This is a genomic window from Hahella sp. NS-SX17 (assembly GCF_057367735.1).
The window spans coordinates 2,886,535-3,117,220 of sequence record NZ_CM170632.1 but is presented as its reverse complement, the minus strand read 5'-3'; the positions used below and the strand labels follow the sequence as shown (position 1 = coordinate 3,117,220).

Sequence of the window (230,686 nt, the reverse complement as noted above, 5' to 3'; positions counted from 1 at the left end):
AATGTTCAAACATACTTAAAACGCCTCCTTAACTTTGTGCGCGGACAACTTGTACTCCGGCGCTTCCACCTGGTCTTTCTTCCAGGAACGCAGCCCCCAGATAATCAGACCAATGATAAAGAAAGCGCTTGGCGGCAACAGCAACAGACCGTTAGGCTGATACCAGCCGCCGTTAGCCACAGTCGGCAGGATTTCCGCGCCAAACAACTTACCTGCGCCGAACAGTTCTCGCACTGTAGCGACGATCAGCAAGATAGCGCCATACCCTGCGCCATTACCAATACCGTCAAAGAAGCTCAGTACCGGGCCGTTTTGCATGGCGAACGCTTCCGCGCGCCCCATTACGATGCAGTTGGTGATAATCAAGCCGACAAATACTGAAAGCTGCTTACTGATTTCGTATGCATAAGCCTTCAGCACCTGATCCACCACGATTACCAGCGAAGCGATAATAGTCATCTGGACGATGATCCGGATGTTGCTCGGAATTTGAGAGCGGATCATGGCAATAAAAAAGCTTGAAAATGCCGTTACCAGCGATACGGCGATCGCCATAACCAGCGACAACTGCAAACTGGTTGTTACCGCCAAAGCAGAGCAGATGCCCAGGATCTGCAAAGCAATCGGGTTGTTGGAGAAAACTGGCTCTAGAAGAACCTTCTTCGGCGTTGCGTCAGACATTTCCTGCCTCCCCGGATCTTACCCTTTCCAAATACGTTTTGAACCCGCTCTCGCTCAGCCAGTAGTGGAGCAGATTTTCTACGCCACGGCTGGTGAGGCTGGCGCCGGACAACGCGTCTACAGAATACTTCGCGTCAGACGCAGACGGATTCACGCCCCCTTTGACCAGTCGTACGGCGACATCAAAGTTGTCGTCATAAACTTCTTTGCCAGGCCATTGCGATTTCCAGCTGGGATTATCCACTTCACCACCCAGGCCAGGCGTTTCGCCATGCTCATAGAAGCCAAGTCCGACCACGCTGTCGCCGTCCGCTTTCAGAGCAAGGAAGCCGTACAGAGTGGACCACAGACCATAACCTTTGATGGGCAAAATCACCCGGGTCAGCTTATCGCCCTCTTTAACCAAATAGACTTTCGCATAGCGCTCACGACGCTTGATCCCCGCCAAGTCTTCACCTGACGGCAATGCTTTGGAAAGCTCTGGATTCTGGGCGGACTTTTTCTGATCAAACGCGTCCACGCTCTCAAAACCGATATCTTTAGGCTCTACATAATTACCCGTGTCAAGATCGACGATTTTGGGGGTGATTTGCGCGAATTTCTCCTCAACCTCTTTCTTGGTGGGAGTCGCGCTCAACATACCTGCCGCGCGCAGAATATTTTCCTTCAGGTTCAATGTTTTATTTTGAACCTGTATCGGCTTCAGCAGAACTACGGAAGCAGATACAAAGATCGAACAGACGATACATAACGCCAGCGCGACGATGACCGTCTTTTGAATGGAATCATTTGACTTAGACACGCGCCAGCCTCCGTTTGATATTGGCCTGAACCACCAGATGGTCGATAAACGGCGCAAACAGGTTTGCGAACAAGATCGCCAACATGATGCCTTCGGGGAACGCCGGGTTAATGACGCGAATCAGTACAGTCATCAAGCCCACCAGTATACCGAACGCCCATTTACCGGTATTGGTCATGGAAGCGGAGACAGGGTCAGTCGCCATGAACATCATGCCGAACGCAAAGCCGCCCAACACAAAATGCCAGTGCGCAGGCACCTGGAACATTGGGTTAGTGTCAGAGCCAATCATGTTCAGTAATGTCGCTGTCGCCGCCATACCCAGGAAAACACCCACGACAATACGCCAGGATGCAATCCCCATAGCCAATAGCACGCCGCCGCCTATTAAAATCGCCAGAGTGGAAGTTTCACCGACACTCCCCTGCTGGAAACCAAGGAAAGCGTCCATCCAAGTGATGCTGGTGTTAAGCGCGTCCATTCCGCCTGAAGCCGCAACGCTCAGTGGCGTAGCGCCACTGAAACCGTCAACCGCTGTCCAGACAGCGTCGCCGGAGATTTGCGCCGGATAGGCGAAGTACAAAAACGCCCGACCAGTTAATGCAGGGTTCAGGAAGTTCTTTCCAGTACCGCCAAAGACTTCTTTACCAATCACAACGCCGAAGCTGATGCCCAGAGCTACCTGCCACAAAGGAATGGTAGGCGGGCACACCAAAGCAAACAAAATAGAGGTAACAAAGAAACCTTCATTTACTTCGTGCTTTCTAATGGTCGCAAAAACGACTTCCCAGAAACCGCCAACAACAAATGTGACAGCGTAAATAGGCAGGAAGTAGACCGCGCCGTAGATGAAGTTATCCCAGATACTCGCGGCGTTATTACCCGCCAGCATGGCGATAATTGAACCATGCCAATCCATATCCATCGTCAGGCCATTCGCGGCCAGATAGGTGTTGGACTGATAACCTACGTTGTACATGCCGAAAAACATGGCGGGAAACACGCAGAACCACACGGTGATCATGATACGCTTCAAGTCAACGCCGTCGCGCACATGCGTGTTAGCGGTGGTTACCTTGGAAGGCGTGTAGAAAATGGTGTCGACAGCTTCAAAAAGCGCGTACCACTTTTCATATTTGCCGCCTTTTTCAAATTGCGGCTCAATCTTGTCAAGAAATTCTCTCATTCCCATGCATCAACCCTCTTTCTCAATGCGAGTGAGGCTATCGCGAAGAATAGGACCGTATTCATATTTACCCGGGCACACGAAGGTGCAGAGGGAAAGGTCTTCTTCATCCAGCTCCAGACAACCCAGCTTTTGCGCCATTTCTGTGTCGCCGACAACCAGAGAGCGCAGTAGTTGCGTTGGAAGAATGTCCAACGGCATCACCTTTTCATACGAACCAACGGGAACCATAGCCCGCTCACTTCCGTTAGTAGTGGTGGTGAAGTTGAACAACTTGCCAGGGTTAAGCTTGGAAAGGTAAATATTCAGCAGAGAGAACTTGTTGGAGCCTGGCGACAGCCAGCCCATGAACTCACGCTTATAACCTTCTTCAAGGCAAGAGACCTGATTGGCGAAACGGCCCAGAAAAGACACGCTGCCTTTCGCATTACGGCCGCCAAGCACAGAACCGGATATCAGACGCACGTCAGACGACTTCAACTCGCCTTCCGTCAATTGCGCCAGAGATGCGCCCGCCCGAGTGCGCAACAGGCGAGGCTTGTTGACCATGGGTCCCGCCAGCGCGATTACACGCTCAACAGACTTACGTCCGGATGTGAACAGGCGACCAATAGCGATTACGTCCTGATAGCCTACCGTCCAAACAAACTTGGACGCGTTTACAGGATCAAGGTAATGGATATGGGTGCCAGCCAGACCGGAGGGGTGTGGTCCATCAAACTGTTTCTGTACAGCGCTGGAGCCGCTTGGCAATTCATAGTTGACGCCTGCGCGCGCGCACACGAACACTTTACCGCGAGTCAGCTTGCTCAAAACGACCAGACCGTTTTTAAAGTCAGCCTTGGCTTCGTTGATTATGACTGCAGGATCTGCGCTTAAAGGGTGGGAGTCGATCGCCGTCACAAAGATGGAGTGAGGCTCGGCGTCAATGGCAGGCGCCTTGCTGTAGGGACGCGTTCTCAACGCAGTCCAATCTCCAGAAGCGAGCAGGTTTTCGACAACTTGTTCGCGAGACAGGTTGGGCAGCTCTTCGGGGCTGAACTGAGCGAACTGTTCGCTGTCGTCCCCCTCAATGTCGATAACAATCGACTGAAACACCCTACGCTCGCCACGGTTCACCGCCGACACCACGCCGCTTGCGGGCGAAGTGTAACGGACGCCTTCCGTTTTTTTATCAGTAAATAGAAGCTGGCCGCACTTGACACGATCGCCTACCTTCACTTCCATGGTAGGTTTCATGCCATTATAGTCAAATCCGATTAAAGCAACCTGGGTTACAGGCTTGCCGTCTTCAATGACTTGTGCAGGCGCTCCGGCTATCGGAAGATCCAAGCCTTTCTTGATCTTGATCATCAGCCCCGCCTAATCATCAGAATAAATTGATTTACAGCCACCACGAATGCGCTCTTGTGATTGGAGTTTAGGATTGCCCTTGTTGGAGGGATGCACAGGATGGCCGACCAAAAAACGCCATAATTATAGTGACGCAAATCCGGATTTTCTACTACGCAGGACGAGCTTCTCCGGCCAATCCTCTATTTTTTCAACGAATTCAGTCATTCAGCGGCCTCACTGAGTTTTATTACCATTGAATTACAATCTCTCAGGCCCGTTTCCCTGAAATACACGCAGGCCAACGGAGTTAGACTTTAGTCTTAACACTCCTCATATAACCGCTTAAAAAAGCCGCAAGCATAAAAAAAGCGGACGCAAAGGTCCGCTTTCTTAACCAGCTGGTCAACCCTTAAGAGCCAACCTTGTAGTCCGCCTCAATCCATGGACTTGGGATACACCGTGTAAGTGACGCCCGCCATTTGATTGACCACGCGAACCACCTGAGCGCTGTAACCCGCCTCGTTGTCGTACCAGACGTACAGTACAGCGCGATTGCCATTGACAATAGTCGCTTGCGCATCAACCACGCCTGCGCGGCGCGAGCCGACAAAGTCAGTGGAAACCACCTCAGGGGAGTTAACGAAATCAATCTGCTTCTGCAAGTCGGAATGCAGGGACACATCGCGCAAGTAGCCGTTAAGCTCTTCCACAGAAGTGTCGCGCCCCAGATTCAGGTTCAAAATCGCCAGGGAAACGTTCGGCGTCGGCACGCGAATCGCGTTGCCAGTCAACTTTCCAGCCAGCTCAGGCAACGCCTTGGCGACAGCCTTGGCGGCGCCGGTTTCTGTGATAACCATGTTCAGAGGCGCGCTGCGTCCGCGACGGCTGCCCTTGTGGTAGTTATCAATCAGATTCTGGTCATTGGTATAGGAGTGAACCGTCTCCACGTGACCGTCTTTGATGCCGTACTCGTCATTTAACGCTTTCAGCACTGGGGTGATGGCGTTAGTCGTACAGGAGGCCGCAGAAAGAATGCGGTCTTCCGCAGTGATCAGATGGTTATTGATGCCATAAACGATGTTTTTAATCGAGCCTTTGCCCGGCGCAGTCAGCAAAACGCCTTTGACGCCTTTGCACTCCAAATGGCGGGACAAGCCGGCCTCATCACGCCACACCCCGGTGTTATCAATAACAATCGCATTATCAATGCCGTGTTGAGTGTAATCCACTGCATCCGGGTTGTTCGCGTAGATAACCTGAATGTAGTTGCCGTTGGCGATAATGGCGGATTCTTTCTCATCTACAGTGATCGTGCCCTGGAAGGAGCCGTGCACAGAATCCCGGCGCAGCAGGCTGGCGCGTTTTTCCAGGTCATTCTCGGCGTTGCCTTTACGCACGACAATCGCACGTAAACGCAGATTCGCTCCGCCGCCGGCTTTCTCGATAAGAATTCTCGCCAGCAAACGACCGATACGTCCGAAACCGAACAGAACCACGTCTTTGCTTTCTCCGGAAGTCCCCATACTTCCTTCAGCGGCGTATTTTCCAATTACCTCATCCAGCTCGCTGCGCACAAAATTTTCCAGCGCAATAGTGTCTTTTACTTTTTCATATTTGATGGCGAGCTTACCGATATCTACGTGAGCGTGCCCAGGTTCCAGTTCGTCCAGCAACTTTAGAATAGGATAGGTATTGTGCACGGACAGTTCATGGTCGGCCACCTGACGCACAAAGCGGTGCGCTTTTAGCAGGCCGATCACTGAACGGTTGATGATTGGGCGACCATATATGGATGTGATGACGTTATATTTTCTGTACAGTCTTCCGATAAGGGGAATCATCGCTTCTGCGACGGTTTCGCGTTCCTTCCATTCCCCAAAACAAGCATCCAATTTTTCTTGACTCACTTTTATGCACCTCTCGTCTGCGCAAATCGGGCGCTCATTATCCCTTTTCAAAACACCCGAAGCAATTTAGGCTCCTTGATTTTTAACGCTTTCCACGGCTTTATAAGGCCTTTACACAAGTGGACTGGCTATCACGTTTTCGGGGTTTGGTTGTGATTTTACGAAACAATTGTAGAATGCCCCTTGACTTTAAGCTGGAGATATAAAGTTGACAGAGCGGCGCCAACTTCCTTCAAATTCAACGACTATCAAGTACTGGCCCCAGGCAGTCGGACAGTCCGACGCCTACATTCTGGCGCAGGCGCTCAAAGAGCAAAAACGCCTGTTGGTGGTAATAACACCAGATATGCCTTCGGCGGATCAGCTCGAATCGGCGGTAAAATTTTTTTTAGGGGATGCTAAAAAATCTGGGAACACGCCCCCGATTTTAACCTTGCCGGACTGGGAAACCCTTCCTTACGATACTTTTTCGCCTCACCAGGACATTATTTCTCAGCGAATTCAGACTCTGCATAAACTACCGACATGTGCGAGCGGCCTGCTAATTGTTCCGCTCAGCACTATCATGGTGCGTTTGGCTCCCAAAGAGTTTGTGCAGCGCTCCACACTTATCCTTCGTAAAGGCCAGCCGCTCAGGATAGACAGTTATAGATCCGAGCTTGAACAAGCCGGATACCGCTGCGTGGATACTGTCTATGAGCACGGTGAATTTGCGGTCAGAGGATCGATTCTCGACATTTTTCCCATGGGGTCCAAAGCGCCCTTTCGCATCGACTTATTTGACGAGGAAGTCGAGACTCTGCGCCAGTTTGATCCGGAAACACAGCGCTCCGCCACCCAGGTTGACGAAATCAGCCTGCTGCCCGCGCACGAATTCCCACTTAACGAAACGTCCATACATTTGTTCAAAGACAACTTCTATGAGAAGTTTCCCGGCGCATCGCGCAACAGCCCCCTATTGCAAGACATAAGCCGCGGCATCGCCACACCCGGACTGGAATATTACCTCACTCTATTTTTTTCCGAGACCGCCAGCCTGCTGGATTATGTCGCCAAGGACGCCTGCTTCGCTCTTTATGACGGGCTACATGAAAAGGCTTTGCACTTCTGGAAAGACCTGGAGCAGCGCTATGAGGATCTGCGCCATGATATTCAGCGCCCTATTTTACCGCCGGCGGATATCTATCTGCGGGTTGAAGAGCTGTTCGAGGGACTGAAGCAATTTCCACGCGCGCAATTCAGCGCCAAGTCCGAGGAGTCCGACAAACCATTCGCCGCCCTGCCCCACTTGGCGCTGGACGCCAAGAAAGAGAATCCATTACAAGCCATTGACTGCGCCCAGCAGGATAGCGGATACAAAATCGTCTTGTGCGCCGAATCCGCTGGACGCCAACAGGCGCTGATGGACACATTCAAAGAGCATGGCCGGCCGCTCACGCCATTGGACTCCTGGGAAGCGTGCCTGAGCTCCGGCGATCAGTGGAATATCACGGTAGCGGAGCTGGCGAAGGGATTCGCCGATACCGAAAACCAGATTCTGGTGGTTGCTGAAGCGGACTTGTATGAAGGCAGGGTTCTACAGAGAAGGCGGCGCAAGCGGGCGCAGGAAAGCCCGGAAAACATTATCCAGAACCTGACTGAACTGAAGCTCAATGCGCCAGTCGTACATATCGACCACGGTATCGGTCGTTATAAAGGGTTGCAGTCATTGGAAGTGGACGGCCAAAAGCAGGAGTTTCTGGTGCTGGAATACGCCAATGAAGCCAAGCTGTATGTGCCAGTCTCCTCTCTGCATCTGATTTCCCGCTACGCGGGTCTCGACGATAATCTTGCGCCGATCAATAAACTTGGTACGGATCGCTGGTCCGCCGCCAAGCGTCAAGCGGCGGAAAAAATCAAAGACAGCGCAGCGGAACTGCTTGATATTTACGCCAAGCGAGAGCTGCACAAAGGTTACGCCTGCCCGCCGCCGGACGAGCACTACCGGGCTTTCTCCGCCTCTTTCCCGTTTGAGGAAACGCCCGATCAGGCCACCACGATCAACGCCGTATTGCAGGATATGATGAAGCCACGCCCCATGGATCGACTTGTCTGTGGCGATGTGGGCTTCGGCAAAACAGAAGTCGCCATGCGGGCCGCCTTTCTTGCCGCGCACGCAGGACGACAGGTGGCGATACTCACCCCAACCACACTGCTTGCGCAGCAGCACTTTCAGTCTTTCCAGGACCGTTTCGCGGACACCGCAATCAATGTCGAACTGATCTCCCGCTTTCGCAGCGCCAGCGATATAGAAAAAGTCAAAGACAAACTATCGGAAGGCAAAGTCGACATTCTCGTCGGCACCCACAAGCTGCTGCAGAAAGACATCCAGTTTAAAAACCTCGGCTTATTGATCATCGACGAAGAGCATCGTTTCGGCGTGCAGCAAAAGGAGAAGGTTAAATCTCTGCGCGCCAACATCGACATACTCACGCTGACCGCCACGCCGATACCTCGAACCCTGAATCTTTCCTTTCAGGGCGTCCGCGATCTGTCCATTATCGCCACACCGCCGGAAAAACGACTGTCTGTAAAAACCTTCGTGCAGGAGCACAGCAACAGCATTATTAAAGAAGCCGTATTAAGGGAAATATTACGTGGCGGCCAAGTGTTCTTCCTGCACAATGAGGTCAACACTATTAATAAAACAGCCGCTGAACTGCAGGAAATGGTTCCGGACGCGCGCGTTGCCGTCGCTCATGGGCAGATGCGGGAGCGGGAGCTGGAAAAGGTCATGTCGGACTTCTACCACAAACGCTTCAATGTGTTAATGTGCACCACCATCATTGAAACCGGCATCGACATCCCCTCCGCCAATACTATTATTATCGAGCGCGCAGATAAATTTGGCCTGGCGCAGTTGCACCAGTTGCGAGGACGGGTTGGTCGCTCCCATCACCAGGCTTACGCCTACCTGTTAACCCCTCCTCCGCGCAATCTCACCGAGGACGCCAAGAAAAGACTGGACGCCATCAGTAGCGCGCAGGATTTGGGCGCAGGCTTCACCCTGGCCACTCACGACCTTGAAATCCGTGGCGCCGGGGAACTGCTTGGCGAAGAACAAAGCGGACATATCCAGAACATTGGCTTCACCCTTTATCTGCAGCTATTAGACGCCGCGGTTAAAGCCATGCGAGAGGGCAAGGAGCTGGATTTGACGCAGCCTATAGACCAGGGTTGCGAGGTCAATCTGCGTTTGCCGGCTTTAATTCCCGACGACTACCTGCCGGACGTCCATAACCGACTTATTTTGTATAAGCGCATCGCCAGCGCTAAAGACGAAGACTCGCTACAAGCGTTACAGGTTGAAATGATTGATCGCTTCGGTCTTTTGCCTGACGCCACCAAAAACCTGTTCCGACAAGCTCGTCTGAAGCTGTTCGCCGACAGGTTGGGGGTCGCCCGAATTGATATTGGCGCCCGAGGCGGCGTAATGGAATTTAACGCCAAGACCTCTATCGAGCCGATCAAGCTGGTGAATCTTATTCAGCGAGAGCCCAAGCATTACAAGTTGGACGGAGGCTCCAAGCTGCGCGTCACACGTACACTGGAGGACAAGGAAGACCGCATGCAGTTTGTAGAAAAGCTACTGAAATCCTTCTCTCCCGCCCGCGCTTAACCCAGCCAGGGCGACCCCGGCGCCGGGGATATGTAGTATACTTTGTGAGGGTTTGTTGATGGATGGCCATTTTTGTATTGGCGCATCATCAACACGCCCTGGCTTTTATTCTCTGGCGCACGCCTTCCAGTCACAAAACAAAAGAAGTTGTCCAAATAAATGCTATTTTGCCGAACTCCTCAGCTTTGCTCGAATGCAGCGCAAAGCGTTGTCGCTTATCTCTCCTTGATTCTTGGGCTCATGACGTTCAGCCTGAGCGCCAACGCAGGGCTCTATCAAATCGACCTTATCATGTTCAAAACCCCTGTGCCGGAAGGGGAAGAAAATTTCGAGTACTATCCTGTCGATTACGATCCTGAAGCGCCGCTACTCGTAGACTTCACACCCTTAAGCAGTTTGCAGAAGCAAGCTCTAGGCGAGAACCAGGTGTTGTTAAAGTGGATCGCTAACAACCTGGATCGCCGCGCCGGATATCAGGTTGTCTGGCATAAATCCTGGGTCTCAAATCTCGCCTACAATCAGGATACGCCTGTGCGTATTTTTGATACGGAGCGGCTGGGTGAGGGTTACAGCATTGAAGGCGTGGTTAGCCTCTCTCGCACGCGCTACCTGCATACCACTATTGACTTGTCGTTGGTCGAGTGGCGGCAAAAACAACCACAGGCTATGGAGAAGATCTTCACGCCATTCCCCGAACAAGCAGGGGCGTCCGATACGCTCTCGCCATTACAACAAGGCTCGCCAAATGGAAGAGTAACCGCCCCAGGCGATGATGAGTTATTCATGGAGGAAGCCTTCAAAGGGCTTGAACCCGTGGCGCGCTATCGTAATCGACAGTCACGCCGCATGCGCAGCCGCGAGGTTCACTACCTGGATCACCCTGTTGTTGGCGTACTGGTGAAAATTATTCCTGTCCGTAATGTGCGTATTCAAGCATCAGTAGACACTGCAGAAGGCGGACTGACGGAAGAAGACGACAAAGACGCGGAAGAGAACAGCGCCATAGAAGAGTAACGCCGACGTCGTGATTCGTACGCCTCGATTACCCAATAAAAAAGCGGGACTGGTCCCGCTTTCTCATTTCGCCAATTACAGCGCTTGAGTGCGATTAACTCTCAGCAACCAGCGCCGCCAGCATTTGCTTCACATACCCCATGCCCTGATCAATCGCTTCATGGATTTCATCCATGGTGATGATGTTATCACTAACTCCAGCAGCCGGATTCACAACCAGAGATATACACGCATAAGGAACGTCCAGCTCTCTCGCCAGCGCCGCTTCGGGCATTCCTGTCATACCGACAATGTCACAGCCGTCCTGTTTCATGCGACGGATTTCCGCAACGGTTTCCAGACGCGGCCCTTGCGTTGCGCCGTATACGCCAAAGTTACTGTGCTTGACGCCCAGCGCCGCCGCTTTCTCACAGATTAGCTTGCGCAGCGCTTCATCGTAGGGGTAGCTGAAATCAATATGAGTGACATGATCAATATCGCCCTGAAAATAAGTGTGCTCACGTCCGTAGGTGTAATCGATCACTTGATCGGGAATACACACATGGGTAGCGCCCATATCCGGGTGTATGCCGCCTACCGCGTTTACCGCCAGAACGCCCTTGGCGCCCGCTTCTTTCAACGCCCAAATATTAGCGCGGTAATTCACTTCATGCGGTGGAATTCTATGTGGATTGCCATGGCGCGCCAGAAACAGCACATCCTTTCCCCGCAACTGCGCGCGGACGATATCCGCCGAGGGCGCGCCCCAAGGCGTATCAATCTTGTCCTGCCCCTTGATTTCCAGGCCTTCCAGCTCAGTCAGCCCAGTGCCTCCAATAATTGCGTACATGTCAGTCTCTCCGATCTTGTAAACTTTCTGTCTCTTCCAGCACTTTCAGTTGGTCCGGCAAATGCACCGTTTGCGTAGGAAAGGCCACTTCGGCGCCATGCCGCTGAATTATATCCATCACCTTGATCAGCACGTCCTGCTTCACTTCATGGTACTTGATCCAGTTGGTGGTCTTGGTGAACGTATAAATAAAGAAGTCGAGAGACGACGCCGCAAACGCATTGAAGTTAACGATCATAGTCTGGGTTTCGTCTATTTCATCATGTTCCGCCAGCATGGCTTTCACCTGCTCAACAATCGCCGGCACTTGACTGAAGTCGTCATAACGAACGCCAATGGTTTCATAAATGCGGCGATGGGTCATACGGGAAGGATTCTCCACGGAGATGGTCGTGAATGTGGAGTTAGGCACGTACAGTGGTCGCTTGTCGAAAGTGCGGATACAGGTCAGGCGCCAGCCAATCTGTTCGACCGTCCCCTCGATATTTTTATCCGGCGAGCGAATCCAGTCCCCGACAGAAAAAGGGCGATCCAGATAAATCATCAGTCCACCGAAAAAGTTCGCCAACAAATCCTTGGCGGCGAAGCCCACCGCGATACCGCCAATGCCGCCAAATGCCAGCACGCCGGAAACGCTGTAACCGAGCGTCTGCATGATAACCAGCACGCCGGTAATAATAATGGATGCGCGCAGTAGTTTGCTGATCGCGGACATGGTGGTCTTGTCCATGGGCTGCTTCATCTTATCCGGCGACACCAGGATATCTTCCGCGCCTTTGACGAAGCGAATCAGGAACCAGATGATCAGCACAATGACGCCAATAGCGCGAATTATATCCACCGCTTCAAACACTACCGCGCCCGTCTCTCTCTGCGCCACTTCCGCCGCCCAGGAGAGCCCGATCAGCCAAATGAATACGCCCAGCGGCTTGGCGCCGGCATCCAGTAAAGTGTCATCCCACATGTTCCGGGTCTTCGCCAATTGTCTTGCGATTCGCCCCGTCACTTTATGGCACAGAAAATTGGCGACCAGGGTCACAAAAACAATCAGAAACACTCGTACGATCCAATGCATGGAATCGTCGGCGAACCCTAGCCAGGAACTCACTTCAGTCCAGGACACAACTTTTCTCCTATCGTCAGCATGTATTTCATCGCATTTATTGTCGCAGGCTACGCGCCAGTTCACGCGCCTGCGCCAGCCTCGCCTGATCCACCGCCCCGTGGGAGCGTCGCCGCATGCCATGGCGACGACACAACGAATCCTCAGGAAATAGCAGATCATCGGGAAGCGCCTGTAATTTGTCCGCGACTTTAAACAAGCGCTCAGGATTATTGCACGCCATCAACAAGTCGCATCCGGCTTGCAGCGCCCTGACAGTGCTGGCGCTTTCATCTTCCTCCGCACTGGGATCAGCGCCCTGCATGCCCATATCATCACTGATTATAGCGCCCCGAAATTGCAGTCGATCACGCAAAACCTGAGTGAGCCAGAATCCTGACTGGCTGGCGGGAGCCGGATCGCAAGCAGGATAAATGACATGAGCCGGCATCAACGCCTCAACCCCAGCCTCTATCATTTCGATAAAAGGCCGCATATCCGCAGCTAGAAGCTCCTCATAAGTACGCAGGTCGCGGGCGCTTTCCACATGTGTGTCTTCCGCCACAAAACCATGGCCAGGAAAGTGTTTACCTACTCCAGCGCAACCGGCTTCGCCCATACCGCGCCAGAATGCTTGCGCCAACTCCAGCGCCATAGCCGGCGTATCGCCAAAAGCGCGATCAGCGATAACTTTATTCTTGCCGTAATCCACGTCCAGTACCGGCGCAAAGCTGAAGTCCAAGTCCAGCTCCCCCAACTCCACAGCAGTCAGCCAGCCCAGTTCCCTCGCTATCCCTTTGGCTTCGGAGGGATCTTGGCGGTAGTTGTCTCGCAATTTTCCCGGCGCCGGCAACAAAGTTCGTCCTTCCCTAAAACGTTGCACCCGCCCGCCTTCCTGATCGACGCATAAGAGCAGCTCTGGTCGTATAACGCGAATCTGTTTGACCAAGCTCTTCAGCTGTTGCGGATCGCTGTAATTACGCGCAAAAAAGATTACGCCACCCACGACAGGACGGCTTAGCAATTCTCTTTCCTCGGCGCTAACTTCCAACCCTTTGAGATCGACTATCAAAGGGCCCAGTTTTGCTGTTTTGCTCATAAGAATCGTGTACTTGGCTGATTAGGTTCAGGCCGCGCAGTCTTTAGCCTTTGATAAGCACTGAGACGCCTAGGCTGACGCGGTCAAAAAGCCGGATAATATCTTGATTTCGCATCCGAATACAGCCGTGGGACATTGGCGCGCCCATAGGTTCGGAGTCTGGGGTTCCATGCAGATATATATAGCGGCGCATCGTATCCACATCGCCTCCGCGATTGAAGCCTTTTTGGGTTCCACTCAGCCATAGAATGCGAGTGAGAATCCAATCCCGCTCGGGATAGAGCTCGGCAAGCGCCTGGGAATATATCTCGCCTGTCCAACGGCGACCGCGAAAGACTGCGTTTATGGGAGCCTCCGCACCGATCTTAGCGCGAATAATGTGCTCTCCCCTCGGCGTCTGTCCGCTGCCATTACGTTCTCCGACGCCGGCTTTTGCAGTTGAAACGACGTAGGTCTCCACTACTTCGCCCTTATCCAATAGCGTCAGCGTTTGCGATGGTACAGAAAGGACAATGGAATGCGACATGAGTCTCCAGGAGGTGAGTGAGGCCAGCCCCCAAGGATATTACATCCTCGCCTCATTTACAGTCGCGACTTGATTAACCTGCGCTGGCGGCTTCCGTAGAAGTATGGCGCGAATCATCCGAAGACGCATTGATTCCCGCAGCCAGAAATGGCACCAGCTGATTGACGATGCCGACTACTGGGGTTTTTACGCCCAATTCCTTCTCCAGAATACTGCCCAAGGCCTCTGACGAAGACATGGTAAATGCAGTAGCCCCCAACATAAACTGAATGCGCCAGAAACGCTCCACTGCATTCAGTTCTGGCGTCGCATCTTTCAACAGGCGCATGAACAGGCGGAATTCCGTCGCGTATTGCTGTTCCAGATACTTACGCAAATGCCCTTGAGACTGAGTGTAGGCAAGCCCTAGCAGGCGCATGAAGATTGATAGGCTTTTGCTGTTTCTGGCAGGAATATCAATCACCGATGAGGTGACGATTTGCAATAATTCTTCCAGTTCGACTTTGCGACTTTCCGCAACGACACCCTGAAGTCTTTCTCGCAATATGCGAGTGAATGGATTAATAAAGCGGGCGAACACGGCTTGAATCAACGCGTTCTTGGAACCGAAATGGTAATTTACTGCAGCCAGATTGACTTTGGCTTTGCTGGTTATCTGCCGCAGTGACGTTTCCGAGAACCCTCGTTCCGCGAATAACTGCTCTGCAGCATCTAAAATCCGATCAACTGTATCTGACTGAGACATGTTTATTCTTCTGGCGTACCGCTCCAAACAAGTGTTTGAAACATACGTTTGATAGGCTGGAATGTCAAGTCTGACAACGTTTTATATTGTGCAATTATTGCACATGTCGTTTTAACGAACCAGATCAGCGGAAGGGTCGCCAAGCTTGCGCTGAATACAGATAAATTAACAGTCGGAAGTTCCCTTATGCGGCGACTGGCGCGACTTGTAGCGCCAGTCGCAACAGAGACAATCAATCCATGCTGTTAGCGCCAATCCTATGAATCGCCAGATCAGCGCCTTGATACTCCTCTTCTTCCGACAGGCGAATTCCAGACAGTTTTTTCACCAGACCATAGACGACAAATCCGCCCACCAGCGCCAAAGTAGCGCCGACCAGCGAGCCAATCAGCTGCGACAGGAAGGCGACGCCTCCGAGACCGCCAAACGTCTCCAACCCGAATATACCGGCCGCCACTCCGCCCCAAAGCCCGCAGACGCCATGCAAAGGCCACACGCCTAGTACGTCATCCAGCTTGCGTAAACGCTTTTGCATATATTCAAACAGAAACACGAATAACGCGCCTGCTACTGCGCCAGTAATAAGCGCCCCTATGGGATGCATAATGTCGGAACCCGCGCACACCGCCACCAGTCCCGCCAGCGGGCCGTTATGAATGAAGCCGGGATCTTTGCGTCCGACCATCATGGAGGTCACAATCCCTCCCACCATCGCCATCAGACTATTGAGCGCCACGAGCCCACTGACGCCGCCAAGCGTCTGCGCAGACATGACATTGAAGCCAAACCATCCCACCGTCAGTATCCAGGAGCCTAATGCAAGAAAGGGAATATTGGACGGTGCGAAAGCGACCAACTGGCCATTGCGGTAGCGGCCGTTTCTCACACCTAGCAAGTATACCGCGGCGAAGGCGATCCAGCCTCCCACTGCATGAACGACTACAGACCCCGCGAAGTCATGAAAAGTCGCGCCAAAGCGCTCTTGCAAGAAGCTCTGAAAACCGAAGGCTCCGTTCCAGGCCATGCCCTCAAATAAAGGGTACACCACGCCCACACAGAGTGATGCGGCGATCAGCATGGGATAAAACTTGGCGCGTTCCGCAACGCCTCCAGAAATAATGGCGGGAATCGCCGCCGCGAATGTAAGCAGAAAGAAAAACTTCACCAGTTCATAGCCGCTGTTTACGCTCAATTCAGTGGCGCTGGAAAAGAAGTTGACCCCGTAGGCGATCTGGTAGCCGACGAAGAAGTACGCCAGAGTGGAAGCGCCAAAGTCCGTCATGATCTTCACCAGGGCGTTCACCTGATTTTTATGGCGCACCGTCCCAACTTCGAGAAACGCGAAGCCGGCATGCATCGCCAGCACCATTATGGCTCCCAATAGAATAAACAGGGTATCGGCGCCTTGCAGCAAGGTCTCCACCGCGTTGTTATTATCGTTCATTGTATCTCCTGTCACGCTCTTGCATGGTGCGCCTACAAAAAAAGCGCACACAAATAGTGCTATTAGTATTGTTATTTCCTGCCCATCTTTATTTAAAGCAGGCCGTTGTTTTATTAATCAGGCAGACAATTACTTCCTTCTATTTGTCTGCAACGACAGAACCTACGCATGTCAGGCCCTGTCTCCCGCGGCCAGCCACCGCGCAGCCATTAACATGGCAACGGCCCTTCGCCCAGTTTCAGGCCACGGCCAGACGGACTAACGGGCAAAATTCAGACCAACAACGCACCAACCTAATGCCCATCCGGACAAGCAGCGCCCCTTTATGAATCACAATGAACCGACAGCGCATAAATGCACCGCGATGGCGCATACGCCAGGCCGCCGTATCAGCCGGGTTATGTCTCAGGTAAGGAAAAACTGGGCGAGGTCGCCTGAGGAAAGGCTAAGGTAGAAAGGAATAGAAGGAATAGAAGGAATAGAAGGAATGGCAAAGCGGTCGCCGCTCCTCTGCGGCCAGAGACTTCAGGCTTCGGAAAGCGCCAGATCGGCGAACTCAGTCTTAATCTTCGCGCTGGCTTCCATATACTTATTCTTGGCCACCTCAAAAGCCTGCTGCGCCTCAAGCAGGAATTGCAGATAAAGACGAATCGCCGCAACCGTTCGCATTGCCTTGATCAGCTGACCTTGCTGGCTCAACGTGACCAATCGCCGGTAGCGCCTGTCCAGCAGGCTCTTGCGATAGGGAGACATCATCAAACACTGGTACGCCAAACCATTGCCTCCCTCCAGCATACGAATATGCGTCATAGCGCGAAACTCCATTTCTTTTCTCTGCCGCACTAATTCACGGTATCCCGTACTTTTAATGAAAATGCGCCGAAGCGGCGGAATAGCCAGAGCGGATAAGGCTATAAAAAAACCGAATGCAATTCCCGCCACCCATGCGTTTAGACCTCCCTGCCAGCCAATCAGAAAAACGGCGAAACTGAGCAGGCATGACAGTAGCCAAAGGTCCCGCCGACGCCGGGCGCTGACTAATTCAATCGTTTGAGGGTAATGCTTGATCGCCAGCACTTCGTAGTTCATGACTTCTAGCGCCTCACACTCACGAAGAATCTGCGTAAGCTGATTACGCAACGCGACAGTCTCCCGGTAGCGAAGTTTGCGTTCTTCGCTACTCTCCGCCGCTTCCGCCTTTTTCTGTTCCGCTTTTTTAGTCGTCTGGGCGGATGACGTCGGCGCGCTTCTTTCAGCCTTGGTCAGATCTTTATTGCCGCGCGGATCAGGTTTTGGCGCAGAAGCCTTAGCGGGAGTTTTTGCTGCAGGTTGAGGCTCCTTTGCGGCAGGCAGCGTACTACTACGATGCTCGTCGACAGCGCGTCGCACTGGGTCCATATCGCCGCGCGCCAGTGAACGCAACGTCTTGGGGTCCAGATCAAAGTCATTCGGGTTATGTATCTTCATATCGAAAACTATAGAGTAATAACGGTGACGGGTCACCAGCACCCGCAGCGCCGAGAATTCGTCAATTTCCGTTTTGTCAGCAATAGGCGCGCCAGATGCCTGAATTTACTGGTATATCCCATGCATGACGGTCAAAGTGCGTAATCTCATTTACTTTACGCTTACTGGTTAGGGGACTTTCGTCAGGGAATTGGCGAAATCTAACGGCTATATCCGGCGCGGTTATGCCCAGCGTCCGCTTATTCCTTCAATCCACCAGGGATTTCAAGCATGGCTGGGCCTGAAAAGTTAGAAAATCCCATCACGGACGCTTATTATGGTCGCCCTGCCCTAACTGCAATTACCTCAGCTAAAGGATAAGTCCACCGTGTTTACAGGAATCGTTCAAGGCAAAGCTACCCTGCGTAAAGCCGTACGTCGCGAAGGTCTTTACACCTACGAATTTGAGTTCCCCACTGACCAGTCGTCCACCAGTATCGGCGCCAGCATCGCCATTAACGGAACTTGCCTGACGGTGGTGCGCATCAACGGCTCCCAGGTCACTTTCGACCTCATGACAGAAACATTGCGCCTGACCAACCTTGGCGATTTAAACGAGAGCGATGAGGTTAATTTCGAACACGCAGCCCGTATTGGCGATGAGATTGGCGGCCACTTAATGTCAGGGCATATCCATGATGTGGCGGTGCTATCCCATGTTGAACATACAGAAAATAACGTGGCGTTGGACTTCCAATTGCCGCCGGAGCTGCGTAAATACGTCTTTGACAAAGGCTTTATTGGCGTCAACGGGGCCAGTCTGACCGTCGGTTCCGTCAGCAAGGACGGATTCAAAGTGAACCTGATCCCGGAAACGCTGCGCGTCACTACGTTCAACGCCCTGCAACCAGGAGACAAGGTCAACATAGAGGTCGACCCGCAGACGCAAACGCTGGTGGACAGTTTAGAGCGACTGCTGCCACGCTGTCTGGACAACCTGAAGGCGGGCGCCTGAACGCCTTTGCGGGAAGCGCGCCGCAGTGGCGTGTTTCCCGCTTATCTCCGATAATTAATTCCTATGAACTTTCAATCCGTTCCTTGTGCTTTTCCTGTAGGTAGTTAGAGATCCAAGATGCTGATTATTCCCGCCGAACAGACTATTAACTGGCGCAAGCCTCCGGTCGCCACACTGCTTCTGATCTTCATTAATTTCGCTATATTCTTTTACCTCAGCGGCAAGGATAATCGGGTCTGGCGGGACGCGGCCCATTACTACGACCAAAACCAAATGGTCAAACTGGAGGCGCCCGAGTTCGCCGACTACCTGCAACGCCACATCGGCCTTGGCCAGGACAGCCGCTTTGAACTCTCCGCAGCGGCGCGCAAGGCCGTCAACGAGGGGCGCGGCGAGGAACTCATTCCCTACATGTTGACCGATAGAAAATTCGTCAACTACCTGATGCAGAACGGCCAGGAGTTCATTGAGCCGGAGGCCTTTGAGACCTGGAAATCTCAACGTATCTATCTGCAGGATCACTACCTGAGCCAACTCAGCCACCTGCAGATGGGACTCATTCCCGGTGAAATGGAGCTGGCGGACCTGTTTTCATATCAGTTTCTCCATGGCGGATTCGGTCATGTATTCGGCAACATGGCCATGCTGTTCTTACTCGGATTCGCCATTGAGCGCATTCTTGGCGCCGCGCTGTATATCATGGCTTACCTCTTTTGCGGCGTAGTGTCAGGGTTTATGTTCGGCATGGTGGAAGGCGCCAGCCTGACGCCTCTGGTCGGCGCTTCCGGCGCCGTGTCCGGCCTGATGGGCATGTACGTGGCGCACTACAGACTTAAGCAGATCCGCTTTTTTGCTTTCCTTTATGTGTATTTCAACTACTTCCGGGCGCCCGCGTTGATCATGCTGCCAGTATGGGTGGGCAAAGAGCTTTACGAGTATTTCACGTACGTCGACTCCAACGTCGCCTATGTTGCACACGCAGCGGGACTGGTAGCGGGCGCCGCCATCATATTCCCCCTAGACCGTCTGACGCCCAAAACGGTGCAGGAAGTTTCTCATTCTCCTGAAGAACAGGATCAATCCATGCGGGAGGAGCTGGCGCGCGCGCTGGACGCCGTCGGGCGGGTCGACTTTCCACGCGCGCGGGAGCGATTCATGGCGCTCTGGGAGAAGCACCCGAATCATATCGGCGTCCAGGAGCAGCTATTCCATTTATACAAAGTAAAACCGGAATCGCAGGAGAGTTTGCAGTTCACGGTGACAGTGCTCGAGCATGCCTTGAAGATGCAGGATTTCAATCACGCTTATTTTATCTGGAGCGAGCATCAAAAATACGCCAAGGAAAACTCTCGCCTGGAGGACAAATATCACTTCCGCATTCTAAATACCTGCCTTAACAACAACCTGATCAAGGAAGCTGAGCAGGTATTTGGCGTAGTCGTGAAGAGTATCAACAATCCGGAGCTGGTGCAGGAGTGTTACCGCACCCTGATTCAAGCTCTCAAGGCGCGACAAATGGATGTCAAAGCGCAAAAATATGAACGTGAGCTAAGACAGCTCGAAAGCTGAGAGGATCGGCCGTAAAAATGGGCGCGTAAACGCGCCCTTACTGAGAAAGCCCAAACTTGGCGACTGGCTCGGGCAATCTGCCATTCTTCGCCATCGCTTCAATCCACGCAGGAATGTCCGGGACTGACGAGTGGTCCGGGTAGTGCTTCTGCACATATAGCAAATATTCTTTGGCCTTATCCGCGCGGTGCAAACCATTCGCCAACGTCCGCGCCATTACGATAATGGCGTCAGCGGCGTGGGCGGACTCTGGAAACCGTGAACTAAACCCCTGCAACAGCTTCAAGGTCAGTCTGAAATCACCGGAGTGGTATAGACTCTGCGCCACGTTGTACAACAGTGTCTCATCATTGATCGTATAGTCGGGAAAATGCCCATAGAGCCCCCTCAGCATGAGCTTGAGCTCATGAATCCGACCTGCGTCCGCCAGCATCTGCAATACAGGCTTTGACGTTTTCAGGAGTTCGGACCAGGCGCCCGTCTCCACCAACAGCTTATAGAGACGATCCAGCACCACTAGGTCATGCGGCTTGCGCTTGTACAGGTTGCGCAGCAATCCCGCCGCCGCCTCGTATCTCCCTTCTTTGAGATTGATGTCGATTTCCGCCATCGCCAGCTTGTCATTCCGCTGCGCCAGCGCATCAGGACTCTGTGGAGGCGCATCAAGCGATTCGTCAGGGGTAAGCCCAAGTCGATGCTGGTACTGGAACAGCAGGTAGCCCAGCATATTAAAAATCACCAGCATGAAGTAACTGGAGATAAACCCCGCCAAAGGAAAACCCAGCGTCTGGGAGAAGTTGCTCAGCACAAAATCCTGGGCCGCGCCCAACCCCAGAAACAACAGGAGTAAGTATCCATACAGCACGAAATACGGCCAACCGATGCTGGAAATAAACCCAATCAGCCGCATCGGGTGCAGGGCGTCCACCACATTACCTTCTATCGCCAGCAACATAATGCTGGCGGGCAGAACCAAGGCGGAAAACGCGATAGCCAGCACCATCAGCAAAGAACCGCCCCACAGGCCAGAGAAAACAATCAAGAAGCCGAACGCAATAAAAATCAACGTTTGCTGGATGACCAGCAACAAACCGCCGCCGCTGAATGCGGACAGCAATTCGGGCGGCTTCAACACGCCTTTGGAGGTCGCTTCGATCACGCTATACATGTATTTGACCTGTGCGCAAAACAGAGCAATTGCGATGATCAGGGAGAGCAAATCCTTACCCAGCGCCAGCGGCACCAGAGTGCAAATGGCCACCAGAATCATCGGGTCCCTGGCCATTGGGTAGGCGAAAAAGTCATTCAGCCGTTGCCAGAACGGCGTGACCTCCGCAGCGGAGCCTTCTGCGGAATATCGCATCACCTGCTGACACAGCGGACAGGTCGCCGCGCCTTTGCCCGGCTTTACCGGGACACAACTGCCACAAAGCTGAACATGGCAGCCCAGGCATTGCCAGTTGGCCCCATGGGTGGGATGGTATCTGCAATAAACATCCACGCGCGTATTCTTCCTTTTTCTAACTTACTGCTTAACTCGTTTTCCATGCCCCGCCTAAGGGAGCATATAACGCCCCAGTCGCAGGGGCGCGTGCTCGCTGACGTTACCATTGACGAACCTGGCGGGCGGAGACACTACTTCTTGCGCTTGCGCACACGCTTGTTGGCCAGCAGCCAGCTTTCCAGCATCAGCTGCGGGTTCAGGTTGCGTTGTTCCACCAGAGAGCGTTTTATCTCTATAAGCTCGGCATAAAGAACAACCAGCTGTTGCGTGTCCAAACGCGCGCCAACGCTCGCCAAAGTTGCGTCAACGCTATCGCTGCCGCCTGTCTGCGAAGCCGTCAGTAACTGCTTCAGCCACAGGGCGAGCCAATCCGCCAGTCGCTCAATATCAAGCTTGCTCCAGATTTCCGCCAGAGTGAACGCGTCCACGCGCCCTTCCAGATAGTTTCGCCACTCGGACAATACTTCCGCCCGCAGCTCCAGTATATCCTGACTGTGCCAGGCCAAAGCCGTTAAAGGACGACCGCCAGCGCTTTCCGTCAAACTATAGGCGCGCTCTGCGGGCACTTCCAGGCGAGTCAGCCAGTCCACCACAGCCTCCCTCTCCGGCGCAGCCAGCGTATATATCTGGCAGCGACTGCGAATCGTAGGCAACAGCAGGCTTATTTGCTGGGAAACCAACAGAATGACTGCGCTTGCGGGCGGCTCTTCCAGGGTTTTCAGGATGGCGTTGGCGGAATAGGCGTTCATCGCTTCCGCCGGGGTCAGCACACATATCCGTCGACGGGATATCTGTGGTTTAGCGTAAATGAAGTCGCCCAACCCACGCACTTGGTCAACCTTTATGGCTTTGGCGCCGTCTTCCGGGGCGACCCATTGCAAATCTGGATGCGTCCCGGCCTCCACCAGCTTGCAGGAGCGGCAGTCGCAGCAGGGGCGTTCAAGACGCGGAGCCTGTTCGCACAGTAAAAATTTGGCGTATTCGGAAGTCAGGCGATTTTTTCCAACGCCACTCTGTCCCGCCACCAGGATGGCGGAGGGCACTTTATCGTTATGCGCAAGTCCCACCCAGTCGCGCCAGGTTTTGCTGAGCCAGGGTAGCTGTTCCAGTGTAATTTCCGTCAAGTCGGACATCTGTACTCTAATTCGTGAAAGTCTGTTTTTGTGATCAGCATTGCCGGCTTTCGACGCTGCCTCCGAAAATTCAGGGAGTCAACGCCAGTTGCTTGATATCCCGCCTCAGGCGACGCACTTTTTCCCGCTCGCCGCCCGTATCTTCCATGTAAAGATTGCGCTCGAACTCCCCAAAGATTCGTTGCAGTTGTTGACGCTGACGCGGCCACTTCTTCACCGCCAGCATCATTGCCTGCCCTGGGGTAAGCCCCGTGTCCAGCGCCAGCCCCTTTTTATGCATCCTGTCCAACAAGGATCGATATAGGCGCACCATGGGATCGCCCTTGTTGCGACGCCACTCGGCTTTAAGCGTCAATAGCGAGAGAACGAGAAATACCGCTACAGAGAGGCCTGCGAGCAGCATGAGCATCGTCTTCATGTCGCTGTCGCCAAACCAGCGTTTGAAAAAGCTGCTCTGTTTCTCCTGATCATAATTGACGACCCATTTCTGCCACATGTAATTCATGTATTCCAGATTGTTGGTCATCCAGGCGAAGATACCGATATGGTTATATCTGGCCAGGGACAGCGGCGTATTTTGCAGGAACGTGCCTTCTGCCGCGACGGCGTCCCTGATGCCCGACTCTACGCGTTGCGGCGCCACCGCCGCCGTTGGATCAACACGCACCCAGCCCCGCTCAGGCAGCCATGCTTCCACCCAAGCATGGGCATCATACTGATGCACCACCAGAAAGCCACCCTGCTCGTTCCACTCGCCGCCCTGATAACCGGCCAGCACCCGCGAAGGAATATTCGCCGCACGCAAAATGAACGCCATTGCACTGGCGTAATGCTCGCAAAAGCCACGGCGCGTGTCGAAGAAAAACTCATCTATCCTATTCTGCGAGGTCAGCAGCGGCGGCGACAGGGTATAGGCGTACGGCTCCTCATTGAAACGCGTCAGCACAGTTTTTATAAAGGTTGCGTCGTCTGGCGACGTTTCTCGCAATTGCCGGGCCCATTCCGCCGTGCGTGGGTTCGAGCCCTGCGGCAAGTTGCTGAAGCGAGTGAAACCTTGGTCGCTTTCTCTATATTCCTCCGCCTGATTAATGAGGCGATACCACTCGGGAGACTTCACATCCCTCATGAATCTCACCAGTTGATCTGGCGTTGAAAAGGGCGCGCCTCGCGCCACTCTGGCGTCATCCAGGGCAAACCCCCATTCCCGATTATGCGGCTCCAGCAATACTTCATAATCCCACCGCTCGATTTGCGTCCTCGCGCCAGGGCGGACTGCGCCTTGCCGATCGCGGTTGGTCTGACCGAGTGAACGCTTCCAGCTCGTTCCGTCGTAGCGGTCAAGTATCAACGCACGCCAGTATAAATCCCGATATTCTGGTCGCGCTCCATTGAACACAACCCGGAACGCCCTCTCTCCAGACTGAGCCAGATTCGCCACATCTCCAGGCGACATGGTCTCATCAAGCCCGGTAAAGGCTGTAGAGCTCTTCAAAGGCATCGCCCACAAGGGACCAAATCGTGGAAAGAACAGATACATCACTACCAAGAGAGGCAATGAGACGGCCATTGCCCCATAAACCCCCTTGAACGTGGAGCCAATGGAACGGGATTTCAGCGACTGATTAACCGCCATCAGCGCCGCAAAGCTCAACCCCATCGCTACGAGAATATAAAGACTGACGAACAGGGACTGACTGAACAGAAACCCAAGACAGAGTAAAAACAAGGTCATGAAGCTGAACAAAAATGCATCGCGGCGCTGATTCAGCTCTAGTAATTTAAGCGCATACGCCAACACAAAAAAGCCGACAGCGGTCTCCACCGTGAATTGCGCTTGCGTAGAAAACACATACGCCACAGAGGTCGCCAGCATCACACCTCCCTTCACCCAGGTCGAAGGTGCGGGCCATTTCCCCTGATACACTCGGGTGCGCCAGAATACGGACACACAGGCGAAACCAAGCAGCCATACAGGCACATGATTCCAATGGGCGCCCGCAGCCGCCGCCAGCGAGATCACCATCCACACCAGCGCTCGTGTATCCAGGGCGGGCGATTCATCGAAGCTTCGTTTAAACATGATCAGGGTACTTCGCCAACGCAGTCAGACATTTATTGCGATGTTCCAGACCCGAACTAGGCCCACACGCCCATCCCGGCATGCGCAATCCATAGGGCGTCCCCTTTTGCTCCAGTTCCAGTACCTGAGCGCATAATATGGACAGGCGCAACTCTGTCTCCACTCCCTGGTATGCGTCAAAATCGATCCAGTCCGGGTCCAGCTCTGGTTGACTGAATTCTTTGCTGAAAAACTCTCCTTGCTGCGCGTACTTTTTCCACGCAATACGCGTTAATGGCTCGCCAGGGACATAAGTACGCAGTCCCGCAAAATCCTCCTGTCCCGCGATGCGCGCATCGCCCTGCCCCTCACCTTCCGCCAAAGAAGAGCTCCATTTGAACTGTGGCTGCTGGGCGGGCCCGGGGTAGACCAACGCTCTGGCGTTCAAGTCCTGCCAGGACCAGGCGCGAATCAGCCCCATCGGGTAGGTGGAAGTAATTAGCATCCGTCCCGGGGACAGCCATCCCCGTTTATGGCAGCGATATTCGATCACTGCGCGGCGCTGTTCGTTCTTATCACAATCCAGCGTGACATAGCTGTCAGGCGTCCATCCCACTTGCATCGCGGCCACGCCATGCTCAGAGGCCGTCGCCAGAAATTCGAATCCAGCCAGCTCCCCGGCGAAACAAGGCGCTGCGCGGTGAAATCGGATGGTCTGGCCAGACAAGTTTCGGTAGGCGATTAAAATATTGACCACGAAGATGGAAATCAGGAAAAAACCCACCGCCAGGATCATGGAGTTTTGATAATTGATTCCGGTGAGCAGAATCAGCCCCGCCAACATTACAAAGCCGACGCCCCACCGCGTAGGCAATACAAAGATGGCCCGATGTGACAGAGTCACTTCCTCTACCGACGGCAGCCGCTTCTCCACCCACTTATCGATGCGACGTCCCAGCTTACCGCCGATGCGACCGCCTGATTTTTGTCTGATGCCGCTTGTCATAAAACTACTACTTCACTGCTGTCCTTGTCTTTTGTACGCCAAGTGATAAACAGGCTTACAAAAATTAATCAAAATTCGCGCGATACAGTGGCTTTTGCGAATCAATCGGTTGAAAATGTAAGTATACGCAGTAAAACTGGATTCCACCTAAACGCTTGTGGCCGAACGCAATTATTTTTTCTCCAAGCAGTTTCTTCGGCGCTAGGCGATCAGTTGTTGGAAAATTTACGTTTAACACGAAATTGTAAAACACGGCGCTGCTATGAACTACTCAAGGATTTTGCTCGGATTGGCCGCTACCGGCCTCGTTCTGACCGCTCGCGCGGAAGTCAAATCAATGACCAGCGGCGAGTTGACCGACACTTACATCAAAGATTCCACCATTATTGTCACTCCAGCCCCCAAGAAGCCTGAGAAAAAGCGAGTCGTCACCTACACCATCGGTCCCGGCGAGCCCGTGAAGACAGAAGCGGAGGAGCAGACGGAGTTGAATACTGCGCTGACAGTGGACCAACAACAGTTTAAAGACTCATCTGAAGCCGCCGCGCAAGTGATTCGGGAACTGGCGTTTATTCCCTATACGCAACCGGAGCTGGCTGCGCTGAGCGTACGTCCGCTACCTCACCCAGACCTCGTGATTCCGGATGGCGCTTTCACGTTTCAACAAATTCTGTCGCCTCTCAATCCGGATATGGCGCAGCTCCCCTATGGAGATCAGTTGAATCTGCAGTCTAATGGCCAACAATTGACAATCACAATTGGCAACAACTTGCCCGGGGTGGACAACATCATCATCCCAGAGCGGATTCAGGGCGGCATGATTGATTTGGTTCCTCGGGACAGTGGCGGGTTCGACCTGACGCTGACCATGCCGCAGCAATAAGCGCCTATAAGCTCACCCCCCAGTGAGCTTTTCTCGTTTGGGCCTTATAGCAAGAGAGGCAATGCCGGGCTACAGCTCACTTTCGGCCAAACGCAAACAGGCGTTTTCAGAACATCTTTATCGGCGTCAACTTATACGCATCTGCGCCGACATTAATAACATCCGTATTGATCGGGGCGTTGAGAATCACCAGCCCCTGCTTGGTAAGAAAAACCTGATCATCGATGTTCACAGAGGTATCGCTCTGCTGAATATCCAGCGGCATAAACCCCGTGCCAAGTCCTACATTGGGTTGAAAGCTGAATATCGCCGCACCACGATCCTCAACGCCATCTCCGTTGGTGTCGATCTGGCCGTAACGCAAAGGTAAAACGGCTGTAAACAGGTCGACAATCGTTCCTGTGCGCGGCGTTCCAAAAGTCATGCCCTGCAAAGAAACATTATCATCGTGAACCGCTCCGTCGCTTGACGTCTGGCCAGGATAAATCACCTCCCGCACCCCGTCGGGATTAGTGTAGGCGATCGCCTCGTAAGTGACCTGGCCGTTGATTTCGATAACAGGGGCCGCCTGCCCCACCACTTCACTCAGTTGCTGATCGTTGATCGGTTTTAGTTCGGCCATTACTGCCGTGGAGAACATTGCTGCGCAAACAAACACAGTCTTCTTCATACTCCCCTCCACACTCTTACTTCTCTAGAGCCTTTGTTACTGCGAATACGCCGAGCTTGCGCTCCGCACAGGACAGACGCGACGCTAAGCCCAAGGAGACCGTTGCGAGAGCCGTCTGTATTAGAAAGGATGATTTAATTACTGCAGAACAAATAGATACTTAAGAGAAACTCACAAGAAAAGGCATCTGGAACGATGCCTTTCCATCATCAATCGGCTGGCTCTCAGGCCCGCCCGATATTAGTTACCGTGAACAACCAGCTCAAGGCCGTCCAGGTTCATACCGATGATTTCAACAGCGCCCATGCTGTTAACTTGACCCAGACCAGTCTGGTTCAGGTAAACACCCATGTCGCCTACGCGCATGTTGATGTCGGAGTTAGCGAAGGTGATGCCGATACCGCCCAGGTTGGTGGTGCCCAGAGTGGCTGCGTCAGCCAGAGCATCGATAGTGACGTCGACACTACCGTTGATGGAGATGTCTTTTGCGATGAAGCCGCCCAGCGCGCCAGTGGAAGCGCCCAGAGTAGCGTTAGAAGCGGAATCCCATGCTTCTACGTCAACTTCCCATTTGAACGCGTCGATGTGGATGCCTGCGTCAGTATCCCAGTCGCTGTCAGCGATAACAGCGATATCTGAGTAAGTCAAAGAACCGAAGCCGGCTTCGATGACCAATCCGCTTTGACCAGAAACGTCCGCCAGTACAGCATCGTCAACTGCTTTCAGTTCAGCTTGAGCCGCCAGTGGAGCAGCAGCGATAGCAGATACTAAAACTAATTTTTTCAGGCCTTTCATTATAATTCTCCTAATGTTTATTTTTTTAATTTCAGGAAACTCTCGTGAGCTTCAGATTACCGGTCAACAATCCAACAAATTGTTCGACAACTGACCGAATAATTCTGAGCGATTGTTAATTTAGTTTACGCTTCATTGGTTTTCTGTGATTACTCTCACAGTTTCCATATTGTTAATACGCATCTAAAATTCCATTTAAAAACAAACTATTAGCGTCTAATTACAACCGCCTGAGCACTGTGAAACGTTTCGTTTTTGTTTGATTTGTGTTTCACAATCACGGGCTCAGTGTATGGCCGTGTAACCGTTGAATCTGTGAATGTATTCACACAAATCCCGGAGTTTGTTAAGAAGTGTTAACAGGTAGACACTATTTGGCCATCCGGCCTATATACGGCCCGGCAAAGCCCCCGCAAAAGCGCCTCCCAACAGGAAAACGATGTTGAATCCCCTCTTCACTTAAAACTCAGCTAAAAAACGGAATCCGGTTGTCTTAGAGAATAGAAGGCGCATCGTTTGGGACTTAAAAGCGTGAGCAACTTCAAATATGCGCTCGCTAACACTACAATTCCGCAGTCTTTTGAGACCACTCAAACCAATAGACGTATGACAATAAGAAATCCGACCGAGAAACGCCGCCGTGCGACTGCCTGAAAGTTGGTAGCCGGAGGAGTAGAATGTCGGATTAATGAGCCAGTGGCGCTTATCGGGCGCCAAAAGGGGCGCTTTTTAACCAGGCCAATATTTGTTGATGTCAGTTTTCACCATTCCCTACGCAGACTATAACGCCGTCATTCACCTGTTATCTTCACGCCCAGGATTCTGCTGGCTGGACGCTCAAACTCAAGAAGGACGCGCTTTCGAAATAATCGCCTGCGATCCGGAGTGGATGACGAACAGCAAAGGGGACTCCCTCTTTCTCAGTCGCCGCGACAAGCCGGAGACGCCGATTGCTTACACCGACTTACTGGCGCTCGCGCAACAATCTCGCCAACCTCTTCCCTCGCCTTGTTTTCAAGGCGGCCTGATTGGGTTCATCAGTTATGAGTTTGGACGTAATCAATTACTTGGAGACCGCCATTGGCGCCAACAATCCGGTTTTCCTTCCGTCTGCGTCGGCGCTTATGACCATTATTTGGTGGTGGAACACGATAAAAAGGCCATCACTGGCGTCGGCGGACCAGACTTTCAGGCGCTACTGCTGGAAGAACGCCCCACCGCAGCGCCCTTCAGCGTCACCCGCGCTATTTCTCCAGACTGGAACTACGAGCAGTACGCGAACGAATTCGCCAGAATCAAAGAATATATTCTCGCCGGAGACTGTTATCAGATAAACCTGACGCAACGCTTTTCCGGCGCTTACTCAGGCGACCCGTTGGACGCATACATTAAAGTCAGACAGGCGGCGAAGGCGCCCTATTCCGCCTTTTTCCGCAGTGGCCAAGGCGACCTGCTGTGCTTTTCCCCAGAGAAGTTTCTTACGATTGAGGGGCGCAATGTCGTCACCAAGCCCATCAAAGGCACCCGTCCACGAGGCCCGAATCCCGCTGAAGACTCTCGTCAAATTGAAGATCTGACTTCCAGCCCTAAGGACCGCGCCGAAAATGTGATGATTGTAGACTTATTGCGTAATGACCTGGGTAAGATATCAACGACCGGCAGCGTCAAAGTAGAAAAGCTCTGCGCTCTGGAAACCTATAGCAATGTCCATCACTTGGTCAGCACGGTAACCTCTGTCCTCCGTGATGACGTGTCCCCCTTCGCCGCCTTGATATCCTGCTCGCCGGGAGGATCGATTACAGGCGCCCCAAAAAAGCGGGCCATGGAGATCATTGATGAGCTGGAAGGGTATGCGCGCAGCGTTTACTGCGGCAGTGTATTTTATCTATCCAATGACGGGCGTATGGACAGCAATATCGCCATCCGCACCATGACCTGCCAACAAGGCGACATGCACGTATGGGGCGGCGGCGGCATCGTGGCGGATTCCAACTGTCTTGCTGAATACAATGAGTCTGTTGTGAAAATAAGACATATTGTAGAGGCGCTTGGCGGAGATCTGCCCGGAAAAGACGAAGTCTAGTCCGAAACCTGGCGGCTGGCTTTTATAAACTCCGTACGCAATTCGTCGTAGGTATGCACCGCCGGATACTGCGGAAATTCAGAAATAACCTGATCCGGGGCTTTAAACAGAATACCGGCGTCCGCTTCCGCCAGCATAGTGGTGTCGTTGTAGGAATCCCCCGCTGCAATGACACGATAATTCAAGCCATGAAACGCCCGCACCGCCATCCTTTTGGGATCTTGTTGACGCAGCAAATAGTTCGTCACTTTACCGCTCCCGTCAGTCTCCAGGCGATGGCATAACAATGTCGGCCAGCCCAGTTTCTCCATTAATGGCATGGCGAATTCATAAAAGGTATCGGACAAAATCACCACCTGGAATCGACGGCGCAGCCAGGCGACAAACTCATGCGCCCCAGGAAGCGGTTCCAGTGTGGCGATAACAGCCTGTATATCCGGTAGCCCATAGCCATGCTCATCCAGGATTTTCAAACGCTGCTTCATCAGCACATCGTAGTCCGGGATATCCCGGGTCGTCTCACGCAATGCTTTTATCCCGGTTTTTTCGGCGAAGGCGATCCATATCTCGGGTATCAACACTCCTTCCAAATCCAGACACGCTAATTCCACGACTCACTCCTTTCATCTTTATTCACTTAAAAGCTGCAGAGACAAACCTCTACGCCGCTCTTTTAAAGCGTGACGCCGCACCCCGCAGCAGCCCAGGCCAGTGCTGCGCTCCTTGAAAAAAACGCCTTAATCATAAGGGTTTAGCAAGGGGTTGCATATTTGATGAATAAAGCTAAAATCGACTAAAGATGTAAACAAGATTTCACAAAAGTTTACGAAAAAAATAACAAGATAAAACTATGAGAGGAGAGTCTGATGTACATCAGCACAAAGAAGCTTGCCGGCTTGGTTGCGTTTAATGCGTTAGGATTAACTCTAACGCTGGTGCTGGCGAATCAAATTATTTAGTTACCTCTAACCTCGTATCATTAGCTATGCCCCGGTTCATAGTCCGGGGCTGTTCCATGATGTCTCAGTAACGCATCCCCCCTTCGTTTAGCTGGCCAACTGCTTTCCGCTCCCCATCATTCGAATCAAACTGATCTGCGCAATTCTCACCGAACGAAACGCCAAATTAGTTGATAATGCGTTTGGCTGGTCACAGCAAATCGTCCCGGCTGCAGGCATATTGCTACCTTTATTTAAGCCCCGATTTTAACTCCATCGTTTCGGTTACAAGTCTTTACAGTCATACATAGAGACACACCTAATCCAATTGGTCTATACTGAATTTACGGTGGTGATAAACCCTTGCAGAAGCAGCCACCGACAGAATTAGGAGGCCCCGAACGCCTCCTTTTTTCTTTTTTGGCCTTCCATGAATGACTCGGCCCTCAACTTTCACTCCATCTGACCTACGTTTCATACTCGCCTTAGGGAGCAGCATTATAGCTCCAGCCAACAAATAGCTTCCTATTACTGACTGCGCATAACAGGCCCGGTTTCACGTCGGACGGACGCATCCACGAGAGGCCGGATTATTGGCGTGACGGGATAAAGTCGACTGTTTTCATGAGGCATTATTTTGTTCTTGGTCTACACTTTCTCTCGTAGTGACACATACCTGTTGTGTCAACAGCTTAGAATCAAATATTGGGAGGCCTTCCGGCCTCCTCTTTTTTGTCCGCCCACCTCCGCCACCCTGTTTTTAGTTCGCCAGAACACTGCGCGTTGGTCTTTGTTTTTGTTCTTTAGATATAAGTCTTTATTATTTTTAGCACTATCAACAATTTGTTAGCCTACAGGCGTTTAATTTCTCTGCTACAAGGCGCCAGGTGATGACACCCAAATCTGTTGTAAAGGAGCTCGCCAGGGAGATGGAAGAGTGGAGTCCCAAGGAAGTCATACGTAAAGCCCTGGAGCTTTACGACAATATCGCAATTTCATTCAGCGGCGCGGAAGATGTCGTCCTGATCGAAATCGCCAGCAAGCTGAAAAAGAACATCCAGGTATTTACGCTGGACACAGGTCGCCTGCACCCGGAAACCTATCGATTTATCGAGAAAGTACGGGATCACTATAACCTGCAAATTGAAGCGCTTTCGCCTGATGCGGAAGACGTACAACGCCTGGTAAAGGAAAAAGGGCTATTCAGCTTTTATAAAGACGGTCATTCCGAGTGTTGCGGCATCCGCAAGGTGGAGCCACTACGCCGTAAGCTTGCGACAGTCGACGCCTGGGTCACCGGACAAAGAAAAGACCAAAGCCCCAGCACGCGTAACAATGTGGCGCTGATTGAGGAAGACTCCGCATTTAGCGCCCCCGATCGTCCTTTGATTAAGTTCAACCCATTGGCGAACTGGACGTCGCAGGATGTATGGAACTACATCCGTATGTTCGATGTTCCCTACAATGAATTACACGCCAAAGGATTCATCAGCATCGGCTGCGAACCCTGCACGCGACCAGTGCTGCCTAATCAGCATGAGCGTGAAGGACGATGGTGGTGGGAAGAGTCCACTATCAAAGAGTGTGGACTGCATGCAGGCAACCTCAAGCGCTGAAGCCCGCCGCCTGCCCACCCTGACGTTTAATACGTGGGCAGGCTGATACTATCGAAAAGCTCTTCGATTTCTGCTTTAGAAGTCTTCTGTGACGCCTGATCCACCAAGTCTCTGGTCAGGTGAGGCGCAAAGCGCTGGATAAATTCGTACATGTAACCACGAATGAAAGTGCCGCGCCGAAACCCGATTTTCGTCGTGCTGGGACGAAACAGTTTACTAGCGTCCAAGGCCACCAAATCAGAGTCCGCTACCGGGTCATACGCCATGCGGGCGATAATGCCCACACCCAGCCCTAGTCTGACATAGGTCTTAATGACGTCTGCGTCCGCCGCCGTAAACACCACTTTCGGCGTCAGTCCCTTTTCACTGAACGCTTCATCCAGTTTGGAGCGCCCCGTAAACCCAAAAACATACGTCACAATGGGAAAAGCCGCCACATCTTCAATTTCGAGCTTCTTCTTCTCCGCCAGAGGATGATTTTTCGGAACCACTACGCATCGGTTCCACCGGTAGCAGGGGATCATGATCAGATCGGAGAAATGCTCCAACGCCTCTGTCGCGATGGCGAAATCCACAGTGCCATCCGCCGCCATTTCCGCAATCTGCATGGGCGTCCCCTGATGCATGTGTAAAGACACTTCAGGATACTCCTGAATAAAACTGCGAATAATGGACGGCAGTGCGTAACGCGCCTGCGTATGGGTGGTGGCGATACTCAGGTCGCCTTTGCGTTGATTGCTGAACTCCTGCGCGATCTGCTTGATGCCGTCGACCTTACGCAAAATCTCACCGGCGACTTTAATGATGGTCTCTCCCGCCGGCGTCACCCTGGTCAGATGTTTGCCGCTGCGGGAGAAGATCTCCACGCCCAACTCGTCCTCCAACAGACGGATTTGTTTGCTGATGCCGGGTTGTGAGGTGTAAAGACTCTGAGCGGTGGCGGACACGTTGAGGTCATGATGGGCGACTTCCCATATGTACCTCAGCTGTTGCAGTTTCATTGAATGGTCTCCTTGCAGCCCGGCGTTATTATAATTGGAGATAAAAATATAAATAAATATTCTTTTTAAGAATAGATAAATCTAGCTAGATTGGCCAAATAATTCTTGGCTTATTACGCATTTGTTAGTTTAGACCATCTTTATGGAAATTCTTTTATATATTGTCGCCGGGGCCGGCGTTGGCTTTTTGGTCGGTTTAACAGGCGTCGGCGGCGGTTCATTGATGACGCCTCTACTGATTCTATTCGGCTTTCCCGCGCACACGGCGATCGGCACCGATCTGCTCTACGCCGCTATCACCAAATCTGGCGGCGTGGTCACTCACGCCCGCAGCGGCACCGTAAATTGGAGGCTGGCGGCCACCTTGGGCGCCGGCAGTATTCCCGCCTCTATCGTAACGACGCAAATTCTCGCGCACTATTTCCCTCACCCGGAAGCGTATAAACACCTGTTGACCACCAGCCTGGGATTGATGCTGATCGTCACCGCCGCTGTGCTTCTGTTTAAGGACCGCTTGCTGCGCGCCAGCTCCGGGGCGACTGTCATGAGCGACGAGCGACGCGCCGGAGTCACCGTATTTATGGGCGTCATCCTGGGCGTGTTTGTGACATTGTCCTCCGTCGGCGCAGGCGCTATCGGCACAGCCCTGCTCATGCTGCTTTATCCCGCTTTGTCTTCGTCTCGCGTCGTCGGTACGGATCTCGCTCACGCCGTTCCCCTGACCTTCATTGCCGGCCTCGGACACATGCAGTTGGGGAACATAGACTACTATCTGCTGGGCAGTCTGTTGATCGGCTCTCTGCCTGCGATCCATTTCGGGACCGCCCTGGCTAAACGGATGCCTTCGGCGGTGCTGCGCCCCGCCCTGGCGAGCATGTTATTGATCATCGGCGTCAAATACGCGTTCTTCTGAAGCTTGACGCCAACAGTTAACGCCTCTGTACATCCCTTACCCCGCTAAAGAGTTGAATCTAACGGGGTTTGGCGCGCATATTTCATTGATTTAATTGAGTTCAGTTGACAAGTTTTCAGTTTCCATAAAGACTGAAACCCGCTCTAGACCATACTGATTGCACTCTGCGCATGATCGTTCTCGAAACCAAACTTTTCCCGCTTCGCCTCGACGACAGCCTGTTAACGCGCCAGCGCCTGCTTCGCAGTATCGGCGCGCCCGGCAGCGCCCGCTTTATTGGTCTCGTTGCGCCCGCCGGCTTTGGAAAATCCACCTTGGCGCGGCAATGGACGCAGACTCATCATGCGCTTAGCAGTTGGATCTCGCTCGATCCCACGGACAATTCCGCCTCTACGTTCTGGAGCTATGTCCTGGAAGGATTGCGTCGTAACGGCTTGGAGGATGCCAGGGAGCTGCGCGCGCAGTTACTGGAAACGGCGCACGCCAACGCCAGAGTGCTGGTGACCGCGTTAATCAACCAGCTCCACCAGAATCAGGATCGCCACTTTGTACTGGTTCTCGACGACTTGCATCACATCGCCAACAAGGACATTTTCGACGGCTTGATCTATTTGGTGGACTTCGCTCCCGCGAACTTCACCTTGGTCGTCACGTCCCGCAACGAACCGCCATTTCCTCTCGCTCGCTGGAAGGTGAAGCGCTACGCCAAACTGCTCTATTCCGCAGACCTGGTGTTCGACTCGCAAGAGGTCGCTGACTTATTCGCCCTCGCATTGGACGTCAAAGTCAGTCCTGAAGCTGCGGCTCGCGTCGTTGGCTCCACCGGCGGCTGGGCGGCGGCGTTGCAATTGTTGTCGCAAGCGGACTTAAAACGGGCGGACGGAGCCTTATCGAACGAAAAATTTGAGCAGGCGTTAGCCCAGGCGAAGAGAGAAATCGACGACTACGTCGCTCAGGAAGTACTGGACGATCTACCGTCTCATCTGCGTGAGTTCATACTGGAAATGGCGAGCGCGCCTCGCTTTGACGCACCGCTATGCAATCAGGTCAGAAGCGCTCAGGACAGCCATCAGATATTGCAAGAGCTGGAAGCGCGCAATCTATTTCTGATTCCTCTGGATGACGCTGGCCAATGGTTTCGTTTCCATGAGTTGTTCCGTGACGGCGCATTACACTACTTGAGACAGCGCCAGCCGCAAGTTCACCTACAGCACTGCCGCAAGGTCGTGCGAGCCTGCCTGGAGCGCCGACTCTATTTGGAGTCCGTGCAGTTGATCATGCATATTCAGGCCTGGGACCTGCTGCAATCCACACTGGAGAGTATCGGCAACCAACTGGTCCGGCAGGGATACCACCTCTACATCATTGAATGGCTTAATGACGCCCCGCAAGAGCTACTTGGCCAGTCACTGCGTCTGCAGCTGCTGAAAATATGGTGTCTGCTTTACGACAACCAGTTCGCCGCCATTCCCGATCTGGTGGAAGCGGTGAAGAAGCACCCTTTGCTGCCCGAGCAGGATGATACCGTGCGCCATGAGTTGCGCCTGCTGGAAGCCTACGCCGCGCGGAGCCGTAAGGACATCCAGACCGCCAGCGCGCTGACGCAGTCTGTCTTGCAGGATCTGGAGCAAATCAATGCGCCTATAAAATCTCTGGCCTATTTCGGTCTTGGCAACGATTACTATGGCCTGGGGCGCCTGGATGACGCCATGACGGCTTTAAAGGAAGCAGTGACGCTGGGCAAACTGGAACAACGCTTCTCCACCGTGCTTTCCAGCCTGGGGCTGCTGTTATGGATCATGCAGATCAAAGGGGAGTTCCTCCATGCGATCAACCTGTTCCGGCAAACCGAACTCTGGGTGCAGAGCTATCATAAGGACGGCCCTGAACCAAACATTGTCTCCTGTTGGCTCAACAGTTCGCTGGTGCTGATCCATTGCGCCTTGGGCAACCTTGAGCACGCCGAGCGTTTTCTCAAACCCATGCTCCCATTCGTCGAGAACGCCGAGCCGCAACAGAAGTTAATCACTTATTACACCTGGGCGGAGTTCAATAGACATTGCGGCGATCATTCACAAGCGCTGCGCCACTATGAGCAGGCCTTAGCGCAGCTGGCGGGAAATCATCGTGAGTTAGCAGCCTTCGCCCCACCCGTGCTCGCAGGAAAGCTGCATTGCCTGCTGGATAAGGGAGATATAACAAGCGCAGAGTCCAGCGCAACGCCAATCATCAGCAAGCCTGCCATACCGTCTTCGCCTTTTGAGGCGATGGAGAACCTCTCAGCGCTTGCCCGCCTCTATCTGCGCCAGCAGCAATGGCGCAGCTTGCAGGAAACCGCCGAACTTATACAGGCCCTCGCCGAGAGCCACTGCTCTTCCCGTTATCAGGCGCAGGCCAAATTACTGCACGCCGCCGCCCTGGCGGGACAAAATCAGTCAGCAGCCGCACATAAGTTAATAAGCGAGGCGTTGACCCTGGGTGAAAGCAACGATTTCGTCGCCATGTTTCTGGTGGACGACGCCTATCTGAGACCGCTGTACGCCAATCTAAATATCGACGAGACAAGCCAGGCTTACCTGGAAAAGCTGTCCGTCACCTCACCTCCCCAGAATGCTGCGCCAATGCGGGAAAAAGAGCCGCAGCAACCCCAGACGGAAGGTTTACCGGAAGAATTAAGCAAGCGGGAAATGGAGGTGTTGACGCTGATTTACGAGGGCCTTCCCAATAAAAAGATCGCGGATCGTCTGTTCCTGGCCCCAGCCACAGTTAAGGCGCACATACGCAATATCTACGGAAAAATTGGCGCGGCGAGCCGCACGGAAGCGCTGGCTAGGGCCCGTCATCTCGGCCTGTTGTGACTTGATACTCCCTTTTTACGCCCTATGGACGATGCGGCTACGCCCTCTCATTTTTTACGCTAGTCCCATGAATCGAATTCGCTAAAGCCTTTCATTTCGAATTCTCTTGCAGGGCTTGTCCCTGCTTTTTTTGTCTCCTTAAGAGCGCAGGAAGTTTATTTTCCTGTTTTGCGCTAGCGGCGATGTCTGACTAATGCAGCTTCGAAATCGCCGCCCCTTTTTCCGGCCGCTTCGGCACTTCAAACAAGCCCCATACCCCGGCGCCGCACAAAAGGATGTATGAGCTTCTTTTTAAGCTTAGGATTCGCTGGCGGTCGGCTGACGAATATCCGCCGAGACCACTTTGTATGGCGGCAATGCCTTGAGAATGACGCGTCCATAGGAGCGTGTCCATAAACGACGGTCCATAATCGAGATTTTACCGCTGTCCCTCTCACTGCGCAGCAAGCGTCCACATGCCTGCAACAAACGCGTGATCGCGTCGGGCAACACTACCTGATTGAATGGATTGCCGCCCTTGGATTTCAGCCACTCCGCATAAGTCGCCTCCACCGGATCATCAGGCACTGCAAAAGGAAGCTTCGCAATGATGACGTGCTTGAGATAATCTCCAGGCAGGTCCAGTCCCTCAGCGAAACTGGCCAGACCAAAGAGTACACTGCCCTTGTTTTCATCCACTCGCGAACGGTGATTATCTATCAGCTGGCCTTTGTTGCCGGAATCCTGGGTTATGATCAGTTTCCCCAGTTTAGTCTCCGCCAGGGCGCGGGCGGCGAACTGCATGTGTTTTCGCGCGCTGAATAGCACCAAGGTTGCCTGCTTTTCATCAATAATGCGTAATAGCGCCTGACTCAGCATTTCCAGATAGCTTTCTGAGTCTTGCGGGTCGCGACCAAGGTCGCACAGCTCCAGAGTACAGTTGTTGTTGAAGTCGAACGGACTGTGGTGGATCGCAAAAATACTCCCATCAGGCAGACCCACCTGCCCCGCCAGACGATCAAAACGCCCCGCCACACTAAGCGTGGCCGATGTCAGCACGCAGCCAAACGCCCGTGACCACAAGCGTTTCCGCAGCAGGTGAGCCGCATTGGTAGGGCTGACGTGAACAACCACATCGCTGTCTGAATCCTTAGCCCAGGTAGTCAGCCAACGCGCTGTCGGCGTATGCCCTTCCTGCACTTCCTCACCCATGATTCGCCAGACGTCTTCAAGGTTCTCCACTTGCGACTGGTATACAGACAACGCCATCACCGCCTGATCGTACGCCTGCCGTTGCGCGCCGCCCTGCTGCTCTTTCTCAGCAAGGTCACGCAGGCGTTTGAGCACCGCCTGCAGCTCCTTGTTCATCTCGACGACCTTATCCGCCATCGCGGCTGACAGCTTGCGCAGTTCTTCAGGAATCACACCCATGGGATAACGGTATTGAAAAGTGGCGCGCTCGTCGTTTTCCTCCCACTCAATGGTTTCATTCAGAAACCGGGCGACGGCGTCGAGGTGGTGATGCATTTCCTGCGACAGCGCCGCCATCGGGCTGACCCGGTTGGTGATCTGCTCGTCATAGGCGAACACGCTTTGTCCTTCCACCAAAGCGCGACTCAGTCCTCGTAGCATTTTCTGTGAGGATTTCAAACCGGCGCTGAAGGCGAAATGATTCAGCGCCTTATCCGCCATGTGGTGAGCTTCGTCGAAGATATAGATAGTTTCTTCCGGCGGCGGTAGAACAAAACCTCCGCCTAACGCCAAATCTGCGAATACCAGATCATGGTTCGCGACAATAATTTCCGCCTTTTCAGACTCCATCTTGGCCTTGTAGTAAGCGCACTGAGTAAAGAACGAGCAACGCTTATTCAGGCATTGCCGATGATCCGTGGTCACCGTTGACCACAGCGCGTCCTCGATAGGCTCCGGGGCGCTATCCCAGTCTCCGCTCCATCCTTTGTCCACCATCCAGTTCATAAAACGCTGATAGGCTTCAGCATCTACATCCTGCCCGCTGCTTTCCTGCGGACCGTCCAGCAGCAGAATGCCTTGCTCTTGGCCAGCCAGGTACGAATCAAGCTTATGCAGACAAATATAACGCCCGCGCCCCTTCGCCAGCGCTACTTTGAACTCAAGGTCCGTGTGCTCCGCCAGTAACGGCAACTCCCGCTGCACGACTTGTTGCTGCAGGGTCACTGTGGCGGTGGAAATGACGATTTTCTTGCGCAGCGCCGCCGCGAACGGAATGGAGGCCATCAAATAGGCCAGGGTTTTCCCCGTGCCAGTGCCGGCCTCCACCACACAGGTAGTTGCGTCGTTGCTACGGCGGAACTCGCCGTCCAGTTCGATGGAGGACAGATAACGCGCTATCTCAGCGATCATATGCCGCTGCCCGGAGCGGGGCTTGATGTTACGGGCGGCGATATACTTTCGATAGGCGGACTGAATCTGCTCCTTTATACCTTCACTAACCATGCTCGCCTAACTTTCGGGAGCCCAGTTACGGATGACGGGAATCCAGAATAACTGGCCGCCTTTATCCAGCACTACGCCGTTTTCGGTAATCTGATACACCTTCAGGCCGGAAAAGCGTTGTCCCTCCCGAAGATAGTTGTTGTTAATCATGATTCTACGATCATCCGCATTGGCGCTATAGATATGACTGTTAAATTCCATTGCTGGAATCTGTTGTTGAAAGGCCGCGCTCAATTCTGAAATATTGGGGTACTGCTCTTCCACATTCTGCGCCGCTTCGCCTGAGCCGGGCATAATCAGCGTCCTGCGCGACGAGCCGTTTGACGGCGCAATAAGCACTCCGCCGTCTGCGCCGACAGTCTCTTCTTCCCCGCCGCCAAGATCCACATAGATATCGGTATTCGAGGCGGTGTCCAGCGGCACTTTATCCACCATAAAGTCTGAGTTGCTGGCGCTAATCGGCTGCACTGGCGCCGTCTGAACGGACGCGTTTCCAGCTGCGGGCTGTGTCGGCTGAGGTTGAACAGGCGCTGTCGTAACGGGCGGTTGCGCCGTTTGAGCGGAATCAGCCTGGACGACGACAGGTTCCTTGAGGTCATCTTTTTTATCCAAGGAGCCATTCATAAAGAAGAAGGTCGCAAGCGCAATCGCGTTGAGGCTGAGCAGCAAAATGAGTATCAGGGCCCAGGGCGCCCGCTTCTCTTTACGAGGCATCATGAATGCGCCGCCTTGCACCACATCAGGCAGCTTTTCCTGATATCTTTCTGATTCGGAACGTCTCAGGGCTTCAAGTATATAGGACATGTCGTTTTCCTATGCGCGCTTGATCGGAATAAGCAGAGGCGCGGCGCTGTCAGTCCAGCTGTTTAGCATGATCAGGGTTATGGCGCCAGGGATGCCATCCGGCAATATCCCGACTTCCTGCTGAAACCAGCGCACCCGGTCTTTCAATGAGGTGTCAGGCAACGGCTCCAGCGCAGGCTTTTCGCCTTTGGACAGCCAAATCTCATTCACTCGTTTGATCTTGCCGTCGATCCACTCATTTTCGTCCTGCATTTCACCTGGCTGGATCACCATGGAGGCGTAGGGAGGCACTTTCCACAAAATGCTGTAATCGCCCTGCCAATGGCTATCCAGTTCAGCCAGGGGAATAGTATGACGCTCGCCGTCCAGTTCAATCACGGCGGATTGATCCGCCGAGACGGAGATTAGCGCAGCACTGAAGGTTTCACCGGTGTTATTCATCAATTTCAACACCGCCGGACGGTTCAATTGCAGCAGGCTGCGCCAATTACCCTGGCGATGCAGGCAACGCAGCCCCCGGGTCTCCACAAATTCACACACTAGACCGCGGGAGCCGGCGTCATCGGCCAGCCCCCAGATGTGCATGACGGACTGATACGCTTTACGGGTATTATCCCCTTTGGGTCGATATGCGCCCAGCACCTTGGAAGCGGAGGACGCCACCGGAGATACCCAGGCGGCGGGCGTCGCTGCGGCGGTAGCAGTCGCGTCGTTGGGGACCGTCTCTAACTTCGCCCCTTTCTCTTCAGACTGCAACGCGGCATCCGTCAGCGCCGCCTCTTCCCGCTGAATCTTGCCGTCGCTTTCGCCTGCGCCCGGCAAGGCGGATGCTTGCGCGACCGCGCCAATGCTCTTTTCCGGCTGACGACGATCCTGGTTCAGCGACAGTCCCAACACGAGCGTCAGGCCGCCAGCCAAAGCGCCGGCCGCAAAGCCTTTCACGATCCAGTTATCCAGCCACTTAACTGTAGCCCGTTTGTTGTTAAGGCCTATCTCTTTGCCCGCCATTTTCACCAATGCGGGAGTCACAACCTGACTGTTTTCCGAGTAAGCGCCCAACAGCGCCCGATCACAGATCAGGTTGATGATACGGGGAATGCCTCGGCTCAGCTTATAAACCTTATTGATGGCCGCGTTACTGAACAGCTCTTTGCGACAGCCTGCGACTGACAGGCGATAGCCAATATAGGCCCGTACATCTACCGGTGAGAGCGCGTCCAGGTGGTAACGAGCGGTGATGCGCTGCACCAGCTGACGCAATTCCGGCCGTTGCAGCAGCTCTTTCAGTTCCGGCTGCCCCAACAAAATTATCTGCAACAGTTTCTTTTTTTCCGTCTCCAGGTTGGTGAGCAAACGCAATTGCTCCAACACGTCCGAAGACAGGTTTTGCGCTTCATCAATCACCAGGGCAGTATGTTTGCCTGCGGCATGCGCTTTCAACAGGTGTTTATGGATGACATCTATCAGGATTTTAATGGAACATTGCGCAGGATAAGCGATATGCAGTTCGTCGCAGATCGTGGCCAGCAGCTCTCTGGCGGTAAGCTTGGGATACAGTATGAAAGCAATGTCCGTGTTTTTCGGCACCCGCTGCAGAAAACAGCGACAGGTGGTGGTCTTCCCGGTGCCGACTTCACCGGTCAGCAGCACGAAGCCCCCTTCCCGCTCAATGCCATACAACAAATGCGCCAAAGCTTCTCTGTGGCGTTCGCTCATGTAGAGATAACGAGGATCAGGCGCGATGGAAAATGGGCTTTCTTTTAAACCGAAAAACGCTTCGTACATGGAATCCAAAATTGCGCCTGTTGGCGCGGGCATAGTTACTGTCAACGCGCTAGTGTAACGCGCCGGACGGCGGAGTTAAATTATAGAAACTGCAAATTTCGGGGATTCGTCCATGAAACATACAAATTACCCGCCCGCTCTGCGGCTGCGTCCAAACATGTCTATTTAGTAACGTTCACCACCCGCAATTCCGCTTTACGCCCCTGCAGTCTGTTTTTCAGACGCTTGACGCTCTTTTCCAGAGTCAGGCTGATCTTCGAGTGCGTACGGATCATGGAAATTTTCGGCCAGGTGGCGCGCTCGCCTTCCAGCGCCAGGCGCTCGACCACTTCCGGGGAAGGGTTGGATAGCATTCGGCGGAAATGCCAGAAACTATAACGGGGCGCGACGGTGACGTCGCCATAGTAACGCTGCGCCAGAATTGTGTAGGCTTGACCACACAATTGCCGCAGCAGCTCAGGCTCCGCCTGCTTTCGCAAGTAGTCGAACGCGCCCATGCCATGAAACTGCATTTCCGCTTTGATCACTCGTAACGGTAACGAGGCCAGACTGATTTTCTGGTCCCGTTTCTTCATATTCATGAAGGGAACAATATGTGGATTGGTTTGACTGACAATAGAGAAGTTAATGTCATATAAATGCTTAAGTCGTTCGATTGGCAAGTCGCTCACTACTGAGCCATCCACCCAGCGCAGTTTCGGCATGTAAGGAACAATGCCGCCATTTTCGTCTTTACGCATCAACCGCACCGCCGGGAATACGCCAGGAACCGCCGACGACGCCAATGCTGCGCTCCATACCAGTAGATAGGGCGAGGTATAACCGCTGAGAAGACGCTCTTTCTGGTGGTGATGGACCGGCGACACTGAGACATTAATGCTGCGGCCAGTGCGTTGGTAGGCTTCCAGGAACGAATACTCACCGATGTTGGAGCGCAGGCATTTTTCGAGCTGCCGAATATCCATAAACCCGCGTCCGCGCAATCCATTGAATAGACCGGTCCAGCGCCAGGCTTTCAGGTTATGGCGGCTGGGCTCCAGCATTTCTGGAATCTCCGCATCAGTGTGAGTCCCCAACATGGCGGCTATCACAGCCCCCACGCTGGAGCCGGCGATGACTTGAGGCAACAGCCCCCGCTCCCAAAGCGCTTTAATGACGCCAAGGTGAAACAGGCCCAATGTGGCGCCGCCGCTCAGCAACAACGAAGGCCGTCCAAAGCTGATCGACGTATCCTTGAAGAACTCCAGCTTTTGCCTTGGAGGCAGTTCAGGGATGTCGTTGTCACAGACATAATTCAAGGCGTCACAAACCTGATTGACATACTCTTCAATCAAGTGCTTGGTGCCGATATAGCTGTGCTGATACAACAAGGCGTTCCCCATGTTGCCGAGATCATGATGGAGCCCCTCGCGCAGGCTGCGAATCAGCTTGGGGTGATCCCGCCCTTGCATGGCGTTGCGAAGCTCCATCAGGCGGTCATAGATCAGTTCATAATTATAAAGATCGCTGGCGAACGACTCCTTCCACTCCACACGGCCTTCCAGATAGTCCAGTTCCAGGGCCGCATCACGCCAAGTGGCGTAATCTCTGGCTTCCGCCATCGCCTTTCGGTACTTATGAAGCTTTGTATTTAAATATCTCGACATCATTCCCACCAGCTATTAAATCCTTAGCTTAAATATAGCTTATCGAACGGGGAGAGCCGCAAGTGGCTAAATGAGTGAGTCGCCAATGGGAGGAAGTTCAGCGGGAGACCGGCTCCCGCTTGTGGAATCAATAATCTTCGTCGAAGTCGTCAGAAGTAAAAGGATCTTCAACTTTGCCATCATTGATCAGGAATTCACGCTGCTGCAGATAGGCGTTCCTGACAAAGATATAGCGATCGCCCTGAATCAAATTCTCCGCCGGAATAATATCAGCGCGCTTGTCGACGATGCGCGTCGCGCTGGCGAAATACTTTTCCGGCTCCGGGAAGAGATATCCCACTGGGTCCGCGTAGCTGTCAGGGATACGGCCAATGGTATCGGTGATTGTGCCCGGCCCCAGAAACGGCAGCATCAGGTAGTTGCCTTGAGGCACGCCCCAATAACTGAGCGTTTGGCCAAAGTCTTCTTTATCAACGGAAATATCAAAAGCCGTGGCCACATCGAACAGACCGCCCACACCCCAGGTGCTGTTGAACATGATCCGGCTGGCGGTCGCAGCGGTTTCTCGAGGTTTCAATTGCAGGATATTGTTGGCCAGCGTCACCACATCGCCAAGGTTACCGAAAAAGTTCGTAATAGAACGATCGACGATTTCCGGGGTGACCGCCCGATAGCCTTTGGCCACTGGACGCAGGAAATAGTCATCCAGGAACTCATTAAAGGCGAAAACCTTTCTATTGTAAGATTCCCACGGGTCTTGCGGATGGGAAGCCATCGCCCCTGCCGGAGCGGCGATAGACAATAACAAAACGGCGGACAAACGCCTTGTGTGCTGCGGTTTACTCGTATCCATAAATCCCACTTAAGCGCCTTGGGGGCTCTCTATATTCATCAGTCTGGCTTAACTTCGGCGGTATTCAAGACTCTCAGAGCTTCCGTCTTCTTGCAGCGACCTCTTAGAGTCGTCGCTACGCGGAATGCTGAACTGGCCGCGGGCGCTTATTTTTATTGGACATGGCGGCGAATTGGCTCAAAGGCCTGTTTAATATGCGGGCTAACGCACATTTTTGCAACGGCCGGGCAGTCTACCTGACAAAATATCCGCTTCAAAGTAAGTATTCCTCTGTAGCCCCATACTTAGGCGCCAAAGGCTTCTACAAGTTCCCACATGATTTAGATCTCAGAGATGAGGCTAAATAAAATCACTTCCGTGAATACTTACAACTCAATTGATTATTAATATGGCAACGATATTGGTTTGTTATTAATCAGGCGTATGGATGCGCCTGCGGGTCCGCTGGCCGCGGGAGACAGAGCCTGACCTGTGCAGACCCTGTCGTTGCAGACAAATAGAAGGAGGCCATATGGCTGCCTGGTTGATTAAGGGGCGTCATCCGCACCTGGAGCAAAGAAGAAAACCGAAAGCGAAATCCAGATCGAGTAGGAGGGGGAGTTACCTCCCCCGTCCTCTCACACCACCGGGCATACGGTTCCGTACCACGGCGGTTCATGATTGGCGCTGAAGCCTGTTCATCGTATCCAGCAAGCTTACCAAAGACAGGCGGTCGAACATCCTCTTGGGAAGCGCCGCGTTCATATGGGACGCACCACTATTCCACCAAGGTCCCCGACCATTGCTTGCGCTACTCCAAGCCCTCTGCTCGGCCAGTCCTAGTCGCATTAGGTTACGGGCTCGGGTGTAAGTCCGTTTCCACTGTCGCCAGAGCAACAGGCGCAACCGCCGTCGCACCCAACCATCGAGTGCTTCCACTGGGCGCTTCGAGGTCGTCAGGCGATAGTAGTTCGCCCAGCCCCGGAGTACCGGATTCAGTCGCGCAATGGTGGTCTGCAGCGGTCGCCCTCGTGATTGTCTGAGCAAATGACGCAGTTTGGCCTGGTAGCGCTTCAGGCTCTTCGGCGCGATCCTCAGCCGTACCTGCTTGCGCCAGCTCACGCTGTAACCCAGATAGCTCCGGCGCCATGGTCGATCCACAGCACTTTTCTCCGCGTTCACTTTCAGGTGAAGGTGCATTTTCAGGTAATGGGTAATGCTCGTCATGACCCGGTGACCGGCCCGCTCGCTTCGGACGTAGATATTGCAATCGTCCGCGTAGCGGCAGAACCGGTGGCCCCGGCGCTCCAGCTCCCGGTCCAGTTCGGTCAGGAGCACATTGGAGAGCAGAGGGGACAGGGGGCCGCCTTGCGGCGCGCCTTCCCGCCTTGGGTTGACCAACCCACCGTCCAGCATACCCGCTTGCAGGTATCGGCGGATCAGGGTGAGCATCCGTCGGTCGGCGATGCGGCGGGCCAGCAGGCCCATCAGCACATCGTGGTTGACCCGGTCAAAGAACTGCTCCAGATCCACATCGACCACCCAGCGGTGACCGTCATTGATGTGCCGTTGCATCGCCCTAACCGCCTGATGGGCGCTTCGCCCGGGGCGGAACCCATAACTGTGGTCCGAGAAGATCGGCTCCAGCATCGGGCTCAGCACTTGGTGCAGGGCTTGTTGGATCAGGCGATCCTGTACCGTCGGAATGCTCAGCATCCGTTCCCCGCCTTGCGGTTTGGGGATACTGACCCGGCGTACCGGTTGAGGATGGTAGTCTCCGGCCAACAGCCGCTCTCGCAGCGTTGGCCAATGCTGTTGCAGGTGGCCTTTCAGGGCCGCCACCGGCATCTGATCGACACCAGCGGCGCCCTTGTTGGACATCACCCGCTGATACGCATGCATCAGGTTCGGCCGCTCAAGCACCTGTTCCATCAGCGTGTTCGGCTCCGCGTTCGTCCACGAGTGAGCCCCCGTGTCTGCCTCAACACGGGCTTCAGTCTCCGCCGGATACCGTCCGACGTCTCCCTGAATACCCTGACCCATCCGGATCGCTTCTGTCTTCATAAGCACATCACGAGAACTCACCGCCTACTGGCGGTCAACCATGTTCAGTCCTTCAGTACGCGGTAACGCACCTACTATGACCTCGGCTGAGTTCTGGCGCTCCATCCCCACCCCTCACGAGGTGAGTAGCACAACGGCAGAGAACCAGACTTCCCAGGGTAAGACGCGTGACCTTCACACTTATGCCCGCCGCATCTACGTCCACACCTTCCGTGCAAGTACGGGCTTTGACGGTATTTGCCGCCTTACCCAGTGTGGCCGCCTCGTATGCGATTCCTGTTCGTCAGGCCAGTGCTTTGCCTACGGCTTCCTTCAGATTCCACCTCACGATGGACACCCTTGCCGTTCGGCTAGTGGTTCCCCTTGCCGGGCCCACAGGGGACTTGCACCCCCAAGTCATCCGGCCAGCACCACCTGAACCGGAACAGCGCCCGTCAAGGCACTACGCGCCATGCCTGGCGCACAAATGAAAAAGCCGCGGCCTTATAGCCACGGCTTAACAAGGTGAAATCCGATCAGAGAAAAGATCAGACTTTACGGACGATGATGCTGCCAGCGGAGTATCCTGCGCCAAAGGAACAAATAACTCCCAGTGCGCCACTGTCCAAGTCCTGCTTGTGTAAATGAAACGCGATAATGGAGCCTGCTGAGCTGGTATTTGCGTATGTATCCAGAATCGTCGGCGCTTCCTCAGCCGTCGCTTCACGCCCCAGCACTCTCTTTGAAATCAGTTGATTCATGCTCAAGTTGGCCTGATGCAGCCACATGCGATTGAGCCTGGAAGCATCAATGTCATTGTTCGCCAGATGTTCCACAATCATCTCAGAGACCATGGGCACCACTTCTTTAAACACCTTGCGTCCATTCTGAACGAAGAGTTTATCTGGTTTGCCAATTCCAGATTCATCACACCGATTCAAGAAACCGAAGTTGTTGCGAATATTATTTGAGAAGAGCGTCTTAAGCCTGGCTCCAAGAACGACGAACTGATGCTGGCTGGTCGCGGTGTCCGCTTTTTCCAGGATAATCGCCGTGCAGGCGTCGCCAAAAATAAAGTGACTGTCGCGATCTCTGAAATTTAAATGGCTGGAGCAGATTTCCGGATTCAACACCAATACGGCGCGAGCGGAGCCGGATTCAATGGCGTTGACCGCCGCTTGAATTCCGAATGTGGCGGAGGAACAGGCGACGTTCATATCGTAAGCGAAACCATCTATGCCCAATGCGCTTTGCACTTCGACCGCCACCGCGGGATAGGCCCGCTGCAGGTTAGAACAAGCGACAATGACCGCATCTATGTCCGCTGGAGACTTACCGGCTTCCGCCATCGCCTTCTTCGCTGCATCGACGGCCATTTCGCACTGAACGCTCGGTTCTTCGTTAGTCCGCTCCGGGAGATAGGGATGCATACGGTCAACGTCCAGTACGCCCTCTTTGTCCAAGACATAACGGCTTTTGATGCCAGACGCCTTGACGATAAACTCAGCCGAGGATTCTTGTAGCGCGGCGACTTCCCCTGACTCGATTTTTTCTTTGTTCTCTTCGTTAAAACGTTGCACGTAGGCGTTAAACGAAGCCACCAGCTCTTCATTGGAAATGCTGTAAGCCGGGGTAAACAGGCCCGTGCCGCTAATGACTACAGAACTCACGATTCAGCCTCTACTTATTTAATTAGTTATTGCACTCGCGTAATGACGAGAAATCTTAGCACATAAAGGCGGTGGGGCTGGATGAATTTGCCCCAGCGCGCCCAGAAGAACATGACCATTATGTTAAAAAGCGGAATTAAATTCGGACTTTTTCCCACTGTTTATGAAGCTTTTTCTCCGATACGCTCATGAGGGTGCCGAGCTTCTGCGCGAAATAGGAAACCCGATACTCTTCCAGCATCCAACGGAAATTAGCGAGTTCTTCATCCACATAGCCTTCCCGCTGGTGCTTTTCCTTCCTCGCATTGTATTGCGACCACAAGGATTCAAACATGAGCTGGAATTGACGCTCCTGAGTGACCTGCCTGGGCATTTTGTCCAACCGTTCTTCGATCGCGGCGAGGTACCTTGGATATTGCCGCAACCATTCCAAGGGCGCTTCCGTGAGAAACCCGGGATAGACCAAGTGTTGCAGTTGCCGCTTTACGTCACCAAGGAACATTGTCAGCGCAAGAGCGGTATTCTTACCCAACGCTTTTGTTATCCGATGGTAGGCGTGCAAAATCTCGTGCAGCAGCAAGGCCAGCTCTTCCGCTTTGGGAATCAGGTCCGCCTTGCACTGCTGTACCCGTCGGGAGAATTCTTCCGCATTGTTGATGGGGGGCTGGTCCTTAAGAAAGACCTCAATACAGGCTGTCAGGGCCAGCTCATCCACCAGACCCTCAAGTTTACCGGTCGGCGCATAAAACAACCCGATTTCTTTTAGCCTGGGCAAATTCTTCTTCAGATACTTCACCGAATCCGCCTGCTTCAGCATGATCAGTCTCGCCATGCCCAAACGGTGCTGCGCTTGCGCGAATCCAGCGTCGAACGCAGACTTTAACGCCACGGACGTACCCTGATCCTGCAGATAAGGGTACAGAAACAGGCTGGCGCCAGCCTGGCTGACAGCGACTTTCTCCTGCAAAGCGCCAAAGCTCCACTCGGTCAACCCTGTCTGCTCTTTGAATAAGGAGCCAGAATCTTGCGCCAGCTTTTCCAACCGCCCTTCAAGACGTTTCACCAGCTCATGGTAATCACGCCCCTGGTCAATCACTGCGCCCTGATTGTCCACAACCTGAATATTCATGCGCAGATGCGTCGGTAACAGCGATTCATCCCATTGCTCAGGGGCGACCTGCATACCAGTCATTTTGCGCAGCTGCTCCCCCAGCGCCAGGGACATAGGATGATTATCCGGAACCATGGCGTCACTGGCCGCTTTGGCGAAGTCAGGAACTGGCACAAAATTCTTGCGGATCGCTTTCGGCAGTGAGCGAATCAACGCCTCGCACTTCTCTTTACGCATCCCCGGCGCCAGCCAGTCCAGCAAGCCAACTGGCGCTTGCGCCATGGCGGCGGCGGGCATACGCACAGTAACGCCATCATCTTTAGCGCCCGGTTCGAACTTGTAGCTCAGCTGGAACTGCTGCCCATTCCAAAGTAGCGCGTCAGGAAACTGCTCTTCCAGCTTCACTTCCGGCAACACTCGCAGTAACGCTTCCGGCGACAATAACAACGCCTTCTTATCGCCGTCCGACAAACGCTTATACCAATGCTCCAACGCCTTAACAGTAGTAATGTCCGCCGGCAGTTGCTCATCGTAGAACTGGAACAGCACCTCGTCGTCCACCAGCAGGTCGCGGCGACGGGCTTTGGCTTCTATCTGCTCCACTTCCTCCCGGCATTCCGCATTGTGCAGAATAAATGGCAGGCGGCTGTTGATCTCGCCTTCAATGAGCCCTTCCCTTATCAACGCCTCGCGACTGAACTGCGGATCAATGCGGCCGTAGCTTACCTGACGACGCGGCACGACAATCAGGCCATACAAAGAGACCTGCTGAAACGCCAGCGCTTCGCCACGCTTCTTCGACCAGTGCGGCTCCAGATAACTGCTTTTCAACAGTTGCGGCGCTACTTTTTCTATCCAGCCTGGCTCCATACGGGCGACAGTGCGAGCGAAAAGTCGACTGGTTTCCACCACTTCCGCCGACATAATCCAGTTCGGCGCCTTTTTCCGTACTTTCGATCCTGGAAAGATCACAAATTTGCGCTGACGGGGTCCGGCGTACTCGCCCTTTTCGTCCTTCTGTCCGATCTGGGTAATCAACCCCGCCAACAGCGACTGATGCAATTCGTCGTAGGCCGCAGGTTCTGTATTTTCCTTGTAGCCCTGCTCATGACATAGCAACAGCAGCTGGCGATGAGTATCGCGCCACTCGCGCATTCTCAGGAACGACAGAAAGTTTTTCTTGCAGTAGTTGCGCAGTTGATTCGCGCTCAGCTCCTGGCGCTGCGTCTCATAGCCGTTCCACAGGTTAAGCAGGCTGACGAAGTCGGATTGCTCATCCGCCCATTGCGCATGTTTTTCATCCGCCGCCTGCTGAAATTCCATGGGCCGCTCGCGCGGGTCCTGCACCGCCAATGCGGACACGATGATCAGCATTTCTTTCAGGCAATGTCCTTCCGCAGCCGCCACCAGCATCCGCGCCAACCGTGGGTCTATCGGGAAGCGGGCCAGCGTGCGCCCTATCGCCGTCATCTGCCTCTGCGCACTTACTGCGCCGAGTTCTTCCAGCAATTTATAGCCATCATTAATGTAGCGCTTGTCCGGCTTCTGCATGAAAGGGAACTTTTGGATATCGCCCAGACGCAACGAAAGCATCTGCAGAATGACCGACGCCAGGTTAGTGCGCAGAATTTCTGGATCAGTGAAGGGGTCGCGACCGACGAAGTCTTCTTCAGAATAAAGTCGGAAACAAACGCCCTCCGCGACCCGGCCGCAGCGACCTTTACGCTGCTCGGCGCTGGCCTGCGAGATAGCCTCTATCGGCAACCGTTGGACTTTAGAGCGGTAGGAGTAACGACTGATGCGCACCTGCCCCGGATCGATCACATATCGAATGCCCGGCACCGTCAGGGAGGTTTCCGCCACGTTGGTGGAGACCACAATGCGACGTCCGCCATGGGACTGGAAAATACGGTTTTGCTCCTGATTACTGAGGCGGGCGTACAGGGGAAGGATTTCCGTGTTCCGAAATTCTTCTTTGCGCAATCGTTGCGCCGTTTCACGAATTTCCCTCTCTCCGACCATAAAGATCAGGATGTCCCCAGGCGGCTTGCGCTGTTCGCGCTCCATCTGTTCGATTTCCCGAATCACATGCACAACGCCATCCTGCAGACCGATATCCACCTCATCGTCCATAGTGGTCAAAGGACGATAATGCAGTTCCACCGGATAGGTGCGACCAGAGACTTCCACCACAGGCGCGCCGTTGAAGTGTTCAGAGAAGCGGCCCAAATCAATCGTGGCGGAGGTGATGATGACTTTGAGGTCAGGCCGCTTGGGCAGGAGGTTTCTCAGATAACCGATGAGGAAGTCGATATTTAACGAGCGTTCATGGGCTTCATCGATAATGATCGTGTCATAACGATTGAGGAAACGGTCATTCTGGGTTTCCGCCAGCAGTATTCCGTCCGTCATCAACTTCACCAACGTGCTATCGTCGGTATGATCGGTAAAACGGACCTGGTACCCCACCTGTTTGCCAACTTCGCAGCCCAGCTCCTCAGCGATACGATTGGCGACAGAGCGCGCCGCCAGACGTCGAGGCTGGGTGTGGCCAATCAAACCATTCACGCCGCGTCCCAGATCCAAACAGATTTTCGGCAACTGAGTGGTTTTACCCGAACCGGTCTCACCAGCGATAATAACCACCTGGTTTTCAGAAATGGCTTTTTTGATCTCTTCCAGCTTATCGACGACTGGCAGATTATCCGGGTACCGCACCTGCGGCATTGCTTGCAGGCGCGCCGCACGAATTTCCATAGAACGCAATGTCGCGCGCCAGAACTTCTCAACGTCCTTTTCCGCAACAGAACCCTTTGCGATTTCCCGCCATTGCCTCTGCAATCTAAAACGATCTTTGATTAACACCAGGGACGGGTCAAAACGAGACTCACTCGACATGTAATATACTTTTCAACCAACACTTATTCAGGAAGCGGATGTTAGCGGGAAATGGGTTAATAGTTAAGCTGTAAATGGGATAGCGCAATCAAGCAGCGGCGCAAAAGGCATATACCTGGGAGCCCTTAAGTTTCTGTCGCCTTGTTGGGGGACAGCAATGCCGTCATCCAAGAGAAAAACGCGATGCCGGCCACATCCGCCATAACGTCAGAGATATCCAGTGTGCGGGAGGGGAAAAACGCCTGAGTTAACTCTTCGCCCAATGCGAATGTAAGGACACAGAGCGCGCCATAGTAAAGAGGAACCGGCCCCCATCGAAAGTGTTTGGCCTTAAAAGCGAAATTGGCGGCCAGGGTCAGAACGCCAAACAAGCAAAAGTGCCCCAGTTTATCGCCATAGGGAATGGATTGGACGAAATCGAAAAACAGGCTCGTCCCACCGGTATCCGCCAGATAAATAATCCATAGAATAAACCCCAGAAACCCAAGGGCGAACACACTGACTGCTTTCTGCATCATTAACGAACACGCTCTACAACTAAAAGAACCCGCCTTTAATAACACAAAAAGCGGGCTCTCGCCCGCTTTTCAGCTACCTTAGACTCAACGCGGCGTTAGCGTTACGCCGCTTTGTCTTTCTGCTTTTTGATTTCCTCATCGCGCAGTTCCCGGCGCAGAATCTTGCCGACATTGGTTTTCGGCAACTCATCGCGGAACTCAATGGTTTTTGGCACCTTGTAGGCAGTCAGGCGTTCACGACAGAACTCTTTCAGGGCGCTTTCAGTTAAGTTGGGATTGCTCTTCACTACAAACACTTTCACCACCTCACCGCTTTTCAGGTCGGGCACGCCAATGGCCGCACACTCCACCACGTCAGGGTGGCTGGTGACGACATCTTCAATTTCGTTGGGGTAGACGTTAAACCCCGACACCAGGATCATATCTTTCTTGCGATCGACAATGCGCAGGTAGCCGTCATTCTGCACCATCGCAATATCGCCGGTTTTCAGCCAGCCGTCTTCCGTCATGGTCTTGGCGGTTTCATCCGGGCGCTGCCAATAGCCTTTCATGACCTGGGGACCTTTCACGCACAGCTCGCCCACCTCTCCAACTGTCAGCCCTTTCCCCTCGTCGTCAATGATTTTCACCATAGTGTTGGGGATCGGCAAACCAATAGTGCCAATCTGAATGGCGTTCATAGGATTAATGGAAACTACCGGCGAGGTTTCGGTCATGCCATAGCCTTCCGTCACATCACAGCCAGTGACTTTCTTCCACATCTTCGCTGTGTCGCTGGTGAGGGCCATGCCTCCCGCCGCCGTCACTTTCAAGGAAGTAAAATCCAGCTCCTGGAACTTCTCATTATTGCAAAGCGCCACGAACAGCGTATTGATCCCCAGGAACGCCGTGAATTTCCATTTACCCAGCTCTTTGATAAAGCCCTCAAAATCCCGTGGATTCGGAATCAAAATGCTGTGGTTGCCAGTATCCAGCATGACGCCGCAATTCATGGTGAACGAATAGATGTGATACAGCGGCAGCGGCGCGATAACCGTTTCGCAGGCTTCGCCTAAACGAACCGTTAACAGCGGCTTCAATTGCGCCACATTCGAGACAAGGTTGCGATGAGTCAGCATAGCGCCCTTGGCGACGCCAGTGGTGCCGCCAGTGTACTGCAACACGGCGATATCGTCAGAGTTGACGTCAACCGGCTTAAACGTATAGCGCGCGCCCAGAGACATCACTTTAGTGAACGGCACGGCGTTAGGAATGTTATAGGGCGGCACCATCTTTTTGATGTACTTGATCGCCGCATTCATCACCATGCGCTTGATAGGCGGGTGCATGTCGGGAATTTGCGCCACGATAACGTGCTCTACGCCGGTATGTGGAATCACTTCCTGCGCCTGGGAGGCCATATTGGCCAGAACCACCAGCGCCTTGGCGCCGGAATCGTTGAACTGATGCTCCATTTCCCGCGGCGTGTACAGCGGGTTGGTGTTGACCACAATAAGGCCCGCCCGCATAGCGCCGAATACGGCGATTGGATACTGCAGCAGATTGGGCATTTGAATCGCAATGCGGTCGCCGGGCTTCAGGTTGGTTTCGTTCTGCAGATAGGCGGCGAATGCGCGAGTGTACTTCTCCATTTCGCCATAAGTCATGGTGGCGCCGACGGCGGTGAACGCAGGCTTGTCCGCGTAACGTTTGCACGCCTGTTCGAACATGTCGACTACCGATTTGTATTTCCCCAATTCAACTTCGGATGGAACTCCGGGGGGATATTTATCCTTGAAAAAATTATCCATACCGCTATCTCCTGGCCAACGCTGTTAATAGGCAATCTGATTTTTATTTGTAATTGTTCTGGAAACGGGACTGGCTGAGAAATGACCGCGTCGCCCCAGGCGACGGTTTCAAGGATGACGGAGCAATGCCGCTGCTAATCGACGCAGGATGCGCCCGGCGCTCGAAATTGCGCCGTAACCCTTAAATGAGCGAATTCCACTGCAATGAACAACGCCAAATCCGCAACAGGCGGCCCTGGCGTCACACTTATTTTAGAAACTCTTACTCGCGATCAAATATAAGCCAATCATCGAATCCCTGACGGCCACTACCCCATTCTTACTTCTGTCATCGGGCGGCGCTATTCTCAGGAGAGTCACCCGGTCGGGTGAATACCCCGTCAAACCGGAACGGTATAGTGGGCTCGTTTTTTATAGTGCGCGATAGAATAGCAGCTTTGTTTTACCTTATGTAGACAAAAGTATTACTTAATTATCAGGGATTTTTCAGCTTGCCTGGGTCCCCAAGGTGTAAAAATAAGGCGACTATAATCGTTGACGCTATAGTCGAGGGTAGCTAAATTGTTGCGAAATGGCGTATAAAACATCAATAAAATCTTATAAATAGCAAACATCATGCGCAACCTGGAAGATTTCCTGACTACCACGGACGGCCATATCATTGGGTACTACAGATGGATGCCTGAAACCCCTGTCATGCGGGGCGTTATTCAGATTTCCCACGGCATGGCGGAACACGCCGGACGCTACCGGAATCTGGCTGAGCACTTTTGCGCGCAGGGTTACGCCGTCATCGCTCACGATCATCGCGGCCATGGCCGCTCCATCGCCAACGGTCAGACTGGTCATTACGCTGATCGCGACGGCTGGGACAAGGTCGCCTCTGACTTACTGTATATGGTCAACCAGATAAAAAGCTGGTGTCCGGAGGTCCCACACTTTCTATTCGCCCATAGCATGGGCTCCTTCATCAGTTTGCAGTGCCTGATCGAACATCGTCCGCCTTTCCAGGGCGTTATTCTTTCCGGCAGCAATTATGGCTCGCCGTTGAAATATCTCGCAGCGGCGACCATCGCCAGGGCGGAAAAGTTACGCCTGGGCGCACGCAGCGCCAGTCGCCTGCTGGATCAGCTTTCCTTCGGTTCATTCAATCAGCGCTTCGCCCCCAATCGGACGGAGTTCGACTGGCTTTCCCGAGACCCGGCGGAAGTAGACAACTACATCAACGATCCCCGGTGCGGCTTCATCTGCACCACAGCCACCTGGATCGCACTGCTGGACGGCCTGCGCAGAGTGTTCACCGCCGCCAGCTTCTCTCGCATCAACCCTGATTTGCCCATTTATCTGATTGCCGGAGATAAAGATCCCGTCGGCGAGTTCGGCAAAGGAGTCAGAAAGCTCGAACGCCGCTTACGCGAAGCTGGCGTGCGCGATCTCAGCTGCACGCTCTACCCCGACGGACGCCATGAGATGCTGAACGAGACCAATCGCCAGCAAGTCCTAAACGACCTTTCCACATGGGTGGCTGCGCACACTCCGTAACAGACGCGTTAGTTAAATATGGATTACACTTACTAATCAGGCAGACAACTAGCTTCCTTCTATTTGTGTGCAACGACAGGGCCTGCACAGGTCAGTCCCGGTCTCCTGCGCCGCCACTCTTCGGCGAGCGTTGTCAGCAACCCAATCAAGTTATCAGTTCATTATGGACGCGCTAGAAAACATTACCTATGACGAACTTCAAGTGGGCGACTCCGCCACTTACACCCGCACACTGACCGAGCAGGAAATTGTCTTGTTCGCTGCGGTGTCCGGGGACATCAATCCGGTGCACCTGGACGCCGAGTATGCGCAGTCCACGGTATTCAAGGAGAGAATCGGCCACGGCATGTGGTCTGGCGCATTGATCTCAGCGGCGCTGGCCACCGTTATCCCCGGCCCTGGGTCCATCTATCTGGAGCAGCACTTAATCTTCAAGCGCCCTGTAAAGTTAAACGACGTCCTGACCGTGACTCTTACGGTGGCGGAAAAGCTACCCAAAAAGCGGGTGGTTCTGGATTGCGCCATTCATAATCAAAATGGCGTATTGGTGGTGGAAGGCCAAGCGAAAGTTATCGCTCCAGATGAAAAGATTTCCCTGGAAAAACCTGTGCTGCCAGCCATTTCCATCAGCCGCGAACACTGATTCGCTTATGGGTATGAGCCATACTCTACCAGAATCAGGCTCTCACGATTCTCCATAAAAAAAGCGCCCTTACACGGGCGCTTTTTTGTTTACCTGGGCTTACAGCAGATCGATAGGGTATCTGATCGCCTGCTTGCTGGCGTTGGATTTGGCGCCAAAGTTCAGCAACCTTAAACGGGCGCAGATCTTCTTCTCGAAGTCAGGATTATTCAGGTTACTTTCCACAATCTTGCACTGTGACACACTACCATTCGCTTCGACCATCAACTCAGGCACAAGAGTTCCTTTCAACGTGGGATCTTGACGTCGGGCGCGCTGGTGAATCGAAGCCAGCGCACCTTTGGCGCCGTCGAATACCTTTCGGATCTCTTCCAGTGTGCGCGTCGCGCTACGTTGATTACTGGAGCCTGAGGAAGACTTGCTGGTAGAGCCGCCGCCGGACGGTTGAGCTTTCTCCTGCACTTCCGTCACCTTACGCGAGGCCAGCGCCACTTGCTGGGTGGATTTATCCAGCTTGTTGCCGTCCACCCCTCCGCTACCGGAAGTAGAGACATTATTCACCAGCTTATCCGACGCTTTCTTGCTGATCGGCGTCGCTGTGTATAGCGGCTGGTCAGAAGCGTCCGCCGTCTCCGCCAGCGCGCGCATATCGGAAAGCTGATCACTCATCGCCAGGAGACCTGAGCTTTGCGCCTTTTCACGAGCCTGATCCACCGTCTGCTGTTTAGGCTGCTCCGCCTTCGGCGTCACCTTCTTCTCAGGTTTTGGCTCTGGCTTAGGTTGCGGCTTCGGCTCTGGCTTGGGGTCGGGTTTCGGTTCTGGCTTCGGCTCTTCTTTCTTTTCTTCCTTTTTCTCTGGCTTCGGCTCCGGCTTTTTGATTTCCGGTTTTGGCATTTCCCTCTTTTCTATCACCACCCGGGCCAGCTGAGGAGGTAGCTCTTCCAGCTCCTGACGCGTTTTCTCGGGCAATTGCACCAATGAGATGACCACCCCTACCACTAACAGCAGCAGCATGGAGAACGCCAGGATCAAATGAAAACGATCGCGCTCTTTGACGTCGACATCCCATGGCAAAGGAAAGCCTACTCTAGCTTTTACCATACTAGGCCTCCTTATCTGCTGCACGTCTTACCGCCAAAGAGATGCTGCTGTACCCCGCCTCAACACAGGTGGACATGATTTTTTTCAACAGCTTATAAGGCAACTCTTTATCCGCCATGATGGTGATAGGTCTACCCTCAGGCGGAGCTGGCGCGGCGACTCGGGAAACCTGGTAGTCCAGTTCCAGCTTGAGCCCATTGATCAGCAACGGCTCCTGGCTGGCCGCAACGGCGACCTTACTGACTACTCGACCGCTAACCAGAATGTCGTCATCAGTCACGGTGACCGTTAACTGCTCCGTCGGCGGCTGATCCGCGATGGATACTGGCAGCTGTACAGAGCCACTCTGCTTCAGGACCTGAACGTCGGATGAGTTCACCATCAGGAAGAACACCAGAATGGTGAAAATATCCATCAGCGACACCAGGTTCAGCGACGCGGTTTTGTGCATTCTGCGGTAGTGGCGTTGATAACGCTTGGCGCGACTCGACTGCTTCATTGCGCGCCTCCCGCCGGAATAATCTCAGGGGCATCGGCAATGGAGATGTCAGGAAACAACTCTGCGTTGACAACGCTGCCCGCCACGACTGTTTTATAAGAACGCACTTTATCCATCACACTGACCAGTGTCTGGTAAGAGGTGCTTTCCTGAGGCAACAACGTAATATCTTTCTTATCCGGAGGGACCCGAGCCTTTATATCCTGCATAGCCAATGCGAGCGTCTTATAGTCGTGCTCGCCGTCCGCCTGTTTCGGGATCTGCATGATGACCCCGCCCTTGTTGTCCGCAATCACCAACTGCTCTTCCAGGATCATGACCTGCAGTTGTATCTGGTCTTTATTGTCCTGGGCGGAGTTAGCGGCTGACTCAGGGAAGTTCAGGTTCAGAACGCTGATTTGAGAGAACACCAGATTGATCAGCAGCACCGGCACCAAGACGATCATGAGGTTCATGAACGCCGTGATGTCCAGGTCAGCGACAGCCTCCGGACGACGGTGTTTACGACGCATCGGGTCTGTCCTATGTTCTTTCTGGGGTGGCTTTCGCTACGGGGGCCTGGGCTGGTTTTTCCGAAATCAGGTTCATGATCTTGATGCCAGCCGTTTCAAAACTGTCCACAATTTCGTTGGTTTTGGTTTGCAGTATGGCGTGCACAAGCAGTAATGGAATCGCGGTCATCAGACCAAAAGCAGTCGTATTCATCGCCAGAGAAATACTCTGAGACAGCAGATTGGCCTTCTCAGCCGGGTCGGCGTTGGCGACGGCGGTGAACGCGTCGATCAGACCAATGATGGTGCCCAGCAACCCTAGCAGGGTGGCGATATTGGCGAGGGTGGCCAGATACTGAGTGCGTTTTTCCACTCTGGGAAGGACTTCCATCAATCCTTCTTCCATGGCGTACTCAATTTGATCGCGGGGCTGACGACTCAGCAAACGGGACAAGCCTGCTTCGACAATTGAGGCCATCGCGGTTTTTGATTGCTTGGCCTGCTTTAACGCATTGAGATAATCTTTGCGCCCGATCAACATGATCAACTTGTTAAAGTCCGCGCGGTTGCTCAATTTGGCGATGCTGAGATAAATATATCTCTCAATGGCGATAGCCGCTCCAACAACGAGCACTATGCCGATTGGCACCATAAATATACCGCCATCTTTAAAAAAGCGAACGATAGTCTCGAACATATCGCGCTGACTCCTTAATCACTTCTAGGTTATTGCTGGTCTAAATCGCCTATCTTAAGGTTTTTACGATAGTACAGACTTTGCCGAAACGCCTGTCTATCTAGCGGTCTGAGCGCGCCGTCCAATTCTTTTTCCGGCTCTGGAATTTTAATCGCCGGATTATCCGGCGTTCCCCAGGGAACCAGGTACAAGACCTTGGGTTGCTCCTGCTCGCCTCTCAACGCCGTTCCTTCAAGCTCGATCAACTCAGCCGCAAAACCTGCGTTACTGTAGAGACCGCAGAGGCATAAGGCAAGTATTTGAAATTTCATACCTTCTCCGCCTATTGGATCCGCCTCTCAAGATCGGCGATCCACATAGCCACCCGCTCGTCGGGACTGGATTGAAGTTCCTGGCTGCGCTGATAATGCTCCAGCGCCCGCACGTAATCACCCAGATACATGTCATAGAGTATAGCTATATTACGATGATAAACCGGTTCATTCGGTTCCGCCTTCAGCGCTCTTTCATAAAACGCCAAGGCTTTCTCAAAATCACCCTCTTCCCGCGCCAAAACTGCCAACTGATTCAAAGCTCTGGCGTCATTGGGGTTTACATCCAGCGCTTGCCCGTACCACGCCTTGGCGGAAGGCGGGTCTCCCTGTTTTTCAGCGATAACGCCCAAGTTGAAATAAGGCGCGCTGAGGCCAGGCTTATCGGCGATCACCTGCTTGAATAAGCTTTCCGCCAAAGCGACCTGATTATGACTCAACGCAGTCAGCGCCTGATCATATTTCATTTGCGCCTGTTCTTCGGAGGCCGTCGCGTCAACAGAGCCTTCCTTGCGCACCGGCGAGCCGGCGCACCCGACAAGCAGAAGCGTCGCAGCCAGCCCCATCGCCCTCCAGTCATTGCAAAGTTTGTGCGACATCCACTTTTACCTCCCGCTTGTCATATCTGGCGGGCAGAATCTCCCGCAACGCCAGATAGCTTTTTTTGACCCACTCGTCGTAAACCCCTTGGCGGGTCCGGCTTGCATTGAGCTCGAGAAACTCAATGGCTTTTTCTTCAAAGGGAAACGCCTGTTCCTCCAACAGCAGGCTGTATTGCTCCCGCTCCAAATCACTCAGATTACCGGGTCGATTGGATTCAATAATGTCTCTGCCCAGTTGGCGATATACCTCGCCCATCATGTAAGTCGCCGCAGTAGCGTATTCGCCAACGCCATAACCATTAATGCGATTGAGGCGCTGCATAATTCGTTTAAGCGCGGTTTGTTTAGCCGCCAGGGATTTGTTTAGCGGCAATGTAAGACGCACATTGTCAAAGGCGGCTTTCTCCTGTTGCGCCAGCGTCCAACTGGCTTCCGCCGCCAATGTGCGACTTGCGGGGGTACGACCAGCGCCGCCGCCCTCTTCAAACTGAATCAAGTTCTCTCGCCACTGGTCCGCCAGCTGCGGCTGCGCGGTTTTAACGTAGTAATCTATTAGCGCGCCCCTGACCTGGATAGCGGTCTCGAACGGCGCCGGATATTCTTTCGCATATTGCAGATACACCTTAGCTGCGTGTTGCTCACGCCCCGCATTCACCATTAGCTCCGCCGCCTGCAACAGGGCTTTGCGCTTACGCTCAGCGTCTTTTTCCCCTGCGGCGATGCGCAGTAGCTCGTCCGCAGCGGACTCTGGGCGTTGGTGTTGTTGATAGGCGTATACCAGCTTTTCACCAATTCCCGCCGTCAGTTTGTGGTCGGGATAACGCTCTCGAAAGTCATTCAGCAAATCAATCACCTCTTTCCAACGCCCAAGATCAATCGCGCGCATACCCGCATCGTATTGAGCGCTGACGCGCACCTGGGAATCCGGCGCTTCCTCGATGACCCTCTTGTATTCAATGAACGCCGCCGCGACGTCTCCACGCGCTTCCGCCAGCTCGCCCTGGCTATAAATACTGGCGGCGAAATTTTCCATGAGTACGTCATAATCCGGCGCTTTGCGGGAACGCAACGAGAGCGCCTGTCGGTATGCGTGCTCGGAATCCTGGTATTGGCTCAACGCAAACGCGGAATGGCCGGCGACAGTCCATGCTGCGTTACGGATCGTTTTATCCTCCGTATAGGAAGCGGTCTGGGTGGCGGCATCCAGCGCTTCACCATAATGCTCCATGGCGTAGAGTTCGTTCGCCGCAAACAACAGACTCTCTGTCGCACGGGTGTCCCGGGGGAACGTTTTGGCGAACCGCAGCAGTGCATCCACGCGCCGGGTTCGTAACGCCGGGTCTTCCTGATTGACGTCCACCGCTTTGCTCAAGGCGTTAACGCTCGCATAAGCAGCCTCGTGACGCTGAGGAAAGTCGGGATAGAAATACCCTGCTTTGTCATAAACTGACGCCGCAAACTCCCACTCCTCCAGCAGGAAATACGCTTCGCCTTGTAAATAAAGCGCTTCGGCGGTTTTCCCTTCAGAGGGAAAGATCTCCTCCATGCCGTCAAAATACGCCACCGCGTTCTGCAAATGAGTCCGACGCTCGACCCCGGCCGCTTTCAAGCCAAGGGCGTACTCTCTTCGTCCCAGATCATCCAGATATTGATAGAGAGAAGGACGTAAACGGGTTTTGGCGGTTTCTTGTTGCGATCGCCAATAGTTAGAAGCAAGCCCCAGTTCGCGGGTAAAACGGGCTTTTTCCTCCCATGCCAGCGAAGGCAGGCCGCCCTGCTCGTAGGCCGCGATAGTGCGGTCATGAAAGTCGCTGCGATCCGTGGCCGTCGGGTAGGCGGCGATATAAGCCTGCGCGCTGGCGGCGGCGTCCTGATAACGCTCGCGCTGCAGGTAGTAGTCGTACAAAGCTGCATACAATTTAGGGGCTAATGGACGATAGTCGCCCAAGGCGATGGCCGCCTTAAGGGTTTCCGGCCCTTTGCCATAGCTGGCCATGATGCTGATAATGCGTAAAGCGTCATCCCCCGCTTCGCGTACGCCGGGCTCTTCCTCTCCAGCTGGATTAGCGTTGGACTCCAAATGTGACAGAACCTGCAAAAAAGTCTGCAATGACGCGCTGAAGTTTTCCTGTTTAAACTGCGTCCACCCCAGCATATAACGCGCCTTGGACGACAGATCGCCGGCGCCCCGATCCGCCAGCACGCGGCTGTAGGCGGATTGCGCTTTGATATACTCGCCGGCGCTGTAGCGTAACTCGCCGATGCGAAACCACGCCTCTGTCGTATAACTTGAGCGCGGATACTGTCCTACCAATCGCTCCAGACTGGTCAACGCTTTATCGGTACGCCCCAACATGCCGCAGGCGCGCGCCAACTGATAAAGAATACGATCATTGTCTTTATCCCCCGGTTGACGCTGCAATAAGGCCTCGTAACTCTCCACCGCGAGGTTCCAGATGTCGTCGTCGATCAGTCCCTGGGGTTTGGCGTCGTAAAACAGCTCCTCCAGATTAATCAGCCGGTGCAGCGCCTTGATGCGAACTTCCGGGTCAGACGCCTCGCGGATCAGACGACTGTATCGCAACGCCACTTCGTTCAAAGGCGTTCGCGGCGCCACTCGATAGCTGAAATCGATGTAAGCGGGTTTTAGTTCGCCGATTGTTTTGTCCGCCTCGTCCTTCTCTACGATGACGATAGGCGCCAGTGTGTCCGCCATCGCTCGCAGAGGGATAAAGCCGAGGACGCTCAAACTGAGTAGCAAGGTCGCTATTCTCATAACGCCCCCTCCCCGGCTGTCGCCGCACCTGGCGAAACAAGCTGCTTCTTGCGTAGCTCCGCCACAGCCAGGTCGTCATACAAGTTCACTAACGCCAGCTGGCTGCGCACGTGGTAACCATCAATATCGCGCCAGTGCTGCTGCAATAACCTGATCGCCAATTGCGACAACTTTTTGTCGTAATCGTTGATTTTCCCCTCAAGTTCTTGCTGCATGGTGAAGAACTCTTTTTGCAGGGACTGCACTTTACCTAATTGCGCCTTGTAGAGGTCGCCGCCCTGACGCAGATCATTCTGGGTGTCGACAAAGTTCTCCTTCAGCCTGGTCAACGCCTCGTCCAGATCCCGTAGCGCCAATAATTGCACCGCCCGCTGATCCTCAGCCGCGTGAGCGGCGGATTTCGCCAATGCATTACGCTCAGACACCAGTTGATTGAGCTGCTGAGGGCGCAGCCGCTCCAGCGCTCCAGAAGCGTCGCGTTTCGCCTGCCGCGACCGTTGCTGCAATGCATCGGTGAATATATCCATACGCTGCGCGCCATTGCGCAGGGACTGCAAGAGCCCGTGCATCTGCAGCAGTTCCTTGGCGAAGGGAAAGAAATCCGGCTTATCCATCAAGTAATGAACAAAGGCGATCTTTGGCGTGTTAGTGAGCAAATCCGTGGCCAGGTACCATTCCACCTCGCCATTCTGCAAAGGCGCTTGCAACAGTATGTCCAATACGCCTTTATCCTTGATTTCAGCCACGAGCTCATCGACCTGACGTTTTTCCTTTTCATATACCGCAATCGCCTCCAGGTAGGCGTCGAGCGCGGTGGCGCGCAGTTTTTCCTGCTCATAGCCATAGGCGATCGCCTGGAAAGTCTCCGCCACGCCGGAAGAAGTGAGAGCGAATTTCTTGGCCCGATGCCAGGACTGAATGGCGGTGCGATAACGCCCCAATCCCGCAAACGCCATACCGTAGTCATAGATCGCCGCCGGCGCTCCCGGACCGGAAGCATGGACGTTTTTCAGGAATGACAGGGCCTTGTTGTAATCTTTATCTAACAACGCAATATGCCCCGCCGCCAGCAGGATACGATCGCTTAACTCCTTTCCTTCGTAGCTGTCGTCGGTCATGGCGGCGGCGACCCGCAACGCCACCAGGGCGCGGGAGGAATCCGGATCGTCCGCGGCGTAGTTCACGCCCAGGTTGTAATAGCCATGAGCAGCCCACAAACTTCCCTTGGACGCGTCGCCAAGCACCTTGGCGGCGTCCTGGGGACGGCGCAGCTGCAGGTAACTGTTCGCCACGTAATAGAGGGCTTCATCTTTTTTGTCACGAGCCATTCCCTTCATCGCCCCTTCAAACAGTTCCACCGCTGTTCCCCACTCTCCGTCGCGATAGGCGAGACGTCCTTTGATCATCTGCGCCTGCTGCTTGACTTCCGACTCCCTGGCGGTGAATTGCAAATGCTCCAGAAGCGTTTCCGCATTGCGACGCAGACCAAACTGCAGACTCGATTCAATGGCGAGAATATGGTTCAGGTTGTGATACTGATTGCCGACATGATTGGACCCGACATGCTCGTTTTCCAATAACACGAGAGATTGCAGAAAATCATTGGTGTAGTAGTGAAACAACACCTCCCGGTGCAGCAGCTCATCTGCGCCCTCTTCTGCCTGCGCGGCGCCGACGAGCGCACCCAGACAAGCCATAACCCATAACAGGGCGCACATTCGATGCATGGTTGGCGTTACACCTTTCATGACATTCCGCCGTAATCCGCAGCGCTTAGCGCAGCTCTCTGATCAGAAAACGGGGCGGTCTGGCGCCATCGCCCTGCACCCGTAGCTCCAGATATTTGGAGCCGTTTTCTTTGTTGAAAGACAGCGTCGCCGCCTTACGCAGGTATTTATCTCCCGTACTGCGTCCGTTGAAAACAGCCACAGCTTTGTGGGCGCCCGCAGGCAGGTTGCCCATAAACAAACGCTGCACGCCGCCGCGTTGTAATGCCTGCAACTCACGAGCGGAATAGAGATAGGTGGTGGCCATGTCGCCGTCCAGAGTCAGTTCGACGGAGTCCAGCTCAAAGCCGACGTTTTCATCTACGGCCAGAAAAAACACGACTTGCGTGTCGATGGGATACAGGACTTCTTCCTGCAGTTTATACAGCTCGCGATTGAGCTCGATGACGCGTTGCTTGAGCGCCTCCATATCCCTCGCGGACGCATTGTCGGCGGCGCTATGGGCTTGAGTGGAAATGACGAATGTCAGTATGTGCAACGCTGTGATGATTATTCTTGGAATTATTCGCAAAGCCTTCATCCTCTATACCCTTATGAGAGCCGAACCCTCGGGTGAACGCAGAAAGAGACGAGGGCCATGGTAGCATCGGGTCGCCAGCGATAGTGTGAACTCGATTCACCAAACTACACAAATGTTTACAAAACGAGACATAGTTAGCGTTCGCAACTGACGCCTGATTCGCCAGCGCTGCGCAACAAGGTAAGCAATAAAAGGGAAAGTAATGAAAGAAGCGCCGTCCCGCGACGGCGCGTAGAAAAGGTCGGGAGAGAGAGTTACTTACTCAGGTACTTCATGCCCTGCTCCAGTCCGTCGATGGTGAGCGGATACATGTGCTGGTTAACCAACTGACGAGTGATCTCCAGCGAGCCCCCCATGCCCCAGTAGTCCTTGGGATAAGGGTTCAACCAGATCACTTTGTCGAACTTGTCCGTCACCCGTTGCATCCAGACTGCGCCGGCTTCTTCGTTCCAATGCTCAATACTGCCGCCTGGATGGGTAATCTCATACGGCGCCATACTGGCGTCGCCTACGAAAATCACCCGGTAATCCGATGCGTATTTATGCAGAATGTCCCAGGTTGGAATGGTTTCACTGACGCGGCGGATATTGTTCTTCCACACGCCTTCGTAGATGAAGTTGTGGAAGTAATAGTACTCCATATGCTTGAACTCAGTACGCGCGGCGGAGAATAGCTCTTCACACACACGAATATGCGGGTCCATGGAGCCGCCGATGTCGAAAAACAGCAGTACTTTTACCGAGTTATGACGCTCCGGCACCATCTTGATATCCAGGTATCCGGCGTTATTGGCGGTGCTGCGAATGGTATCCGGCATGTCCAACTCTTCCGCCGCGCCTTGACGGGCGAATTTGCGCAGACGACGCAACGCCACCTTGATATTGCGGATGCCGAGGGTGATGGAGTCGTCCAGATCCTTATAAGTGCGCTGCTCCCACACCTTCACCGCGCGACGATTACGAGAGCCGTTCTGCCCGATGCGAATGCCTTCCGGGTTATAGCCATTCGCTCCGAATGGCGACGTGCCGCCGGTCCCGATCCACTTATTACCGCCCTGATGACGCTCTTTCTGCTCCTCAAGCCGCTTTTTGAACGCTTCGATCAGCTCTTCCAGACCTCCCAGGGATTCAATCTTGGCCTTCTCCTCATCGGTGAGCTGCTTTTCAAATTCCGCCCGCAGCCAATCTTCGGGGATCAGCGCCTCCAACACCGCATTCAGGTCTTCCAGTCCCTTGAAGTAAACGCCGAAAGCCTGATCGAACTTGTCGTAGTGCTTCTCATCTTTTACCAGACAGGCGCGGCTCAGGTAATAAAAGTCATCCATATCCGCAAACGCCAGTCCCTGCTGCAGCGCCTCCAGCAGGTCGAGCAGCTCCCGCAGGGAAGCCGGCACTTTGTTCTTGCGCAACGTCAGGAAGAAATCAATCAACATATAGGTGTCCTCCTCTGCTCGGGCCGCAATGATTGCGCCCGTTCATTGCGGCAATCAGCCTTTTCTGCGCGTCATGAACGCCAGTTTCTGCAAAAGATGAACGTCCTGTTCGTTCTTCACCAGCGCGCCGTACAAGGGAGGAATCGCCTGACTGGGATCATGGTTGCGCAATACGTCCTCGGGCAGATTGTCCGCCATTAGCAGCTTGAGCCAGTCAATCAGTTCAGAGGTGGAAGGCTTTTTCTTCAGACCCGGCACTTTGCGCACATCAAAGAAAACATCCAGGGCATCCTTCACCAGGGAACGCTGAATGCCCGGGTAATGGACGTCGATGATCGACTCCATGGTGTCTTTGTCGGGAAAGTTGATGTAGTGGAAAAAACAACGTCGCAGGAAAGCGTCTGGCAACTCTTTCTCGTTATTACTGGTGATGATGACGATAGGCCGGGTGGTCGCACGGATTCGCTCCTGTGTCTCGTAAACGTAGAACTCCATTTTATCCAGCTCCAGCAACAGGTCGTTGGGGAACTCGATATCCGCTTTATCGATCTCATCAATCAACAGCACGGACTGCTGCTCAGACTCAAACGCCTCCCACAGCTTGCCTTTCTTGATGTAATTGCGAATGTCGTGAACACGGTCATCTCCCAGCTGGGAGTCGCGCAAGCGGGAGACCGCGTCGTATTCATACAATCCTTGCTGGGCCTTGGTGGTGGACTTGATGTGCCACTGGATCAACGGCGCGCCCAGAGCTTCCGCCAGCTCTTCCGCCAGCATGGTTTTGCCGGTGCCCGGTTCGCCTTTGATGAGAAGCGGCCGCTGTAACCGAATGGCGGCGTTGACCGCCAATTGCAGGTCGTCAGTGGCGACGTAGTTCTTAGTGCCGGAAAACTTCATGTGTAAAACCTTATACGTTGTGTGAATGCGTCATTATTAGAAGAGTTATAAGCGGATATATTACCCGAAAACATTCAAATATTTCATGCCAGCCGCTAAGCTATCTCTCACACTCGTATCTTGTTATGGCCGGGGAAATCTACTTAATCTGCAAGGAGATAAATAATGAACGTTTACGAAGACAACTCCATGTCCATCGGCAACACGCCGCTGGTCAAGCTGAACCGCGTCACCAAAGGCAAAGTGTACGCAAAAATTGAGGGCCGCAATCCTGCTTACTCCGTGAAATGCCGCATTGGCGCAAACATGGTATGGGATGCGGAAAAATCCGGTCGCCTCAAGCCAGGCATGACTCTGGTGGAGCCTACCAGCGGCAATACCGGCATCGCCCTCGCTTTTGTCGCCGCCGCACGCGGTTACAAGCTGATTCTAACCATGCCCGCCACCATGAGCCTGGAACGTCGCAAGGCGATGAAAGCGCTAGGGGCGGAAATCGTGTTGACTGAAGGTCCCAAAGGCATGAAAGGCGCGATTGAGAAAGCCGCTGAAATCGTCTCTCAGGACCCGCAACAACACTTGATGCTGCAGCAGTTCGACAACCCCGCCAACCCGGAAATCCATGAGAAGACGACTGGACCGGAAATCTGGCGAGACACTGAAGGCGCAATTGATGTACTGGTCGCAGGCGTAGGCACCGGCGGCACCATTACCGGCGTATCCCGCTACATCAAGAACGCCATGGGCAAAAACATCACGTCCGTCGCCGTGGAGCCCACTGCATCGCCGATCATCACCCAAACCATCAAAGGTCAGGAATTACAGCCCGCCCCGCACAAGATTCAAGGCATCGGCGCAGGGTTCGTACCGAAAAACCTGGACCTGGATCTGGTGGATCTGGTTGAACAGGTCACCAATGAGGAAGCGATGGAAATGGCCCACCGCCTGATGCGCGAAGAAGGCATCCTCTGCGGCATCTCCTGTGGCGCAGCGGCGGCGGTGGCGGTTCGTCTGGCGGAGCGTGACGAGTTCAAGAATCAGACTATCGTCGTGATCCTGCCGGACAGCGCCGAACGCTACCTGTCCACTGCATTATTCGACAACTTCTTCACTGAAGCAGAAAACGTGCAGTAATTAGACAACGCCGGTCTTCGCGCCGGCGTTTTAGCTTTCGCCAGCGGGAGTCACTTTCAGTGAGGCAATGCGCTTAAGTATCAGCGGGCTTAACCGACCCTTCTTCATACCAGCGGGCGGCTACTTCTCCATTCCGAAAAGCGATCAGTTCACCAGGACGCATTTGTCGCCACTCTTCATCGACGGTCAGCGGCTCTGTGGCGATCATGGTGACTTTGTCGGTAGGGTTAGTGTGCTCTTCGAAGTTCACTCGTATCTCGCCATCTTCCAATGAAGCACAGCCGAAAGGAGCCTGCCGTGTAATCCAGTGCAATTTAGTGGAGCAGTAGGCGAACAGATATTCCGAGTTGGTGAAAAGCATATTGAACACGCCCCTCGACGTCAGTTCCAGGCAGTTCCGATAAAGCCGTCCTCCGAGACATTCCAGGCTGGTGAAGTCATTGCAGCCACTGGCGACATCCTCAAGCAGCCAGCAGAATGCGTGCTCACTGTCGGTTTCTCCCACGGGACGAAAACGTCCCAGAGCCAGATCCTGATAGGATTTCAGCTGGCCGTTATGCGCGAAACACCAGTAATAACCGCCCAGTTCGCGAATAAAAGGATGGGTGTTCTCCAGGCTGATGTCGCCCACATTCGCCTGCCGGATATGACTGATAACCGTGCGGCTTTTTATCGGGTACTGGCTGATAAAGCGGGCGATTTCCGAGGTTGCGCTGGGGTTAGGATCGCGAAACTCGCGCAGCCCCTTACCCTCGTAAAAGGCGATGCCCCATCCGTCTTTATGCGGCCCGGTCTGTCCGCCGCGAAACATCAGTCCGGTCCACGAAAAACAGATATCCGTCGGCGCATTAGCGCTCATTCCAAGAAGTTGGCACATGGTTAGAAACTACTACTTTTTGTCTTCATCTTCCGAACCGGCGGGCAGATCATCGGTGTCGGATATATCAAAATCTTCCAGGTTGAATTCGTCGTCCATGTCTTTGGCCTTCTCATTGGAAGCCAGAATCTCGTCAGCCAGCGCTTCTGCATCTGTGTCTTCAGAGTCTGGCGGGCTCATGGGCGGCTCGCTCTCTTCCTCTTTCTTGGGCTCTGGCTCAGCTTCCTCCATGCCGAACTCCATATCATCAGCCTCGTTCATCATAGAGGCTTCCTCGGCGACATCAATAGGCTGTTCCAACTGTTCGATCTCGTCTTCCAGATCATGTCCAGACTCTTCCAGAGAGGGGACCTCATCCGGGTCATCAAGCTTAGCGGGCTCCACCGGCTCCCGCACTTCCTTTTCAATCCGGCGCTTCCGATATATCCAATAACCGCCTCCCGTCGCCAGCAACAATATGGTAGCGCCACTGGCTGCGATGATAATCCACAGCATAGCGCTGGAGCCCCCTTCTTCCTTCACCGCCGCGTCCTGCTGCTCCGTAGCCGCCTGATCCTGCATTTCCGGCGTTATGGGCGGAGCGATCGTATCCTCCTCAGGCTGTTTGGGAGTCTCAGGCGTTTTTGCGGCCTCTTCCACCAGGGTCTCATTCATCTGCTCTACGCTGCTGTCATTCACCAGCGACCGATATTCATTCGGCGACGCCTCCTGGCGTGGAAACTCCGCCATGACGCTGTCGGGTTCAAACCGGAAAGCAGAGGCGGAACGGGTTTCCCCTTCCACTCTCAGCATGATTTCATAGACGCCGTCACCCCGGGTAGCCTCCACGTCCAGCTCCCAACGGCCCGTCTCCTGCGTAAAAGGAATGGATTTGATCAGATTGCCGCCATCCGGCCCTTTTATCTTGGCGATAATGGAGGTCTTCGCTTCATTGATATTTGGGCTAAGAGGACTGATCACGATCCGGTAACGGGTATCCTCGCCAGCGCCTGTGGCCTCTAGGTCCACCGCCATCGGAGCGTTCAGAGATATCAGCTGGCGCGACTGTCTCTTGAACGTACGCCCGTCAGCCTGCACCAACACCTCATATCTACCAACCTGCTTGAGCTTGGTGATACTTTCTCGAAAAACGCCGTCAGCGGGCGGCTCGCCCGGCTTGGATATGCGTTTGGTGCCGGACTTGTTGTCTTCAGTCCGGATGGTGACATCCACTGACACGAGATCCAGGAAAGTCCGGTTCTGCACCAACTGCCCATCCTCAAAGAAACCTATCTTAAGCTCCAAATGGTCTCCCGCGTAGAAGTTCGCCGGCAGTGGGTCCACCACCATTTTCAGGTTGCTCACCACCGTCACCCTGCTTCCTGGAGCCAGCTCCGCATCCAGCTTCCACTCCCCTTCCAGCGGCCTTTGCACAGTAATCAAATCGTAGCCAGCCTGCTTGAACCACTTTACATAGTCAGGACGATCTTTTTCGGTGAAACGTTTGCCAGTGGGCTCAATGATGGCGGTTTCCGTATTTTCGCTGGCGCGAAACACCAGGGCGGTAAATTCTTCGATACTGGAGTCCACATCAAACGCATTATCCTCCAGAGGCACCTCTTCAGCCGGCGCTGCGCGCTCAAAAGCCTGCAAAAAGACACGACTCAGTTGTTCAGAAGTTTCCGCTATCGCGTTAATGCCATTACTGCCGATGGAAAGCCGTTGCAGCAACATCTGATCCGCGTTCCTGGAGAGCGCGATGGTGTGAATCTTGGCGCCGAAGCCGGCAATTCTTTTCAGCACCTGGGTCAGGACGCGGTCACGCTCCGCGACGTTCTCTCCCGGTTTTTGTGAAATGTCCACCACGCCATCGGTGAGCAGAATGAAATGCGTGTTGCTGTAATCCTTGCCTGCCACAAAATCTGCAGAGGCTTTCTCCAGCGCTGCGCCAATATTGGTATATAGCGCCGTTGAGCTGATTTCCTTAGCCTTGTCTTTGGCCAGGCGGCGCCAGTTAGGATCTACGACCTGATGCGGCGCCAGTTCATTGACGTACTCCCCAAATGTCCACACTCCCGCCGAGTCGCCCGCCGGCAGTAACTCCGTCACCAGATTCAGGGCCGGGCGTCGCAGGTTTTTGGGGTCATTCTTCTTCATGCTGCCGGATATATCGATGAGCACGCGCACATCCGCAGGCGGAGGCAACTCCATCTGCGCAGAAGCGGTTCGCCACAACATCAGACTACAGCACAGGCAAACGAGAAACTGGCGGAAAAGCAATGTCATATTCGAGCGTATTCCAAGTTGGCGCAGGCGAATGAAGCCGCACAGCAGCCGTCTCCGCTGGAAAAATCGACCGCGGCGGGCGCAGCGCGGCCGTGCCCGCGGCCATCCTTACTTCAAGTTATAGCAGGTTTTGTTGCAACAACAATAAAATACGCAGGAATTGCTTAAAAAAGCGAAGGGACTTAATTGATTTTTAAGTAATTATGTACGCCGTCTAGGCTTAGCTGGCGCGGGCTTGGCGGTGATGAAGAGTTTGCCGAGCACCACTTGCAACGCGAACAGCAGTCCGATGACGCACCAGGCCGCCAGCATCAGCAGCGCAGCCTGCAAAGCAGCGTTGTCATCATGCTGAAGCCAGTTATACGCTGCGACAATATGCGCGGGCGCCCACAGGCCGTCTTTCGGGACTGACATCGCGGGCGTGAACAGCACCACCGCCAACAAGCTGCGCAGGAATAATTGCACGGGGCGGGGACCACAGCGGTTGAACAACGGCATCATTAATGCGTATAAGGCCAGCGCCGCAATCAGATAAGCAGCCCAACCGGCGATATAACCAAAATCAGTCAGCATAATTTTTTACTTTTTAATAACAATTGCTTCAGCCGCTCAAATCATATCGACAAGAATCAGCTCTTCCCAGTCGTCCGGGTCGATGTCGTCTTCACTTATCGTTCGGAATCGTACAGACTGCCCGGACTTTTCCACTGTGGACGAGTCCCCGCTAAGCAATGGATGCCAGTTTGGCAGCGCCTGATTTTCAAAGCGAAGACGGTAAGCGCAGGTCTTTGGCAGCCAGTCGCTGATTTCGGGCAGATTATCCGGGGAGATAATCAAACAGTCCGGGTTGTTCGACGCGCGCGCAGTATAGCAATTACACCGCACCCTTTCAGCATCCAGATAACGGCAGGCCACGGCGGTGAAATACAACTCGTCGCTTTCTTCATCCTGCAGTTTGTGCAGGCAGCACTTGCCGCAACCATCACACAATGCCTCCCATTGCGTGGGATTCAGCCCATCCAATGGCTGCTCCCACCAGTGCGCCTCAGTCATCTTGGTCCTTGCGCCCCACAGCGGGACTTTGTTCACGGGCGCGCACCACATCCATCATGTAATCGTCCTGGGCGGGCGGCATCTGCAGATAGAAACCTTTTTCATCAATGGCGCTCATGACTTCCGCCGCGTTCGCTCTGGCCAACGACTTTTCTTTCGTCAACAGCAGATCAAAAACATGTTGAGGCTTACCAAAGAGCTGCAACAGTGCTTCCGGCAATGCGCTAACGCCCTGCTTCTTATCCACATAGGCATACATTTCCTCTTTCTTCGAGCTTCTGAAGATGGAAATCAGTCTGCGATCCGGGGTCATAATCTGTCTGTACCTCAATACCAGTATTAATGCGAATAACCTGGAGCCTTACGAAAACTATCGGGGCGGCGCGGACTTGTCGTCCTGCAGCCAGCGTTCGAGCGGCGCGGCGCAGATGCGGCCGCGCCAGCCTTGCAACAACTGCGGACAGGCTCCATTGGCGCCCTGAATGTACCAATAGACGAATTCTTCCAATAGCGCCCGGCTGGCGAGCAGGCCTACATTGACGCGATGCTCCCGCGCCAGCTTTTGCGTCAGCTTCTTAACTTTTTTCACCAGGTCCTGATACTCCCGCGGAATCGGCGGACGTATCATGTCAAACCCGGCTTCAGGCTCGTCGCCATCGGACTTCATATGCTCACGCACCATTCCGACCAGCTCCGTTCCGTATCGACGCAGTCCCGCTCCCTGAATGGAGGTGACTTCCGTGAGTTGGCCCAGGGTTCTGGGCCGGCGCTGGGCTATGGCGATCAGTTCATCGTCCGCGCAAATCTTTTTACGCGGAATATCTCTTCCCCGCGCTTCCTGTTCACGCCAGGCCGCCAGCTTCGCCAGCAGCTGCTGAGCGCCTTTGCGCAAACGCCACCCGCCACGCAACTTCAGGTAATAGCGCCCCACATCTTGCACGCCGGCTGCGGCCAGACGCATGGCCTCGCCTTCCTCCAGCACAGTTTCGTACTTACCGGACTGACGCAGTCCCTCCGCTAACTTCTGATACAGCGGCCACAATACCACCACATCTTCCTGCGCGTATTGAATCTGCTTTTCTGTCAGCGGTCGTTGCGTCCAGTCAGAGCGCGTGGCGTGCTTTTCCAGCTCTATTCCCAGGTTCTGCCGCACCAGTGACTGCAGTCCTTCATTCAGTTCGCCATCAAGCAATGCATTGGCGACCTGGGTGTCGAACAAGCTGCAAGGCTGCGACAAACCGACACAGTTAAACAGCTCCAGGTCCTCACTGCAGGCATGCACCACCTTGAGAATAGCGCTGTCCTCGAAGAGCCGGCTGACGCCGCTCCAGTCGTTGATTTTCAGCATATCCACAAGATACACGCACTGACGATCGTAGAGCTGCAGTAACGCAGGCGCGGGATAAAAGGTGGTTCCGCGTATAAATTCTGTATCCACCGCCAGCCAGTCCGTTTTTTCCAGGCGTTGCAGCGCCTCCTGCAAAGCAGCAGGAGTATCTATCCAGAGGCTTTCGTAATCCGGCGGATACATGGCGGAGAGAGGAGTATCGTTAGGCAAAAGGTTTCCGACCTTGCAGTGCGTGACTTAAAGTACCGCTGTCAATCATGCCCAACTCCCCACCCAGAGGGATGCCGTGCGCAATTCGGGACACCGGAATGTTCAGGTCCTTGGCGATGTGAGCGATAAAATGCGCCGTCGCTTCGCCCTCTACGGTGGGATTAGTAGCCAGAATCAGCTCACTGACGGCGCTTTCCTGTAATAGCTGCCTGAGCTTATCAACGCCAATGTCTTCAGGGCCCACCCCATCTATAGGCGACAAGTGTCCCATCAGCACAAAGTATCGGCCTCGATAGTCTGATGTCTGCTCAATCGCCAGCACGTCCGTGGGCGACTCCACCACACAGAGAACACTATCGTCCCGCTTGGGATTTTCGCAAATCGGGCACAGCTCCGTTTCACAAAAATTCTGGCAACGCACACAGCGCTTCACCCGGGTTAGCGCTTCACTCAGGGCAATGGCCAGGTCCGCGGCTCTTCCCTGGTCTCTTTCCAACAGATTGAGCGCCATACGCGTGGCGGTTTTCGCCCCCACGCCAGGAAGATATCGCAAGCAACGAACCAACTGATCAATAGCGGGCGTCAGACTGGAAGACATAGATGGATACTACTCCGTCATTAAAACGGCATTTTGAAGTTAGGAGGAATGCCCAGACCTGCGGTCATGCTGGACATCTTATCCTGGTTGTTCTTTTCCACCTTACGTACAGCGTCATTCACCGCCGCCGCCAGAAGGTCTTCCAGAATCTCTTTCTCTTCCTGCATCAGGCTGGCGTCGATCTCCACTTTCTTCACGTCGTGACGCCCGTTCATGACAACTTTGATCAGACCGCCGCCGGACTCTCCACTCACTTCCGCATTAGCCAATTCTTCCTGAGCTTTCTGCATTTGCTCCTGAATTTTTTGGGCCTGTTTCATCAAATCGCCCATGTTACCTTTAATCATATGTCTACTCCTGAATAATAGGCTCAATACTGTTTTCGATAACCGCTGCGCCAAAGCGTCCCGCCATCATCTGAATATTGGGATCATTGCGAATAGCCGTTTCCGCCTGCTGTTGCAGTTCCGCCCTGCGTCGCTCCGCATACTGCAGAGGCGTCAGCCACTGCGATTCACCAGCCACGACCTCAATTTTAACCGCTTCGCCCAGGAATTCCGACACCGCTGCACGCAGACGCTCTCTTTGCGCCTCATTGAAGAAATCGAGATGCTCATGATCGATAGTAAAACTGACCAGCCCAGGCGCAACCGACTCCAGTGCGCACCGCTGCGCCAGTGTGGCGGTCATTCCACTGATGGCGAGGCGCCTGACGGCGTCCTTCCACACCATTCCCAACATGGTCGGCTCCCCTTCCAGCGGCGGCGTCAAAGGACCGGCAGGGGGCGTCTTAACATCAGCCTCCGTCACACTGGGAGGGGCTGAATTCATCGACTCAGCGGCCCCGGGGCTTTTCTGCGGGCCCGGGACAGACTCAGTTACTGGCTTTGGGGGCGGGGCTACTGCCTCCCTTGCTTGCTGTTCCTGGGCTGGCGCAGTTGCCTGACGACGCTCGCCATGCGGCTGAGACATCGTTGCTGGCGCGGCATGGTTTGTGGCGTCGGAATACCCAGCGTCCGCTGGATAATCAGAATATCCGTAATCCGTATCGGAAGGCCCGGGGTCATCGGCAAAGTAGGCGTCGTAATCATCAACTGGCGGCGGCTCTGCCTCAGAATGCGTGGAGGTCGAGCGCTCTACGGGCTGCGCAGGCGTTACAGGCGCAGCTTCAACGACGGGCTCAGCAGCCTGATCATGCGGTTCCGGCCGCGGTGACTCTTGCTGTGGAAGCCTCTGTTGGGGCGGCTCTTGCGGTGATGGCGCAGCGGGCTCTTCTGGAGCCTGCTGTTGCGGCTCCGGTTGCGGAGCCACAGATTCTTTCACTGACTCTGGCGCGGCCTCCACCGCTGGTTGCGGCGCTGAAGCCGTCTCTGTCTGGGATGGCCCGGGTTGAGCGCTTTCCTTATCGTCTTCAGCCGAGGCTGTCGACGAAGCGGCGGAAGGCGCCTGAATCTGCCTGGCTGATTTAATGTTGGGACGAAACGCGATCATCCGTAACAAGGCCATTTCGAAGCCGGTACGCGGATCGGGCGCCAAGGCCAGATCTTTACGTCCCATCAATGCAATCTGGTAATAAAGCTGCGTATCTTCCGCCGTCAGCGTTCGCGCCAGTTCGCCGACTTGTTGCTGATCGCCAAAGCTGTTATCAACGCCGCCAGGCACCGCCTGCTCTACAGCGACTCGGTGCAGCAATTCCGCCAACGCCTGCAAAACATAAGCGTAATCAGGCGCAAACTGAGCCATATGATTGACTTGCGCCAGCATCGCTGCGCAATCCTGGGCGGCGATTGTCCGCAACAGGTCGATGACCACATGCTTCTCAATGGTTCCCAGCATTTCGATGACGTCTTTCGCCACCAACTTGCCATCGCCAAAAGCAATGGCCTGGTCAGTAAGGCTCATCGCGTCACGCATACTACCTTCCGCCGCGCGCGCCAGCTCCCACAGCGCCGCCTCTTCCGCTGGCACATTCTCGGCCTGCAAAACATGGGTTAAATGACTAACGATACGTTGTGGCGACAGATTCTTGAGGTTGAACTGCAAACAGCGCGACAAAATAGTGACCGGCAGCTTCTGCGGATCAGTGGTGGCCAGCAGAAACTTGACGTGAGGCGGCGGCTCTTCCAGGGTTTTCAACAGTGCGTTGAAACTGGAGTTGGAGAGCATGTGCACTTCGTCGATAAGATAGATTTTATAACGACTGCGGGTGGGCGCGTACTGCACATTGTCGAGCAGCTCGCGCATGTCCTCAACCTTGGTGCGGGACGCTGCGTCAATCTCGATCAGGTCGACGAATCTGCCTTCAGCAACTTCGCGACATACTCCGCACTCACCACAGGGCGTGGCGCTGACGCCTTGTTCACAGTTGAGGCATTTGGCGAATATTCTCGCCACAGTGGTTTTACCAACCCCGCGGGTGCCGGTAAACAGATACGCATGGTGCAGACGGTCCTGATTCAGGGCGTTGGTCAGCGCTTTGAGTACATGCTCCTGCCCCGCCATTTCCGCGAAATTACCGGGACGCCATTTTCTGGCTAGAACCTGATATGCCATGCCACTCCTATCGATTCATAGCGATTACGAGATTGCTTCAAACTGCTCGCCCGGCCCACCTCTGCACGTATGGCGTCACTCTGTAAGCACGGAAAATTCAAACGCATACATTAGCACGCAAGGGGTTTTCTGTCACCGAAACGACATCGCCGCAGACACAGGAAGCGCAACGCAAAAAACCATGAAATTAACAGGGAAATAAGAATGAGGAGGGAGAGATTGGAGGTAGCCCCACCAGCCACACCCCGGCACACATATCCACCGCTGTGGCTGCTCCCTTCCGGGCCTGACCAGGTTCACGGTTTCTTGTTGCGAGGGGACCGGCAGAGCCACCATAGCAAGTCAAGAACGGCTGTTCTTCACAAGTGGCGCGCATCATAACAAAGTCAGATGGCGGGCTCAAGCATGAAAATGACAGAAATTCCGTCGCTTAGGAATTGTGTTTCTTTTCTGCTCTACGAATAAACTCTTCAAGGATAATACGGTACAACTCATCCCCCAGATACTTATCCTCTACGCCAGACTCAATGCTTGGATTATCGTTGACTTCGATAACCGCCGCCCTGTTGCCCTTCTGCTTCACGTCCACGCCATACAAACCGTCGCCGATCAAACCCGCAGCCTTGACTGCCGCATTCAGCACGACTTTGGGCGCCTCATAGGTTGGCAACGTCGCCCAGGCGCCAGCGGCCGTAGAGCCTTCGCCGTGCTTATAAATCTGCCAGTGGTTACGGGCCATGAAATATTTACAGGCGTAAAAAGCCTTGCCATTCAGCACACCGATGCGCCAGTCATAATCGGTGTACATGAACTCCTGAGCCAGCAACAGCGCCGACTGCTTAAACAGCGTTTGCGCCTTTTGCTCCAGCTCTTCCGGCGACTCAACCTTAACCACGCCGCGGGAAAATGAACCGTCCGGGATCTTCAACACCATTGGCAGCCCTAACTCCTGCGCCGCCGCCAGCAACTGCGCCTTGTCGCCTTTGCTGATAATCAGGGTCTTGGGCGTCGGCACTCGATTGGCCCGCAGCAAGTCCGCCAGATATACCTTATTGGTGCAACGCATAATGGATGTGGAGTCGTCCATCACAATCAATCCTTCCGCTTCCGCCTTCTTGGAAAACTTGAAGGTGTGATGGTCAATCGCGGTGGTTTCGCGAATGAACAACATATCGTATTCAGGGATGCGCTGATAATCCTTGGGCTCGATCAAGTCCACCGCCACACCAAGCTGCTTGCCGACCTTCGCCAGTTTTTTCAATGCGCCTTTGTCACTGGGCGGCATCTCTTCTTTCGGGTTGACCAATACCGCCATGTCATAGCGATATTTCTTACGTTCTTTAGGCTTACGCCATACTTTTCGGCTGAATGCATCCAAGGAGTTAGCGAACAGCGTCTGCTCCTGATCATCGAAGCCCTTGGGGCTGATCGGACGCATAGCGGACAACTTCCAGCCGCCCTTCTGCTCAATCTCCACTTCCACGACCGGGCAAGGAAGCTTTTCGAACACCAGAGCGCCCAATGGCTCCAGGTCCGGATCGCTGGTTTTGCCGAAGAAACAGCGGAACGACAATTCCTGATCTGATTTATTGGCCAGCTTCTTCAACGCCGACGACGCAGCGTCGTCATCCAGATCAAGAATCAGCGAATACAGCGAGCGCTTTTCAATTTCATTCAGCGTGCGCACGGAAGGAATGACATGATGCCCCCGGGCTTCGGCGAGCAATGAACAGTAGTAGCCTTTGCTGAGATACTTATAACTACGGCAAAGGTTGATCAGTCTGACGCGATCATTCTTATTGATGGGTAGAGCCAGATAGTCTTCAAATGATATTACGTCTTCACTTGGATAATAGGGGGTCCAATCCTTTAAAGACTCAACGACTATGTAAAGACGAGACATACGGCTTGGGGTTCCTCCGAGAGCATTGGGGATAGGGAGTTATAGCGCTATTAAATGACGAACGTTCATTTTAGACTTGCGCTTCTTTGCTAAGTCTTGCTTAACTTAATTAGCCTGTCCACTACATATTTGACCTTATCCCCAACTATTTCAAAAGCATGAATAAAAACCAGCCGCAAACTGTAATACGCTCAATGGCTCCCCATTACCGGGAAGCCCACATGGAAGATCTCGACGAGCTGGTGGTGCTTGAAGAGTCATGCTTTACCACAGACCGGCTCAGCCGCAGAAGCTTTCGCCACATGATCAAATCCGAGTCCGCTTCGGTCGTGCTGTGCGAAATGGACGAGAAGCTACGCGGCTATGCAATTACGTTATTTCATCGCGGCACCAGCCTCGCCCGCCTTTACTCTATCGCCATCGCTCCAGAATCACGCGGCAAGGGCGTCGCGCGGGCCTTGATGGAAATGGCGGAGCAGTCGGCGATTTCGCGCCGCTGCATTTTCATGCGCCTGGAAGTGCGCACGGATAACCAGGAAGCGATCGGCCTGTACAAGAAGCTTGGCTATCGTCAGTTTGGGGTTTATCACGATTATTACGAAGATCATCGGGACGCCTACCGTTTCCAGAAGCAGATTATCCGCTTCGCGCCGCTGAATCATACGCTGCAGATTCCCTATTACAGTCAGAGCACGGACTTTACCTGTGGACCCGCGTCGCTGATGATGGCCATGGCGACGCTGAATACGGAATACATTCCCCGCAACTGGGAAGAGATTCAGATCTGGCGCGAAGCCACAACCATCTTCATGACATCCGGCCATGGCGGATGCGGCCCCCATGGCTTAGCGCTGGCGGCTCATAAACGGGGCTTCAAGGCGGAAATTTACGTGAATTACGAAGGACCGTTATTTCTCGAAGGCGTCAGACGCACCGAGAAAAAAGAGGTGTTAAAGCTGGTGCACAAAGACTTCATGCATCAGCTCGAAGAAACCGATGTCGTCATTCACAACACCGTGCTGACCCAGGAAATTCTGGAGCAAGAGATCAAACAGGGCAAACTGGCCTTAGTATTGATCAGCACCTATCATTTCGACCAGAAAAAAGCGCCCCATTGGGTAATGATCAGCGCCGTCGACTCGGATTTCGTATATATTCACGACCCGGATGTGGATGAGGAGTCGCACCGGCTCGCCATCGACAACCAATATATCCCCATCGCCCGCGCCCAGTTTGACCGTATGTCCCAGTTCGGACAGAACCGTCTGCGCACGGGGGTGATCATTTCGCAACGCCCCAAACGTACAAGACGGAAAAATGCCTGACCTTTCAGAACGCTTCCCCACCTCCCGCGCGCAACCAGGTCGAATAGATAAACTGCTGGTGGATCAGGGCTATTGTCGCTCCCGCAATCAAGCCAGGGAGCTGATCAGTCTCGGGAAAATCATGCTGCAAGTTGGCGCTGGCTGGGAGGCCGTGTCCAAACCCAGTCAGACGGTGCTCAGCGACGCCAAAATAAAGGTTCTTGATAACGAATTGCAGGAATACGTTTCCCGAGGCGGCCTCAAGCTGGCCGGCGCCATCGCGCATACGGGAGCGGATTTTCTTGGCAAGAAAGTGCTGGACGTTGGCCAGTCTACAGGCGGCTTTACCGACTGCGCGCTCAAACAAGGCGCCGCCTTGGTGGTGGGAGTGGAAGTCGGGCATGGTCAGTTGACGCAATCTTTGAGAGACCATCCTCAGGTCCGGGTATTTGAAGGGATCAACGCCAAAGAGCTTCCCCTATCCCTGCTTGAATTGACGGACGATGAAGCAGGCTATGACTTTGCGGTCATGGACCTGAGCTTTATCTCGCAAACACTAGTATTGAAGTCTGTCGCTGCGCTGCTCGCCGACGGCGGGGCGTTGATCAGTCTGGTCAAACCACAGTTTGAAGTCGGACCGGCTGGCTTGGGCAAAGGCGGAATAGTGAGAGATGCGAGCCTATATAACGAAGTGGAAGAGAAGATCAAAATGGCTTGTGAGGACGCAGGACTCAGAGTGATGGATTACTTTCCTAGCTCCATCACAGGGGGAGACGGTAATCGGGAGTTCTTCGTCTTCGCCCGCAAAGCGGCGAATTCCTGACGAGGCTCCATACAACCGCGCGCCTGCACCCGACTAAGCCGGGACTGCGCGGAGAAGAGATCAATGCAGCGCGCGCTCCATGGGCGCAGAAGGAGCGCCTGCGTCCGCCGTGGCGATAAAGCCGCAGTCGAGACATTCACGAATGATATCCTGCTTGGCTTCCAGTGCGTTTCTCAGGAAAACGCCCAATTGCTCCTTGGTGATGCCTGCTGAGACCCACAGGGTATCGCACATGATGACGCGGGGAGCGCCATCGTCCGCCAGATCGGCGAAAGTTTTGATATTGGCGTATGCGCCATTCAAACGGGGCAATTCAGCAACCAGATTCAACAAAGCGGACGCTCTCAGCTCCACTTCGGTGGTAAAGATCAGACATTCCTGCTCCAGAAACACCCGGCTTTCCAACACCCCTTCCTGGCTTTGCAGGTCAGCGATGTGCACACCCTGGCACTGCCCGCAAAGGTAGTGATCAACTTCCAGGTCTTTTAGCCATTTAAGCAGGCTATCACTATTAATAAACTGAATATGGGGCATGTAAACACTACTCTTACGCTTAACGCGGTGGCCTTCAAAGCCGCGGATTATAAAGTAACCATCCCTATATGAGTAGACCTTAGCAACCTATATCGGCCCCAGCCAAGGACTGCGAGCCAAGGATCTGGTCGATGCGCGACCATTTTCTTTGACGGGGTTTCTCATCCTGCATCGCTTTCCTTGATACCACTGCATTAAAGACAGTGATACGGGGGATCAAACCATGAAACTTATTAAAATGCTGCAAAAACTGAGCGGAAAAACCGCTACTGAAACCGAGTCCGAATATAGCCCGAAAGCAGTTAAAGCCGTTGATCCACGGGACCTGACCGGACAATGGGGTATGAGCGCCACCGATGCGCTGCAAGTCAACTTCGTCACCCGTGAGTGCGGTAAGCGCTAGTCGCTCAGCTGGCTTTGCGCTGTTCTTATTCCTTTCTAAACAATATTTAACGGCCTGGCGCACGTCGCTCCGGGCCGCACCTATTGACTCCCCCTGCGCCTCTTGCGAAAGTTTTGCTTTCCCTGTTCCCGATGAAGGATGCGCTATGCCTGCAGTAACCCGGTTCTGCAAAAAATCCCGTCTATTAATACTTACTCTTGGACTTTCCTTGCCTTTCGCCGCCCACGCCGACTTCGCGGAGTGCGTGGCTGGACTGCAGGAAAAAGCAAAACAGGAAGGGATTTCCGAGAAGGTCGTCAAGGAGGCGCTAGGTCAGGTCAAGCTTAGTGAACGCGTCATAGAGCTGGACGGCAAGCAACCTGAATTCATAGACACCTTCACCAATTACCTTAACCGCCGCGTTACGGATGAGCGGGTGAACAAAGGCCGTGAAATGCTGGCCAAACACGGCCCCCTATTTGAACAAATCGCCAAGGAGACTGGAGTTCCCGCTCAGTATCTGGTTGCGTTCTGGGGACTGGAGACCAACTACGGCGGCTACACCGGTAAAATGCCCATTCTGGATTCTCTCGCCACCCTCGCCTGCGACCCGCGTCGCAGCGCCTATTTCACTGGCGAATTAATGTCAGCATTAAAAATCATCGAGAAAGGCGATGTAACTGTGGACAAAATGCTCGGCTCCTGGGCTGGCGCCATGGGCAATTTCCAGTTCATGCCTTCCGTTTATCTTCAGCACGCCACCGACAGAGATGGCGACGGCAAACGCGACTTATGGGGCAGTCTGCCTGACGCAGCGTCGTCCGCCGGTCTGTTTCTGCAGGGTCTGGGGTGGCAAAACGGGTTCCGCTGGGGCCGCGAGGTCAAGCTGCCGGAAAATTTCGCCTATAACGAGGCGGGATTAAAGCGCAGCAAAACGTTGTCAGAATGGAGCAAATTAGGCGTTCTGGATGCAGACGGGCGCAACATGCCGGATTTGGACCTGCAGGCTTCTCTGATTATCCCCGCCGGACATCTCGGTCCCAAATTTCTGGTTTACGATAACTTCAAAGTGATCATGCGCTGGAACCGTTCTGAGTCTTACGCCATCGCGGTGGGCCATCTTGCTGACCGTATCGCTGGCGCTGGTCGCCTGCGGCAGACGCCGCCTGACCTGCCGCGCCTGCCTTTAACGGCCGTCGCAGATATGCAGCAGAAGCTCACCGACAAAGGCTTCGACGCTGGCAAGCCTGACGGCATTATGGGCCCCGCCACCCGGGACGCTATCCGCGCGTTTCAGGAAAAACAGGGCATGATTGCTGACGGCTACCCCAACCCAGAGGTGCTGCAGGCCCTGGACATCAACATTCAGTCAGAATCCTGACTTTGCGCCGCCCGCGCCTGAAACCGCGGGCGGCGCCTCCATTTCAGCGAAACGGGTTTTGCCTGCTTCAGACGTCAAGCTGACTACAGCCAGCTACTTGGAAGATTCAGGGGACGCCGCGGCCTCTTCTCTGAACATTTCATAGTAATCCACCTGCCGTACAAACTCCTCACGGTCGATCGGCTTCAATACTTCGTCATTAATCAAAGAGGCGGCGGAGTCACCCAGACCGGCGAGTTTGCGAGGCTTACGCCAAGGCACGATATAGAGCACCTGCGGCTGCTCCTGATTTCCGCGCAGCGTAGCGCCATCCACCGTGATGACTTCCGTCTCCGCCTGCGCCGCCGGGCTTACCACCCAGACCACAGCGACCAGAGACAGACTGATAAGAATATTCTTAGGCCGGGACTGACGGCTCATACCCTGCCCTCCTGTTACTGTAGTCGACTCTGCAGATCAACAATCCAACGATTCACTTCATCGTCGGGTTGCGCCTGCAGGCTTTGATAAATCTGATACTGCTCCAACGCTTCCTGTAATTTGCCCATGTACAAGTCATAGGTAATTCCCAGGTTCAACCGGGCGGGGGCGTAGGAGCCGTCGATGGCGATCGCCTTCCTGTAATATTCTTCCGCTTCCGCGAACTTACCCTGGCGACGGGCCAGATACCCCAGCAGAGTATACCCTTCAGGATTCAGTCCGTTGACGCTGACCGCCTTCTCGAACATCGCTTGCGCCTGGTCCGGCGCATCGGTATTCATGTAAATGATGCCCATATTGATATAGGGGCCGGACAGCTGCGGATAGTCTTCGCTCACACCTTGAAACTTTTTCAGGGCGGAGCCAAAGTTGCGGGCTTTTTGATCACGCAAAGCGGCGGCGTATTGATTGCGCGCGCCCTCGGGAACCTGAGAGAGGTCTGCGCCGCCTGTCGCTCCACCGTTGCCCGACGGCTTCTGAGGCGAGCCGGAACAGGCCGCCAGCAACAGAGTCAACGCCAGACAACCAACGCGAATACTGCTTTTACAACTAAAGAATGTTTTCACTGAACTCTGGGATCTCTTCCGATTTTTTATAGCGCGCAGGGAACAGCTTCTTCAGCGCCTCAAAGCTGTTTTTCACCCACTCATCGTAGGTTCCGCTCCAACTCCGCTGTGCGTTCGCCTCATGCAACTGAATGGCGTTTTCTTCAAAAGGATACGCCTGTTCCTCCAGCAATAATTGATATTGCTCCAGCTCCAGTTCATTGAGATTGCGGGGGCGCTCCGAATCCAGCAGGTCGCGGCTGAGCTGAGAGTATATTTCCCCCATCCGGTATGACGACCGCGTGGTGAACTCCGCAATACGGTAATTCGCCGTTTTCTTATAGGCGGCCATCGCCCGCTTCATCGCTTCTTGTTTTGAACGCAAGGAGTTTGGCAGCGGAGCGGTCAGTTTAATGCTCTTAAACTGAATGAAGGCGTCATCCGCCAATACGCTTGACGATTTAGCCGCCAGATAACGCATGCGATCAGATCCTTGCGATCCAGAAGCTTCATACCCCTGCACCACTTTCTGCAGCCAGAAACGCTGTTTGATAGGATCATTCGCTTTGGCGTACAGCTCGCTCAACGTATATCCGGCCTCCGCCGCCATGTCCGCCGGCTCAGGATAACTGTTGGCGTAATCCCGATATGTCTCTATGGCCCTCTGCAGCTGACCGCTTTTTTCATAAAGCTCCGCTGACAGCAGCAACGATTCGCGGCGGGTTTCACCGTCCGGGTGACTCTGCGAAATGACCGCCAGTTCGCCGGCGGCGGCGTCCCACTGCTCCGTATTGCGATAGGCCATCGCCAGCTTAGCGGGAACATCTTTGGCCAGCTCATGCTGCGGGTAGCGCTGGCGGAAACCATTCAGAACGGAGATCGCGCGATCCCACTGTCCTTGCTGCAGCATATAGGTAGCCGCATCATAATCCGCATTCGCACGCACCGACGCAGCGGGCGCCGCCTGTCCGACGCGCAGAAACTGGTCAATAGCGCCGTTGACGTCATTCGCCGCGAGCATCAGTTCGCCTTGTTTATAGATACTGGCGGCGAGCAACTCGGAAATTTCCCCGCGCCGCTTGTCATTCTCGGGCATCACCGCCAGCACTCGGGAATAGGATTTCTCCGCTTCCCCATACTGCTTAAGTTCAAATTGACTGTGGCTGATGATCAGCCATGCGCCCAGCAAGGAGGAGTTGTCTGGCGGCGGCGTGCGTTGCGTCAGGCGTTGCGCCACATCGATCGCCCGCGCATAGTCTTTCATCGCGAACAGTTTCTCCGCCGCCGAGGCCATTACCGCGCCCGCTCTCGGATCCGAGGCGTAAGATTGAGCGAAGCGAATCTGGCTCTCAATCTTGCGCAGCTCAATCTGCTCACGCTCATTTTCCGCAGAACCTGACGCCAGTTCATCAAAAGCGGTAATCGCCGCATAACCGGCTTCTGCGCCTTTGGCGAAGCCTTTGTATTCGTACGCGGCTTTTTCGTAGGCGACTATCGCCTCCTCGTAACGCTGTACGGCGAACAGGGTTTCACCACGCAAAAATACCATTTGCGGCGCTTTCGGATCTTGCGGGAAAGTATCCACAAACTCCTGATAATAAGCAGCCGCGCTGGCGTACTCGTCGCGCATGGCGGTGCGCGCCTGCTGGGCGCTTATCTCCTTGCCGTCCAACCCTTTTGCTCGGCCATTGCGCGCCGAGGCGATATTCCGCTCCAGCGTCTGCGCGGCGGCGTGATGATGGGTGGCCAGTTCGTCGATATAGACACGCAGCTTGTCAACGGTGAAGGCTTTGACCTTCTCATCCTGCTGCCGCCAGTAGAAGTCACTGGTAACCCCATAGTTCTTGACGAACGCCGCCTTCTCCGGCAACACCGAACTGCCGAAGCCCGCCACGATGAGCGCCTGAATGACGCGCTCCTGATAATAAGGCGACCATTTACTGAGGGGGTGTAATTCGATAAAGCGGCGATAAACGGAAACTGCGTCCGTATAGCGCTCTTCTTTAACCAGCAGTTCGCCATATTGCTGATAAATCAGGTGTTCATAACTGCGTGCGCCCACTCTCTCAAACAGGCTCGTGACCGTGTCCACTCCATCCAGATAATTAAAGGCGAAGCCCATCACCCGCAATTGATCCTCCACCAGCGTGCGCGACTCCTTGGATAACGCGTCCAGGTCATCCGTTTCCGGCATTACCAGATCCAGCACTCTGACGAAACTGTCCAGTGAGGTTTCGTACTCCCCCTGCTTGAACAGGCACCAGCCATGCATGTACAAGGCCTGCTGTTCAAAGCCGGTTTTGGCTCCGCCGCGAATAACGGATTCAAAGGCGCGCTGAGCGGAACCATATTCGCCATTGGAGAACAGTATCTCTCCACGCCGGAACTGCGCTTCATAAAAATAGGGGGAACGTGGAAACTCTTTCACCAGACGGTTCAGTGTGGTGAAAGAGTCGTCGCGACGTCCTTCCAGGTCATAGGCTTTCGCCAATTGATACAATACCTGGTCGTTTTCCGCCCGATTGGGATATTTCTTTAACAGCCCTTCATAAGCCGAGATCGCCACGGCGAAGTACGCCGCCGATCCTTCCGAATAATCCACCACCTCTTGCGTCACGGATGACTCTTCATTGCGAATCATCTGCAAGTCCGCCAGCCGATATAGAATCTTGGTGCGCGTTTCGGGATCTTCGACCACGGTCAGCAGGTCGGTGTAGTTAGCGATGACCTCATCAATGTTAATGTTCACCGTCTCTTCGCCCTGATCCTCAATGATCGCTGGCTTCAACTCGGCGATCGTCGGCTGGTCGTCAGCACGGCGACTTTGCTCAGAACCGGAGAACAGCGAGCAGCCGCTCACTACGACAGCGATAGCGGTTAACGTCAGCGCCCTCATAAGCCGCCCCCCTCTCCGTCGAGAAGTTCGTCGGATAACCGGGTGCGCGCCAGTTTGGCGGACGTCATGTAGTAGTTAACCTGATCTTTCTGCCGCAATAATTCATCTCTGGCCATATCGCTCACGGTGGTTTTCGCCCGTGTAAGCGCACGGCGCACCTGATCGCTTAGCTCCTGCAAACGAGGCCTGGCGCTATCCACTCGCTGCTCAAGCGTTTCCAGTTGTTCTGATTTGGCGATAAGGTTGTTAATTCTCACGCTGCGCAACGCGTATTCCTTCAGCGCCGCATCCAGCTCCGCCAGCTCCTGCTTGGCCTCCCAAAGCCGCTCGGGGAACTCTTCGCTGAGAGTCCAGTTCAGGAAACCTTCCATACGACGCAGCTTCTCTTCATATTCCGGCACATCCTCGGCCCAGTCGGGGTCTTGGCGCATTAACTCGATTGTGCGCTTTGAGCGCTCAATGATCGCCTTGTATCCCAATTGGTCTTCCGTCAGAAAGTAAGGGCCGTCGCCAGCCGCTTCGCCTTCGGCGATAACCCGGGCCAGAGCGTTGCGTTCAGTGCGAATTCGGTCAGCGTCCAGGGAAGTCATTTTTTCTCGGGTTTCCCGAATACGCGCTTCTCTTGCGATCTTTCGGGTATCGATCATTACGTCAAAGCTGTCCACCTTGCGCAGCCATTCGTTCAAGGTATTCTGCAGCAACGTCAGCTCACGCAGCTCCTTGAGAACACGCTGAAACTCTTCCTGGGCCACCAGATGAGCAAGACCATAGGAAGCCGGGCGCACATCCAGCCGTCCGTATTCATCCACATGAATATTGTCGTCATCCAGGCGGGTGATGCGCAGTTCCGGGTCGCCGCCAAACTCCAGGCTGTCGAACAGGCGATCTTCATCCAGCTCTGCGATATTGGTTTCCAGAAGACGCAAACTTTCCTGGTACTGAGTGACGGCGCCAGCGTAGGCGTTGAGCGCCTTCACTTTTTGCCCAAGCTGCTCATAGACATAACCAATAGCGAAATGAGATTCCTGAATAATGGGGTTAGCGGCCTGCTTGCTGCTTAATGTCTGCAGAGACTGAATCGCCAGACCGAACTCGCCGGAATTGGAGGCCGCCAGGGCGTACCCGAAAAGCGCCTGATCCGACCAGGGACCATTTATGCGCACTTTGCGGAATTCCGTCATGGCGCCGGCATAGTCGTTTTGCTCCATTCTGAGCACACCGGTAGTGAGGCTGATTCTGTCACGCAACGCGTAAAACTCATTGGGGGCGTCCTCGTCCTGGGGCGTCGGCGCGCTAACGCTCTCCAATCGACGCAGCGCCGAATCCAGGTCGCCAGCCTTTCTTTGATTCAGAGCCAGGTTGTAATCCAGGTATGCGCGCCAGTAAGAGTCTTTCGGCAACGGCTGTAAAAATTCTTCCGCCGCCTTCAAATCCTCCAGCCCCAGGGCGGTTTGCCCCTGAAGGTAAAAGTACTCTTCCAGCAATTCCGAATCGGAATCTTCCAACAATTCACGATCAACACGCTGAAATGAAGACTTGGCGTTCTCCCATTTCCTCATCTGGTAATACACTTTGCCAAGGTAGAACCAGGCCTGGTTCCGGACTTCCGGGGTCACCTTGCCTTCCAGCAGATTCTCAAAAATACGCCTGGCTTCGTCGACCATGCCGTATGAAAGCAGCATTCCCCCCTTCAGCACTTGGGGATGGTCGCCATGATGGGTGATATTGTTACGCAATTCACCGATAGATAAATCCGTGAGCGCGCCGTAATAACGCTGCTGATAGAACTCGAACAGCACCTTACCGTACTGCAGATCCAGCGCCCGTTCGGGCTTCTTCTCATCCGCGGCGTAGGCGCTTTGCCCCAGGCACGCAAGAACGAGAAGAGACGGTATTGTTTTTCTAAATATTCTTTTCATTGCCTCAGTGACTACCGGCTACCAGACACAGTTAAAGTTATTCCCATTCAACGACGGTGAACTCAGGTTGGTACTTCTTGGTAGAGTCGGTAATGCGCAACTCCAGTGTTTTGATGTCGGACCCTTTTGCAAATTTCTGAGTCGCGCCACGCTTATAGTCGCGACCGCTGGGCCCTACACCTGTGAAAAAAGCGGTGATTTCATGCTCGCCAGTTTTCAGGTTGCCAATATGCAGACGCTGCATGCCGCCTTTGTAGAGAGCCTTGGCCTGGCGCTGCGTATAAAGGTGGCTGGCCACCGTTTCACCATCAATTTTGACCTCTACCGCATCCAGTTGGAAAAACTCGCCAACGTCGACGGAGAGGAACACCACAAACTGGGTGCTGGCGGGAAACAGCAGGTCTTCCTCCAGAATAAACAGGTCGCGGTTAAGCTCGATGGCTTTCTGTTTAAGCGACTGCACCTGATCCACGATAGGCGTGTCGGGATCCACGGAGGCCATGTCGGCGTCTTCCGCTATTTGCATCTCGTCAGCGGGAGCGGCGTCTTCAACGCCCTCCTCCGCTCGGGCCATGGCCGACAACAGCAGCAAAATCAGGAACAATGCATGGGCCAGGCTGTTTTTGTAATTCATACTTTCAATCCCAATTTAATTAATCGCATCCTGTAACGGATAACATCGCCGCTATCAGTAGGAAGCGGTGACGAAGAAGCGAATCACGGTGGCGTCAAATTCGTACAAAGGCTCTTCGCCCGGAGCGAACCCGGTTCGCGTCACATCGCGGAAGTCCTCATATTCAAATTTCATAAAGTCGACAAACAGGTTGATGCTGCCTTTTTCAATAAAGGAAAAACCTTTATTGAATTCATAAGTCAGACCAACGCCGACGCTGTCGCCGCTATAGGTGCTCAACTCTTTGTCGCGCCCCATAAAAGTACGGACGTCTTCGCCCTCGAACAGGTCGTCGTAGAACTCCGCTTTGGTTTGCTCATAGTGGCGGAACTTGAATTCGGTAATGAATTGATCGCCGAACGGGTGTACGTACGCCAATTCATAGTTGTAGCCTTTGATGTTCCATGAGTCGGAAAAATACCGGAATTCGCCTTTGATAGCCGCCCGATATGGCAGGTAGTACATGCCTCGCACCGCTACCGCGTTGCTCGTTCGCGTTGTGGGGTACTTTTCTATTCTGTACTCATAACCTTTCGGACTGCTGCTATCGAGGAAACGGTATACCCGGTAAGGGTTATTCAAATAGCCTTCATCCGTAATCGTCTCAACATCCAGGTTGAGCAGCGCGTTCTTGGTCAGCACCTGCGTGACGCCAAGTCGGTAATGCTGACGATCCACCTCCTCATCAAGAGACGGGTCCAGTTTGCTGCGTACGTTATCCCATCCTTTCGAGTAGCCCATTGACAGAGTAGTCAGATCACCGAAAAAGTCCTGACTGATATTGAAGTGAATGGATTCAGCGTCAAAATCGTTTTCCTGGCTGTTGGTATAGGCGAAGCTCATGATGGACTTGTTATACAAATAGTCCACGCCCAGGCCGCCTTCCGTCCGCTCTTCTACATAGGGAGTCGCCCTCGCCAGCACATCCACGGAGGCGGCGCTGACGGAGTCGACATAATAGTTAGCGCTCAAAGAGAAACTGGCGTCGAAGTTCTTTCTTACCAGAACGGATGGACCGTCGATCTCCATGCCCCCGCCTTCATAGCGGTGATACATGGCTTCCGCTTTTTCTTCTGGCAACACGGCGGCGCCGGCGGATAATGCGGTCGCCAACAAGCTGAAAATCGCTGCAGTGCGGTGTAAGTTTCTCATATCAATTACAACCGCAGCCTCCGCCAGAGCCGCCTTCAGCGCCACGGGCGCCCTCACGAGCCTGGTAAACGTGATGCATATAAGAACCAGCGATGCCGGTACGGCCGAAGCTCATGATTGGGTCGGCCAGATTATTGCGCTCATAGGGCATAACCCAGGGTTCAATGCTGCTGCAACCTCCAAGAAGCATGGGCGCCAACAGCAGTAATAGCCACTTTTTCATTGTTGTTTTACTCGCGAATCAGCGCTTTGACTTCTTTGATGTAATGATCTTCCGTACCAGGCTGGTAGCCCTTATGCAGATAACGCATGTTACCGTTTCGATCCACGATGACGGTCGTCGGCATCGCTTTCACGTCATACAGACGGCTGACCTTGTTCTGATTGTCGTAAAGAATCGGAAATGTAACGGGGGTGTCTTTCAGAAACTCGTTAGCCAACGAAGAATCTTCATCCACGTTCACCGCAAAAATCGTGAAGCCGAATTTTTCGTACTTCTTATAGATATCTTCCAATATGGGCATTTCCTGACGGCACGGCCCACACCAGGAAGCCCAGAAATTGATCAACACCACTTGGCCGCGATGTTCCTGCAAGCGCAGATTCTTGCCCAGTGAGCTTTTCAGCGTAAAGTCCGCCGCCGGTCCTTTTTTGATCTCCGCAGCGCCTGCGCCCAGAGACATAACGAAAGCGGAGAGCACAAAGCAGAGCGCCGCCACACTTTTAAAGAATTTCGTTTTCATTGCATTACCTCCTCAAACAAATCTTTCTACGACGCCATCCTTCCCAGTCTTTTTCTAGAAGAAAACAGACAGGCCTGTAGTCATTTCCAGGTTATGGGTCTTCTTGTCCTCACCCAGGATATCGGTGTCGAAAATGTGGTCTCTCATGCCCAGATGCAGGGACAACCAGTCAGTCCCCAACATCTGAAACCCCCAGCCGAAGTTGGCCGTCAAGCGATCATCGCCGGCGAACTGAGTGCTTCCCAACCCACCCACGACATAGAAATTGGTATTGAAAGCGTATTTACTGCCCAGGAATATTTCTCCAGGAAAAATGTTATACCCCAGAGAAAGGTTGTAATAAGTCAGGTCGCGCTCATCGTCTTTCAGCAGCTTGGCGGAGCCGCTCAGCTTTTCATAGCTGGTCTCGCTGGTGTCGGTAAAGCCATAGTTGCCCTCAACGAACAGGTCTTCATTAATATGGTAGGCCACGCGCGCGCCTATCACGAAGTTAACGCCGAAGTCCTCCACACTCATCAGGCCAGTGTATACGCCGACTTCAAAGTCTTCCGTGTCAATCAGGTCTTCCTGAACGCGGCGCGGCGTTACTTCCGGCTCAATCAGCGGTTTAACAACTGGCTCCGACTCCGCATCCGCTTCTTCTGCAAACACCTGACCGGCTCCCGCCGCCGCTATTGCGCACGCCAGCGCTGCGCCCGCCACCGGACGCCGCCCGTTGGTTAGAAAAATACGCTTAATCCAATTTTCCATTCTTCTGCTTCTTCGTTTTCGTCGCGGTCTGTGAAGACCACGTAGTCTTTGTATTCCATCCGGATAAAATAACGGTTGGTCATATACCATCTGACCCCGAGCCCGTAATGTACGGCTTCCTCAACCCTGTTGTCTTCATTCACCAGCGTCGCTTTCGGCTTGATGAACGCGGCGCCGGTTCCCAACGTGAAGAAAGGAGAAATACGCCAGTGAGGGAAAGGCTGGTGCACAATATTCAGGTCCGCGATCATGATCTGGGAAAAGTCGCCCAACACCTGAGAGGCCCAAAGCTCTGTTGATAGATTGGGAGTGAAGAGGTAACCCACATACATGGAGTTCACCGCTGCGCCGCCAAAATCGCCAGTAGCGACGCCGCCCTCCCAACTGCGAGAGGAAAAGTCGTCAAAGCGCGGCTCGGTGAAGGCGACTTGTTCGCCGCTTCCATCCAGAGTCATTTCCATTTGGGCACGGCTGGCCCAGCCTTCCTGTCCCTTGGCGTTGCGCACTTTGAACCACTCGGTTTTCCGTTTGAGGATTTCTATTTCTTCGCCTTGCTCAACAACGAAAAATATCGGGTAGCCCCTACCCGGTCCCGTACGGAACTCCAGGTAAGGTTCGGCGACTTCTACCGTCTGATACTCGTCTTCAGCAAAACTCTTCAGTGAAAAACAACAAAGGATAACCAATAAAACCGGGAATATTCTTACCGCTAACAAGTGTCTTTAATCCTGTGGAACGTCAAATGGGTTGTTATAGTACTGCGCTCCAATATCCAGCCACTCGGATATCAACTTCAACTCGACCGGGTCCAGCCATCCTTCATGGCTTCCCCCTGTCTGGAAAGGCGCGAAAAAGCGAGTGCTGGCCACAGCGCCCTGCGGCGTCATCGAGCGATTGACAGCAACCGTGGTCGTCACCGGAATTGGATTGCCATCGTCATCCAGAACCAGTTCGCCGTCTCCATTCGTCTCGAATACTGGGTTGCCCTCATTGTCCAGGACAGGAATCTGACGGTCCACAAGCACTCCTTCGATAAGCTCCTGCTCCGCATCGTTGAACAACAGTTCACGATAGGATTTAAAGTGATCCGCCTGATCCGTCGATGGTCCATCGCTCAAATCCAATTGTGCTTCTGGAACCTGAACTTCCGACATGGCGTCAGCCAGCCCATGGCAGGAGCTGCATGTGTTGTCTGACAGCACTGTAGTCCCATCATCGTCCAAAACCTGACGATTTTTACCCCACAGAGGATGAATATGCGTCTCGTAATTAATCACCACTCGACATTTCGCATCCTTAGGGGAAGCGCATGCGCTAGACACCGGGGCGCTCGTCGCCAAGTCGGCGTAGGCATAACTGAAACTCTCCGCTTTTGCAGTAATATTAGCGTCGGTCCAGTCATCGTCAAATACAATATCAGGATTCAGGTAACGCAACCCGTTGATTCGGGCGTAAGTTTCCGCCATGGTTTCACCCATATCGGCGAACAAAGCCGGTTCCGTATTAGGGAATGGCAATCCGGTCGTGGTCGCGCCGATATTGACAGACGGGGCCTGAGCGCCAGGCCGCCCATGAGGCAATTCGCTGTTGGCCGTATGGCAACCAACGCACTCCATCGTTTCTCCCGGTCGTACCTGCAACCAGTTTTGATGGCGGGGACTGGAGCGCTTACCGGACTTATCCACGATGCTGACCGCAAACGCCACATTCGCCGGCACAGCAAACTTCACTGAGCCATCCGGCTCAACGGGAACATAACCCAGTATCTCCCGCATCAACTGCCCCGCACTGGCGCCGAAGGCGGTCCCAGGTACGTCGGCGATATCCCTGTCAGGCATGGATACCGCTTTGACCACCCGCAAAAATCTGGCGGGACGATCGTCCGCCGACGTCTGCACGGGATCAGCCATGGCGCTAACGCCCGCGGGGGTCGTATCAACGCCGTCAATATCATAGACGCTCCGGATATGCACTACGCCATACCCGGCATCGCCCAGATCGGCGTCAAGACCATCGCCATCCGGAATAAAGTCCGGTCGGGAACGATTCTGCAGCACCACCGCGTCGGTGTATAAGGTATATTCAGTGGGAATGACCACAGGCAACTGCGTGCCGTCCACCGCATTATAAATCCACAGTCCATATAACGGCGGCGCCGCCTGATAGTCGGAATCCTCCAGACGGTCTTTGGTGCAAGGCACAATATCGTTATCGGAGTCCAGCAACCGACACTGACTCCAGCTCACCAACAATCGTCCGGTGCCATCCAGCATGGGATAGGCGGAATTGAAGGTTCCGGCGAGGGTCTGCACATCATCATCCGTGGAGACATCATTGGGCGTCAGTTTGGACTGGCCGTTCGTCAGCAGGCCCCGATTTTCATAGGTGGGCTGATCATGGTCCGTAAAATCCTCTACATCAATGGCGACCAGCGCTCCGCCATAACGACTGCTTTGATAAGGACGCAGACTCACCATGATCCGGCCGTCCTCCAGCTCAACAGGCTTAAGAAACTGCACTGCCTCATTACTGGAGCCCGTGTCATGGCTATGGCGTCCATACAGATATTCCAGGCCAGTTCCGTCAGGATTCACCTGATACAGGTTCATGGAGTTATTGCCGCCCATGTTGTCCCAGCGTGTAAAGACTATCTTGCCGTTCTGGGCGACAAACGGGTCCAGGTCACTACTTTGGTTGAAGGTGATCTGCTTGATCTCGTCTGTATCCGGACTAATCACATGGAGGGCCAGAGCCGGGTCGCGACGGTCTTCATTCAATGCCTCAAACTGCGGTTTGCCTTCATCCAGCAATATCGCCTGAGACTGTCGCTGCCGGGTGGAGGCAAAGACAATACGTCCATCAGGAAGGTAATGCGGACCTATATCATCTCCCGCCTCCGCTACGTTGTCCGAGGCGATCACCCGCTCCAGACTGCGGGAAGCGACGTCGTATTCCCAGATATTCCAGGTTGGCTGCTCGTCTTCATCCGCATCCTCGATCTCCGGCGCACGCATGGCGAAGACGATTTTAGAGCCATCGGAGGAAACATCGACATCTCTTACGTCGTAAAGAAGCCGCCCCTCATCGTTAAGATATTCCGCTCCCCGAAACGCCTGAGAACTAATGTCCCGCTCAGGGGCGCTGGGCGACGCCTGACTTCTCAGATAGAGCACTGCGCCCGGAAGGAAATCGAGCGGCGCACGGGCGTCCAGGCTCAGCAAGTTGTTATCTTCATCAGCCAGCAAAGGGCGTTTCACGTAGGCGATAGGGATATCCTGAATGACAGGATCAGGGTCCTGATTAGCGCCTCCGATACCGCCGCCACAGGCGGCAAGGGCTACAGACAACGCAGACAAAGGAAATATCCGACCAAATCGTTTATATCCAGATATGCATAATTTATTGGGCGGCGTCATTGTTTTATTCATAAGCATTCACAGTCAGTAATGCCAAATGGCCATCAGGCCAATTATTTTAAATTAATGTTACAAGCCGATGAGCTTAATTTATCCCCTGCCCGGCGCCAATTATTTCGACGCACTCCATTCAAACGCTTGTTTAGTTATAAATCCTTGAGTAAATACCAAGTGGAAAATACTTAATATCCCTCCCTTCTGAATTATGTCTTGGACAATTATAGAAGCCAGAGCGGATTTGTAAGTAAGTGTAATACCGTGCGGGCCAGCACAAAACCACGTTAGCCACTTCTACTACACTATTTTATAAAGAATTATGACCAGTTCTGTGTATAGGCCATTTTTCATAGAACATATGAACATTTAATATTTGTCGTTTTATCAATTAATATTAATTATCACCTAACCATTCGTTTAAGCGCACTGCACGAGAGCTGCAGGAGAATATAAAATATGAGTAGTCTAACACCCATAGATAATAAGCGCAGACAGGTTAAGCGTTGCGTTATATCTCTACTCTCATTGGCTTTGACCCTTAGTACTGCGGCAGAGGCAGGCCCCAGGGAGCAGGCCAAGAGAATCCATGATCGTATCGCCGGGGTGCCTCCCAGCGAGTCCGTTCTAAACGACATGGCCAGCGATATAACCTCTGGCGACCCCATCGCCGCCGCCTATACCGCTATGGAAAACAATAATTTTTATGACGTAACCCTGAAGAACATGGTTGCGCCCTGGACCAATGAGGCGCAGTCATTATTTGTGCCCCTGAACGACTATACCGCCACCGTCGTTGGTATGATTCGGGATGAAGATGTTCTGGGGATCGATTTTCGGGAAGTGCTTTACGGCAACCATCTTTATGTCGGAAAAAGCAGCCTGGGCGCCCCCGCCTACTCGCTGGCCAATAACGCTCATTACGAATTTCTGGAAATTCAGGGCGCCAGCCTGAAAGACGATTTAGTGCACACCACCCAGGCGTTGCCCGCAGAGGCGACCGCTGGCGTAATGACCACTCGGGCCGCCGCCAAAGCTTTCTTCAGCGGCGGCACCAATCGCGCCATGTTCCGCTTCACGCTGATGAATCATCTTTGCAACGATCTGGAGCAGGTAAAAGATATCACCCGCTCCCCTGACCGCATTCGCCAGGATGTATCGCGCAGCCCTGGTGGAGACAGCCGAATATTCCTTAACAACTGCGTAGGTTGCCACAGCGGCATGGACCCTATGGCGCAAGCCTACGCCTACTATGAATACGAATATGATATGAACGCCGACCCCGACGGCGAAAACGGAGTGCTGCTATATAACGCAGAAGGCATGACGGACCCGGATACGGGCACTCGCGTACAAGGCAAGTATCATATTAACTCCACCACCTTTGAGTACGGTTACGTCACCCCAAATGACCATTGGGACAACTACTGGCGCGCAGGCCAGAACAGCCTGCTGGGTTGGGACGACAGTCTGAGCGGATCAGGTCAGGGAGCGAAAACCATGGGTATGGAGCTCGCGCATTCAGAGGCTTTTGCGCAATGTCAGGTCAAGAACGTCTTCCGTACAGTTTGCCTGCGGTCGCCGATTAACAGCGCAGACAGAAATCAGATCAGCACGATGGTTTCTTCATTCAAAGCCAGCGGTTACAAGATGAAGCGAGTCTTCGCTGAATCAGCCGCATATTGCATGGGCGAGTGAAACAGGCTGCCTGTTTCGCTAAACAAGAATTCTTAATCGGATTACGACTGTGAATACCATGAGCTCAATACAACAGCAGATAATAAGAGCGGTCGCCATTGCGATCGCCGCGGTCAGCATTCTGCTCAGCGGTTGCGGCGGCAATAGCGGAGCTTCCAATGAGAACCTGCCAAATACAAATCGTCCCGGGCAAGGCGGCAACTATAGCGGCCCAGCTCCAGCGACGGACGACGTGCAACAGTTTAAGCTCGGTCTGTGGGACAAACTTTCTCCCACTAATCGGTGCGGCGGCTGTCATACTTCTGGCGGTCAGGCCCCGATGTTCGTGCACAAAGACGACATAAATATCGCTTACTCTGAAGCGAATAAAGTCGTCAACCTCAGCGATCCCTCGCAATCCCGCATGGTTTCGAAAGTGCTCGAAGGCCACAACTGCTGGGAAAGCAGCGTACAGATCTGCGGCGAGCTGATCACCAAATACATTAGCGACTGGGCTGGCGGCGCTTCCGGCGACACCAAAAAAATTGACCTGATCGCGCCTGCGGACAAAGATCCTGGCGAAACCAAAAACTTCCCCTCTGACTCCGCGCTGTTCAGTTCCACCCTTTACCCGCTGCTGACCGCTAATTGCGCAGGCTGCCACCGGGAAAGCGCAGCGATTCCCCAGTCCCCCTACTTCGCAGCCTCTGAAGTGGATTCCGCCTATGCTGCAGCGAAAAGCAAAATTGATCTGGGCACGCCAGCCAACTCACGCTTCGTAGTACGTTTGCGCGACGAGTTCCACAACTGCTGGTCCGGCTCCTGCGCCAATGACGCAGCGCAAATGCTGGAAGCCGTAAACGCGTTTTCCAGCACTATCGAACCCGACCAGATTGATCCGCAATTGGTCGCCAGTAAGGCGCTCAACCTGACGGATGGTTTGGCGGCGAACAGCGGCGGTCGTTACGAGCAAAATGTTATCGCCTTGTATGAATTCAAAACTGGTGAAGGCGTCACCGCTTATGACACCAGCGGTATTGAGCCTGCGCTGAACCTGACTTTGAGCAACGACGTGGAGTGGGTCGGCGGCTGGGGCATCAAGCTTAATGGCGGCAAGGCGCAAGGGGCTACCTCTAATAGCAAGAAGCTGCACGATCTGATCAAAGCTACCGGCGAGTACACGATAGAAGCCTGGGTCGCGCCCGGCAACGTTACACAGGAAGGTCCTGCGCGCATCATCAGTTATTCCGCTGGCGTCAACGCCCGTAACTTTACGTTGGGACAAGTTCTGTACAGCTACAGCTTCCTGAACCGCACCAGCGAGACAGATCAGAATGGCGAGCCCGCCCTGGTCACAGACAACAATGACGAAGACCTGCAGGCCACACTGCAACACGTGGTCGCCACTTACAGCCCGGCTAACGGACGCCGCATCTATGTGAACGGCGAGTTCACTGACGACGAGGACATGTCGACCTCCGGCAACCTGAACGATTGGGACGACACATTCGCCTTTGTATTAGGCAATGAAGCCTCCAATAATCGCCCCTGGCAAGGCACCATCCGTATGGTGGCGGTGCACAATCGCGCCTTAACGCAGGATCAGATTTCACAGAACTTTGACGCAGGCGTCGGCCAGAAGTTCTACCTGTTGTTTGGAACATCTCACCTTATCGATGTGCCGCAAAGCTATATCGTGTTTGAGGTCAGCCAGTTCGACAGCTACAGCTATCTGTTTAACGCGCCCTTCTTTATCAGCCTTGACCCTGACGCAGCGCCCACCAACATCCCAGTAAAAGGCATGCGTCTTGGCATGAATGGTCGTGAGGTTACGGTTGGCCAGGCGTACAATAACATGGACATTTCCCTGAGCGAGTCCAGCTACACCCCTGACAACGGACAAGTGATGTCTGACAGAGGCACTATCATTGGACTGGAAAAAGGGCCAGAGGAAGACGAATTCTTCCTGACCTTCGAATTGCTTGGCTCCAACAGCAATGTCTATATTGAAGCAACCCCCACGCCTCCCGGCCCGCCCGCCGATGGCGACCCTGTGCCGGAAATCGGGTTACGCAACTTCGATGAAATCAATGCGACAATGTCAGCGGTCACAGGGGTGAAAACGTCAGATCCCAATGTATCAGCCACGTTCGACACCGTTAAACAGCAGTTGCCAACCGTGGAGAACATCAATACTTTCCTGGCCTCCCATCAAATGGGCGTCACCCAGTTAGCGATCCAATACTGCGATGCGCTGGTGGAGAGCACGACATTGCGTAGCGCATTTTTCCCTGGCTTCGATTTCAACGCCAGCGCCTCCAGCGCCTTCTCCGGCGCAGGAAGAGACTTGGTTATTGACCCACTGCTGGATAAAGGCATGGGTGTAAATTTGGCGTCACAACCGGATGACGCTGATGTGAGAGCCGAATTGAATCAGTTGATCGACAAACTGGTTGCATGCGGCGGCGGATGCTCCGCAGACAGAACTGAAACGGTTGTCAAAGCGACCTGCGCCGCCGTACTGGGCAGTGCAGCGATGCTGGTGCAATAAGTTAAACGATCAACGGCAAAAAATTTCGATAGAGGTGGTTTTATCATGGCAAGAAGACGTGGACCTTACGGCCTCGACGAGCCGCTGTTTCATCCGGATCACAAACGCCCGGTCACCCGCAGGGACTTTATCGCCCAGGGCTTTATGGCTGGCGCCGGAACCATGTTTGGCACTTCCATACTGGGCCTCTTCGCCAATCCAAAAGCGGCGCACGCAGCACTGTCTTCGGATTTGGAGTCGCTGAAATCTTCCTGCGGCATCGCGGTACAAGGCGCAGGAAAAATTCCATTCATCTGCTTCGATCTTGCGGGAGGGGCCAACATTTCCGGCTCCAACGTCCTGGTCGGACAGCAGGGCGGTCAGTTGGACTTTCTCAGCACGGCGGGTTACAGCAAACTCGGCCTACCCGGCGACACAACCCCCGCCATCGGTAGCTCTCCCGGCGTTCCTGGCGGCTTCGTCAACCAGGAGCTGGGACTGGCGTTTCACTCCGACAGCGCATTTTTGCGCGGCATTCTGGAGAAAACCCAGGCCACTACTCGCGGCTTTGTCAACGGCGCGGTCATTCCTGCGCGTTCGGACAACGATACCGGCAACAACCCGCACAATCCCATGTATGGGATCTACAACGCCGGCGCGGATGGTTCGCTGGTCTCGCTGATTGGCTCCAGCAGCTCTGATTCCGGCGGCAACTCCATGGCCCCGGCGATGCTGATGAATCCCAAAGTGCGCCCAACCAAAGTGGATCGCCCCAGCGATGTAACGGGCCTGGTGGATGTGGGCGATCTTGTCGGTCTATTGGACCAGTCCGACGCGGTAGCGGTGATGGAAGCCATATACCGTATCAGCGATCAGAAAACCGGCGTAGTCACCACCGACGAGGTAGTAAAGAAACTGGTGGATTGCGGCTACTTGAAGAGCGCCGATCTGGCGGACCGCTTTGGCAACCCCGCTTCGCTGAATCCAGCGCTTGATACTGATATTGTCGGCCCGTCCGGCATATTCACCCAGGCTGAATTCGATAGCGACGGCGAGTTCAGAAAAACCGCTTCAGTAATGAAGATGGTGCTGAACGGTTATGCTGGCGCCGGCACCATCACCATGGGCGGCTTTGACTATCACACTGGCGATCGCGCCACAGGCGAACGACGCGACCTGCGGGCAGGCCGCTGCATGGGAGCCTGTCTGGAGTACGCTGCGCGTCTGGGTATCCCTCTGATGATGTATGTGTTCAGTGACGGATCAGTGGCCAGTAACGGCCGTATTGACGACTCTGCGGATGGACGCGGTAAAGGCGAATGGACCGGCGACAACTCTTCCACCGCTGCGTCGTTTTTCCTGGTTTACAACCCGAACGGCCGTCCCGCGCTGATGGGGTCCTCGATAGAGCAACAGGAGAGGCATCGCCAGATTGGCCACATGCGCACCGACGCCTCCGTGGAAACTGGCTCCAGCCCAGCCGCCAATAACGTGAACCTGCTGGTTAACACTGTGGTGCTGAACTATATGGCGTTGCATGGCGAGCAAAACCAGTTCTCTTCCACCCCAGGATTTCAGCAGCATGGGCTTGGCTCATCTTCCGACCTGGATCGTTTGACTGCGTTTCAACCTATTGTGAGCGGCACTATCGGCTAAGTTCATCATTACCGGACGGTATGCGCAAAAGGGCCCAATGGGCCCTTTTTTATGATGACCGGCCGTCAATCCGGCGGCGTATTTCCAGCGACTACTCGGCAGTCGGCGGCTGCAGTTCCGATGAGTAATGCATTTTGCGGTGGCGGTCGATAATAATCGCATCAATTCCTGGCAGCTTTTCAATCAACTCTAACCCCCTTTCCGCGCCAAGAATAAAAACCGTGGTCGAAAGCGCATCAGTGGTGGTGGCGTCAGGGCCGATGACGGTCACGCTTTGGGACTCCTCCGCAGATTTACCGGTTTTGGGAGAAATAATGTGATGAACCCGCTCACCGTCATGCATGAAGAAGCGCTCGTAATCTCCAGAAGTAGAGACTGCAGTGTTCGCTAAAGGGATCAGCACAGCATTCTTATCCTCCAGGCGCGGGTCTTTCACGCCGACGAGCCAGGGGCGGCCGTGTTTATCACCTAAAAGACGACTGTCCCCTCCAGCGCTCACCAGCGCATACTGAACTCCCAATCCCGCCAGTTTTTCGATCGCTTTATCCACCGCATAGCCTTTGGCGATGCCCCCCAGATCAATGCTGACTCTCGGATCTTTGAAGTGAATGCTGAGCGCCGCAGGGTCCATTTCTATCCAGCGGTAATTGATCGCGGGCAGGTTTTCTTCTATCTGCTTATCGTCGGGAGCCTGCTCTTCGCGATAGTTATAAAACTTACCGATGGAGGCGAACGTGATATCAAAAGCGCCATCGCTCAACTCAGACACCCGCTGCGCCTTTTCAATCAAATGAAACAGTTCCGGCGTGACAACCACCTCCTGCTTAGCGGCAAGTTGGTTCACCTTGGAGATTTCGCTGCTGTCGATGTAGACGCTCATCATCGCTTCAATTCGATCAAATTCCTGGTCCACTGCGGCAAACGCTTTCTCCGCCTCAACGGAACCGCCTTCATCAACCCAGACTTCAGCGCGAATCTTTGTACCCATGCCATTCCAGTCTTTACTGAACCATTCAGCGCTGGCGGATTGAGCAAATGAGGAGAGCAGCAGAACGCCGCCCATCAGAGCAAGAGGTTTCTTCATGGATTAACTACCGGAGCTGATTTGACGCAGAGGTATAACCCAGCCGGCGGGCGATTACAACCAACCGCAGTGCATGAAAGTCCTTTGCTGTCACGGGCATAGACTTTGAGAGCGACCAGGAAGCGCCCCCTCCGAGAAAAACAGGAAACCTAAATGCGGAATTTACGCACCAATTGCGTCAGCTGTTCACTCAAGTTGCTTAGACGTTCGCTGTTTTCGGCGCTACGGTGGGCTTCCTTGTCGGTTTCCAGGCTTATCTCGTCCACCAGCCGAATACGACCATTTACGCCCTGGGCAAGCTGCATTTGAGCCGTCGCCGCGGTGCTGATTTCGCTGTTCATATTGCGCACCCGTTCAATAGCCTGCGCCATTTCATCCAAGTGTGCGCCGGTAGCGCGGGCTTCCTCCACCGTGGCGCCGCCTTTCACTTGGCTCTTATTCATAAAGCTGATGGCTTTTTTCGAGCCTTCCTGCAGCTTCTCCGTCATCGCCTGAATATCCGCCGTGCTATCTTGAGTCCTTGAGGCGAGAGAGCGCACTTCGTCCGCCACAACAGCGAAACCTCTACCCTGTTCTCCCGCCCTTGCCGCTTCGATAGCGGCATTGAGCGCCAGCAAGTTGGTTTGCTCCGCGATAGCGCGAATTACGCTGACGACCGAGTCGATTTGCTCAATTTCGGAACCCAGCTCCTTGATAATTTCAGCACCCTGGCTGATATCCGTCGCCAGCCCTTCAATAGACTCTATGGAGTCCACCACCAGGTTTTTGGTTTTTTCGCCGATCTGGTTGGCCTGCTCCGCGAGTTGGATGGAGTCTTGCGAAAACTTCGAAACCGTATCCACCGATTGCGACAGAGATTCCATATCCTCCCGTAATAATACGGATTCATTACGCTGACGCTGACTGACGTCAGAGGTGTTGTGCGCGCATTTATCCAGTTCGCTGATGTTGTCCTTCATGCTCTCGCTGGCGGACTGAATGCTGACGATGACATCCTGTATCTTGCAGATAAACGCATTAAAATAAGACGCCAGCACCGCAATCTCTCCCTTGCTGCCAACCTCTACCCTTTGCGTCAGGTCGCCCTCTCCTTCGGCGATATCCATTACTCGCCGCGTAATCGCTTTGATAGGCTTGATCACCACGTTAAGAATAATGATCGACACCAGCACAAAAGATATCAGGGAACCGATAGCGCCGAAGCCAATGGCGCGATTCACCCTGTCCACGACCTGATTGGTCTCCTCGCTGGATTGAGCCACCAGATCGCCAGTGATCTGATTAATCCGGGTAATCGCCGAGTTCATGTCAGTGATGATCGCATCACTGTCGTTGGCGAGTTTGATGGCCTGATCCCGATTATTGAGACGCAGCAGGTACGCATTAAAGATATCATTTTCCTCCTGCAGCTTTTTGATCCAGGCGTTATATTCCCGATAGATTTCATCGATATCCGCCAGCGTCGCTTCGTCCTCCACCATACGTTTGAGGGTCTCTAACGTCGCGATGCCCTTTTTGACGCCATCGTCGAATTCCACTTGCAGCTTCTTCATCACACTGCGATCTTTTTCTGAGGTGTAACGCGTCACCGCGATCTGCAAACTCAAAATCGTTTGCTTCAAATTCTGCGCTTCGATCACCACTGGATAATCGCTTTCGAACATGTTGATAAGGGAAATCATATCCGCCAGCATTTTGGAAATCTTGTCCCCTTCCGCCCGGAACGCAGCGAGAGCAGCCACATTACGCTGCTCCAGCTCAATCGCGTCCGTCTGACTCTTGACGATACTGTCCACCAACCTGTCCAGCTCGTTACGATGAGCTATCAGCAAGTCCACTTGTTCCCGCGTGGAGGGCGACAACTCCGCCAGGAGCGACGCATTCTCCATAAAGCCGGGCGTAAGCGCTTTGATCGTCTCATGCTTGGCGCGCACTTCATTCACTTGGTTGACGGACAGAATGTTGTTCACGCCTTTGGTAGTAATGAGATAGTTAACCGCCAACTCATCAGCAAGATCACCAGAACGATTAACGGTATCTATCAGGTGCGAAAACCGGTCTCGCACCGACGACATGCCGCTCCAGGTAAAAGAAAAGGCGCCCGACACAATGACGGCGGTGACCAATAACAAAGCCGCAACCCGGAAACCTATGCTGTTAAAACGAAAGGAGAAGAAGCGGGAAAAAGCGCCAACCGCCATAAATAACACCTACTAACGCCTGTCAAACCCATTAAAAGCATAGATCACAGGTTAAATATCAACCATTTTTATGCTGTAACAGAATCTTAATAAGTGTTAGCGGCTTGATCCGCATCATGAAATTGACGCTCCGACGCACAAGCTCAGGAAGGTAGCTATTAGCAGGCTAAGGAAATAAGATGGGAATCTGCAGGCTCTAAATTTGGACAGACAACAAAAAAGCGCCTCGATTGAGACGCCTTGCATAAGGTATGACGAGGTTTGTTTGCCGAGGATCAATCCCCGCCCAGGCTGCGCAGAGAGCGCAGGAACAAACCTAAACCGCCTACCGCCAGAACCAGTATGACGATCAACTCAAACGCCGTCATGGAGCGCATACTGAAGTGGATGGAGGAAATAACGCCAAACACCAGCGCCGTCAGCGAGCCAATCGTTAAAATCCAGCCAAGAATGTTTTTCGCGCTGAAAAAAATCAGGCCTACGCCGAACATGAAAGGAATCATCACCATACCGGAAGTAATGCCCCAGTGGCCGCCAAATGCATTAAAGCCGTACAAACGCATGCCCATGCCGAAGCTTGATGAGACGACGATAGAGTTGAACAACATGTACAACCCGCCGCACAGCATGATTAATCCGATAAAAAACTGCCCTACTCCACCGGAGGTTCCGCCAGCGCCTTTCATTGTTCACTTACTCCTGCATCGTCGTTAAATATCGCGCCGCATGGCGCAAAAAATCTGCGCAACTATACCATAAGCGTAGCATTTAGGCGCCACAAACACGGTGAAATTCAGCGTATTCGCGGACTGTTCGGTAAAAAGCACTATTGCTCATCCCTGCACAAGAACATAGCGTTACCCGCGCAGCAAAGAGTTTGTGGCTGCGTCAATCTGTAAAGGCAGCTCATACATTGAGGAAATTACAATGATCAAAGGACAGATCTCTTTTTGGGAAGGCAATGGCGCAACGCAAGATCAAGTGGGTAACACTCTTAGCGGCGGGACTAGTTACGATATCAGTTGTAAGGACGGAGACCACGGCTTCCAGAACGATGAGGCGCGTTCAATGAAGCTGGAAGGCGTTCCCGGCCCGACAGTCATGTGGGTGTACGACAGCCCATTCGCTTCCAAAGACGATGACTGGGCGAAAATCGTGATAAAAGGCGATATTCAGGATTCTGTGGTGGTCGGCACGTTCAACAGCAGCGGCTCCTACGACAATGGCAATGTCACGGTTGAAAGCCATTATAACAACGGCTTGGATGGCAAAATTTGCCGGATTATGATCGAGTATCTGGGCTAACTTCCTTCAATAGGAATATGTCTGACGCATAAACAAACCGCGGCCTAACGCCGCGGTTTTTCATAGACAGGCTACATCCTCGTCATCAGGGGCGACTGAAGCCGCCCCTTCCGACTTGGACCATTAAGCGCTTTGCCAGGACGCGGCGATCGCCGCGTTCACCTGACTCTGCTGCTCTTCAGACAGCGTGATTTCTCCACCAACCGGCGCGTCGAATGCGGCCATCGCCGACACCAACTGCTCGATCCGCCCGGCATCAATCACTGCATCGTCAGTGCGCACCATTTCCAGTTGCTGTGAGTTATCTGCAAACCAGCTTTGAACCCGCACTTGGTCCTGCGATCCCAACAGATCCATCACCAAGTCGTCGCCATCGCGAGAGAACCAGAGGTTCTGCTCGTCGACGCCCGCAGCGAACTGCAGTTGATCCTCACCCGCTCCCGCGTAGTCGTTGATGGTGTCGCGACCATCGCCAGCGGCGAAGTGGTAGGTGTCATTACCAGCGCCTCCGATCAGGTAGTCATCGCCGCGACCACCGGTGAGATGATCATCTCCCGCGCCGCCGTCGATGAGGTCGCCATCAGAGGAGCCGACTATCACGTCCGCACCCGCTTCCGCGATCGTTACCGTGCCAAACCCGCGCTCGTCTGGTAGTCCGGAATAATTCGGAGAACCGTCCAAATCAGGATTGCTCATCCCGAACACGCCAAAGATCTGGTCACCGGTGATTTGGCCGCCGCTGGCGAACTCAATACGGTCGATCGCATGGTCGCCGCCCTTGAAGAAGTTCTTCAAGGTGACCGAATCCGATACGCCGCTCACATTTAGCGTCAAGTGATCGCCGTTACGCTGCAGCCCACTGGAAACCTGGCCAAAGCTGATTCCCTCAAAGCGCAGGGTATCGAAGCCGCCGCCAGTGTTGTCGATGACGTCCTTGCCGCCGCCAGCGTTGAACACATAGACATCGTCGCCGCGTCCGCCGATCAGCAGATCGTCGCCTTTGCCGCCATTAAGAGTATCGTCGCCATTGAAACCGCGAACCAGATCGCGACCGTCTCCCGCCGTCAAGGCGCTGTCGCCGTTCTGCGTGCCGTCGACCGTTTGGTCGTAGGGGCTGGCGGCAGGTATAGACAGGCCGAACACGCCAAAGATCTGCTGCGCCGAAATCTGACCGCCGGTTTCGAACTCGATGTTTTCCACCAAAGCATCTCCGCCCAGGAAGAAGTCCGTCAACGTGACTTGACCGCCGCCACTGACTTTCAGCACCAGATCATTGCCTGCCTTGGTCAGGCCAGAAGACACCTGTCCGAAACTGATGCCGCCGCTGAAGCGCAGCGTATCCACGCCTGAGGCGTCACGCAGCACATCCTGACCGCCAGTGTAGACATAAACATCGTCGCCGACGCCGCCCAGCAGAAGATCGTCGCCCGCGCCACCAGACAAAGTATCATCGCCGGAACCGCCAATCAGAGTGTCGTTAGCGTCAGAGCCGTTGATGACGTCGTCTTCGCCCAGTTGCGGCTGTGGTGTTTCTCCATCGCCGTTGCCGGTGTCTCCGCCATTGTTGTCAGTCCCACCATTATTGTCGGAACCGCCATTGTCGCCACCGGTATCGGTACCGCCGCCGTTATCGCCGCCAGAACCATCAGGCATTGGCGTCAACATCCCAACCAGACTGCTGGCTCTGATGGCGTTGCCGCCGTCTGTCGGCTGGACATAAGCGATAGCGTGTTCGCCGCCCAGGAAGTGATCCTTGACTCGCACTTGTTGCGCCAGATCGCCGTCGACCAGTATCACCAGGTCATTGCCGTCCTGGTGGTAGCTGAGACGAGAGCGGTTAAGTCCATCCAGGAAGAACACCCAGTCCGTGCCGCCGCCTCTGGCGTCAATCACGTCCACACCTTGACCGGCTTTGTAGTAGTAGTGATCGTCGCCGGCGCCGCCAAACAGCATGTCATCGCCGTCTTCACCTACCAGCACGTCATTACCGTCTCCGCCGATAATCACATCGTCGCCAGATCCGACGCCACTGCCATTACCACCGTAAAGATGGTCGTCGCCATCGCCGCCTTCAATGCGGTCATCGCCGCCGAAGGCAAAGATAGTATCGCCGCCGCCCAGGCCTCTGATCAGGTTCTTGCCGTTGGTTCCAGCAATCTGCTCGCCGTCGTCAGTGCCTTCCATGACGTTGTCGTACTCGCCATTGGAACCGCCGTCGTCAGGATCGCCCCCCGCCGCCAGTTTGTTAATGTTGGCGGTGTTGATCATGGAGGAGCCATCCGGCTGCACCCAGTCAATGGCGAAATCGCCGCCCTTGAAGTGGTCTTTGACCCTCACACTGTCATTGACGCCGTCATCAATGGCGATCAATAAATCATCGCCGTCGCGACTGAACGTCAGTCGGCTTTCGCTCAGTCCGCCCCCAAAGAGCACACCGTCAAAGCCGCCGTCGCCATTAAAGATCACGTCATGACCGTCGCCCGGGCCATAGACGTATTTGTCATCGCCCTTGCCTCCGGTCAATTCGTCATCGCCAGCGTTGCCGCTCAATTGATCGTGTCCGTCGCCGCCGAACACCTTGTCATCGCCAGCTCCGGCTTCGAAGTAATCCTTGTCAGCGCCGCCATCCAACAAGTCATCGCCGGCGCCGCCGAAAAGGCTGTCTTCGCCGTCCTGTCCATACAGCTCATCAGCGCCTTCGTTACCTTGCAGGCTGTCGTCGCCCAAGCCGCCTTCCAGGTAGTCATCGCCAATGCGACCCACCAGGTTGTCGTCGCCTTCGCCGCCAAACAAACGGTCGTCGCCCTCATCGCCATCCAGGTAATCCACTCCAGCGTCGCCGTAGATAGTGTCGTTTCCTTGCCGGCCCCAGACTTTATCGTCGCCACCGCCCGCATGGATTTCATCGTTCAGGTCGCGATATCCGGTCAGGGTTTCGCCCGCGTCAGTTCCCAGCGTTACGGTTCGCGCTTCCACGTCCGCGTCACTGAGAACGACGCCATCCGCGAATTGGAACTGATTAACCTTGAAGTGGTTGGTGGAGCCCAGATACCAGTTCTTGATAGTGACGCTATCCGCGCCATTGCTGTGCTCGATGATCAGGTCGTTACTACGACGCGTGAAAGACAAATCGGACGCCTTGACGCCATCACCGAACTTCAGCGTATCAGAGGACGGTTCAACGTTGTTGAACGCCTCGCCTTCTCTGCGCTCGATCAGAGTGTCGCGACCGTCACCCAGGTTGAACAGATAGGTGTCGCCGCCAAATGACCCGTACAGGGTGTCATTACCGGTTCCACCCGCCAGGGTATTCACAGTGTCCGCCCAGGTGTTGGTGTTGGCGATCAGCACGTCGTCGCCAGCGCCGCCCAACAGGGTATCGGAGCCCTGGCCACGCAGTTCGTCATTACCGTCGCCGCCGTCCAGCGTTCCCTGACCTTCCAGCAAGTCTTCTCCTTCGCCGCCAAACAGTTGGCCGGAACCGTACAGTTCGTCCTTACCGGCTCCGCCGTAAAGTTCGTCCTGACCGCCATCGCCATACAGTTTGTCATCGCCAGCGTCGCCGTTCAGAACATCATCGCCGGAGCCGCCATGCAGCGTATCGTTTCCTTCGCCGCCAGACAGAACGTCCGCGCCGCTATCGCCGAATAGTTCATCAGCGCCGAGACCGCCGGATAACTGGTCCTGACCATCGCCGCCGCGCAGCGTATCTGCGCCTTCTTCGCCGAAAAGCTCATCGTTTCCGGAAACGCCGAACAGCGTGTCGTCGCCGTCGCCACCGAATAAGCGATCTTCGCCCGCGCCGCCGTCGAGTCGGTCCACGCCCCCGCCGCCTTTAAGCAGGTCGGAGCCACCTTCTCCATACAGCTCGTCATCGCCAGCGCCGCCGTCGATCTCATCATCGCCGTCGCCGGCGCGAACCTTGTCGTTTCCATTCAGGGTATTGATGACTTCACCATTGCTGAAGCCCTGGATCACATCCGCATCCGCGCTACCGACAACCGCCTGCGCCATCAGCGCCGTGAAGTCCCAGGTCACGCCATCGCTAAACGATACGCTTTCCACGCTGGAAGCCGCAGGCGTCAATTGCTCGCCCAGATACTGGCCAGTGATCGTCATTTGATCATCGCTACCAGGAACGCTGATCACCAGACTGCCGCCCTCACGACGCACGCGTACGGCAGTCGAGACAATATCGGTGAACTCGATGCGATCCGTCCCGTTGGCGTCCGTGATGACGTCTTTGCCATCGCCCTGGGCAAAGCGATACAGATCGTCGCCTTCACCGCCGGCAAGTTTGTCGTCACCCGCGTCGCCAGACAGCACATCATTGCCGGCCCCGCCTTGCAGATCATCCGCGCCAGCGCCACCGGACAGGCTATCGGCACCGTCATTACCCAGTAATGTATCAGCGCCGCCAGCGCCGCTCAGGATATCGTCAGTGCTGTAACCGATCAGGGTTTCATCGCCGTCGCCGCCGATCAACGCCATATCCAGCAAGGTTTCTTTATCCCAGACGGTTCCGTCTGAAAAGCGCACTTCATCAATGGCGTAGCCGGTGGTCCCTTCGTTGCGGAAGAAGTCATGCACCAGCACTTGATCGCCTGAGCCGTAATCCAGCTGCAGGTTATTACTGGCGCGGGAAACTCGGACGTCCGCAGAAGCCACACTGGCGTCGAATACCACAGCGTCAACGCCGCCGCTGTCATTGTTGTTGATGACATCGCGCCCATCGCCGGAGGTAAACTGATAAACGTCCGCGCCTTCGCCGCCAGTCAGGGTATCGTCACCCACGCCGCCGTTCAGCGTATCGTCGCCATGGCCGCCAAGAAGCTGGTCATTGCCGGCGCCGCCAAGCAGTTCGTCATTACCGCGATCGCCATTGAGCAAATCGTTGCCCTGCAAGCCGTCAATACGGTTATCGTTCAGATCGCCGTAGATCACGTCCGCCTTCTCTGTGGCCTCCATGGATTTCGCATTGATGTCTTCAGCAGAAAACAGATGCGACAAACCAGAGCCCGGCAGGAAGAAGCCGATGCTGCGTCCAGCGATGCCGCCAAAGTCCGGGTAGTAATCGCGAATGGTGATCTTGTCGGTATCGGTCTGTTTGAACAATACGTCCAGATGACGACCATTACGCCGGAAGATCACGTCATCCAGTTCAATCTCAGAGACATAGATCGTGATTTTTCCATTGTTATCGTAAATGGAGTCCTTCCCATCGCCTTTGGTAAAGTAATAGTTATCGTCGCCGGCGCCGCCTTCCAGACGGTCGTCGCCTACGCCGCCAATGAGGTCATCATCGCCATCGCCGCCATAGAGGGTGTCATTGCCTTCCTGGCCGAATAAACGGTCATTATCGGCGCCGCCCCACAGTGAGTCTTCACCCAGGCCGCCCTGCAGTTCATCCTGACCGTTCTCGCCGAACAATCTGTCTTCACCTTCCTGACCAAGAATGATGTCGTCGCCGTCTTTGCCATAAAGCACATCATTGCCTTTCAGGCCGTTCAGCACGTCGTTAGTGGAGAAGCCATAGATGGTATCGCTATCGTCGGTGGGCTGAATGGCGCGCTGCTTGAGCTCGTCCAGATCCAGTTCCGAGCCGTCGTCAAAACGAATGTGACTTAACGCGTATTCGCCAAGACCATCGTTTTCGAAATATCGGCTGACAGTGACTCGATCCTGCATATTCTTGTGGAACAGCACCAGGGAGTCGCCGCTGCGGCGCACCCAGAAATCATCTTTGCTGATACCTGGTCCAAATTGCAGCGTGTTAACGTCGGAGCCGTTTTGATTACGGTCGATGATCGTGTCGGCCCCATCGCCCAAGTTGAAGTGGAAGGTGTCGCTGCCTGCGCCGCCATCAAGGCTGTCATCGCCTTTGCCGCCAGTCAGCACATCATCGCCTTCGTCCCCATAGAGCTTGTCCGCGCCATCGCCGGCGTCGATAACGTCATTGCCTTTCTGACCTCGGATAACGTCATTGCCCGCCAAGCCGGTCAGGTTGTCATCAGTGGCGTCATAGCCCCAGATTTCATCGGCTTCTTCTGTAGGAATCAGCACCTTCGCCTTAACTGTGTCGATATCCCAAAGAGTTCCATCAGCAAATTCGAGGAATTCCAGGGCATATCCTGTAGAGGCGTCTTTATTGAAGTAATTATTGATGCGAACAGTTTGCGCACCGTCATCAATGCTGACCAGAAGGTCCCAGCCACGACGCAGTAATACGGTATTTTCCGCCAGGATGCCTGCGCCAAAGACTACACGGTCCACCACCGTTTCAGAATATTCTTCCGTTATTGTGTCATGACCGTCGCCTTTAGCGATTTGATAAACATCCTTACCTGCGCCGCCGGACAAAGAGTCATCGCCACCATCGCCGACAAGCAGATCATCGCCTATATCGCCGCGCAGATTATCGGCGCCCTCACCGCCATAAAGCTTATCGTCGCCTTGGCCGCCATGAAGATAGTCGTTGCCAGCGTCACCGCTCAAAGTATCCGCGCCTGCCTGGCCATACAGAGAGTCATTACCACTTAAGCCTTTCAGGTTATCGTCAACGGCATCGTAGCCCCAAATCTCATCAGCGCCGCCAGTGGGAATCTGTACTTTCTGCTTGACTGTAGCGACATCCCAGACGGTTCCGTCCGCAAACTCAATCAAATCCACTGCGTAGCCCGTAGCGCCATCTTCATTGAAGTAGCTGCTGACGCGAATCAACTGACCTTCTTCGCCAATATGCACCAGCAAATCGCGACCATTACGCGCCAAGCGCACGTCGTTCTGGGCAATGCTGGCGTCAAGGTAAATCCGGTCCTCGCCCGCTGCGTTGGAATTGTTGATGACGTCTCTGCCGTCTCCTGCGCTGAATTCATAGCGGTCATCGCCTTCACCGCCTTGCAGGTTGTCGTCACCAACGCCGCCGACAATACGATCTGAGCCTTTGCCGCCCGTCAGCGTGTCACCGCCTTCACGTCCCTCCAGCACATCATCGCCGCCATTGCCGTTAAGACGGTCTGCGCCTGCGGAACCAATAATGTAGGAGCGGCCTTCCGAGCCGGAGTAATTGTTATTCCAAATACTGACGTCCTGCAGCGCGCCGGTCAGCAAATCATGAAACACAGAGGCGTTTTCATACCCCTGCAACTGGGCGGCGACCGCATTTTCATCAATATTCAGCTGCGTGCGGAATGCGCTGTACACCTGCGCAAGCAGCGTAGCGTCGTCTTTGGAACTCACATTTTTGGCGTATTCAGCCAGAGACGCCTGCAGTTTCGCCGCGTCAGTCACCATCATTTTGTTACTGCTGATGGAGTACAAAGCGCCAGAAAAGGCGTCCGCCAGGACAGACTGCGCCAAAAAGCGATTGGCGAAGTGCATGCTCAAAGCATGGAAACGCTCGTTCAGGTAACGGGTATTGATGCGGCTCACATAGGGCGACTTGCCTTCTGCGAACTGGTTTTCTATGGTTTCCTTGAACTGGGATAGGCCAGAGAAGCTTTCCAGAATCCACAATTTTTCCGGCGTAGACAGGGGCTTGCTGGTATCCAGACCCGCCTGCTCCCGCAGTGCGGTCAGTCCAGACCAGTCCGCGAGCACTTTTTCAAAGTTGTCGTAGACGGTTTTAGCGTCGGAATTAGCCAACGATTGCACCAAAGCCAATGTAGTTTCGTTCTGCGCATAAACCGTTTGTAAATCTTTGACGCTGCCGAAACCTCGCAGGAGCGGCGCCTGAATGCCTCGCTGCAACAGGTCCTGCAATACGCTCTGGTTCAGGGTGTGGGAACCGGGGTCTTTGGTGATGCGGTTATCCAGTTGCAGGTCGAATGCGGCGGCGTACGCCTCTTCACCGTTACGGATAATCGAACCTTCTGCAATGATGCGGTTGCCGTTGCTGTCTTTATCGACCGTTTCATGGTCGAGCTTGATCGCTTCAATCCCCAGGTCTTGTAAAGAGTGCAACTCGCCTTCCTGACTCAGGCCATCCTGGTTAGTGTCAGTCCATACCTGTAATTTGGAGTAAATGGCGTCCTTGGCGTCGATGACGCCGTCTTCGTTCTCATCGCCCGCCACTCGCAGAGCTTCAAAGCCATCCATATCCGCGCCGCCGAACAGCTCGTTGATATCATCAATGGAGCCATTCTCGTTCAGGTCATTGACCAGCAGGCCATCCCGCGCGTTAATCCAGCCGACCCTTTCAGCGATGCCATCGCTGTCGATATCGAAATAAGTAGTGGAAGCCGCCAATGCTGAGGTTTCAACCGTACCGCTGTTATCCAGGTCAAACGCCAGCGGATCGCGTCGCACAACAGAGTTATCAGGATCATGCTCGGGCGGCTCCTCCGGCTCTTCCTCGGTTTCCAAACGAATGCCGAGATCGCCGTTGGAGAAATCATTGATGGTCAGGCCGCCGTTGATGGTAAGCACCGATCCATTCAATTCATAAGTAAAGCGGCCGTCTTTACTCTTATAAATATTCTCCGGATCATCTTCTTTGCGAGTTCCACCCACAAGCGTAGTGTCTTCCAGTTTGACGGTTCCATTGCCGTCAGAATCTTTCAGCGTATCGGAACTATCCGAGACATAGGTGTCGAAACCTTCTCCGCCTTCGAGGGTGTCGGAGCCATCTCCACCTTCGAGGCGATCCTCTCCTTTGCCGCCCTTCAGAGTATCGTTACCACTCTCTCCAAAAATTCGGACGCCATTATCTCCAACCTCTATTTCATCATTGTGTGATGTGCCCTTGATCGTTTCAACACTTCTAACAACTATCGAGCCATCGCCTTTAGATTCCCTTACTGTTATTCCTTCGTTACCCTCTCTTGCTATAACTACGCCGCCAGACATATTGGATATATCTAACGTATCACCTTCGCTATCCTGCTCTTGCTCTCCCATGTCTATATATTCAAGGCCATCTAGTTTTTCAGTATCTACACCAGATATAACCAAAGAATCATTTTGAGCACCTAGCTCAAGTCTCTCGACATCGTATAAATAGTCTCGCCAGCTAGAAATCAACCCGTCGGACTCAATTTTAAAACGGTACTTAAATAAAGCATCCCCTGACAAATTATCATCAATGGAGACGCTAAGCGAATCATTTACAGTGGTGTATTTAACTGTATCAACCCCTTTACCTCCATCAATAAGATCATCATCATCAGATCCAATTACTACATCATCACCCAAGCCTGCATGAACAATATTGTCGCCTGAATTAGTTTGTAGTTCAGCATCATCACCATAGGTGCCGGAAATATACTCTTCACCAAAAACAGATCCGATACGGTCACCCATGTCGCCAAAAGGCAGGTCATTGCCCAGCTCAAACCCATCATCTTTCGTCAAGCCATATGAACGCCAAAAAAAATCATCTAATGACTTAACCAGATCAGACTGATCTGTATCAAGGACAGCAGGGCCGCCAAATAAATTTATTATGGCCTCCCATCTATTCGAGTTGCCAGCACTCCAAGCAGCCTCCTGGCTTGCCTGAACCATCGCAATTAAATCATAAGTTCCATCAAGATGCTTAACTGTGACACTTCTATATTCGCCATTTAAAGGAATATTGGCGACTACATCTTCAGAGCTTAGAAGAAAATCACTAAAGAAATTGTCTATGCCTAAATAGGGAAACAATTGCGTCCCCGCCCATGGAGCGTAATCCCCTTCCATATGAGGGGTCATACCGCTAAAAACAGTACTCGCAGCGGCTCCCGCGTCGATGGCCCCGAGGCCCATTACACCAGGAAGTTCGCCACCATAATTAATCACGTCATCCACTAAATTAAATGCAATCAAGTTAGAGGCTTGCTGATTCTTTCTTTCGGCCAGAGCTGGATCACCTCCACGAATTTTATACTGTATTTTAGTATAATCCCGGATGTAATCCGCATAGAATCCCTTACCTGTATTGACACCTTGCGCTCCTTCTATCCAACGCCATACAGCAGGGTCTACTCCTTGCTTAGCAACATACTCACCATCGACATGATCGCTAATCATCTCAAAAAGGGCTTTATATAATGGCTCACCCAGCCCAACTTCATCCGGCTTAGAGTTATATTTTAATAATTGATCATCCAACATAACCTTTAATGTCTCAACTTGCTCTTGAGTTAAGGTTATTCCACCATGCCCACGTTCATATACAACTTTTTTTGTCATTCCTTTACACCTAAATCAGTTATCCGGCCATTTATAATCAACTACCATAGCCTTATTTACTATATCGCGAAGCTCTCGGTCATACTTAACAACAACCCCAATAGGCAAGTACTCCTTGTAAAATTTATACATAACATCAACACGCCCCTTTACTACATATGAGACTGTACATTGATTTAGTGGAATAGGTCCCCCTCCCCAACAGTCGACAAAGAAAGGTCGCCCCAAAGGGGTTTTATAAATACTTTCAGGAGCTTTATACCCAACAGCAAGCAAATGCTTTGGGCGCTCATCAGCTGACTTCCAATAGCATGCTTCGAGTCCCTCCTCAGTATACTCGCAGTTGTTATAACTCCCTTTTGCCTGATAAAACCGGTTCTCAGTTCTATCTTGAAGCACTCCAGAACTATTTCCAGAATAGGTTAGAGAAATACTTTCCGGCATTAGCTTCAAATCAGCACTGATACCACCTGTATCTTTCAGTCTATAATTTAGCTTTATACCTTTTGTAGCGACGGGATTATCTGGACAACCTTCTGGCTCCGTAGGATCAGGCCTATGAGGTAGATCTTCACTATCTTTGACTGCTCGGAACTGTAGGCTAGTCTCGTGGGGAAACCTGAATACTGTTTTCCCCAAAGCCACATATACATTTCCTTCCGCATTCTTCTTACATAGGTCAGGGCTATATTCAATATTCCCCGCAAAGCTAGCATTCCTGTTAGTCTCCTCACTATCCGCATATCCATGCTGACTACCAGCTAAGAAAAACAGTGCAATGCTCCAATCGATACACTTTTTATATCTTCCCATTTGTCAAACCCTGCATGCTGTCTCGTATGTATACATCACCACTAAAAAGCCATTAAAACAAAAAAATAAATAAATCTTCCTCCTGATCTCCGCTTCAGTATTCCTCCTCATTAAACGAACCAAAACGACAATTAACGCCTAAAAATAGGCTCTGGGCCAGCAGGCGCCTTTCCAAAGGCTAACTTCTCGACTTATTCATAAGTCGGGTGAGAGTTTCTGGGAAGGAGTCGAACATATGATAGACAATGAACGCGTTGGATTTAGCCTTGAGGTAGTCCTGCGCCAGATCGTCAATAACGGGAGAGAGGTGTTGCTCAAGTTCCTGTGAAGTATGATCAAAATGGCCGCTTATAAAATAAACAGTCTTATCCATAGATAACGTTTCCTTGTGAGCAGTAGGTTCAAAGGCTTCCAAGCTATCTCAACAGGGCGACAAATTAACGCGCTCCATGCCGGCAGGAAGGGGTTCCTTGTTACGAGAGATTCTCCCAATTTCATCAACTCTTAAAAAGTGAACATCTGTTATTTTTATAAAAATCAGACAAATAGCTCATATTTTTAAACCATAAAAGATAACCGGCAAGCTACGCTCTACTCACCCTTAAAATTCATCGTTCGACCTAGCTCATAAAGGGCGTTTATTACCACCATCTCCACCTGCTCTCTGCACTCAATATCTTCTATATAAGTTAAGGGTTCCAAAGTTGAAGCATTTCGGTAAAGACTCTTTACCTCGTATAAATTACCGTTAAAGAAAAGTACAAAGATCGTCATTTCCGGCACCCCAGAATCCAATTGAACAAGCCAGGAATCACTTTCTCTACCTATAACCCAGTAGTCGCCTTCGTTTATCTCTCCGAGCGGAGTCGGATATATATAAGGGAGTCTTGGCAAAGAGCCTCTTGTCATCGCTTTCCCGACTTTGGAACTACCCGATGTGTTAAAATAGCATCTTGCACCTTCAGGAAATTTTGTGCTGTAAGATCTTCTATCACATAGTTCATTGCCAACACGTCACTTTCAAATAGTCAGTTAATACAATTACATTTTAGGCAGATGCATCACACTTAGACTTCAAGCAATTCTAAGAAACCAATACAATCATCACACCGCGTGAAAACCAGCTAGGGCTTATAACCTGCATTACCTACGCGCCAAATTCCTGGCCGTCCCGGACTTCTCCCTCCCTGGCCTGACCCAGGCGATGTCGCAGGTAGAGTCGACGGTCATCTGTTTATCTCGTTGGTTATCGGAGGTGAAGCCGCTTTGGGTAAGAAATCCGGGGTTGTTTCTGGGAGTGTCGAACATGTGATAGACAGTGACCGCGTTGGACTTTCCGAAAAGGTAGTCTTGCGCCAGTTTGTCCGCGCCGCGGGCGTCTCCGACAACAAAACCGGCTTGGTTTTCCAATGCCTGGTCAATGGCCGGAGCGTAGTGTTGCTCGAATTCCTGTGGGGTAAGATCAAGATGACCGCTTATAAAACAAACAGTCTTCTCCATGGATAACGTCTCCTTGTGAGCGGTAGATTTGAAAGGCTTCCGAGCTCTCTCAACAGGGCGACGATTTAGCGTGCTCCATGCCGGCGGGAAGATTCCTTGTTACGAGTGATTCTGCCAATTTCATCAAAAATTGAAAAGCGATTACCTGATATTTTTTATCAAAATCAGAGAGGTAGCTCACTTTTTCAAATAACTTCAGAATTCATAGGCAGGTTTGAGAGATGGCAGAGGAATAGAGGCCAAGCCCTACGGCGTATTTGGCCCCTGTCTGATGGCTGATCCGAGCATGGTTTGCTCAGAACAAGTACAGGAAGTTCAACGCGGCGCTCCATACTGTGCTGCGATCCACCAGCGGCGAGTCAGTGATTTCATCTCCCAGCCAGCGCACTTCCGCTGAATGAGAAATACGCCAGTGTTCCGACAACGCAGTGAACAGCTCATAGCCGACAAAAGGCGTCAACGTATCATCGCCTTCATAAGCGCCGCGGTCGGAGGTTGCTTCGCTGTCGCGCACGCCATAGTAGTAGTCCACGTAATCACTGCTGCGATAATACACGCCCGCCGAAGGGGTCAAGTACATGGTGTCGCTCAACTTTTGTGGTGATGAAAAGCTGGCGCTGCCTACCAGACCTTTGTAGGCCCCCGAGACATCATGCGCGATGGCGGCGCTCAGAGTTCCCTGCTCAAAGGCGTATTCCAGGCCTACGCCCAAATCAATGCTGGCGTCCCGATCCTCCATACCGGCGAAAACGACTGAGTCTGAGGCATCATATCCACCGTCTCCCATCCCAAGATTGATAGTGGCGTTAAAACCACTGTCGCCATCGCCCAGGACTCGATAATCAGCCCCCGTTCCACTGATGCTGAAACGCTCTCCCTGATAAGATACCACGGGGTAGACCGCCAGTTCGTCGGAGCCGCTTACGCCTTTGTATTCCGATTTCCAGGCTGCTGCGCCAATGCCGAGCATAAATTCCCCGGCGCACGCCGATCCGGCGCTTAAACATAATGACAGCGCAACAGCTTTCCTTTTGCTTACCACAAGTTACCTCACTTTCTCTTTGTAATTTAGCGACATAGCCTAACCACGAATGGGCTCGCGCAACAAGCTGATTATTTTGTATCAGAAATATGACATCCAAACATTACTCGTGACACTTAATCACACATACCTAATAACATGGCGATGATATTGGCATGTTGAAAATCAGGCGCATGAATGCGCCTGCGCGGCGGCTAGCCGCGGGAGACAGGGACAGCCCTGTCGTTGGCTTCATTCCTGTCCCAGCCTAGAATGAATAAAGACTTCACGTCGTCTTATACACCAAGAAGGACACAACATGCTTACCTCAGCCGAACTCAGCCGCTACAGCCGTCACCTCAGCCTGCCGGAGTTTGGACACTCAGGTCAGGAGAGACTGCGAGCTTCGCGTGTTTTGATCGTGGGCGCCGGCGGATTGGGATCTCCTCTGGGATTGTATTTAGCGGCGGCGGGTGTGGGTGTATTGGGGATTGTGGACGGCGACGTGGTGGAGGAAAGTAATCTGCAGCGGCAAGTGCTGTACACCGTGGATGATATCGGCCACCCTAAGGCGGAGCGCGCCGCCGCTCGACTGAACGCGCTGAACCCGCATGTGGACATCCGCCCCTATGCGACGACGTTGTCTTCGGAAAACGCCCTGGGGCTGGTCAGTGGCTATGACTTGGTGATCGATGGCTCGGACAACTTCCCCACTCGATACCTGACCAACGATGCCTGCGTGCTCACCGGCAAACCCAATGTGTATGGCAGCATCTTTCAGTTCGAAGGACAAGCCAGTGTGTTTCATCATGATGACGGCCCTTGCTATCGCTGCCTGTTTCCGGAACCGCCTCCGCCGGGCATGGTTCCTTCCTGCGCAGAGGGTGGCGTGCTGGGCGTTTTACCCGCCATGATCGCTGGCATACAGGCGACGGAAGCCATCAAGATTCTCACGGGCATGGGCGACACGTTAAGTGGCCGTCTGCTGCAATACAATGCACTGAGCATGACATTTGACGAATTTCGTTTGCGCCGTGACCCAGAGTGTCCCGTGTGCGGCGACCGGCCCAGCATTACGGCGTTGATTGATTACGACGCCTTTTGCGGCGTCCCCAAAAACTTGGCGCAGGAAGGCGATATCAGTCCAGAGGCGCTACATGCGCGACTGCAACAGGGTGAGAAGCTGACGCTGATTGACGTGCGGGAGCCTTACGAGCGGGAGATTTGCGCCATCGCCGGCAGCCTGCACATTCCTTTGCAAAACCTGCCAGCTCGAATGTACGAATTCAGCAAAGAGCAATCGCTGGTGTTCTATTGCAAATCGGGAGGGCGCTCCGCCGGCGCCCGCCAGCTATTTAGCGATGCCGACTTCCGTCGCGTCTACAACCTCAGCGGCGGCATCCTCGCCTGGGCCGCCAAGATCGATCCAGACATGCCCCGCTACTGATCCCGCCCCATTCCGCCTGCCGCCATGATCAGGAGTCGCCACGGCGGATTAGAACTGCTTATCGAAGCGTACGACATAAATTGGAGGCAGATGCGCGCTCAAGCACTGCCAGTGGTCGCCCTGATCCTCACTCACCCAAAGCCCGCCGGTGGTGGAGCCAAACGCCAGTACGTCGCCGCTGTCGTCCACATCTAATGAATGACGATAGGTCAGATCATAGGCAGGGCCTTGCGGCAGTCCATCGCAGAGCGCCGTGAAGCTCTTACCCCCGTCACGCGTGCGGTTGATGATCAGCTTGCCATCGACTGGCACACGGCGCTCATCCTTTATAGCCGGAGCAAACCAGGCCGTGTTTGGGTCCTGTGGATGCACCGCCACAGCAAAGCCGAACACAGAGGGTAAAACACCAGTAAGTTCCGTCCAGCTATGTCCGCCATCATCGGACCGAAAGACGCCATTATGGTGCTGAATCCACATATGGTCTGGCGATGCGGGACAACTGACCATGCGATGAGGGTCCTGAGACACCGGATTGTAGGCTTGGTCCGGCGGCAGAAAGGCGGCGCGCAGCCCCTGCCCGGTCTGGATCCAGGTGTCGCCAGCGTCCTGACTTTCCCATACGCCGCCGCAAGAGATCGCCAGCCGCACGCACCGCGTGTTATTGGGGTGCACGCAAATGGAGTGAATACCGGGTTTGTCATAACCGCCGCCGAACCAGTTCTCCCGCTCCGGCCGACTCCAGAGAGACTCAATCAGCGACCAGCTTTCCCCCCGGTCCGTGGATTTGAACAAGCCGCCGGGAATGGTTCCCGCCCACAGCGTATCCGGCTGATCCGCGCCGCCAGGAACCAATTCCCAGATCAGCTCCACCGCAGGGCCGTCCTCATCGCCGCTTTTAGGAAATTTGGGAGCCTCGATTTCCGTCCACTCACGCGAACCGGACTCCGCTCTGTGCAACTTCACGCCAAAGTGACCCAGATTAAGCGCCGTGTACTTATTGCCGTTACGCGGGTCCCGCAACACCATGGACACCGGGTCGCCCAGAAAATCCGGCTCCCCGCAGCGCCATTGCCCCTTTCCCGTGCGCTCGTATACAAACAAGCCTTTACGCGTTCCGATACGTAGTTTTTGCTTCATCGCCGCTGCTCCCATCAGATTGAAGGATTGGAGCCGCCATCATCCGCCGGAGAGCGCCTGCAGCACATGTACTTCGGAATCTGGCTGTAACGCGTCGGTCAGATGAAGTCGGTCCCGGATCATCTGTCCATCCACAAAAATCGCTATGTTTTTACGCAACCTATCCTGATCATCGAGGATATAACCCGCCAGCCGCGCGTTATCCGCGAATACCCTTTGCAAGGCCTCCGCCACCGTTCCCGCTTGAACGTCGCGGGGCGGACAGGACAGGTAACGCTTGAGGTTATTAGTGAAAGTGACTGTCGCCATATTTGTAATCGTTATTCCCTTCGTCAGGCCAACATCGTGTTTTGATATTAGCACAGACCACAATTATTAATCAGGCGAACAAAAGGGAGATATAGAGACAGCTAGCGGACCAGTGCGCGAATCATCTCATCAAAGGTTTCTACGCGTATGCTGCGCACCAGGTCGATATATAAGTCCCAGTTCCAGGCGGGGTTGGGACAAGTGCGATGACCGGAATGCGGCGCCTCTTCAATATGGCCGCGGATGCCGGCGGTGTGCGGTGCGGTTTCATGTCGCACGGGAATGCCATAGCGATGACATAGCCAGGCCACCAGCCGCGCGGACGCCATGTATTGCGCATCCGTGGGATAAGTGCGCGGGTTGGGGTCCCAGGGATTCACGTGCTCGATGCCAATACTTTCCCGATTGGTTTGGGAATGAATGTTATCGACGTGATTGGCGATGTGCGCCTCCCTCACCGTCTGCACCACTCGCCCTTCCCGGTTAACGATATAGTGGGCGCTGGCGGGGCCCGCCCGAAAGGTATTCAGGGCGTTGCGTTCAGTCAGCGCAGGCCCGCCAGTAATATGGATAATAATGTAGCGAATGTCCCGCCGCCCCGGCGGTATCCTGAAATTCGCCGCCGGCGACCATAGCGCGTTGGGATAATCCACGCGCCGCATATCCACCTGCAATAATCGATCTTCCCAGGGTTGTCCCATGATGACTCTCCACCGTTTCATTGTGAGCGGTTGTTATTGGCGCAACGGAAAACTCCGTCGTTATTTCCAAATTAACGCCGCCGAAGAAAAAGCACAGTGGAAAAAGTCACATTTCAAATGTGAGGAAATAAGACTGAACCGCTTCACAGCGGCTTTTATGCTTATGGATACACCCGTTGAATTTACTGGAGAAAGTGCGCCAGAATCTGCTCATACTGAAAAACCATATCCCGCCTGAAAACCGTATCAGCGCCTTCAGCGTCGGGGTGCATATCCCCCCGGGCCTGAACATGCAGGGACAGCAGCTCATACAAAGACAGCTGCCGAAAATTCAACGCCGCCATCAGCATTTGCTCTATGTTGCTGGTGTTACTTACCACATTGTTGCCACGATGCAGACTTTCAGAAGAGCCGACCAAATCCAGCCAGATTACCTCTCGTTGCTTGATATCAAAAAACGCCGCCAGACAGGTGCGCGTCGCCGCGCTGATAGCGATGCGTTGCTCTACAGTCGTGGCGTCAAACACCTTTCCACCCTCACCCACTCCCTCCCGCATCATCCAACCGGCGTTGGCGTTCTGTTGAAGGAGCGAAGGGCCGCTGAACACGCGCACGTCCATGCCGATGTACCGAATAGACGGATCACTGATGGAGCCCAGATCAATGTCGATAAATTCGCAGGCGCCGTCAGGCCCGGGCGCTTCTACGATATCCCCGCTGTGCGCAGCGCGATATCCGACCTCGGCTGCCTTGCCGCGTAACGCGTAATAGGCGATGGAAGAATGGTATTTCAGGTCTTCCGTCAGAAAGCTGGCGGACAAGTCCAAGTCATGCCCCACCCAATGCAGGAAGAAACGCAGCGTGTTTTTATCTCCCATTTCCAATCGGGCGCCACGGGGAACTATTTTCAGGCCTTCCGAGGCGTTGCGCATTTGCAGTGGAGTCGGACAGTTCCTAAGCGCGGGGTCAATCCAGACTTTGCCCAAGGGAGGCAACTTGGCGAAGCGCTTTGTAAGTTCGTCACGAATGGCGTTCTGAAGCCTCTGCAATAATGCCCCATCAATTTCAGGAACGGCGGCGTGCAATACCTTGGCTTTGGCGATTTGCCCTTTAGGTAAAAATATCCGCGCCCGCTCTGGTCCCATCTCTCCATGTTCGGAGCCGTCATCGCGCACTCGCAGGCGATAAGCAAAGTGACCCAATAGTTGGACTAAAACCCGGGTATCCACTGCATCGATCTTTTCCAGGAACGCCTCGAGAGTGCCCTTGGCGATATCAAGGGAAAAGCGCCTGAGCATATGATCCAGTCTACGCGCGAACTCCCCTGGTCTGCGACTCAGCAAGCGCACCAATATATTCGCTTCTCCCGCATCCAGCGCAGCTTCGACTTGTCGGTTATCACCCTGCAGTTGGTCTTCCCTTAAACGCGCCGCCAGAGCATTGGTTTTAGGCGCCGAGGCGAATGTTCCTATATGCAGGCAGTGAAAAAGCCGTTTCCATTTCCCCTTGTGTCGTCTAAGGTCCGCCTCGTTAACGACCGGCTCCAGCAGCCCGACCAGCCATTTCCGTTGCACTTTGCTCAGCTTGAACCGTGTGTTGGTCGCCAGGGAAATATCTCCCCCGGACAAGTGCGTGGCGATTCGCAGCACGTCCGTCGCGTTGCTGACGCCGATTGACGCCAAAGTCCTTTTATCCAGTGCATAGGCATCCGCCGCCAGCTGGCATAGTGTTTCTTTGAACGGGATTTTGTCAGGAACTTGCGATAACAATAGTGACTCGTCGAAGTATTCCAACAAGGTGCGGAGACAGGCTTTATCAATCGGCGCCAAGGAGCCATTGGCGGCCAATAAATCATGAAACAGCCTCAATAACGCATCGCCCGCAAGCAGTCCAATCGGTTTGAGCTTCACCTTTTCAAAGACCGGCATGCGCTCATTGACGACATACTCAGGCAGCCACTGACCATGTGTCCGATAATGCGCCAGCGCGTTAAACAGCAGCTCGCAATCTGATGCGTTGAACACTTGAGAAGGGAAGTTAGGATACATGGGCCGCCAGACTTTATCCGCCCCGACCAATTTTTGCAGAATGAGGAAGACTTCTTCACGCCGCTCTGGCCCGGCAGCCAAAGCCTGTAAGGCGTTATCGCTGAACACGAACCCCAGACACATGCCTTCCACCTGCAACTGCGCCGCCTGATCAGCTGGCGCAGTGGATGAACCGACGGCTTCAGAGCTGAAATACAGCGCCTGCTTTTTACGGATGGCGACTTCTTGAATAGATAGATGGGGAATCGTTGGCGCAGGCGTTTTGGGTGTCATAACGGGGGCTGTAAAGTGGATGAGAACAGCCCCACACTTTAGGTGCTGATAGAAGATAAATCCAGACCATCAACATGGCTGCAACCGAGTCTTACCACTTGGTGGACGCCATGGCCGGGCCAATGTTATCCTGCGCAACGAGGCTATGGCGGTCCTTCCTTCTAACCTATTCAAAGATTAGGGTCGCCACTTTCCTCACCTGCCTATTGTTCTCATTCACCTTTAGAACCGCTCTTTCCGACTCAACAATCTCTACTTATCCGCCCAATGCCAGGCCGGCGTGTCCAGTATGCCTTGTCCGATGATTTCCGTTTGGCCCAGGGGCTTTTCCAGTTGTACTGCATTGCATTCCGGGTGTTCATTGAGCGCGGCGACGAGACGGGAGGCGTGTGACACCACCCAGACCTGGGAATGCTCCGAGGCGCGCAAAATCAAGCGCGCCAAGGCCGGCAATAAGTCAGGATGCAAGCTGGTTTCCGGCTCGTTCAGCACCATCAGTGATGGCGCGCGCGGAGTCAGTAGCGCCGCCACCCATAGGATATAGCGTAAGGTGCCGTCGGATAGCTCCGCGCCGGTCAGAGGCCTGAGCAGTCCTTCCTGGTAAAACATCAACGAGAAGCGGCCGTCTTCGTGCAACCTTACATCCAGCCTTGCGCCGGGGAAGGCGTCGCTAATGGCGGCGTCGAGCGCTTCGCTGTCGCCGATTTCACGAATGGTCTGCACCGCCGCCGCCAAGTCGCGCCCATCATGGTGCAACACCGGCGTGCGTGTACCCAACTGAGGTTTGCGAGCGGGCGCATCGCGATCGGTACGGAAGTGATCATAGAAACGCCAGTTGCGAATAGTCTCACGCACCCGAAAAACCTCCGGCGCAGCGCCAGGGTCAGCCAACTGATCAAACATACTGGTGAAAAGGCTGAGATTCTGCGCCGCCACGTTCCAACTGCGCCCGTCGCGGACTCTCACCATCGGCCCGTCCCGGTCCACCAGCAGCCCGGCGGGACGATAAAACGGCCCTGCCCAAATGCACTCTCGTTTGATCTCCGGGTCCAAGGCGAATGCAGACGGCGAAGGCTTGGGCAGCCCGAGCGATATAGCGTAGCCGAAATCCTCACTGGAGAAGCCGAGCCGCAATCGCACCGCATCACGACGCGGGCCGCCCTGCACAGGTATCTCGCCAGTGCGCATCCGACGGCTGATTTTCTCCGGCCCGGCCCAGAACGTAGACCCCAGCCCGCCCTCTCCGGCCAAAGAGTTAACCACCCCGCCTTGCGCAGTCTCCGCCAACAAGCGCAGGGCCCGGTACAAATTGGACTTGCCGCTGCCGTTAGGTCCCGTGATCACATTCAGTGAACCCAGAGGCATGGTCAATTGCAGTATGGAGCGGTAGTTGTTGATGGAGAGCGTGGTGAGCATGTTAATGTTCCTGGTCGCGCCGATGAGTCAAGCCGGCAACCTAGCATTTAAAACGACATACGTTTATTAATCCGGCAGGCAAATAGAAGGAAGCTATTTGCCTGCCGGATTAATAAAACCGTCAACCCTGAGCGACGGAACAGACTTGCCCCGATATTGCGGCGTTCCGTCGTTGCGTCAGAACCGCCTGGGCGATACCAGAGCACATGATCAGGCCGCAGCCGGCTATTTGCAGGGGGCTGAGCGCCTGATCAAACAAGGCCCAGCCGAATGTCACCACAGCAATGGGCTCTAAATAGGCCAATGTGCCGAAGGTAGCGGAAGGCAGTTCACGCAATGCGATCACTGCAAACAGGATAGCGAGGAAACCGGGGATCAACCCCGCCGCCAACAGCCAGCCCCACTGCGCTGGCGCAATCACTTGCTGTTGCTGCAGCATCAACGGCGCCATACACAGCGCGCCAATCAGCATCTGATACCAGCTTCTGGCGTAAACGTGCACATGCGCAGGCGTGGCGCGATTGATAACAATAAAACCCGCGTAGCACAGCATGGCCAGCCCGGCGTAGGTCATGCCCAAAGCGTCCCGCGAGCCGCCAAACTCAAGACGAAACTCCATCATCATCGCAAAGCCGAACAACGCGGTCAGAATCAACCCCATCGCACTGGCGCTAAGCTTCTCCGACAAGAACAGGTGGGCGAAAACAGAAGCGACCACCGGAGCCAAATAGATGGTCATAATCGCATTGGCCATGCTGGTGTGCTCCATGGCCTGGATATAAAACACGATAAACCCCGCCAGAAAGCCGCCATTGATCAGCACCCGCCAGGAAGGCCAGCACCACAACAGACTCGCCTTACGAATCACCAGCAAATACCCCAGCATCATCGCCGCGCCAAAAAACAACCGATAAAAAGTCACGGTTTCCGCACTCAATTGCGCATATTTGGCGATAACGCCGATCGTCCCCATAAACACCGCCGACAACGCCGCCATCACCAAAAATGGCGTTGCGTTATCTGGAGACAGCTGTATTTGCTTCATCGGAATTCCTTGGCTGCAGAAAGAGCGTACGAATAAGTCTTTTTCTAGACGAGTGTGGACTAGGATTCTCTAGATGTCGTCCAGAGGCGAAAGCTCAGTCTTGACTGAGCTGCGCCCTCACCTCTTCCAGAATGCGCCCCAGCATGTTCTGCCCACTTCCATCGCCGCCATCGCCCCAGTAGCCATCGTTGTCCGTGTGTTCGACGATTTTGGCGGAGCCCGTGCTGAGCAGGCGTTCTTTCAGGGCTTCGTGTTGGGTAAATTTGGCGAGAATGGCTTCGCGCATGATGTTGAGCTTGATCGACTCCCAGTCATTGCGCAGTTTTCTTTTGCGGTCGCGGCCTTTACGCGCCGCTTCCAGGGGAGATTTGGCCTTGCGGATGTCGCTGCGGTCCTTTTCTTCCTCAAACTTCATGGCCTGAAAGTAATGCTCGCTGCTTGGCCACACCTTTCCTTTGAGCTTGATCGGGTATTGGGCGAAATTGGAAAACTCTCCAAATTCATCATTTACGCTATAAAACTTAATCACTTCCACGTTTGTACAGGCCCGTCGTCAATTATTTTTGCGGCGCTCACAACCATCTCCATAAACGCAGTCTGACGGATGACCGCAATAGCGGACAACTCATTTTCCGTTACAGATTTTTGACGAAGATGGCTCGCGAGACGAAGCAAATTAACGCAAGCGACGCTTCCGCGCAATGAGGGGTCAAGTAAAAACGCCGTCCACCAAAGCAAACGGCGTTGTATGGATTAATCAGCAGAGGTCAGTTTCCAGCGTGCGCTGAACCAGCCAGCTTGAATCCGCCCCGCCTCGGGCGTCCCGTTTTCAAGATGCAGATACTGGTCCGGTCGCCAGCGGTTGCGGATGCGCACCAAGTCATTCTGCCCTTCCACCGGCTCCAGCTTCCACTGCGCGCTATGCCAGCCGCTCTCAATGGCGCCCGCCTGCAAACCGCCATCTTCAATATTCAGACAGGCCTGCGCGCGCCAGCGGTTACAGATTCGCACATAGCCGTCCTCCACAACCGGTTTGAAATCCCACTGGGCGCTCCACCATCCTTGTTCAACGGTTCCGCTTTCCAGACCGCCATTTTCCATATGCAAAAACTGATCGGCGCGCCAATAGTTCTGTATTCGGTATCGGTCGCCGCCCTCGCCCGGGAACGGCACTTTATGGATGCGATTCGCGGACATCGCCGCCGAGCGCTCACGCCACAAACGCGCCATATCCTGGGAGTGCGTTGTCCCGAGCACATTGCCCTCGTCGTCCATCACCAGCGGCGATGAGTAGTAGCTCAGATCATTGCCGCATTGCGCGGTCCCTCTTCCTTGCCTGACGCTAAAGCCGTAGTTATAACCCGTATCGCCTTCGGATTTGCAGTGCATCCCGCCCACATTATGGCCGACTTCATGGCGGTATGCGCCGGGCCAGGGAGCCCCAATCACCACAATATCTCCGGGCACATAGCCCCAGCCTCCGGCGCTTCCAGGCGCATCCGTCGGCCGTTGCACCAGCCCGATAAGATCCGGCGCGTAACGCGCAATATCGTCCTTAAACCACTCTTTGCCGTCCTGTAAGACAGAAGTCACCACCCCCGGGTTATGGGGCGACACGCCCACTCCCACCAAACGCAGATATACCCCCTCTACCTGGCTGTTATTAAGCGCTTCGTTCACCGTCTCCACGTACATCTGCGCTTCGGTGTTGATATTGCCTACATCCTGCGCCGCCTGTTCGGAAAAACCGATAAACACGTCAATGACATAACGCCCGGAAGCGTCTTTCTCGCCCACCGCCTCCCGGTTGAAGCGCCCCATAAAACTCGTATTCGGGTTATTCAGAATATGGTCGTCCATTTTTGGTGGTTTAATTTTTCGCCAGAAAACGTTTTCACTTCCACCCGAAGACGACTGCAAGCGAAATTGACCTGAGCCCGTTTCCAGATAGCCGGACATTTCCTGGCTGTCGTGGTCCAAAGTGATGATAAAACTGCTGTAGTCCATGAATTCAGCCAGAGCAGGATCATCCACCTGTGCGCGAATAACCTCGACGCCATTAACCTTCGAACGCGACTTGACGGTGTAAAACAAGGTGCGCCCGTCATCGAGTTGGATTTCTCCCTCCTCGTTTTGGGCGAATTGCAGATATTCCTCATGGGCTGTCAGGGGTTGACCTTGTACAGCCGCGCAGAACAAACACAAGGCGGCGAATGACGACGTGAAAAACCTCTTTTTACGCATAGCGATATCCTTATTGTCATAATTGAGTTTCAAGGCCTCGCGCCAGTACGCCCTTCACTCCCTCAGGTTCGCCCGACGCAAAAGGTAAAATGGCCTTGGCGTCGTTTTATGCGGAACGCGGCAACTATGCCGTGACAGCTTCACACAATGAAAACGTTTTCAATATTACTTCAAAAAATAGCGCAACTGTATAACAATCGCGCCATATTTTGTGAGTGGCTGCAAAATTCGAAAAGTTGCGTGTTTACTCTTGAGGGGGCGAGCAAGTGTCAGTCTTTGCCGAACCACTCCACTTCTTCTTCGTATAGATGGGAAGACAGCTCCTCTTCGGAAAAGCCTTTGCGTTCTTTGAACAGCTCGACCTCTTTACGGCTCTGAGGACCGCCGCCAACGCGGATCAGACAATCAATGTAATCGATGAAAGCTTCGGATTCGTCTCCAAAGTCCAGACCGACGAGAATCTGTTTGTCGCAAGGAAAAATGCCGCTGCGCACCTTCAGCGCCCTTCTGGCGGATATGCCGACGGTCGTAATCCCCATACGCACCGCCAGTTCATAGGCCAGCTTCGGCACGCCGGCGTTGGTGAGACCGCTGACAATTTCTACGTGACCTTTATCCGCTTCTTTCACCCAGGATTTAATGGCGCGCTCAAGAATTTCACTGGCCGCCTGCTGATCAAACCAGCGCTTGCTGAATCCCACAACCCCGATTTTCATCTTATTGTTCTCCACTGCTTATTCTGTTCAATGTTCGTCAATAGCCCCTGCCAACTCGCTTTGCAAGGAGCTTCTGGAAAGGCCGCTCTTATAAGCTTCGAAACGGCATTTAATGTCGCGCGCCGCATTGTAGTGATCATCTGACCAGGTTACAAAGGCAAAGTTGTATGCGGCGACGCGGCGCAAAACCCGTAACCACAGTTACTACAATCATGGAATGTTAGAAAGTTAGGCCGTAGACGCTTACAATGTCCGCCCAAATCAATAGTCGGGGCTTTTCACGCTTGGCAGTGCGTCGATTTCATTTCGCACAGGGCGTATTCGGCTATTTTATTTCTTACAGATAAAGCATTAGTAAAAGCAGAGGCGAGCGAGCATGTTGTTATACATCTACGTCGATGGAACAGATTTGGAAGACATTGTCGGAGATGTCTCTACAGCCGTTAAAAGTTGGGTGCAAGAGTCCAACCTGGAAATAACCTTTGTCGATAATCGTCAGACCGAGCCGGAAAACGTCGATGATATGGTTCTGGATGATCCATCGGACTGGCGCATTGGCGTCAACCTGAACGTCCGCAATAAGAAACAGCTCAAAGATCCACTGGACGGCCTGTATAAAATCGCCAAACGCCTCAAATGTGAATTCGTCATCGGCATCATCAATGAGAAGACCGGCGAACAGGAAGATGTCTGTTACTTCGGTTTTGAAGAAGGGGCTCCAGATATGTATGAAGTAGCGAACTACCTGGGAATATGACGGTTTAAGCCTCGCTCCGGGATCAGGAAGTCGCACAACCGCTCAAGCCTGCGACTTCCTCTTTAACTCAAGAGTATCGCCCCACTTCCCTTCTGCTAGTACATTCATCCCTCGCCAAAAAGGTTAGTCACTCCCTCTTTACACAAGGATGCCGCCAATCGGCCCCCATGCCATGTCTGTCTCTACCAAAGGTCTTTATAATTCCTCAGGCCGCTTTCAGCGCGCGTCATAAATTCAATAAACACCCCAATCAAAGGAGGATACATGGGCAAGCTGGCGATTATACTTTCTTCAGTGATTGGACTCGTCGTCCTGTTATTCACAGTTATATTTTATTTTACCGGCGATATCGTCACTGTGGCTGACGAGTTTTTCCTGGCCTCGAAAAACAAGAATTTCGACAAAGCCTACAGTTACCTGTCCGAAGACTTTCAATCCGATACCAGCCCCACAGATCTGGAAAGCTATCTCACCCAGAATGGCTTCGATAAATACGTGGACGCCACTTGGAGTTCCCGCCGGATCAACGGCAAACGCGGGTTCCTGGAAGGAGAGGTTGAGAGAGAAGGCGGTCAGACCCTTTCCGTCAACCTAACCCTTATCAAGGCTGAAGATCAGTGGAAAATACTTTCTTTGTATATTCCCAGTGCAGGTTTTCAAAAGGGCTCCGCGCCTCGAATACCGAGTGAAGAAGACCAGATCAAACTGGTAAATACCGCCATACTTACTTTCGCCCAAGGGGTGGAAGACAAGTCGATGGAGGAGTTATACAACAGCTCGTCCAATCTATGGAGAAGCCAGTCAACCGTTGAGGAAACGAACAGTATCTTCGAGGAGTTTTTTAATCTGGATCTGAAGCTGACGGTTCTCTCTCGCTCTTCGCCCATTTTCAATGGCGAAGCTGAGATCGCAGAGAATGGGTTTATGGTCATCGAGGGTTATTATCCCACTCAACCAACGAGAGTGGCCTTTACGCTGCATTATGTGTATGAAGGACTGGGATGGAAACTCGCCGGAATTAGTATCCAGCTTAAAAGCGTCGAAACAAGCGGAGCTTCGTAACAACGACCAGCGCCGTATAGAGTCAGGCGTCTCGAAGCCCAGAACCTGAGCTACGATGACGCCGTATTAGAATTATTCGAACAAATCAGACCACATGCGACAACTTCCCAGAAATCGCCCGCGCTTCAGGATGTTCCGCCAGAGGCACGAATGCATGTCTGGAGCCGTCGTAAGCGTCAATGCCGCCCGACTCAATGTCATAAAACCACCCGTGCATGGTGAGACGGCCTTCTTGCAACGCCAGACGCACAGACGGATGCGTTTGCAAATTCGCCAGCTGGGCGATGACATTCTCCCGCACCATATCTTCAATCTTCGCCCGTTCATCGGCGTGCTTACGCGCCTGATTCACAACTTTGGCAGAGTCCGCATAGCGCAGCCAGTGAGCCACTGCAGGCATGTGATCGATGCACTGACAAGTGGCGACGGCGGTCATAGCGCCGCAGTTGGAGTGACCACACACAACGATGTCCGCCACACGCAACGCCGCCACGGCGTATTCCACCGAAGCCGACACCCCACCGGGTTCCGGCCCATACGGAGGCACAATATTGCCCGCATTACGGATGACAAAGAGGTCCCCTGGCTCTCTCTGAGTGACCAGTTCCGGCACCAGACGACTGTCAGAGCAGGAAATAAACAGAGTGCGTGGCTGCTGCTGAGTGGCGAGATCTTTGAACAACTCCTTACGCTCAGGAAATGCTTCGCGCTGGAACTTCAGAAAGCCTTCGATGATATCTTTCACTACGGGTCTCCTAATCAACTCTATGGCTTGTTTGATGTTGCTGCAGATTAGTAATGCAAAACAGTTTCTCACAAAACTCGCCATTGGTATTAGACAGCAGTACACCGATGGCTATTCCAGTTAATCAGGCAGGCAAACAGCTTCCTTCTATTTGTCTGCAACGACAGCCCAATATTATTGCCATGTTAATAGTGAATTTCAGCAGGGGGAAAGCATTAAGGAAGTGTTTTTTGCGAAGCGCTTCAGTGATTAGCCCCAACTATCCGGCACAAATAAATACCCCTGCCCTCTCACAGTAATGATCCGCGTTGATAGCGATGCATTGTCCCCCAGTTTTTTACGCAGGCTCGCGATCTTGCTGTCGATAGCGCGATCCAGCCCGTCGTACTCAATACCCTTCAGGTTCTTATAGATATAATCGCGGGAAAGCACTTCTTCGGCGCGACTGGCAAGTAGCCATAACAGATCAAACTCACTGGTGGTAAGAGGGACAGACTCACCGGCCAGAGTCACTGCGCGCCTTGGCTGATGCAGCGCCAACTCTCCAAAAGACAATGTGGAGCCATGACTGGTATACAGACGCTCGTTAGGCTCTGTAGTCACAGCACTGTCAGACCTTCTCAGCAGCATGCGAACACGGGCCAGCAGTACCCGAGCCTGAATAGGCTTGACCACATAATCGTCCGCGCCTAACTCCACACCCGCGACGTGATCCATGTCGTCTTCACTGGCGGTCAGAAATAAAATGCGTCCATGGTAATGCGCGCGAATTTCACGACAGATGGTCAGGCCGTCCTTCCCCGGCAACATCAAGTCGAGAATGACAATTTCAGGCTGGGAGACAAGGATAGCGTCCACCGCCAATCCGCCATCGCAAACCACTTCCGTTTCGAAACCGTTTTGCTGCAAATATTTACAGATAAGCGATGATAGTTTTTCATCATCCTCTACGAGGAGAACTCGGGGCATCTGGTTGGCTCTGAATTGAATATCGACGGATGCCTTAAGTGGCGTCAAAGAGTCGTATTCTAATCATAGCTTCTCTCGCCATCCAGGCGAACGCCTATTTATTCTCCTCCACTGTTATTCTCCTGTGTGCTCCCAATTATTAATCAGGCAGCCAGGGCCTGCACATGTCAGACCCTGTCTCCAGGGGCTCGTCGCCGCGCAGACCATGAGAATATCAGACGTGCGCCGCCAATCGGCGCGCGCTCGACTCGCACTTCCCCTTCGTGCCAGTGAGCGATTTTCTCGACGATAGCCAACCCCAAACCATGCCCGCCAGTGGCGCGGGTGCGGCTGTCGTCAAGTCGACGAAACGGCTCAAACACCCGCTCCCGATCCGCGTCAGGAATGCCGGGGCCGTCGTCGTCTACGATGATGGAGCAGTCGTCCCCACTTACTGCAACGTGCAGTTGAACCTGCGAAGTCGCATATTTCTGGGCGTTGGTAATCAGATTACCAACAGCTCTCTCCAGATGTTTGGGATCAAAAGGGAGAAGATCTTTGTCTGGCGACAATCGGCTCCAGTCAGGGTCGTAATGAAGCTGGACCTTTTTGTCGAAATAACAGTTTTTAATAGCGGCCATAAGGCTCTCGTGCAACGAGTGACGGGACATTTCCCTAGATGCGGACTCCCGATCAAAACGCGCGTAGCTGAGCAGCTCCTCCACCAACTCCCCCAATTGATTCACGTCATCGGAAATACCGTACACCAGCTCTTTGCGTTCCTCGGCGTCTTCCGCACCATTGAGCATATCAAGTTGAAACCGGATTCTGGCGATCGGCGTTCTCAGCTCATGCGCCACCGCGTTGGTCAAACTCTTGTGTCCTTCCACCAGTTTTTCGATTTTGCGGGCCATAAGATTAAACGTTTTATTTAATCGCCCCACGGCATGACGACCTTTTTCCGACACCCTGGCGGCGAATGTCCCTTCCCCCAGTTTCATTGCCGCCGACTCCAGGCGCTTCAGTTTGACTTGCAAGCCCACTGTCCACAGCAACACCAGTATCGCCAGCACCGCAAATAGCGCTTTTTCATATATGGCTACGGCCTGCATCAGAGGTTCGTAGGTATGCATGGGGCCAAAACGCGCAACCAGGTCGGCGCCGGAAAGTTTGAAATAGAGAACATCGTCAAAGGCGTCTTCTACATAGGCGCGGCCGCCGCGCAATCTGCTCACTTGATCCGCCGTCAACTCAAACGCGTTTATATCGCCTATCTCAACTGGGACATTGGATGTTTCGGGATAACTTGCAACGATTTGCTGAAACGTCTGCGCATCCACTCGCTGATGCAATGCATCCAGCAAATAAAACAGTCCCCGATAATCATTGGTTTTATCCAGGGCCACCCAGTCTTGCACATATTTCTGGGAGCCATATTCGCCGACGTACTGATACGCCAAAACGCCAACAATCAAAGTAATGTAGAAGCTAATAAATAATCTGGCCATGGATGAAAACACGCGGGCTGGTCATAATCCTCGCTATCCTAATGGGCTCCACAAACAGAACCAACACAACTTTGTGCGGAACTGTCCGGAAATGTCTTTTTCACACCACACAAGCGGACAATTCGGCGCAAACTCTATAAAGAATTTCTTCAGAGAGATCATGATAATTCCCTTCAAGTTCACATCACTTGAGGAGAATATTGTGAAAATTCAACTCCCTAAAATAAAACCCCAACGCCTGCCGATGCCCCGGCTCGCCGGCGTGACCTTGATGGCGGCGCTGGTTACAGCGTGCAATGATAACGGCTCATCCAATACGCCCGACAAAGAGTCCAAAATAATACCTGCCTCTGAATTGACCGGAGTGTGGGAGCAGCAGGGATATGGGCAGATTATCGAGTTTGGCGACAGTACCGTGACTGTATACCAGAGCAATCGCAACAATTGCCTCCTCACCGCCGAACTGCCTCTCGCCATGGCCGATCAGCTGTTGAAAGAGGTATCTCTCAGCGGTGACGGCCAACGCTTTAACACCCTGCCGCAACGTATCCCCACGGATACGCATCCCTATACGCGTCACAAGCTGCCCCAACTTCCCGAAAGTTGTCGTGATGGCTTACAGGCGCCCACCACCGACTACCAAGCCAACTATGAGGTGTTTTGGCACACCTTTAATGACTACTACGCATTTTTCGACCTACGAGGCGTGAACTGGGCGCAAACCAATGAAAACAGTCGCAGCAAGCTGTCTGAGGTGAATGACGATCAGGCGCTTTTTAATCTGTTCAAGGAAATGCTGTCTTCCCTGGACGATGGACATATCAACCTGATTAAGGAGGACGAGGAATTTTCTCCCGAAGAGTCACCGGCTTGGGTGCGCCGTCTTTACACTTATTTCAATGAGCACAATTCCGACGAAACGTTAAGGGAAAATTTCGAGGCTCAGAGTGAGTATGACGATTTCAGCGCTTTCTACGAGTCTCGCCTCTTGGCGTTCTATAACGAAATCAATGACAAAAACTCCCAGAATCTGATTGATTATCTGAATGAGGCGGACTGCATCGCCAACGACCAGATTTGCTATGGCTTGATTGATCTCGACGCCACAGGAAAGAGTGTTGGCTATTTACTCATTGAGTCTATGCTGGGTTATGGAGAAGATGAGAACGCGCCATTTGAAATGCATTTTCAGGCTCTTCAAGCGGCTTTGGATAACGCCATCAACGCCCTGTACAACACTGACGCATTGATCATCGATGTCCGTCGCAATAACGGTGGTTACGATAGTAGTGCGATGGAAATCGCCGGCCGCTTCGCTCAGCAACGTCAACTCGCTTTCAGTAAAAAAGCGCATTCTCCAAACGGTTACGCTAACTCCCACGAAGTCTTTCTCGCCCCTACCGGCGCCCTGCAATACACCAAGCCGATTTACCTGCTCGTCAGCGGGTCTACCTACAGCGGCGCGGAAATATTTTCTCTTACGATGCGCAGCCTGCCCCATGTCGTCCTGGTTGGAGAGCCCACTGGCGGCATCCTTTCAGACAGCCTGGATTTCCAACTCCCGAACGGCTGGGAATTTTCCCTTTCCAACGAAGTCTATTCATCCCCTCAAGGAGAAGTATTCGAATATAGCGGCGTCCCTCCCCAATATGAGGCGCTCTATATGCAACCGGAAGACGTGTACGCAGGAAAAGACAGCGGAATAGAGAAAGCATTGAGCTTGCTGGAGTGATGTAAAGGACTCAGCAGGGAAGCTGGCTTTCTCTTAATCTCGTCATACCTCAGAGCAAGCAATAACGTGTTGAGATTTCACGTATTTAAACCGCCCACACCCGATTTATACTGGAAAACAACCAGCGACGCAGGCAATGCTATGTAATCGGGACAGCCCCACCATGGAGAGACAAAGGGATTCACTGAATAATACATATGATGGAAGCGTTATAATCCTGGGTTATCGTGGTGCTAGAGCTGGGATGATTGCCTCGTCAGAGGTAGGAGCCAACTTCTCCAGCTCATTACTGATTTCACCATATATTTTTTATCACTACTTGCGCAAAAAATAATAAGCACGACCAGTTGTACGGATCTGAATTCCCCGCACATACTCACTATATAGTATCGTTGCTAATCCGAGGGTTACATAGCCCCCAAAGGCGCAGAAGATTATGAAAGCGACCTTCCATTCCTGGAACAAAAATGCAACTATCATTATCGCTACACAGGTATAATCTAATAAGTCATGAATCAAAGAGGGCCGCTGGAACTTGGCCTGCCTAACCATGAGCGCAAACCTCAACCACAGAAGAATCCCTAGTGATGAACCAACCGAAGATACCTCGAATAAATATACTGATATAGTGACATTCCATAGAACAAGGACTAAAAAATAGGCAAGAAACAAATACACAAAAAAACTTGGCCCAAATATCCATATAACATTAAAACCTCTTTTCTTCGCCTCATCCATCTCTATCTCGCAATCACTCACCGGAGGCTTATATAGATCATCATCCATAACTCATTCCCTTCAGCTTAAATATAAAGTAACAAAGACAGTGTTCTTAAAATCAGTAGTTTTCAATCTGATAAGACCAACACTTACGCCGCCCTTCATTTCGCTTCCTTATATACCGTGAATTAGCTATAAACACTAGCTCACACTAGTACTCTATGAGAGCATAAAGCGAGCCTTTAATTAAGTATGAATCAGGATTTAAAGCATGACAGCGCAAATACCAGATAAAATAGAAAACATGCACAATAGCATCGAACTGAGAGATCTTCACCTCTATAGGATTATCGCAAGATCTGAGCACACCGGCAGCCCTTTCTCTTCTTACAGCTTTCAGTCAAGTCCCTCCCGCGCCTCCCCAGGCATTAGCAGCGCACTGGCGCGCGGCTATATTTCCTGCTATACGCTTACAGAGTCTGGCGAGCTAATTCTTGATAGATATGAATATCCATATGAGAGGCTGAAGCCTCTAGAGCAGGTAGGAGAGAAACTGACGGGAAACTTCTTATTGGAGATGCGCAAAGGCTTCTGTCAAGATAGGCTGTACATCCCTTTTATTAACGGGAGAATCGTTACAGACAAAACAATGTGGGTAGTCGAAAAGAGAAAGACCAAGGACGAACTCTTTGAGGTGTCTACCAGGCAATACTTAGAAGCACATCCATGCAGAATAGCTATTGCTGTTGCCCGTCATCCAGATCTGATTATTGACAAGTTTTCAGTCTATATCGATGGTAATATTCCTTCAACAAGAGACGGCAAACAACCCATCGATGGTTACTCTGCGAGAGCAAGCGTCGGGCGCCACCGGATAATAATACGAGAAACAAACTACAGAAAACCTGACAGAATGGAGTCAAATACAGTTTACTTCGACGCCTCCATAGAGAAACCCAGTAGCTTTTTATTAAAACTAGAAAAAGGAAATCTCATCTTGCTAGAAGTCTGAGACGTCCTCCGACACCCCCTACTTCACACCACCATCTGAAGCCTCCGATGAACCTCATGAATTTCGTTATAGCTGGGAGTTCGCGCTGGTTTGGAAAGGGATGTGTAGGCGACTCTCATATGCGCCGCGCACTTTCTAGGCTCCACCCGCCCTATTCCCGTCCCTAGCCCCGGGCACAATATGGAATTTATCTTTCTTTCCGAACGGAGGTTATGGGATTTTATCGCCAGCAGGACAGCACGAAACGCAATATAGGGGTTGAGTGTATTTGAGACGTCTTCAGGAATTCTCATAGTTGGCGCAGCGATCAAATAGGGCCATCGCTCATTGTCGGTCTCTGCAATGACAGCAGAGCCAATAGGCAGTTCGCCGTGAAAGTCATCAAGAATGCGTCGCTGCACTCTCTCCTCCACTTCAAAGCCAAGCGTGTTCCGAATCGCCAAATCCAGTCCGCCGTCCATAATGCCAAAGCTGTTCGCCGGACTGATCATCGCGTCGGCTTCCTTTGAGAAAAAGTCGCCTTGGATGATTTCAAAGTTATCAAAACCACTAAAGGCTTCTTTCCATGCCTTTACCAGCTTTTCAGACTGATCGATAAGAAATACTTTCTGAAGCAAGAATACTCTCTCCTCTTTGATCTCCATCACGCTTCTGCTGTTTTGATTAGGGAAGTCGCTTTTCATTCTACTCATAAGCGCCAGGCCACATGGATAAAGCGAGTTTGCCGCCTTAGCCACAGCCCTCAACCCGGCTCACCTAACACACTTTAATTGCCAGCGTAGTTTACTAAATTGAATATGCGCGACGCCTGTAAAACTTCAATCCATCTTCATCAGGATGCGCTTCGGTAGATAATACTATGAAAGCTCTTTCGGTATTAGGGTTATGGCTCTGCGCCATAGCATCCGCCTGCGCCGCTTCAGCTACGCGGGAGGTGCTGAGAATTGGAGCGAACGATGAGATCGCGCAATTGTATGCGCCTTATCAAAGGTTCGTTGAAGCCGCTTTTCGGGATGCCCCTTGGAGAATCGAGTGGGTGAACCTTCCTTTGGCGCGCTCAATACGCGCCGCCAATGAGGGCAGTATTGACGGCGATTTCATAAGAATTTAAGAGGTGACGGAAATTTACAGTAATATGGTGGCCGTACCCTGGCCACTGAATCGCCAGCGCTTTTATCTGTTTATACCGACCACATTGGACTGCCCCGACACGCAGAACATAGACCAATTAGTGGTCGGAAAATTATTAGGCATCTCCGCATACGATCACTTCCCAGAAAACATCAAGAGGAATATGGTCTTTTCCCCCAATCTGGAGTCTTACGTGAACATGGCGATGGCGCACCATATAAACGGCATCGCCATTACCGATGATCACTATAAAAAGATCAAAAGAAAATTCGATGTTGATTTCAAGAAGTGCAACGACCACATGCTATATGAAGCTGTTACTTACATGATGTTGAATATCAAGCACCGAGATAAAATCCCTCGGATAGTAGAGGTGTTTTCGAAGCATGCCGATCTTCTTCCCACTGAAGATCGGGCGTACTGACATTGTCAATATAGGGCTCAGAGACATTTATCCCTGCGCCCAATACGATCTGTCACCCAATTACATGCATACCGACTGGGCCCAGTGTTGTTCGGTAATTATCACGACAGGAACGCCGCTATCCCGATATGTCATCGCTTTCTCAATTTTTCGCCCAAAGTTTTCATGAGCCCAACTGTCCGTTACATAGGTTCCTATCACCAGGTAATCCAGCGACTTCGTAACGTTCTTGGCGATCACTCCACCTCGCGCTTCAGTCGCTTCCTGACATTGCTCTCTCGTTCCAAGCGCGCAAACGCCGGTAAAAAGAAAAGAGCGCCCCTGAAAGGTAATGGGCGGCATGGGCTCAATAATGGGTAATCGGCTTGCCTTGGCGACTTCCCCTAAATAAGACTCGTCTCCAGAAATCCTTCTCAGAACACTTAATAACTCGGAGGACTCCTCATTATCCAAAACACCGTCTTCCAACATAACGCTAACTCTATCTAACAAATTAACGATTATAGGATTATCAGAAGCACATCTGCTCTGCACCAGCCAAGTTTGCAGAAACTCCGCTTCCGCCTGCTCAACCTTTCCATCGGCGACAATGCCTTTGCTCAGACCGATCAGTGTATCTATTTGCCTGTCCTTAATTTTATTTAGATTGAATTCGGTGAAAATATCCATAAATATTCCCTCTCTAAAATGATTGAAACTTAAGGCGCGAATATTTCTAAAACTGAAAAGCGGCCATACGCCAATGGATAATATTCAGATTATCCCCTGCACTCGCGATAATAGAATTCTAACTTTTGTAAAGACGGAATTTGTCGTTAAGGATGAAAAACGACACTGATGAGTCAGTCTTGGGTGGGCTTGATAATATAGGCAGTGATCGTAAAGATAAGCCAGATTAGGCCATCAAAAACTAACCTGACACAAACCGGAGAACGCTTTCTCAGTATAAAGAGATTTCAATACCTTACCCGACTCGATATCTACCGCAAGATAGTGGGGCGAGCCGTCTTTGTGCTCTTGAATAATTAATTCCCCGTCGCAAATCTTTGGCTGAGCGGCACGCCAGTTGACATCCACCCTCCATTGTTTGAACAGTGAATAACAACTGCCTGTTCCGTTGACGATTTTAGTCAAAGGCGCGGGGTTGCAAGCAACTATGTCCCGGCTGGTGGAAACGATGATTGAGTCAGGCTTGAATGACAGGCTGGCGCGCCGCCAGTCATTACTCTCGAATTGAAACGCCTTCCCCTCCACATCCAGCATATATAGTTTTTGCTGGTACTCGAAAAACTGGCCAGCCATCGTTTCCAGTGGCCAGCTATTCACCCTCTCCAAATTACGGGATATAAACACGACGAAGGGAAAGTTCTCCCTTGTCTGATCAATTTTAAAGCCCGCCAGATAGAGCCCTTCGTGTGTTTCAAACCCGGCGTAGGCGTTTTGCAGCTCTGTCTGGAGCGTTTGCCCATGGAGGACAACAGATCCGTTGTTCCGCCAAATAAGAGACTCATGACAGCTAATATTCAACGACAGAAAAAATGTAAATACGAATATCAGAGCTCTAGCTATTTTCAGGTGCACAGCATTATATTTCTATAGGCACACACTCCTTTTGAACCAACATTCCCTGATCAATAGCAATATAGCAGCTTGCGGACAACTCTTTTCCTTTTAGGACAATCATATCTGCACTATAACTTATCCTCTCTCCATCCACTTTAAATTCGGATAGCTCTATAAAACTAAAATCCGTTCTTGCATCAAGGGTTCGGTAACCGTTCATTTCTATCTTGCATGCTTCTACAGTCTGAATCACATCAACGCCGTTTTTGCCTAATAGCTCAAATTTAGGACAAGTGCCATCAACCTCCAAGTCTCCAGCTATTACTCTAACCTTATACCCATCTACCTGCAGCATAACTTCAGAAGCACTAGCCACAGATGGCTCAGCTCTTGTTCCAACATTCGTACACGCACCCAATAAGAATATAAGGAATGATCCTAAAAAATACCTTTTCATTCAGGCACTCCTATAGGTTGAGGGCAAGATAATTTCACTCCTTCGGTAGAAGTTTTCTCACACATACCTTTTCCGTCTTTTCTCTTCATTAGTGCAACAGAGTCTAAGAATTCTTTACGGCGCTGAAAACGATCATTAGGCCAATTCGGCCAATTTTCTTGCTTGGAAATTATTTTCCTAAACTCAGAAAAATCGTTATCTGAAACACTTTTCTGGATAAGCTTTCTAGAAGTTCCATGATAATCACCCCTATATGCCAAGTCGACCAATAGCTGTTTTATAGCAGGTTCGAGGCTATCCCAATCAGTCTCACCATACTCATTTTTTACCGCTTTTTTCCCGCAAATTCTTTTCACATCACTTTCATATTCCACATACACAAGCTCAAACAGTTTCAACTGTGTACCAACAGATATTTCATAGTCCAACAAATCTTGTTCAATAATAAATCGCTGGGCAGAAGAGCCGAACAAGCCCGCAGCCTTGCTAACTTTTTCTGCTAACAGATCTGCTACACCAACTTCTATCAAATCTTTTTTAATTGAAACACTACTACGGTTTTTCATGTCGTAGCCTCTTCCAATTGTCAACCCTGACAACATTGAGGGCACATGTAAAACGCGACTATGATAACGCCCACCCTCACCACCTTCGGCATTCCAAGTAAGCGCTCCTTTTGATGGGGAGGTTATAGTTTTTAGAGTGCGGACTGACTTCATTTTCTTCACCAATGAAGTAAAGGTACCAGACTTTGAACTAGTAACTTGAGCATCGCAATGAGAAATTTTTTGATAATTCTTCTGAAAAGCTTCTATCCCTAACTCCAAGGTCTTATCGGCAAGCCCATCCACTGCCAAAGCCTGATCGCCACTAGCTCTTCTGTATACGTTTAGCAGTGCTTGTATAAGCTTAACATCAGTAGGTTTATTCTTTCCATTTCTACCTACAGATCCAGAGATATATAGTTTCATTTTCAACTATTCTCCATCCAAGGAAACTCCACCTTATTATCAATTAATAAGAAGAATACATCCAAATATATTGATATATAGCATGACCCTGCATTTATTAATGAGAGACGTCGATTCTATGCACAGATCACATTCCAAACAATCAGCCGAATAACCTACTCAGCTTATTCCGATCAAACCATTGGATAAAACACTGTAGAGTTGAGCAATTATCAATTTTCTCGCAGTGTACTCTAACTCAAACTTCCCCACCCGCAGCAAACCCAGACGCCCAGGCCCATTGGAAGTTGTGGCCGCCCAGGTGGCCGGTGACGTCGACGACTTCGCCGATGAAGTAGAGGTTGGGCATGTCTTTGGCGGCCATGGTTTTGGAGGAGAGGCAGTCGGTGTCGACGCCGCCCAAGGTGACTTCGGCGGTGCGATAGCCTTCGGTGCCGTTGGGTTTGATCTTCCAGCTTTTCAGAACGTCTGCGACTTCCTGCAGGCGTTGGTTGGAGCATTGCTGGAAGGTTTCGTTCCAGTTTTTCCATTCGGTGAAGATCTGCGCCACGCGCTTGGGGAGCTTCGCGTTGATATAGGTCTCCAGACGTTTATTGGGCGACTCCTGCCGCCAGGTTTTCAGCTCCGCCAGCACATCGTCGTCCGGCAGCAAATCGATTGTGAGTTCCTGACCAGGTTTCCAGAAACTGGAGATTTGCAACATGCTGGGGCCGCTGAGGCCGCGATGGGTGAACAGCATGGGTTCTTTGAAGGTCACGCCGTTAACGCTGACGGAGACCGGGCAACTGACGCCGGACAGCGGCGCAAAGCGCTGCAAATCGTCCGGCTGCAGCGTGAAGGGCGCCAGTCCCGCCCGAGTCGGCAATACCTTGAGGCCAAACTGTTCCGCGATTTTATAGCCGAAAGGCGATGCGCCCAGCGTGGGAATCGACAGCCCGCCGCTGGCGATCACCAACGACTCGCATTGAATAACGCTGCTTGAAGTTTGCAGACGGAAGCCGTCGCCGTCCTGCTCCACCGCATCGATGCTGCACTGCAGACGAATCTCCGCGCCGGCCCAGTCGCATTCGGTCAGCAGCATATTGAGAATATCTTTACTGCTCTCATTGCAAAACAACTGCCCAGGCGTTTTTTCATGATACTCAATGCCATGGCGTTCCACCCACTCCACAAAATGCTGAGGGGTATAGCGTCTTAGCGCAGAGATGCAGTAATGGGGATTGTTGGATAAATAGTTGGCCGGAGTGGAGTTCAGGTGGGTGAAGTTGCAGCGCCCTCCCCCGGACATAAGAATTTTCTTACCCGCTTTATTGGCGTGATCCAGCACCAGGACTTTCCTGCCGCGGTATCCTGCGGTAATCGCGCACATCAGACCGGCGGCGCCGGCGCCAATAATGACCACATCTACTTTTTCAACCACGAAAGACTCCACACTCACTGTCTGCAAACCAGCGCATTGTAAGCCCCTCAGAGCCTGCCGACTAATTTATTTATGTAGCCTCAACAGGGTATGAACTGGCGCAGAGAAGACTGAACGCCTCTGTTATTGACACAGGTAACGAATATCCGCCAACAAGGTGCGCTCGCTATCCAGCACTGTACTGATGGTCTGACACAAATAGCCGGTGTTGGTGTCCCGATAAGGGCGCGAGCTGATTACCCGCCGCTGCAATAACCGCTCAATCGCCAGCATCTGATAAAAATAGGGTCTGGCGGCCCAGTTCACTCCTTGATTGCCCCTGTGCTGTAGCCAGTGCGAGCCATCCCAGTCGATGTTAGGCGTGATCTGAACGCCAGTGTGGTCGCAGATATAAAAGCGTAAGAATCCTTCCGGCGGCGTCGGCAGCGCGCCCACGAAATTCTCATTGCGCAGCACGCAGTCCTTGATATCGAGCACGCACTTTTCCATTTGATGGATGTAGTAAATATGGCGACGCTCTTCCTCTACTTTGCGATGGATAAAACTCTCCAACAACATGCCGACTTTTGACTGCGGCGCATCCGGCGACAGAAAGCGCTCCAACGCCGGGTTGAAGATGTAACCCTGGATATAACGGGCGCCGCATTCCATGGCGAAACGAAACTCGTCCTCCGTCTCCACTCCTTCGCAGATGATCTGGCTGCCCGCCCGCTCAGCCAGGTAACCGACGGACTGCACCACTTCACCGGAAATGCCGCCGCGCGCTGCGCGCTTGAACAGGCGCATATCCAGCTTAATGAGGTCCGGCTCCAGAGAAATAATACGGTTCAACTGCGAATAGCCCGCGCCAAAATCATCAATGGCGATACGTAAACCTGCGCGCCGGTACTCAGCCACCTGCTCCACCAACGCCGCCTCATCGCCGCCATTTTCCGTGAACTCCACCACCACGCGCTGGGGATCAATGCCAGCTTCATGAATCATGCGGATAGTGGGAACCTGTTCTTCGTCGCCGTTTTTGCGCATCCATTCGGGGGAAATGTTAAGAGTGAGGAAACAATCGGGGGGAAGGGTTTGAGCTGTGTCTAGCGCCTGCTTGCGCACCATGCGGTCGATATTCAAAAGCCGCCGTCGGTCAACGCCGGGGTCAGAGAACAAGGGCCCGGCTGACGCCACCGTTCCGTCATCACGCCGGATGCGCGCCAGAGCCTCGTAACCGGCAACCATTCCCCGGTTAATATCAACGATAGGCTGAAAAAAAGGGAGGTACTGATTGCGTTCGGGTTGGACGCCATCATAGGGATCGTCCGAAATGCCGTCAGGCATTCCATCAGGGGCTCCGTCAGGACCTTTCCGCAAACTCGAGATGCGCTTCGCAACCGAATCCATTTTTACTCCGAAAGTAAAGAAGGAGGCCAGTAGTACAGCCGATTAGGTTAGGCCATTTGATCATAACCTACTGTAAACGTTTGAATATTTAGGTGTACTTTAGTAACTGCCACGCTGTTTGGGCAATTTATACTGTGTAACATCCATATTGCAAGGCGGCGCTCTGGCATCAGGAAAAAATAAACTCTATTTAATTAATTTTCTCTCCAAAGTTGAGCTTCACTCGCATTCCATCTGGGCGACGGTCAATCTGCAGCGTCCAGGCCATGGCTTCCGCAATTTGCTGACAGAGCTTTAAACCAATGCGGTTGCTTTCTTCCCTCTCGGCCGCCTCTGATGGGCCATCCACCTCTTCATCAATGTTATGGACGACCAGGCTTGTCTCACTCAAAGTCACTGTAACGACGCCCGCCGCAGTATGTTGAAACGCATTGCGAATCAGATTGGCGGAGATGATGGTCCAAGGCGTGATCGCTATCAGCGTCACCAGAGTTTCCGGCGCATCCAAGGTAGCCGACACCTGCTTGCTATGCAGCAGATAACGGTGGAAGTCGATCTGCTCCCGAATAGCCGACGCCAGATCTTCATTACGGCGAGGCGCGTCTTCCCGTTGCTCCCGCCCCAACCACAAAAGCGTTTCCGTCATGCTTTGCATGCCATAAACGGCCCGTTCTATACGCGCCAGCGACGGCGCCAGTTCGTCTGGGGGATTGCGGCGCTGTAACAGCTCGACATTGTTACGCACTACGGCGATAGGCGTACGCAGTTCATGACTGGCGTGACGTAGAAAGTCCTTCTCCCGCTGCAGGGCGGTGCGCAGTCGCGCGAAGGCGCTGTGCAGCTTTTCAGCGATATCAGAGAATTCAGCGAAGCCCATCCGCGGCGGCTTTTCCGTCAAGGTATCGAGGCTCAGGTTATGCGCCCAATGCGCCAGTCGATCCACACGGCGCCCCACATAAACCAAAAACAAATGAGTGAGAATAATCACACCCAGAATCACCGCAAGCGCCAGAATGATCTGACTCACGCGAATACGCCAAATCTGGTGGCGCACGTCATGCTGTAGCGCCCCCGGCGTGGGGTGCCGGGTAATGTAAAGCCACTCGTCGTTGGAGAGATGAAAGGGAAACAGGAAGTAGATATCCCCTGGCGCTTTCGGCTCCGACGTTTCATTACGAAACAGGACTTCGAGATTAGCGGAGACCAGTTCGGACTGAACAAGTCGCGACTGATAAGGCTCAGGTAAAGCAGGCCAGTCCCTGTAGGACTGCACATACAAACCGGACGGCAGTTCCGCCTCTGGATTCTTGGCGAGACGCTGATCGTAGTCCTGGGCCAGAAAATACATCTCCACCGTCATCGCCTGCTCCAGGCCGCGCCCGAAGTATTCTTTCAGCAACAGCGTGTAGATGATCACGATCAGGGTCGCGATTCCCAGCAGGTAGTAGCGAAAAACCCGTCTGACCCCGAACTCTTTAGCGAATTTCAAATCGCCTCCTCTGCGTCACGCTCCGTCTCACCGCAACGAACGCCCTGCCCCGGCACGGTATGGATCAGCGCATTAGCGAAGGGTTTGTCCACCGCCATGCGCAATTTGTACAAATGCACTTTGAATGCATTGCTGTCCGGCGGCGAATCAGGCCACAGCACTTGCTCCAGGTCGCTTTTACTCACCACGCCCGGACTGTGTCGCATCAACTTTTCCAGTAATTGCCACCCCGTGGGTGTGAGCGTTAACGTCTTGCCCTCGCGTCGCACTTGCCTCTGGTCAAGGTCCATCTGCAACGGCCCCACCGTCAGCAGACGCGCCTGGCCGCTACGGCGGCGGGACAGCGCCTGCAAGCGCACGATCAGTTCCGCAAAGGCGAATGGTTTCACCAGATAATCATCCGTGCCGGCGCGAAAGCCTTCCACCTTGTCGTCCAGAGTGTCTCTTGCGGTAAGCATGAGCACTGGAGTGTCCACGCCTTCCTCCCGCAGTTTGCGACACATGGCCAGGCCGTTCATACGCGGCATATTGATGTCCAGCAACATCACGTCATACGCGTTGGCGCGCGCCAGATTAATGCCTGCCACGCCGTTAGCGGCGTGATCGCAACTCATATTCTCCAGCGCCAGATAATCCAACACAGTGGTGGCCAGATCGATATCGTCCTCCACCAGCAGCACTCGCAAATGGCCGCTCATAATCACTTTCCCGTTCTTAGATCGCTGCATCGGGAGCGTTCAGGGTCGGACTGTCCGCGCCCCTGTCGCTCACCTCTTCACGTCGCCCGCCAAACAGGCTGCGCATATCTTCGCTGATGGCCAGCAATACTGGAATCAACACCAAAGTGATGACTGTTGCGAAAAGTATACCGTATCCTAGCGCCACCGCCGCCGGGATGAGGAATTGCGCCTGCACGGAGGTTTCATATATCAGCGGCGCCAGCCCCACAAAAGTGGTGCTTGAGGTCAGCAGTATTGCGCGCAGACGACTGGCGCAGGCGTGCTTTACCGCCTCTTTGACCGCCATGCCGCTTTTGCGGCCTTCGTTGAATTCGGCCACGACCAGCAGACTGTCATTCACCACGACGCCGGATAACGCCAGCACGCCAAACAGGGAAAGCAGGCTCATGGAAATTCCCACCATCCAGTGTCCAAGGATAGCTCCCACCACGCCAAACGGAATCGCCATCATGATGATCAAAGGCTGCCCGTAGGAGCGTAACGGAATCGCCAGCAATGCATAGATCCCGAACAACGCCAGCGCAAACGCCTTGATGAAGGAGGAACTCGTCTCCGCCTGCTCCGTCGCCTCACCGCCAAAATTTACTGTCAGACCGGGATAATCCAGCTGTAGTTTATGCAGTTCGCCGTTTTGTAGAGCCGTTAGAATTTCTTGAGGCGACGTGATGTTTTTGTCTACATCCGCGGTCACGACGGCCACCTGCTTACGATCCACCCGGGTAATTTCGTTGGCGACATAAGACGACTCCAATTTCGCTACGCTCAGCAACGGCAGCACACGTCCGTCGTCAGTGCGCACGCGGGCGTTGACCAAGTCATCCACATGACTGCGATCACTGGAGGGATAACGGATCTTCACTTTCACTTCGTCCTTGCCCCGTTGAAAGCTCTGCGCTTCATACCCCTGAAAGTTCTGCTGCACCTGTGCGGACAACTGCGCCGTGGTCAATCCAAGCGCGCGGCCGGAGTCGGTCAGTGACAGCGTAATCTGCGGTTGACCGACTTTGAGGGTGCTCTCCATATTCTCCACCCCGGCATACTCCTGCAACGCGGCGAGAAGTCGGTCATTAGCCAGCGTCAGGGTTTCGTTATCGTTGGAGGCCAGCTCAACGCGTAAATCCTCCGGTCCATCAAACGCGGTAATAAACTTCACTGCCCGTGCGCCTTCCACTGCGCCGACTTTCTTTTGCCACAGGGCCGCCACGTCGTCGATAGATAGAGCTCGCAGATTCTGCTCCGCCAATTCGGCGGTAATGGACACGTCGGTTTCCGACGCCACTCGCACCTGCAGATTGGCGATGATCGGCGTTTCCATCCGCCTGGACTCGATCAACTCGGCGTTCAAATCCTGCGCCGCCTGCTCAATGCGCAACGCCTCACGCTGGGTCAGGCCGTATCCGACATCGTCCTGCATGGTCAATTGCACGTTAATGACGTCCCCGGGCACATTGGGGAAAAATACAAAGCGCACCGCGCCGGACGGAATCAATCCGGCCACGACGATGAACAACGCCAGCATCGCCGCCAGCGTGGCGTAACGGTATTCCAACAGTACGTGCAAAGCGCGGCGATAATAGCGATGGGTGAAGCGCTCCAGGCCCTGGCGCACTTTTTCCTGCACCAATTCCAGGCAACGCGCGGCGAAATGCTTGCGCCCCTGCAGTTTCTTTTCCCGCACATGCGCCAGATGAGCCGGCAGAATCAGTTTGGATTCGATCAGGGAGAACACCAGGCAGAAGATCACCACGATGCCGAACTGGGCGAACAGTTGCCCCATTTTGCCTTCCACCAATTGTAGCCCGGCGAACGCCACGATCGTGGTCAGCACGCCAAAGGTGGCGGGAACCAGTACGCGCTGCACGCCGCGAATGGTGCTGGCGACACTGGCGCCGCGCTGACTTTGTTCAGTGTGAATGCTTTCGCCGATGACGACCGCGTCATCCACCACAATGCCCAGCGCCATGATGAAGCCAAACGTGGTGAGCGAATTAATAGTCATGGCGGACAGCCCATCCCCCATCAGAAAAACCGCGCCGGCAATGGAAATCGGTATGCCTGCAGCGACCCACATGGCCACACGGAAGTTCAGAAACAACGCCAGCAGAACCAGCACCAGCAGAATTCCCTGCAGGCTGTTCTTGTACATCAGGTTCAAACGATCCGCGATGGCGCTGCTTTTATCGTACCAGGCAGCAGTGGAGACGCCTTCCGGCAATGTGTCGCGAAATGCTTTCGTGATCTGCTCCGCCCGCTCCGACACGTTCATTATGTCGGAATCGCCGACCATCTCCACTTTCAGCGCGATGGAGGGCTCGCCGTTGAAGCGGGACAGCACCGGCGTGTCGTCGTAGGCGTCATTGACCTCGGCGATGTCTCCCAAAGTGACGCGCGCGCCGTTGACCTGCTCTTTCACCACAATGCTTTCAAAGTCGCGACGACGGTACTTCTGATCATCCGCTTTGATAACCAGATAACCGTCCGCGCTACGCAGTTCGCCGCCGCTGCGAATTAACGACGAGGCGTTGATCGCATTGGACACGTCCGCCAGGGTCAAACCGTAAGATTGCAGGCGGCTTTCACTGATTTCCACTGTAATTTCAGGCGTACGGTCGCCATAGGTCGTCACACGTTTGATTTCAGAATCAGCGAGCAACTCATCCCTTAATTGGTCCGCCAGATCCTGCAGTACATCCTGATCCGCATCGCCATAGAGCTGCGCCCAGATCGCATGATCCACACGCTCCGCCTGGCTGATGACGGGCTTCTCCGCCGCCTCTGGCAGGTTCTTGATAGCGTCCACGCGGATTTTTACGTCCTGATTGAGCTTATCGAGGTCGTAGTCGCTCTCTTTCTCAATGGTCACTGTCACGGAGGAAGTGGAAGACTGGCTGGTAATCTGTTTGATGCCCTGCACGCTTTGCAGAGCCTCTTCGATCTTGATGGCGACGCCCTCTTCCGCCGCTTTGGCGGAGCCGCTGGAATAGCTGACGCTGACAGTGACTTCATCTGGCGGAAAGGAAGGAAAACCTTCCTTGCGCAATTCAAAGGCGGTTACCACGCCCGCCAACAGGATCACCGCCATCAACAAGTTGGCGGCGACGGGGTTACGTACAAACCAGGCGACCCAGCCGCCGCCGGCGTTGAACTGTTTGGAGCTCATTGCGCCGCCTCCCGCACCGGGTGGACTTGGGCGCCAGGCGCGTAACCCGCCAACGGATTGCGAACCACCGCCAAGGTCGCGGCGCTTTCCGCTTTCACGTAGATGGATTCGTCTCCGGCGAACAGGATTTCCGGCGTTTCCCGAACCAGCTTGTCACTCGGGTCCACATACCACAGGTAACCGCCTGCGGTGATCGCCGATGCTGGCACTTTCAACACATCGATCATATCGGCGCCACGAATGTCTGCTTCGACAAAAGCGCCAGGCAGCAAAGCGTTATCCTGCTGCAGGGGGCGCTGTACTTCCACCAGCAGTCCACGCAAACGAGTGGTCGTGTCGATGTAGTTATCCAGCCCCACTACCTGCGCGCTCCAGGTTGCGGCGTTATCGTCGATGGAGCGCAAGATGACCGTTTCCGGCAACTCCTGTTGCAGCAGCCCCCACTGTTGCTGGGTCAGGGACAGACGCACTTGAATCGCTTCTACGGAATACAACGTCCCGGCTTCAGCGCCCACATTGACGTAATCCCCCAAGGCGACGTTACGATTGACCACCACGCCATCGAATGGCGCAATCACCCGCGTGCGCTCCAGGTTTTTACTCGCCTGTTCCACCGCCGCCTGCGCCGCCGCGAACTTAGCCTTGGCGCTGGCCAATTGCGGCTTGCGCAAAGTCAGGTCGGACGCTGGCGTTTTTATACCGGAACGCTTCCAGTCTCTTTCCGCCTGCTCGGCTTCGCGCTGCTCCTGCTGCAAGCCGTAGTCGGCCTCGGCGAGAGCCTGCCTGGCGCTGGCGAGCGCCGAGCGATAATCGGTAGCGTCGATGACGAACAGCAATTCTCCCTTGGCGACTTGCGCTCCTGCGGTGAACGCTTTTCCCACTTCTGTCACTTTTCCGGCCACATCCGCTTTTACCTTCAGCTCATACTCCGGGGTCGCTTCTCCATTCAGGGTCAACTGATAGGGATAGGCGCCAGGAGCGCTGTCGACCACAGTCACTGCGGGCAGGCTTTGATGCTTTTCACTCGGCATCGGCGCTGGCTTGTTGTTAATGGCGTATGCAGTCGCCCACAACGCCAGAGGAATTGTGGTCAGCGCCAACAGAGACACCCAGATTTTTCTTCCTCGACGAGCTTTAACATCCGTATTTGAAGAACTGCTTACAGCGTTTTCAGCGGAAGGTTTTACAATCGCGTTCATAGTGTCAGTCCAAGGGCGAGGCCCAGTGTAATTCGGTTGCTCATACGGTCGCTGCGCGCCGCCAGAAGCTGGGTCTGGGCGTCGAACAGGCTGCGCTGCGCCTGCAGAAGGTCAGTGATGTCCGCCAGCCCCTGGGAGTACAGTTCCTGATAGTGGCTGAGGCTGGATTCGGCGTGTTCCCTGGCGCTTTGATAGTGGGTTTGCTGAGCGCTCAAGCGACGTTCGCTTTCCAATGCGCTTTCCACTTCATTGAGGGCGTTCAGCAGGGTGTCCCGATAGTTCCACCACGCCCGCTCCGCCACACTGGCCTGTGCGTCTGCATTAGCTTTGATTTTTCCGCCGTTAAACAAAGGCGCCGTCATTGAACCAAGCAGGCTCCAGGCCGGACTTTGCTGGAACAGGTCGCTTACGCGCTCTCCGCTGTCGGATAAAGAAGCAGACAGGGAAAAACCAGGCAGCAGGTTCTTGTAGGCTGCGCTGGCGCGAGCGTCTTCCGCCAGAATTCGACGATAGGCGGCCTGCAAATCCGGCCGCGCGCCGATTACCTGCATAGGCGTATCCGCCTGAGGCAATGTCACCTCCGGCAGGATTTCCGCGGTTTGATTCGGCGTTTGCGGCAACCGTCCTAAAAGCACATTCAGCGTACGCAGGCGGTCATGATAGGTCTGGCTCAGTTGCTCCAGCTGAGCTTTGGCGTTGGCGGTGGATAAACGCGCCGCATCCAGATCGGCGAGGTCGCCAAGTCCGCTCTGAAACCGCTCCAGGATGGTGGTTTCGGTGAGTTGCAGGCTGTCTATACGCGCTTGCTGAATAGCAAGCCGGCTCTGATCAGAGGACAAAGCAATCCAGGTTTGCATTACCTGCGCCGCCAGGGAGGCTTTGGCTGCATTCAAGTCTTCTTCCGCGGCGGCATAGTCTTCCCGCGCAGCGTTGCTTTGATCGCTGAGACGCCCCCAGATATCCAGCTCCCAGGACAGGTTCAGGCCGGCCGAGTATGTGCTGTGGGCGTCCACCTCGTCGCTTCCTGAGCGCTCGCCTTTGGCGCTGGCGGACACTTCGGGTATGCGGGAAGCGTTCTGCGCCGTCAGACTGAACCCGCTTTCACGCAAACGCAGCGCCGTCTGCCGCAGGTCAGGGTTGGCCTGCATGGCCTCTTGCAAAATGCCTTGTAACTGCGCGTCGGCAATCAGGTCTGTCAGACTCTCCAGCGAAACGCCCTCACCCAGCGCCTGATCCCAGGCGGCGGGGGGTTCTATATTTTCCAAGTTGCTTGCCTGCTTAACCGGCGTCAAACTGCAGGCGGTCAACGACAGTAGCAGCGCAGGAATAATGCATCGTTTGAATTGAAATACTACGGACAATTTCGTCGACCCCGATAAGATTGATACGACAGTTGCGACATCCTATCGGGAAACGGGTTAACGGCCGGTTAACACCGGCGTGTACGCTGGGACGCTCGCGGTGACGCAGGTTATGCTGATCAATTTCATCGTTGCGGCGGGCCGACCGGTTTTTTCATCGCTTACGCATAAGAATTACAGGGTCTTCACAAGAAAATGAAGCCTCATGGGCAGGATTACGGAACCTGAGTTCCGTTCCAGATAGGTCGACTGAACAAACTGGCGCCCTTTTAAAGTCAGGGCCCAGCGGGTTCATCTTAGATGCTCTATACCGTTGCAAAAGGCGCATGGGGCAGGCAAATCACACTATGCGGTGAATAATTGACCATATTTTTCTGCCGTGAGAAGTGAAAATGGCGCTCAATATCTCAAATTCGCGGCTTTACCCTCTATGCTTTGGCTTCCAGGGATTCACTGCTACAGAGTATTTCTCTAAGATCGTACTTTTAGCAATTTACTGCCATTTATATAAGATTTCAGGCAAGAAACGAAGTACGATTTCCCTGCTATTCAGCCCAAGAAAAAGCCCTGTATTCACAGGGCGCATATGACTGGACTCACAGATAAAACATCAAACCCTATACTTATTCTTTTCTTCTTGTGCACTTGGAGAGAATTTTATATATATGTTGTTAACAAACTCATTCATGGCTTTGGTGACGGCACTATCAATATCGTGTTTTGGGTCGAAGTAGCTCCTCAGGTTCCCACCCGCACGAAATGTAACACTCAAAATATGATCGTCTGATACAGGTGTACACCAAGTCTTTTCAGGAGTTTCAGCAACGGGTTGACCTACTTCGTAATACACCCAATTAAGTCCATTTATATTCATTATTTTTAAGTCATCTTTTGTTTTTGGATATCGCCACAAACTTCGTCTGGGGTCAAAGTTGCAATAACTATCACGATTTCGGAGCATTTCCTCATTTCTCCCCCCCAGACTATCTTCACAAGTATCGAAGACCCAATGGTTCTGGGCGTTAGAACAAAACAAAGAATCGTTCTCGCTGTTATTCGGCATCCTACGCTGCAAAATCATTTGCATCACAACATAGCCTAGCATTCCATCCCCACCAAAGAGGGAATCCCAAAATCCCCATCCAGTTCTCGCCAAAATAAGCGTCATTCCCTTGTTATTAGGCCAAATATCAAAGTTGTCTATCTTGTATATATCTAAGTGTTCAGGAGGATCTTCACAAGAAAATGGTACCTCATGGGCAGGATTACGGAACCTGAGTTCCGTTCCAGATAGGTCGACTGAACTAACTGGAGCCCTTTTAAAGTCAGGGCCCAGCGGGTTCATCTTAGATGCTCTATACCGTTGCAAAAGGCGCATGGGACTGTGCTCTAATTACTTTCACCAAGTTAAAAAACGACTTCACTGAGCCATGATGCTTCGAAACATGTATGTTAAAGCTAGCTGTATCTTTAAATGGATGCATATGGGGGTTAAGGTTATGATCAAGTACCCCTTGGCAACTAGCAACCATATTCCGAGTAGCTTGTGCTGAACGCCATAATACAGTTAAACCTGCCAAGGAGGCAGGAGAAATATCCGACAATACAGCCACGCGGCATAAAGCGCTAGCTTTAGAGAAAAGCTGTCATTCAATTTGGAAAAAGTTTTATTCAGACCAACCATCAGATCGTCTGTCATTGTGGTTCACTGACAGGCTGGAGAGTTGTTATCTGTTAATGGATATTTTGTAGTTGCTCAGTGGAACAATCGCCGTACGCCGGATTGCTCTTGTTCCCATGTTCTCGCTGATAAATAACGTTTCTTGCCAGCGAGCATTTTTTCTCGACCACCCTTCAGAGTGAAAATTTCAAACCATAATAAGATTCCCTAACAGCGCTGCTGGTAAGCGGCGCTCTGAATTATTGATGCATTCACAAAATGCAGTCCATCGGCGGACGCGCCTCGAACGATAACAAGCACCGCCTGGAGCAGGCATATGGAAACCATAGACTGCATCGCCTTTAGCTCTTCATCGCAACACCACTCTGAATTCAGTTGTATTATTCCTGAGCTGGGCTAGTGTCCTCAATTTGTGGCTGGTGACGCCTGGCTGAATCAACGCCCGCCTTGCTCCAGCGCTATAACCCTGTTTTTACTGGCAGCTCAAACCTGTCCCAAAGACGCTATTATCTCCGCCCTGACGCCGGACCAACGCGGCCGCAGTCTATGTGTTTCCAGCTCCGACGCGGGGGTTGGGACGCGAGCTTCATGCAGCGTTTCAACGAGTTCGTGCGCTGGCCCTGCCACAAACCGGAACTTGTCTACGTCTGAAGCGATTGCGTCATCGAGAAGACGCTGAAAACAGTCCCCAAGACTCCAACGGGGAAACGGCTTTGTGGGACCAGTTTGACGCGTTAAATATGATAGGACGCTCTGCTTCTTTTACCGCCGACGGTAAAGAGATGGCGGCGCGGGCGATCCACTATCTGAGCGAGCATCGCCAGTTCCCATTTATTCCCATCAATGGCAGCGGGAGTATCTGCTCAGCGACGGCGCGGAGCCGCAATTTTCACCGCCCTCGTCTTCGAACGCAGCAGCGCCAACGGTTGAAGTAAGTTTCGAAACCCAGAGCTTCAATGACGTTATTTGCGGCGGGCGTCGCGTTTCTTCTTACGCAAGTCTTTCCAGCCTACGCTCCAAGGCGTATTCAGCCACTCGACAAAACGCCCCATCACTCCTGAGGGACGCTTGGGCGACGCTTCCGGCGAAGGAGCCTCTTTGGCGGCCGGATTCTTGGCTTTTTCCGCTACAGATTCCTTGGTCTCGCGCTCTTTGGCTTTCAATTCCTTTTCCTGCGCCGTCTCTTTTTCTTCCGCATTCTTCGTCATTGCGCCTGGTCTGGGCGCGTCCAGCTCGATCTCTTCAATAGGCGTGGGTAAATCCGCCAGACTTTTACCCGCCTGAATATGTTCCAGGTTTTCCAACAGCGCGTTGTCCACCGCTTCCAGCACCTTTCTCTGCATTGCAGTGCATGTAGGATTGCGCAGCATGACGCCAATATCCTCATGCATACCGACCATCTGTTCTTCCGCCTGCTTACGACAGCTTTTTTCCTGCTCGCAAACCCGACTCAAACGCTGTTTGATATCCTCTACAGGCAGACTGATTTTCAATGGCGCGATTTTTATACCGCGCCTTTCCAGCAGCACCCGCATGGCGATAGAGGTCCGTGCGTAACGGCTGAAATCCCCTACCACCAGATTGATTTCCTCAAACTTTTCGTCAACCGCCTCCTCGGAATCCACCAATTGCAGCGCCATCTCCGTCACCCGCCCCAAATTGCGCTGTACATGATCGTCCAGATTGCCCAGGCGGACTTTTACTTCAGAGTCAGGCAGATTACGGACTTTTCGCCCTAGTGATTCAAAGGATTTCAACGCAGAGGTGGACAACGTCATCTTCTTGGCGCCCAACTGCAGCACCGCCTGGAAGCTTTGACGCAACTTCTCAAGGGAGGAAGTCGCTCTCACCAAGCGCAATAACGCGGACCGCTTTTTCTCCAACACAGAAATCTGTTTGGTGATGGAAGCGGAGCCGGAGGTCGTGGATTCAGTCACACAATGTCCCGGATATCTGTTTTTATGATTGGTCTTGCTTAGGCATAGTGATTTGCGCCCGACGCCAGGCCGACTTTGAAAGACGCAGCCTGGGAATGTGCAACACTTTCATTTCCAGACAATTATCAGTTTAGACCACTGCCAAAATGACGCGAGACTTATCGCGAAGCCCATACGCTCGGGCGCGGCTGCAGGCGACTCAGAGACCAGACGGAGCGTCTTTGCAGTTTTGTAATAAAAATGAACCGCTTGCACTTACGCCAAACAGCGACTATTTGTCTATAGTGGTACGATGAGAAGCGGCGTTCTCAACCAGCAGGGAAACTCTATTTTCTCAAGGCGGGAGTCATGACAGGAAACCAGTCCACCCGACTTATTCTGGTGGTCGAAGATAGCATGGATGATTATGCCGCCATGCAACGCGCCTTCACCAAAGCAGGATTAATCAACCCCATCGTCCATTGCCAGTTGGGAGAAGAGGCCCTGGACTATCTGTTCGCCCGCAATCGCTTTAAGGACAGAGGGGAGCTCCCGGCGTTGATTCTATTAGACCTGAATCTACCTGGCATCGATGGCTTTGAAGTCCTGAAACAGGTCAAAAGCGACGCAGAGTTATGTCGCATTCCCGTCATCGTCCTCACCACATCCAGCGATGAAAGGGACATCGCCCGCTGTTACCTTTCTGGAGCGAATACCTACGTCTGCAAGCCGGTCAACCTTTCCGGCTTGATTCGGGCTGTCAGCGAGCTCAAACAGTACTGGTTTGAAATAGCAGTTCTTCCACGCGGCAACGAGGCATGAATGGAATGCGCGGCGACACATCTCTGTTGATCATCGAAGATTCAGCCGACGATCGCTATCTTTACCGAAGATTACTGGCCAAGTATCAAGAACCCTTCTCCTGTATTGAAGAAGTGGAAAGCGCGGAAGCCGCGTTGGAAATCCTGCAACACCATCGTCCAATATGCTGCCTGCTCGATTATCAATTGCCGGGCATGGACGGCCTGACCTTCCTGCGCAAACTGAAGAAACTGTGGATTGACGACATGATTCCGGTGGTCGTGCTGACTGGACAGGGCGACGAATCCATCGCGGTCCAGCTCATGCGCAACGGCGCTCACGACTATCTGGTGAAAGGCGACCTGACTGCAGAGTCGCTGCATCGGGCTATTGGCAATGCCGTACGCACCTGCAGCCTGCAGCATCAACTGAACTACATGGCGCACTTTGACGCGTTGACCGGACTGCTTAACCGGGCCCTGTTTCTCGACCGCCTGCAATTGGCCATCAAAAAGGCGGAGCGCAATAACTATGAATGCAGCTTGTTCTATCTGGACCTGGATCATTTCAAGCCTGTTAACGATTCACTGGGCCACGACGCCGGCGACACCTTGCTACAAGCCGTGGCGAGTCGCATCAAGTCAGTAGTGCGGGAAACCGACAGCGTAGCCCGCATTGGCGGCGACGAGTTCGTCGTACTGCTGGAAAACGTCGATGTCAACATTACCCGCAGCGTCGCTGAAAAGCTCCTTGAGGAAGTTAACCGCCCCACTCATATCGCCGAACATGAGGTGGCTGTTAGTTCATCCATCGGCATCGCCCGTTACCCCGCTACCGCCAGAACGGCGCAGGAACTGCTCAAACACGCGGACCTCGCCCTCTACGCAGCGAAAGGACGCGGACGCTCCACCTATCATGAATTTTCTCAATCGCAGAAAGAGATCTGGCAGCGCAAGCAAGCGCTGGAGGCGGCGTTACCCAAGGCGATAGAAAAGGGAGAACTACAACCCTACTTCCAGCCTATCGTCGATATTCCCCAAGAAAACCTGCGTGGGTTTGAATTATTAAGCCGTTGGCCAACGCCAGATTATCCCAACATCCAGGCCATGGAGCTGATCCAAATGGTGGAAAGTCTGGGCCTGATGGAGCCGTTCAATGAATGGCTGATCGACGAGGTATGCCGCAAGGCGGTGCTGTGGACGAAGGAATTCCCGAAGATTTCACTGTCCATCAACATGCCGGCCAATCAGTTCCATAACAGTTACCTGGTGGACATGTTCCGCAATAAGCTGAATCGCTACCCGGTCGACCCTTCCGTAATCGAGCTGGAGATTACGGAAACGACCCTGATGCGTCAGCCTGACGCCAGCATACGCCTGCTCAACAATCTGCATGAGTTGGGAATGCGCATCGCTGTGGACGATTTCGGCACCGGCTATAGTTCTCTGGCGTACCTTACCCGCCTGCCCATCGACATCTTGAAAATCGATAAGTGCTTCTTTCTGGAAGCGCAACACGATGAACGCAACAAGAAAGTCATCGAAACCGTCGTCGCTCTCGGGCACCACCTGGGGTTGAAGGTCACTGCGGAAGGCATCGAAAGCGAGAAGCAGTGGAATGAGGCGAAGAAATCTCGGTGCGACCTGGCTCAAGGCTTTCTGTTCGGCAAACCGACGCCCTGTGACGGCCTGTCTTTAAAGGAATTCATGGACCACTTCCCGCGTATTCAGCAAAAAGGCTGAAACCCTCCTGAATACGTCGTTCAACGCGTTTATGGAGTAAACCCCAATGTCAATTATCGACCGGCTTCTTTCCGGCGACTACATGCCCCATGGCCATTGCCTGCTCTGGCAGAACGATCTGCTGATCATGCATGTGGGGTCAGATCTGATCATCGCCGTTTCCTACTTCAGCATTCCCTTGACCTTGCTGTATTACATTTATCGCAAACGGCAATTCGAGCTGAACTGGACCCTCGCCCTGTTCGCCTGCTTCATCCTGTTTTGCGGCATGACTCACGTCATTGAAATCGTCAATATCTGGAACGGCTATTACTATGCGGAAGGCGTCGTCAAAGTCGCCACCGCCCTGGTTTCCGCAATCACCGCTATCGTGATTTGGCCGCTGCTGCCGAAAATAACGCAACTCCCCTCTATAAACGAATGGCGCGAACTTACCGACAGTCTGCAAAACAAACTCGCTCTGAGCAGCCTGCGCAGCGATGAGCTGACCCAGGTGAAGGCTTATCTGGAAGAAGAAGTGGCGCAGCGTACGGCGGAATTACAGAACCTCAACCGCCGCCTGGAGAGGGAAAACATAGAACGCAGGCTGGCGGAAGAGCGCGCCAATACGATCAGCAACGCCGTCGGCTACGGCCTGGTGGTGGTGAACAATGACGGCCTGATTCAATCATTCAATTCCGTTCTCACAGAAATGCTGGGGTACTCAAAAGAAGAACTGCTGGACCAGCCAATTGAACTATTGCTGCCGGAAAGCATCCGACATCAACACCAGATCCAGCGCAATGCTTATCTGAAACGCCCGGAAACCCGGAAGATGGGGGTCGGAAGAGACCTGTGGGCGCGGCATAAAAACGGCGGACAGATTCCCGTAGAGGTGGGCCTGACCGCAGTGCATGAGCATGACAGCCACACCATTATCGCCACAGTCATAGACATCACCGAACGCAAACGCATGCAGGAGCAAATAGAGCAGGCGCACCAGAAATATATCCGCGAAACCAATGAAATCCAAAAAGCGCTGAAAGAAAGCGAGGCGAAGTTCCGCACTATCGCAGAGACTCTGCCCGGCGTCGTCTGGATGTCAGCCCCTGGGATTGATCGCATTTACTTCATCAACCGCCGTTATGAGGAAATCTGGGGGCGCAGTTGCCAGTCGCTCTATGAAAATCCCAGAACCTTTATCGACGCCATCGTCCCAGAAGACCGCGACCGTATCCTCAAGGGACTGGAACGCCATAAACAAGGCGAATGGTCGCACAGCTACCGCATCATCGACGCATGGGGATCTCTGCGTTATATCGAAGACAAAGGCCATGGCGTGCTTGATGACGATGGACGGCTTATCTGTCTGATCGGCATGGCGTCGGACGTCACGGAGCAGATCAAGCATAAAGAGGCGCTACTGCGCTCCAATCAAGAGCTGGATGATTTTGCGTACATTGCCTCCCATGACCTGAAGGAGCCGTTACGGGGCATCAGTAATTACGCATCTTTTCTGATCGAAGATTACCAAGACAAGTTGGACGACAGCGGACGCCAGATGCTCCAAAGTCTGGTGCGCCTGACCAGCCGCATGGAGCGCTTGATTACGGAGTTGCTGCACTACTCCCGACTGGGAAGAACCGATCTGTCCATAGAAAGTTGCAATCTCAATACCGTGGTCACCGAGGTGATTGAGACGCTGGAGCCGCGCCTGAATGAACTAGGCGTCAGTTGCCGCACAGCCAACAAGCTGCCTGAAATCAAATGCGACCGCGTAAGGGTCGCGGAAGTGTTCCGCAATCTCATCACTAACGCCATGAAATACAATGACAAAGAGGACAAGTGGATCACCGTGGGTAGTTTCGAGGAAAACTCTCAGGATGTTTTTTACGTGAAAGACAATGGCATTGGCATCAGTTCCAATCTGCATGAAAAAATCTTCAAGATATTCAAACGCCTGCATCCTCAGGATAAATACGGCGGCACTGGCGTGGGGCTGACTATCGTGAAAAAGATCGTAGAACGCCACGGCGGCAGAGTCTGGCTAGACTCCTCTACCGGCGAAGGCACTACGTTTTATTTCACTCTGGACAATCACAACTGACATTAACGCAGTTCACAAAAACGCGCGCCCTCACCCGTTCGGGTGAAATGAACGACGTTTAATTATGGAATACTTTGTCAGATCTTCCTCCGTTAAAGGAGTGCGTTAGCGTAGGAGGAGCAACTACAAAACAAAAATAACATGACAAGGATACTCCCCATGAACGTCACGTTGCGATCCGTTCTGTTATGGACTCTGCTTACGCTCGGTTGGCCCTGCCTCGCCAGCGCCAATATCTGCGTCAACTTCGACCTGCCCGATCACGCGAATTACCATTTCAACGATCATATCAAGGTCACCGCTAACGACGGCCTTACACTCGACGCCAACCTGTTCACGCCTCGCACGCCGCCCCCTGCGAATGGCTACCCCACAGTCATATTTATCAACAGCTGGGTGCTGGACGAGCACGAATATTTCCTGCAGGCGGCGAAATACGCAGAAAGAGGTTATCAGGCCTTGAGCTACAGCTCCCGAGGCTGGGGCTGCTCCGAAGGGATGGTGGACGTCGCCGGCCCCAACGACATGGCGGACCTGTCCGCCATGGTGGACTGGCTGCTGGCCAATACCCAGGCCGACCCCAACGCTATTGGCGTCACTGGCATTTCCTACGGCTCAGGCATTGGTCTGTTAGGTTTAGCCCATGAGCCGCGCATCAAAACCGCTGTCGCCATGAGCACCTGGGGAGATCTGGTGGAGTCGCTGTATGCGCAGCAAACACCGCGTTTATTCTGGGGCTTTTTTCTGGTCTCCAGTGGCTTAATCACCGCCAGTATGGACCCCGTCATCGCGCAGAACTATCGTAATCTGGTGGAGCACAGGAGTATCCCGGAGACTATGGCCTGGGGTTATGAGCGTTCGCCATCCCGCGTTATAGAGCAGATCAACGCTCGCCAGGCGCCGGTTTATCTGGCCAACAGCTTCGGCGACAACCTGTTCCAGCCTAACAATCTGCTGCGCTTCTTCGAACAGCTCAGCGGTCCCAAACGTCTGGATCTGAATCAGGGCACACACGCTTCCGCAGAAGGTCTCGGTTTGCTTGGCATTCCCAACTATACCTGGGACAACGCAAGAGACTGGTTTGACTATTGGCTGAAAGGCGAAAATACCGGCATCATGGCGCGCCCTCCACTGACCATGCTGACCGACCTCAAACACAAGCGGGAAGAATACGCCGCCTGGCCCATTCCTGGCGCGCAAACACGCACACTGTATATGCATCCTAGAGGACTGCTCAGCAACGGCGGCTTATCAGAAGCGCAATACGACTCCTGGTTGATCCGCACCAACACTATCTACTCAGGACTCGACTCTGGCGCCAGCACCGGCATTCCTCTCCTGTCCGCGCTGCTGGATGGACTGGGCCTGCCTGTTTACGCATCCATGCCGCTGATCAATCGCGTTCATGGCATCGTTTATCAAAGCAGCGCGCTATCGGAAACCCTGAAAATCCGAGGGATGGCGAAGGTACATCTAAATATCGAGCCCAGCCATGGCAAAGTGCAATTGAACGCTTATTTGTATGATGTCGATGGGTTCGGGATTGGCAAACTGATTACCCACGCGCCAGCCACACTGCATGACGCAGCTCCATGGCGAGAGCAGCGCCTCGCCATGGAGCTGACGGCGGCGGCTTACGATGTGCCCGCTGGACACCGCATCGCCATTGCCTTCGATACTTTCGACATCCTGTACGGTCCGCCCACGCTGGCGCCTTACGCCATCAGCTTTCGGCACAGCAACGCAGCCCAATCCTATCTGGAGCTGCCGGAGGCGCCCTGACGCCACTTACTCCTTTCGCGAACGAATCCGGTCCTTATGGGGCCGGATGCGCAAAAACATCCAGAAATTTCCTACACGATTTCATAGCCCTCGCCTACACTTTCTAATTAAAAACAAATCTGGCCCGCCAGCGGTAGCTGCTGAAGTCTTGGTCACGGCCGCGATCCGATCGCATTGACAGCTGTAACAACCTCAAGAAAAAGGCAAGGTACGCAACATGACGCTCAGACTCCGATCTCTTCTCTGCTCCACGCTTTTTTTGCTACTTAACTGCATAGCTTCACTCTCCCTCGCCGCCACAGCAGTAAAAGATAGGTATACCATCGACTCAAACAAGGGACAGGAAAAACTCATTGTTACCTACAATGACGTCATTGAAATCAGCACAAGAGAAGCTATCGAAGCCGCTAAAATTACTAGCGTTTCCGCGCTAAGTGACACTTCAGCTGGCGTAATAGCTATTGACGGAGATGACAACCTTTCTATTAATTTCAACCCCACTTCAGGGTATTCAGGCGATGTAACGTTTACTTACACCTTACAGGATATCCGTGGCACAAGTAGCGCCGTGGTCACGTTAAATATTAAAAGCGAGACCGGTAGCGTAGAAGCAGTGGATGATGAGTACCTAGCGGGGAAAGAGCCCATAACGATCTTCCCCTTGGAAAACGATGTCAAACCCAGCGGCAACCCCTCGGATTTCACCATAGATACGCCAGAACAAGGCTCGCTTACTCAACTGAGCGGCATCCGCGGGCTTTATAAGTACACCCCGCCCAGCGACTTGACCGAACCCACTGATATCGCACTCAGCTACACTGTCACCTATGAGGGCGTCGGCAGTAGCACCGCTACTGTCACCATATCCATCGACCCTGACTCGGAGCCTTTGTTGGCGGGCGCCAAAGATGAGGAACAGGAACAGCTTGCTGGAGTACTGCAAGCCGCCTGTGACACTAACTCCGCGGGCATTGTCAGAGAGACGGACGCCACCTTCGAAGCTACCTGTAACGCCCTGGCGGCATTGAGCGACTCGGAAAGATCGGATGCGCTGGAGCAAATTCTGCTGCGCCAGATCGGCGCTCAGGCCGGCGCGATGAAAGAAGCCGCCGCGTCACAGGTAAAAAGCCTGGGCGATCGCCTCAGCAATCTTCGTAACGGCGCGACCGGATTAAGCCTGGTGGGACTGCGCACGGAAGTTCAAGGGCAGAACTTCAGCGTCGGCAAATTATTGGGCGTGACAGGAACTGGCGGCGCCGCCGGGGACGATGAAGTCACGTTCGCTGATAATCGTCTGGGCGTGTTTTTAAGCGGCTCGCTGATTTTCGGCGACGCGGACGCCAACGGCGACCAGCGCGCTTATGAGTATGATGCGCAACAACTGCTCGCCGGCGTCGACTATCGCTTCACCAATAAACTGATTCTCGGTATTTCCGCCGGATACACCACGACGGACAGCGAAGAAAACAACTCCGTCACCAAATTGGAGACGGATACCTGGAACCTCGCCTTCTATGGTAACTATTACCCTCGGGACAACTGGTACTTTGACTGGATCGCCGGCTACGGCGGCGTCTCCATCGACTCCACTCGCGCCGTCAACTTTCCTGGCGTCACTTCGACCTCCAAGGGCGATACCGATGGCGATCAATGGAACGCCGCCATGGGAACGGGCGTCAATTATCAGGTTCAGCAATGGCAAATAGACGCCTTCCTCAATATCGAATACCGCACCGTCAATGTGGACGCCTATAGCGAAAGCAACGACGCAGGCTTGGGGCTGGATGTCATGGAATACTCTACAGACCTCATGACCGGAACCTTGGGGGCGCGAGTCAGTCAGGCGCTGAGCTACGACTTTGGCGTGCTGATTCCACAACTGGAGCTGGCGTTCGTGAATGAGTTGAAAAACGATCCCACCGAAATCGAAGCGCAGCTATCGATATTCCCTGAAGCCGGTTCATTCAAACTGCAAACTGAGGAAGCGGATAAAACTTATATGAACGCCGGTTTATCGCTCACAGGCGTTTTCAAAAGCGGCACATCGGCCTACGTCCGCTACGGGACTGACTTCGCCCGTGACAACCTCTCCACCGACGTTTGGCAAGCAGGCGTACGTATGGAGCTGGGCGGACCACAAGCAGAAAGCGGCGTCTTTCATACCCTTGAAGGCCAATCCATCGCTCCGGGCGTTATGGTCGGAACCTTGGGCGCAGGCATCAGCGTCACTATTCCATTGCATGACCTGAGTTGGAATATGCGCGGAATGATCAATGGCTTTTCACACTCCGTAGATCGTTCTCTGGACGACGTGGATTATGATGTCGATATTGATCTGGAGTCATACGGCCTCATCATGGACTGGCATCCATTTGAGGGCGGCTTCCGCGTCAGCGGCGGTTTGTTCTCCAACCGCAATGAGTTCACCGGCGTCGCAACACCGACAGAGGATGTCGAAATCGGGGACTTCACATTTACGCCTGAACAGGTTGGCACGCTGCACGCCAAGATCGACTATGACCGCGCCATTTCGCCTTACCTGGGCATAGGCTGGGGCAATGCCGTCGCGCCGACCAAAGGATGGGGCTTTAACGCAGATCTGGGAATATTGTTCACCGACACCGCCCAAGCGAATTTGTCGGCGGATAGCCCCGCGGCCGACGCCAATCCTGCTCTCAAGGCGCAATTGGAAAGCGAATTGGCGAAAGAAGAGGACAACATCAATAACGACGATCTGGACAACGCCAAGTACTGGCCGGTCATCGCCATTGGCGTCACCTATCAGTTCTAGTTGCGACTTGTCAGCTCCGGTTGTGATCGCACTCACGCCGACGGCGCGCCCGACAGAGGCCGTCGCGTCAATGGGCAGGAGGCGCAAGCCTCCTTGACAAGTTCAGCCTCGCCAACTGAACTTTCCATAAGCGTCTATGATCAATCGGCCGTCTCGGCGGCGGCCAGTAATGCATTAGAAAAGGATGGAGAGTATCACACATCAACCCGGCAACGCATTCTGGGCCTCCGTCGCCCCCTTGTTCAGACGCCGCCTGCTTGCAGCCTGGGGTGTATTAATCGCCAGCTTGGCCATGGTGATTCTGGCCGCTGGCGTCATCCGCAACCAGGAACAGCTCAGCGCAGAGCGCCAGTTCCAGCTCTATGTCGATGAAATTTCGTCCCTGATCACCCAGCGCATGCGCGACCATGAACAAATTCTGCTGGGCGGCGGCGCGCTGTTCAAAGCCAGTGATGAAGTAAAGCGCGAAGAGTGGCGCACCTATATTGAAAGCCTCAACCTCAACAAGAACTACCCTGGCATCCTTGGCGTCGGCTATTCCACCGTGATCCCCAGAGGCCAGCTCGCCCAGCATATCGCCACAGTAAGAGCCGAAGGCTTTCCCAACTATACCGTCAAGCCTCAGGGAGAGCGGGAGCTCTATACCGCTATTGTCTATCTGGAGCCCTTTCTTGGACGCAACCTGGCGGCGTTCGGCTACGACATGATGTCCGAGGAGACCCGGGCGCAAGCCATGCGCCAAGCCGCTGTTTCAGCGGAAACCGCTCTATCCGGGAAAGTCACCCTGGTGCAGGAAACCCACGGAAAAGTGCAGTCAGGATTTCTGATGTACGTGCCCATCTACGCCAAGGGTATGATTCCAGAGACAGAGCAGGCGCGCTGGCGCGCTTTGCAAGGCTTCGTTTACAGCCCTTATCGCATCGACGACTTGATGGCAGGCATACTTGGACCGCGCCGGCCGCAGATTTCATTTCGCATCTACGACGAAAGCGCCATCAGCGACGAAACGCTGATGTTCGAAACCGAAGAAAACGACTTTCAATCAGGCCTGCAGGAGCGCGAAGAGGTCGATCCCCCCAGATATAGCGCCACACGCACTCTGACATTCTACCAACATGACTGGACGGTGGTGTTCGAGAGCACTCCGACGTTTGAGGCGAACGCCATCACGCATTTGGACAAGCTGGTGGTGGGACTGGGCGGCGTGGTCAGCCTGCTGTTAACGCTTTTGGTCTGGTTTCTCTCATTTCGGCGCGAGCAGGCGCTGGAGTTGGCCAAGCGCATGACGCAGACCATTCGAGACAACGAAACCCGGTTGCGTCAAAGCGAGGAGCGCTTCCAATTGGCGGTGCGAGGCTCCAACGACGGGATCTGGGACTGGAACCTGGAAACCGGTCACATGTATTACGCACCTCGTTTTCAGGCCCTGCTCGGGCATGAGGAAGGCAGCTTCAGCAATACCTTCACTGAGTTTGAGCAGAAGATTCATCCTCAAGACAAAAACCCAGTGCTCCAGGCGATCAAAGCGCACCTCGAGAACGAGTCGCCTTACGACATTACTCATCGCCTGATGACCCGCTCCGGCGATTGGCGGTGGTTCCGGTCACGGGGCGCCGCCATTCGCAACAAGCAAAATGTCGCTATCAGAATGGCTGGCTCCATCTCTGACATCCATCAGCAAAAAATGGCGGAAGCAGAAGCGGAAGAGCACGCGCAACACACCCAGGCGATACTCAACAACATCAACGACGGCATCATCACCGTCGACGAGATTGGCTTTATCGCCTCTTTCAATCGGGCGGCGGAACGCATCTTCCACTATAACGCCGACTCGGTAATCGGTTACAACCTTAAACGATTATTCGCCAACTATTCCGATGACGAGGCCTCTGAAACCATGGCGGACTATTTATCCGCCTCCATTCGCAGCGACAGCAGCGGCGAAGAGCACGAAATCGAGGGCGTGCGCCAGAACGGCGAGCGATTTCCAGTTGGCATCTCAGTGTCCGAAGTGCACAGGAGGGCGGAGCGGCTATTTATTGTGGTAGTTCGGGACATTACCGAGCGCAAGCGTGTGGACCGCATGAAAAACGAGTTTATCTCCACCGTCAGCCATGAACTGCGCACCCCATTGACGTCGATCACCGGCGCGCTCAGCCTCTTGCTGAACGGCGCCGTCGGCGAACCAACGGAGGAGTTCTCCCGCTTTTTGCAAATCGCCTACAAGAACAGCCAGCGACTCGCACTACTGATCAATGACCTGTTGGATATGGAGAAAATCACCGCTGGAGGCGTAAAGTACAGTTTCTCAGTGGAGCCGATCATGCCTCTGGTGGAACAGTCCATCGACACCAACCTGGTGTATGGACAGCAACATGAAGTGGAATACCAGATCATTCATCGGGAAGACGCGAGCCTCGTGAATGTTGACCCTTTGAGGTTTCAGCAGATACTGGCCAACTTCCTGTCTAACGCCGCCAAATTCTCTCCTCAAGGCTCAACAGTGGATATATCGGTCAAACGCAGGGAAAATTACGTGCGCATCTCCGTCACAGATCGAGGTCCAGGCATTTCCCCCGAGTTTTACACCCGCATATTCAAGAAGTTTTCCCAGGCCGACTCTTCCGATCGCCGACAAAAAGGCGGCACAGGTCTGGGGCTGTTCATCTCCAGGGAGCTGGCCAAGGGCATGCATGGGCGCATTGATTTCGAGTCGGAAGTCGGGAAAGGCGCCACCTTTTATGTAGAGCTGCCCCTGGCGTCCGGTCAGGAGCAGCACGCCCCCGAACCGAAGCAGGCCTGAGTCACTTTTTCAACTGCGCCGCCAGCTTAGATAATTGCGCAGAGCTGGGGAATAGTTGACTGCCAGTTGTGGCTTCCGCCAACGCCATCTGCGACTCTCCCTGATCTCGCAACTCACCAATACGGGACACTAAGTCAAGCTCCAACGACTTGAGACCCTCTTGAGCAACCTGATTAGCAGGATCGATTTCGAGCACGATTTTGTAAGCGTCATAGGCGCTGGAGCCCGAAGGCGTCACCAAACGACCTTGCAGACGATGTACTTTGGCGACCTTAAGCAAACGCTCAATCTTTGCAGACACCTCAGGATTCAGGCTCTGTACTTCGGTACTGGCGGGAAGCACAGGATTAGTCGTACCTGTCGACGCGTTCGCGGATGATGAGTCACTTTGGCCATTGTCAGGGTTGGACGCGCCGCCGCTTTCAGTATTGTGTTTGTCTGCGCCGCCGACAGTCCCCTGAGAGCCGGACTGACTGGATGACGTTCCCGTCCCGTTGACGGTGCTCGGGGTCAACTTAACGGGCTCCACTGGAGTCGTCACACCGCTCTGCTCCACTGACGGCGTCAAAACATACAGCAATCCGGCCGCCGCCACCGCCAGCAAACCGCCAACGCCAGCGAACATCGGCCCCTTGATATTAGCGCCTCTCTTGCCTTCAGCCGCCTGCATCAATGCCTGAATGAACTCTTCCGCAGACTGGTAGCGTTTTTCCGGACTCTTCTCCAATGCTTTAACGACGACTGCATCATAATACTTAGACAAGGTCGGTATCAGCATCGAAGGCAATTCAGGCTTGGCGTGCAGAATTTTCTGCATGATCGCCGTGGGCGAGTTAGCGTTGAAACAATGCTCGTTCGTCAACAACTGATAAAAAATGATGCCGCCAGCGAACAGATCTGAACGCGCATCAACCGGCAACCCCTGACACTGCTCCGGGGACATATATCTGGGGGAGCCGATAATCGTGCCCACCCGCGTCAGCTCGGAGGACTCCAGCTTGGCGACGCCGAAGTCCGCAATTTTCGCCACGCCGTTTTTAGTGATAAAGATGTTCGCAGGTTTCAAGTCGCGGTGAATAATGCCATGTTCATGTATATGCCCCAAACCAGATAAAACGTCTGTCATAATCTTCAGGGTTTTATCAATGGGGAAGCGCTGGCCATCGTCGAGAGCGCTTTTTAACTCATAACCTTCCACATACTCCATGACAAAATAAGGCGCGCCGTCCTGATCGCCGGCGTCGAAAACATTGATGACATTAGGGTGAGATATCTTTCCCGCCGCCCGCATTTCATTACGGAAACGTTCGCGAAATTCACCGGTAACGTCTGCGCCCAACAACTCAGGCAATAACACTTTGACGGCGACAATGCGCTCAAAGTCCGGGTCAAAACACTGATACACCACCCCCATGGCGCCGCGCCCCAGTTCGCGTTGCACCTTATATTTGCCGAAATACTGGGAGTCCATTGAGGCGGGATCGAAAATTTGCGTATCAGACATCGTTCAATTACTGTCCAGCGCTATCAGTTAAATCAAAGGGTTAAGTCCGCTTATCCAAGCATGCCGCCTGCCCTCGCAACCGGCTATAAGGGAAGCGCTATTACTATAACTATAGCGTCAAAACTTGAAGGGCTTGGAGTAATGCCGAGAAATCGTCAATAGAAAAATAATAACGTCTTATAGTCAGTTTCATCCAGCAAATTAATGCTCTACGAAAAAGCCGCAGATATATTAGAGGGGAAAGGAGTCAGAAGAGAAGCAATGGAGGCGGAAGAAATCCGCCCCCATACCATTGTCGCTATCAGATGGGCTTCGCTTTTACGAAGAAGAATTCACCGGCTTCGTGGCCTGCATATTTAATGGCGCCATAGTCCGGAATCTGATCGATGCCGAATTGTTGAGAGCGCTTGCGCACATCACCAAGCACGGAGATAAACAAACGGTTGCCATCCATCAGGCCACTGTTGTTATTCAACGCTTCGATAAACGCCCGTGCGAACACGGAATGATCGCCGCCGCCACTATCCAGTACCGGGCGCACCCCGCCTGAGGTCAGCACCGTACGGGCTTTGATGTCCACCATCAGCTCCAGCCATTCTTTCTGCAGCTCATTCTCCGCCACTGCGCTCTGACGCGCGACAGAAGCAGTGGACAAGGTGCCGGCGTAACAGGAGTCCGCCACCACCATCACGTGCTTGGCCTTGAAAGTATTCAACTGATCTGAAATGGATACGTTGGACAACCAGTTCGCTGTATTGCCAGGCTCCGCATCTACGGGCAGCCAATAACCGCGATCATTCTGCGAATCCAACTCGCCATGCCCAGCATAGTAAATCAGCAGGTTGTCATGCTCGGTCAACTTATCGCGCATTTCGTTCAACGCTGACAACAGTTCATAACGCGTGGCGTTGAGCAACAATTTCGTATTGAAACCGTACTGCTTGCTCAGCATCTCAGCAATGGTGCGAGCATCCTTCTCTGGCGTTTCCAAATCCGTGTAGTAGGCATAATCGCGGTTGCCGATCACCAGTGCGTAATATCGGCCAAAGCTGACTCCGTCAAACTTGGGCGACTGCGAGCTGGCGTCAAATTCGATTTTCTGGGTGCGGGACTGATTGGCCGCCTGATCCAGAAACATGGAAAAGCCAAAACCGACGCGCTGGTCCACTTTGTCAGTTGCATTCATGGCGACATCTGTCTTACGTCCCTGCACCGGCACCTTGATAAAGAACAGGTTAAATTCATCTACATCGACTCTCTTGCCGTTGACCGTGAACGATTTCAAGCCTGCTGGAGAATCCACCTTTCCAATGATCTCCTTTTCGCTCACCGCGTTACGCAGCAGAACGGTGGGACCGCTGCGGGTCAACGATATTGGCGGGTCTAGAATTTGGATGGAGGGCGGCGCTAACGTTGGGTCCAGACTTGCGACTTCAAGCGTCGCCGGCTTAGCGGCTTGATTGGCCTTGTCACGCTGCTGCTGAGCCAACTGTTCCGCTCTCGCCTTCTCCGCGGCGCGACGCTTCTCAGCTTCAGTTTGCTCTTTATATTGTTCAAGCTTGCTTACTTCGCCCTGCAGGTTTGACAACTCTTTCTGCAAGGCGTCATTGGCGATAATGGTGGAGGCGTATTGTAAATTATCGCTCTCCAGGCCGGAGGCGCGACGATACCAGTTCAACGCCATGACAGGGTCTTTGTTAACGCCCAACCCTTTTTCATAAAGGTTCCCCAGGTTAATCTGGGCCCGAGTGAAGTCCTGGTCTGCGGCGCGGCGGTACCAAATAGCCGCCACTTCGTAGTCCGGCGCCAACCCTAATCCTTTTTCGTAAATCTCGCCGACATAGGTTTGCGCCTCAGCGTCGCCGGATTTGGCTTGCTCAAGCCAAACCTTCAGAGCCGTCGAGTAATCAGCTCTGTCAAAAGCGGTGAACTCGCCTCCTCGGATAGCGCAATCCGATGCGGTCGTTTTGATAGGGCGGCGGGCGGTCAAAAAGCGGGCGTTAGCGCCCAACTGTCGTATCTGCCCCGGCAGCAGACAATCCACCACCATCAACTTGTCCGCTTCCACTCCCTGATCGCCGGCCTTATCTACCGGCTGACTGCTACACGCAGCCAAGGCGCCCGCCGCGACCACGGCAGGCAGGCCCCATCGATTGCGCTCTTTCAATGACCTGTGCTGTATACTGCTTTTACCTTGTCTGCGTGTCATAATTCATCTCACTTTTATCAACGCTGCTGTACTGCCTTGGCGACATCGCAAAGGATGACGCCTCCTGTTTATCCGAACAGGCAACACATAAAGCGACGTTCTCGCCCAAAACCCTGAACGCCGAAGCCCGGCCTTCGCTCGCGACAATAAATATTTTTTACAATTAAAGTATTGATCGCACATAGCGCCTGTGCAACGCGATTATTGTTTATCTTTGTCGGCTTATGGTTGCTGTTAGCTGCAAAATCGCATCGTTGACCTGCGGCCAATAATGTCGCCATTCACCGTGTTCCGAAGCCGGCCCCAACTGATATTCCGCCTGCTGCCTCACCGCCTCCTGTTGTATCCATTCCGGTCGGACAGTCGCGTCTTCCCTGGCGGCCCAATGCCATTGCCTGATGCCGCTATCAAGAGCCGATAATAAGGATGGATCGAGAGACCCCGTCAATGGTGAGAATTGATGCCCGGACGTCCATGCCGCCACATTCAGGTTTCCTGACAGCGTCATCACCGCTTCAACATTATCCAATCTCGCCGCCAGCAACATCGCCAACGTCCCTCCCCCACTATGCCCCAGCAATACCATCGGGCGTCTCTCTGTCCTGCGCTGCAAAACCTGCATCATGGCTGCGATAACCTCCTCGCTATAGCGACCATGGGTATACCAGTAGGCGTAACATGACTGGTTTTCTGGCGGGTTTTCCTGATTCCAGGGAGCTGGAGGCGCACGTCTCGATTTAGCGCCATAGTAGCATGGACGTCCCAGATACATTGCTTCTCCCGGCCACTGTCGATACCAATCAAACATTAGCGGGTCCGGTGACGTGGGGTCGGAAGCAATACGCCAGGGCCGGCTCCAGGGAAGCCCGTCCCCCTCAATTACAACGATCAATGGAGCCTGTGCACTATCAGTCATCAGCTCGTTGTTGATTTCATCGGCAGGCTTCCCTTCCTTATAAGCCAGCCACATATCAAAGCCGTCAGCATTGACATAACGAGCAGCCCCCTCCTCCACGTCCGGGGGAGTAGCCAAACCCACGCACCCGGTAACAAAAAAACACAAAGCCATCATGACTAAGACGATGAAATTACCCCGTTTTTTTTGCCGCAGAGCACAGGATCGCAAATACCAACCAAACCTGTAGATGGCCGTTATTTTCAATTTATTCCTACCTTGAAAAACGCATAAACGCCCAGATAAAAGAGATACAAAACGAATCCGCCAAATGCACGACAAGCCACTAAACCTTTCAACCTAATCCCAAAAGGAAGCTTTTAAAACAAAGGGCTAGCGGCAAAAAAGTAGGGGGCGAGCTAGCCTGAAAGCGAATACTTTAGTATATTGACCGGCCTTCCCGGAACCCCAAATAAGGGCTGGGAGAGGGCCCTCGCCAGCCGTGATAAACCAAGTTCACGAGCGGTCAATGTCTTAAACAACATTGATTTCAGGGAAAAATCGGACATACTCCTCTATTTCCGAGCGCCGAACGATTTTATGGAGTAAATACATTATGGCGTCTGACAATATTATTGAGTTAGAGCCTTTCTTCTCGCCAATCAGTGACGAGAGCCCATCCGGAACCGACCTAAGAGATGACAATGACAGCGACTTCAGCGCCGCCAAGGCTGCGCGTCGCAAAGTCGTTTCTCTGGCCAAAGCCGCCCGCTTTGACGCCAACGGAGAACTGGAGCTGGTTGAACAGTGGCGGGAGATCCGCCGTATCGCCCCAACCATACTTAAACGCAAAAGCAAAGACCTTGAGGTCGCCGCCTGGTTCACTGAAGCTTTGCTGAAACTGGAAGGATTCACCGGCCTTCGCGACGGCCTTCAGATCATTAAAGGCTTGGTCGAAAACTTTTGGGACACGGTCTACCCTCTTCCTGACGAAGATGGCGTAGAAACCCGCATTTATCCGCTGATTTCGCTAAATGGCGAAGACGGAACGGGAACCCTGGTCCTTCCGATCAAAAATACGCCGCTGACCGACGACACGGAAAACGTGCTGACTCTTACCTCTTACGGCCGCCTTCAGGACGCTCTGGATATAGAAGATCCGGAAGAGCGCATCCGTCGCTTTGAAGAGCTGAGTCTCAGTGAAGACATCGTTAACCAACAGCTCCTCACTGTAAGTTCTGATAAAGCACAGAATATTTATGAGGATATTCAGGAAGCGCTGGCGTTATGGCAAGAGATCGGAGAACTGGTCGACGCCAAATGCGCAGAGAGCGGCAGTAAAGCCAGCCTTCCCACCAGCGGCGTTAAAAATGCGCTGCAGGAAGTCGAAGAGCTGTATAAGCGCCTGATGAAAAACAAGCTGCTTTCCGATGATGAAGAGCCAATGCAAACCAATGACGGCCAGTCAGGCGGAAACTCTGGCGGAGGAGGCGCTCAGCAAATGAGAGGCGGCGTTGCGCATGGCCCCTTCAGAAGTCGTGAAGACGCCATCAATCATCTGTTGGTGATAGCCGAATACTTTCGTAAGACAGAGCCTCACTCCCCCCTCTGCGGCGCCATTGAAAGAGCCGCCAGCTGGGGTAGAATGTCTATTCAAGAACTGCTCATGGAGCTGATACCTGACGAAGAAGCGCGCGCGCGCTATGCTTTAATGACGGGTATTCAAATTGGCGAAGATGCAGCTCCTATCGGCCAGTTATCGCAAACCGCGAGAGCGGTCACCATTCCTGAGCCAAAAGCAAAAGCCGAGGGCGCTTCCGAACCGGAGCAAGAGTCCGGCAGCGATTGGAATAACAGCGGTGGCGGAGGAAGCGGCGAAAGTGGTTGGTGACAAATCAACATATTAAAGGGTTAAAAATTTTTTTGACGCTTAACCGGATACCTACAGCTAAATCAAAGAGGACTTAATAATGTCAGATAGCCTACAGGATAAATTAAACAGAGTCCGTAAACCGCGAGTGCACATCACCTATGATGTGGAAACCGGCGGTGCGGAAGTCAAAAAAGAGCTGCCATTTGTAGTTGGGGTTATGGGCGATTACTCAGGCGACAATACTGACGCCAAGAAATCCCTGAAGGAACGTAAGTTCGTCAACATTGACCGCGACAACTTCAACGAAATCATGGAGAAAGTCTCTCCGACTCTGGACCTCAAAGTAGCAGACGAAATTTCTGGCGACCCTGACAAGCAAGTAGGCATGAGTCTCGCCTTCAATTCCATTGAAGATTTCGAACCCCAGAACATCGTTAAACAAATTCCGGCGCTGAAAGAGTTGCTGGAAGCGCGTAACCGCCTGCGCGATCTGCTGAGCAAGGCTGATCGCTCAGAAGAGCTGGAAGGCTTGCTGGAGCAGGTTCTGTCTGACGCAGACAAGATGGCGGTATTGAGCAAAGAAGTGGAAGAGCGTAGCCCGGCCAAAGATGAAGACGGAGGAGATGCCTAATGAGCGACGCAGAATTACAAGGTCAGGAATCCGGAGCAGCGGAAGAATCCAGCTCCAGTCTGCTGGACATGGCGATTACCGCCACTAAGCAAACCGAACCTGAGCAGGCTCAGGACCTGATCGCAAACCTGGCGAAACAAGCTGGCGCAGGGATGGTCAAATGGGACCGCAACCTCACCGTCACCATCAACAAGGCGATCGATCAGATCGACGCGCTGATGTCCAAGCAATTAGCGGCCATCATGCACGAAGACAAGTTTCAGAAGCTGGAAGGCTCCTGGCGCGGTCTGCACCACCTGATCATGAACTCGGAAACCAGTTCCTCGCTGAAAATCCGCATGCTGAATATCGGTAAGCGCGAACTGTACAAAGATCTGGACAAAGCCGTTGAGTTTGACCAAAGCCAGATCTTCAAAAAGATCTACGAGTCTGAATTCGGTACTGCGGGTGGCGAGCCTTATGGCGCGCTGATTGGCGACTTCGAGTTTTCCAACCATCCCGAAGACGTTGAGCTGCTGCAAAACATGGCTGGCGTTTCCGCGGCTGGTTTCTGCCCCTTCATCTCCGCCGCTGGCCCACAGATGTTCGGTTTCGATGATTTCACCGAACTCTCCACTCCGCGCGATCTGGAGAAAATATTTGAGACCCAGGAGTACATCCCCTGGCGCAGCTTCCGGGATTCCGACGACTCCCGTTTTGTAACCCTGGTTATGCCCCGCGTACTGTCTCGCATGCCTTACGGCAGAAACGGCAAGTCTATCGAAGACTTCAACTACGAAGAGCTGCCGATCGACTCCAAAACTGGCAAAGCCGCGAACGTCGAACACGACAAGTTTGCGTGGATGAACGCAGCTTATGTCATGGGTACAACGCTGACTCAGGCTTTCGCTGAACACGGCTGGTGTGTGGCGATTCGTGGCGCAGAGAATGGCGGTAAAGTCACTGGCTTGCCTTCTCACTTGTTCGTCAGCGATGACGGAGACGTTGACCAGAAGTGTCCGACCGAAGTGGGCATCACTGAACGTCGTGAAGCTGAATTGTCCAAACAAGGCTTCCTGCCGCTGTTGCACTACAAGAATACTGACTATGCCGTATTCTTCGGTTCACAGACCTGTCAGAAGGCCAAGAAGTTCGACAAAGCCGACGCGACCGCAAACGCAGCGATCTCCGCAAGACTGCCTTACATCATGGCTACCTCGCGCGTTGCTCACTATCTGAAGGTAATGGCCCGCGACAAGATTGGCTCCTTCATGGACGCCAAAGGCGCAGAACGCTGGTTGAACAACTGGATCAACACCTACTGCAACAGCAACCCGGACGCATCGCCCGAATCCAAGGCGAAGTATCCGCTGGCTGAGGCGCGGGTGGAAGTGAAAGAGAACCCAGAATCACCTGGTTCTTTCAGCGCCGTCGCTCATTTGCGCCCCTGGCTGCAAATGGAAGAGCTCACCACTTCATTACGTCTGGTTGCGGAAATTCCTAAGTCCGGTTGATAAACCGCTCAGGAAAAGTAAGCGACATGCTTGGGCCGGGCCTGCTCTCTTGGAGATGCAAGCCCGGCTTAAATTTTAGAATTAAACCAATAAATACACTTTCTCCAGGCGGACTTACGCAAATCCAAGATGCAGAATAAAGTATCTCCAAACGACAATCCTATGCCGTTTACTTACGGCGTCGTGCAGAAGCGCACTCAGGGGCCAAGCTCCGCAGAAGTGATCGCGCTCAAAAAGATACTTCAAATGATCAAGCTTCCAGACTGGTGTTACGAGGACAAAGCCGCCGGTAAACCACTGGATTACGACTATCTGATTCTATGGCTGCAAAGAGCCGTCGCTCAGATCGACAACAAGATCATCAATCAGGTTAACCATATTCTTCACCACAGCAAGTTTCAGGACCTGGAACGCGCATGGCGCAGCCTGTATGACGTAGTGAGCTACGCATATGGCCGCAAACTGGTGAAAATTCGTTTCCTGGATATCACTTGGTCGGAAATTACCAAAGACGTGAATCGCTCAGTGGAGTTCGACCAAAGTCAGCTATTCCACAAGATTTACAGTGAAGAATACGATGTACCCGGGGGCGAGCCCTACGGCATCATCCTGATGAATTTTGAGGTGTCCCATAAGCCTTTTACGGGACACCGTTTTAACGACATTCCCACACTGGAGCGTCTGGCGGAAATCGGCGCAGCGTCTTTCTCGCCGATACTGCTCAACGCGGCGCCCCAGTTGTTTGAGATGTCCAGCTTCCCGGAAATCACCAGTCCGATCAGCCTGAAGCAGCTCTTCAGCGAGCAGGATTACATCTCCTGGAACAGTCTGCGTGAGCATCCTGACACGCGCTTTCTGGGACTCACCCTCCCACGCGTGCTGATTCGCAACCCTTACTCACTTCAGATCGCCCCCCACGGAGGGCTGCTGTTTTCAGAAAAACGCGCGCAGGCCTCTAACGAAAATTACTTATGGGGATACGCCAATTTTGCGTTAGCCAAAGTATTGATACGTGAGTTCACTGAAGTCGGCTGGTTTTCTCATATTCGCGGCCTGCTTCGCGATCATATGGCAGGGGGAGCCGTTGACAATCTGGTGGTGGACGCCTTCTCGACGGATGCAAAGAAAATCGCCCATAAGCCTATCGTCGACGCGGTATTTTCCGATGAGCGAGAGCGGGCGCTCAGCGAGCATGGTCTCATCGCGCTCTGTCAGTGTTATGACGTCCCCATGGGCGTGTTTTACAGCACCCCTACCCTGCACCGCCCGAAAGTTTTCCAGGATCGCATCGCCACCGCCAACTCAAGGCTGTCATCCCTGTTGCAGCATGTTTTATGCGGCTCCCGCTTCGCCCATTATATCAAAGTGATCACCCGGGATATGATTGGCTCCGTCAGGCGGGCGGAAGATTGCGAGCGAGAACTGCAACGCTGGCTGACCCAATACGTGACCTCCCAGGAAGACGCGGACTGGTTCATGCAGGCGCGCTATCCGTTACGGGAGGGATCGGTGCAAGTCAAAGAGATTCCGGAGAAACCCGGCTCTTTCGCCACTACTATTTATTTGCGTCCGCACTATCAGGCAGACCGCCTGGTGTCGGAGCTGCATCTGACCACAGAGGTTAACACCGCTAGTTAAGGGATTCGGATGACGAAAATTAGCAAGAGCCAAAAACTGCGCCCATCGGTGCTGGACCGGCTGATAGACGAACGGCCGGACCTGAAAGTCGAACCAGAAAAGAATCGCCATCAGGTGCTCAACGAGCTCCGCGAATCCGTGCGCCGTGATCTCGAAGATTTGCTCAACACCCGTTATCGGCCTATTTCCGCATCCGACAATCTGCGTCAGTTGGACGAGTCCCTGATTAACTATGGTTTGCCTGACCTGCATACCATCAACTTCCTTAGTGCGGAAGGCAAAGGTCAGTTCTGCCGCACAGTGGAGCATCATATAGCCATGTTTGAGCCCCGCTTTAAGTCAGTCAGGGTCATTACCCTGGATGAAGACTGGGCGGAAGGCGCCACCTTGCATTTCCGCATTGAGGCGGTGTTGTTCGCCGAACCCGCTCCTGAGGAGATCTCCTTTGATTCCTCACTGGAGCCGATTTCGGCTATCGTCAACGTTCAGGAGGCGCGTTAATGAGCGACGAGTTATTACCCTATTATGAAAAGGAACTGGCCTATCTGCGCCAGTCCGGCGCAGAGTTCGCCCGCGTGCATCCCAAGATCGCCGGTCGCCTGCGCATTTCCGGCGACGTGGTGGAAGACCCGCACGTTTCCCGTCTATTGGAGGGCGTGGCTTATCTCAACGCCCGTATTCAATACCGCCTTGAAGATGACTTCTCGGAACTTTCAGACGCCCTGCTCGACCAGCTCTACCCGCATTACCTGCGCCCGATTCCTTCCATGGCGGTCGTGCAGTTCAGAGCGGCGAAAGACCTGGACGGACCTCTGCATGTCGCCCGCCACTCTCGCCTGGAGAGCGACGTATTCCAGAATAAAGTGTGCCGCTTCAGCACAGGCTATGATCTGGACCTGCTGCCGATCGAGGTCACCAAGGCGAGCCTGAAGGAACGCCCTTTTATTGCTCCTGGATCGCAAACCGTGCAAGGCGCTTCCGCAGTAATTCATGTGCGCCTGGAGGGCTTCGCCCCGGAAATCGACTTAGGCCAGCTGCCCTTGGACAAGATCCGCTTTTTCCTGCGCGGTCAGTCGCAATACGCCTATTCGTTGTATGAGCTGCTGATGAATCACTGCGTGCAAATCGTCGCATCCAAAGGCGCTGACGACGTCAATCCGATGTTCCTGCACAGCAGCTGTCTGCAGCCCGTCGGCTTCGCCGAGGAAGAAGCGCTGATTCCAACCCCGCCGCAATCTTTCCCGGGTTATCGTCTGCTGACCGAATACATGGTGTTCCCGGAAAAATTCCTGTTCGTCGACCTGACCGGCCTTGGCGAACGCTTGAATGAGAAGTTCGGCCCTAACCTGGATTTGTATTTCTATCTGAACAAATCCCATGCGGAGCTGGAGCGCAACCTGGAGGCCAGCAACTTCGCCCTGGGTTGCACGCCGATCATCAACCTGTTCAAACACCGGGCGGAGCCCATAGATATCGAGCATGATCAGTACAGCTATCCGATCATCCCCGATGCGCGTTTCCCGGACAACTATGAAGTGTATTCCATTGAACGCGTACAAGGCCTGACCGGCGATGGCAAGAAAAAGGAATACAAGCCCTTTTATGGCTTAAGTCACTTTGATATCGGCCGCGAGACCCAGCTTTTCTGGCATGCTCAGCGCTACCCGAAAATTGGCGGAGAGCTGGGCAACGAGCCCGGCAGCGAGCTGGAAATATCCCTCGTTGATTTGAATTACGCGCCAGCGAACTTATCCGACGAAACGCTGACCGTCGATGTGATGTGCTTCAACCGCAATACGCCGGAAAAGCTGCCCTTCGGCGGCGGACAGCCTCGCTTCACCTGTTTGGATGTAGGCGTCTCCTTGCGTGGCATCGATTCTCTGACGCACCTGACGCCCACCGTACGACCGCCGTTGCGCGATGGCGCGCGCTGGCGCCTGGTGTCGCACCTGACATTGAACTATTTATCGCTCGATAGTCCGGAAGCCATTGACGTGCTTAAGGAAATTTTGGCGCTATATGATTTTCAGGACAGCGCGGCTTCACGGGCGATCATCGCCGCCGTGGTCAACGTACAGACCCGGCCGATGACCGCGCCGATTACTATTGGCGGCAAGACCACCGTGTGCCGCGGGGTGGAAATCGAAGTCACCTTTGACGACAACCTGATGTCAGGCAACAGCACCTTCCTGTTCGCCTCGATTCTGGAAAGGTTCTTCGCCATGTACTGCTCGATTAACGCGTTCACCCGATTAATTGCCCGAATCAAAGGGCGACAGGATATTCTCAAGAAATGGCCACCGAGAATCGGCTCCCAGCCTCTCATTTAACCAAAAGGCTGCAACAGGACCCCTGGCGGTTCGACTTTTTCCAGCTGGTGCGCCTGCTGGAGCATTTCGACCCGCAGGATGCGCGGCCGCGTACGCCTCTGGGCGGATTTTATCCGCCTCGTAACGAGCCTGTACGCTTCGCAGTGAACCCCAGCATGGGCTTTGAAGGCGGCGCGGTGGACAAAATCACCCGCGGCGGAGACAAGTCGCTGGCGTCTCGCGACCAGTGGTCGATGGCGGTGAATTTCTGGGGATTGGTCGGTTCGCGCGGCGTATTGCCATTCCATTACCGCGACCTGATCCTGCAACGTTTGCGGCAGAAAGATAAATCGATGAAGCACTTCTTTGATTTATTGGATCACCGCACTCTGTCGCTGTTTTACCGTTCCTGGAAAAAATACCGTATTCCGCTGACTTTCGAAGCTAATCACCAGCTGGACCCCAAATATAACCGCGACCGGCATGCGGAGATGATCAAGGGACTGATGGGCCTGGCCAGCATGCGCAGCGCCAAGTTCTATCAATCTTCCGGCGATATCTTCAACGTCGCCGGCCTGATGAGTCGCGGCGTATGTTCCGCAGAGGCGCTATCACAAGCCATACGCCAGCATTTCGGTCTGAAGGTGAGCATCCTGCACTTCCGCGGACAATGGCGGCGCATGCCGGATGACGTGCAAACCCGCCTGGGCGGCGGCCGCTTTCCGGGCATCAATCATTGCCTGGGGCAGCAGGCGATTCTGGGAGAAAAGACCTGGTCGGTGCAAAACCGTTTCACCGTACATTTCGATGATATCGACTACCCCCGTTTCCTTTCCATTGTTTCAGGAACGGAAATACTGGGAGCCATGTACAAGCTGATTCGAACTATGGCCGGCGTTGCTCTAGACTTTGACTTATCGCTTAAAGTCCGCCAGGACAGGCTGCCTAACAGCCAGCTTGCGCACCCAACCGCGCCGCCGTTGCTGGGCTGGAATTCAAAACTGTTTTCAACACGACAAAAAGATCGATTCATTACTGTGTCTGTATCCCGACACGCAATGCAACGAACTATAGAAAGACTACAAAAGAAAAGGGAAACCTTATGATTGAGTTAAACTTACGCCAACTCATTGAACCCACCACTTCCGTCGTACGCAAATCGCTAGAGGACGGTCTGCGTCTGGCCCAGCAAGAACGCCACAGCTCACTGGAAATCGAACATGTGCTGCTGAAGGTGCTGGAGCAAAGCGACAGTGATCTGGACCGCGTACTTGAACAGCTCGGCGTCGACATTGGTAAAGTCAGCAGAGAGCTAAGTCAGACGGTGGGCAAATTCCATCGCGACAACCCCAGGGATATGGTTCCCTTTTCGCCTTTAGTGGTGGACGCGCTGAAAGCCGGCTGGTTACTGGCGTCAGTGGAGATGGGCGTAAACTTCATCAGCTCTGCGCACCTGTTTGCGGCGGTGATGTCGCACAACACCCTGCGTAACCAGCTGTTGAGCTCAGTCAAAACCTTGCAGGAAATTTCACTGGAGAAAGTATTGCCTGCGGTGAAAGCCGTTACCGGACAATCCTCCGAAAGCCGCGCTTATTTGAAAGCGGCGGCGGGCGGCGGCGCTCCAGCCGCGCCGACAGCGCAAGGCGGCGCATTGCAGAAGTACACCGTCAACCTGACCGAAAGAGCGCTGAACAACGAAATCGATCCTGTATTGGGCCGCGATCCGGAAATTCGTCAGTGTATCGATATCCTGACCCGCCGCCGTCAGAACAACCCTATCCTGACTGGCGAAGCTGGCGTTGGTAAAACCGCCGTCGTCGAAGGCCTGGCGCTGCGTATTGCGCAGAAAGACGTGCCAGAGCCCCTGCAAGGCGTACACATCCATGTTCTGGACCTGGGCTTGCTGCAGGCCGGCGCCAGCATGAAAGGCGAGTTTGAACAACGTCTGAAATCCGTTATCGAAGAAGTTAAAGCGTCTCCTACGCCCATCATCATGTTTATCGATGAAGCGCACACCATGATCGGCGCGGGCGGCAAAGAAGGCCAAGGCGACGCCGCCAACCTGCTCAAGCCCGCGCTGGCGCGGGGCGAACTGCGCACCATCGCCGCCACGACTTGGGCGGAGTACAAGAAATACTTCGAACGCGACCCGGCTCTGACCCGCCGTTTCCAGGTGGTGAAAGTCGAAGAACCGTCTGAGGCTGTTGCGATCGACATGCTGCGCGGCATCTCCAAAATCCTGGCTGTCCACCACAACGTACGCATCTCCGACGACGCCATTATCCAGGCGGTGAAACTGTCCGCCCGTTATATTCCCGGTCGTCAATTGCCGGACAAAGGCGTGAGCCTGCTAGACACCGCCTGCGCACGAGTGTCCCTGAGCCAGAGCGCCACGCCGTCTTTGATTGAGGACACCCGTCGCCGTATTCAACAGATCGACACCAACCTCGACCTGATTTCCCAGGAAAATATCTCTTCCGGCGAATATCACGAGACGCTGGATCTGCTTACCGAAGAGAAAGCCGCTCTGGAAGCTTCTCTCGCCGCACAAACCGAGCAGTGGGAAAAAGAGAAAGACTTGATCGCCAAAATTCTGGATGTGCGCACCAAGCTCGAGCAGGACTTCCAGACTAAGAAAGGCGCTGAAGACGCCGGTGACCGCCTGAGCGATGAAGAAGTCGCCGAGCTGCAGGTGGAATTCAAGAACCTGTTCGCCGCCCTGGCGTCCGCACAGGGGAATCAGCCTCTAATGATGCCTCATGTGGATGGCCAGGCCGTCGCCGAAGTCGTCGCCAACTGGACCGGCATCCCGGTCGGCAAAATGGTGAGCGATGAGATCAACGGCATTCTTAACCTGCATGACCAGTTGGAAAAACGCGTTATCGGCCAGTCCCATGCCCTGGAGGCCGTCGCTCAGGCGATCCGCACCTCCCGCGCGGGCCTGACTGATCCGCGCAAACCTATCGGTGTTTTCCTGATGGTCGGACCTTCCGGCGTAGGTAAGACCGAGACCGCTCTGGCGCTGGCGGACACACTGTTCGGCGGCGAGCAGAACCTGACTGTCATCAACATGTCCGAGTTTAAAGAAGAGCACAAAGTTTCCATGCTGCTGGGTTCTCCTCCCGGATATGTGGGCTACGGCGAAGGCGGCGTGTTGACGGAAGCCGCGCGCCGGAAACCTTACTCCGTCATCCTGCTGGACGAAATGGAAAAAGCACACCAGGGTGTGCAGGACGTGTTCTACAACCTGTTCGACAAGGGCACCATCAAAGATGGCGAAGGCCGCGACATCGACTTCAAGAACACGGTCATCATCATGACCTCCAACGCTGGCGAAGAGGCGATTCGCGCCATCTGCGCCCAGTCTGAAGAGAAACCGGAGCCGGATGTCATGCTCGACAGCATGCGCCACGAGCTGCTGAAGTACTTCAAGCCCGCATTTTTGGGGCGCGCCAACGTTATTACGTATTATCCGTTAGACGACGAGAATCTGTTCAAAATCTGTCGCATCAACATGGATCGTATTGCGCGGAGAGTGCGCAATCACTATGGCGCCGCATTCACCTTCGACGAGGACGTGTTGCTCAACATTGTCGCCCGTTCTCAGGAAGTGGATACCGGCGCGCGCAATATCGAACATATCCTGAACCGCACCGTGCTGCCTGAACTGTCCACCGAGTGCCTGAGCAGACTGGCGAACGGAGAACATATCGAGCACATCCATATCAGCGCCGCAGAAGACGGCAGCTTCGGCTACTTGTTCAACGCCGAAGCCGCTGCGGCGGCGGCAGCGGAACCGCAAGCGGCGGCAGCCCCTGATGCGAATGCTGATCTGGATGAAAGTCTTGATGTGGATGCAGACGCAGCCGAATAATAAATAGGAGTGCAACTGGACGCGCATGGCGAGAAAAACACGATTTAATCTTACCGGCCATCCACAACTTATCATGCAGCGGGGGCATAACCGCCTCCCCTGCTTCTTTGATAAAGAGGATTATCTGTACTTCCTTGAATGCGTGGGCAAGGCGTCTGAACAATATCAGTGTTACGTGCATGCGTACGTGTTGCTGAAAAATGAGTTCAACTTGCTGGTCACGCCGCACATTGAAAACGGCATCCCTCAGATGATGCAGTCTCTGGGACGCCGTTACGTGCAGTATGTGAATCACCGCTACCACCGTAGCGGCACGCTGTGGGAAGGCCGTTATAAATCCAGTCTGATTGATTCCTCCGGCTATATGCTGACGTGCTATCGCTATATCGATTCCCTGGCCGTGTTTCGCGGCCTGGCGCCGAATGAATCGGAATACCCCTGGTCAAGCTATCATGCGCACGCCAGGGGCGAAGACGAACTCGGCCTGATTCGTAACCATCCCATGTATACCGATCTCGGGGATGATGCGGAAGAACGTCAGCAATCGTTCCTGGATCTCATGCAGTACGAAATGGAGCCCTGGATACGCCGGCATATCGAACAGACGTTACTCAATGAACTGGTATTAGGCGGAGACCGCTTCATCAATCAGATCGAAGATCTGGTGGACCGACCTGTCCGGCCGATGAAGCGAGGCCGCCCGCCCAAAGACGCAGCGAAATCCTGAGCGGATTCGCTCAGTCCCAATGTACATGGAGGCGCAATGAAACCAAGAATCAGCATGATCACCCTGGGCGTGGAAGACCTTCAACGCTCAGTGGAATTCTACGAAAACGGCCTGGGGCTTCCAAAGTTGCAGACGGAAAGCGCTAATGTAGCGTTTTTCACCCTCAACGGAACCTGGCTGGGGCTCTACCCTCGCCATCTGCTGGCGGAAGATGCGGCGGTTCCTGACAACGGCTCGGGATTCAAAGGCGTCACCCTTGCCCACAATCTGGCGTCCAAGGAAGACGTGGACGCGCAGATTCAGCAAGCTGTAGAGGTTGGCGCAAAACTGGTCAAACCCGCCCAGGATACCTTCTGGGGCGGCTACTCCGGCTACTTCGCCGATCCCGACGGCCACTTGTGGGAAATCGCCTGGAATCCTCACGCCTGGGTTGGGCCTGAGGACAAGTAAAATTAATAGTTATATAGCCATGTCGTAACGCGACATGGCTTAAACATAAGAGGCAAGACACTGATCTGAAATAGCGGCAGAAACCCAAGCGCTCAATACCTCTCAGCTTTTCAAAGAAACAAAAAGAGCCTATCGGCCTAACTCAAATCATCAATAATTCTTTCAAGCGTCTCTTCGTTTATACGTTGCTTCCTGGTGCGCCAATGGTTTCTAAGTTCGTCAGCCGTAATCTCGTACTCATCGCCCAACACCACTCTCAAAGCCCAGGCCAACAAGTGGTTCGGCGTATCCCAACCGTCATACAATGTATAAACATGGTGATCGCATAAATGGACCCAAGATCCTGTGTCGATAGACATAACAAACCAATCTCCAATGGGGTCGCTACCTAGAGAGTAAAAACTTGTGCCGTCTTTGAAGTCATCCAATTGTCCAGCGAAATCAAAACCCAGACCGTACTGCCTCAAAGGCCAGAGATAGGGAAAACGTCCTTCGGCGACAAGCCTGATATAAGTTTCCAACCACCCATGCCAGTTTGCATCTACGCTTCCCCTGTAATGTTGTATTGCATTACTGCTTGCTTTGGGGGAGGAAGCATATTGAATCTGTCTTATGTATTGGCTTTCCCTTAAAAAATGCTCGGGGAAATAGTCCTCACCTATCGGTGAAGTGATGACGTCAATAATTTCAAAGTTACTCATTTGCTCTCCATACGGGCTTTTGATACAGCAGGCAATTCACCAAGCAAGCTCGGTATGCGTCTGGTTTCTTCAGTCAGGAAATCCAGTAACAACTGGGTGCGTCTAAGCAGGATATTGCGGTCATTCCATACCACATGCACTTCCCTGTCGGCCCCTTCCCAATCGCTCAGTATCTGTCGCAGGTCGCCGCGTTGCAGGTCTTCCCAGACTAGGGAGACGGGGCATAACATCACCCCTCCACAGGCCTTCAGAATATCAACCGCCAGGGATAGGTCGTTGATGTGGGCGCGTGGTCGCCAGTCAATATCCACCGGTTCGCCTGTATGGCGGTGACGCAGGCGGCGCATGGTCTCGGATAACGACGCCATCCAAGGCCAGCGCGCCAGTTCCGCCGGGTTCAAGTCCGCCCCTTCCGCTTCAATTTGCGCGGCGACGTCCGGTGTCGCCACCAGTACAGTGCGGATGGAGCCCAGACGTCTTTGACGCAACGCAGAATCGGCCTGCGGGCCCACTCGCACCGCCAGCTCCGCTTGCGATCCGGTAAAGTCCTCAACCTTATTATTAAGCTGCAGAGTCAGCTGAATGTTGGGGTAGCGGGACATAAACTCCCCCCACAAAGGACGCAGAGGCCCATTGGCCAAGTTCACCGGAGCCAGCACCCTGATTTCCCCTTCTTCCGCCGAAATATCCTTTTTTATCAACGCCATCTGTTTATCGAGGCTGGACAGGTGAAGATACGACTCGTCAAAAACCTTTTGTCCCGCAGCGGTCAGTTGCAATCGACGAGCGGAGCGATGTAACAGCTGACACCCCAGCTCGGCTTCCAGCTTCTGCACCCGCCGCGTCAGCGTCGGAGCCGGGACGCCTGTAGCCGCAGCGGCTCTGGAGAAGCCGCCCAGTTCCGCCACTTTTATAAATAACGCCAAGTCATCAAGCATGATTTCAAATATGGAATTTAAGATTTAAATATTGCGGGTTTATTCTATTTTTGGTTGATACTAGCATGTCGGCCTTAGTTAATAACGTCAACCCTTCACCAGAATTAAGAGGTCGAACATGCCCCATCATCTAACCGCCCACATCCGCGCTACAGAAGGAAGCGACCCTGATTTAGTCCGTCGGGAGCTGGCGCAGCTGGAGGCGGACACGCAGAAAGAGTTAGGTTGTCTGACTTTCCAGGTTTTCCAGGACGCCGCCGTCCCCTCTCACTTTATCCTTTGGGAGTCATGGATAAGCCCCAAGGCGCTGGACCAGCACTTCACCTATGAACACACCCAGCGCTATATGGCTCTTAATCTGACGCAAGTCGAGAAAATAATCGTGCATTCGCCTGTCAATCAAAACGCAAGTTGACCAGCAAACCTTGAGCTCCGTTCGTAATCAGTAGGAGAACTTTATGTCGATAAAATTCCGCTTTTTCTACAGCCTGACGATGTCTCTGGCGCTCAGCTTTTTAATGAGCGCATGGGTGACGTTTCTCAACCTGGGTTTACAGAGGGACTTTACCGCGCACTGGATGCACGCCTTTCTATTGGCCTGGCCCACCGCCTTCAGCATCGCCTTTGCGTTGGGGCCAACGGTCAATAAAATCACCGAGAAGCTGATGGCGATGAGCGCAACGCGCAGCCGCAGGTCAGGTTCTTGACTCATAAAAAGCGAAGAGCGAGTAACAACACATGGAAAAGAAGTCACCAATCCGACGTCTAAACTACGCAGCGCTGGGGCAGCCTGTTGGACCTTATTGTCACGCGACCGCTTTCAACGGCATGCTGTTCATCAGTGGGCTCACGGCATATGACGGCAGCGGCGTCTGCAAGCCTGTCGGCCAGCAAATCGACGCCATTTTTGCGCAGATCAGGCGCATCGCTGAAGCAGAGGGCGTCGGTCTGGACAGAATTATAAAGGTCACGGTATATATCAAATCCACTGAGCATCTGACGGCGGTGAGAGACGGCCTCATCAAGCATTATGAAGGCGCCTTTCCCGCCAGCACACTGGTGGAAGTCAGTAACTTTTTCTCTACTGAAGTGGATATTGAGATAGAAGCGGTGGCGGCTCTCTAACACCGCCATCCGCCCTTCACCCATGATAGCCGTTCATGGCTTTTCATATCGTGCGGCTTTCCTTTCTATCGCCTCGTAACTCTCCACCAACTTCAATTCGTCTGAGGTGAACAGGCTGTTGCGCAACTGCGTGAGTCCAGCGACGATTTCCGCATCGGTGCGCGCAACGGCCTGAATATCCTGTTTGCGACGTTGATAATCATCCAGACGGGCGCGCCACGTTTCTTCCCGCTGATAATAGGCAATAATCCTCTCTGCTTTTTCGCCGCTAAACTGCCCCTGCAGGGTTTGCCGGACGCTGTCGGCGTCATACCCTTCCCGGTACATGCGTCGGGCTTCTCGCGTCAGATTCTCCCGTTGCGCGGCCTGTCGATGGGCGTCGCGCATCTGCGCTGGTAATTTTTGCCGCAAGGCTTCCACTTGACTGACTTTCTCGCTATCGCTCAACTGAGCGTCCGCCTTCACTTGCATCACCGCCAGCGCATAATCCGAATAGGCTTCATCCAATCCAAAAAATGCATCGACCACATCTGGAGCGAATATTTGCCGACGCAGCGACTTCAATTGCTCGAAGGTATTCGCCATCACCGACGCATAGTATTCATAATTCTGACTTTCCGCCGGCGCCAATGGCGCCGCCATCAACTCGCCTATGCGCTCCTGGTAGGAGATGTAATCGTTCAGCAACTCCATGGCCTGTTCCGCGGCCTGCGCCGGCAACTTGTCATAGATACGGCGCTGGATTTCCGCAATCACCTCTTCCGGCGAACGCTCTCCGACAGCAAGAAAGAAATAATCGAAAAAGTCCTTCACCTGCATGTCTGTAATCAGAAGCCCGTGCTCGTCCACCCGCAAGTCGCCGTCGATATCGGTCCCGGCCAGCGCCCGGGCGAAGTTGGCGCCATCCCAGACTGGCGCCGCCATTGGCGGTTCGGATTGAGAAGACGTTGACGCCATCCCTTTGTCAGGAGCGCCAGACTGCGTTAGCTGGACGCCTTCGGCGCTCACTTCTGCAACGACGGGAGGCTTTGTAATATCTGGTTGTAGAAACAGCAATGCGGCGGCGGCGAGAGTTACAACGCACAAGGCGAATGAAAGCTTCTTCATGGTGAGATTCCTTTTTATTTTTATAACATCCTGTTGCGATTAGTCCGGCAGACACACCGCAGTGCGCGCTCACCGCATGTCATAATGAGCGCGCACTGCTGAAACTACAGGTTAAAGGCCGATATTCTTCAGGCGATTCGCCTGTACGCGATACAGCGACACCGGGCTGTGCCAGATCGAGCCCACGCCCATGACATGGTTGATCACGTCGATATGATTGGCGTCATAGTCGCCCAGGTATTCCCCCAGTTTTTGCGAGCAGACGGAGACCATACCGTCGCTGGGCTCTCCGCCGAACACGAGTGACGTGGTGAACAGAAACGGGTCCAACAAATCCAGAATATTGGTCATCACACTCCTTCCCGCCCAGGAGTACAAGCGGATTTCGTTGCCGCGATAAGTCACTACCGTATCGCGGTCCTCCACGCACTCTCCAGAAGCCGTCCCATAGGGGTGGCGGCTGTTCAGGTCCGCGGTACCGACTGAAGTCAACGAATCCAGCGCTGCGATGGAGTCCTGCTGATGCTCATCCCCGGAAATCCAGGCGATCAGAGAGCCGAATGCATTCGCCACCGCAGCGACGCCGCCTTCAATCGAACTGTCCGCCGGAACGACGCCGCGAATCATATCCGCCACGCGGGAGCCGTTATTGACGCCATCCACAGAGGTCAGCGAGGCGATGTGCCCCTGGCCTTCCGCATTGGCGTGCGCATCAAAGGTGATGGCGGCGCGCGTGGTGGGCGAACCCTGGCTGTGGGCGAAGACATTGTATTTGACTGCGTCGCCGTATAAGCCGCTGTTTAGACCATCCGCCAACGACAGACCGCGTTGCTCGCTGTCATTGAAAGGAGACACGCTGGCTATCACCACATCCGCGCCACTGCGGCACAGATTCATGGGCACGGTGTGAAAGTAACCCAGCAACCCGCCAACGGTATCGAACCCGGTAATGCCATGCACCATCAGAAAGGGATGTTGGGTATCGGTATACCCATTTGAAGTGCCCGCCCAGGCGCTGCATCCGTCAGCGTGAGAGAGGGAGGAGAGTGAAGCTGCCGCAACCAAACATACAGCGTGCGTTATTTTTTCCATTACGCTACCTTCTGCTTTCGTTAATGTTTATTTTTGTACTTCTCAACAGCTTTTTCAGGTTAGTAAAGCGACAAACGAAAAAGAATCACCTGTATGGGTGACTCTTTATGACAAAACACGAAAAAGGAGTTTTCCCGATATCGGGACAAAGAACTGGCGTCCCAGGGGGAAGCCGTATTACAACGAGGGAGCCGGAAAGACTACTGCGCCGCCGGCTGCGGCGGGTACCGCTCGAAGATGGCGCGCACCTCTTCTTCCAGGCGCCTGATTTTTTCCTCTGGCGTCAAGTCGTAGCTCATGCGTCGCGATGAAGAGCCCTGCCAAATCACACGATTGCTGGCGGGCTCAATCATTTCCACGGTGAACACGCCCATTTGATAATCATGCGCCACCACATCCCGGTCATGGGAGAAAAATGGACGCCAGAAACCGATCCTCGGTTCCTGACGATACTCCTTCCGGTTATCAATACGGTATAGCGCCCGCACCAATACGTCTGGAGATTCCGCTTGGGAAAGGCCTTCGCCTTGCAGCGCCTGATCGACCGTCTGACGAATGCGCTGCTCACGCAATCCCACCACGCCCTGGGCGTCGCGGTTCTCCGTCGCCCAGCGATAAGTATGAATGCTGGAGAAATCGAATGTCTCGGCGTAATCGCCACGCACTTGATAACCGGCGCATCCGCCCAACAGAAACAACACGCAGAGCGCTGTCACGCGCCCCGGCAGATTCAGTTGTCCGCGCAGATTCATTGAGTTCTCCTCACCCACAAGTCATTACTGCAATAATCATGACGCTCAATTTAACACTCGGACGCTCAGGCGTCTTTCGGTGGAAAATTCTGTAGCATTTCTCCCACCAGTTTACGGATTTCCGCTTCCTTCGCCGCCGGGGCGTCATCCTCACTCAACGGACGCGCGGCCTCGGCGCTCCAGATAACATTGGAATTCTGCGGGTCGACCATCTCCAGCACCAGTTTGCCCCGCATCACCTCTTCCGCCGGGGGCCGGGTTCCCAGACTAATGCCCACGCCAGTGCGCCCGCTCGCGATGCCGTATCCAAAACCGTAGCTGATTCCATCGCGGCGAATTTCCTTTTCCTCTTTGATGCGCCAAGTGCTCCAGACATCCGCCTTGGACTTGTCAACCATTTGAAACCCCTTGTTCTGCATGAACAGGCGTATGGCGCTTTCCACCCGGGCGTCGCTCAGCGTGGTGGCGCCGCCGTTAACGCTGGGCGGCGTCAGGGCATAGGTTTTTAGCGTGGAGAAATCCCTTCCCGGCTGATAGTCATAACGCGCAGCTTTTGACGCACAGCCAGACAGGCTGGTAGTTAAGGTTAAAGTAATCAGGACAGCGGACACACCGCCGAAAATTCGCTTGTGAAACATAAAGCGCTCCCCATGACGCGCCGGTTAGAGGAATACAGTCAACCTCCTGCAACCGGAAATGGCTACTTATCCCTACAATATTGCCCGCCATGGGCATTTTCCATGAACAATTGGTAATACACTCGCACAGAAACCCCGCTCAGCGCGTCAGGCCGTTGAGTCATCGACTTTTCCGGACGGTCTCGCCCTGGGAAGACCTCTTTCAGCCGCTGCTCAGCCCGCCAACATCAGTCCGCCGTCAGAAAGCGTTCGATTTTTTCCAGCAGACGGGAGAAGTTCACAGGCTTGGTTTCGTAATCGTCACATCCCGCCGCCAGGGCTTTATCACGATCCTCCGCCAGGGCATGGGCCGTGAGCGCAATGATCGGCGTATCGCATCCGCCGCCTTCCTTTATTAACCTGGTGGCCTCATAACCGTCCATAACAGGCAGGCTCAAGTCCATCAGAATCAACGCTGGGCGACATTCCTGCGCCATCGTCACCGCCTCCCCGCCGTCGCATGCGAGCGCAATTTCATAACCTTTACGGCGCAATCGGCGCGTGAGCATGTCCGCATTCATATCGTTATCTTCGACAATCAGCAACAACGTCATGGCTCTCTCCCCTAACTTACCGGCGCCAGTTCCTCCAGCACTTCCTTGATACGGCTCAGCAATGCGCTCTTGTCGTACATCCCTTTGCGCAACACTGCCTGCGTATGTTGTTGCAACAACCTGCGTTCCGCCTGCGTCAAGTCTCTTGCGGATATGACAATGACCGGGATATCCGCAGTCTCGTCATTGCGCCGGCACTCTTCAATAAATTCAAAGCCGTTCATTTCCGGCATGATCAAGTCCAGCAGAATCACGGAAACATCTGTATTCCGCTGCAGTTTTTCCAATCCCTGCCGACCGTCCTCCGCGGTAATCAGACTCCAGCCGGTTCCATGCATATATGCGCGCACCAGTTCCAGACTGTGCGGATCATCATCAACGCACAGCACTTTCAGGCTGGCTTCTTTTTTCTGATAGCGCTGCAGGATAGACAACAGGCGCGCGCTGTTGATCGGCTTCACCAGATAGTCCGAGGCGCCCAGAGCGTAGCCTTTCTCCGCGTTGGACTCGATGGTATGCATAACGACGGGAATATGGGCGGTCGCCGCATCGGATTTCAGCGTCTGCAGTACCTGCCAGCCATCCAGTCCCGGCATGAAGATATCCAGCACAATCACGTCAAAGTCGTCCTGTTTCGCCAACGCCAGTCCCTCTCCGCCGGACAGCGCTGAACGAATGACAAAGCCATGTTTGTTCAGTTGGTGCTTCAAAATGTCGTGCACCGTCATGTCGTCGTCAATCAACAATAGTCGGGCTCCGGCGACCTTATTTGCATCTGACGCTGGCTCTTCATGCTGCGTCACATCCGGTTCTTGCAGCGAAGGGGCGTCCTGTTCAATGCGCTCTTCCGGGCCATTGATTTCAGCCGTGGTCGGCAAGCGAATACAGAACTCAGAACCTTCGCCTTCCTTGCTGGTAACGCTGATTTCCCCTCCCAGCATGGTGGCGTATGACCGACTGATCGCCAGCCCCAGTCCGGTGCCGCCATAGCGCCGAGTGGTGGATGGATCGGCCTGACTGAAAGGCCGGAACAGCTCTTTGATTGCATTGTCACTGATGCCTATCCCGGTATCGCGGACCTTGCACAGCACCCACTCCTCGTTTTCCTCGGAGTCCCGCTCGCATATCAGTTCCACAACGCCATCCTGGGTGAATTTGACCGCATTGCTCAGCAGGTTGAACAGGATCTGTCTGACTTTGACCAGGTCGCTGTGCACCACGCCAACATCGCTTGCGCCGCGAACGACCAGCTTATTGCGCCGTTCGTCCGCCAGCACTCGCAGCGCGCCAGTGACTTCTTCCACCAGATCCTCCATGCTGAACGCCTCGATGCTGATTTGCATTTTGCCGGCTTCGATTTTGGAGATATCCAGAATATCGTTGATCAGGCTCAACAAATGCTTGCCGGCGGAGCGCACCTTGCCGATATCGTCGACGATTTCCTCTCTTTCGTAATCGTCCTCCGCCACCACTTCCTGCAGCATTTCGCTGTAGCCGATGATGGCGTTCAGCGGCGTGCGCAGTTCATGGCTCATATTGGCGAGAAAACGGCTTTTCGCCTTGTTGGCCTCCTCCGCCCGATTACGCATGGCGATCAGGTCCTTCTCCACGACTTTGCGCTCCTGGATCTCACGCTCCAATTCCCGGTTCAGGGAGACAATGGTCTCCTGCCTCGCCAGTTCCGACAGCATGACATTAAGGCTGTCCACCAGATGTCCAATCTCGTCCTCATTACGTTTGCTGGCGCGCGCATTGAAATCTTTGTGTTTGGAAACCTGCATCGCCCATTCGGAAAGCGAAGCCAATGGCTGAGTAATGTGGGACTTTAACCAGTACGACACCAGCAGCGTGAGCGCCAACATTCCGCCGATCAACACCAGAAACAGACTCAGCAACTTTTGCTTGAATTGCTCCCACTCTTGCAGGTTGGACTTCAGAATCAGGTATCCGACAATCTCTTCGTTCACCGCCACCGGCGTAGAGGTGACGTAATAATCCTGCTGCAGCCAGACTCCGGCGTTACCCGCCATCGAGGCCAAACCCGCGGCTGCGCCAGTCTGGGGATACTCCGCAAACGCCGCCGCCTCGCCAACCTGGTACAGCGCAGCCGCCTCCACGGACGCATTTTCTTTCAATGCGGACAGTACATTGCCCGCCGACGCCGCGTCATTGAACGTCAGCGCCGCGCCGCTGTTCTCCGCCAGAACCTTACTGAGCATTTGCAAGTCCTGGCGCATTTTTTGATGGAAATAAAGGTTCGCCATCACCGTCAGAGTCGTGGCGCAAATCACCAGCAGCAACAAAGCGAAACCAAGAACGCCAATCTGCATCTTGGCGCGAATGCTCACCCGCCGCCACCAGCTCAATTCCTTCAGCTCCGCGCTTTGCATGTTAATTCACTCCCAATTGCACCAACTGCGCCGCTACTTTGAACTTGGTCTCTGTCACCAGCGACGCGTTGATTCTGAAACGAATGCTGTCGTCTTCCTGATACAGCTCAATCAAACCGCCATAGGCGATGAAAGGGGCGTACTCACTGATAGTCAGGACCTCATGCACATTCACCAGCCTCAAGATCCGCTCGGTTTCCCTTTCTTCCGACTCAGACAGGAACAGCACATTGCAGTGTTTAACCGATAATCCCGGCCGATAGCGCCCCAGATTGCTCACTTCAACCGTCCCTTGCGGCGCTTTGGCGCCATCCACTTCATCCAGCGCATTGCCAAAACGGTTAACGCCAATGATGCAGACCCTGATTCGATCTCCGTTAAGCAAGGTTTCCTGTGGGAAGCGCACAAACTGCATGAAGTTGTAGAGATAGGAGGCTTTAATCTGATACTCGACATCCGCCGCTGTGGATGCGATGGAATACGCCGTCAGAATGGCTGCAAACACGCCTCTCGCCCAGCGTCCGCCGCCATATCGGGAAAACATTGACTAAAACTCCCAGCCCAGATAAAAGGCGGCGTCGGATTCCACCTCACCGTTCGAGCCAACCGATTCCGGGTGCGGGTCTCCCAAATGGCGAACAACCCATTGCGCGCGTAAGTCTTCTATTGGCCTCCAGACGACGCTGAGGTCAGCCACTAGAAAACTGGGGATATTGGAATACTGGATACGATCCACATAGCGCAGATAGGCGTTCAGACTCCAGGCTGGCGTGATATCCCAATAGGAAATCAGCTGCGCCATGTCTTTGGGTGACGCGTCTTCGATACTTTCCGCGCTCACTTCCGAGGTATGGGACGCGTCCAGCTCCAGGTCCATTTCCATATGACTGACATTAAAACGCAGCCGCCAGACAGGGCTGGCTCTATAATCCACAGACGCCTCCACGCCTCGGATGTCGCCCGACATTTCGTTGCCGATAGCGCCGCCGCCCACTGTTCTCAAGTCATCATATTCTCCGGCGTAAGCGGACAGATCCAGCGTCCATTTATTCCAGGAAGTACGACCACCGACTTCATAAAACTCGGCCTTCTCCGGCTGCATGGTCTGAGCGCCATTCAGCGTCGGCGCAAACAAGTCGTGCTCCAGACGAGTCGGCACTCGCACCGCTTTAGACCAGGACGCCCACACGATAGCGTCTGAGAAATCATAGGCGACTCTCACACTGGGTTGCCATTCTTCACCAGAATAGTCGTTCACTTCATACTTGGTACCTGCAATTAGACGGAAGTTACCACCAAATGGCGTTATTTCGTCGTGAATAAACAGGTTTTTAACCTCATCATTGCGCTTCTCAGGCCGTAATCCAGCCAGATCTGTCGGCGAAAGCACTTCATCGTGAACAATTCTATAACCAAGCCCCGCCACCACATCGTGGCGTTGAAACTGGTTGCGGAACTGGTATTCCAGATTCCAAATATCGCGTCTGTCATCCAAGCCCGTGGTTTCCAGCACAGTGTTATCGAAGTACAACAGCAATTGCTGGCTGCGCTGCTCCGAGAACTCATAGGTCCAGTTAAACATCAGGTTGCCGCCATCAAACTCCTGTGTCGTCCCCGCCTCGCCCTGATAATAATCTCCCTGTAAGGTCATCTCGCTTGGGCGGCCACGCCCCATATCCACTCTGAATCCCGTTTGCCGGTGCTCGCCGTCGTCTTCCGTGCCCAGGCCGCCGCTATCGTCTCGATAAACCACCTTGCCGTAGATCCGGGCGTAGCCGTCATCCCCTATTCGCCAGCCATAACGTTGTTTATACAGTCCCCGCTCTTCCAGGCCGCCTCCGACTGTCACCGTCCCGCCAAAAGTCTCCGACGCATGGCGCGTGATGATGTTGATGACGCCGTTAACCGCGTTGGCGCCCCACAGGGCGCCGCCGGGTCCGCGCACCACTTCGATGCGATCCACGTCCTCCAGCATGACGTCCTTTTCTTCCCATAACACGCCGGAATACAACATGCTGTAGATACTGCGTCCATCGATCAGCACCAGCATCTTGTTCGCGTTGGTGGTGGCTGAACTGAAGCCGCGCGCACTGACGCTCCACTTACCGCCTTCGAAACGATTCACTTCAAGCCCGGGAACGTACCGCAACGCCTCCGCGATATGAGTGACGCCCATACGCCGGATATCGTCCCGGGTAAGGACGTAAACCGCCGCTGGCGCTCTGGCCAATAATTCCTGTTTGCGGGATAAAGTGGATATTTTCAGACCCATGAGCTGCTCCAGGCTGGCGCCTTTGATGTCCAGCACCAGATCATCTCTTGCAGCAAAGGCGAATGAAGAAAGCAGCGCCAGCAGCCCATATCCAGCTATTTTGGCGAGAACGTACGGTTGTTGTTTCATATCCTCGAAACTCCCTTGAACCGTTAATCTCAGTATAGAAACAAGCTGGAAATTAACAAAAGCTTACACATGCGCGAGAAGGCGTTATCAACAGGGGCGTTCTCGCGCAAACCCCGCTGACCACCCGGGCTACGATTACAAAAGTCCTGATACAGGACGTTAATTTTGCGGAGATTCTTGTCTAGACTTGAAGAATCAGGGGAGGGATTACAATCTTATGCTCCAGCTCGAAGGAAGCAGGCTGTTAATAGTCGACGACGAACAGCGTAACACCAGATTGCTGGCGGATATCTTTCGCGCGGAAGGCTGCGATGTTCATGAGCTGAACGATAGCTGCAACGCGCTGAAAGCGGTCGCCAATTACGAGCCGGACCTGATCATTCTGGACGTGATGATGCCCGGCAAAAACGGCTTTGAGCTGACTCGGGAAATCAAATCTCACGAAGCCTGGAAGCACATCCCCATTATTCTGCTGACCGCGCTGGCGGACAGGGACTCCTGTGTATCGGGGCTGGAGGCTGGCGCAGAGGACTATGTCAGCAAGCCATTCAACCGCCGTGAACTCTGCGCCCGCGTCAACAATCTGCTGAAGCTGAAAAAGCTGCATGACTTCCAGAATCAGAATATCCGTCTGTTGGAGCAATACGACCCAGTCACCGGCCTGCCGCGTAAAGAAATCCTGCTGGAAATCGCCAACACTCTGTTCAAGAAGAAAAAAGACTGTTCCTTTTGCGTCGGCGTATGTGAGATCGATCTGGATCAGACGCTGATCGGCCTCCTCAGCAGCCAGGACCGGGACATGTCCGAAAAGCAGATCAGCCGGACAGTGGTCGAGCGCATGTCCGCTATTTTTCCGCCAGGAATACTCATGGGCTGTCTGGGCCCAGGTAAATTTGGCGTGGTATTGGAAGCAGCGGAAACTCAGGCCGCTGCGCAGCTTCGTTTGTTACAGCACCGGCTGCAACAGCCCTTCCTGATTCACTCCCAGGAATTCCTGCTCAAGTTCTCTATCGGTTACGCGCCCCCCAGCCAGCCTTTACAAGAGTGGAGAACGCTATTCAATAAAGCGGAAATGGCGCTGATGGAAGCCAAAAAAGAAGGCGGCAATCTGCTGAGAAAGTTCTGTCCGGAGATGGACGCGGAGAACTACGAGCGCTGGTGGCTGTCCCAGGCGCTGTTCCAAGCTATGCGCGAACAACAGTTTGAAGTGTATTTCCAGCCGCTGGTGGACATAAACAAGGAGACGCTGGTGGGGTTCGAGGCGCTGCTGCGCTGGCAACATCCTGAAAAGGGCTTCATCAGCCCCGCGCGCTTTATTCCCCTGGCGGAGGAAAACGGGAACATTTATGACCTGAGCCTGTGGATGATAGAACAGGTCTGTCAGCAAATCGTCGCCTGGCGCACTATAGGCCCACGGGTGCGCGTCGCAATCAATATTTCTCCAGCGCAGTTATACAGGGACGACTTCACCGAAGATTTTGTCGACCTGTTCAGCCGCTATCACCTGACTCCCAATGATTTTGAACTGGAGCTGACCGAAAGCAGCCTGATGGACCCCAAAGGCGGCGGCCAACTACAGGCGCTGTGGCGGCAAGGTTTCGATATCGCCATTGACGACTTCGGCACAGGTTACAGCAACCTGGAATACCTCAAAAAATACCCGTTTAATCGCCTCAAAATTGACCGCTCCTTCATCAGCAATATCTGCGAATCCAGCGACGATATCGCCATCGTCAAAGCAATTCTGGCGATTGCGGAGCATATGGGCTTCAAGGTCATTGCGGAAGGCATCGAAAATGTCCAGCAACTTGAAAAACTGCGCGAGCTGGGTTGCCATGAAGCCCAGGGTTTCTACTTCAGCAAGCCGGTTCCCGCCGCCACAGCGACAGACTTGCTGCGCCGCGGCCTGAAGCCTTCACGCTCCTGAGGCGGTTACGTCCTCTCTTCCCTCTCCCGCCCCGAAAGACGCATCAACGCCCGCGTTAGATTCGCTCTGGCGGCGGACTCTCGCTCTTGTCGGAATCTATCCGTGTGATAGATGTAGGCGTCATTCAGAAATTCTTGCAGCACTCGACGTCGCCCAACGCAGTACTGCGACCAGGGAATGTTTTTGTACTCCTCTCTGATCCAGGCTTCGTATTGATCATACAAAGCGGGAGCCGCGCCCAGCACCGCCAGATCAATATCCACTAAAAACGCGGCGTCCCGACTGTCTGGTTGTGACGGATGGCGAGTGTGCAAAATCAATGCTCGCACCTTCGCCGCCCTCTCGGGCGCTTCGCCCAGCCGGTCCAGCTCCGCCGTCGCGCGATGTGCGCTGTCCGCTTCGTTTTCAGCGCTTCCAATCTGGTATTGAATGTCGTGATACCAAAGCGCCAGCTCCACCGCACGCGGATCGCTCAATTCGTCTGCAATCTTGTCGAGGTGACGCAAACAGGCGCGAATATGGCTCAGGGTATGATAATGACGATGAGGCTCAGCATAGGCGCGACGTAAGCCGTCAAAACAATCCTTGACGATTTCACTGTCGGCGCAGGGGAACAATTGCCGCCAACGGACAAACAAGTCGTCTTCCAGCATTCAAGCATCCTCTATAGAGCAGGAGTTCACGGCGACATCGCCTCAGGGCATCATACCCCGCCAACCAGGTTGCCTGAAAATCTGATCGCAACGTCAGTTTCAGCATCAGTTTGAATAACTGCTCAAACATTGAACTTTTTACCTAAACCATTGTTGTAAACCCACAGTTTCATTGCTTGAGGACCGCTTTCGGAGTATGTTTCCCGGTTAAACGTGGAGTACTTTTTGTTGTCATTCGGTCCCCCTCTTCATGGATAGGATCGGATTAAGAAACGGACGGCGTAGACATGGCAACCTCAATCTCAGACAGTCGGCTTCCCATTGAAGCCCAATTAGCCTTTATCCAAGATAACCCCCTGATGGATCTGCTGGACAGCTTTTGCGAAGGCAGCATCATCGTCGACCAGAAAGCCCGGATTCGCTGGCTCAGCGATAAATACCGCCTACTGCTGGAACTGCCGGAAGACGCCGCCAAATACGTCGGTCGCCCGGTGGAGGAAGCCATACCCAACAGCATGATGCGTCAGGTAGTGGAAAGCGGCCGTCCGATTCTTCTTGATCTCATGCGCATTCGCGGCACCTGGATGGTAGTGACCCGCATGCCGATCCGCGACGACCAGGATCAGGTGATTGGCGGCATTGGCTTCGTGTTCTATAAACAGCTGGATTACATGAAGCCATTGGTGGAAAAGTTCGGCCGTCTGCGCGGCGTGCCCACCACGGCTGAGAAACAACTGGCGGATATGCGACAGGCGAAATATTCATTCGCGGATTTTATCGGCCAAAGCCCGCCTATTCGGGAACTGATCCGCCGCGCCCGACAGGCGGCTGAGCTGGACACGACCGTACTACTGCTGGGCGAGACCGGCACCGGCAAGGAAGTGCTGGCCCACGCTATCCACCACGCATCGGTGCGCGCGGAGCGACCTTTCGTCGGCGTTAACATGGCGGCGATACCGGAAAGTCTGTTGGAAGCGGAGTTTTTCGGCGCTGCGCCAGGCGCATACACCGGCGCCGACCGCAAGGGACGCATCGGCAAAATCCAGCTGGCGGACGGCGGCACGCTGTTTCTGGACGAAGTCGGCGACCTGTCTCTAAGCCTGCAAACAAAACTGCTGCGCGTGCTGCAGGAACAGGAGTTCGAAGCCCTCGGCTCCAATCGCATTATTCGCGTGAATGTGCGCATCATCGCCGCCACCAGCCGTAATTTGAAGCAGATGGTGGAAACCGGTGAATTCCGCTCAGACTTGTACTACCGCTTAAACGTTTTGCCGATCGAAGTGCCTCCTCTGCGCGACAGAGAAGGCGACGTTGAACTGCTGGTCGGCAATATGCTGCGGCAATTCTGCGACGCCTCTGCATTGCCTTTCCGCAAACCCAATGCGGAAGCGATGAAGCTATTAAAAAGCTATCATTGGCCGGGCAATGTGAGAGAGCTGCACAACACCCTGGAGCGAGCGTTTATTTTCGCCGAGGGAACGGAACTGACTGTAGCGGACTTCGCTCATCTACAGGGGGCCGCCGAGAAAGTAAATCGCCGCGAGGCCATCAAGCCCCTGTCAGAAGCTATGGCGGAAGCTGAACTCAACTTCCTCAAACAGGCGATGTCCGCCTGCAATGGCAACCGCTCAGCCAGCGCTAAAGCACTGGGCATATCCCGAGCCACTTTTTATGAAAAGCTGCAGAAGCATGAGTTGATTTAAGCGCCTTCAAGCGATTTTCCCAACCCAAAACGCTATATCGGGGGGATCATGTCGAATACGACTGGCGCACTGACGCAGATAAACTTGTACAAATAATTTTATATCTAACCTCCCCGCCCATTTTGTCCGGACGACCATACAATGTCTGAAAATCCGGACGATTTTCTGACCTCATAGACGCCAGCGATTCCAGGCTTGTGTGAAGGCGGCGCAAAGCATACTGTCCGGCTTCTCATACACAGATATGAAAAAAACCTTTTTTCCATATGTATCTATATGAAAAACAAGGAGTTTAAAAGCTGGCCCAATATATGTATTCTGCCTGCCGGTAGTAGTCGGCAATAAAAAGAAATTTAGGGAAATACTATGCATTTACACGGAACCTCATCTCTTTCATCCCGCGCGCTCGCCAAAGTCCTGATTGTCGCCACACTTACTTGCGCAGGTGCGGCGCAGGCGGCCGACAAGATACGCTGGAAAATGCAAGCTGCATACGCCAGCAATTTACCTGCTCTGGGCGACACCATTCCCGGCGTCATGGAATCGCTGAACAAAGCGTCCAGCGGCCGTATCATGATCAAGCACTATGAACCCAACAAGCTGGCGCCCACACTGGATATCACCGAAGTCGTCAAAAGCGGAAAAATCGAAGCCGGCTACACCTGGCTGGGATATGACCAGGGCCGTATTGCGTCTTCCGTCCTCTTCTCTTCCGTCCCCTTCGGCATGGAGCCTTGGGAATACATCGCCTGGTGGTATGAAGGCGAAGGCCGCCAGATGGCGGAAGACATCTATCACCGCGACAACATTCATCCCCTTCTGTGCGGCCTGACCGGACCTGAGACCGCAGGCTGGTTCAAGAAAGAAATCAACGGGCTTGAAGACGTAAAGGGCTTGAAAGTGCGTTTTGCCGGCATTGGCGGACAAATCATGCAGGATCTGGGCGCTTCCGTAACCGTACTGCCCGGCGGTGAAATCTTCCAGGCGCTGGAGAAAGGCGCCATCGACGCGACGGAGTTCTCTCTTCCCGCCGTCGATCAGAAACTGGGCTTCAACAAAGTAGCCAAATACAACTACTTCCCAGGCTGGCACCAACCGCACTCCGCTTTTCACTTGGTGGTTAACAAGAAGGAATGGGACGCCATCTCCGAGAATGACCAGGAGATGATAAACCTGGCCTGTCAGGCCGGCGTTACTCGCGATCTGGCGCGTAGCGAAGCTATTCAGGGACGCGCCATGGAGCAATTGGAGGCTGACGGCGCCGCCGCACGCAAATTGCCGGAAAGCCTGCTGCGCAGCCTGCAGGAAGTCACCAAAAAAGTGCTCGATTCAGAAGCCGCCAAAGATGCGGACTTCAAGAAGGTATACGAAAACCAGCTGGCCTTCAGCGCGCAATATAAGCGCTGGAAACAGCTGGGATATCTGCCGCGCGACTTCTAAGGCTGTCAGCCGGACGTTGCGCAGCTTTTCTGATTTCCTTGAGGTAAGCAGTACCCATAGCGTTCTAGGGTGTCGCTACGACACTTTGTGGGGGCCCGGCCCCCACCTTTTTCGGCTGGAGGCCATCCCATTCCGCCAAAGGGACGCCCGTTTTATAGCCCGCAGTAAGAATAATAAACAGGAGTATCCTTATGCAGGCGCATCCTATTAAGGCTGAAAGCGCCAACATTGACGCACTGGGCAGCGCTTCATCGCCTCAAGGCGAGCTATTGCGCTATCACGACCCGGCTGCATCCCGGCAGGGCGACGTCCCCTCCTCTCCTCATAACACTCCTTCTCCCGAGTACAGCGCTGAAGCAACCAGCTTCCCCTCGCCAAACGGCCTGCCGCACACCCGCCTGTCCGGAATTCTGGACGCCTTCGTGCGCCGAGTCGGCGAAGTCAGCGCCTGGATCTGGCCCATATTAATGCTGGTGATCATGACCAATGTGGTCATGCGCTATTTCTTTGGCGAGGGACGCATCGAGTTTGAAGAACTGCAGTGGCATCTATACGCCGTCGGTTTCCTTACCGCCCTGGCGTATTGCTATCAGTCTGACAATCATGTGCGGGTTGACGTCGTGCATGAACGCCTTTCCCTGACTACCCGGTGCTGGATTGAGTTATTCGGCATTCTGTTTTTACTGACCCCCTTTCTTGTATTGCTGACCTATTACGCCTTTCCTTTCGTTTATGGCGCCTGGCTCAGCGGAGAGCGCTCCCTGTCTCCCGGCGGACTGCCTTACCGGTGGGCGATCAAAGCAGCGCTTCCCATCGGTTTGCTGCTCCTATCTATCGCGACGGCTTCCCGACTCAGCCGCGTGTTCGTCTATCTATTCCTGAAACAGAGGTAATGCGATGGAGCTGAATGAAGTCCTGGCCATCGCAATGTTCGCCACATTTATTGTCCTTATCTTCTCCGGTTTTCCCGTCGCCTGGCTATTGGGCGGAGTGGCGGTTCTATTTACCGGCGTCGCCTTGTTCGCCGACAATTATCTGGATGCATTCGTCGGCATCGACTGGGATTACGCCGCACTGTCGGTAGACCGAATATGGGGCATCATGAACAACTGGGTGCTGGTGGCGTTACCCATGTTCGTCTTTATGGGGCAAATGCTCGACCGTTCAGGCGTTGCTGAAAACCTGATGAATGACATATCCAAACTGTTCGGCCGTATGAACGGAGGCGCCGCCGTCGCGGTGGTGATCATAGGACTGTTGCTGGCCGCATCCACCGGCATCATCGGCGCATCCGTCGCTTTATTAACTCTGCTGGCGCTGCCGGTGATGCTGAAAAATCACTATCAATCGGAACTGGCGGTGGGCTCGGTCTGCGCTGTCGGCACCCTGGGAATTCTCATTCCTCCCAGCATCATGCTGGTGATGATGGCGGACCAGTTGGCCATGTCCGTTGGCGACCTGTTTCTCGGCGCAGTAATGCCCGGCGTTCTGCTGGGTTCCGCGTATATTATCTACATCGTCGCCCGCGCCGCTTTAGACCCAGACATCGCGCCAGCCGCCAAGGACGCCGAGCCTCTGAGCGGACAAGTCGTCTTGGCGGCGCTGCGCTCCATCATGGCGCCGGCGTTATTGATCCTGGCGGTGCTGGGCTCCATTTTCTTCGGCCTGGCGACCCCCACCGAAGCCTCCGGCGTGGGCGCGTTCGGCGCCACCTTCCTGGCTTGGCGCAACAAAAAGCTCAATGTAAATATGCTTCGCGACGTCTGCCGCCAAACCAGCAAAACCACCGCCTTTATCTTCGCCATCCTGATCGGCGCGACAGCCTTTTCCCTGGTGCTGCGAGGTCTGGGCGGAGACGAACTGATCGAGAGTGCGCTGACCGGCCTGCCCTTCGGACCTCAGGGCGTCATTATCTGTATTCTGGTCTGCGCGTTTCTGCTCGGCTTTTTCCTGGACTGGATCGAAATCACCCTGATCATCCTGCCGCTGGTGGCGCCAGTAGTGCAGCAACTTGGTTTTGATCTGGTGTGGTTCACGGTCATGTTCGCCGTCTGCCTGCAAACTTCCTTTTTAACGCCGCCGGTAGGTTTCGCCCTGTTTTACTGCAAAGGCGTAGCCCCGCCGCAAATCAAGGTAGGCACGCTGTATCGCGGCGTCACGCCCTTTATTTTCCTGCAACTCGCCGCCCTGGTGACCGTATTCATGTGGCCGCAAATCGTCACTTGGCTACCCCAGCAGGCTTACGCCACCCCATGACTCCGAGGTTGTTATGCACCCGAAAGTAATTAGTGCTGAACAAGCAGCTTCTTTGATTGAAAACGGACGCACCGTCGCCACCGCAGGCTTTGTCGGCATCGGTTTTCCGGAAAGCCTCGCCGTGGCGTTGGAAAAGCGCTATTTGGATACGCAGGCCCCACGGGACCTGACGCTCGTCTATGCAGCGGGGCAAGGCGACGGCAAGGAGCGAGGATTGAACCATCTGGGTCATGAAGGCCTGGTGAAGCGGGTCATCGGCGGACACTGGGGGCTGGTGCCGAAGCTCGGCAAACTGGCCTGCGAAGGCAAAATTGAGGCGTACAACCTTCCCCAGGGCGTCATCACTCATTTGTATCGGGATATCGCCGCTGGCAAACCCGGCGTCGTCACCCATGTCGGCCTGCATACTTTTGTCGATCCCAGGTACGACGGCGGACGCATCAACGACAACACTCCTCCAGGTCTGGTAGAGCTGCTCAATCTGGCGGGACAGGAATACCTGCTGTACAAAGCTTTCCCCATCCATGTGGCGTTGTTGCGCGGTACAACCGCCGACCCCAAAGGCAATATCACCATGGAGAAAGAGGCCATGCCTCTGGAAAGTCTGGCCATCGCCCAGGCCACCCACAACAGCGGCGGTCTCGTCATTGTTCAGGTGGAAAGGCTGACCGCCCGCCACAGCCTGCATCCTTCCCGGGTGCGCATCCCCGGCATATTGGTGGACAAAGTCGTGGTGGCGCCGCCCGAACACCATCAACAGACGTTCGCGGAAAGCTATAACCCGGCTTACAGCGGTGAGATCAACCTGCATCTGTGCGACCACAAAGCGGAACTGGATATTCGCAAACTGATTTGCCGCCGCGCGGTGATGGAACTGCGCCCCGGCGCTATCGTCAATCTCGGTATCGGAATGCCCGAGACTATGGCCACCGTTGCGACGGAAGAGGGACTGATGGATGAAGTGACATTGACCATCGAACCCGGCGGCATCGGCGGCTTTCCTGCTGGCGGCCTCAGTTTTGGGGCGGTGATGAACGCTGAGGCGATCATTGATCACCCCTCCCAGTTCGACTTTTACGACGGCGGCGGCCTGGATCAGGCGTTTCTGGGGATGGCGCAGATGGACAGCGAAGGCAACGTTAATGTCAGCCGCTTCAGCCAGCGCATGTCCGGCGCCGGAGGTTTTATCAACATTAGCCAGAACGCCAAGGAGATATATTTCCTCGGCACGTTTTTAGCGGGCAATTACAACATCCGCATCACCGGCGACGGCCTGGAGTTCGGCGGCGCAGACGCCACCATGAAACTGGTGCGGCAAGTCGAGCATCTCACATTCAGCGGCCGCTATGCTCTAGAGCGTGGCCAGAAAGTCACCTACATTACGGAACGATGCGTTTTTCGTCTGGGGGCCGACGGCCTGGAGTTGACCGAAATCGCTCCCGGAGTGCAGATCGACAGAGATATTCTCGCCCACATGGGATTCCGGCCGCGCATCTCCCCCAAGCTGAAAATCATGCCCATAGAGCTGTTTCGCAACGGACTGATGCACTTAACACTGCCGTTCTCCGGCAGCTCATCCCCCCCGGAGATTTCCCCTCTCCCTCTGGGCGACGCTTGTGGGGAAGCAATTGGCGAATCCCTTGAGCGCCGTTACAGCAGCCCCCTTAATGCAGCAGCCTCAAGGGATTGAACGGGTCGTCGATGACCTTGGCGCCCTTAATCAAACCGATATTGAGCCCTTACGGAAATCTGAATGCTCCAGGATAGCGTTGATCAACACCGGCCGGCCTTGTCGCGCCAGCGCTTTCGCCTCTTGCAACACGGGAGCGATATCGGCGCGCCTATCCAGTAGAAAGCCAACTCCGCCATAGCCCTCAGCGACTTTATGGTAATCCGTGCGGCGCAACATGACGCCAACGTCATCCTGTAAAATTACCACCTGATCGCGAGCGATCTGGCTCCAGCATGCATCGTTGCCAACGACGGCGATCACGCCGACGCCATGGCGCGCAAACGTATCAAATTCCGCCAGGGAATAGGCGCTGGAGCCATCGCCGTAGATCAGCCAAAGCTCAGCGCCCGGTGACGCCGCCGCTGCGCCCAAAACAAACCCGCCGCCAACGCCAAGGGTTCCGAAAACGCCGGGGTCAAGCCAGCTCAAGGGTGATCGAGGACGCAGGGTATAAGCCGCCGTAGCCACAAAGTCGCCGCCGTCAGCGATTATTACGCTCCTTTCATCCATCGCTTCGTCGATCTGCAACAACAGATCCAGAGGATTAATGAGCGTCCCTTTCACCCCCGCCTGGGCTTTGATGTCGTCCTCCCTTTTTCGATCTCTGTCGCGCAACGTCTCCAACCATTCAGCCTCCCTTCGCCTCGCCTCTCCGCGCGTTTCGGCCAACTGCAGAAGGAAAGAAGCCGGGTCGCCCCACACGGGAATCGTAGGCAGGCGATTTTTGAACAGATCCTCCCGCTGCGCATTCACCGACACCAGCGTGGCGTTGCGGGAAATATGAGAGCCATAATCCAGACGAAAATCACAGGGCGTTCCCGCCAGCAGCACCCAGTCCGCCTCTCTTAACGTCTGTTTACGATGGTGTCTCAGTTGCAGTGGGTGGTTCGCCCCCAACAGCCCCCGCGCCATCCCCGAGAGATAAACAGGCGCACCAAGGGCCTCAATCGCTGAAGCAAGCTTGTCCGCCTGCTCTGGATGGCGAAGCGCCTGCCCACCGATCACTAGCGCTGGCCGTTTCGCCTTGCGCAGCGTGGGCGCCGCCAGGCTCGCCATTGACTTATTCTTGGCCGCATCGATCAAGTCCAAAGAAACGTCCGTGGCCGTATGCCGCAGAGCGCGCAACGTATTGCGCTGCGGCGTATCCTGAGCGCCTTTGAACATCTGCTCCGCGTGAAAACCTAAATACCATTGCACTGCCTTACCGCCAAGACTGCTTTTCCCTTGCTCTCCGCCTTTCACGCCATACCATTCTCTCACCACCTGCTCCGGATAAAGCAGATCGATAGGGAGTTCAACGAATATGGGTCCGGGCGCGCCAGCGCAAGCCACTCTGAACGCGTCTTGCAATGTCGGGGCGATGTCGCGAACTTTATCCACCGCGAAACACTGTTTGACCGTGGTTTCCAACAGCCCGGTCTGGTCAATATCCTGTAATGACCCGCGCCCACGCAACACCGTGGCGCTGGCGCCGCCGATCAATATCAGCGGAGACTGCGCCATCTGCGCATTCTTCAGGGCCGTTACAGCATTGGTGACCCCGGGGCCCGCCGTCACCGCCGCCACGCCAGGCATTCCAGTCAAGCGCGCATAGGCGTCGGCGGCGAACACCGCGCTCGCCTCGTGTCTGGCGTCAATCACCTGCATTCCCGCCTTGCGACAACCGGAAAGTATGGGTGAGATATGCCCGCCGCATAGGGTAAACAAGGCGCCAACGCCATGCTCCAACAAGATCTCCGCCACCAAATCGCCACCGTGTTTCATAAGCAAGTCCATTTCCTGTTCTATTTCTGGTAATTATTTCAAGAACCTTAAACCAAGGGATCTCAGCTGACCAACTCAAACTGGCGGAGAGCTCCGCTCGGCCTTATGGCGGTAGTAAGGCGGGATAGGCTCATGTATCCTTGAGTTTCGCTCGATTTTATACCTGATTCGCCAATCCCTGGTTGCCGGCAACCTTTTATAGCAAGGGATTTGGGCCGATGGATGGAATGTTTTTTTAACCGTCGCCATAAACTGCGTGACGGTTTTCAACGTCGAATGGCGCTTGAATATTAAGTTTATTTTCAACACCAAAGGAAAGAGGCGCGACCATGGGTGCAGTCAACGAATTATTTGAATCCGTAGCGGAAGCCGCCGCCACGCCAATTATTGGAAAACTGGTGGAGGTGGACGCTAAAGGTCGCGCATGGATTGACTTTCCCGGCAACAGCGAAGGCGCGCTACTCGCCAAAACCACCATCACCCTCCCTCCCAGCCAAGCCGTTCCAGGCCAACAATTGCTGATGTTATTCGAAGGCGGGCGCAAAAAATCACCCGTCATTATCGGCGTCGTCGGCGAAGCGCTTGTGCCCAATGAAAGTCAGACCGTTGTGCTGCCTGTTGGTAAGACAGATGGCGCCGTTATAGATGGTAAAAAAGTACGCTTCGACGCACGCGATGAGATTCAATTGGTGTGTGGTAAAAGCAGTATCCTGCTGCGGGCTGACGGCAAGGTTGTCATCAAAGGCAAAGATATTTTGAACCGCGCGATGTCCTCCAACAAAATCAAAGGCGCCAACGTAGCCATTAACTAAGAAGGTTGCGTCGAAGGCGACGCTGGGCGAATATACACGAGATTTCAAGAGATTAAGGAATATAGCAATGGGCGTTACAGTCGGCGTAAATCATATGTCCGTGGTGCACAAGGACAGCGGTGGAGTAACCATCTGTTTCCCGGATGTCTGTAAAACCCCCACACCGGGCGGCCCTGTTCCGATTCCCTACCCCAACATCGCGATGTCCAGCAACTCGGCCAAGTGCGCCAAAAAGGTCAAGTGCGACGGCAATCCGGTGTGCCTGAAGGATTCTAATTTCTCAACCAGTACGGGCGATGAAGGCGGAACAGCGGGAGGCGGCGTCGCTTCCGGCACAATCAAAAACAAAGCGGATTTTTCCATGTATTCCTTCGACACGAAGTTTGAAGGAAAAAACGTGCCGCGCGCCTTTGATATCATGCTTCATAACAAAATGAATACGCCGCCTTTCCCTGTGCTGCAAAAACCCATCATAGCGATGCCGATCACCGAAAAACCAAAGTGCATCATTTGCAATAAAGAACTTTAATCTTCGGTCAGTGAATAACGATCAACAATGCCGCACCCGGAAATAACCAATAAAACCCCTTTTGTTGTTGAGCCCCTTTACCTGAATGATGAAGAGTTCGTCCCCGTCCTGACGCTAGTTGTGAAGGCGACTTATGACATCGTCGGCAACCAGCAGCTACGACTGGCGGACGAACAGGCGCCGCTATGTTTAGCTGGCGAATACTGGGGCGAACCTGGCGAGTCCAGCCTGAAATACGAGCCTGAATGCGTCTACTTTAAACCTGCCGCCGATATTGTTCTGATTGGCCACGCCTATCCTGAGCGAAAAAACGACGCCAGCGTCAAAGTTGGCATCCGCGTGGGCCCGGCAAGAAAAATTGTGCAAGTGTTCGGAGACCGGCAATGGACAATGGGACCTTCCCACCCCATCGCCACCGCTCCTGCGCCCTTCGAGAAAATACCGCTGATCTACGAGCGCGCATTCGGCGGCAAAGATCCCCGTGGCGACGATGGCGAAAAAATCAGCCAGGAGTCCCGCAATCCCATGGGAGTGGGTTATCGCGATCCGCTGGAAGATTTCGAAGAAGGCGTTCCTCTGCCGAACCTGGAGAATCCAGACGATCTGATTCGCGCCTACAATGATGCGCCTGCGCCAGTCGGTTTCGGCTTTATCGAAGGCCACTGGGAGCCGCGCATCAAGTACGCAGGCACCTACGATGAAACCTGGGAGAAAACACGCAGGCCCTTGCTTCCTTTCGATTTCAATAAGAGATTTTACAACGCCGCGTCACCAGGCCTGGTGTTGGACGGCTATCTGGCAGGCAACGAGGAAGTCACCATAGTGAATGCCTCCCCACGCGGCCGCCTGCAGTTTTTCCTGCCTAACCTGCCAGCGCCGGAATGTCACGTGCAGCTTCAAGGCGGAGCCGGCGTTCTTAGGGACAAAGGCGAACTGGATACGCTAATCGTCAACACCGACGAACATAAGGTGTTCCTGATCTGGCGCTGCGTCATACCGCTTAACGGCGGCTTTAACAGCGTAGCGGAAATAAACGCCCAGATCCCCGGCGTTGAAGTCATGAAACATGTGAAACTGGAGTCTTAGATACATGGGAGCAGGACCTCTAAACTTCGCTCCTGTAGATGAGTTTTGTCGTCAGCTATATTTGGAGCACCTGGAAGAAGCGTCTTTTCTATACAACAGCTATCTCGCCTGGAGAAATGACCCGGAAATAACCTGGAGAGATCTTCAAGATCTCGAAGACCGGTTGGATGCGCATATTTTCGCGCTCACATCAGGCGGGGACGCGGCCAAGCAGACCTGTCTGAAGCATTTGTCAAAAGCCGACTCAGGCGAGATCTACGCCATCGCCAGATTTTTCTGTCAGGCTCATGACGGGCAATGCATTTCTCTGTTGTGGGAAACCTTGCTGAAAGGCGTCGACGATGAGCTTGAGGAAGAGTCTGAAGAGTATGACAAGATAACCGCCGTCGCACGCGCGTTACGCCAGGACTACCCTCAAGAATGGCGCATCAAGCTGGCGGCGATTTTGGAAACCACTCACCATAAGTTGTTCCCAATCATCGCGTCCGCTGTAGCGATCACCCGCAAAATGTCAGACAAAGGCGCAAAAAACCTTCTTGAGAACATGCCTTCTCCCTTTCTTTCAAGCGCGCTTGAAAATGTGGCGGAGAACCATACGACAAGCCACGCCAAGCTGCTTTATCCGCTGCTGGAACATGAGTCCGCCGCAGTGCGGCAGTTGGCGGCGGTGGGCATGTTGCGACTCGGCGAAACCCATGTCCTCCCTCAGTTGCTCAATCAGCCGCTGGCGTTTGCGATCCCTATTGCTCTGGCCGGAATCAGACAGCAAATGCAGATCGTTCTGCAGGCCATCAATAAAAAAGAGCTGAATATCGACCTGATTGCCGCGCTGGGCATCAGCGGCGATCTCAGAGCTGTGAACTTTTTATTGCCCGCTCTGGCTGACGATGAGCTGGCATACCACGCTGCGCACGCATTGAATCTCTTGGTCGGCGCCAATCTTTACGAAGAAGCCTTTCATGAAGAGCGTTTTTTTGAAGAAGATCTGTTTGATCATGAAATTGCGGACTTTAAGAACGGCAAGTCTCCCCAGCATCCAGGCGGTCGCCCCTACGGCGAGAACATAGAGCAGCTCTCCCGGGACCCAGGCAAATGGCGGCAATGGATGCTCGACAATGAAAGCCGATTTGATCCGGCTTTACGCTACCGTTATGGGGAGCCCGCCAGCCCGCAAACTATCGGCAGAAGTTTAGCGAGCCCGCGTACGCCCGACTTCCTGCGTCGCTGGATTCAGTATGAACTGTGCATCCGGTTCGGACTCGGCGCGCCGTTCTCGGTAGAGAACCCCGTCAAACAACAATATAGACAGTTATCCGGCATCGCCCAGTGGGTGCAAGAGCACGGATCAGCCCATACTCCAGGACAGTGGTAAGAGAGCCTTCCTATGAGCACCCCACAGGACTTTAATACTGAGCTTCCTATCGCCGTCAGCGAAGTCGGCGCGATCACTTCCGTAGGAAGAGGCATGCAGGACAGCTTCGCCTCGATCCTCGCCGGCATGTCCAGAAGCACTGAAGTGAGCGGGTTTAAGGTGTTCGATGGCGATGAGCACGACATGGTTCCGTTAATCGGGCACCCGGTCGCCGCAGTCACCGAGGGCTTTTCCGCCCTTGCCCGCTGGCGCCTGTTGGCGGACCACGCTCTGGGCAATCTTATCCAGCGTGGTAAAACGCCCGGAGCCAAACTGACTCAGACGCCCACCGGCTGTGCAATCGTCTTGCCGACCCTGGAAGGCGACCGCTTCTACTATGACCGCAGAATACGCCCTCCTTACAGCTCTGAAAGCCTGCTCAGCGGCTTGCTGATCAAGCACGGACTCAACATCCCGCTGGAGCAACGGGGATATTTTTGCAGTGGCCATGCCGGGATCGGTGAGGCAATTCTCGCTTTAAAAAGTAAAATGGAAGCTGGCGCGATTCACCGGGGCATTATCATAGCCGTCGACTCGATGCTGGATGGCTTCTCTCTGCTTTGGCTGAACGAAGCCGGGCGTCTGAAAACGCCTGACTCCGCCCACGGCCTGGCGCCGGGAGAGGCGGCAGTGGCTCTGATTCTGGAGCGGGCCGACGCCCTGCAGCAACGCGGGGGCAAGCCGATGGCCTGGCTGAAAGCCACTGCCTGCAGCGAAGACGATTATGGATTCTGGCAAATTGGCCGCACCCAGGGGCGCGGATTGATCAATGCGTTGAATCAAGCCATGCAGAACTTCGGGCCGGACTTCCAGACAGAACTCTATACCGATATTAACGGAGAGCACTGGCGCAGTACTGAGTTAGGCATGGCGATTCCCGGTTCATCAATTGGACCAAGCCTGGCGGGCGGATTCAAAGCGGTGGCGGAGTCAGTGGGCGAAACAGGCGCCGCCAGCGGCGCGCTGAATATCGCCATCGCCGCCCAGGCATTAGCCTTGGGACAATCCCAGGCGCCCTACGCGACGATCCTGTCCAGCTCGGATTACGGCGACACCTGTGCGTGCATATTACAAAAGGCGATGTTATGAGCAAAAAGCAAAAGTCAGAAGGACCTCATGAGTGTTACACCGATGGCTATGGCCCGCACAAAACGGTGCAAGGCATGGAGGGCGGTTCTTGCCTGGCTCGCCATGAACAGTCTTACAAGAAAAACAACAGTTGCTCTTATCGTTGGCAGGGCGTAGAAAAAGCCAAAACGAAACCCGGCTGCGACGCCTACAATGCACACCCAAACACAAAATATCACATCACAGGCAGAGGAACCGGCCCCGTCGCCACCTCCAACCTGTCCAACTACACCAAAGACGGCAGCGGCCACGACGGCGTAGCGGGCGAAAGTTTCACCAGCAAAAAAGGCGACGCATTCACGCTGGTGGAAGTGAATAACTTCACCACCGGCTTCGCCCCTTACGGCAACCAGGTGCATCACATAGTTAATATTAGTTCGGTAAGAAACGGTATTGAAGAAATAGCTAAAGACCTACCCGACCTTAGAGTATTGATCGTTAATGGTTTGTTGGATGAAAAGTACAATATTAACTATAAAGACAACAGCCTGATACTGCCGACACAAAGAAGCGCTTCAGCTAAAACCGGCCTTCCCTCTCACTACGGGAGCCACCCTTCTTATAGCAAGGACATATTGCAGCATGTGAAGCAGGCTTTGCAGCCCTACAAAAAAATCGCAAATGAAATGAAAAAGAACAAGCCTCACAGCAAACCCGACCCCGTAGAGCTGAAGAAGAAATTAGAAGACGCATCAAAGAAACTTTATAAAGAAATTATGGGAGATGCGGCGGCTAATCGGGCAAAAGCTAAAGCAACAAAGATTAATGATGTATCGCCAAAAAGCTTGCTGGCCCGTTAAAGCTATAGACCTTCTTCCAATCTACTTTAATACTCTCAATTCCAAGGAAAGCATATGAAATACTTTCTGTTCGATTTCTTAGGCGATAAAAAAGAAGAAAAATACTGCTTTACTTCCAAAACTCCTGATGGCGGCATTGACTCGTACGACCTAATCGCAGGGTTTCGCTTGTCGGATGAATACCCTGATGGCATAGAGGAAGTAACACTGAGCCTGGAAGACCAATTTCCAGGCGTTGAGCTGGCTTCCTTCATCGGCAATACAGATAAAATGCTCGCTTTCAGCAAAAAAGCCGCCACGCTCATCACTTCGATGAGCGAGTCTGAAATAGAAGTAGTTCCCTTTATCCTCTATAACCAGAAAGGCAAAGTACATAGCACAGACTATGTCTTCCTTAATCCAGTTGGAGATAGAGACTGTATCAATTGGAAAGAATCTATCTGCACTCGTGACTCCGAGGGAGATATCTCTACCTACGACAAAGTTGTCTATTCAAAAGCAAAATTAAATGAAGCGCCTCACATATTCAGAGTGAAAAATCATATTGGATACTGTTTGTTCAGCGAGGAGCTGGTCAAAGCCCTACTGGATGCAGGCCACACAAACTTAGTATTCAAGGATATTGAAGTCGCCTGATTTAAGCATGAAATACTTTCTCTTTAATTGTTTAGGGAACAGAGATAAAGAAGAGTATTGCTTTACAGTAAAAACACCTGATGGCGGCATTGACTCCTATGACCTAATTGCAGGATTCCGCTTGTCGGATGAATATCCAGATGGAATAGAAGGCGTCACCTTAAGCCTTGATGATAAGTTTCACGGTTTAGAGCTTGCATCCTTTATTGGAAACGCCTGCAGAATGCTTGCGTTTAGCGTATCAGCCGCTCAAATAATAACGTCCATCAACCAAGCCGAGACTGAAACCGTCCCCTTTACGCTACTCAATAGCAAAGGGAAAATGCTCAGCAAAGATTACGTATTTGTAAATCCTGTAGGAAGTTGGGATTGCATAAACTGGAAAGAGTCACTTTGTGAAACAGATGCACAAGGAGACATAGAGTCTTATGATAAACTTGTATTTTCCAAGGACAAGCTAGTGGGCGCGCCACATCTCTTTCGCGTAAAACACAAGACCTGTTTATATTTATTTAGCGAAACTCTTGTTAAAACATTACTAGACGCTGGCCATACAAACTTGGTTTTTAGCGAAATTGAATTCTCTTAACCAGGTAATGAAATACTTTTTATTTAATCCATTAGGCGATACAGGCAACGAAAGCTATTGCTTTACTTCCAAAACACCGGACGGAGGAGTTGACTCCTATGATTTAATCGCCGGTTTCAGACTATCTGATGAATATCCAGATGGTATTGAAGATGTTTATTGGCGTCTTGGTGATAACTTTGTAGGACTAGAGCTTGCATCTTATATCGGAAACACGCACAGAATTCTCGCGTTCAATAAAAGCGCAGCAAACCTGATAACATCAACTGCTCAGTCTGAGATCGAAATCATCCCATTTACCTTATTGGACTATAAAGGAAAGGTACATAGCAGAGAGTATGTCTTCATCAACCCAGTAGGTTCCATTGACTGTATTAACTGGAAAGAAACAGTTTGTAACCGTAGAAAGAATGGTGACGTAAGCAGCTATAAAAAATTAGTCCTTAGCAAAGAAAAATCCGATGACCTCCCTCATATATTCCGCATTAAATATTTGACCGCTGAATATATATTCAGCGAAACTCTGGTTAATGCATTACTAAATGCCGACCATACAAATTTGGTTTTTAGCGAAATTGAAATCCATTAAGATAGAGCAAGCCAAAATTACGGAACCTTTATTATGAGCTCACCCTACCTCGAAGATTATAAGGAAAACGCAGAGTACGAACTGGAAATAGCCCTTCCTATCGCAATAAAAGAAACTCTGACCAACATGCAGGCGCAATCGGTATGCATGTACTTTCGGCAGCGAGGCGCATGCGAATTACTGCTGACCGGTGAGCCAGACGCCTTGTATGTCAACCTGATGCAAAGCGCCGCATTACATCAGCACTACCTCCACTTTGCGCCGGAGAACGACAAAGTCACCAGCCGGGCGATGCCTTTCTATGACGCCATCGGCGGAGGTTATTGGGAGTGCGCGGAAGATATCGCAAAACATAGTCGCCTGACCTGGAATCAAAAACATGAGCTGGAAGAGGACTTTCTTTTTGTCCTGTTCATCATCAAACACTTTTTCCTTGGCGCAGACGAAGAGGAGTGTAGGAGCATTATTGAACGTCATGACGAAGCAGCGGAAGGCGCAGACTCAGAATACAGAGATGTTTGCGAAGCTTTTCTCGACGAAGACAGCGATGCGTTGCATGACGCCATCTGCGCCCTATTGGATGTGCGGGCGGCGAGGCTGGATAAAATGGCCGAAAATGAGTCGCTTCCTGATGAGATATTGGCCTGGTCCCGTTATTTTTCCATTGAAGCATTCGCCTTGCTGCGTTTAGCGGAGAAAAAAGGGATAAAGACGGCAATAAACTACTCTCAAATCCCAGAGGTCGCCAGAAAGTCTCCTGGGTTTAAGTTTGAGCCCGACTCCTGGAAGTCTCTGCATTTTGCGCCTTAAAATTGCTACGGCATTAGATTGTTTTTCAGCGAATACATGAGGGCTTAACAGCCCTCATGATACACACTCATCCAGTAAACCCAATCACCAGAGCCCCTTCGCCTTTTAAATCAGAGTCAGGCTTGCGCTGCGACCTGGGCGATCTACTCGACCGTGACACTCCAGCTATCCAGAATCACGGGCGCTTTATAGGTTTTACCATACCCCATGATGGTCAATGTCCAATCTCCCTGAAGCTCTGCCAGATCCATCGGACCGATAATATATTGTTTGCTGACGGAGCCCTCCCCCGTCCCCACTTTGCCGGTATAGCGACCCAACTGAGTTCCAGAAGGACCCGTCAACACAGCATTCACATACTTTATATCAAGGAAGTTCAAGGTGACGGCGACGCTTTGCGCATTATTCTCAAAAGGCACATTTAACTTGAACTGCTTCCAGGCGCTGCCCTCTGCTCCACGATCAATACGACTGGCCTTATCAAAGGTATAAATAGAAGGGCTATCACTTTGGTCGTCGCCGTCGCCATTTCCGGTCGTCTGCTTGCCATCGTCGATGGTAATGCTCCATTTATCCAGAGTGACTGGCGCGTCCAGGCTTTTACCATACGCCAGGATGCGCAACGTCCAGTTTCCACTGACCTCGGGGATTGACGTATGGTCAATCACGTACTGCTTACTCAAGGACCCCTCTCCCGCGCCAACGACGCCAGCGAAGCGCCCCACCATCATCCCACTAGGATCTGTCAGCACGGCGTTAATGGATTTAGCGTCAGTTAAATTCAGGTTCACGCTGATGCTCTCTATGCTATCCACATAAGAGACAGGCAATACGATCTCTTTCCAGGTCGCAGAACCCGCATTGCGATCAATGCGAGTTGGAGCGTCGTATTGAAAAGTGTCAGCAAGCGCCAGAGGAGCCAAACTCAGAGCCGCTAGGGCCGGCAGCAACAATCTTCCCAGTAACGCCATAGGATTCTCCCAATTATAGATAGGTAGCCCCACGACAAGCGACGCTTGCTAAGAGCCTGTTTACACTGGAAAAAGAATACTAAAGGCGCACAACAACAGCACTCCTGCAAACACCCTATCAGCGCTGGTCATAGGTACTACGCAAAATGGAGAAATTCGCTTCGTTGAGAGTGGCGGAGTAAAAGTCTACCGAATCCACGCCAAATTTTGTTAACTAGATCACGTTAGCTCAAAAAAAGAAGGCGAAATAGGAAACCGAGTCGCTGGGCTTTCATAGAAGAATTCTTATTAATTAGTGTCAGAGTGACTTAATAAAAATGGTGTCAGAGTTAACCCAAGCTGATCCTCTTATATATGTATCTACGGCGAAATCATAAGTACTTTAATGGTGCCAGAGTGAGGCGAATATACCATTTATTTATCATCCAGAGTCGCATTAGCCGCAAGCTTTAAATAGTGTCAGAGTCGTTTTAATTTATTGAAAAATATGGAATTTTAGCCTTGAAGATCAAAGTATATCCGCTCATACTGCAACCACGCTTTAGGTAACCCGATGCAGTAAAAGCGATAGAAATTTTCTGAAAAAAATTTTGAAGGGTTTCCAAAATCTTCGACGCTTTAACTCTCGAAGATGAATTAAAACAGATAACTCAACTAGAGGAATTTCAACATGGCAATTTACATGAACTACGACGGTCTGAAAGTTAAAGGCAACGTTACTGCTGAAGGCTACAAAGACTGGATTCGTCTGGACAGCTTCCAATTCGGCGTTGGTCGTCACATCACTATGGAAGCCGGCCACATGTCCAACCGCGAAGCTACTCGTCCTAGCATCAGCGAAATCTCCGTTTCCAAACTGATGGACACCGCTTCTTCCGGTCTGTTCAAAGAGTCTCTGACTGGTACTGCTGGCGTTAAAGTTCTGGTTGATATCGTTCGCACTCAAGCCGACAAAATCGAGAAGTACGTTTCCTACGAAATGGAAGACGTAATGGTAAGCAGCTACAGCGTTTCCGCTGGCGCTGAGTCCGCTCCGGCTGAGTCTATCTCCCTGAGCTTCTCCAAAGTAACTATGTCTTACACTGCTGCTGACAAGAAGCACGCTGGCAAGACTCCAGAGCGCGTTGGTTACGACCTGGAAGCTGGCAAAAAGATCTAATTTGGATCTGGGTCGCTCCTTCGCGAGCGACTCGCCAAGCAAACAAAAAAGGCGAGTGGGATTTCCCCCTCGCCTTTTTTGTTACAGGTGAAATATATAACTGATTAGCTCAACCCAAGCCGCCTCATGACGGATCAGGTTCAAGCAAAAAGCTAAATGTTAGTGCAGAATAAAATAGAAACCTGCGACGCCAGCCGCAACACAACAGGACGCCACCAGCGTCAATAGAATATTCCTAAAGCGGGATTTGGTAATCGCTGAAACCTTATTGACGTGCGCCCTCTCCTCCAAAAGCTGCTCCAAGGCTACACGTCTCAGACGACGCACTTCCCCACGACCAATCTGCCCCTTTAACTGCTGATGATTGATACTCATCAGGTCAGGATGCAGCTTACTCCCGCACCCCTCAGTGCGCTTGGAGGGCGATAAAGGTGACATTATCTTTCGCGTCTCCGTTTAAAGTTTCAGTGAGCAATGCATCCGCCGCTTCGCTTAGGCTTCTAATTTGCATTGCTTTCGCCAGGCCAGCCTCTCCAACTTCGTTATACAGACCATCCGTACAAATCAAAAATCGATCGGAAGGCTCAACCAGAACTGCGTTAACGTCAACACACAGATGCTCATGCACGCCGACGGCCCGAGTAAGCATATTGCGAAAGCTACTTTGTTCCGCCTGTGCGGGAGTCATATCTCCCTTATCAACCAGCTCTTGGACCTTACTATGATCGTGAGTAATACGGTGCAGCTTGTGGTTCCGCATCAAATATACTCTTGAGTCGCCAGCCCAGACAGCAACCGCTACGCCGTATCTAACAAACAGACAGGCTACCGTTGAACCAACCTTACTGCCGTTAAGCTCATGCTGCGCATAAGCCAGCAAATCGTCATTGGTTTTGATGAGCGCCTCTTCAATTTGCTCAACCACGTCAACCAAATAGGCTCGCAGCGGCAGATGGTCAAGTTGCTCCACTATTTTCTGACTGGCGACTTCGCCTGCATGGTGGCCTCCCATTCCATCCGCCACCGCCCACAGTCCACCCGCATCCCGGGCCAGCGCAGCATCTTCATTATGTTTTCTTACATTGCCCACATGCGTGCGCAGCTCAGACTTCCAGTTAAGGTGGTTCGCCATGAAAATTACAACTATTCACAGGTCGCCGAACGCAGATAGCGTCCGATGAAAAATGTCCGACTTTCCATTCCTATCTATCGTTCCATCCCCACTGCTGCCATTTTCCATCAAGGAATGCTGTAAACCCCTGAAATTTGGGCAACCTTTCCGCAGTCACAAATCTTGGCGACACCCAGGTAGACCCTTGGGTCCACCAAAAGCTATGCGGTTCTTCCTGCTTCATCAGCATGACATCCAAGGCCCCAATCGCCACAGGAAAAGTGGACTCATCCTCTTCAGGAATTTCCAGGCTAAGGCCTTGAATGGAGCCACCCGCCAAAGGTCTCTCCAGTGGCGGCGTCATAGCCGCCAATTCCGACCGGAATTCACCAAAATCAATAATCTGCTCCAGCAATCGTCCGATCAGAGTTTCCAGAGACTCGTACCATTCGCCATTGCTCAATAAGGTATCGACGTAGCTGATACGCGGACTCAACGGATGCAGCACTGTGAACGGAAAATAGCGACCTACGCTATCAACGCTTGGACACCACAATCCAATCCATGCTTGCTCATCAAGCACCTTGGGCATGATCATGAAGCGCCACCAGGGCGCCACCAGATAATAGTCCAGCCAGCGCTGTCCCAAAGATTGCTGACTTGCGTACAGACTGTTCTGTAACCACTTATCCCAAGCTGAACCAAACCCACCAGGCAGATTCAGTTGGATAAAGTCCCCCGAAGACGGCAATTTGCCAAAATAGCCAACAGACGAGTTATTCACTTGCTCCCCATATTCGCTTCTCAAGCTCTACCATCCCAATCCAATTAACACAGCCATACTGTTCCGCCATCACAACACCCAACTCGCTATAAACTGCTCGGACAGTCGTACCGCTTTATCCATCCTGGCGTGAATGGATTAACCGTACTGCTGGCGAATAGCTCCATTTCACCATTACGGTGATCCACACTGATCAATACATTGTATAGACGGGAAGAGCTTCCCTTGTTCACCTTGTGGGCGTCCAGCAAACGGAACAGACCCCAATCCCCTTCATACGAGTCAGTGTGCAGAGTTTCATTCAAGTCCTCGAACACCACCCTGGCTCCGCTCTTGTCCGCTGGCCAATCCATATTCATCTTCAACTGGGGACCGTGAGTGTATCGCAGCCGTTGACTACCCACCTCGAAGTCGAAGCGGCGAACAGTATTATCAAGTTTATGCGGTTTTACCTGGAAGCGAACGTGCGGGTCTTCACCTTTATCACCAAAGAATACCCGACGAATTGAGTCCGCAACCTGCATTTGATGCAAGGCCTGACTGCTGATGCCAATACCGCGACCATCCACGCCCTTGGCGCGCCAGGACGAAGTGATGAATGGCGCAACATTCGCCTTGACGAAGCTATCTTCAATACCGCCTGGTTTGAAGAACGCCGCAAAGTCGCTCAGGGAAGCGTCACTGGATGATTTGGAAGAGAATGGGTAGTTTTTAGCCAGCGTCTTTTGGTAGACAGAGTACACTTCTCTATTCCAAGCCGCGCTCAAGTGCGAGCCGCCTGCTCCCAGCAATACTTTCCAGCTTTGATCGCCCATCGACTCCAACCAGCCTTTGAGATAACCAGGCGCTCTTGAGGCCGTTACACGCAACGCTTTCACAGGATCTTCCCCACCACTGAAGCGCGCTAGTGCAAATTTGAAAGCCGCTTCAGATGAATTCGGCGCAAGCGATGTCTCTTCTAACTTGTCGAATATGTCGCGCAGCTTTTCCCAGTAACGATCAATTTCCTTATCTTCCATCAGCCTGTGCAAGGATTTGAAGGCGTCATCTACCGGCGTCGGTTCACGCTGCTTCGCCACAAGATTCGCCGCCGCATCCAGAGCCTGTCCGGTGCGCCCGCTGACGTTTGCATCTGGAATCGGAGGCGTTAGCAGCGTTTCTTTGCTGGCGCGATTTAACAGCGCCAATATTGGCGACTGCGTGCGGTCAAGGTTATTGGCCAGTTTGTTACGCGCTACGTCCATAGAGCCGAAGTCGACGACTTTGGGTGAATTCAGCGCCCGATTCCAAACGTCGATGTAGTCAGTAAAGTAAAGCTGCTTGATCTTCTCGACGATGTTTTCAACATCCTTTTCAGAAAAGTCCTCTTCCACCTGCGCACCCAGAATCCACTGCTCACTGGAGTAACGCTTCACCAGATTGGAGTCAGGAGAAAGATCCAGCTTGCCGTAACCGGTTTTGGTGTATAGCCGCGGAATCTTCAAATCTGAGCTGACTTGAGAGTCCACCGCAAAAGTGCCGGAGAAATCGACACCCAGATCGTCACGTAAGTTCAGGAAACCCGCAAATTCAGGCTGACGCTTAATTTGTTGATAGATGCGTCTGTCTATTGGAATGGTTCTCAGCTTTTCACGGCTACGTTCAACAACGGTGTCCTTCAAAGAAAGGTCTGTGAAGTTGCGGTCCAATACCTGATTCAAATGCGTTTTCAACGCACCCTGCTCAGAAGCCTTACCTGGAAGTTTTTCTTCCCAATAACGCGCAAACCAGGCCTTGATTTCATCATTGTTACGAACCCGGTTATTGCCCAACATCAGGTAGACACGCAGAGCCTCATAGATGGCGTCATTGTTGTCTTCCGTCACCAACACGCCTTCCAGCCTCTGACGCAATAGCGGTGTCAGGAAATGACGCAATGAGGCGTCGAAAGTATTTTCAGTTTCTGCAACAACGCCGGAGTCATACAGACCCAGATTACTCAACCAGGGATGATCCACCTCAGAGTACAGCTCTTGAGCGTCCTCCAGTGGCTTTAATATATCCAGCACCTGCTCGAACTCATTTGGTTCAGGATTAGCCTGCGCCAACTGATTGTGCTTATTCAGCAGTTCCTGAATATCCGCCATCATGTTCTGAGTGCTGACCACACTTGAAGTCCAAGCGGCGAGCGCGCCGCCAAAAGCGAGCAGTAGCGTAAAGAAGGCGACGCGGCGCGTCCACTTTATACGGCCCTCATAACGGGTATTCAGCGTAGCGATTTCCGCTTCGGGGAAAATAACGTCTTTTAACAGTTTATTGAGGAAGAAGCTTTTACCCGCACCCGGCGCATTGGCGGCGACGTTATAGTTAATGCCGTAGTTGGAAGACAGGTTTGCAAGAATTCGGTCAATCGGACGCCCTTCTTGAGTACCGCTGGTAAAATATACGCCGCGAAGCAGTGATTGCTTTTCGAAACGGCTGGTTTTGAAAACAGACTTGATAAAGCTATCCAGCACTGAGCGCATGTTCTCCACTTGCCCAGGGAAAGCGAGGATCTTAGAGCGGCGGCGGGTGTCTCGCTCCTGATGCGCCCGCCAAATCACCCTCTCATTCAAACGCTTAACCAACGCCTCAAACTCAGGTGCGAAGTATTCCGCCGTTTGAGAAGCGTTCTGGTCTTCTGTATTGGGGAAAGTCATCCCCCACACTTTTTCACGCTCAGTGGCGCCAAGGTTTTCAAAAAACTCGTTGAAGCCGGAAATAAGGTCCGCTTTTGTAAACAGGAAATAAATGGGGAAACGAACCTGGAAATTCTCAGCCAGCTCCTGAATTCGATTGCGAATACGCTCCGCATGCTGCAACCGTTCGGCTTCACTGGAACTCAACAAGTCCTGAACGCTCACCGCCAGAATAACGCCATTGATCGGCCTGCGCATACGATGCTTTTTCAACAACGCAAGGAAATTGCGCCAGCCAGTGCGATCCTGGGCCGCGTCGCTGTCCTGGGTTGTGTAACGACCGGCGGTATCGATTAACACGGCTTCGTCAGTAAACCACCAGTCGCAATTACGAGTACCGCCCACGCCGCCGATTTGCTGCAACCCCAGTTTTTCTTTCAATGGAAAATGCAGGCCGGAATTTATCAGCGCCGTCGTTTTACCTGCGCCTGGCGGCCCGATGATGATATACCAGGGCAACTGATAGACAGATCGCCGTCCCGCCTTGGTGTCGAATTTTGCAGTGCGCAGCAGACTCATCGCCTCACGGAAGCGCTCGCCAACGACCCTGGCTTCCTCATCGGATGCAGAAGGCTTGGCTTCTTCCTGGATCGCCTCCACCATGGAGTTGTTCTGCTTGCGCTGTCCCAGCATTTTTATCAAGAAGATAATGGTGGCGACGAACCAAACACAAAGTATGACGACCAGTCTGACCGCCCCGGAAGCAGGCTCTGCTTTTTCTCCGAAGCGGACGTAATCGGCCCCGAACCATATCACCAGAGAAAGCGCTATAAGTCCCACAACCGTCAAAAACCGTGGGTCAATCATCCATTTAAAAAAGCGGGACATAAGTCTCCTCATGCAACCGAAAAAGAGAATTCAAACTACAGGACCGGATATCCGCTTCGGGGAGCAGTCCGATCGATTCATCAACTTAAGACTGATACTTTTGCGTCAATTCCTGAAGCTGCTGTTCCTGCGCGTCAGTCACTGTACCCAGCCAATAGCGGAAGCCGCTATAACTCAGCAACAGCCCCGCGGCCATAATGGACGCGACCACCCACAGAGGCACATATTCTGAAATACGCTTTTTCGCCGGAGTGGAGCCACGCCAGCGAGGAGACAGATCTCCGTCGAACTCGCCTCGCTGCATCTGAATTGTGCGCACCAGATTATCGCGAATGGTCTCCAGATAATCCCGTCCCCGTGGATCAAGCTTGTACTTACCCTCGAACCCGAGACTCAGGCACACGTATATCAACTCAATCAGATCGATATACTTGGCGGGGGTCGCCAATATCTTGTCCAGGATCAGGAAGACCTTCTCGCCCCCCACGTTCTCACGGTGAAACGTACTCAGAAGAGTAGCTCGCGACCAGCCCACTTCCGCGCCCCAAGGCGTGTTCATAATGGCTTCATCTAATGCGGAGCACAGAACATAACGGGCGGAAAGCACTACATCTGAGGCGACGCCTTTTGACTGCGCTTCAGATTCAAAGCGACGAATCTGTTGAATAACCTGCTGCCGTAGTTGATTAGGGTTCTGCACCTGCACAGTCTGGCGCAACTCTCCCAGCAGTGCGATCAACTCTGATGCGCTGGCCGTGAGAGGGTTCAGGCCTTGTTTGACATCCAGGCCCTGCCCGCCATCAACGGCGCTGGGAGGTGGAGTTGGCGCCTGATGCGGCGCAAAAGCGGTCGGAGGAGGTTGTGTAGACAATCCGCCAGAAGAGCGCCCACCCGGTGTGGGTACAATAACTGTACGATCGCCGCCGCCAGCGCCGCCGAAAAATGTTTTATCAGAATCGTTGCTCATGACTTCTTATCTCACTCAAAGCCGCCCATTCGCTTCATATTAAAACGCCGCGCCTCTTATTGAAACGCGGCGAGGGCTAAACGCCTCTCTTCGAAGCAAAAACGATTAATCCCTGATTGCCCAGAACTCCATTTCCAATCCCGGGAAGTCTGCGCCGATATGTACGGCAAAACCGCTGGATTGGGCCAAGGCCCGCCAGTATTCACTGTTACGATCCAACTGGAAGTATGTAAACCCGGTATGGAATGGGATTTGTCTTGGCGCCACGGGCAAGGCCTGCAGCCCAATGCCTGGCAACGCCGCATTGATCAAATCGCGAATACGTTCGACCGGTGCGATTTTTACCTGGCTTGGGAAACGACTGCGAATCTGGTCCGACTTCATTTGCGCTTTGACCGCCAGGATATAGGTCGCCTTTTCCACCAAGGATCGATCCGTAATCGGAGATACATAAATACCATAGCGACGCTCGACCAAGTCCAAGGACACGGCGGAGGTTTCGCTCACTGTATTCATGTACTGATTCAGAATCTGCATCAACTGCGGGATGGATTTTTCCAGCTCGTCATGATGATACGCAGGCATGGTCGCGGGAGGTCTGCGTTGGACGCTCGTGAACGTCGACAGTTCACCGGCTATTTGCATTAATTCCCCGAAAACG

The 230,686-nt window shown here is 53.4% G+C and carries 185 protein-coding genes and 1 other RNA gene (2 of these 186 running past the window's edge); 64 read left to right on the top strand and 122 right to left on the bottom strand.

The genetic code is table 11. The features are described from left to right. From nqrE to AC2IBB_RS14020, 6 genes are all read right to left on the bottom strand, one after another. Positions 1-13 carry the 5' portion of an NADH:ubiquinone reductase (Na(+)-transporting) subunit E gene (gene nqrE, locus AC2IBB_RS14045; protein ID WP_486333461.1) on the bottom strand. Its footprint begins 599 nt before the window's first position, so 13 of the gene's 612 nt are visible here — the first part of the coding sequence; the start codon lies at positions 11-13; its stop codon lies beyond the left edge, outside the window. 2 nt (positions 14-15) lie between these two features. Continuing rightward, complete coding sequence (locus AC2IBB_RS14040; protein ID WP_486333460.1) at positions 16-681, bottom strand: NADH:ubiquinone reductase (Na(+)-transporting) subunit D; 666 nt, start codon at positions 679-681, stop codon at positions 16-18. Then, a complete protein-coding gene (locus AC2IBB_RS14035; protein WP_486333459.1) occupies positions 674-1,483 on the bottom strand; it encodes a Na(+)-translocating NADH-quinone reductase subunit C in 810 nt (269 codons plus the stop codon). Before AC2IBB_RS14035 ends, AC2IBB_RS14040 begins: the two co-directional genes overlap by 8 nt. Then, positions 1,476-2,675, bottom strand: coding sequence for an NADH:ubiquinone reductase (Na(+)-transporting) subunit B (locus AC2IBB_RS14030; protein ID WP_486333458.1), 1,200 nt, complete (start codon positions 2,673-2,675; stop codon positions 1,476-1,478). Before AC2IBB_RS14030 ends, AC2IBB_RS14035 begins: the two co-directional genes overlap by 8 nt. Positions 2,676-2,678: 3 nt before the next feature. Continuing rightward, the gene (locus AC2IBB_RS14025; protein WP_486333457.1) at positions 2,679-4,022 is read right to left on the bottom strand and encodes a Na(+)-translocating NADH-quinone reductase subunit A; all 1,344 of its coding nucleotides are present in this window, start codon (positions 4,020-4,022) and stop codon (positions 2,679-2,681) included. Between the two features lie 416 nt (positions 4,023-4,438). Then, entirely contained in the window at positions 4,439-5,911 is a 1,473-nt protein-coding gene (locus AC2IBB_RS14020) for a glyceraldehyde-3-phosphate dehydrogenase (RefSeq protein ID WP_486333456.1), read from the bottom strand. Positions 5,912-6,119: 208 nt separating this feature from the next. Here AC2IBB_RS14020 and mfd point away from each other — a divergent pair, with 208 nt between their 5' ends. Both mfd and AC2IBB_RS14010 read left to right on the top strand, forming a co-directional pair. Continuing rightward, positions 6,120-9,569 (top strand): transcription-repair coupling factor, encoded by a 3,450-nt coding sequence (mfd, locus tag AC2IBB_RS14015; protein WP_486333455.1) that lies wholly within the window; start codon positions 6,120-6,122, stop codon positions 9,567-9,569. Positions 9,570-9,728: 159 nt separating this feature from the next. After that, positions 9,729-10,583, top strand: a complete 855-nt coding sequence (locus tag AC2IBB_RS14010; RefSeq protein ID WP_486333454.1) for a peptidoglycan binding protein CsiV — start codon at positions 9,729-9,731, stop codon at positions 10,581-10,583. A 94-nt stretch (positions 10,584-10,677) separates the two neighbouring features. On the opposite strand, the gene AC2IBB_RS14005 is transcribed toward AC2IBB_RS14010, so the two are convergent. The 7 genes from AC2IBB_RS14005 to AC2IBB_RS13975 form a co-directional block, all read right to left on the bottom strand. Continuing rightward, entirely contained in the window at positions 10,678-11,412 is a 735-nt protein-coding gene (locus AC2IBB_RS14005) for an S-methyl-5'-thioinosine phosphorylase (protein ID WP_486333453.1), read from the bottom strand. Position 11,413: 1 nt separating this feature from the next. Continuing rightward, on the bottom strand, positions 11,414-12,535 hold the full coding sequence (locus tag AC2IBB_RS14000; protein WP_486333452.1) for a mechanosensitive ion channel family protein: 1,122 nt from the start codon (positions 12,533-12,535) through the stop codon (positions 11,414-11,416). A 37-nt stretch (positions 12,536-12,572) separates the two neighbouring features. Continuing rightward, a complete protein-coding gene (gene nagZ, locus AC2IBB_RS13995; protein ID WP_486333451.1) occupies positions 12,573-13,613 on the bottom strand; it encodes a beta-N-acetylhexosaminidase in 1,041 nt (346 codons plus the stop codon). A gap of 43 nt (positions 13,614-13,656) precedes the next feature. Continuing rightward, positions 13,657-14,139 (bottom strand): L,D-transpeptidase family protein, encoded by a 483-nt coding sequence (locus tag AC2IBB_RS13990; RefSeq protein WP_486333450.1) that lies wholly within the window; start codon positions 14,137-14,139, stop codon positions 13,657-13,659. A 73-nt stretch (positions 14,140-14,212) separates the two neighbouring features. Continuing rightward, a complete protein-coding gene (locus tag AC2IBB_RS13985) occupies positions 14,213-14,884 on the bottom strand; it encodes a TetR/AcrR family transcriptional regulator (protein ID WP_486333449.1) in 672 nt (223 codons plus the stop codon). Between the two features lie 232 nt (positions 14,885-15,116). After that, positions 15,117-16,328: an ammonium transporter gene (locus AC2IBB_RS13980; RefSeq protein WP_486333448.1), complete on the bottom strand. Its 1,212-nt coding sequence runs from the start codon at positions 16,326-16,328 to the stop codon at positions 15,117-15,119. 525 nt (positions 16,329-16,853) lie between these two features. Then, a complete protein-coding gene (locus tag AC2IBB_RS13975; RefSeq protein WP_486333447.1) occupies positions 16,854-17,795 on the bottom strand; it encodes a hypothetical protein in 942 nt (313 codons plus the stop codon). 367 nt (positions 17,796-18,162) lie between these two features. On the opposite strand from AC2IBB_RS13975, the gene AC2IBB_RS13970 reads away from it, so the two are divergent. Continuing rightward, entirely contained in the window at positions 18,163-18,789 is a 627-nt protein-coding gene (locus AC2IBB_RS13970) for a riboflavin synthase subunit alpha (RefSeq protein WP_486333446.1), read from the top strand. A gap of 117 nt (positions 18,790-18,906) precedes the next feature. Beyond that, a complete protein-coding gene (locus AC2IBB_RS13965) occupies positions 18,907-20,358 on the top strand; it encodes a rhomboid family intramembrane serine protease (protein ID WP_486333445.1) in 1,452 nt (483 codons plus the stop codon). Between the two features lie 37 nt (positions 20,359-20,395). On the opposite strand, the gene AC2IBB_RS13960 is transcribed toward AC2IBB_RS13965, so the two are convergent. The 4 genes from AC2IBB_RS13960 to AC2IBB_RS13945 form a co-directional block, all read right to left on the bottom strand. Then, positions 20,396-21,859 carry a tetratricopeptide repeat protein gene (locus AC2IBB_RS13960; RefSeq protein ID WP_486333444.1) on the bottom strand — a complete coding sequence of 488 codons (1,464 nt, stop codon included), beginning with the start codon at positions 21,857-21,859 and terminating at the stop codon, positions 20,396-20,398. Positions 21,860-21,993: 134 nt separating this feature from the next. Beyond that, positions 21,994-22,995: a DNA polymerase III subunit delta' gene (holB, locus tag AC2IBB_RS13955; RefSeq protein ID WP_486333443.1), complete on the bottom strand. Its 1,002-nt coding sequence runs from the start codon at positions 22,993-22,995 to the stop codon at positions 21,994-21,996. 70 nt (positions 22,996-23,065) lie between these two features. Then, positions 23,066-25,075 (bottom strand): transglutaminase TgpA family protein, encoded by a 2,010-nt coding sequence (locus AC2IBB_RS13950; RefSeq protein ID WP_486333442.1) that lies wholly within the window; start codon positions 25,073-25,075, stop codon positions 23,066-23,068. Continuing rightward, positions 25,068-26,060 carry a DUF58 domain-containing protein gene (locus AC2IBB_RS13945; RefSeq protein WP_486333441.1) on the bottom strand — a complete coding sequence of 331 codons (993 nt, stop codon included), beginning with the start codon at positions 26,058-26,060 and terminating at the stop codon, positions 25,068-25,070. The genes AC2IBB_RS13950 and AC2IBB_RS13945 overlap by 8 nt, the downstream gene beginning before the upstream one ends. 262 nt (positions 26,061-26,322) lie before the next feature. On the opposite strand from AC2IBB_RS13945, the gene AC2IBB_RS13940 reads away from it, so the two are divergent. Then, complete coding sequence (locus AC2IBB_RS13940) at positions 26,323-26,943, top strand: hypothetical protein (protein ID WP_486333440.1); 621 nt, start codon at positions 26,323-26,325, stop codon at positions 26,941-26,943. 106 nt (positions 26,944-27,049) lie between these two features. Here the strand turns inward: AC2IBB_RS13940 and AC2IBB_RS13935 are convergent, their stop codons facing one another. Both AC2IBB_RS13935 and AC2IBB_RS13930 read right to left on the bottom strand, forming a co-directional pair. Beyond that, entirely contained in the window at positions 27,050-27,613 is a 564-nt protein-coding gene (locus tag AC2IBB_RS13935) for a DUF6160 family protein (protein ID WP_486333439.1), read from the bottom strand. Positions 27,614-27,853: 240 nt separating this feature from the next. After that, the gene (locus AC2IBB_RS13930) at positions 27,854-28,408 is read right to left on the bottom strand and encodes a DUF6160 family protein (protein WP_127971576.1); all 555 of its coding nucleotides are present in this window, start codon (positions 28,406-28,408) and stop codon (positions 27,854-27,856) included. A 751-nt stretch (positions 28,409-29,159) separates the two neighbouring features. On the opposite strand from AC2IBB_RS13930, the gene pabB reads away from it, so the two are divergent. Then, positions 29,160-30,491: an aminodeoxychorismate synthase component I gene (gene pabB, locus AC2IBB_RS13925; RefSeq protein ID WP_486333438.1), complete on the top strand. Its 1,332-nt coding sequence runs from the start codon at positions 29,160-29,162 to the stop codon at positions 30,489-30,491. Here pabB and thrH read toward each other — a convergent pair. Next, entirely contained in the window at positions 30,488-31,102 is a 615-nt protein-coding gene (gene thrH, locus AC2IBB_RS13920; protein WP_486333437.1) for a bifunctional phosphoserine phosphatase/homoserine phosphotransferase ThrH, read from the bottom strand. The two genes, pabB and thrH, sit on opposite strands and share 4 nt — an antisense overlap. Positions 31,103-32,319: 1,217 nt before the next feature. Between thrH and AC2IBB_RS13915 the strand changes: the two genes are divergently transcribed. Next, positions 32,320-33,045, top strand: a complete 726-nt coding sequence (locus AC2IBB_RS13915) for a phosphoadenylyl-sulfate reductase (protein ID WP_486333436.1) — start codon at positions 32,320-32,322, stop codon at positions 33,043-33,045. Positions 33,046-33,071: 26 nt separating this feature from the next. On the opposite strand, the gene cysB is transcribed toward AC2IBB_RS13915, so the two are convergent. Then, positions 33,072-34,046 carry an HTH-type transcriptional regulator CysB gene (gene cysB, locus AC2IBB_RS13910; RefSeq protein ID WP_486333435.1) on the bottom strand — a complete coding sequence of 325 codons (975 nt, stop codon included), beginning with the start codon at positions 34,044-34,046 and terminating at the stop codon, positions 33,072-33,074. A gap of 142 nt (positions 34,047-34,188) precedes the next feature. Between cysB and AC2IBB_RS13905 the strand changes: the two genes are divergently transcribed. Both AC2IBB_RS13905 and AC2IBB_RS13900 read left to right on the top strand, forming a co-directional pair. Next, positions 34,189-34,959 carry a sulfite exporter TauE/SafE family protein gene (locus AC2IBB_RS13905; RefSeq protein WP_486333434.1) on the top strand — a complete coding sequence of 257 codons (771 nt, stop codon included), beginning with the start codon at positions 34,189-34,191 and terminating at the stop codon, positions 34,957-34,959. A gap of 170 nt (positions 34,960-35,129) precedes the next feature. Then, positions 35,130-37,817: a winged helix-turn-helix domain-containing protein gene (locus AC2IBB_RS13900; RefSeq protein WP_486333433.1), complete on the top strand. Its 2,688-nt coding sequence runs from the start codon at positions 35,130-35,132 to the stop codon at positions 37,815-37,817. Between the two features lie 297 nt (positions 37,818-38,114). Here the strand turns inward: AC2IBB_RS13900 and dinG are convergent, their stop codons facing one another. The 10 genes from dinG to AC2IBB_RS13850 all read right to left on the bottom strand — a co-directional run bounded on the left by dinG (position 38,115) and on the right by AC2IBB_RS13850 (position 55,368). Further along, entirely contained in the window at positions 38,115-40,271 is a 2,157-nt protein-coding gene (gene dinG, locus AC2IBB_RS13895) for an ATP-dependent DNA helicase DinG (protein WP_486333432.1), read from the bottom strand. Between the two features lie 6 nt (positions 40,272-40,277). Further along, on the bottom strand, positions 40,278-41,075 hold the full coding sequence (locus AC2IBB_RS13890) for a general secretion pathway protein GspB (protein ID WP_486333431.1): 798 nt from the start codon (positions 41,073-41,075) through the stop codon (positions 40,278-40,280). Positions 41,076-41,084: 9 nt separating this feature from the next. Next, entirely contained in the window at positions 41,085-42,893 is a 1,809-nt protein-coding gene (locus tag AC2IBB_RS13885) for an ExeA family protein (RefSeq protein WP_486333430.1), read from the bottom strand. Between the two features lie 128 nt (positions 42,894-43,021). Beyond that, positions 43,022-44,461 (bottom strand): DUF3336 domain-containing protein, encoded by a 1,440-nt coding sequence (locus tag AC2IBB_RS13880; RefSeq protein ID WP_486333429.1) that lies wholly within the window; start codon positions 44,459-44,461, stop codon positions 43,022-43,024. A 172-nt stretch (positions 44,462-44,633) separates the two neighbouring features. Beyond that, positions 44,634-45,359: an MlaA family lipoprotein gene (locus tag AC2IBB_RS13875; protein ID WP_486333428.1), complete on the bottom strand. Its 726-nt coding sequence runs from the start codon at positions 45,357-45,359 to the stop codon at positions 44,634-44,636. Positions 45,360-46,013: 654 nt separating this feature from the next. Next, positions 46,014-47,270 carry a group II intron reverse transcriptase/maturase gene (gene ltrA / locus AC2IBB_RS13870; protein WP_486333427.1) on the bottom strand — a complete coding sequence of 419 codons (1,257 nt, stop codon included), beginning with the start codon at positions 47,268-47,270 and terminating at the stop codon, positions 46,014-46,016. A 659-nt stretch (positions 47,271-47,929) separates the two neighbouring features. Continuing rightward, entirely contained in the window at positions 47,930-49,051 is a 1,122-nt protein-coding gene (locus AC2IBB_RS13865) for a beta-ketoacyl-ACP synthase III (RefSeq protein WP_486333426.1), read from the bottom strand. A gap of 136 nt (positions 49,052-49,187) precedes the next feature. Next, on the bottom strand, positions 49,188-53,060 hold the full coding sequence (hrpA, locus tag AC2IBB_RS13860; RefSeq protein ID WP_486333425.1) for an ATP-dependent RNA helicase HrpA: 3,873 nt from the start codon (positions 53,058-53,060) through the stop codon (positions 49,188-49,190). Between the two features lie 125 nt (positions 53,061-53,185). After that, positions 53,186-53,578: a VanZ family protein gene (locus AC2IBB_RS13855; RefSeq protein ID WP_486333424.1), complete on the bottom strand. Its 393-nt coding sequence runs from the start codon at positions 53,576-53,578 to the stop codon at positions 53,186-53,188. 101 nt (positions 53,579-53,679) lie between these two features. Further along, complete coding sequence (locus tag AC2IBB_RS13850) at positions 53,680-55,368, bottom strand: AMP-binding protein (RefSeq protein WP_486333423.1); 1,689 nt, start codon at positions 55,366-55,368, stop codon at positions 53,680-53,682. Positions 55,369-55,983: 615 nt separating this feature from the next. Here AC2IBB_RS13850 and AC2IBB_RS13845 point away from each other — a divergent pair. Both AC2IBB_RS13845 and AC2IBB_RS13840 read left to right on the top strand, forming a co-directional pair. Further along, on the top strand, positions 55,984-56,910 hold the full coding sequence (locus AC2IBB_RS13845; protein ID WP_486333422.1) for a lysophospholipase: 927 nt from the start codon (positions 55,984-55,986) through the stop codon (positions 56,908-56,910). A 163-nt stretch (positions 56,911-57,073) separates the two neighbouring features. Then, positions 57,074-57,553 (top strand): MaoC/PaaZ C-terminal domain-containing protein, encoded by a 480-nt coding sequence (locus tag AC2IBB_RS13840; RefSeq protein ID WP_486333421.1) that lies wholly within the window; start codon positions 57,074-57,076, stop codon positions 57,551-57,553. Between the two features lie 99 nt (positions 57,554-57,652). Here AC2IBB_RS13840 and AC2IBB_RS13835 read toward each other — a convergent pair whose 3' ends face one another. From AC2IBB_RS13835 to AC2IBB_RS13785, 11 genes are all read right to left on the bottom strand, one after another. Continuing rightward, a complete protein-coding gene (locus AC2IBB_RS13835) occupies positions 57,653-58,654 on the bottom strand; it encodes an AgmX/PglI C-terminal domain-containing protein (protein ID WP_486333420.1) in 1,002 nt (333 codons plus the stop codon). A gap of 1 nt (position 58,655) precedes the next feature. Further along, positions 58,656-59,153, bottom strand: coding sequence for an ExbD/TolR family protein (locus AC2IBB_RS13830; protein ID WP_486333419.1), 498 nt, complete (start codon positions 59,151-59,153; stop codon positions 58,656-58,658). Beyond that, the gene (locus AC2IBB_RS13825; RefSeq protein ID WP_486333418.1) at positions 59,150-59,665 is read right to left on the bottom strand and encodes an ExbD/TolR family protein; all 516 of its coding nucleotides are present in this window, start codon (positions 59,663-59,665) and stop codon (positions 59,150-59,152) included. The genes AC2IBB_RS13830 and AC2IBB_RS13825 overlap by 4 nt, the downstream gene beginning before the upstream one ends. Before the next feature lie 10 nt (positions 59,666-59,675). Further along, positions 59,676-60,341 (bottom strand): MotA/TolQ/ExbB proton channel family protein, encoded by a 666-nt coding sequence (locus AC2IBB_RS13820; RefSeq protein ID WP_486333417.1) that lies wholly within the window; start codon positions 60,339-60,341, stop codon positions 59,676-59,678. Positions 60,342-60,370: 29 nt separating this feature from the next. After that, on the bottom strand, positions 60,371-60,652 hold the full coding sequence (locus AC2IBB_RS13815) for a hypothetical protein (RefSeq protein WP_486333416.1): 282 nt from the start codon (positions 60,650-60,652) through the stop codon (positions 60,371-60,373). Between the two features lie 11 nt (positions 60,653-60,663). Further along, positions 60,664-61,251: a tetratricopeptide repeat protein gene (locus tag AC2IBB_RS13810; protein ID WP_486333415.1), complete on the bottom strand. Its 588-nt coding sequence runs from the start codon at positions 61,249-61,251 to the stop codon at positions 60,664-60,666. Further along, complete coding sequence (locus AC2IBB_RS13805; RefSeq protein ID WP_486333414.1) at positions 61,229-64,030, bottom strand: tetratricopeptide repeat protein; 2,802 nt, start codon at positions 64,028-64,030, stop codon at positions 61,229-61,231. The genes AC2IBB_RS13810 and AC2IBB_RS13805 overlap by 23 nt, the downstream gene beginning before the upstream one ends. Next, the gene (locus AC2IBB_RS13800) at positions 64,027-65,778 is read right to left on the bottom strand and encodes a tetratricopeptide repeat protein (protein WP_486333413.1); all 1,752 of its coding nucleotides are present in this window, start codon (positions 65,776-65,778) and stop codon (positions 64,027-64,029) included. Before AC2IBB_RS13800 ends, AC2IBB_RS13805 begins: the two co-directional genes overlap by 4 nt. A gap of 25 nt (positions 65,779-65,803) precedes the next feature. Beyond that, positions 65,804-66,337, bottom strand: coding sequence for a hypothetical protein (locus tag AC2IBB_RS13795; RefSeq protein ID WP_486333412.1), 534 nt, complete (start codon positions 66,335-66,337; stop codon positions 65,804-65,806). Positions 66,338-66,591: 254 nt separating this feature from the next. After that, on the bottom strand, positions 66,592-67,770 hold the full coding sequence (locus tag AC2IBB_RS13790; protein ID WP_486333411.1) for a vWA domain-containing protein: 1,179 nt from the start codon (positions 67,768-67,770) through the stop codon (positions 66,592-66,594). A gap of 54 nt (positions 67,771-67,824) precedes the next feature. After that, entirely contained in the window at positions 67,825-68,667 is an 843-nt protein-coding gene (locus AC2IBB_RS13785; protein ID WP_127971634.1) for an AAA family ATPase, read from the bottom strand. 165 nt (positions 68,668-68,832) lie between these two features. Here AC2IBB_RS13785 and cysK point away from each other — a divergent pair, with 165 nt between their 5' ends. Then, complete coding sequence (gene cysK, locus AC2IBB_RS13780; protein ID WP_486333410.1) at positions 68,833-69,798, top strand: cysteine synthase A; 966 nt, start codon at positions 68,833-68,835, stop codon at positions 69,796-69,798. A gap of 73 nt (positions 69,799-69,871) precedes the next feature. Here the strand turns inward: cysK and AC2IBB_RS13775 are convergent, their stop codons facing one another. From AC2IBB_RS13775 to AC2IBB_RS13725, 11 genes are all read right to left on the bottom strand, one after another. Next, entirely contained in the window at positions 69,872-70,675 is an 804-nt protein-coding gene (locus AC2IBB_RS13775; RefSeq protein WP_486333409.1) for a class II glutamine amidotransferase, read from the bottom strand. A 12-nt stretch (positions 70,676-70,687) separates the two neighbouring features. Next, positions 70,688-72,940, bottom strand: a complete 2,253-nt coding sequence (locus AC2IBB_RS13770) for a VWA domain-containing protein (protein WP_486333408.1) — start codon at positions 72,938-72,940, stop codon at positions 70,688-70,690. Between the two features lie 201 nt (positions 72,941-73,141). After that, complete coding sequence (locus tag AC2IBB_RS13765) at positions 73,142-73,513, bottom strand: hypothetical protein (protein ID WP_486333407.1); 372 nt, start codon at positions 73,511-73,513, stop codon at positions 73,142-73,144. 36 nt (positions 73,514-73,549) lie between these two features. After that, on the bottom strand, positions 73,550-73,993 hold the full coding sequence (locus tag AC2IBB_RS13760; RefSeq protein WP_486333406.1) for a YcgN family cysteine cluster protein: 444 nt from the start codon (positions 73,991-73,993) through the stop codon (positions 73,550-73,552). After that, positions 73,986-74,306: a YcgL domain-containing protein gene (locus tag AC2IBB_RS13755; RefSeq protein ID WP_486333405.1), complete on the bottom strand. Its 321-nt coding sequence runs from the start codon at positions 74,304-74,306 to the stop codon at positions 73,986-73,988. The genes AC2IBB_RS13760 and AC2IBB_RS13755 overlap by 8 nt, the downstream gene beginning before the upstream one ends. Positions 74,307-74,363: 57 nt before the next feature. Continuing rightward, on the bottom strand, positions 74,364-75,551 hold the full coding sequence (rnd, locus tag AC2IBB_RS13750) for a ribonuclease D (protein ID WP_486333404.1): 1,188 nt from the start codon (positions 75,549-75,551) through the stop codon (positions 74,364-74,366). Beyond that, positions 75,544-76,149: a recombination mediator RecR gene (gene recR, locus AC2IBB_RS13745; RefSeq protein WP_486333403.1), complete on the bottom strand. Its 606-nt coding sequence runs from the start codon at positions 76,147-76,149 to the stop codon at positions 75,544-75,546. The genes rnd and recR overlap by 8 nt, the downstream gene beginning before the upstream one ends. A gap of 20 nt (positions 76,150-76,169) precedes the next feature. Next, positions 76,170-76,496, bottom strand: a complete 327-nt coding sequence (locus tag AC2IBB_RS13740) for a YbaB/EbfC family nucleoid-associated protein (RefSeq protein ID WP_486333402.1) — start codon at positions 76,494-76,496, stop codon at positions 76,170-76,172. A 4-nt stretch (positions 76,497-76,500) separates the two neighbouring features. Continuing rightward, on the bottom strand, positions 76,501-78,702 hold the full coding sequence (dnaX, locus tag AC2IBB_RS13735; protein ID WP_486333401.1) for a DNA polymerase III subunit gamma/tau: 2,202 nt from the start codon (positions 78,700-78,702) through the stop codon (positions 76,501-76,503). Positions 78,703-78,931: 229 nt separating this feature from the next. Continuing rightward, positions 78,932-79,028, bottom strand: an RNA gene (gene ffs / locus AC2IBB_RS13730) — signal recognition particle sRNA small type. A gap of 104 nt (positions 79,029-79,132) precedes the next feature. Continuing rightward, the gene (locus AC2IBB_RS13725) at positions 79,133-80,605 is read right to left on the bottom strand and encodes a RimK family protein (protein WP_486333400.1); all 1,473 of its coding nucleotides are present in this window, start codon (positions 80,603-80,605) and stop codon (positions 79,133-79,135) included. A 221-nt stretch (positions 80,606-80,826) separates the two neighbouring features. On the opposite strand from AC2IBB_RS13725, the gene AC2IBB_RS13720 reads away from it, so the two are divergent. Together AC2IBB_RS13720 and AC2IBB_RS13715 are read left to right on the top strand one after the other, a co-directional pair. Continuing rightward, positions 80,827-81,930 (top strand): GNAT family N-acetyltransferase/peptidase C39 family protein, encoded by a 1,104-nt coding sequence (locus AC2IBB_RS13720; protein ID WP_486333399.1) that lies wholly within the window; start codon positions 80,827-80,829, stop codon positions 81,928-81,930. Then, positions 81,923-82,732 (top strand): TlyA family RNA methyltransferase, encoded by an 810-nt coding sequence (locus AC2IBB_RS13715; protein ID WP_486333398.1) that lies wholly within the window; start codon positions 81,923-81,925, stop codon positions 82,730-82,732. The genes AC2IBB_RS13720 and AC2IBB_RS13715 overlap by 8 nt, the downstream gene beginning before the upstream one ends. A gap of 60 nt (positions 82,733-82,792) precedes the next feature. Here the strand turns inward: AC2IBB_RS13715 and AC2IBB_RS13710 are convergent, their stop codons facing one another. After that, positions 82,793-83,266, bottom strand: coding sequence for a type III secretion system chaperone family protein (locus AC2IBB_RS13710; RefSeq protein WP_486333397.1), 474 nt, complete (start codon positions 83,264-83,266; stop codon positions 82,793-82,795). Positions 83,267-83,489: 223 nt separating this feature from the next. On the opposite strand from AC2IBB_RS13710, the gene AC2IBB_RS13705 reads away from it, so the two are divergent. Next, positions 83,490-83,669: a hypothetical protein gene (locus AC2IBB_RS13705; RefSeq protein ID WP_486333396.1), complete on the top strand. Its 180-nt coding sequence runs from the start codon at positions 83,490-83,492 to the stop codon at positions 83,667-83,669. Between the two features lie 145 nt (positions 83,670-83,814). Then, entirely contained in the window at positions 83,815-85,029 is a 1,215-nt protein-coding gene (locus AC2IBB_RS13700; protein WP_486333395.1) for a lytic murein transglycosylase, read from the top strand. Positions 85,030-85,122: 93 nt separating this feature from the next. Here AC2IBB_RS13700 and AC2IBB_RS13695 read toward each other — a convergent pair whose 3' ends face one another. From AC2IBB_RS13695 to AC2IBB_RS13645, 11 genes are read right to left on the bottom strand one after another with little or no spacing between them, the layout of a single operon-like run. Next, a complete protein-coding gene (locus AC2IBB_RS13695) occupies positions 85,123-85,449 on the bottom strand; it encodes a hypothetical protein (RefSeq protein WP_486333394.1) in 327 nt (108 codons plus the stop codon). Positions 85,450-85,463: 14 nt separating this feature from the next. Next, positions 85,464-86,075, bottom strand: a complete 612-nt coding sequence (locus tag AC2IBB_RS13690; protein ID WP_486333393.1) for a tetratricopeptide repeat protein — start codon at positions 86,073-86,075, stop codon at positions 85,464-85,466. Beyond that, entirely contained in the window at positions 86,059-88,950 is a 2,892-nt protein-coding gene (locus tag AC2IBB_RS13685) for a tetratricopeptide repeat protein (RefSeq protein WP_486333392.1), read from the bottom strand. Before AC2IBB_RS13685 ends, AC2IBB_RS13690 begins: the two co-directional genes overlap by 17 nt. Beyond that, positions 88,947-90,869, bottom strand: a complete 1,923-nt coding sequence (locus AC2IBB_RS13680) for a tetratricopeptide repeat protein (protein ID WP_486333391.1) — start codon at positions 90,867-90,869, stop codon at positions 88,947-88,949. Before AC2IBB_RS13680 ends, AC2IBB_RS13685 begins: the two co-directional genes overlap by 4 nt. A 37-nt stretch (positions 90,870-90,906) precedes the next feature. Further along, positions 90,907-91,503 (bottom strand): AraC family transcriptional regulator, encoded by a 597-nt coding sequence (locus tag AC2IBB_RS13675; RefSeq protein ID WP_486333390.1) that lies wholly within the window; start codon positions 91,501-91,503, stop codon positions 90,907-90,909. Between the two features lie 54 nt (positions 91,504-91,557). Continuing rightward, entirely contained in the window at positions 91,558-92,694 is a 1,137-nt protein-coding gene (locus tag AC2IBB_RS13670; protein WP_486333389.1) for a DUF3570 domain-containing protein, read from the bottom strand. Between the two features lies 1 nt (position 92,695). After that, positions 92,696-92,917 (bottom strand): DUF4266 domain-containing protein, encoded by a 222-nt coding sequence (locus tag AC2IBB_RS13665; protein ID WP_486333388.1) that lies wholly within the window; start codon positions 92,915-92,917, stop codon positions 92,696-92,698. 7 nt (positions 92,918-92,924) lie between these two features. Continuing rightward, on the bottom strand, positions 92,925-93,437 hold the full coding sequence (locus AC2IBB_RS13660) for a TlpA family protein disulfide reductase (RefSeq protein ID WP_486333387.1): 513 nt from the start codon (positions 93,435-93,437) through the stop codon (positions 92,925-92,927). Between the two features lie 54 nt (positions 93,438-93,491). Further along, positions 93,492-94,187, bottom strand: coding sequence for an outer membrane beta-barrel domain-containing protein (locus tag AC2IBB_RS13655; protein WP_486333386.1), 696 nt, complete (start codon positions 94,185-94,187; stop codon positions 93,492-93,494). After that, positions 94,157-94,903, bottom strand: a complete 747-nt coding sequence (locus tag AC2IBB_RS13650) for an SH3 domain-containing protein (RefSeq protein WP_486333385.1) — start codon at positions 94,901-94,903, stop codon at positions 94,157-94,159. The genes AC2IBB_RS13655 and AC2IBB_RS13650 overlap by 31 nt, the downstream gene beginning before the upstream one ends. A 6-nt stretch (positions 94,904-94,909) precedes the next feature. After that, entirely contained in the window at positions 94,910-97,543 is a 2,634-nt protein-coding gene (locus AC2IBB_RS13645; protein WP_486333384.1) for an HzsA-related protein, read from the bottom strand. A gap of 513 nt (positions 97,544-98,056) precedes the next feature. Between AC2IBB_RS13645 and AC2IBB_RS13640 the strand changes: the two genes are divergently transcribed. Genes AC2IBB_RS13640 through AC2IBB_RS13630 form a run of 3 tightly spaced genes read left to right on the top strand, consistent with a single transcriptional unit; the run spans position 98,057 to position 103,460 of the window. After that, entirely contained in the window at positions 98,057-99,295 is a 1,239-nt protein-coding gene (locus tag AC2IBB_RS13640; protein WP_486333383.1) for a hypothetical protein, read from the top strand. Positions 99,296-99,353: 58 nt separating this feature from the next. Further along, positions 99,354-101,825, top strand: coding sequence for a LamG domain-containing protein (locus tag AC2IBB_RS13635; protein WP_486333382.1), 2,472 nt, complete (start codon positions 99,354-99,356; stop codon positions 101,823-101,825). Between the two features lie 45 nt (positions 101,826-101,870). Beyond that, on the top strand, positions 101,871-103,460 hold the full coding sequence (locus AC2IBB_RS13630) for a hypothetical protein (RefSeq protein WP_486333381.1): 1,590 nt from the start codon (positions 101,871-101,873) through the stop codon (positions 103,458-103,460). Positions 103,461-103,551: 91 nt separating this feature from the next. Here the strand turns inward: AC2IBB_RS13630 and AC2IBB_RS13625 are convergent, their stop codons facing one another. The 3 genes from AC2IBB_RS13625 to AC2IBB_RS13615 all read right to left on the bottom strand — a co-directional run bounded on the left by AC2IBB_RS13625 (position 103,552) and on the right by AC2IBB_RS13615 (position 107,431). Then, positions 103,552-104,544 (bottom strand): FAD:protein FMN transferase, encoded by a 993-nt coding sequence (locus AC2IBB_RS13625; protein WP_486333380.1) that lies wholly within the window; start codon positions 104,542-104,544, stop codon positions 103,552-103,554. Between the two features lie 149 nt (positions 104,545-104,693). After that, positions 104,694-106,745 (bottom strand): methyl-accepting chemotaxis protein, encoded by a 2,052-nt coding sequence (locus AC2IBB_RS13620; RefSeq protein WP_486333379.1) that lies wholly within the window; start codon positions 106,743-106,745, stop codon positions 104,694-104,696. 275 nt (positions 106,746-107,020) lie between these two features. Then, entirely contained in the window at positions 107,021-107,431 is a 411-nt protein-coding gene (locus AC2IBB_RS13615; protein ID WP_486333378.1) for a hypothetical protein, read from the bottom strand. Between the two features lie 241 nt (positions 107,432-107,672). On the opposite strand from AC2IBB_RS13615, the gene AC2IBB_RS13610 reads away from it, so the two are divergent. Next, positions 107,673-108,050: a hypothetical protein gene (locus AC2IBB_RS13610; protein WP_486333377.1), complete on the top strand. Its 378-nt coding sequence runs from the start codon at positions 107,673-107,675 to the stop codon at positions 108,048-108,050. Positions 108,051-108,173: 123 nt separating this feature from the next. On the opposite strand, the gene AC2IBB_RS13605 is transcribed toward AC2IBB_RS13610, so the two are convergent. From AC2IBB_RS13605 to AC2IBB_RS13585, 5 genes are all read right to left on the bottom strand, one after another. Then, positions 108,174-117,401: a calcium-binding protein gene (locus AC2IBB_RS13605; RefSeq protein ID WP_486333376.1), complete on the bottom strand. Its 9,228-nt coding sequence runs from the start codon at positions 117,399-117,401 to the stop codon at positions 108,174-108,176. Positions 117,402-118,238: 837 nt separating this feature from the next. After that, positions 118,239-119,036: a hypothetical protein gene (locus AC2IBB_RS13600; protein WP_486333375.1), complete on the bottom strand. Its 798-nt coding sequence runs from the start codon at positions 119,034-119,036 to the stop codon at positions 118,239-118,241. 178 nt (positions 119,037-119,214) lie between these two features. Beyond that, positions 119,215-119,409, bottom strand: coding sequence for a hypothetical protein (locus AC2IBB_RS13595; protein WP_486333374.1), 195 nt, complete (start codon positions 119,407-119,409; stop codon positions 119,215-119,217). A 770-nt stretch (positions 119,410-120,179) separates the two neighbouring features. After that, positions 120,180-120,536, bottom strand: coding sequence for a hypothetical protein (locus AC2IBB_RS13590; RefSeq protein ID WP_486333373.1), 357 nt, complete (start codon positions 120,534-120,536; stop codon positions 120,180-120,182). Between the two features lie 295 nt (positions 120,537-120,831). Next, a complete protein-coding gene (locus AC2IBB_RS13585; protein WP_486333372.1) occupies positions 120,832-121,506 on the bottom strand; it encodes a MipA/OmpV family protein in 675 nt (224 codons plus the stop codon). 370 nt (positions 121,507-121,876) lie between these two features. Here AC2IBB_RS13585 and moeB point away from each other — a divergent pair, with 370 nt between their 5' ends. Then, positions 121,877-123,004, top strand: a complete 1,128-nt coding sequence (gene moeB / locus AC2IBB_RS13580) for a molybdopterin-synthase adenylyltransferase MoeB (protein ID WP_486333371.1) — start codon at positions 121,877-121,879, stop codon at positions 123,002-123,004. Positions 123,005-123,052: 48 nt separating this feature from the next. Here moeB and AC2IBB_RS13575 read toward each other — a convergent pair whose 3' ends face one another. The 9 genes from AC2IBB_RS13575 to AC2IBB_RS13535 form a co-directional block, all read right to left on the bottom strand. After that, positions 123,053-124,141 carry a WD40/YVTN/BNR-like repeat-containing protein gene (locus AC2IBB_RS13575; protein ID WP_486333370.1) on the bottom strand — a complete coding sequence of 363 codons (1,089 nt, stop codon included), beginning with the start codon at positions 124,139-124,141 and terminating at the stop codon, positions 123,053-123,055. Between the two features lie 39 nt (positions 124,142-124,180). Next, positions 124,181-124,450, bottom strand: coding sequence for a MoaD/ThiS family protein (locus tag AC2IBB_RS13570; RefSeq protein ID WP_486333369.1), 270 nt, complete (start codon positions 124,448-124,450; stop codon positions 124,181-124,183). Positions 124,451-124,551: 101 nt separating this feature from the next. Further along, positions 124,552-125,151 carry an N-acetylmuramoyl-L-alanine amidase gene (locus AC2IBB_RS13565; protein WP_486333368.1) on the bottom strand — a complete coding sequence of 200 codons (600 nt, stop codon included), beginning with the start codon at positions 125,149-125,151 and terminating at the stop codon, positions 124,552-124,554. Positions 125,152-125,333: 182 nt separating this feature from the next. Next, on the bottom strand, positions 125,334-127,472 hold the full coding sequence (locus tag AC2IBB_RS13560; protein ID WP_486333367.1) for a TerD family protein: 2,139 nt from the start codon (positions 127,470-127,472) through the stop codon (positions 125,334-125,336). A 252-nt stretch (positions 127,473-127,724) separates the two neighbouring features. After that, positions 127,725-128,888, bottom strand: a complete 1,164-nt coding sequence (locus AC2IBB_RS13555; protein ID WP_486333366.1) for an AAA family ATPase — start codon at positions 128,886-128,888, stop codon at positions 127,725-127,727. Between the two features lie 121 nt (positions 128,889-129,009). Continuing rightward, complete coding sequence (locus AC2IBB_RS13550; RefSeq protein WP_486333365.1) at positions 129,010-129,933, bottom strand: DMT family transporter; 924 nt, start codon at positions 129,931-129,933, stop codon at positions 129,010-129,012. Positions 129,934-130,027: 94 nt separating this feature from the next. After that, entirely contained in the window at positions 130,028-130,468 is a 441-nt protein-coding gene (gene ybiA / locus AC2IBB_RS13545) for a riboflavin biosynthesis intermediates N-glycosidase (protein WP_486333364.1), read from the bottom strand. 218 nt (positions 130,469-130,686) lie between these two features. After that, a complete protein-coding gene (locus AC2IBB_RS13540; protein WP_486333363.1) occupies positions 130,687-132,177 on the bottom strand; it encodes an RICIN domain-containing protein in 1,491 nt (496 codons plus the stop codon). 269 nt (positions 132,178-132,446) lie between these two features. Beyond that, on the bottom strand, positions 132,447-132,893 hold the full coding sequence (locus tag AC2IBB_RS13535) for a hypothetical protein (RefSeq protein WP_486333362.1): 447 nt from the start codon (positions 132,891-132,893) through the stop codon (positions 132,447-132,449). Between the two features lie 376 nt (positions 132,894-133,269). On the opposite strand from AC2IBB_RS13535, the gene AC2IBB_RS13530 reads away from it, so the two are divergent. Together AC2IBB_RS13530 and AC2IBB_RS13525 are read left to right on the top strand one after the other, a co-directional pair. After that, a complete protein-coding gene (locus tag AC2IBB_RS13530) occupies positions 133,270-133,650 on the top strand; it encodes a hypothetical protein (protein ID WP_486333361.1) in 381 nt (126 codons plus the stop codon). Between the two features lie 264 nt (positions 133,651-133,914). Continuing rightward, entirely contained in the window at positions 133,915-134,712 is a 798-nt protein-coding gene (locus tag AC2IBB_RS13525; protein WP_486333360.1) for a hypothetical protein, read from the top strand. Between the two features lie 85 nt (positions 134,713-134,797). Here the strand turns inward: AC2IBB_RS13525 and AC2IBB_RS13520 are convergent, their stop codons facing one another. The 3 genes from AC2IBB_RS13520 to AC2IBB_RS13510 form a co-directional block, all read right to left on the bottom strand. After that, a complete protein-coding gene (locus tag AC2IBB_RS13520; RefSeq protein WP_486333359.1) occupies positions 134,798-135,457 on the bottom strand; it encodes a carbonic anhydrase in 660 nt (219 codons plus the stop codon). 249 nt (positions 135,458-135,706) lie between these two features. Further along, positions 135,707-136,426, bottom strand: coding sequence for a response regulator (locus AC2IBB_RS13515; RefSeq protein ID WP_486333358.1), 720 nt, complete (start codon positions 136,424-136,426; stop codon positions 135,707-135,709). Between the two features lie 167 nt (positions 136,427-136,593). Then, entirely contained in the window at positions 136,594-137,913 is a 1,320-nt protein-coding gene (locus AC2IBB_RS13510) for an ATP-binding protein (protein ID WP_486333357.1), read from the bottom strand. A gap of 202 nt (positions 137,914-138,115) precedes the next feature. On the opposite strand from AC2IBB_RS13510, the gene AC2IBB_RS13505 reads away from it, so the two are divergent. Continuing rightward, positions 138,116-139,645: a S41 family peptidase gene (locus AC2IBB_RS13505; RefSeq protein WP_486333356.1), complete on the top strand. Its 1,530-nt coding sequence runs from the start codon at positions 138,116-138,118 to the stop codon at positions 139,643-139,645. A 315-nt stretch (positions 139,646-139,960) separates the two neighbouring features. Here AC2IBB_RS13505 and AC2IBB_RS13500 read toward each other — a convergent pair whose 3' ends face one another. Further along, positions 139,961-140,431, bottom strand: coding sequence for a hypothetical protein (locus AC2IBB_RS13500; protein ID WP_486333355.1), 471 nt, complete (start codon positions 140,429-140,431; stop codon positions 139,961-139,963). A gap of 205 nt (positions 140,432-140,636) precedes the next feature. Between AC2IBB_RS13500 and AC2IBB_RS13495 the strand changes: the two genes are divergently transcribed. Continuing rightward, positions 140,637-141,377, top strand: a complete 741-nt coding sequence (locus AC2IBB_RS13495; RefSeq protein ID WP_486333354.1) for a hypothetical protein — start codon at positions 140,637-140,639, stop codon at positions 141,375-141,377. A 23-nt stretch (positions 141,378-141,400) separates the two neighbouring features. Here the strand turns inward: AC2IBB_RS13495 and AC2IBB_RS13490 are convergent, their stop codons facing one another. After that, complete coding sequence (locus tag AC2IBB_RS13490; RefSeq protein WP_486333353.1) at positions 141,401-141,994, bottom strand: macro domain-containing protein; 594 nt, start codon at positions 141,992-141,994, stop codon at positions 141,401-141,403. Between the two features lie 242 nt (positions 141,995-142,236). Here AC2IBB_RS13490 and AC2IBB_RS13485 point away from each other — a divergent pair, with 242 nt between their 5' ends. Continuing rightward, the gene (locus tag AC2IBB_RS13485) at positions 142,237-142,488 is read left to right on the top strand and encodes a hypothetical protein (protein WP_486333352.1); all 252 of its coding nucleotides are present in this window, start codon (positions 142,237-142,239) and stop codon (positions 142,486-142,488) included. A gap of 24 nt (positions 142,489-142,512) precedes the next feature. Further along, positions 142,513-142,932 (top strand): hypothetical protein, encoded by a 420-nt coding sequence (locus tag AC2IBB_RS13480; protein WP_486333351.1) that lies wholly within the window; start codon positions 142,513-142,515, stop codon positions 142,930-142,932. A gap of 60 nt (positions 142,933-142,992) precedes the next feature. Here the strand turns inward: AC2IBB_RS13480 and AC2IBB_RS13475 are convergent, their stop codons facing one another. The 12 genes from AC2IBB_RS13475 to AC2IBB_RS13420 form a co-directional block, all read right to left on the bottom strand. Next, entirely contained in the window at positions 142,993-143,601 is a 609-nt protein-coding gene (locus AC2IBB_RS13475; protein WP_486333350.1) for a BRCT domain-containing protein, read from the bottom strand. Positions 143,602-143,835: 234 nt separating this feature from the next. Continuing rightward, the gene (locus AC2IBB_RS13470) at positions 143,836-144,258 is read right to left on the bottom strand and encodes a hypothetical protein (protein ID WP_486333349.1); all 423 of its coding nucleotides are present in this window, start codon (positions 144,256-144,258) and stop codon (positions 143,836-143,838) included. Between the two features lie 259 nt (positions 144,259-144,517). Further along, on the bottom strand, positions 144,518-144,952 hold the full coding sequence (locus AC2IBB_RS13465) for a hypothetical protein (protein ID WP_486333348.1): 435 nt from the start codon (positions 144,950-144,952) through the stop codon (positions 144,518-144,520). Further along, complete coding sequence (locus AC2IBB_RS13460) at positions 144,949-145,923, bottom strand: hypothetical protein (protein ID WP_486333347.1); 975 nt, start codon at positions 145,921-145,923, stop codon at positions 144,949-144,951. The genes AC2IBB_RS13465 and AC2IBB_RS13460 overlap by 4 nt, the downstream gene beginning before the upstream one ends. Before the next feature lie 238 nt (positions 145,924-146,161). Further along, positions 146,162-147,292: a BaiN/RdsA family NAD(P)/FAD-dependent oxidoreductase gene (locus tag AC2IBB_RS13455; RefSeq protein WP_486333959.1), complete on the bottom strand. Its 1,131-nt coding sequence runs from the start codon at positions 147,290-147,292 to the stop codon at positions 146,162-146,164. Positions 147,293-147,466: 174 nt separating this feature from the next. Further along, positions 147,467-148,669: an EAL domain-containing protein gene (locus tag AC2IBB_RS13450; RefSeq protein WP_486333346.1), complete on the bottom strand. Its 1,203-nt coding sequence runs from the start codon at positions 148,667-148,669 to the stop codon at positions 147,467-147,469. 253 nt (positions 148,670-148,922) lie between these two features. Then, a complete protein-coding gene (locus AC2IBB_RS13445) occupies positions 148,923-150,221 on the bottom strand; it encodes a sensor histidine kinase (protein WP_486333345.1) in 1,299 nt (432 codons plus the stop codon). Next, entirely contained in the window at positions 150,218-150,919 is a 702-nt protein-coding gene (locus AC2IBB_RS13440; RefSeq protein ID WP_486333344.1) for a response regulator transcription factor, read from the bottom strand. The genes AC2IBB_RS13445 and AC2IBB_RS13440 overlap by 4 nt, the downstream gene beginning before the upstream one ends. Before the next feature lie 16 nt (positions 150,920-150,935). Beyond that, entirely contained in the window at positions 150,936-154,121 is a 3,186-nt protein-coding gene (locus tag AC2IBB_RS13435; RefSeq protein WP_486333343.1) for an efflux RND transporter permease subunit, read from the bottom strand. Continuing rightward, positions 154,118-155,320, bottom strand: coding sequence for an efflux RND transporter periplasmic adaptor subunit (locus AC2IBB_RS13430; RefSeq protein ID WP_486333342.1), 1,203 nt, complete (start codon positions 155,318-155,320; stop codon positions 154,118-154,120). The genes AC2IBB_RS13435 and AC2IBB_RS13430 overlap by 4 nt, the downstream gene beginning before the upstream one ends. Continuing rightward, on the bottom strand, positions 155,317-156,585 hold the full coding sequence (locus tag AC2IBB_RS13425; protein ID WP_486333341.1) for a TolC family protein: 1,269 nt from the start codon (positions 156,583-156,585) through the stop codon (positions 155,317-155,319). The genes AC2IBB_RS13430 and AC2IBB_RS13425 overlap by 4 nt, the downstream gene beginning before the upstream one ends. Before the next feature lie 706 nt (positions 156,586-157,291). After that, complete coding sequence (locus tag AC2IBB_RS13420; protein WP_486333340.1) at positions 157,292-158,026, bottom strand: hypothetical protein; 735 nt, start codon at positions 158,024-158,026, stop codon at positions 157,292-157,294. A gap of 1,076 nt (positions 158,027-159,102) precedes the next feature. Between AC2IBB_RS13420 and AC2IBB_RS13415 the strand changes: the two genes are divergently transcribed. Further along, a complete protein-coding gene (locus AC2IBB_RS13415) occupies positions 159,103-159,297 on the top strand; it encodes a hypothetical protein (protein ID WP_486333339.1) in 195 nt (64 codons plus the stop codon). 27 nt (positions 159,298-159,324) lie between these two features. On the opposite strand, the gene AC2IBB_RS13410 is transcribed toward AC2IBB_RS13415, so the two are convergent. Beyond that, entirely contained in the window at positions 159,325-160,299 is a 975-nt protein-coding gene (locus AC2IBB_RS13410; RefSeq protein WP_486333338.1) for a Sec-independent protein translocase family protein, read from the bottom strand. Positions 160,300-160,647: 348 nt separating this feature from the next. Between AC2IBB_RS13410 and AC2IBB_RS13405 the strand changes: the two genes are divergently transcribed. The 6 genes from AC2IBB_RS13405 (at position 160,648) to AC2IBB_RS13380 (ending at position 172,283) form a co-directional block, all read left to right on the top strand. Continuing rightward, positions 160,648-161,100 (top strand): response regulator, encoded by a 453-nt coding sequence (locus AC2IBB_RS13405; protein ID WP_486333337.1) that lies wholly within the window; start codon positions 160,648-160,650, stop codon positions 161,098-161,100. Beyond that, positions 161,097-162,821: a putative bifunctional diguanylate cyclase/phosphodiesterase gene (locus AC2IBB_RS13400; RefSeq protein WP_486333336.1), complete on the top strand. Its 1,725-nt coding sequence runs from the start codon at positions 161,097-161,099 to the stop codon at positions 162,819-162,821. Before AC2IBB_RS13405 ends, AC2IBB_RS13400 begins: the two co-directional genes overlap by 4 nt. Before the next feature lie 46 nt (positions 162,822-162,867). Then, a complete protein-coding gene (locus AC2IBB_RS13395) occupies positions 162,868-164,907 on the top strand; it encodes a sensor histidine kinase (RefSeq protein WP_486333335.1) in 2,040 nt (679 codons plus the stop codon). 159 nt (positions 164,908-165,066) lie between these two features. Then, entirely contained in the window at positions 165,067-166,689 is a 1,623-nt protein-coding gene (locus AC2IBB_RS13390; RefSeq protein ID WP_486333334.1) for a CocE/NonD family hydrolase, read from the top strand. Between the two features lie 217 nt (positions 166,690-166,906). Continuing rightward, positions 166,907-169,480, top strand: a complete 2,574-nt coding sequence (locus AC2IBB_RS13385; protein ID WP_486333333.1) for an autotransporter family protein — start codon at positions 166,907-166,909, stop codon at positions 169,478-169,480. Between the two features lie 184 nt (positions 169,481-169,664). Continuing rightward, the gene (locus AC2IBB_RS13380; protein ID WP_486333332.1) at positions 169,665-172,283 is read left to right on the top strand and encodes a CHASE domain-containing protein; all 2,619 of its coding nucleotides are present in this window, start codon (positions 169,665-169,667) and stop codon (positions 172,281-172,283) included. A gap of 1 nt (position 172,284) precedes the next feature. Here the strand turns inward: AC2IBB_RS13380 and AC2IBB_RS13375 are convergent, their stop codons facing one another. From AC2IBB_RS13375 to AC2IBB_RS13365, 3 genes are all read right to left on the bottom strand, one after another. Further along, a complete protein-coding gene (locus AC2IBB_RS13375) occupies positions 172,285-173,787 on the bottom strand; it encodes a serine/threonine protein kinase (protein WP_486333331.1) in 1,503 nt (500 codons plus the stop codon). Positions 173,788-174,088: 301 nt separating this feature from the next. Next, on the bottom strand, positions 174,089-175,996 hold the full coding sequence (locus AC2IBB_RS13370) for a caspase family protein (RefSeq protein ID WP_486333330.1): 1,908 nt from the start codon (positions 175,994-175,996) through the stop codon (positions 174,089-174,091). 208 nt (positions 175,997-176,204) lie between these two features. After that, entirely contained in the window at positions 176,205-177,029 is an 825-nt protein-coding gene (locus AC2IBB_RS13365) for an alpha/beta fold hydrolase (RefSeq protein WP_486333329.1), read from the bottom strand. 478 nt (positions 177,030-177,507) lie between these two features. Between AC2IBB_RS13365 and tssA the strand changes: the two genes are divergently transcribed. From tssA to AC2IBB_RS13315, 10 genes are all read left to right on the top strand, one after another. Beyond that, a complete protein-coding gene (gene tssA / locus AC2IBB_RS13360; protein ID WP_486333328.1) occupies positions 177,508-178,782 on the top strand; it encodes a type VI secretion system protein TssA in 1,275 nt (424 codons plus the stop codon). Between the two features lie 79 nt (positions 178,783-178,861). Beyond that, positions 178,862-179,395: a type VI secretion system contractile sheath small subunit gene (gene tssB, locus AC2IBB_RS13355; RefSeq protein WP_011398021.1), complete on the top strand. Its 534-nt coding sequence runs from the start codon at positions 178,862-178,864 to the stop codon at positions 179,393-179,395. After that, positions 179,395-180,888, top strand: a complete 1,494-nt coding sequence (gene tssC / locus AC2IBB_RS13350; RefSeq protein WP_127971760.1) for a type VI secretion system contractile sheath large subunit — start codon at positions 179,395-179,397, stop codon at positions 180,886-180,888. Before tssB ends, tssC (AC2IBB_RS13350) begins: the two co-directional genes overlap by 1 nt. Positions 180,889-181,017: 129 nt before the next feature. Next, positions 181,018-182,526: a type VI secretion system contractile sheath large subunit gene (gene tssC / locus AC2IBB_RS13345; protein WP_486333327.1), complete on the top strand. Its 1,509-nt coding sequence runs from the start codon at positions 181,018-181,020 to the stop codon at positions 182,524-182,526. Positions 182,527-182,535: 9 nt separating this feature from the next. Further along, positions 182,536-183,027: a type VI secretion system baseplate subunit TssE gene (tssE, locus tag AC2IBB_RS13340; RefSeq protein ID WP_486333326.1), complete on the top strand. Its 492-nt coding sequence runs from the start codon at positions 182,536-182,538 to the stop codon at positions 183,025-183,027. Continuing rightward, positions 183,027-184,856, top strand: coding sequence for a type VI secretion system baseplate subunit TssF (gene tssF / locus AC2IBB_RS13335; protein WP_486333325.1), 1,830 nt, complete (start codon positions 183,027-183,029; stop codon positions 184,854-184,856). The genes tssE and tssF overlap by 1 nt, the downstream gene beginning before the upstream one ends. Then, positions 184,820-185,941, top strand: coding sequence for a type VI secretion system baseplate subunit TssG (tssG, locus tag AC2IBB_RS13330; RefSeq protein ID WP_486333324.1), 1,122 nt, complete (start codon positions 184,820-184,822; stop codon positions 185,939-185,941). The genes tssF and tssG overlap by 37 nt, the downstream gene beginning before the upstream one ends. Then, complete coding sequence (tssH, locus tag AC2IBB_RS13325; protein WP_486333323.1) at positions 185,938-188,709, top strand: type VI secretion system ATPase TssH; 2,772 nt, start codon at positions 185,938-185,940, stop codon at positions 188,707-188,709. The genes tssG and tssH overlap by 4 nt, the downstream gene beginning before the upstream one ends. Before the next feature lie 25 nt (positions 188,710-188,734). Further along, complete coding sequence (locus AC2IBB_RS13320; protein ID WP_011398028.1) at positions 188,735-189,436, top strand: transposase; 702 nt, start codon at positions 188,735-188,737, stop codon at positions 189,434-189,436. Positions 189,437-189,472: 36 nt separating this feature from the next. Beyond that, the gene (locus tag AC2IBB_RS13315; protein WP_486333322.1) at positions 189,473-189,886 is read left to right on the top strand and encodes a VOC family protein; all 414 of its coding nucleotides are present in this window, start codon (positions 189,473-189,475) and stop codon (positions 189,884-189,886) included. A gap of 137 nt (positions 189,887-190,023) precedes the next feature. On the opposite strand, the gene AC2IBB_RS13310 is transcribed toward AC2IBB_RS13315, so the two are convergent. Continuing rightward, positions 190,024-190,587 (bottom strand): hypothetical protein, encoded by a 564-nt coding sequence (locus AC2IBB_RS13310; RefSeq protein WP_486333321.1) that lies wholly within the window; start codon positions 190,585-190,587, stop codon positions 190,024-190,026. Beyond that, a complete protein-coding gene (locus tag AC2IBB_RS13305) occupies positions 190,584-191,525 on the bottom strand; it encodes a LysR family transcriptional regulator (protein WP_486333320.1) in 942 nt (313 codons plus the stop codon). Before AC2IBB_RS13305 ends, AC2IBB_RS13310 begins: the two co-directional genes overlap by 4 nt. 118 nt (positions 191,526-191,643) lie before the next feature. On the opposite strand from AC2IBB_RS13305, the gene AC2IBB_RS13300 reads away from it, so the two are divergent. From AC2IBB_RS13300 to AC2IBB_RS13290, 3 genes are read left to right on the top strand one after another with little or no spacing between them, the layout of a single operon-like run. Continuing rightward, positions 191,644-191,940: a putative quinol monooxygenase gene (locus AC2IBB_RS13300; RefSeq protein ID WP_486333319.1), complete on the top strand. Its 297-nt coding sequence runs from the start codon at positions 191,644-191,646 to the stop codon at positions 191,938-191,940. Positions 191,941-191,983: 43 nt separating this feature from the next. Beyond that, positions 191,984-192,232 carry a DUF2798 domain-containing protein gene (locus tag AC2IBB_RS13295; RefSeq protein ID WP_486333318.1) on the top strand — a complete coding sequence of 83 codons (249 nt, stop codon included), beginning with the start codon at positions 191,984-191,986 and terminating at the stop codon, positions 192,230-192,232. 31 nt (positions 192,233-192,263) lie between these two features. Further along, positions 192,264-192,650 (top strand): RidA family protein, encoded by a 387-nt coding sequence (locus AC2IBB_RS13290; protein WP_486333317.1) that lies wholly within the window; start codon positions 192,264-192,266, stop codon positions 192,648-192,650. A gap of 33 nt (positions 192,651-192,683) precedes the next feature. Here AC2IBB_RS13290 and AC2IBB_RS13285 read toward each other — a convergent pair whose 3' ends face one another. The 8 genes from AC2IBB_RS13285 to AC2IBB_RS13250 form a co-directional block, all read right to left on the bottom strand. After that, positions 192,684-193,757 carry a lipase secretion chaperone gene (locus tag AC2IBB_RS13285; protein WP_486333316.1) on the bottom strand — a complete coding sequence of 358 codons (1,074 nt, stop codon included), beginning with the start codon at positions 193,755-193,757 and terminating at the stop codon, positions 192,684-192,686. A 111-nt stretch (positions 193,758-193,868) separates the two neighbouring features. Next, positions 193,869-194,849 carry an esterase/lipase family protein gene (locus AC2IBB_RS13280; RefSeq protein ID WP_486333315.1) on the bottom strand — a complete coding sequence of 327 codons (981 nt, stop codon included), beginning with the start codon at positions 194,847-194,849 and terminating at the stop codon, positions 193,869-193,871. Positions 194,850-195,049: 200 nt separating this feature from the next. Further along, entirely contained in the window at positions 195,050-195,601 is a 552-nt protein-coding gene (locus tag AC2IBB_RS13275) for a DUF4136 domain-containing protein (RefSeq protein ID WP_486333314.1), read from the bottom strand. A gap of 65 nt (positions 195,602-195,666) precedes the next feature. Continuing rightward, complete coding sequence (locus tag AC2IBB_RS13270) at positions 195,667-196,239, bottom strand: DUF4136 domain-containing protein (protein WP_486333313.1); 573 nt, start codon at positions 196,237-196,239, stop codon at positions 195,667-195,669. A gap of 227 nt (positions 196,240-196,466) precedes the next feature. Further along, positions 196,467-196,832 carry a response regulator gene (locus AC2IBB_RS13265; RefSeq protein WP_486333312.1) on the bottom strand — a complete coding sequence of 122 codons (366 nt, stop codon included), beginning with the start codon at positions 196,830-196,832 and terminating at the stop codon, positions 196,467-196,469. A gap of 11 nt (positions 196,833-196,843) precedes the next feature. Then, on the bottom strand, positions 196,844-199,222 hold the full coding sequence (locus tag AC2IBB_RS13260; RefSeq protein WP_486333311.1) for a response regulator: 2,379 nt from the start codon (positions 199,220-199,222) through the stop codon (positions 196,844-196,846). A 1-nt stretch (position 199,223) separates the two neighbouring features. After that, the gene (locus tag AC2IBB_RS13255; protein ID WP_486333310.1) at positions 199,224-199,766 is read right to left on the bottom strand and encodes a YfiR family protein; all 543 of its coding nucleotides are present in this window, start codon (positions 199,764-199,766) and stop codon (positions 199,224-199,226) included. A 3-nt stretch (positions 199,767-199,769) separates the two neighbouring features. Further along, positions 199,770-201,623: a TonB-dependent receptor plug domain-containing protein gene (locus tag AC2IBB_RS13250; protein ID WP_486333309.1), complete on the bottom strand. Its 1,854-nt coding sequence runs from the start codon at positions 201,621-201,623 to the stop codon at positions 199,770-199,772. A 217-nt stretch (positions 201,624-201,840) separates the two neighbouring features. Between AC2IBB_RS13250 and AC2IBB_RS13245 the strand changes: the two genes are divergently transcribed. Next, the gene (locus tag AC2IBB_RS13245; RefSeq protein ID WP_486333308.1) at positions 201,841-203,550 is read left to right on the top strand and encodes a putative bifunctional diguanylate cyclase/phosphodiesterase; all 1,710 of its coding nucleotides are present in this window, start codon (positions 201,841-201,843) and stop codon (positions 203,548-203,550) included. Between the two features lie 5 nt (positions 203,551-203,555). Here the strand turns inward: AC2IBB_RS13245 and AC2IBB_RS13240 are convergent, their stop codons facing one another. Continuing rightward, positions 203,556-204,203 (bottom strand): HD domain-containing protein, encoded by a 648-nt coding sequence (locus AC2IBB_RS13240; protein WP_486333307.1) that lies wholly within the window; start codon positions 204,201-204,203, stop codon positions 203,556-203,558. A 287-nt stretch (positions 204,204-204,490) separates the two neighbouring features. Here AC2IBB_RS13240 and AC2IBB_RS13235 point away from each other — a divergent pair, with 287 nt between their 5' ends. The 5 genes from AC2IBB_RS13235 to AC2IBB_RS13215 all read left to right on the top strand — a co-directional run bounded on the left by AC2IBB_RS13235 (position 204,491) and on the right by AC2IBB_RS13215 (position 211,292). Further along, positions 204,491-205,906: a sigma-54 interaction domain-containing protein gene (locus AC2IBB_RS13235; RefSeq protein WP_486333306.1), complete on the top strand. Its 1,416-nt coding sequence runs from the start codon at positions 204,491-204,493 to the stop codon at positions 205,904-205,906. 366 nt (positions 205,907-206,272) lie between these two features. Continuing rightward, positions 206,273-207,346, top strand: coding sequence for a TRAP transporter substrate-binding protein (locus AC2IBB_RS13230; RefSeq protein WP_486333305.1), 1,074 nt, complete (start codon positions 206,273-206,275; stop codon positions 207,344-207,346). Positions 207,347-207,537: 191 nt separating this feature from the next. Then, positions 207,538-208,239 carry a TRAP transporter small permease subunit gene (locus AC2IBB_RS13225; RefSeq protein WP_486333304.1) on the top strand — a complete coding sequence of 234 codons (702 nt, stop codon included), beginning with the start codon at positions 207,538-207,540 and terminating at the stop codon, positions 208,237-208,239. 4 nt (positions 208,240-208,243) lie between these two features. Next, the gene (locus AC2IBB_RS13220) at positions 208,244-209,602 is read left to right on the top strand and encodes a TRAP transporter large permease (RefSeq protein WP_486333303.1); all 1,359 of its coding nucleotides are present in this window, start codon (positions 208,244-208,246) and stop codon (positions 209,600-209,602) included. Positions 209,603-209,615: 13 nt separating this feature from the next. After that, entirely contained in the window at positions 209,616-211,292 is a 1,677-nt protein-coding gene (locus AC2IBB_RS13215) for an acyl CoA:acetate/3-ketoacid CoA transferase (RefSeq protein WP_486333302.1), read from the top strand. Positions 211,293-211,322: 30 nt separating this feature from the next. Here AC2IBB_RS13215 and AC2IBB_RS13210 read toward each other — a convergent pair whose 3' ends face one another. Next, positions 211,323-213,098: a thiamine pyrophosphate-binding protein gene (locus AC2IBB_RS13210; RefSeq protein ID WP_486333301.1), complete on the bottom strand. Its 1,776-nt coding sequence runs from the start codon at positions 213,096-213,098 to the stop codon at positions 211,323-211,325. Between the two features lie 329 nt (positions 213,099-213,427). Here AC2IBB_RS13210 and AC2IBB_RS13205 point away from each other — a divergent pair, with 329 nt between their 5' ends. The 10 genes from AC2IBB_RS13205 to AC2IBB_RS13160 all read left to right on the top strand — a co-directional run bounded on the left by AC2IBB_RS13205 (position 213,428) and on the right by AC2IBB_RS13160 (position 221,488). Next, positions 213,428-213,910 carry a DUF6484 domain-containing protein gene (locus tag AC2IBB_RS13205; RefSeq protein ID WP_486333300.1) on the top strand — a complete coding sequence of 161 codons (483 nt, stop codon included), beginning with the start codon at positions 213,428-213,430 and terminating at the stop codon, positions 213,908-213,910. A gap of 67 nt (positions 213,911-213,977) precedes the next feature. Beyond that, on the top strand, positions 213,978-214,439 hold the full coding sequence (locus AC2IBB_RS13200) for a DUF4150 domain-containing protein (protein WP_486333299.1): 462 nt from the start codon (positions 213,978-213,980) through the stop codon (positions 214,437-214,439). 27 nt (positions 214,440-214,466) lie between these two features. Further along, positions 214,467-215,525, top strand: a complete 1,059-nt coding sequence (locus AC2IBB_RS13195; protein ID WP_486333298.1) for a DUF2169 family type VI secretion system accessory protein — start codon at positions 214,467-214,469, stop codon at positions 215,523-215,525. Positions 215,526-215,529: 4 nt separating this feature from the next. After that, positions 215,530-216,897, top strand: coding sequence for a hypothetical protein (locus AC2IBB_RS13190; RefSeq protein WP_486333297.1), 1,368 nt, complete (start codon positions 215,530-215,532; stop codon positions 216,895-216,897). Between the two features lie 12 nt (positions 216,898-216,909). Continuing rightward, a complete protein-coding gene (locus AC2IBB_RS13185) occupies positions 216,910-218,025 on the top strand; it encodes a hypothetical protein (protein WP_216739473.1) in 1,116 nt (371 codons plus the stop codon). Continuing rightward, positions 218,022-218,864: an AHH domain-containing protein gene (locus AC2IBB_RS13180; RefSeq protein WP_486333296.1), complete on the top strand. Its 843-nt coding sequence runs from the start codon at positions 218,022-218,024 to the stop codon at positions 218,862-218,864. Before AC2IBB_RS13185 ends, AC2IBB_RS13180 begins: the two co-directional genes overlap by 4 nt. Positions 218,865-218,918: 54 nt before the next feature. Next, positions 218,919-219,500, top strand: coding sequence for an imm11 family protein (locus AC2IBB_RS13175; protein ID WP_486333295.1), 582 nt, complete (start codon positions 218,919-218,921; stop codon positions 219,498-219,500). A gap of 7 nt (positions 219,501-219,507) precedes the next feature. Next, positions 219,508-220,089, top strand: a complete 582-nt coding sequence (locus AC2IBB_RS13170) for an imm11 family protein (RefSeq protein WP_486333294.1) — start codon at positions 219,508-219,510, stop codon at positions 220,087-220,089. Positions 220,090-220,096: 7 nt separating this feature from the next. Continuing rightward, positions 220,097-220,678, top strand: coding sequence for an imm11 family protein (locus AC2IBB_RS13165; RefSeq protein WP_486333293.1), 582 nt, complete (start codon positions 220,097-220,099; stop codon positions 220,676-220,678). Between the two features lie 33 nt (positions 220,679-220,711). Next, positions 220,712-221,488 carry a hypothetical protein gene (locus tag AC2IBB_RS13160; protein WP_486333292.1) on the top strand — a complete coding sequence of 259 codons (777 nt, stop codon included), beginning with the start codon at positions 220,712-220,714 and terminating at the stop codon, positions 221,486-221,488. Positions 221,489-221,631: 143 nt separating this feature from the next. Here the strand turns inward: AC2IBB_RS13160 and AC2IBB_RS13155 are convergent, their stop codons facing one another. Next, a complete protein-coding gene (locus AC2IBB_RS13155) occupies positions 221,632-222,459 on the bottom strand; it encodes a proprotein convertase P-domain-containing protein (protein WP_486333291.1) in 828 nt (275 codons plus the stop codon). A 670-nt stretch (positions 222,460-223,129) separates the two neighbouring features. On the opposite strand from AC2IBB_RS13155, the gene AC2IBB_RS13150 reads away from it, so the two are divergent. Further along, positions 223,130-223,618 (top strand): Hcp family type VI secretion system effector, encoded by a 489-nt coding sequence (locus tag AC2IBB_RS13150; protein ID WP_011398068.1) that lies wholly within the window; start codon positions 223,130-223,132, stop codon positions 223,616-223,618. A 159-nt stretch (positions 223,619-223,777) separates the two neighbouring features. On the opposite strand, the gene AC2IBB_RS13145 is transcribed toward AC2IBB_RS13150, so the two are convergent. From AC2IBB_RS13145 to tssK, 6 genes are all read right to left on the bottom strand, one after another. Then, the gene (locus AC2IBB_RS13145) at positions 223,778-224,056 is read right to left on the bottom strand and encodes a hypothetical protein (protein ID WP_486333290.1); all 279 of its coding nucleotides are present in this window, start codon (positions 224,054-224,056) and stop codon (positions 223,778-223,780) included. Then, positions 224,025-224,750 carry a PP2C family protein-serine/threonine phosphatase gene (locus AC2IBB_RS13140; protein WP_486333289.1) on the bottom strand — a complete coding sequence of 242 codons (726 nt, stop codon included), beginning with the start codon at positions 224,748-224,750 and terminating at the stop codon, positions 224,025-224,027. The genes AC2IBB_RS13145 and AC2IBB_RS13140 overlap by 32 nt, the downstream gene beginning before the upstream one ends. Positions 224,751-224,820: 70 nt before the next feature. Beyond that, positions 224,821-225,513, bottom strand: coding sequence for a type VI secretion system-associated protein TagF (gene tagF, locus AC2IBB_RS13135; RefSeq protein WP_486333288.1), 693 nt, complete (start codon positions 225,511-225,513; stop codon positions 224,821-224,823). A gap of 86 nt (positions 225,514-225,599) precedes the next feature. Beyond that, positions 225,600-229,058, bottom strand: coding sequence for a type VI secretion system membrane subunit TssM (gene tssM / locus AC2IBB_RS13130; protein ID WP_486333287.1), 3,459 nt, complete (start codon positions 229,056-229,058; stop codon positions 225,600-225,602). A gap of 85 nt (positions 229,059-229,143) precedes the next feature. Further along, positions 229,144-230,025 carry a type IVB secretion system protein IcmH/DotU gene (gene icmH, locus AC2IBB_RS13125; protein WP_486333286.1) on the bottom strand — a complete coding sequence of 294 codons (882 nt, stop codon included), beginning with the start codon at positions 230,023-230,025 and terminating at the stop codon, positions 229,144-229,146. Positions 230,026-230,130: 105 nt separating this feature from the next. Continuing rightward, a protein-coding gene (gene tssK / locus AC2IBB_RS13120; RefSeq protein ID WP_486333285.1) for a type VI secretion system baseplate subunit TssK crosses the window boundary here: on the bottom strand, positions 230,131-230,686 show its final stretch. 782 nt of this gene lie beyond the right edge of the window; the window shows 556 of its 1,338 coding nt (coding positions 783-1,338); its start codon lies beyond the right edge, outside the window; it ends in the stop codon at positions 230,131-230,133.

Excerpts from the sequence above, each read along its gene's own strand:
- AC2IBB_RS13515 (WP_486333358.1), bottom strand. The coding sequence starts at position 136,426 with ATGCCCCGAGTTCTCCTCGTAGAGGATGATGAAAAACTATCATCGCTT.
- AC2IBB_RS13495 (WP_486333354.1), top strand. The coding sequence starts at position 140,637 with ATGACAGCGCAAATACCAGATAAAATAGAAAACATGCACAATAGCATC.
- tssA (WP_486333328.1), top strand. The coding sequence starts at position 177,508 with ATGGCGTCTGACAATATTATTGAGTTAGAGCCTTTCTTCTCGCCAATC.
- AC2IBB_RS13225 (WP_486333304.1), top strand. The coding sequence starts at position 207,538 with ATGCAGGCGCATCCTATTAAGGCTGAAAGCGCCAACATTGACGCACTG.
- cysK (WP_486333410.1), top strand. The coding sequence starts at position 68,833 with ATGAACGTTTACGAAGACAACTCCATGTCCATCGGCAACACGCCGCTG.
- AC2IBB_RS13940 (WP_486333440.1), top strand. The coding sequence starts at position 26,323 with ATGAACTACTCAAGGATTTTGCTCGGATTGGCCGCTACCGGCCTCGTT.
- AC2IBB_RS13395 (WP_486333335.1), top strand. The coding sequence starts at position 162,868 with ATGTCAATTATCGACCGGCTTCTTTCCGGCGACTACATGCCCCATGGC.
- AC2IBB_RS13210 (WP_486333301.1), bottom strand. The coding sequence starts at position 213,098 with ATGAAACACGGTGGCGATTTGGTGGCGGAGATCTTGTTGGAGCATGGC.
- nagZ (WP_486333451.1), bottom strand. The coding sequence starts at position 13,613 with ATGAGCAAAACAGCAAAACTGGGCCCTTTGATAGTCGATCTCAAAGGG.
- AC2IBB_RS13465 (WP_486333348.1), bottom strand. The coding sequence starts at position 144,952 with ATGAAAAGGTATTTTTTAGGATCATTCCTTATATTCTTATTGGGTGCG.
- AC2IBB_RS13625 (WP_486333380.1), bottom strand. The coding sequence starts at position 104,544 with ATGAAGAAACCTCTTGCTCTGATGGGCGGCGTTCTGCTGCTCTCCTCA.
- AC2IBB_RS13460 (WP_486333347.1), bottom strand. The coding sequence starts at position 145,923 with ATGAAACTATATATCTCTGGATCTGTAGGTAGAAATGGAAAGAATAAA.
- ltrA (WP_486333427.1), bottom strand. The coding sequence starts at position 47,270 with ATGGAACAGGTGCTTGAGCGGCCGAACCTGATGCATGCGTATCAGCGG.
- tssC (WP_486333327.1), top strand. The coding sequence starts at position 181,018 with ATGCAGAATAAAGTATCTCCAAACGACAATCCTATGCCGTTTACTTAC.
- AC2IBB_RS13835 (WP_486333420.1), bottom strand. The coding sequence starts at position 58,654 with ATGGTAAAAGCTAGAGTAGGCTTTCCTTTGCCATGGGATGTCGACGTC.
- AC2IBB_RS13280 (WP_486333315.1), bottom strand. The coding sequence starts at position 194,849 with ATGGAAAAAATAACGCACGCTGTATGTTTGGTTGCGGCAGCTTCACTC.
- AC2IBB_RS13885 (WP_486333430.1), bottom strand. The coding sequence starts at position 42,893 with ATGCCCGCGCCAACAGGCGCAATTTTGGATTCCATGTACGAAGCGTTT.
- AC2IBB_RS13310 (WP_486333321.1), bottom strand. The coding sequence starts at position 190,587 with ATGAGTAACTTTGAAATTATTGACGTCATCACTTCACCGATAGGTGAG.
- AC2IBB_RS13165 (WP_486333293.1), top strand. The coding sequence starts at position 220,097 with ATGAAATACTTTTTATTTAATCCATTAGGCGATACAGGCAACGAAAGC.
- pabB (WP_486333438.1), top strand. The coding sequence starts at position 29,160 with ATGTCAGTTTTCACCATTCCCTACGCAGACTATAACGCCGTCATTCAC.
- AC2IBB_RS13660 (WP_486333387.1), bottom strand. The coding sequence starts at position 93,437 with ATGAAAACGAAATTCTTTAAAAGTGTGGCGGCGCTCTGCTTTGTGCTC.
- AC2IBB_RS13205 (WP_486333300.1), top strand. The coding sequence starts at position 213,428 with ATGGGTGCAGTCAACGAATTATTTGAATCCGTAGCGGAAGCCGCCGCC.
- AC2IBB_RS13760 (WP_486333406.1), bottom strand. The coding sequence starts at position 73,993 with ATGACTGAGGCGCACTGGTGGGAGCAGCCATTGGATGGGCTGAATCCC.
- AC2IBB_RS13510 (WP_486333357.1), bottom strand. The coding sequence starts at position 137,913 with ATGGCCAGATTATTTATTAGCTTCTACATTACTTTGATTGTTGGCGTT.
- AC2IBB_RS13815 (WP_486333416.1), bottom strand. The coding sequence starts at position 60,652 with ATGAAATTTCAAATACTTGCCTTATGCCTCTGCGGTCTCTACAGTAAC.
- AC2IBB_RS13785 (WP_127971634.1), bottom strand. The coding sequence starts at position 68,667 with ATGAAGTTTTCCGGCACTAAGAACTACGTCGCCACTGACGACCTGCAA.
- AC2IBB_RS13305 (WP_486333320.1), bottom strand. The coding sequence starts at position 191,525 with ATGCTTGATGACTTGGCGTTATTTATAAAAGTGGCGGAACTGGGCGGC.
- AC2IBB_RS13765 (WP_486333407.1), bottom strand. The coding sequence starts at position 73,513 with ATGCTGACTGATTTTGGTTATATCGCCGGTTGGGCTGCTTATCTGATT.
- AC2IBB_RS13900 (WP_486333433.1), top strand. The coding sequence starts at position 35,130 with ATGATCGTTCTCGAAACCAAACTTTTCCCGCTTCGCCTCGACGACAGC.
- AC2IBB_RS13570 (WP_486333369.1), bottom strand. The coding sequence starts at position 124,450 with ATGGCGACAGTCACTTTCACTAATAACCTCAAGCGTTACCTGTCCTGT.
- AC2IBB_RS13245 (WP_486333308.1), top strand. The coding sequence starts at position 201,841 with ATGCTCCAGCTCGAAGGAAGCAGGCTGTTAATAGTCGACGACGAACAG.
- AC2IBB_RS13850 (WP_486333423.1), bottom strand. The coding sequence starts at position 55,368 with ATGGATAATTTTTTCAAGGATAAATATCCCCCCGGAGTTCCATCCGAA.
- AC2IBB_RS13440 (WP_486333344.1), bottom strand. The coding sequence starts at position 150,919 with ATGAGCGGCCATTTGCGAGTGCTGCTGGTGGAGGACGATATCGATCTG.
- AC2IBB_RS13565 (WP_486333368.1), bottom strand. The coding sequence starts at position 125,151 with ATGGGACAACCCTGGGAAGATCGATTATTGCAGGTGGATATGCGGCGC.
- AC2IBB_RS13200 (WP_486333299.1), top strand. The coding sequence starts at position 213,978 with ATGGGCGTTACAGTCGGCGTAAATCATATGTCCGTGGTGCACAAGGAC.
- cysB (WP_486333435.1), bottom strand. The coding sequence starts at position 34,046 with ATGAAACTGCAACAGCTGAGGTACATATGGGAAGTCGCCCATCATGAC.
- AC2IBB_RS13810 (WP_486333415.1), bottom strand. The coding sequence starts at position 61,251 with ATGTCGCACAAACTTTGCAATGACTGGAGGGCGATGGGGCTGGCTGCG.
- AC2IBB_RS13450 (WP_486333346.1), bottom strand. The coding sequence starts at position 148,669 with ATGCCTGACGGCATTTCGGACGATCCCTATGATGGCGTCCAACCCGAA.
- AC2IBB_RS13550 (WP_486333365.1), bottom strand. The coding sequence starts at position 129,933 with ATGAAGCAAATACAGCTGTCTCCAGATAACGCAACGCCATTTTTGGTG.
- AC2IBB_RS13685 (WP_486333392.1), bottom strand. The coding sequence starts at position 88,950 with ATGAGGGCGCTGACGTTAACCGCTATCGCTGTCGTAGTGAGCGGCTGC.
- AC2IBB_RS13825 (WP_486333418.1), bottom strand. The coding sequence starts at position 59,665 with ATGCGTCGTAAACACCGTCGTCCGGAGGCTGTCGCTGACCTGGACATC.
- AC2IBB_RS13820 (WP_486333417.1), bottom strand. The coding sequence starts at position 60,341 with ATGTTCGAGACTATCGTTCGCTTTTTTAAAGATGGCGGTATATTTATG.
- AC2IBB_RS13585 (WP_486333372.1), bottom strand. The coding sequence starts at position 121,506 with ATGCTCGGCATTGGCGCAGCAGCCTGGAAATCGGAATACAAAGGCGTA.
- AC2IBB_RS13265 (WP_486333312.1), bottom strand. The coding sequence starts at position 196,832 with ATGACGTTGTTGCTGATTGTCGAAGATAACGATATGAATGCGGACATG.
- AC2IBB_RS13180 (WP_486333296.1), top strand. The coding sequence starts at position 218,022 with ATGAGCAAAAAGCAAAAGTCAGAAGGACCTCATGAGTGTTACACCGAT.
- AC2IBB_RS14040 (WP_486333460.1), bottom strand. The coding sequence starts at position 681 with ATGTCTGACGCAACGCCGAAGAAGGTTCTTCTAGAGCCAGTTTTCTCC.
- AC2IBB_RS13755 (WP_486333405.1), bottom strand. The coding sequence starts at position 74,306 with ATGACCCCGGATCGCAGACTGATTTCCATCTTCAGAAGCTCGAAGAAA.
- AC2IBB_RS13560 (WP_486333367.1), bottom strand. The coding sequence starts at position 127,472 with ATGACACCCAAAACGCCTGCGCCAACGATTCCCCATCTATCTATTCAA.
- AC2IBB_RS13195 (WP_486333298.1), top strand. The coding sequence starts at position 214,467 with ATGCCGCACCCGGAAATAACCAATAAAACCCCTTTTGTTGTTGAGCCC.
- AC2IBB_RS13610 (WP_486333377.1), top strand. The coding sequence starts at position 107,673 with ATGATCAAAGGACAGATCTCTTTTTGGGAAGGCAATGGCGCAACGCAA.
- AC2IBB_RS13285 (WP_486333316.1), bottom strand. The coding sequence starts at position 193,757 with ATGAAGAAGCTTTCATTCGCCTTGTGCGTTGTAACTCTCGCCGCCGCC.
- AC2IBB_RS13475 (WP_486333350.1), bottom strand. The coding sequence starts at position 143,601 with ATGGATATTTTCACCGAATTCAATCTAAATAAAATTAAGGACAGGCAA.
- tssM (WP_486333287.1), bottom strand. The coding sequence starts at position 229,058 with ATGTCCCGCTTTTTTAAATGGATGATTGACCCACGGTTTTTGACGGTT.
- AC2IBB_RS13255 (WP_486333310.1), bottom strand. The coding sequence starts at position 199,766 with ATGTTTTCCCGATATGGCGGCGGACGCTGGGCGAGAGGCGTGTTTGCA.
- AC2IBB_RS13675 (WP_486333390.1), bottom strand. The coding sequence starts at position 91,503 with ATGAATTACAAAAACAGCCTGGCCCATGCATTGTTCCTGATTTTGCTG.
- AC2IBB_RS13630 (WP_486333381.1), top strand. The coding sequence starts at position 101,871 with ATGGCAAGAAGACGTGGACCTTACGGCCTCGACGAGCCGCTGTTTCAT.
- AC2IBB_RS13315 (WP_486333322.1), top strand. The coding sequence starts at position 189,473 with ATGAAACCAAGAATCAGCATGATCACCCTGGGCGTGGAAGACCTTCAA.
- AC2IBB_RS13980 (WP_486333448.1), bottom strand. The coding sequence starts at position 16,328 with ATGAACGATAATAACAACGCGGTGGAGACCTTGCTGCAAGGCGCCGAT.
- AC2IBB_RS13710 (WP_486333397.1), bottom strand. The coding sequence starts at position 83,266 with ATGCCCCATATTCAGTTTATTAATAGTGATAGCCTGCTTAAATGGCTA.
- AC2IBB_RS14005 (WP_486333453.1), bottom strand. The coding sequence starts at position 11,412 with ATGTACGCAATTATTGGAGGCACTGGGCTGACTGAGCTGGAAGGCCTG.
- AC2IBB_RS13170 (WP_486333294.1), top strand. The coding sequence starts at position 219,508 with ATGAAATACTTTCTCTTTAATTGTTTAGGGAACAGAGATAAAGAAGAG.
- AC2IBB_RS13715 (WP_486333398.1), top strand. The coding sequence starts at position 81,923 with ATGCCTGACCTTTCAGAACGCTTCCCCACCTCCCGCGCGCAACCAGGT.
- AC2IBB_RS13845 (WP_486333422.1), top strand. The coding sequence starts at position 55,984 with ATGCGCAACCTGGAAGATTTCCTGACTACCACGGACGGCCATATCATT.
- AC2IBB_RS13275 (WP_486333314.1), bottom strand. The coding sequence starts at position 195,601 with ATGAATCTGCGCGGACAACTGAATCTGCCGGGGCGCGTGACAGCGCTC.
- AC2IBB_RS13250 (WP_486333309.1), bottom strand. The coding sequence starts at position 201,623 with ATGAAACAACAACCGTACGTTCTCGCCAAAATAGCTGGATATGGGCTG.
- AC2IBB_RS13680 (WP_486333391.1), bottom strand. The coding sequence starts at position 90,869 with ATGAAAAGAATATTTAGAAAAACAATACCGTCTCTTCTCGTTCTTGCG.
- AC2IBB_RS13295 (WP_486333318.1), top strand. The coding sequence starts at position 191,984 with ATGTCGATAAAATTCCGCTTTTTCTACAGCCTGACGATGTCTCTGGCG.
- AC2IBB_RS13665 (WP_486333388.1), bottom strand. The coding sequence starts at position 92,917 with ATGAAAAAGTGGCTATTACTGCTGTTGGCGCCCATGCTTCTTGGAGGT.
- AC2IBB_RS13185 (WP_216739473.1), top strand. The coding sequence starts at position 216,910 with ATGAGCACCCCACAGGACTTTAATACTGAGCTTCCTATCGCCGTCAGC.
- AC2IBB_RS13905 (WP_486333434.1), top strand. The coding sequence starts at position 34,189 with ATGGAAATTCTTTTATATATTGTCGCCGGGGCCGGCGTTGGCTTTTTG.
- AC2IBB_RS13215 (WP_486333302.1), top strand. The coding sequence starts at position 209,616 with ATGCACCCGAAAGTAATTAGTGCTGAACAAGCAGCTTCTTTGATTGAA.
- AC2IBB_RS14030 (WP_486333458.1), bottom strand. The coding sequence starts at position 2,675 with ATGGGAATGAGAGAATTTCTTGACAAGATTGAGCCGCAATTTGAAAAA.
- AC2IBB_RS13385 (WP_486333333.1), top strand. The coding sequence starts at position 166,907 with ATGACGCTCAGACTCCGATCTCTTCTCTGCTCCACGCTTTTTTTGCTA.
- AC2IBB_RS13875 (WP_486333428.1), bottom strand. The coding sequence starts at position 45,359 with ATGGATACGAGTAAACCGCAGCACACAAGGCGTTTGTCCGCCGTTTTG.
- AC2IBB_RS13640 (WP_486333383.1), top strand. The coding sequence starts at position 98,057 with ATGAGTAGTCTAACACCCATAGATAATAAGCGCAGACAGGTTAAGCGT.
- AC2IBB_RS13600 (WP_486333375.1), bottom strand. The coding sequence starts at position 119,036 with ATGGGAAGATATAAAAAGTGTATCGATTGGAGCATTGCACTGTTTTTC.
- AC2IBB_RS13485 (WP_486333352.1), top strand. The coding sequence starts at position 142,237 with ATGAAAGCTCTTTCGGTATTAGGGTTATGGCTCTGCGCCATAGCATCC.
- AC2IBB_RS13260 (WP_486333311.1), bottom strand. The coding sequence starts at position 199,222 with ATGCAAAGCGCGGAGCTGAAGGAATTGAGCTGGTGGCGGCGGGTGAGC.
- holB (WP_486333443.1), bottom strand. The coding sequence starts at position 22,995 with ATGTCCGACTTGACGGAAATTACACTGGAACAGCTACCCTGGCTCAGC.
- AC2IBB_RS13380 (WP_486333332.1), top strand. The coding sequence starts at position 169,665 with ATGGAGAGTATCACACATCAACCCGGCAACGCATTCTGGGCCTCCGTC.
- dinG (WP_486333432.1), bottom strand. The coding sequence starts at position 40,271 with ATGGTTAGTGAAGGTATAAAGGAGCAGATTCAGTCCGCCTATCGAAAG.
- AC2IBB_RS13890 (WP_486333431.1), bottom strand. The coding sequence starts at position 41,075 with ATGTCCTATATACTTGAAGCCCTGAGACGTTCCGAATCAGAAAGATAT.
- icmH (WP_486333286.1), bottom strand. The coding sequence starts at position 230,025 with ATGAGCAACGATTCTGATAAAACATTTTTCGGCGGCGCTGGCGGCGGC.
- AC2IBB_RS13420 (WP_486333340.1), bottom strand. The coding sequence starts at position 158,026 with ATGAACCCGCTGGGCCCTGACTTTAAAAGGGCTCCAGTTAGTTCAGTC.
- AC2IBB_RS13950 (WP_486333442.1), bottom strand. The coding sequence starts at position 25,075 with ATGTTTAAACGAAGCTTCGATGAATCGCCCGCCCTGGATACACGAGCG.
- AC2IBB_RS13500 (WP_486333355.1), bottom strand. The coding sequence starts at position 140,431 with ATGGATGATGATCTATATAAGCCTCCGGTGAGTGATTGCGAGATAGAG.
- tssE (WP_486333326.1), top strand. The coding sequence starts at position 182,536 with ATGACGAAAATTAGCAAGAGCCAAAAACTGCGCCCATCGGTGCTGGAC.
- AC2IBB_RS13575 (WP_486333370.1), bottom strand. The coding sequence starts at position 124,141 with ATGAAGCAAAAACTACGTATCGGAACGCGTAAAGGCTTGTTTGTATAC.
- AC2IBB_RS13435 (WP_486333343.1), bottom strand. The coding sequence starts at position 154,121 with ATGAGCTCCAAACAGTTCAACGCCGGCGGCGGCTGGGTCGCCTGGTTT.
- tssF (WP_486333325.1), top strand. The coding sequence starts at position 183,027 with ATGAGCGACGAGTTATTACCCTATTATGAAAAGGAACTGGCCTATCTG.
- AC2IBB_RS13990 (WP_486333450.1), bottom strand. The coding sequence starts at position 14,139 with ATGTCGCATTCCATTGTCCTTTCTGTACCATCGCAAACGCTGACGCTA.
- AC2IBB_RS13655 (WP_486333386.1), bottom strand. The coding sequence starts at position 94,187 with ATGGAAAATTGGATTAAGCGTATTTTTCTAACCAACGGGCGGCGTCCG.
- AC2IBB_RS13880 (WP_486333429.1), bottom strand. The coding sequence starts at position 44,461 with ATGGCGGAAGCCAGAGATTACGCCACTTGGCGTGATGCGGCCCTGGAA.
- recR (WP_486333403.1), bottom strand. The coding sequence starts at position 76,149 with ATGTCTTCCAGTCTGACGCCCGCTATTGATCAGTTGGTTCGTTGCTTG.
- AC2IBB_RS14025 (WP_486333457.1), bottom strand. The coding sequence starts at position 4,022 with ATGATCAAGATCAAGAAAGGCTTGGATCTTCCGATAGCCGGAGCGCCT.
- AC2IBB_RS13535 (WP_486333362.1), bottom strand. The coding sequence starts at position 132,893 with ATGAAAATCGGGGTTGTGGGATTCAGCAAGCGCTGGTTTGATCAGCAG.
- AC2IBB_RS13770 (WP_486333408.1), bottom strand. The coding sequence starts at position 72,940 with ATGACATTGCTTTTCCGCCAGTTTCTCGTTTGCCTGTGCTGTAGTCTG.
- moeB (WP_486333371.1), top strand. The coding sequence starts at position 121,877 with ATGCTTACCTCAGCCGAACTCAGCCGCTACAGCCGTCACCTCAGCCTG.
- AC2IBB_RS13390 (WP_486333334.1), top strand. The coding sequence starts at position 165,067 with ATGAACGTCACGTTGCGATCCGTTCTGTTATGGACTCTGCTTACGCTC.
- AC2IBB_RS13975 (WP_486333447.1), bottom strand. The coding sequence starts at position 17,795 with ATGAAGATACATAACCCGAATGACTTTGATCTGGACCCCAAGACGTTG.
- AC2IBB_RS13935 (WP_486333439.1), bottom strand. The coding sequence starts at position 27,613 with ATGAAGAAGACTGTGTTTGTTTGCGCAGCAATGTTCTCCACGGCAGTA.
- AC2IBB_RS13915 (WP_486333436.1), top strand. The coding sequence starts at position 32,320 with ATGACACCCAAATCTGTTGTAAAGGAGCTCGCCAGGGAGATGGAAGAG.
- AC2IBB_RS13670 (WP_486333389.1), bottom strand. The coding sequence starts at position 92,694 with ATGAGAAACTTACACCGCACTGCAGCGATTTTCAGCTTGTTGGCGACC.
- AC2IBB_RS13400 (WP_486333336.1), top strand. The coding sequence starts at position 161,097 with ATGAATGGAATGCGCGGCGACACATCTCTGTTGATCATCGAAGATTCA.
- AC2IBB_RS13945 (WP_486333441.1), bottom strand. The coding sequence starts at position 26,060 with ATGACAAGCGGCATCAGACAAAAATCAGGCGGTCGCATCGGCGGTAAG.
- AC2IBB_RS13320 (WP_011398028.1), top strand. The coding sequence starts at position 188,735 with ATGGCGAGAAAAACACGATTTAATCTTACCGGCCATCCACAACTTATC.
- AC2IBB_RS13800 (WP_486333413.1), bottom strand. The coding sequence starts at position 65,778 with ATGAAAGGTGTAACGCCAACCATGCATCGAATGTGCGCCCTGTTATGG.
- AC2IBB_RS13700 (WP_486333395.1), top strand. The coding sequence starts at position 83,815 with ATGCCTGCAGTAACCCGGTTCTGCAAAAAATCCCGTCTATTAATACTT.
- AC2IBB_RS13855 (WP_486333424.1), bottom strand. The coding sequence starts at position 53,578 with ATGATGCAGAAAGCAGTCAGTGTGTTCGCCCTTGGGTTTCTGGGGTTT.
- AC2IBB_RS13455 (WP_486333959.1), bottom strand. The coding sequence starts at position 147,292 with ATGTGCGCGATTACCGCAGGATACCGCGGCAGGAAAGTCCTGGTGCTG.
- AC2IBB_RS13720 (WP_486333399.1), top strand. The coding sequence starts at position 80,827 with ATGGAAGATCTCGACGAGCTGGTGGTGCTTGAAGAGTCATGCTTTACC.
- AC2IBB_RS13930 (WP_127971576.1), bottom strand. The coding sequence starts at position 28,408 with ATGAAAGGCCTGAAAAAATTAGTTTTAGTATCTGCTATCGCTGCTGCT.
- AC2IBB_RS13790 (WP_486333411.1), bottom strand. The coding sequence starts at position 67,770 with ATGTTGATTGATTTCTTCCTGACGTTGCGCAAGAACAAAGTGCCGGCT.
- AC2IBB_RS13150 (WP_011398068.1), top strand. The coding sequence starts at position 223,130 with ATGGCAATTTACATGAACTACGACGGTCTGAAAGTTAAAGGCAACGTT.
- AC2IBB_RS13270 (WP_486333313.1), bottom strand. The coding sequence starts at position 196,239 with ATGTTTCACAAGCGAATTTTCGGCGGTGTGTCCGCTGTCCTGATTACT.
- AC2IBB_RS13140 (WP_486333289.1), bottom strand. The coding sequence starts at position 224,750 with ATGGCGAACCACCTTAACTGGAAGTCTGAGCTGCGCACGCATGTGGGC.
- AC2IBB_RS13530 (WP_486333361.1), top strand. The coding sequence starts at position 133,270 with ATGTTGTTATACATCTACGTCGATGGAACAGATTTGGAAGACATTGTC.
- AC2IBB_RS13430 (WP_486333342.1), bottom strand. The coding sequence starts at position 155,320 with ATGAACGCGATTGTAAAACCTTCCGCTGAAAACGCTGTAAGCAGTTCT.
- AC2IBB_RS13775 (WP_486333409.1), bottom strand. The coding sequence starts at position 70,675 with ATGTGCCAACTTCTTGGAATGAGCGCTAATGCGCCGACGGATATCTGT.
- dnaX (WP_486333401.1), bottom strand. The coding sequence starts at position 78,702 with ATGGCATATCAGGTTCTAGCCAGAAAATGGCGTCCCGGTAATTTCGCG.
- AC2IBB_RS13220 (WP_486333303.1), top strand. The coding sequence starts at position 208,244 with ATGGAGCTGAATGAAGTCCTGGCCATCGCAATGTTCGCCACATTTATT.
- AC2IBB_RS13590 (WP_486333373.1), bottom strand. The coding sequence starts at position 120,536 with ATGGAGAAGACTGTTTGTTTTATAAGCGGTCATCTTGATCTTACCCCA.
- AC2IBB_RS13175 (WP_486333295.1), top strand. The coding sequence starts at position 218,919 with ATGAAATACTTTCTGTTCGATTTCTTAGGCGATAAAAAAGAAGAAAAA.
- AC2IBB_RS13290 (WP_486333317.1), top strand. The coding sequence starts at position 192,264 with ATGGAAAAGAAGTCACCAATCCGACGTCTAAACTACGCAGCGCTGGGG.
- tssB (WP_011398021.1), top strand. The coding sequence starts at position 178,862 with ATGTCAGATAGCCTACAGGATAAATTAAACAGAGTCCGTAAACCGCGA.
- tssC (WP_127971760.1), top strand. The coding sequence starts at position 179,395 with ATGAGCGACGCAGAATTACAAGGTCAGGAATCCGGAGCAGCGGAAGAA.
- AC2IBB_RS13300 (WP_486333319.1), top strand. The coding sequence starts at position 191,644 with ATGCCCCATCATCTAACCGCCCACATCCGCGCTACAGAAGGAAGCGAC.
- AC2IBB_RS13595 (WP_486333374.1), bottom strand. The coding sequence starts at position 119,409 with ATGGATAAGACTGTTTATTTTATAAGCGGCCATTTTGATCATACTTCA.
- AC2IBB_RS13405 (WP_486333337.1), top strand. The coding sequence starts at position 160,648 with ATGACAGGAAACCAGTCCACCCGACTTATTCTGGTGGTCGAAGATAGC.
- AC2IBB_RS13145 (WP_486333290.1), bottom strand. The coding sequence starts at position 224,056 with ATGTCACCTTTATCGCCCTCCAAGCGCACTGAGGGGTGCGGGAGTAAG.
- AC2IBB_RS13695 (WP_486333394.1), bottom strand. The coding sequence starts at position 85,449 with ATGAGCCGTCAGTCCCGGCCTAAGAATATTCTTATCAGTCTGTCTCTG.
- AC2IBB_RS13160 (WP_486333292.1), top strand. The coding sequence starts at position 220,712 with ATGAGCTCACCCTACCTCGAAGATTATAAGGAAAACGCAGAGTACGAA.
- hrpA (WP_486333425.1), bottom strand. The coding sequence starts at position 53,060 with ATGTCGAGTGAGTCTCGTTTTGACCCGTCCCTGGTGTTAATCAAAGAT.
- AC2IBB_RS13840 (WP_486333421.1), top strand. The coding sequence starts at position 57,074 with ATGGACGCGCTAGAAAACATTACCTATGACGAACTTCAAGTGGGCGAC.
- AC2IBB_RS13480 (WP_486333351.1), top strand. The coding sequence starts at position 142,513 with ATGGTGGCCGTACCCTGGCCACTGAATCGCCAGCGCTTTTATCTGTTT.
- AC2IBB_RS13155 (WP_486333291.1), bottom strand. The coding sequence starts at position 222,459 with ATGGCGTTACTGGGAAGATTGTTGCTGCCGGCCCTAGCGGCTCTGAGT.
- tssH (WP_486333323.1), top strand. The coding sequence starts at position 185,938 with ATGATTGAGTTAAACTTACGCCAACTCATTGAACCCACCACTTCCGTC.
- AC2IBB_RS13230 (WP_486333305.1), top strand. The coding sequence starts at position 206,273 with ATGCATTTACACGGAACCTCATCTCTTTCATCCCGCGCGCTCGCCAAA.
- AC2IBB_RS13985 (WP_486333449.1), bottom strand. The coding sequence starts at position 14,884 with ATGTCTCAGTCAGATACAGTTGATCGGATTTTAGATGCTGCAGAGCAG.
- AC2IBB_RS13540 (WP_486333363.1), bottom strand. The coding sequence starts at position 132,177 with ATGCGTAAAAAGAGGTTTTTCACGTCGTCATTCGCCGCCTTGTGTTTG.
- AC2IBB_RS13235 (WP_486333306.1), top strand. The coding sequence starts at position 204,491 with ATGGCAACCTCAATCTCAGACAGTCGGCTTCCCATTGAAGCCCAATTA.
- AC2IBB_RS13805 (WP_486333414.1), bottom strand. The coding sequence starts at position 64,030 with ATGAGAATAGCGACCTTGCTACTCAGTTTGAGCGTCCTCGGCTTTATC.
- AC2IBB_RS13830 (WP_486333419.1), bottom strand. The coding sequence starts at position 59,153 with ATGAAGCAGTCGAGTCGCGCCAAGCGTTATCAACGCCACTACCGCAGA.
- AC2IBB_RS13965 (WP_486333445.1), top strand. The coding sequence starts at position 18,907 with ATGCTGATTATTCCCGCCGAACAGACTATTAACTGGCGCAAGCCTCCG.
- AC2IBB_RS13415 (WP_486333339.1), top strand. The coding sequence starts at position 159,103 with ATGATAGGACGCTCTGCTTCTTTTACCGCCGACGGTAAAGAGATGGCG.
- AC2IBB_RS13795 (WP_486333412.1), bottom strand. The coding sequence starts at position 66,337 with ATGAAGGCTTTGCGAATAATTCCAAGAATAATCATCACAGCGTTGCAC.
- AC2IBB_RS13725 (WP_486333400.1), bottom strand. The coding sequence starts at position 80,605 with ATGTCTCGTCTTTACATAGTCGTTGAGTCTTTAAAGGATTGGACCCCC.
- AC2IBB_RS13190 (WP_486333297.1), top strand. The coding sequence starts at position 215,530 with ATGGGAGCAGGACCTCTAAACTTCGCTCCTGTAGATGAGTTTTGTCGT.
- AC2IBB_RS13635 (WP_486333382.1), top strand. The coding sequence starts at position 99,354 with ATGAGCTCAATACAACAGCAGATAATAAGAGCGGTCGCCATTGCGATC.
- AC2IBB_RS14010 (WP_486333454.1), top strand. The coding sequence starts at position 9,729 with ATGCTATTTTGCCGAACTCCTCAGCTTTGCTCGAATGCAGCGCAAAGC.
- AC2IBB_RS13525 (WP_486333360.1), top strand. The coding sequence starts at position 133,915 with ATGGGCAAGCTGGCGATTATACTTTCTTCAGTGATTGGACTCGTCGTC.
- AC2IBB_RS13555 (WP_486333366.1), bottom strand. The coding sequence starts at position 128,888 with ATGCTCACCACGCTCTCCATCAACAACTACCGCTCCATACTGCAATTG.
- AC2IBB_RS13370 (WP_486333330.1), bottom strand. The coding sequence starts at position 175,996 with ATGACACGCAGACAAGGTAAAAGCAGTATACAGCACAGGTCATTGAAA.
- tssG (WP_486333324.1), top strand. The coding sequence starts at position 184,820 with ATGGCCACCGAGAATCGGCTCCCAGCCTCTCATTTAACCAAAAGGCTG.
- AC2IBB_RS13620 (WP_486333379.1), bottom strand. The coding sequence starts at position 106,745 with ATGGCGGTTGGCGCTTTTTCCCGCTTCTTCTCCTTTCGTTTTAACAGC.
- AC2IBB_RS13240 (WP_486333307.1), bottom strand. The coding sequence starts at position 204,203 with ATGCTGGAAGACGACTTGTTTGTCCGTTGGCGGCAATTGTTCCCCTGC.
- AC2IBB_RS13740 (WP_486333402.1), bottom strand. The coding sequence starts at position 76,496 with ATGATTAAAGGTAACATGGGCGATTTGATGAAACAGGCCCAAAAAATT.
- AC2IBB_RS13705 (WP_486333396.1), top strand. The coding sequence starts at position 83,490 with ATGAAACTTATTAAAATGCTGCAAAAACTGAGCGGAAAAACCGCTACT.
- AC2IBB_RS13615 (WP_486333378.1), bottom strand. The coding sequence starts at position 107,431 with ATGAAAGGCGCTGGCGGAACCTCCGGTGGAGTAGGGCAGTTTTTTATC.
- AC2IBB_RS13375 (WP_486333331.1), bottom strand. The coding sequence starts at position 173,787 with ATGTCTGATACGCAAATTTTCGATCCCGCCTCAATGGACTCCCAGTAT.